Raw genomic sequence first — 230,686 nt, 5'->3', positions numbered from 1 at the left:
AAGCCTGGAAATCGGGACTGAATGCATATCCCGGCTACGGATGGGGGCAAAAAGCCGGAGTTTGTTACCCATCTGGCGGGCTACCCACGTAGCGAGATACGACACGACGGCAGCCGTGAGCATCATGAGCGAATACATGATCACGTGGCGGCTCCTGTTGGCGGTGGTGGTGGAATTTGTCCCTGGCGACTAGCTGCCGGCACAACACCCGCAACACCTCTGCGCACCGCCGAATATTGCTGTACTACAGTTGGACTCTGTCAAGATACTAGCGGCAACGGCGGCTTTGCTCCGTTTCACGCGCCCCTAGGGCGAGCCGGGAAGACCTCCCCGCAACTGCCCGGAAGGAACCCTACATGACTGTCTCCGTTGCCGTTGCGGCTGTGACTTTTGACCGCCCCGGAGAGCTAGCAGTCCTGCTCGACGCTATCAACAAACAGTCCATGCCCGTGGACACCATTTGCCTCGTGGACAGCGGAACCACCCCTTCGCGGGAGCTCGCGTCGAGCCATCCGAAGGTGGACTACGTCCGCTCGGAGGCGAACCTGGGCGGGGCGGGCGGCTTCGCCCTCGCGATCCTCAAGGCGGTGGCCAGCGGTGCCGAATGGGTCTGGATCATGGACGATGACGCCGAGCCCGGCGATCCCGCATGCCTCGAAACCCTCGTTCGCGAAGCGGAGGCCCGCGGACTGGATGCCGTTGTCCCGCTCGTCGTCGCTCCCGGGCATCCGGACAAGCTCTCGTTCTTCTTCCGGATTGACGGCAAGGTGACCCACGACCGAGCCGAAGTCGAAAAGGCGGGGTTCCTGCCCGACGTCGGGCACTTCTTCAACGGGGCGCTCATCCGTTCGAACGTCTTCTTCAAGGTGGGAGTGCCGGATATCCGGCTGTTCATCCGCGGCGACGAGGTGGACTTCATGATCCGCCTCAGGAAAGCCGGGATACGCTTCGGCACGGTCGCTACGGCATGGATCACCCACCCGCACGCGTTTTCCGAGACAAAGCACGTCTTCGGCGCCCGCTGGCATGTGATCGTGCCCGATTCAGCGTTCAAGCGGTACTTCTACTACCGCAACCGGGGTTACTTGATCCGCCGCTACCGTCGCGGGAAGTCGATGGTGGCCGACGTCGGGGGCTACTTGGGCTATTTCCTGCCCCGAGGTGACTTCCGCGGGCTCGCTGAGTGGTTCCGGGCGTTCTCCGCGGGTTTGCGGGACAAGGGCTTCGGTCCGCTGGAGGACCAGAAGTTCTAAGGGCGTGGTGTTCCGGCCTCGCGGTTCTTGGAGGAAAGCCGACGGCGTACCAGCAGGCCGAGGAGCACCCACGGCTCGCCGAAGACCCGGTAGGCGACGCGTCCCGGGTGCAGGGCAAGTCGCCAAGCCCATTCAAGCCCGAGGCGGCCCAGCCAGCGTGGAGCGAGCTTCTGGAGGCCGGCCAGCTGCTCGATAGCGCCGCCGACTGTGCAGTAGACGGCAGGTGGAAGCTCGTCCAGGCGCCGGTGGAGGACCGATTCCTGCAGCGGCATTCCCAGGCCAAGAAGGACGAGCTGGGGGCGGAATTCCGCCAACCAGGCGACGGCGGCCTCTTCGCCGGCATCGTTCCAATTCTCCCCGGGGCGCCCGGATACCACGGCGCCGGGCACGATGTCGCGGAGGCGTTCCACTGTCTTGCTGTTGGCTTCGGGACCAGCGCCGACGACGGCGATCCGGCGCAGTCCATCGACGCGGCCGAGCGCCGGCACCCAGTCAGTGGAACCCAAACGGTATTCCATCAACCCGGCAGCATCGTCACGTGAACCTCCGCGGTGCCCAAGTCCCCAAAGCATCGCGACCGGCGCGCCATCCATGAGCACCACATCGCTGCGTTCATAGAGACGACGGAAGTCCGGACTCGAATGAAACAACGTGACGCTGTGGAGATTGTGTCCGAGAACAACCTTGGTGGTGCCGTCCGAAACGTATCCGCTGATGGCCTCGATAAGTTCGTCGGCGCACAAGGCGGTGACGTCTACGTCCAGAAGGGGAACACGATCCCGGACCAGGCTCATTCGGCCCTGGTCTCCGTGCGGACAGTATTTTCGCCAGGAGCCGGGGTCTCTGCTTGAACAGGGGTCCCAGGCGCAGGGGTCTCAGGCGCAGGGGTCTCAGCTTGCGCATCCGGCGCCGTCTCAGGCGCCGTCTCCTGCTGCACGGCGGCCTCAGGCGCGGTTTCCGGCTCCGGTTCAGTTTCCGGCGCGGTTTCTCCGAGGGCCAGCACTCCGGGCACTACTTCGCGGAGGCGTTCCAGGGAAATGGCACCATCGCGCACTACGCGGAGCGGCAAGGCGGTGGCGTCAACGATCGTGGACGGTACGGACTCGGTTCCTTCGACCGGCCGGAAGCCGCCCTCAAGGTACACCTCGACCGATTCGGCAAGCTGGGTCCTTGCCTCGGCGGCTGTCTGCGCGGCCGCCTGGCCGGTGCGATTGGCCGAGGACACTGCCAGCGGCCCGGTGCGGTTGAGCAGTTCAAGCGCAATGGCGTCGTCCGGCATGCGAAGAGCGACGGTTCCGCGGGTCTCCCCCAGATCCCAGTCCAAGGACGGCTGGGCGTGGAAGATCAGCGTCAGGCCGCCGGGCCAAAAGGCTTCCGCCAGTTTCCGGGCTTCTTCCGATACATCGGTCGCCAGCCCGTCGAGCGCATTGATCCGCGGGATCAGCACCGGGGGCGGCATATGGCGGCCGCGGCCCTTTGAGACAAGCAGCATGGTCACGGCTTGCGGCGAGAACGCGTCGGCGGCAATGCCGTAGACGGTGTCCGTCGGCATGACGACACACTTTTTCTCGCTGATGGCGCGCTGCGCATGCTCCAGGCCTTCGGCGCGTTGTTCCTCTGACGTGCAGTTGTAGCTTGTGGTCACAGCGTTATTCTTTCATTTCCCGGAGGCAGCGATTGCCAACACTGCGCTCGTGGCACGTTCCTTGCCGTTGAGATCGAGGTGGGTGGTGACCTGGGTCCAGCAGCCGGCCGACTTCAGGTGTTCGGAAATCCACCCTGCCTGCACCTCTGCGTGCTCCATCACGAAGAAGCCGCCGCCCTTGAGGAGCCGGGCAGCCGAGGCCGCAGCCGCCGTCGGGAGCTCCATTCCGTTTGCTCCCCCGCCGTACAGCGCCTCGGGCGGATCGTGCAGCGCCACCTCGGGTTCGTTCGGAATGGCTTCAGCCGGGATGTAGGGCGGATTGGAAACAACGACGTCGAACGTTCCGTCGTGTTCGGGCAAGGCATTGCGGAGGTCGCCCTGCACGAGCTTCACCCCGAGCGGCTTCAGGTTCTTGGTGGCCCACGCGTGGGCGAAGGTGCTGAATTCGACGGCGTGGACCTCGGCTCCGGGCACTTCGTGGGCAATCGAACCGGCAATGGCACCCGAGCCGGTGCCAAGATCAACCACTTTGGGGTGCGGGAGACCCTGGAGGTGGTCGATGACCAGCTGGACCACGGATTCCGTTTCGGGCCGCGGAATGAACACGCCCGGACCCACGGCAAGCGTGAGGTAACGGAAATGCGCGACGCCGGTGATGTGCTGGAGCGGAACGCGCTGTGCCCGTTCGGCCACCAGGTCCGCGTACCCTTCCGGAACTGCGGTGTCACCGAGCAACATGGCGCGTAGCCGCCCGAGGCCGACGCCCAGGAGATGTTCCGCGAGGAGTTCCGCGTCCACGCGCGGAGTGGGGACTCCGGCGTCGGACAGGATGGTTGTTGCCTCGCGGACGGCGTCGGCGAGGCTTTGGCCCGGAAAGAGCGTCATCAGGATCCTTGCAGGCTGCTACTCGCCCAGGGCATCCAGGCGCGACTGTTCGTCCATTTCGATGGCCGACTGGATGACCGGTTCCAGGTCGCCGTTCATGACGGCGTCGAGGTTGTAGGCCTTGTAGCCGGTACGGTGGTCGGCAATCCGGTTCTCCGGGAAGTTGTACGTCCGGATGCGCTCGGAACGGTCCATGGTACGGATCTGGGATTTGCGCTGCGCCGAGTTCTCGGCGTCGATCTGCTCCTGCTGGTGGGCGAGGATGCGGGCACGGAGGACGCGCATGCCGGCTTCGCGGTTCTGCAGCTGGGATTTTTCGTTCTGCATGGCCACCACGATGCCCGTAGGGAGGTGGGTGATGCGGACTGCCGAGTCCGTGGTGTTGACGGACTGGCCACCGGGGCCCGAGGACCGGTAGACGTCGATCTTCAGGTCGTTCTGGTTGATTTCGAGCTCTTCGGGCTCATCCACTTCCGGGAGCACGAGTACACCGGCGGCGGAAGTGTGGATGCGGCCCTGCGATTCGGTGACGGGAACGCGCTGGACGCGGTGCACGCCGCCCTCGAACTTCAAGCGGGCATAGACGCCTTCTGCGGGATCGTTCGAGTTGCCCTTGACGGCCATCTGGACGTCCTTGTAGCCGCCCAGGTCTGATTCCGTGGCCGAGATGAGTTCGGTCTTCCAGCCGCGCGACTCCGCGTAGCGCATGTACATGCGCAGCAGGTCTCCGGCGAAGAGCGCAGCTTCGTCGCCGCCTTCGCCGCCCTTAACCTCAAGGATGACGTTGCGGGCGTCGTCGGGATCGCGCGGGATCAGCAGCCTGCGCAGTTTCTCCTGCGCTGCCGGAAGCTTCGCCTCGATTTCGTCTACCTCGGCAGCAAATTCGGCGTCCTCGGAAGCCATTTCCTTGGCTGCTTCGAGATCGTCCATGAGCCCGCGCCAACGGTTGTACGCCTCAACGATGCCCTGCAACTGGGCAGAGCGCCGCCCCAACTTGCGGGCCAAAGCCTGGTCGGCATAAACGGCAGGATCACTCAACTGCGCCTGGATGGCGGCATGTTCGTCAAGCAATCCCTGTACGGACTCAAACATTTTCAAACCTCTTTCGACTTCTACAAGTCTAATAACTGCGACGCGGGGTCACTTCCGGCCCATCTTGACCCCCGGCATGGGCCGTAAGTGGCCCCGCGTTGCAACGGGAAAGGGCGGGAGCGGAACATCCGCGCGGAATCAACCGCACGAACGAACCAGCGCCCGCCCCTGAAACAGCTACTTGTCGTTATCCGACTTGGCTCCAAGAGTCGTCTTCTGTACCTGCATGAGGAACTCGACGTTGCTCCCGGTCTCCCGGATCTTGTTGGTCAGGAGTTCAAGGCTCTGCTGGGTCTCGAGTCCGGACAGGACGCGGCGCAGCTTCCACATGATCTTGACTTCTTCGGCCGAAAGCAGGTTCTCTTCGCGACGCGTACCCGAAGCGTTGACGTCCACGGCCGGGAAGATGCGCTTGTCCGCCAGCTGGCGGGACAGGCGGAGCTCCATGTTGCCCGTGCCCTTGAACTCCTCGAAGATGACCTCGTCCATCTTGGAACCGGTCTCCACGAGCGCGGTTGCCAGGATGGTGAGCGAGCCACCGTTTTCGATGTTGCGCGCAGCACCGAAGAAACGCTTCGGCGGGTAGAGCGCAGCGGAGTCGACACCACCGGACAGGATACGGCCGGAGGCCGGCGCTGCCAGGTTGTAGGCGCGGCCCAGGCGGGTCATGGAATCCAGGAGGACCACCACGTCCATGCCCATTTCCACGAGTCGCTTGGCGCGCTCGATGGAAAGCTCGGCAACCGTGGTGTGGTCGTCGGCGGGACGGTCGAAGGTGGAGGCAATGACCTCGCCCTTGACGGTGCGCTGCATGTCCGTTACTTCTTCGGGACGTTCGTCAACCAGCACCATCATGAGGTGGACCTCAGGGTTGTTGGTGGTGATCGCGTTCGCGATCGACTGCAGGATGAGCGTCTTACCGGCCTTCGGCGGGGAGACGATCAGGCCGCGCTGGCCCTTGCCGATCGGGGCCACGAGGTCGATGACGCGCGGGCCGATCTTCTTGGGGTCCGTTTCGAGGCGCAGGCGCTCGGACGGGTACAGCGGGACGAGCTTCGCGAATTCGACACGGTCCTTGAGCTCTTCGGGCGTCTTGCCGTTGACCGACGTGACGCGGACGAGCGCGTTGAACTTCTGGCGCGCGGACTGCTGGTTGCGGTCCTCGCCATCACGCGGGGCGCGGATGGCACCGACGACGGCGTCACCCTTGCGCAGGTTGTATTTCTTGACCTGGGCGAGGGACACATACACGTCGTTGGCACCGGGCAGGTAGCCAGAGGTGCGGATGAACGCGTAGTTCTCCAGTACGTCCAGGATGCCGGCAACCGGCAGCAGGACGTCGTCTTCGGTGACCTCGACGTCGTCGACGTCCGGGCCCTGGCCGCGGCCCCGGCGGCGCTCGTTGCGGTCGCGGAAGCGGTCGCTGCGGGTGTTTCCATCGCGGTTGTCACGGTTGTCGCGGTTGTCCTGCGGACCCGGACGGTCGTTGCGGTCGCGACGATTGCGACGATTTCGGCGGTTGCCGCTGTCATCGCCGTCGTTCGTGTCTTCGCGACGCGTGCGGGTGTTGTCGCGGCGTTCGCGCTGGCCGGATTCGCTGGCGTCGGCCGAGGCCTGTTCGCCCTGGCGCGGCTGTGCCTGACGCTGCTCGGGCTGGCGCTGTTCTGCCTGGCGCTGCTCTGTGCGGGGCTGTTCGGTACGGGGCTGTTCGGCCTGCGGCTGCTCGGCAGCGCCGGTCTCGCCGGCTTCACCGGCCTCCACAGGAGCAACGGCCTCGCCACGACGACGGTTCCGCGTGCGCGGCTGGCGGCGTTCGCCGGCGGCCTCGCTTGCTTCGGCGGCAGGAGCTGCAGGCGCCTCGACGACGACGGCGGGAGCCTCCGCGGCTTCCGCGGCGGCGGGAGCGGCAACAACGCCGTCGCTCGTGGCGCGGCGGCTACGGCCACGGCCACGTGCCCGGGTGCCATCCTGCGCGGCGGCTTCGGTGGATGCTGCGGCAGGTGCGGCAGGGGTCTCAGCTTCCGGGGATGCAGGCGCGGCCTTTGCTGCCACGGCTTTGGCCGCGGTAGGAGCCTTGCTGGTGGTTGCACCGGCGCGGTGGGCCGAGATAGCCGAAACCAAGTCCCCCTTGCGCATCCGGGATCCGCCCGAAATGCCCAGCTGACTGGCGAGAGCCTGGAGCTGCGCGAGCTTGAGGCCTGCAAGGCCGCTGCTCTTAGCGGTTGCGGCCGTTGATTCAGCTGCAGAAGATGTTGTGTCCACAGCTGAAGCCAGCTCAGTGGTTTCTGTCACGAAGGATCCTTCCCCCTCGACGGCGTCCAGACCTAGAGCTGGACGCGATGATTTGTTCTGGACTGCAGTTCAGATCTGCAGCCGTGATTTCGGTCTTGCCGGTTTAGTTTCAGCAGGGCCGGATACTAATACGTCTTCGATGCTCCGGCGGGCGGGGCGCGGGCTGACGGTCCGGGTAACAGAAAGGGTTCTGTGGCACCTGCGACAGGCCGATAAGGAGACGACACCGGCAGACTTCGACACAGTAGGAGACGGGAACGGCATCTAGCCGGGATCCAATGTCAGGGAACTGCCCGCGGTTCTACCGCCGGTGCAAGTCCACTCTAGCACCTTCAACGTCCACTGCCAGTGTCATCACGCGCCACGCAACGTCCGGTGTGTTGTCCGCGGTGAACGTTTTAATCAATTCGGCAACCGCCCCGGCTTCGTCCGCGCCGTTGGCCAGCGCCAGAACGGTGGGACCCGCTCCCGAAACGACAGCCGCGTGTCCTGCGGACCGCAAGGCCTTGATCAGCGCCGCACTTGGCCGCATTGCCTCTGCGCGGTAGCTCTGGTGCAGGTAGTCCTCGGTCCCGGGAAGCAGGAAACGGGGATCGGACGTCAAGGCGTGGACCAGGAGGGCGGCACGCCCTGCGTTCATCGCTGCCGCGTGGTGGCCGATGGAAGCGGGCAGCAGCCCGCGGGCGGTTTCGGTGGACAGTTCGTAGTCGGGGACGGCCACGATCGGGATGACCGACGGGACCACCTCCGCACGGGTGCTGCTGTACTGCTCGCTGTCCTGCCACGACAAGGCCAGTCCGCCGAAAATCGCGGGTGCGACGTTGTCCGGGTGCCCTTCCATCTCGCTCGTGAGCTGCAGGATCCATTCGCGGTCGCGCTGGGCGGATTCGGGGACCAAGGCGTTGGCAGCGGTAACGGCCGCAACCACGGCCGAGGCCGAGGAGCCAAGTCCACGGCCGTGCGGATTGACGTTGTCAGCGGTGATCTTGAGGCCGCCGTGCCTGAAACCGAGGCGTTCCAGGGCCATGGTGAGCGCACGCACTACGAGGTGGCTGCCATCGCGAGGGAGGGACTCGGATCCCTCGCCGGAGAGCTCGAACTCGAGCTCTCCGGTAGAGAGTGTCTCGACGGTCAGGGTGTCGTAGATCGACAATGCCAGGCCGAGGCTGTCATAGCCCGGGCCCAGGTTGGCGCTGGTGCCCGGGACCCTGACGGTCAGCTGCTGGCCTGCCGCGACAAGCTTGAGACCCGTCGCGGTGGGCTGCGTGGTGTCCACTCTTAGTTTTCTTCCAGTCCCAGTTCGGATGCCACGGTCACGACGTCGTTCGGTACCTTGACCGGCTGGACGTCGCTTCCGTCTTCGGTGCGGAGGGCCCACTGCGGGTCTTTGAGTCCGTGACCGGTGACCGTGATGACGATCGTCTTTCCGGTGGGAACCTCGCCGGCCGCGTGCTTCTTGATGAGGCCGGCGACGCCTGCGGCGGAACCGGGTTCCACGAAGACGCCTTCCTTGGCGGAGAGCCAGCGGTGGGCATCGAGGATTTCCTCGTCGGTCACGGCGTCGATGAAGCCGCCGGATTCATCGCGTGCCGCGATGGCCGTGTCCCAGGATGCCGGATTGCCGATGCGGATGGCCGTGGCGATCGTGTCCGGTTCGGTGATGGGGTGGCCTGCCACGAACGGTGCCGCGCCTGCCGCCTGGAATCCCCACATGGCCGGAGTCTTGGTGGAGACGGCGGGAAGGGTGCCGGCCGTTGCGGACTCGAAGGGCGCGGAGTACTCCTTGTAGCCCTTCCAATACGCGCTGATGTTGCCCGCGTTGCCGACCGGCAGGACGTGGATGTCCGGAGCGTCTCCGAGGGCGTCGACGATTTCGAAGGCACCGGTCTTCTGGCCCTGGATACGCGCCGGATTGACGGAGTTCACGAGGAACACCGGGTAGGACTCGCCGAGCTTCCGGGCGATGTCCAGGCAATTGTCGAAGTTCCCGTCCACCTGCAGGAGCGTGGCACCGTGCGCGATGGCCTGGCTGAGCTTGCCCATGGAGATCTTGCCTTCGGGGACGAGCACGGCACACTTCAGCCCGGCGGCCGTCGCGTAGGCCGCGGCGGAGGCCGAGGTGTTGCCCGTGGAGGCGCAGACAACGGCCTTGGCGCCGGCTTCGACAGCCGCCGTCATGGCCATCGTCATGCCGCGGTCCTTGAAGGATCCGGTGGGGTTCATGCCCTCCACCTTCAGGTAGACCGTGGAACCGGTGAGTTCGGAGAGCTTCTGCGCGTGGACCAGCGGGGTTCCGCCCTCGCCGAGGGTAATGACCTTCGTGGCTTCCGTTACAGGCAAACGATCAGCGTATTCGCGGATTACTCCGCGCCATTGGTGAGCCACTTAGACCCCTTCTACCCGCAGGACGGATGTCACAGAATTGATGACGTCCAGGCCCTTGACGGCCTCGACGGTTGCCGCGAGTGCGGCTTCGGATGCGCGGTGGGTGACGATCTTCAGCTCGGCCGACTCAACCTTAGAGCCGGCGTCGCGGTGGATTGTCTGGCGCATGATCTCAATCGACACGCCGTTCTCCGCGAAGATGTGGGTGATCCGGGCCAGCACTCCGGCCTGGTCGGCGACATCGAGGCCGATGTAGTAGCTCGTCGTGGAGGCGTCGATCGGCAGCGCGGGCACGTAGCCGGTGGTGGTCTCGGTGCGGCCGGGACCGCCAAGCACCAGCCGGCGGGCTGCCGAAACGAGGTCGCCCAGGACGGCGGACGCCGTGGGGGTTCCGCCGGCGCCCTGGCCGTAGAACATCAGCTCGCCGGCATTCTCGGCTTCGATGAAGACTGCGTTGAACGCACCACGGACTGCTGCGAGCGGGTGTTCGCGGGGCAGGAGGGTGGGGTGGACGCGGACCGAAATGCCATCGTCGCCGTTTGCGCTGGTGATCTTCTCGGCGATGGCGAGAAGCTTGATGACGAATCCCGCTTCCTTCGCGGCGGCAATGTCGGCCGCGCTGACCTTGGTGATGCCTTCGCAGTAGACGTCTTCGAGCGCGAAGCGCGTGTGGAAGGACAACGACGCAAGGATGGCGGCCTTGGCCGCGGCGTCATGGCCTTCGACGTCGGCAGTCGGGTCGGCTTCGGCGTATCCGAGGCGTTGGGCCTCGGCCAGCGCGTCGGCGAACTGCGCACCGGTGCTGTCCATCTGGTCGAGGATGAAGTTGGTGGTGCCGTTGACGATGCCCAGGACCCGGGTGATGCGGTCGCCCGAGAGGCTGTCGCGGATGGGGCGCAGGATCGGAATGGCTCCGGCGACGGCGGCCTCATACGAGAGCTGGACGCCGGCCTTGTCGGCTTCTTCGTAGAGCGTCGGGCCATCCTGTGCCAGGAGCGCCTTGTTGCCGGTCACGACGCAGGCGCCATTCTGCATTGCGGTCAGGATGAGCGAACGGGCCGGCTCGATGCCGCCCATGAGCTCGATCACCAGGTCGGCGTCCTTGGCCAGGGTATCGGCGTCGGTAGTGAACAGTTCGCGCGGCAGTTCGACGTCGCGCTCTGAATCGATGTTTCGCACGGCGATGCCGGACAACTGCAGGCGCGCGCCGGTGCGGGCCGCAAGGGCGTCGGCGTCGTCAAGGAGAATCCGCGCTACCTGGGCCCCGACATTGCCACAGCCCAGCAGGGCCACCTTCAGGGTTCGCACTTCAGACATTCGCCACTCCCATGTCGCGGTTCAAGAGATCTTCTTCGGTTTCCCCGCGGACGATCAGCCGGGCGGATCCATTGCGCACAGCGACAACGCCAGGCCTGGCCAGATAGTTGTAGTTGCTTGAGAGGGCCCAGCAGTAAGCGCCGGTTCCCGGTACAGCGAGCAGATCACCGGCTGCCACGTCTTCGGGCAGATATACATCTCTAACAACTATGTCGCCGCTCTCGCAATGTTTGCCCACTACTCGGGACAACTCCGGGGCGGCACCCGAGGCCCGCGAGGCGAGAATGGCCGAATAATCCGCGTCGTACAGCACCGGACGGGCGTTGTCGCTCATGCCGCCGTCCACCGACACATAGCGGCGCGGGAACGTAACGTTTTCTTTGGCCCCGGCACCCGCGGGCGCGTCCACGCGAACTGTTTTCAGCGTTCCCACCTCGTACAAGGTGAACGTGCTGGTTCCCACGATCGCGCGGCCCGGTTCGATCGAAATGCGCGGCGGGGTGATCCCCAGCCCAGCGCACGTGGAGCGTACGACGGCGGCCATCGCCTGCGCGATCTCGGCAGGCGGGCGGGGGGTGTCCACCGGGGTGTAGGCGATGCCGTAGCCGCCGCCCAGGTCCAGTTCCGGCAGGACGATGGAGTACTTCGCCTGCATCGCTGCGAGGAATCTCAGCAGCTTCTCGGCTGCCAGGGCGAAGCCGTCGGGCTCGAAGATCTGGGAACCGATGTGGCAGTGCAGGCCCAGGAGTTCCACGTTGGAGTACAAGGTGGCCGCCGCGACGGCTTCTTCGGCGGCCGAAAGGCCGGCCGACTCGGTAGTATCCCCGGCCATGGAGAGACCGAATTTCTGGTCCTCGTGGGCCGTGGCGATGAATTCGTGGGTGTGGGCGTGGACGCCGGGAGTCAGCCGCAGCATGACCTTCGCCGTCTCGCCGCGGCCGGAGGCTATCTTGGCAACCCGCTCAAGCTCATCGAGGCTGTCCACCACGATGCGGCCGAGCTTCATGTCCAGTGCGCGGTTGATTTCGGCGTCGGACTTGTTGTTGCCGTGCAGCCCCAGATGGGCACCGTCGATGCCGGCGCGCGCCGCGACGGCGAGTTCTCCCCCGGAGCACGTGTCCAGGCGCAGGCCTTCTTCCGCCACCCAGGCGGCCACGGCAGTGCACAAGAAGGACTTTCCGGCGTAATAGACATCCACTCCCCCGCAGATGTCCTCGAAAGCTTCGTCGAAGGCATGCTTGAAGGAGCGGGCACGGGCCCGGAAATCGCCTTCGCTCATGACGAACAGCGGGGTGCCGAACTGAGCCTTGAGCTCGCTGACGGGAACGCCATCAATGGCGAGTTCGCCGTCGTCGTTCCTCCGGACACCTTCGGCCCACATCGGCGCGTGCAGCGCGTTCAGGTCTTCCGGCACGGCGAGCCATTCGGGCGCAAGGGGTGAGGCGGGGGCGTTATTCTGCACGCTGATCACATCCGTTCCGGAGCTGAAACGCCGAGGAGTTCAAGTCCGTTCGCCAGCACCTGGCTCGTGGCGTCGTTGAGCCACAGCCGCGTGCGGTTGACGTCCTGGACGGCTTCATCGCCCAGCGGCGAAACGCGGCAGGCGTCGTACCAGCGGTGGTAGGCACCGGCGATGACCTCGAGGTGGCGGGCCACACGGTGCGGCTCGCGGAGCTCCGCGGCCTTGGCCACGATGGACGGGTAGCTGCCGAGGTAGGACAGCAGCTCGTTTTCGGTCGCGTGGTCCAGCAGGGACGCGTCGAACGCGCTGTGGTCCACGCCGGCGTCGATCGCGTTGCGTGCCGTTCCCCGGGAACGGGCGTGCGCGTACTGCACGTAGAACACAGGATTTTCGTTGCTGTTCTTCTTCAGCAGCTCCGGGTCCAGTGTCAGCGGCGAATCCGCGGGGAAGCGCGCCAGCGAGTAACGCACAGCGTCCTTCCCGAGCCACTCGATAAGGTCCTTGAGCTCGATGATGTTGCCGGCGCGCTTGGACAGCTTGGCGCCGTTGACCGACACCAGCTGTCCGATCAGGACCTCGATGTTGACCTCGGGATCGTCGCCCGCACAGGCGGCGATGGCCTTGAGCCGGTTGATGTAGCCGTGATGGTCGGCCCCGAGCAGGTAGATCTTCTCCGTGAAGCCGCGGTCCTTCTTCGACAGGTAATACGCGGCGTCGGCGGCGAAATACGTGGGTTCCCCGTTGGCACGGATCATCACGCGGTCCTTGTCATCGCCGAAGTCCGTGGTGCGCAGCCAGACTGCCCCGCCGTCGTCGAACACGTGGCCCTGTTCCCGGAGGCGGGCGACGGCGGATTCGATCGCGCCGCCGTCGTGCAGTTCCTGCTCGGAGAAGAAGACGTCGAAAGCCACGCCGAATCCGGCCAGGGTGTCCTTGATGTCCTTCATCTGGGCCTCGTAGGCGGCGGCGCGGATGACCGGCAGCGCTGCCTCGTCGGTCAGCTCGCGGATTGCCGGGTGGGCCTTGAGGACCTCGTCGCCGAGTTCCCGGATGTACTCGCCCGGGTAGCCGCCCTCCGGAACGCCCCGTCCGTGCAGGCGGGAGAGCACCGAGTTCGCAAAAACGTTCATCTGCGAGCCGGCGTCGTTGATGTAGTACTCCGCGGTGACGTCCGCACCGGAGGCGCGGAGGACGCGGGCGATGGAATCGCCCAGCGCGGCCCATCGCGTGTGGCCGATGTGCAGCGGCCCCGTGGGGTTGGCCGAGACGAATTCCATGTTGACCACATGGCCTGCGAGCGCCTGGTTGGTTCCGTAGGAGCTTCCCGCCTCGACGATGACCTTGGCCAGCGCGCCGGCGGCGGCCGCGTCCACGGTGATGTTAAGGAAGCCGGGGCCAGCGATGTCCACGGCGGTGACGCCGTCGATCGCTTCGAGCCGCTTGCCCAGGATCGTGGCGAATTCCCGCGGGTTGGTCCCGGCTTGCTTGGCAAGCTGCAAGGCGATGTTGGTGGCCCAGTCGCCGTGCTCCCGGTTCTTGGGTCGCTCCACGCGCACGTCCTCGGGGAGGGCAGATTCGGAAAGCGCAAGCTCGCCAGCGGCGACAGCGTCTTTCAGGCAGGCGGATATGGCGGCTGAGAGTTCTTCGGGAGTCACCCGTCTAGCCTACCGGTGGGGCTTGCAACTGGTGGAATTCTTATGCTTAGCAATGCGCACATGCGGGCACCAGCGCGCACCCAGCCGACGCCCAGCTTCGCTCGGTAGAGCTCCCAGACTGAACCGATAGGCTGAAATCAACGTCAAGCGTGTGATCGGCCCACGGCCCGGAGCACTATGCATTGACCCTTTTCGAGTCCAGTTGAAACGAGCAGAAACATGACTACGCCACTCCGCAAGGGCCTCCTGGTAGGCGCCGCCGGCCTCACCCTGGCCAGTTCGGTGGCAGCTTGCGCCCCTTCGGCCCAAGGCAGCACCCCGCAGAAGACCTCCTCGATTTCCGGCCCGTACAAGGACGGAACCTACAGTGCGGACGGTGACTACATTTCACCCAACGGCGGCGAAACCGTGGGCGTCCAACTGACCTTGGCCGGCAACACTATTTCCGCTGTGGACATCACCGTCCATGCCAACAACCCGAACACCCAGGAGTTCCAGGGACAGTTCAAGAACGGCATCGCCGCGCAGGTTGTCGGCAAGAAACTGGACGAGATCAACGTCTCGAAAGTAGCGGGCTCCTCCCTGACGAGCGAAGGATTCAACAAGGCCGTGGAAACCATCAAGTCCGAGGCCAAATAGCGGCATGACGCTCACGGGCTGGAGCGTTTTCAGCTTCGACGGCATCGGGACCACGTGGGAAATCTCGACGCCGGAGTACCTCCCGGAGGGGGTGCGCGCCGGCTTGCTCGGCGTCGTGGAGGACTACGACCGAAGCTACTCGCGTTTCCGGGACGACTCCCTGATTGCAGTGCTCGCCCGTGAACCCGGCACCGTCACCCTTCCGGCCGGGGCCGGCGAACTGGAACAGCTTTTCAAAAAGCTATACCACCTCAGCAACGGTGCCATGACTCCGCTCATTGGCAGGAGCCTCGAGCGCCTGGGCTATGGCGCAGACTACGCTTTGCGGCCCCTCGGCCATCCGGTGCCGGCACCGCGCTGGGAAGACGTCCTCGTATGGAGCGGCACGTCGATCTCCGCTTCCGCTCCCGTGGTCCTGGACATCGGCGCTGCGGGAAAGGGCCAATTGGTGGACCTTCTGGCCTCGGTCCTGCGCGGAGCGGGAACCGCGGAGTTCCTGGTCGATGCGAGCGGCGACATGCTCCATTCCGGGGCGGAACCATTGCGCGTGGCCCTCGAACACCCCTACGACCCCACCCAGGCGATCGGCGTCGTCGAACTGCGCGACGGCGCGTTGTGCGCTTCCGCCGCCAACCGCCGGACGTGGGGCGACGGCCTGCACCATGTCCTCGACGGCGCCACCGGGCGCCCCATCGAGACGGTCGTGGCCACGTGGACCATGGCTGCGACGGCAATGGAAGCCGATGCCCTGGCCACAGCACTTTTCATGGTTGATCCGCCGGTGCTGGAGACAGAATTCGAATTCTCCTGGCTCAAGGTGTATTCGGACGGACATGCCGCCTATTCGGCCGGCTTCGAAGGGACTCTGTTCACATGATTGCCATCAAAGCGCGCGTGGATGCCTGGCTCGGCCATTTCACGATGTACCGGCTGATTCTTTGGGTCCTTGGCGTGCTCGCGGTGTACAGCCTGGTGCTGAACGCGCTGGGCTGGCTCACCTTCGGGCTGCCTGAAATGCTGGTCCACCTTGTGCTGTGCCTGGGCCTGACGTATGCGTCCAACCGGCTCGTGGCCATGCTCTTCAAGGTACGGCCGCATTCGGAGTCCTCGCTGATCACGGGCCTTTTGTTGTACTTCCTGTTCTGGCCCACTGAGCTGGTTCCCTCGGTCCAGGTCCTCGATCTCGCCGGAGTCGCCGTGGCGTGCGTCCTGGCCTCGGCATCGAAGTATGTATTGGCCTTCCGCGGGCGGCACATCTTCAATCCCGCCGCCGCGGGCGCCTTCATCGCCGGGCTCACCGGCTTGAACATCGCCACGTGGTGGGCAGCGACCCCGGCCATGCTGTGGCTCCTGGTGCCCGGCGTGCTGCTGGTGCTGTACCGGACGCTGAAGGTGCTCATGGCCTGCACTTTCCTGGTGGTGGCGGTGTCGGTGGTGTGCGCCTTGCTCCTGCGGGGCGGCATGACCTTCGGACCCGCCGTGTGGCAACCGATCGCGCAGCAGCCGCTTCTGTTTTTCGTCGGCTTCATGCTCACCGAACCACTTACCTTGCCTCCCCGCCGTTGGCAGCAGGTGGCGCTGGCCGCCGTCGTGGCCTTGTTGTTCGCGGTGCCTTACAACGTGGCGGGCGTCGCCAACTCGCCGGAACTCGCTCTGCTCATTGGAAACCTCCTCGCGTTCCTTGTGGGGCAGCGGGGCGGAATCGTGCTGACGTTCAAGGGCTCGCGTCCCTTGACCCCCTTCACCACCGAGTTCCGTTTTGAGCCACGACGGCCAGTCCGCTTCCTTCCGGGGCAGTTCATGGAACTCAACCTTCCGCACTCGCGCTCGGACGGCAAAGGGCGGCGACGGGTCTTCAGCATCACCAGCGCGCCTGACTCGCCCGAGATGACATTCGGCGTCGGCACGGCGGAACCCGTCTCGGCAGCCAAGCGCGCGTTGCTCGCGCTTGAGCCTGGACAGTGCGTCCATGGAACCGCCGTAGGCGGCGACTTCGTCCTCCCGCCCCACGCCGGCAAACCCGTGCTGCTCATCGCGGCGGGAATCGGGATTGCACCTTTCCTTTCCCAGCTGGCTGCCGGCGACTCAGCACGAAGGGACATCATCGTGCTGTATCTCGCCCCCAGCGCCGCCGAACTCGCCGGGTGCGATGTCCTCGAGGCCTCGGGGGCACGGGTCATCGCCCGCCTCTCGGACGGTTCCCTCCCGCCGTCGTTCATGCACGACGCCGGGCGGAGCCGCATCGATGGCGACTCCCTGCGGGCGCTCATCCCCGATGTGGCCGAACGGGACGTGTACGTCTCCGGGTCCCCGGCAAACGTGGACGCCCTTCGCTCGGCCGCCCGCCACGCCGGAGCCCGACGAATCCATGTGGACGCTTTCGCGGGCTACTGACGGCTCGCCCGCACCCGTTTTCCATTGCGGCGCGGTGACCTGCTAAGCTCATGGACGTCCCTCCGGCAACGGACGGGAGCCCCGGATGCCCTCGTAGCTCAGGGGATAGAGCGTCTGCCTCCGGAGCAGAAGGCCGTAGGTTCGAATCCTATCGAGGGCACAACAGAAAACCCCGCCAGTTCAAGGAACCGGCGGGGTTTTTTCTTTGCCCGGCCGCGTTGCCGGTTTTGGGTTACAGACCAGTCGGCGTGCCCTCACGGGGCCCACCCGTCGTCGCCATCCGGGACATGCCGCAGCGGGCCGGCTAAAAAGTCGGTGGCCGCTCCTAAGCTGTTCGTACCCGTCCACGAGGTACGAAAGGGTTCGCCGTGATCTGTTCCATCGTTCCGCCGTACATGCTGCGAAGGCTGGCGGCCCAACATGAGCCCCGCCTGCGCGTTATTGCGCGGGCGGCCAAGGAATCCCTGCTCCACATCAAGAACCTCCAAGCGGTCCGCTCGCTTCCGGTGCCGGCCCCGGTGCCCACTGCGCGCCAGGCGAAGCCCGGGCCGCCCAAGCGCACCATCTACGACGCCGGCTCCACCGAAGCCTTGCCGGGCAAGGCCGTCCGCAAGGAGAAAGGCCCGGCGACGGGCGACGCCGCCGCCGATGAAGCCTACGACGGACTCGGCGGAACCCACGCCCTTTATGCGGAGGCGTTCAGCCGGAATTCGATCGACGGCGCCGGCCTGAAACTCGATGCCACCGTCCATTACGGCGAGCTGTACGACAATGCCTTCTGGAACGGCGGCCAAATGGTCTTCGGTGACGGCGACGGCGAGATCTTCCAGAGGTTCACCAAGTCGCTCAGCGTGATCGGACACGAGCTCGCCCACGGCGTCACCCAATACACGGCAGCACTCGCCTACCGGAACCAGGCCGGAGCGCTCAACGAATCCATGTCGGATGTTTTCGGGGCACTCGTGGAGCAGTATGCCAAAAAGCAGACTGCTGCCGAGGCCAGCTGGTTGATCGGCGAGGGCTTGTTTACGGATGCCGTCCAAGGCGCGGCCCTCCGATCCATGAAAGCACCCGGTACTGCGTATGACGACGACGTTCTCGGCAAGGATCCGCAACCGGACTCCATGGACAAATATGTCCGCACCACCGCGGACAACGGCGGTGTCCACATCAATTCGGGCATCCCCAACCGGGCGTTCTCCCTTCTTGCCCTGGAGCTGGGTGGCAATGCCTGGGAAGCTCCGGGACAGATCTGGTACAGCACGCTGACCAGCGGCTCACTGCCCGCCACCTGCACGTTCGGGCGCTTTGCGAAAGCCACGGTCGCGTCGGCCGAAGAACTCTTCGGCGCCGGTTCACGCGAGCATGACGCAGTCCGTAAGGCATGGGAAACTGTGAAGGTAAAGCTCTAGCAACACCCTCCAGAGCAGTGGAAGCCGCAGAACATGAAAATCACTGTCCAGCGCAGCGGTGGCGTCGCCGCGATCACCCGCGTCTGGACCGTGGATGCCGCCACCTCGGAAGATAAGCAGCGCTGGATGCCAATCGTGGAGGCCTGTCCTTGGGACCAGGTGCCATCCCGGGGTCGCGCCAGCGAACAAGCGCTTGCGCGGACAACCGGGAAAGCAGCCGGGCAAGCCGACAGGTTCATGTATTCAATCCGCGCCGGACAACACCGGGCCACGCTTCCCGAGACCGAGGTCACAGGGCCGTGGCACACCCTCGTGGAGAACGCCAAGGTAGAAGGCCACGAGACCCTCCGCCGCTAGCCAACCTCCGCCAACTGGCCGCGGAAAGCCCTCCGGTACGACTGCGGACTCGTGGCCAGGACCTTGGCGAAGTGGTGACGCAGCAGCACGGAATGTCCGAATCCGGCTTCGCGCGCAATTTCGTCAATGTTCAGCTCGGTGGTTTCCAGAAGCTCCTGCGCCCGGAGCACTCGTTGCGAATTGAGCCACGCCGCCGGTGTGGCCCCGGTTTCGGCCCGGAACCGGCGTGCGAAGGTCCGGGCGGACATGTGCAGCCGGGAAGCCAGCTCGTTGACGCTGTGGTCGTGCTCGAGGTTTTCCACCATCCAGCGCAGCAATGCTTCCATGGGCGCGGAGCCACACGTGGGCATGGGCCGGTCGATGAACTGGGCCTGGCCGCCGTCGCGGTGCGGCGGAACCACCATGTCGCGGGCAATGGCAGCAGCAACGTTTGCGCCAAGCTCGACGCGAACAAGATGCAGGCAGGCGTCAATACCGGCGGCGGTCCCGGCACTTGAGATGATCCTTCCGTCCTGGACGTAGAGCACATTTTCGTCGACGTGAATCTGCGGATACCTGAGGGCGAGGTCCTGTGAATAGTGCCAGTGCGTGGTGCAGCGGCGCCCGTCCAGAAGCCCTGCACGGGCAAGCGCGTACGCCCCGGAACATATCGACATGACCCAAGCCCCGCGCGCGTGCGCCGCCCGCAGCGCATCCAATACAGATTCCGGGACGTCCTCATCCCGTCCGTACGGGGCCATGATGACAAGGTCGGCATCGGCCGTGGCTTCAAGGCCCAGGCCAACGTGCATCGACAGTCCGGACTTCATCTTCACGTCTCCAGGGACGGGAGTGCAGACCCTGAAGTCAAAGGCGGGAACGCCACTCCCCCGGTCCGCGCGGTCAATGCCGAAGACCTCGCAGGCAGTCCCGAATTCGAAGATCGAGAAGTTGGGAACAACAATGATGGCCACCGTTTTCAACATAGATCCAGTGTGGCAGAAAATTGCCTAAATGGGTCGTTTCTGCCACTGTTTCTCGGGGTGCACCAGGATCACGATGGAGTCATGGAATTCATCGGAGTCTTGCTCTTCATCGTCTTCATCATCACTGCCGCCGCTTCCATCTCAGCGGTCCTTCGGGACGGCCGTGGCCGACTCCCCGACCGTTCCGAGCCTTGGACCGCGCGGGACCTGCCTGACAACTCATGCTGGACACTGCGCGCGTACTAACCACAGCCTGTCCCTCAACACGGACGACTTTTGTCCGCATCCTGGGCTAGATTCAATGGCATGATCCAGACGTCCGCGAGGCTGCTGCAATTGTTGTCCTTGCTGCAGGTCCGGCGTGAATGGACCGGCCCGGCATTGGCCACACGGATGGGTGTCACGGAGCGCACCGTCCGCCGCGATATCGACAAGCTCCGGAACCTGGGCTACCCCATCCACGCCTCGCCAGGGATAGCCGGCGGTTACCAACTGGGCGCCGGGGCGCAGCTCCCGCCGCTGCTGCTGGACGACAATGAAGCTCTCGCCGTCGCCCTGGGGCTGAACTCGGTGGCGGCGGGTCCCGTGGCCGGTATCGGCGAAGCATCGGTTCGCGCCCTTGCCAAGCTCGAACAGGTGCTTCCCTCACGTCTCCGCCCGAAGTTCGCGATGCTCAAGGCCGCGGTCACCACACTGCCCAGCAACGCGGCGTCGGTAGACCCCCAGCAGCTCACGGTGGTCTCCGCCGCGATCGCGGACAAGCGGCAACTCAGTTTCGACTATGTCAAGGCTGACGGCGACGCCGGACGGCGACTCGTGGAGCCATACCGGCTGGTGGACACCGGGCGGCGCTGGTACCTCGTCGCGTGGGATGTGGACCGGGAAGACTGGCGCACGTTCCGCGCCGACCGTATCGCCACGCTTCCGGCGGAACGGAAGAAGTACGTGCCGCGCCCCCTGCCTGCCGAGGACCTCGCGGACTACGTCCAGCGCTCCGTGACCCGGTCACCTTACCGTTACGACGTCGTCGTGCGCCTCCATGCCCCGATCGGCGAGGTGGCCGCCGTCGTCGGCCCGCAGCTCGCGAGCCTGAGCGACGACGGCGGGAAGGCCACCCTGCTCCGCGCCGGTTGGGACAGCCTGGCGCAACCGGCGGCACACCTCGCAGCGCTGGACATGGACTTTGAGATCATTTCTCCCGAGGAATTCAAGGAGTACGCCCGCACCCTGGCCGGGCGATTGGAAAAAGCCGCAGGGAACCGTGCACTGCAAGGCGGCGCGCCGCCACAGTAGACTGTCAGCAGCCATGACATTTCATATTTCCTACCCCGCAGAGCTGCCCGTCTCCGAGCGCCGCGAGGACTTGATGGCGGCGATCGCCGCAAACCAGGTGACCATCATCGCCGGCGAAACAGGTTCCGGCAAGACCACGCAGATCCCCAAGATGTGCCTGGAACTCGGCCTCGGAGACAAGGGCCTGATCGGCCACACCCAGCCGCGTCGCCTTGCCGCGGGCACCGTCGCGGAACGCATCGCCTTCGAGATGGGCGTGGAGATCGGGCAGGAAGTGGGCTTCCAGGTCCGTTTCACCGGAGAGGTCAGCAAGGCTACCAAGATCAAGCTGATGACCGATGGCATCCTGCTGGCCGAGATCCAGCGGGACAAGCTGCTGCGGAAGTACAGCGCCATCATCATCGACGAGGCACACGAGCGCAGCCTCAACATCGACTTCATCCTGGGCTACCTCAAGCGGATCCTTCCGCAAAGGCCGGACCTGAAAGTCATCATCACTTCGGCCACCATCGACCCCGAGCGTTTCGCGAAGCATTTCGGCAGCGAGGAAGAACCTGCTCCGATCATCGAAGTATCGGGCCGGACCTACCCGGTGGAAATCCGCTACCGGCCGCTTTCCCAGCCGGCCGGCGGTGCTTCCGGTGCATCCGGCGAGGATGAGGACGCGTCCGACGACGAGCTCGAGGAAGACCGCGACCCCCTCGACGCGGTGTGCGACGCCGTCGACGAACTCGCGCTGGAGGCTCCGGGAGACATCCTGGTGTTCTTCTCCGGCGAGCGCGAGATCCGTGACGCCGCGGAAGCCCTGAACGGCCGGATCCAAGCCAACCGCAGGCTGGCGGGCACGGAGGTCCTGCCATTGTTTGCCCGTTTGAGCCTGCAGGAGCAGCACAGGGTCTTCAACCCGGGCGGCAAGCGGCGGATCATCCTCGCCACCAACGTGGCCGAAACGTCCCTGACGGTGCCCGGCATCAAGTACGTCATCGACACCGGCACGGCCCGCATCTCGCGATACTCGCACCGCACCAAAGTGCAACGGCTGCCGATTGAACGCGTCTCGCAGGCATCGGCAAGCCAGCGTTCCGGCCGTTGCGGGCGCGTGTCAGAGGGTATCGCCATACGGCTCTATTCCGAGGAGGACTTCGAGTCCCGCCCCCCGTTCACTGATCCCGAAATCCTGAGGACCAACCTTGCCGCGGTCATCCTGCAGATGACTGCCATGGGCGTTGCCCGCGGCCCCAAGGACGTCGAGAACTTCCCCTTCGTTGAGCCGCCGGACTCCCGTGCCATCAACGACGGCGTCACGCTGCTGCGCGAACTCGGCGCCTTGAGCGCTGCCCGCACGGGCGACGGCAGCACTCCCCCAGCGGCCGACGGCCGAAACACGCGCGGGGGCGGCGCGGACAACCGCGGCGGCCTGACCGCCGTCGGGCAGAAGTTGGCGCAACTCCCAGTGGACCCCCGGCTCGGCAGGATGATTGTCGAGGCTGGCAAGCGCGGCTGCGTCAAGGAAGTCATGATCCTCGCGGCGGCCTTGACGATCCAGGATCCGCGCGAGCGCCCGACGGACAAGCAGCAGCTTGCGGCGGAGAAGCACGCACGCTTCCGGGACGAGAACTCGGACTTCACCGGATTCCTGAACTTGTGGAACTACATCCAGGAAAAACAGCAGGAGCTTTCCTCCACGCAATTCCGCCGGCTGTGCAGGAACGAGTTCATCAACTACCTGCGCGTCCGCGAATGGCAGGACCTCTTCCAGCAATTGCGCCAGCTCGCCAAGCCGCTGGGCATCACGATAGACAACAAGCGCGAGGCCGACCCTGTTGGCAACAACGAGGGAATCCACATCAGCCTGCTCTCGGGACTGCTGAGCCACATCGGCATGCTGGATGAACGCAAGCGCGAATACGCCGGAGCACGAGGCACCCGTTTCGCCATCTTCCCGGGCTCGGCGTTGTTCAAGAAGTCGCCGGCCTTCGTCATGGCGGCGGAACTGGTTGAAACGAGCCGGCTCTGGGCCCGCGTGGCCGCGAAGTTCGATCCTGTGTGGGCAGAGCAGGTTGCACCGGACCTCGTGAAGCGCTCCTACAGCGAGCCCCACTGGTCCACCCGGACGGGCTCGGTCATGGCCCATGAAAAGGTGATGCTCTACGGAGTTCCCATCATCCCGAACCGCCGCATCAACTACGGCAGGATCGATCCCGAACTCTCCCGCGAACTCTTCATCCGGCATGCGCTCGTAGAGGGCGACTGGAAAACCCACCACAAGTTCTTCCACCGCAACCGCGCCTTGCTCCACGAGATCGAGGAACTCGAGACACGGATGCGCCGCCGCGACATCCTCGTGGACGACCACGCGCTGTTCGAGTTCTACGATGCCAGGGTCGGCAAGGACGTGGTCTCCGAACGCCACTTCGACAAATGGTGGAAGGAAGCCCGCCAGCAGGATCCCACCTTGCTCGACTTCGACCAGTCTCTGCTCATCAGCGAGGACGCCGAAGCCCTGGATGATTCCGCCTACCCGAGGACCTGGCTTCACAAGGGCTTTGAGCTGCCCCTGAGCTACGAGTTCCATCCCGTGGCGCCCGGCTCGCCGCCCAATCCCTCGGACGGCGTCACGGCCGAGGTACCCGTGCTGTTCCTGAACCAGCTCGACGACGCACCCTTCCGTTGGCAGATACCAGGCCAGCGGGTGGAGCTCGTCACGGCCTTGATCAAGTCGCTGCCCAAACATCTCCGCAAGAACTTCGTGCCGGCCCCTGATGTGGCCCGGCAGGCTGCTGCTGCCTTGGAAACCGACTTCGACCCCGCCTCGGACGATCTCGAGGCCTCGCTCGAGCTGGTGCTGCGCCGTATCCGCGGACACATCATTCCTCCGGGATCCTGGAATTGGGACGCAGTTCCGGCCCATCTACGCGTCAGCTTCAAGGTAGTGGACAGCCGCGGCAAGGTGCTCGACGAAGGCAAGGACCTCGCCGCCCTCCAGGAGCAGCTGGCCCCCGCCACCCGCCGGGCCATCGCCGAATCCCTGGGCGCAACACCCGCGACGACCGCACGGGCCCAAGGTCCGAAGGACGGCCCACGTGCCGGAGGTGCCGGAGCCTCCGGCGGAAACGGCGGCGGCTCGACCCCTCAGGGAGCCGGTTTCCTCTCAGAGCAAACCGGGCTGACCGCATGGACTTTCGGGGCTATCGAGCGCCACGTGACGCGGACGGTTAAAGGACACGATGTCACCGGTTATCCAGCTCTCGTGGATGAGGGCAAAACCGTTGCGTTGCGCGTGTTCCAGACCCGGGCGGAGCAGGAGTCAGCAATGCGCGGCGGTGTTATCCGGCTGCTCGCCCTGCGGGTTCCCGCGCCGGACCGCTACGTGCTGGAACATTTGAACAACACCGAGAAGTTGACGTTCAGCCAGAATCCCCATGGTTCGGTGAGCGCCTTGATCGCGGACTGCGTCCTGGCAGCCATCGACAAGCTGACTCCCGCCGAACTTCCCTGGGACAAGACGGCATTCGATGCCCTGTACGAGCTGGTCCGCGCGGAACTGATCGACACCGTCTTCACGGTGACCGCCGTCGTCGAACGCATTTTGGGGAGCACCCGGCGGATCGAGAAGCAACTCAAGGGCAGCACGAGCCTTGCCCTGATCAGTGCGCTCAATGACATGAAGAGCCAACTGGAGCAGCTCGTCTTCCCCGGTTTTGTGGCACGGACGGGCTACGCCCAATTGAGCCAGTTGCCGCGCTATCTGGCCGGAATCGAAAAGCGCCTCGAAAAGCTCCCGAACAATGTCCAGCGCGACGGGCTGAACATGTCGGTCGTGCAGGCACTGGAGGACGACTACGACGACGCCGTCTCCGCGCTTTTGCCCGGCCGACGGGCAGGAGCCGAGTTAACACGGGTGCGCTGGATGATCGAGGAACTGCGCGTCAGCCTCTTCGCCGTCGAGCTCGGCACGGCCTACTCGGTCTCGGAAAAGCGCATCCGGACGGTTCTCAACCAGGCGCTGGCCCCCGCGTAGCTGCCGCGGTTCCAACGCCCGCTCACCTATCTGCCCCCAAACCCAAACGCTCGCTCACTTATCTGCCCCCAAACCCAAACGCCCGCTCACTTATCTGCCCCCCCAACCCCAAACGCCCGCTCACTTATAGCGGTCATTCTGTCGACCCTCATGCACTCATGAAGGGATCTAAACCGAAACCTTCCTGCACATCTAGTGCGGGATGGGCTCAGGCTTTCCCACAAAGGTGAGCGAGCGTTTGGGAGTAGAGCGACAAAGGTGAGCGAGCGTCGCGCCTCAATCCGCGGGAACGAACTCCCCGTGTCCGGCGGCGGCGAGGCCTGCCCGGAGTTTCGCCGCATTCGCGTCGAGCCGGGCAGGGTCGGGGTTGTGCTCTACGGTCCCGAAGTCGAAATCGGCCAGCGACGTTGCCGGGAAGACGTGCACGTGGAAGTGCTCCACTTCGAAGCCCACCACGGACAGTCCTGCCCGTGGCGCGCCAAACGCCTCCACTTGCGCCTTGCCGATTGTCTGCGCGACGGACATGACCTTGTTGAGGAGCCCAGGGGGGACGTCGGTCCAGCGGTCCACCTCTTCGCGGGGCACCACGAGCGTGTGGCCATCAGTCAGCGGGGCGATGGTCAGGAAGGCAACTACGTCGTCGTCCTTCCAGACAAAGCGTCCCGGAATCTCGCCGTTGATGATCTTGGTGAACAGGGTGCTCATATGTCTGCCTTTTCCGACGCGGGTTGAAGGGTCTTGGTATCGAGGACGAAACGGTATTTGACGTCGCCGGCAACCATGCGGTCGTAGGCTTCATTGAGTTGCCGGGCGGTGATGACCTCGACGTCGCTTGCTACGCCGTGCTCGGCACAAAAGTCGAGCATTTCCTGGGTTTCGGCGATGCCGCCGATCAACGAACCCGCGTAGGAGAGCCGGCGCCGGATCAGCGCGCCGGGACTGACCGGAGGCATGTCGGTGGGAGGAAGCCCCAATTGGAAGAGGGCACCGTTCAGCCGCAAGGTGCGGAAGTACGGGTTCAGGTCGTGCGGCGCAGCCACGGTGTCGATGATGACGTCGATCGTACGGTTGGCGCCTTCCATGGCTTCGGGGTCCTTCGAGAGGATCACCTCGTCGGCACCGAGCTCGATTGCCGCCTCAAACTTGGCGTCCGACGTCGTGAATACCACCACGCGCGCCCCCATGGCCTTCGCAATCTTGACCGCCATGTGGCCCAGTCCGCCGAGTCCGACGACGCCCACCACGTCGCCTTCCTCGACGTCGAAGTAACGCAGCGGCGAGTAGGTGGTGATTCCCGCGCACAGCAGTGGCGCCGCGGCGGCCGGGTCGAGGCCCTCGGGCACGCGCAGCACGAAGCGGCGATCGACCACTACCGAGGTGGAGTAACCGCCCTGCGTGATGGAGTCGCCGTTCCGGGCGTCCTTCACCCCGTAAGTTCCGACGTTTCCGCGTTCGCAGTACTGCTCCAGGCCTTCGAGGCAGCTGCCGCATTCGCGGCAGGAATCCACCAAGCAGCCGACGCCCACGAGGTCTCCGGGTGCGAAGTCGTCGACGGCGGAGCCCACCCGGCGGACCCGGCCCACGATCTCGTGGCCCGGGACCAGCGGATAGTTCTGGGCGCCCCATTCGCCCCGTGTCGCGTGGACGTCGGAGTGGCAGAGGCCGCAGAAATCGATCTCGATCTCGACGTCGTCTTCCTTGGGAACGCGGCGGGACACGGTCAGCGGGACAAGGCCGCTGTGGGCCGACGTGGCGCCGTACGCGGCGGCGAGGGTCGGCGTTCCCTTCGCAGCTGCGGGCGTCGACGGCGAGGTATCCGCCGTCGCGTCTTCCGCGACGAGCGGCTTGCCAAGGGGCGGAGGAACGGGGCGTCCGGGAGTCATGCCTCGACGCTACCCCTGCGGGCTGATTTTTTGCCACTCTGCGCCGCCACGCCCGCTGGCTTCACGGCAAGCCAAGACTCATTGGTCCGGAGTGCCCAGGGGCGCTGGTCCGGTGACGACGGGATTGGACTCGAGCGAGGACCACTGCGAAAAGGAGCCCGGGAAGAGGGCTGCCCTGAATCCTGCGATCTCCAGGGCGGCGATCTCATGGGCTGCGGTGACCCCGGAGCCGCAATAGACCGCCACCTTGCTGCCCTCGTCGATGCCCAGGGCAGCGAATCTGTCGCGGAGCTGCGCTGCGCGGAGGAACGTGCCGTCCGGTCCGAGGTTTCCGGCAGTGGGAGCGCTCAGCGCCCCGGGAATGTGTCCCGCGCGGGGATCAATGGGTTCGAATTCGCCACGGTAGCGCTCCCCCGCCCGGGCATCGAGAAGGATTCCACGGCTGTGCCAGTCCGCCGCCTCGTCCATGCTGATGGCATCCATGTGGCCGTGTCCAAGCACGACGTCGCCCGGAACCGGCGGTTGTTCGTCCTGCGCCAGCGGATAGCCGGCCGCGCGCCAGGCGCCCAATCCGCCGTCGAGCAGGAAGACGGAATGGAAACCGGCGTCACGGAGCAGCCACCACAACCGCGCCGCTGCGGTGCTGCCGCTGTCGTCGTACGCAACCACGGTGTCGCCGTCGTTGATGCCCCACGCTCGGGCGCTCCGTTGCAGCGCCGCGGTGGGCGGCAACGGGTGCCGGCCTTGGCCCTCGGCCGTGGGATCGGCGAGTTCGTGATGCAGGTCCAGATAGACTGCGCCGGGAATGTGGGCCTGGCGGAAGTGCGAATGGCCGTGCGGATCGCCCAACACCCAACGGACGTCCAGCAAGACTGTCCGCTTGCCCGCATCCGTGCGGTCCTTGAGCGCGGCTACGTCAATGAGGGTGGCCATCAAATCTCCTTCGCTTTGCTGCTCCTACCAAACGACGTCGAAGCTGCTGCCGTGCAGCTGCCAACCGGCTACCAGCCTATCCCTGGGCGGCAGCCGCCGCCGGTAGGCTGGATCGGTGAGCACTCTACGCAACCAGGACCGGGCATGGGCCAGCGGGGCAATCCGACGCATCGAGGCCGAGAACAACCGCTCGGCGGACACGCACCTCTACGCGGTGCCGCTCCCCGAACACTGGGGTGTCCAGCTCTACCTCAAGGACGAGTCCACGCACCGCTCCGGCAGCCTCAAGCATCGACTGGCACGCTCGCTCTTCCTCTACGGCCTGGTCAACGGCTGGATCACGGAAGGGACCACCATCGTGGAGGCCTCCAGCGGGAGCACCGCAGTGTCCGAGGCGTACTTCGCCAGGCTGATCGGTCTCCCGTTCATCGCCGTGATGACCCGGACCACCAGCCCTGAGAAGATCGCCCTCATCGAAGAGTTCGGCGGCGCCTGCCTTCTCGTGGACCACGCCTCGGAGGTCTACGCCATGGCGGAGGAGGTTGCCCGGACGTCCGGCGGCTACTACATGGACCAATTCACCTTTGCCGAGCGCGCCACCGACTGGCGGGGCAACAACAACATCGCGGAATCGATCTTCGAGCAGCTCGCCCTCGAGGAGCATCCGGTGCCCGAGTGGATCGTGGTGGGCGCCGGCACCGGCGGAACCAGCGCCACCATCGGCCGGTACCTGCGGTACCACTGCCACTCCACCCGCTTGGCCGTGGTCGATCCCGAAAACTCGGCGTTCTATCCCGGCTGGCGCGACGGCGTGCCGGACTACTCCACGGGAATGCCGTCCAGGATTGAAGGCATTGGCCGGCCCCGCATGGAGCCCAGCTTCGTCCCGGCCGTCATCGACACCATGATCCAGGTTCCCGATGCCGCCTCCGTCGCCGCGATGCGGCACTTGCGCCGGCTGGCCGGGCTGCATGCCGGGCCTTCCACGGGAACCAACCTTTGGGGTGTTTGCCAGCTGGTTGCCGAGATGGTGGCCAGGGGACAGCGCGGCAGCATCGTGTCGCTCATGTGCGACGCCGGCGATCGCTACGCGGGGAGCTACTACAACCCGGACTGGATCGCCGAGCGAGGCCTGGACCCCGCCCCGTACGAGTCCGTCCTGGCCGACTTCTTCGAGACAGGCACGTGGCCGGGCAGCATATAGGCGGCGCGGCGGACTGAGCTAGACCTCCACCGATTCCCGCGGCGACAACCTCGCATAGCTGGTACCGTACTTCGCGCCGATGCGGGTCACGTGGCCTTCCACCAAACCGCGCCCGAGTTCGTTCAACAGCCCATCGTGGACCGGGTAGGCCTTGGGTGCGCGGACCGCGATCACGAAGTCAACCACCTCGCCGATCTTCGACCAGGGCGCATGGATGGGCACCAGCAGGGTTTGCACCTCGATGCCGTCCGGGACGACGAACGAGTCGCCAGGGTGGAAGACGTTTGCGTCCACGAGGTAGCCGATGTTGGCCACGACCGGAATCTGCGGGTGGATGAGGGCATGCTGCCCTCCGAAGGAACGAATCGCGAAGCCCCCTGCGTCAAAGGACGAGCCGGGTTCGACGGCGTGTACCCGCCCGCCGTCGTCGCCCGCCTTCGCGGCCAGATCGGAAGCGAGCCCCGCGGGCGCATGCACCTGCAGTCCCGGGTTTCCCTTGAGTGCCGCGACGACGGCGTCGGCGTCCACATGGTCCGCGTGCTCGTGGGTGATGAGCACGGCGTGGGCGCCTGTGAGGGCTTCCTCGGACTCGGAAAAAGTCCCGGGATCAATCACGAGGACCTGGCTGTCCTTTTGCAGGCGGACACAAGCATGGGTGAACTTGGTGAGCTTCATGCAGCCAGCCTAGGGCGGGCCTCCCATGGTGTCCACGAACCGACATCCGGGGACCGCCGGCTGGTAACGTTGGTGTTTGCGAACATCCATATCGAAATGAGTCCACGAATGTCACAGGGCGCCAATGCCGCCACGTCCGGGCCCGCAGCCGAGCCGCTTCCGGCCGCGAAGGATCCCGCCGTCAAGGAGCAGCGCGTCACCAAGCAACGGCTGGCCGTCAGTGCCGCGCTGGACGAACTGGACGACTTCGTGAGCACGCAGGAACTGTACCGGCTCCTCCAGAACCAAGGTGTCTCGGTGTCCCTGGCCACGGCCTACCGCATCCTGCAGTCGCTTGCCGACGACGGTCTCATCGATGTCCTGCGAAACGCCGACGGCGAAGCCGTCTACCGCCGCTGCGCGGTCACGGGCCACCACCACCATTTGCTATGCCGCCATTGCGGGAAGGCCGTCGAGGTGGAAGCTCCGGCCGTGGAGACGTGGGCAGCACGGGTGGCCGCCGAAAACGGCTACACCGAGGTGGCGCACACCGTGGAGATCTTCGGGCTCTGCCCGGAGTGCACTGCAAAGAAAGCAGCGGGCCTGCCCTAGCCGGCTACCGCCTGGTCTTCCACTGCCTGGCCCATGGCCGCGCCGGGGCGGACAATCCTGCCGTTGATTCCCCGGTTGGCGCGTACGTTGCCGATGATCCGGCACACCACATAGATCAGGAACGACAACGTGGTGACATACGGGCTGATGGGAATCCTGCTGCCCAGGGCCAGGAGGATCCCGCCCACCGTGGCAGTGATCGCGAAGACCACGCTCAACATGACCACGAGCCGCGGCGAAGTGGTCACCCGCAGCGCAGCGGCCGCGGGCGTGATCAGCAGTGCCAGCACCAGAAGCGCGCCGACAATCTGGATGGACAAGGCAACGCTGACGCCGAGCAACACCATGAAGGCAATCGCCAGTCCGCGGACAGGAACTCCCCGGGCTTCCGCCATCTCGGGGTCCACGCTGGCGAAGCTGAGCGGGCGCCATATCGCGGCCAGCGCGAGCATGACCACCACGGCCGTGCCGGCCAGGACCTGGAGCTGGACCGTGTCCACCGAAACGATCTGGCCCGTCAGCAACCCGAACTTATTGGCCGCGCGGCCCTGGTAGAGGGCCAGGAACAAGATGCCCAGGCCCAGGCCGAACGGCATGATGACGCCAATGATCGAGTTCTTGTCCCGGGCCCGGACACCCATGAGTCCCAGAAGCAGCGCAGCCGCGACGGACCCCGCGAGCGAACCGAAAATGATGTCCGCCCCGATGAGCAGGGCAAAAGAGGCACCGGCGAAGGACAACTCCGAAATGCCGTGCACCGCGAAAGCGAGGTCCCGCTTCATGACAAAGGTTCCTATGAGGCCGCCGAGCAGGCCGAGGACCGCACCGGCCAAGATGGAATTCTGGACCAGCGCCAGCAGCTCGCCGTAGTTTTCAAAGTTGAAGATGGTGTGCAGGATGCTGCCGAGATCCATTTAGTGGCCTTCTTCCACACCGGCGTGGGCGTCATCGTGATAGTGGGTGGTGGCGTCCGGAAGCCCGACGACGACGATCCGGCCGTTCGCGCGAATGACCTCAACGCGGCTGTTGTAGAGCTCGGAGAGGACTTCGGTGGTCATGACCTCCTCCGGTGTTCCCACGCGGAACCTGCCGCCGGCGAGGTAGAGCACACGGTCGACGTAGTCGATGACCGGGTTGATCTCGTGGGTCACGAAGACCACGGCGCTGTCGCGCTCGTGGCATTGCCGGTTGATGAGGGAGCTTACGGCCTGCTGGTGGTGCAGGTCCAAGGACAGCAGCGGTTCGTCACAGAGCAGGAGTTCAGGTTCCGCGGCGAGGGCTTGCGCAACACGCAGCCGTTGTTGCTCTCCGCCGGACAATTGACCAACCGGCACGCGGGCATAGTCACTCGCCCCCACTAAGTCCAGGAGCGCGTCGACGCGCTCATTGACGGCTTTCGCCTTGATACGCAGACCCCAGCGGTGACCGTCGACGCCGAGGGAAACCAGGTCCCTGGCACGCAGGGGCGTATCCGGGGCAAAAGACTTCTGTTGCGGTATGTAACCGATCTTCCGGCTGCCGCGTTCCACGGGATGTCCGGCCACGGTCACCGTCCCCGAGTGAAGCTGCTGCAGTCCAAGGAGGACTTTGAGGAAGCTGGTCTTGCCGCTGCCATTCGGACCGAGCACGGCGAAGAACTCACCCGCCTGGATGTCCACGTCGAGGTCCTTCCAGAGGGCCCGTTGGCCGAACTGGAGGCCCGCGCCGCGAAGGCTCACTACCGGTGTCAAAAAGATTCCTCGATCCATGGGGTTCGCGAAGCTATGAAGCTGGCGGCCGGCGCTTGGATGAACAGAGAGGGCCCCGCAGCCGCCCTGTACATCTTAGGACGATTGCGGGGCCCGCCTGTTCTTCGCCGTTTGGGTCCGCTTACTTGTTCAGGGCAGCAGAAACGTTGCCTACGTTGTCCGTCATCCAGGCGACGTAGTCCTTGCCCTCGGGAAGTGTCTCGGTGAACCCGATCACCGGGACACCGGCTGCGGTTGCCTCGGACTTCAGCTTTTCGGTCTCGGCGCTCGCGGTCTGCTCGTTGTAGGCGAGGAAGCGGACGGACTTCGAGGTAATCAGATCGCTCGTTTCCTTGACGGCTGCGGGCGGAACGTCCGAGCCGACCTCAATGGCATGGCTGAATTCCTCGGGGGTCTTGTTCTCCAGGCCGGCGGCTTCAAGCAGGTAGCCAGGGACGGGCTCCGTGATGGCTACGGGAGCGGAAGCCTTGGAGGCCTTGATTTCGGCCACTTTGGCGCTGAGCCCGGTCAGCGAGGACTTGAACTTGTCCGCGTTGGCCGTAAAGGTCTTGGCATCGGCAGGGTTCAGGTTTCCAAGCTTCGCAGCCACGGCATCGGCCACTTTCGCCATCGCACCGAAGTTGTACCAAACATGCTCGTTGAACCCTTCCGGCACCGCGGACGGAGATGCACCGGTGGTCGCCGCAGGAAGGAGCCCGGACACATTGACGGCCGTGATGGTCTTAGCTGCGGCAACCTTGCTGTCATCGGCCAGCTTGTTGAAGAAGTCGTCGTAGCCCGCACCATTGTCGATCACCAGCTGGGCCTTGGAGACTGCCAGCTTGTCCTGGGTGCTTGCCTCGTAGGAGTGCGGATCCTGGTTCGTCTTGCTGATGATGGAGGTGACGGACACCTTGTCACCGCCGACGCTCTTGGCGATATCGCCATACACGCTGGTGGAGGCGACCACGTCGATCACCCCGGAGGACGACGACGGCGCCGTCGCTGCGGGTGCCGCGCACCCGGCAAGCAGGACGGCGAACGCCGCGCACGCGGCCGGCAAAGCGGTCAGGGAAGGACGGGCGGCACTACGACGCACGGGAAACCTCGGATCTACCGAATCAAGCACAACAGGGGACTCAATGAGTGTATCCATAAATGGGAATGATTCCTATTTAGAATTCCCGGCGTCTCTTGCCGGCCCCGCGGGACCGGCAAGAGGTCACACCGATTCGGCTCCGCCCAGCCGCCGGATTCCCCGCGCCTGGGTGGCGTCACGGATCTCGCCCACAAGCTGCTCGATAACATCCTCCAGGAACAACACACCCAGGGTCGCGCCGTCCGTCCCCACAACCCGGCCGAGATGCGAGCCGGTCCGCTGCATCACGGCCATGGCATCCTCGATCTCGTCCTCGGGTGCGAGGTTCACGAGGGACCGGATCCGGCTTTCCGCGATCGGATAGCGTCGTCCTTCCTCCGGGATGGAAAGCACGTCCTTGATGTGCAGGTAACCGGTCAACTCGCCGTCGTCGTCCAACACAGGGAACCGGGAGTATCCGGTGCGACTGACCGCTTTCTCCAGTTCGCGAGGTGTGGAACCGGGCTTGAGCATCACGAGCTTGCCGAGCGGCACCATGATGTGCGCCGCGGTGTGCTCGGAAAACTCCAACGCGCCGCTCAGCAGGCCGGCGTCGTCGTCCACCAGCCCGTGGCGGGTCGATTCCTGGACGATGGACTGCACCTCTTCAAGCGTGAAGGAAGAGGTGACCTCATCCTTGGGCTCGATCTTCATCAAGCGCAGGATGCGGTTGGCCAGCCAGTTCAACGTCCAGATGACGGGCTTCACGAAACGGGCGACGTGGACCAACGGCGGCGCCAGCAGCAAGGCCGCCTTGTCCGCCACGGAAACAGAGATGTTCTTGGGCACCATCTCGCCGAAGGTCACATGCAGGAACGTGACCGCCAGCAAGGCAACCGCAAACGCGATGACGTCCGACAATTCGACCGGGATGCCCACGGACTCCAGCGGCGCCCCCAGCAAATGGTGGATGGCGGGCTCGGCCACGAGGAGAATCAGCAAGGAACACACGGTAATGCCGAGCTGGGCACACGCCAGCATCAGCGAGACGTGCTCCATCGCATACAGGGTGGTCTGCGCGCGCTTGGACCCGCGTTGGGCCAAAGGCTCTATCTGGCTGCGGCGCGCAGACATGACAGCGAACTCGGCGCCGACAAAGAAGGCGTTGCCGATCAGCAGCACCACGAGCCACAGGATTCCTGCCCAGTCGCTCATGCCGCACGTCCTTTACGGCTGGTTTTGGCAACGGGGTTGCCGACTGCATCGCCTGCCGAACCGCCCGAGCCCTTGCTCAGCCGCTTGTCGGCCTGCTTCCTGCTTTGCCATCCGCTTGAGTCGCTTTCGGCAGTGCCTTTATCGTCGTCATCATCATCATGTGTGTCGGGCGCCGCGGGGTGGAAGCAAATCCGGTCGATCCGGCGGCCGTCCATGCGGGTGACGGCCAGGGTGCCGCCGCCGGCCTCGACGACGTCGCCCACAATTGCGATCCGCCCAAGTTGGCTCATGACGTAACCGCCCACGGTTTCGTAGGCGGGGTCGTCGGGAACCGTGAGGCCCGGGATCTGTTCGCTGACCTCGTCCGGACGCAATAGTCCAGGGAAGTACCAGTCCCCCGAGGCGCTCTGCAGCAATCCGGGCCGGACTTTGTCGTGCTCGTCCGCAACCTCGCCGACGATCTCCTCCACGAGGTCCTCAAGGGTCGCGATCCCCGCGGTTCCGCCGTACTCATCAAGCACGACGGCGAGTTGCAGGTTGCCCTCGCGGAGTTCCAGAAGCAGTGCGTCAAGGTGGATGGTCTCGGGAACGCTCAGGACCTCGGACATGATGGCTCCGGCCTCAAGACGGCTCCTGCGTTCCGACGGGACGGACACGGCTTTCTTGATGTGCACCACGCCCCGGATGTCGTCCGCCGATTCACCGATGACCGGGAAGCGCGAATAGCCGGTCCGCCGGGCTGCTTCGATGATGTCCGACACCGGCTGATCGGCATCTATGGTCTCCATGCGGATGCGCGGGGTCATGACGTCGGCCGCCGTGCGCGCGGAGAAGTTCAGCGTCCGGGCGACAAAGTTGGCCGTCCCGGCGTCGAGGGTTCCCAGCTCCGCGGAACGGCGCACCAGGGACGCCAGTTCAGAAGGCGAGCGGGCACCGGAGATCTCCTCTTTGGCCTCCAGCCCCACGAGGTTGAGCATTTTGTTGGAGAAGCCGTTGAGCACCACGATTGCGGGCTTGAACACGGCAGTGAACACCAGTTGCGGACGCGCCAGCGCGCGGCCGAGCGGAAACGCCAAGGCCAGGGCCATGTTCTTGGGGACGAGTTCGCCGATGAGCATCGACAGGGCGGTGGCGAACGTCATGGCCAGGACGAGCGACACGGACTGCGCGGCAGCCTCAGGCAGTCCTGCCCAGAGCAGCGGTCCGTGCAAGAGGGCACCGACGGACGGCTCCATGACGAAGCCGGTCAGCAAGGTCGTGAGGGTGATTCCCAATTGGCAGCTCGAGAGCTGGGTGGAAAGGGATTTCAGGCATTTGAGCAACGCCGCGGCGGCGTGGTCGCCGCCGTCGACCGCTCTTTGGACCGTTGACTGGTCGAGCGCCACGAGCGAGAACTCGACGGCGACAAAGAAGCCGGTGCCCAGAATCAGGAGCACGCCGGCGAGAAGGAAAAGCCACTCCATCAGAGGCCGCCGGATGGCGCGAACGGCTGGCGCAAGGCACCGGAAGGGCTATGGGCTGGTTGACCCGGCGGGGGTTGGTCGGACGCTGCGGATGAGCGATCCGCCGACCGGCCGGCCTGGAGCTCCGGTGTGCGATGGGCATGTGTACGGGCATTGCCGGCTCGGCGGGTGCGCTGCGCGGAGATTGCCGAACGGCGTCCCCTGCAGCTCCCAGGCCGGCACCTAGAATTACTGTCCATAAGAATTCAAGTCTACAGTCCGGCCGCGGCGCGACTTCACGCGGCTTCACCCCGCAGAGGCAAGGTTCCCGAGGCGTCAAACGGCTGGAAGAACCCGGGGAAGAAGAGCCCTCTCAGGGAGTGGAGGCCGAGCCATATCGGGATCAACATGATTTAGGTCACCACTATTGGCAGATAGCCGCCGCTCGTCACTAGACTGGCTAGGGTCTGAGTTCGCGGGACCCAGACCCTGGCTCGCCTTTGCACCCCCTGCAGTTCCCCGGGCCAGCTGGAAATCAACACTCACGGAAGAGGCGTATTTCAAGTGCCAGAGCAGCCAAGCCACCGTCTACCCGAGGAATTTGGCGGAAACGAGTGGCTCGTTGACGAACTGTACGAGCGGTACCAGCAGGACAAGAATTCGGTCGACGCCAAGTGGTGGCCGCTTTTCGAGTCCTTCGATACCGCTGACGGCACTTCCTCCAACGGAACATCCGCAGCCCCTGCAAACCCTCCCACTCGCGAACTTCCTGTCGTGGCACAGGCCGCCGCATCGGCAATGACGCCGGTTGCTCCCGTGGTTGCCCCGGCAGCTGCCCCTGCTCCCGCCGCTCCTGCGGTGCCGGTCAAGAAGGCTCCGGCCACTGTCGCCAAGGACGGCGCGCAGAAACCATCGGACGGCAGCCAGTCCCGGCCGATCCCGGCACAGCTTCCCAAGAGCACCAAGGCTCCCACTCCCCCGGAAGAGGACGTCGTCTCCGTCCTCCGCGGTCCGGCCAAGGCCATCGCTTCCAACATGGTCATGAGCCTTGAGGTTCCCACCGCCACGAGCGTCCGGGCGGTTCCTGCCAAACTCCTGATCGACAACCGCGTCGTCATCAATTCCAACCTTGCCCGCGCCCGTGGCGGCAAGGTCTCCTTCACCCACCTCATTGGCTACGCAGTGGTCCGCGCCCTGTCCCAGTTCCCGTCGATGAACGTGTACTACGACGAAGTAGACGGCAAGCCGGTTGCCGTGCAGCCCGCACACGTCAACTTCGGCATCGCCATTGACATGCCCAAGCCCGACGGCACGCGCCTCCTGATGGTTCCCAACATCAAGAAGGCCGAGACCATGAACTTCGCGGAGTTCTGGCACACCTACGAAGACCTCATCAAGCGTGCGCGCAACGGCAAGCTCACGGCGGACGACCACGCGGGCACTACCGTTTCCCTGACAAACCCGGGTGGCATCGGAACCGTGCACTCCGTGCCCCGGCTCTCCAAGGGCCAGGCCGCCATCATCGGCGTCGGAGCCCTCGACTACCCGGCTGAATGGCAAGGCGCCAGCGAGAAGATCATCGCCCAGAACGCCATCAGCAAGATCCTCACGCTGACTTCCACCTACGATCACCGCGTCATCCAGGGCGCCGGAAGCGGCGAGTTCCTCAAGCTCGTCCACCAGCTCCTCCTGGGCGCCCAGAACTTCTACGACGAGATCTTCGAAGCGCTGCGCATTCCTTACGAGCCCGTCCGCTGGAGCCCCGACCTCCAGGTCGACCCGGCTGACGAGATCAACAAGGTTGCCCGCATCCAGCAGCTGATCCACTCCTACCGGGTCCGTGGCCACCTCATGGCAGACACGAACCCGCTTGAGTACGTGCAGCGCAAGCACCCGGACCTCGACGTTCTGACGTATGGCCTCACCCTGTGGGACCTGGACCGCGAGTGGCCCACCGGCGGCTTCGGCGGCAGGCCGATGCTCAAGTTCCGCGACATCCTGGGCGTTCTCCGCGACGCTTACTGCCGCACCACGGGCATTGAGTACATGCACATCCAGGAGCCTGAAGAACGCAAGTGGTTCCAGGACCAGGTGGAGCACCCGTACTCCAAGCCGAGCCGCGAAGAGCAGCTGCGCATCGTCTCCAAGCTCAACGCTGCAGAGGCCTTCGAGACCTTCCTGCAGACCAAGTTCGTGGGCCAGAAGCGCTTCTCCCTCGAAGGCGGGGAATCCCTGATTCCGTTGTTGGACACCATCATCTCCGACGCCGCCGACGACGGACTCGACGAGGTCGCGATCGGCATGGCCCACCGCGGCCGCCTCAACGTGCTCACCAATATCGCGGGCAAGACGTACGCCCAGGTGTTCCGCGAATTCGAAGGCACCCAGGACCCCCGCTCCGTGCAGGGTTCGGGCGACGTCAAGTACCACCTCGGCACCGAGGGCACCTTCACTTCGGACAACGGCAATGAGACCAAGGTCTACCTCGCCGCCAACCCGTCCCACCTCGAAGCGGTGGACTCCGTGCTCGAGGGCATCGTCCGGGCCAAGCAGGACCGCCTGGACCAGGGCGAGGACTTCCCCGTGCTGCCCATCATGGTCCACGGCGACGCTGCCTTTGCCGGGCAGGGCGTTGTGGCGGAGACGCTCAACCTGTCCCAGCTGCGTGGTTACCGCACCGGTGGAACCATCCACATCATCGTGAACAACCAGGTCGGTTTCACCACCGCGCCGTCGTCGTCGCGTTCCTCGACGTATTCCACCGACGTGGCCAAGATGATCCAGGCCCCGATCTTCCATGTGAACGGCGACGACCCCGAGGCCGTCGTGCGCATCGCGCAGCTGGCCTACGAGTTCCGGCAGCGCTTCCACAAGGACGTCATCGTGGACATGGTGTGCTACCGCCGCCGTGGACACAACGAGGGCGACGACCCCTCGATGACGCAGCCGCTCATGTACAACCTCATCGAAGCCAAGCGCTCCGTCCGCAAGCTCTACACGGAATCCCTCATCGGCCGTGGTGACATCACCGAGGACGAAGCCGAACAGTTGCTGCGCGACTACCAGGAACGCCTCGAGCGCGTCTTCGCGGAGACCCATGCCGCACAGACTTCGCCTATCCCGATCATCACGGCGGACTCCGCTGCGGTCTCGGACATCGAGCGTCCCATCGCCCAGCAGGCGGACTTCGGCACCAACGCGCCTGCCACCACCGCCATCTCAGCCGAAATGCTGCAGCGGATCGGCCAGGCACACCTCGATATTCCGGAAGGCTTCACGGTCCACTCCAAGCTCAAGCAGCTCCTTGAGAAGCGTGAGCAGATGTCCCGCGAAGGCGGCATCGACTGGGGCTTCGGCGAGATCGCAGCCTTTGGTTCGCTCGTCATGGAGGGCGTCCCCGTCCGCCTCGCCGGCCAGGACTCCCGTCGCGGCACCTTCGTGCAGCGTCACGCCGTCTTCCACGACCGCGCGAACGGCAGCGAATGGATGCCGCTGGGCAACCTGAGCAACGATCAGGCCAAGCTGTGGATCTACGACTCCTTGTTGTCCGAATACGCAGCAATGGGCTTCGAATATGGATACTCCGTGGAACGCCCGGACGCCTTGGTGTTGTGGGAGGCCCAGTTCGGTGACTTCGTCAATGGTGCGCAGACCATTATCGACGAATTCATCTCCTCGGCCGAGCAAAAGTGGGGCCAGCGTTCCTCGCTCGTGCTCATGCTGCCCCACGGCTACGAAGGCCAGGGACCGGACCACTCGTCCGCACGCATCGAGCGGTTCCTGCAGCTTTGTGCCGAAGACAACATGATCGTGGCGAACCCGACCACCGCCGCCTCGCACTTCCACTTGCTGCGCCGGCAGGCCTACAGCCGTCCCCGCAAGCCGCTCATCATCTTCACCCCGAAACAGCTTTTGCGCCTCAAGGGTGCCGCTTCTGCGGTGGAGGACTTCACCACGGGCGGCTTCAAGCCGGTCATCGGCGAGCACGAGCCCCTTCAAGCCCAGAGCGTCGATCGCGTGATCCTGGTTTCCGGCCGTCTCTACTACGATCTTCTGGCCAACCGCCAGAAGACCGGCGACACCTCGACGGCGATCATCCGCCTGGAGCAGCTGTACCCGCTGCCCCAGGCCCAGCTCGAGGCGGAACTGGCCAAGTACCCGAACGCCGATATCGTCTGGGCGCAGGACGAACCCGCCAACCAGGGTCCGTGGCCGTTCATCGGCCTGAACCTGCCGCAGGCACTGGACCGCAGGGTCCGGCTCGTCTCGCGTCCGGCATCGGCCTCCACGGCGGCCGGTTCCATGAAGCGCCACAGCGCCGAGCAGGCCACCTTGCTCAAGCAGGCATTCGAACGCAAGTAAGACGGCGGCTGCCCGGCTGGAGGTTCAATACCCGCTTCCAGCCGGGCAGTTCTGTTTAATGGAACAAGTGTCCGGTGATCAAGCCGCCCGGCCGGACACAGTGCAAGGACCGCAACGTTTGGTGAAGAGGTAACTGTGGAAGACAGGAAGCTGCGCATCGCAGCTGTTGGTGATGAACTACTCGCCGGGCTCGGTGACCCCAGGGCCTTGGGCTGGCTCGGAAGGGTTCTCGCGCGGACTCCCCAGGACTCCGTCCTCGTGGAGAGCTACTCTCTTCCCTGCCCCATGGAGGGAACGGAAGGCCTTGCGGCGCGCTGGCTCGACGAAGCCGGAAAGCGATTCAGCAACGTCCACGAAAACCGCCTCGTGATCGGCCTGTCCGGCCGCGACATCGAATTCGGCCTTTCCACCGCGCGCAGCCGCCTCAATCTGGCCAACATCCTGGATGGGGCGTCCCAAAGCAACATCGAAGTATTCGTGGTCGGCCCGCCGCCTACGCTGGACCCGGCCAAGAACCGCCGGATCGCGGAACTCAATGCCGCCTTCGCCGACGTCACCACCCGCCGCAACCACCAGTATGTCGACACGTTCTCGCCGTTGATCAACCACGAACAATGGCGCACCGACCTCGCCGCGAATGGCGGCACACCCGGCCAAGCCGGCTACGGGCTCATGGCGTGGCTTGTGTTGCACCGCGGCTGGTTCCAATGGCTGAGGATCGCCCAGCCGGAATAACCGGGAAGAAGAAACACCCCTCCACCGGCAGAACCCATTGCCACGATGGGATTCGCGATATATCTTGATTTCCATACGCGATATATCGCAACTAATGGCGCACCATTGGAGGGGTCATGACCGAAGAGAATTGGACCGTTACCGGTCCGCAGACCATCGACGTCGACGGCGTCCGCTCACTCAAGCTGGGGATCGTCAAGGGCCGTTTCGACGTCGTCACGCACGACGAAGCAATCACCCGGATCGAAGTTTCGGAAATCGCCGGCGACCCATTGAGCGTCAGCCTCATTGACGGCCGGCTCGAAGTCCGCCACCAATTGCACGGCCCGCAGGGCTGGTTCCGCAACCTCATGGGGACCGTCAACAACACCAGCACCAACACGATCTCCATCAGCATCGCGCTGCCCGCAGGCGTCGATGTCGAAGCGGGAACCGTGGGCGGTGACGGCATGGTCTCCGGCGTCAGCGGCCATATCCGCCTCAACACGGTGTCCGGGTCCGTCCTCGCGGACGGCACGCGGGGCGAGCTTCACGTCAACACTGTCAGCGGCGAAGTCATCGCCCGCAACCACGACGGCGTCATGACAGCCAAGAGCGTCTCGGGCGAAGTCACGGCGTCGGGCCGCTTCAAGAACATCCGGGCCAATACTGTCAGCGGAGACCTCAGCTTCGACCTTCACGGCTATACCCAGGATTTCGGAGCCAATTCCGTTTCAGGCGACCTCACCATCCGCCTCCCGCATGACGTCGGCGTGGACATCGTCGCCAAAACGGCGAGCGGCACCGTGATGATCGACGACCAGCTGTACGCCCAGTCCGGCGGAAAGGTCCAGACCATCGCCGGCCCCGACCAGCGGCTCATGGTGGCGCGCACCAATTCGGTATCCGGAAAGACCTCCATCATCCATGGCGGTGCGCCAACACCCGGAACAACGCACTCAGTCCCCGGAGAAGAGGAAGTCTGATGCCGCCCGTCTTTGCCCACGGAGCCCTGCGGCTCTATCTGCTGGCGCTCCTGGAATCGGGCCCCAAGCACGGCTACGAGCTCATCAAGGCCCTCGGCGAACGCTTCGGGGGGACCTACTCCCCCAGCGCCGGAACCATCTACCCGCGACTCGGCAAACTCGAGGAAGAAGGACTGGTGGCGACGAGCAACGACGGGCGCCGCACCAACTACTCCATCACCGCGGCGGGACTGGCGGAACTCAACAGCCGGCGGCAGGAACTCGCCGACGTCGAGGACAACATCTCCGCCTCCGTGCGACGGTTGGCCGATAATCTCCGCGACGACATCCGCAGCAACATGCGCGGCCTGCGCGCAGACCTCGCCGCGACCGCCGAAGCCGCCAGAGCCAACGCGAAGTCCGCGGAGTTCCAGTCGTGGGCCGGAAGCTACTCTCCGGAGGGACACCGCATCCTGAAGGAAGCCGAAATGATGGTCCAGTCCTTCCGCGACGACATCCGCGTGGAGTTGCGACAGCACGCCGGCTCCAAGGCCTTGACTCCGATCGCCCTTGAGACCGTGCGGACGGTCCTGGACCAGGCCAGGATCTCCATCCGGAATTCCCTGCGGGGCTAGGCCCGGACTTCCTGCTGGGGCAGCCCTCCTTCCCTTGGGTCCCAGCCCGCGGTTCGCGGGGCGGCCCCCGGATGTGGGAGACTGGAGGGCAGCTTTATTGAGTATCAAGAATCTAAGGAGGCCAGCTATGAGCAAGCGTGCACGTAAGCGTCGTGACCGTAAGCGCGGCGGCGCAAACCACGGCAAGCGTCCCAACACCTAAGCCAGCGGCTTAGCGTAAGACTTAATGCGGAGGGCCCCGGAAACCATCAGGTTTCCGGGGCCCTTGCCGTTCCAGGCTCTTAGACGTCCACGGACTTCATAGCGTGGATCCTGTCCAGGATCGAGTTCTTGAGATTCTCAGGAGCCGCTTCCGTACAGGAGCGCTTCACCACAGTACGGATGACGCACTCAAGGTCGTATTGCTCGGTGCACTCCGGGCAGTCTTCCAGATGCACTTTGATCTCCGCGATGTCCTCGCGGGTCAACGCACCATCGAGGTACTCGTAGATACGCTGCATCCGAGCATCGTCGCAGTCGCCCAATCCTTGGCAGCTCATTTCCTTTTCTCCTGTTTTTTGCTTGTGGCCGCGCCCACGGCCAAGGCCTTTTCTTCCGCGCCGGCGCTGATTCCCCGTTCTGCGGCGTAATCCGCCAGCAGATCGCGCAACATCTTCCTGCCGCGATGAAGCCGGGACATGACCGTGCCGATCGGGGTATTCATGATGTCTGATATTTCTTTGTATGCGAAGCCCTCGACATCAGCGAAGTACACCGCGAGCCGGAATTCCTCCGGAATGGACTGCAGCGCGCTCTTCACGTCCGAGTCGGGCAAATGATCCAGAGCTTCCGCCTCCGCAGAGCGCAGCCCGGCGGATGTATGGGACTCCGCCCGCGCCAGCTGCCAGTCTTCGATGGAGTCCGAATTCGACTGCAACGGTTCGCGCTGCCGCTTCCGGTACAGGTTGATGTACGTGTTGGTCAGGATGCGGTACAGCCACGCCTTGAGGTTGGTACCCGGCTTGTACTGGTGGAAGGCCGAGAATGCCTTGGTGTAGGCCTCCTGGACCAGGTCCTCGGCGTCTGACGGATTCCTGGCCATGCGCATGGCAGCCGAATAGAGCTGGTCGACATATTGCATGGCGTCCCGTTCGAAGCGCGCCCTCCGCTGCTCCGGCGTCTCGCTTGCGAAGTCCACTGCAATCTCGACGTCGGCCTCAACAGTTGCGTCGCCGTCGGACGTTGCGTCCGTGACTTCCGTCGCTGCTTTGTACATGGCCGCTGCGGCCGGATCCATGGTGCTCATTGCATCCAAGTCTACTGTCACCCGCCGGGAGTCCAGTGGCAGCTCCCGCGCACGCGCCAAGCGTCCTTCGCGGTCCTTAACCAAGGCCAAAAAACCATCTCCACTCAAACGACACGACCAAGCGCGGCACAACGCACACGCCACAATCCAAGGTCCAGCCCAAACCGCACCTTCTTCTGACAACGGCAAGCTCCGGGCAAATATTCCGCAAAGATGCAAGACTAGATCCGACTGCACCCCGTGAACACCGCACCACTTCAACGCAGCACCACCTGAACACCGTGGCAAGCCATCCAGGAGGCAAAGACATGTCCCTCGTCCGTTTTCTCGCCAGGCCAATGTTGGCTTCCAGTTTTGTCGTCGCAGGGCTGGACAAGCTCAAGAATGCGGATGACACAGCCAAGCAGCTCTCTCCGCTGCTCCGCCGCGCATCCGAGTCGCTACCTTTCCCGGCGGACGAGAAGATGCTGGCGCGGCTCATTGGCGGCACCCAGGTGGGGGCAGGCGCCCTGCTCGCCCTCGGCAAGTGCTCCCGGTTCTCGGCAACGCTGCTTGCGGGGATCTCGGTCCTGAACACCTTTGTCGAGTGGCGTTCTGCCGACATCAGCACGAAGGAAGGCCGGCTCGCCCGTCGCGCCCAGTTGCTCAAGAACATTTCCCTGACCGGCGGGGTTCTCCTTGCCGCCGTCGACACTGCCGGCAAACCGAGCCTCGCATGGCGCGCCGAACACCTCGCCATCGACGCCAAGAAGGCCACAGGCAAGCAGTTCAAGAAGACAGACCGGGCCGTCCGCAAGGCCGTAGACAACGCAGTTGGAGCATAAGGAAGCATGCCAGGAACCCCCGCCACGCAGACAGACGATTCAGGGACGAGCACAGCTTCCGCGCTTCCCCTGTGGCCCGCACCCTTCGCCAGCCACCCCGTGGATGCCACGGTCACGGTTCCTGGTTCGAAGTCGCTGACCAACCGCTATCTGGTCTTGGCGGCATTGGCCAACGGCCCCAGCAGGTTGCGTGCACCCTTGCATTCGCGCGATTCGGCGCTGATGGTCGAGGCCCTGCGCCGGCTTGGAGCCACCATTACAGAGGTTCCCGGCGATGGACAGTACGGCCCGGACCTTGAAGTCACCCCGATCGACCCTGCGGCGGCGGCATCGGAGACCGCCATCGACTGCGGCCTGGCCGGCACCGTCATGCGCTTCGTGCCGCCGCTTGCGGCACTTCGCAACGGCGCTTCGGTGTTCGACGGCGATCCGCACGCACGCCAGCGTCCCATGGGCACCATCATCGAAGCCCTCCGGACCCTCGGAGTGGACGTCAGCGCCATGGACGGGAACGCGCCGAGCTCCTTGCCGTTCAAGGTCTCCGGCACGGGCTCCGTGCGCGGTGGCCACTTGGTGATCGACGCGAGCGCTTCCTCGCAGTTCGTCTCCGCCCTGCTGCTCGTCGGTGCCCGTTTCGAAGAGGGCCTGCACCTCGAGCATGTCGGCAAGCCCGTGCCGAGCCTCGACCACATCAACATGACTGTGGCGGTCCTGCGCGGGGTTGGAGTCCAGGTAGATGACTCCGTGCCGAACCATTGGCGAGTCTCCCCCGGCGCCATCCAGGCGTTCGACGAGCGAATCGAACAGGACCTCTCCAACGCGGGTCCCTTCCTCGCCGCGGCGCTCGCCACGAAGGGAACCGTGCGGATCCCCAACTGGCCTGCCAACACCACGCAAGTCGGAGATCTCTGGCGGAACATTCTTGCCACCATGGGCGCTACCGTCACGCTGGACAACGGGACCCTGACAGTCACCGGCGGTTCCGAGATCCTGGGCGCGGACTTCGACGAAACCAGCGAACTCGCCCCCACGGTAGCGGCATTGTGCGCCTTGGCAACCAGCCCTTCCCGGCTCACCGGCATCGCGCACCTGCGCGGACACGAGACGGACAGGCTGGCCGCGCTCGTCGCCGAAATCAACCGGCTTGGCGGCGACGCCGAGGAAACCAGCGACGGCCTGGTAATCCGGCCCGCAGCGCTGCACGCCGGCGTCGTGCATAGCTACGCCGACCACCGCATGGCTACGGCGGGCGCCATCCTTGGGCTCGCCGTCGAGGGTGTCCAGGTCGAAGACATCGCGACGACGTCCAAGACCATGCCCGAATTCCCGCACATCTGGACGTCGATGCTCAGTGCAGGGCCAGCGGCCGCGGACACCGGTTCAACGGAGACAAGCAACTGACGATGGCCCGCGACGCACGCTCCTGGGATGAGTCCGACGTCCGGATCCGCCCCAACAAGAAGGGCACACGCCCCCGCACGAAGGACCGCCCCAGCCACGACGACGCCGTGATCGGGCGCATCGTCACCGTCGACCGCGGCCGCTACACCGCGATCGTGGATGAAAGCTCGGACAACGAGCGCATTGTCATTGCCGCCCGCGCACGGGAACTGAGGCGCTCCCCCGTGGTTCCGGGGGACTTCGTCGCGCTCGTCGGCGATGTTTCAGGAGCCCCGGACACCCTCGCCCGCCTCGTGCGGGTCGAGGAGCGGAAGACCCTCCTGCGGCGAAGTGCCGACGACACCGATCCGATCGAACGCGCCGTCGTCGCCAACGCCGACCAGCTCGTGGTGGTGGTGGCGGCCGCCAACCCGGAACCGCGTACCGGATTCATCGACCGCGCCCTCGTGGCAGCGTACGACGCCGGGATCGAGCCGCTGCTGCTCGTCACCAAAGCGGATGTCAAGGATCCGACGGAACTGCTCGCCAACTACGTGAGCCTGGGTTTCCCCATCATCATCAGCCGGACGGCCGACGCAGGCGCCTCCGGCATCGACGCCCGTTCGGACGACGGTCTGTCCGCACGCCTCGACAGTGACGCCGTCGGCCAGCTGCGGGACTACCTCGACGGCAAGGTCACCGTGCTCCTGGGCCATTCCGGCGTCGGGAAATCCACCATGGTGAATGCCCTGACCGGTGCCGAGCGCGCCACCGGCGGGGTCAACGCGGTGACGGGGCGCGGACGGCACACCTCGTCGTCTGCCCTTGCCCTGAAGCTCAGCGACGCCCCCGGCGGAAGCTGGATCATCGATACGCCCGGCATCCGTTCCTTCGGCCTCGCCCACGTGAACCCGGACCGCATCCTGCATGCCTTCCCGGATCTCGAACCCGGGACCGAAATGTGCGAGCGGGGCTGCAAGCACGATGCCAACGCTGTTCGATGCGGCCTGGATTCGTGGGTAGCCGATGGCCACGCCGGAGAGTCGGGCCCGGCCCGCTTGGCATCGTTGCGCCGGCTCCTCGGCGCGGACCCACGCATGGAAGCACAGGAAACCAAGGAACTGGGTACGGTCAACTAACTGCGCCGCTGCCGTCCTACCTCCCCGGCTCACCGGCGAAGAGACGGTAGTTTGGAAGCATGACCCAACCCGATTCGAGCTACAACGACGACCTGCGGCTGGCACACGTCCTGGCCGACTCCGTCGATTCCCTGACAATGGAACGGTTCAAGGCCCTGGACCTGCAGGTGGAGACCAAACCCGATCTGAGCCCCGTCACCGATGCCGACAAAGCCGCCGAGGAAGCAATCCGCGGGCAGCTCTCCCGTTCCCGCCCCCGTGACGCCGTCCTCGGGGAGGAATTCGGCAGCACGGGCCACGGCTCGAGGCGTTGGATCATCGATCCCATCGACGGGACCAAGAACTTCGTGCGTGGCGTACCCGTCTGGGCAACGCTGATCGCCCTCGTGGACGAGGGCGAGGTAGTGGTGGGGCTCGTGAGCGCTCCGGCGCTCGGCAAGCGGTGGTGGGCGGCCAAGGGCTCGGGCGCCTACATGGGCCGGTCGCTGGCCGCGGCCACCCGGTTGAAAGTTTCCAACGTGTCCCGGCTCGAAGACGCCTCGCTCTCCTACTCCGAGCTTTCCGAGTGGAAGCAGCACGGGAAGCTGGACAACTTCCTGGGCCTCGAGAACGATGTCTGGCGCAGCCGTGCGTACGGGGACTTCTGGTCCTACTGCCTCGTGGCCGAGGGCGCCGTGGACATCGCCGCCGAACCGGAACTCCAGGTCTACGACATGGCCGCCTTGGTGCCGATCGTGACCGAGGCCGGCGGACGCTTCACGTCCCTGGATGGCGCGGACGGCCCCTTCGGCGGAAACGCCGTCGCCACTAACTCGATCCTGCACTCCGAGGTCCTCAAGAGGCTCAACCCCGAACTCGACGACCTCCTCTAATCCGCCCATTCACTGAACAAACGACGGCGGACGCCCCCTTTCCGGGGCGTCCGCTGCTTTTTCTTCGGCGGAAGGCACATTTTTCGGGCGGTGTAACAATCCGCTTAACAATCGCGGTCACATTGGAACCGGCCTTGCCGGTGTCCTACTCTCTTTACAGGTCACGAGTGCCAGCGCGAAACCCCGGTTTGCTGGCCGGCAACCCTCCATCGCGGCGGGGTGCCCCGGGTGACGACCGGGCCGGTCCGGAACGGATGCGGCAAGCGCGGACCCCCTGCACGCAGGGGTCCCTCTTGAGTGAGGTCCCATGAGCACAGCCACAATTTCTTCCACGGCTCTTTCGCAGCACCATGATTCTGCGCAGCGGCACGGTGATTCCCGGACTCCGGCATCGCGCCCTTTGGCTGCCGTCACCGGAGCGGAGCTGCAGGCACCCTTGATCCAGGGCGGCCAGATCCGCTACGCAAACCTCGACTACGGCGCTTCCGCACCTGCACTGACCGTGGTCTCCGCATACCTCAACGAAATCCTGCCGTACTATGCGAGCGTCCACCGCGGCGCCGGCTATGCCTCGCAAATCAGCACCTCGGTTTACGAGAACGCCCGCAACATCGTTCGTGACTTCGTTGGCGGCAGGCCGGACGATTCCGTCATTTTCACGCGCAACACCACCGATTCCCTCAATCTGCTGGCGGGTTGCTTGCCGGTTGAGAACGGAAGGCATACCGGCGAAGTCCTGTACCTGGACATCGAGCACCACGCCAATCTGCTCCCATGGCAAGGTGTCCCCCATCGCAGCATCGTTGCCGCCGGAACATTGTCCGAGACTGTTGCCGCTGTCCGCACGGCACTCTCCCAGGGTGGCGTCAGCCTCCTGGCAGTCACCGGCGCGTCGAACGTGACCGGCGAGATCCTGCCCATCAACGACCTCGCAGCCTTGGCCCACGAATTCGGGGCGCGGATCGTGGTGGACGCGGCGCAACTCGCCCCTCATCGCCGGATCGATATCGCCGCCGCGGAGGTGGACTACCTGGTCTTCTCGGGGCACAAGCTCTATGCACCGTTCGGTGCCGGCGTCCTGGTGGGCCGCCCCGACTGGCTCGACGCCGGCACACCGCACCTGGCAGGAGGCGGCGCCGTCCGCGAGGCACGCCTTGATTCCGTCAGCTGGGCCACGGGGCCGGCAAGGCACGAAGGGGGCTCTCCGAACGTGCTCGGCGCGGCCACCCTGGCCCGGGCCACACAGGTCATTGCCAGCCTCGACCACGAAGAATGGCACGCCCACGAGGCCGCCATCCGCTCGCACCTGGTCGAGGGCCTCAAGCAAATCGACGGCGTGACCGTGCACCAGATCTTCAGCGACACGGATCCCCAGGACACGATCGGCGTCGTGAACTTCTCGCTCCAGGGCTACGACGCCGGACTCGTCGCGGCCTATCTCGCGGCCGAGCACGGCATCGGCCTGCGGGACGGACGCTTTTGCGCCCACCCCCTGCTCAAGCGCCTTGGCCTTCCCTCCGGATCGCTGCGAGCCAGCTTCGGCGTGGGGTCGCGTTTGGAAGACGCCACCCGGCTCATCGCGGGCATCCAGGCCCTCAAAAGCAACGGCCTCGGCTGGGACTACGTGGTGGATGCCGGCCGTTGGGTGCCCGCGAACGATCACCGCAGCTACCCGGAGTGGGCTCCCAATACTCCCGGGACCGCAGGCGCCGCACCCTGCAGCACCGACTGATTGCGATAGATTCGTAGGGTATTTTTCCTGTCCTACGAAGGAGTCCCCGCGTGGCCCCGCGACCCAAAGGCACCTCAGCCGGCCCCAAGCTTTATGAGGAACGCCGACTCGAACTCGGTCGGAGTTTCCAGGACGGCGGAGAACACTATGAGCGGGTCCGGCCGGGCTACCCGGCGGATTCAGCTGACTGGCTGCTGCCGGAGGGGGCTCGGGACGCGGCAGACATCGGCGCCGGCACCGGAAAGTTCACCTCGCTGCTCGTCGAGCGGGGGCTGGCGGTGTCGGCAGTGGACCCCTCCACGGACATGCTCACCCAACTGCGCAAAGCGTATCCACAGGTGATCGCCCTGGAGGGCACGGCAGAGGCAACCGGGCTGGCGGACTCAGCATTCGACGTCGTCAGCGTTGCCCAAGCCTGGCACTGGTGCGATCCGCTCGCCGCGAGCACTGAGATCGCCCGGATCCTTCGACCCCACGGCGTCATCGGCTTGATCTGGAACCAATTGGACACTTCCGTGCCCTGGGTCCATCGCCTGTCCCGCATCATGCATGCCGGCGATGTCCACAAACCGGGCTTCCGGCCAGTGGTGGGCCCCGAGTTCACCGGCCTCGAAACCCACGTCACGCGCTGGGAGGATCCCTTGGCTCCGGCAGACATCCTCGAACTCGTGAAGTCGCGCAGCTATTATCTCAGGGCGAACGATGCCACCCGTGCGAAGGTCATGGGCAATCTCCGGTGGTATCTCTTCGAACATCTGGACCATGCCGAGGACGAGGTCATCCCCCTGCCCTATCTCACGCAGAGCTGGCGGGCGCGCAAAGCCTGATTCCGCCGGTTCACGATAGGCTTGGAACCGTGAAGACCAGTGCGCCCTCCTCCTCCATCGAGGACTACGTCAAGGTCATCTACTCCTTTACGGAGTGGCAGGACAAACCCATCACGTCCTCACAGCTCGCGCAGCGGCTCGGCGTCGCCAATTCCTCCGTCTCGGAGATGGTCCGCAAGCTCAAGGACCAAGGCCTGGTGGACCACCAGCCGTACAGCGCCATCACTTTGACCCCCCAAGGAATGCATCTTGCCCTGGGCATGGTCCGCCGGCACCGCCTGATCGAAACCTACCTGGTGAGGGAGTTGGGCTACAGCTGGGATGAAGTCCATGACGAGGCCGAGATGCTCGAGCACGCTGTCTCGGACACCTTCATCGATCGCATGGCCGCCAAATTGGGCAACCCGGGACGCGATCCCCATGGTGACCCCATCCCCGCCGCGGACGGTTCGGTGAGCCTGCCGCACGCGCACCGAATGATCGAGCTCGACGACGGCCATTCCGGCAAGATCACCCGGATCAGCGACGAAAACCCTGAGCTGCTGCGCTACCTTTCAGCCGAGGAAATCGACCTCGACGCCAGCATCGAGGTCATTGGCCGCAAGCCGTTCGGCGGTGCGCTGGTGGTCCGGATCGGGAAGGGCCCGGGAAGCCGCGATTACGATCTCGCGGACGAGGTCGCTTCCGCGCTCTGGGTGGCCACCGACGTCGAACACGAAGGCTGCGTCCTCGCGGAAAGCTGACGAAACCGTCACAGCGTCTTGGAGCGCACTGTTCAGGCGCGCTGGGCAGCCGTCCCGCCGTCGTCGGGGGCTGGACCTTGCGACGAGTCCACTATCGCCGCGCCCACCACCGGATTCCGGATCCCGACGGCGGATGCCACCGCGCCGAGGAAGAACAGCAAGGCGGTGACCACCACGGCATTCATGAGGCCTTGGCGGCTGAAGACAGGACCGATGATGAGCCCGGCAAACGCGATGCAAATCAAGCCTGCGATCCGGGCAACGGCATTGTTCACAGCGGAACCGATCCCCGCCTCTTCAGTCGGTACCGCGCCGAGGATGGCCGCGGTGAGGGGCGCCACCAAGGTGCTGAGGCCGATCCCGAAGACGATCTGCCCGGGCAACACCTGAGTCCAGTAGTTCAAGGGCTCCTGGACGGCCAAGGTCATGAGGAACCCTACCCCGCAGATGAACGGACCGGCAGTCATGAACCACCGCGGACCGTACTTGCCCGCCAGTCCCCCGAAGAATGAAGCCGTGAGCATCAGGAGGACAGTCGCGGGAAGCAACGCGATGCCCGCGGTGGTGGCTTTCATCCCTCCCACTTGCTGCAAGTAGATGCCTACGGCGAAGAAGCCCAATGACAGGGCGCCGTAAATGGCGAGCGTGGCGATGTTTCCCCAGCCGAAATTGCGGATGCCGAAGAGCCGCAGGGGAAGCATCGGTTCCGGAGTCCTGGCTTCGTGGACCAGGAAGAGGGCCAACCCCACGGCCCCGAGGGCGAGCGGCATCCAGACGACCATGTTGCTCCAGCCCATGCGCCCCTGTTCGATGAAGGCGTAGACCGGACCGCCCAGGCCCACCATGGCCAGGAACGCGCCGAGGTAGTCGATCTTCTTGCTCCTGTCCACGGCGGCATCGGACTTCCGCAGCCCGGCGAGGATCGGCCAGACTGCGACGGCAGGAATCACATTGATGAAGAAGATCACGCGCCAGGACAGCAGATCGACCGACGCGCCGCCGATCAGCGGAGCGACGATGGCGGCCGCGCTGGTCCAACCGGACCATTGGCCGATTGCCTTGGACTGCGCGGGCCCGGAGAAGAACGTGACGATCATGGCAAGCGAACTCGGGACGAGCAAGGCCCCGGCAATCCCCTGGAGAGCCCGCGAAACCACCAGCACCTCGCCGTTCCAGGCGAGGCCGCACGTGACGGAGGTAAGCGTGAAGCCGGCGAGTCCCCATTCCAGGATGCGGGCGCGGCCGAAGTGGTCGGACAGGGATCCGGCCACCAGGATCAGCGCGCCCAGGGTCAACAGGTAGGCATCCACCACCCATTGCTGGATGACGAGGCCGCCACCCAGTTCGCGGCCGATCGCGGGGAGCGCGAGGTTCACCACGAAGCCATCCAAAATGGCGATGAAGGAAGCCACAATAGCCACAACAAGGACCCGCCTTTGGAGCGGAGTGCTTGGCAGCAGGGCCGCTGCGTCGGTCATGAGCACAGCCTACGCCTGCTTGTCCATCGCCGTCCGGATTCCTGCCCGGTCCTGCGGCGGTTCTGCCGCAGTTCTGCAACGGCGAAAGTCCCGTATCGTTGAATGGTGATTAGCAGACGTGACGCCGCACTGGCCCTTGATATCCCGATGGAAATGGCCCAACGCCACGGCATCCCCTCCAGGCTTTCACAAGCCGAGCTGAGGGAACTGCAAGACAATCCACCGCCATGGCTCGTCCAATCCCGCGCCAACCGCACCGGCAAGCGTCCCGTGTGGGTGCACCTCAGCTGCGTGGTGTGCGGCTACACCGAGGCCGCGCGTCCCAAGAAGTGGTGGCCCGAGTTCACCTACGTCTTCTGTGGCCACCACCGGAACAGCGAGGTTCCCGGAATCCTGCCCGGAGAGGTCCGGAGCGAGTACGAGGGAATCGGCTCCCGGTTCGTGGGTATCGTTGACGTTCCGGCGTCCGAAGCCTAAATACCTGGGCGTTTGGGGGCCGGTTGATTTCGCCTGAAACAGGCGTAGCTTACAAAGAGAGGGCCCTTCAGGACCCTCTTTGCAGGATCTTCACGGAAGATCCGTAGTTAGGGAGCATGACATGCCTGACAAAGCGCCGCACCAGCACGAGGCGAAGAAGAGTATGAAGTCCATCAAGGAGAAACGGGCAGTGAAGCGTGCCAAGCACGAATCCGACGCCGCTGCCGATCCCGTGGCCCACTTGAGGATGAGGAAGAAGTAGCAAAAAAGCCGGAGCCATTGTGGCCCCGGCTTTTTAGCGGACTGGTTCCACCGTGGGGGTGCTTCCTCATGAATCCGCGTCGGTCATTTCGCTGGGCACTGCGACAATCGCGTGGATCTTTCCGTCGCGCAGGACCGTCAGGAGGAACGGCTCACCGATGGCCTGCGAAAACAAGAGCTTTTGCAGGCTCTCGGCACTGGATACTGCCCGCGACTGCGCACTCAGGACCAGGTCGCCCGCGAGCATTCCTGCCCGCTCCGCGGGAGATCCCGCGATGACCTCCACGACGCGGAGCGCTTCCTTCTGGCCCGTCCGGATTACCGCACTCGCGTCCAACGGAATAGGTGTGCTCACCAAGCCAAGGTATGCCCGCCGGACCCGGCCGTCCTTCAGCAGGGCGGCGATGATCCGTTGAGTGGTGGTGTTGATCGGCACTGCGAGTCCGAGGCCCAAGCCGGCCACTGCAGTGTTGATTCCCACGATCCGTCCCTTGGTGTCGGCCAGGGCTCCCCCGGAATTGCCCGGGTTCAGCGCGGCGTCGGTCTGGATGACATCCTCGATCACCCTGCTGTGCCGGCCGGACCTGACCGGGATGGAGCGTCCGAGTCCGCTGACGACGCCTGCCGTCACTGATCCGGCCAGCCCCAGCGGATTACCGACGGCGATCACCAATTGCCCTACGTGGAGCGACTCTGCGTTGCCCAGGATGGCAGGCGGCGGCGTGTGGTGCCCGCGGACAATGGCGAGATCGGACAAGGGATCCGCTCCGACGAGTTCGACGTCGGTATGGGTTCCGTCGGCGAAGATTGCCCGCCCGGAGCGCAGGCCCGAAACCACATGGGCGTTGGTCAGCAAATAGCCGTCGCCCGTGAACACGACGGCGGACCCGCTTCCGATGCTGACTTGGCCGTTCCTGCGTGCGCTTCTCATCTCCAATGCTGCAACATGCGGCGTGACCGTCTCTGCTACGTGCATCACTGTCCGCGAGTAGGCGTCCAAGGCTTCGTCATCCGACGGGGCGTCAGGAATGTCCTCGGGAAAAACTTGTTCCGGCAACGTACTCATCGTGCACCTCCTGTAACCGGTGGTGTCTATATCAACGAATACACTGCTTCGGTTAGTCCGTTCGGCCCTACGCCGTGGGTGAACTCTGCCACGCCACTGATGATTGGGAAACCAACTCCACGACGCTTAACCCCACAACGCTTTTCGCAGCAGCGCCTTGAGTTGGGCGGCTTCCCCGTCGTCCAACGCCGCCAGCACTTCGGCCTCTGCGCGGCGGGCCGCGATGGCTGCTTGGCCTAGCAGCTGGCTCCCCTTCGACGTTGCAGTCACCGTCTTGGCCCGGCGGTCCTGCTTGCCTGGTGCCCTGGTCACGAGCTTCCGCTTTTCAAGCTCGTCCACCAAGGCGACGATCTGGCTGGGGTCGAGGCTGAGGAAGTCCGCCAATTCCCGCTGGGTGGGCTCCAGGCCGCTGTTGGCAAGGATCAGGACCGAGTAAGACCTCTCCTTGAGGTCGAACTCGGCAAGCGCCCGGTTGTTCAGGACCGAGCCGCCGGCATGGAGCTTTGCCAGCAGGAAACCCACGTCCTGGCTGATCGGAGCGGCGACCAGCCGGTCCTTCGGGGCAGCCTGTTGCTCGTCCTGCGCCTCGATCGTCATAACAAACTCCAATAATCTTCAAAATCAATCGTTGACATTTTCAACTATACGTATTTTCATGGATACAGAACAGCATCCCACGCCGAGGGCTTGGATGCACGGGGATCGAGCAAAGGAGCAGCGATGAGCCTGTCAGGGAAAGTAGCGATTGTCACCGGAAGCGGCCGGGGACTGGGGCTTGCTTACGCGCGGGAACTCGCCCGTCAGGGCGCGGCGGTGGTCATCAACGACGTCGACGCCGAGGTCGCCGGCGAAGCGGTCCGGACCATCGAAGCCGACGGCGGCCGGGCCGTCGCCGTCGTCGCTCCCGTCGGCAGCACCGAAGTAGCGAAGCAGTTGGTGGAAGCGGCTGTCAGGGAATTTGGCCGCCTGGATATCCTGGTCACCAATGCCGGGATCCTGCGGGACAAGAGCCTGCTGAAGATGACGGACGAGGACTTCGACCTGGTCATCAACGTCCACCTCCGCGGCACCTTCACGTGCGCCCGCGAGGCATTCGGCTACTTCAAGGAAAACGGCGTCGCCGGCCGCATCATCGCCATCGGCTCCCCGACCGGGCAGCGCGGCAACTTCGGGCAAACAAACTACGCCGCAGCCAAGGCCGGAATCGTGGGCATGGTCCGGACGTGGGCGCTGGAAATGAAGAAGGCGGGCGTCACTGCCAACGCCGTCATCCCGGTAGCCGCTACGGCGATGACCAAGACCATCCCGTACTTCCGGAAAGCTGTGGAGGCGGACGAGCGCGGCGAGGCCATGCCGTACTTCTTCCGCCACGATCTCGGCTTTGGAACGGCCGACGACGTCTCCGGGCTCATTGCCTTCCTCGCCTCCGACGAAGCGGCCGGCATTACCGGACAGGCCATCGGCGCCGGCGGAGACCGCCTGCAGCTCTGGACCCACCCCGAAGCAGCCGTCACCGAGTACCGCGAGGGCGGCTGGGGCTACCAGGACCTTCTGGAAAACTTCGGCCCCTTGTTCGGCGACAAGCTGCAAAGCCTCGGCGAGGAATTCCTGCCGTTGCCCGAGGAACTGCAGCCCGAAGCCGCCGAGGTCCGCTGACATGGCCGCACGGCGTTACGAGCTGGGCATCGACGCCTCAAAGCTTGGCGCGATCGACATGCACGTCCACCTCGAAGTGGACGGCCGCGGCCACGAATCCCTGCCACCGGCCCTGACGGAGGCTTCAGCAAAGTACTTCAAGGCCGAGGACCGCACGCCCTCACTGGACCGGATCGCCGAGGCCTACCGCGAACTGAACATGGCCGCCGTCGTGTTCACTGTGGACGCCCGCACGCAACTCAAGCACGAGCCCAACAGCATCCCCGAGCTGATCGCGGGAGCCGCCAGGAACAACGACGTGCTGATCCCGTTCGGCAGCGTGGATCCGCGCACCGGCACCGAAGCGATCCAGGGCGCCAAACACCAAGCCATCGACCTAGGCGCCCGCGGCTTCAAATTCCACCCGAGCCTGCAGGGCTTCGACCCCTCGAACGAACAGTTCTACCCGCTCTGGGAGACCCTGCAGGAACTGGGGCTCCCGGCCATCTTCCACACCGGGCAAAACGGCATGGGCGCCGGCCTTCCCGGCGGCTACGGCATCAAGCTGGCCTACTCCAACCCGCTCCTGCTCGACGCCGTGGCCGCTGACTTCCCCGGCCTGCAGATCATCATGGCCCACCCCTCGGTGCCCTGGCAGGACGAGGCCAACTCCATCGCCACCCACAAATCCAACGTGTTCATCGACCTCTCCGGATGGTCCCCCAAGTACTTCCCGGAATCATTGGTTCGCATGTCCAATTCGGTGCTGCAGGACAAGGTCCTCTTCGGCACGGACTTCCCGCTCATCACCCCGCAGAAATGGCTAAGCGCCTTCGCCGACCTCCCGCTCAAGGACGAAGTCCGGCCCAAGATCCTCAAGGACAACGCGGTGCGCCTGCTCGGATTGGACGGCTGAGATGAGCCTGGAGATCGGCGTGGAGACAACGGCGGAGGAGCGCCTCTACGGCGTCTGCGACTATTACGACGCCGAGTCCCTCCTCACCGAGGACGAGCGCCGGGTCCTGGGCCGCTTGCGCGACTTCCTGGACGGTGAAGCGAAACCATTGTTGGCCGACTACTGGGAGCGCGGCGAGTTCCCTGCACAGTTGGCCCGGCCACTCATCGACCTGGACCTGATGGAACCGGCGGAACTGACTGTTCACGGTCCCGCCCGGGGCATCTACCAAGGCTTCAGGATCTTCGAACTCGCCCGCACGGACGCTTCGCTGGCCACCTGGTACACGGCGCAAGCCGGCCTCTTCCGCACCGCGATCCGCGTCGGTGCTTCCGAGGAACAGCAGCGCGAGTGGATGCCGCGTGTGATCGATTTCTCGCTGAAAGGCGTGTTCTCCCTGACCGAACCCGAGCACGGCTCGGACATCGCCGGCGGTCTCTCTACTACGGCACGCTTTGAAGCAGACCACGACGGTGGAACCTGGGTCCTGGACGGCGCCAAGCGGTGGATCGGGGGCGCCTCAACCGCGGACGTGCTGTGCGTTTTCGCCCGCGACATCGCGGACGGACAGGTCAAGGCCTTCCTCGTGGACCGCCAGGCGGCCGGGGTGACCTTGGAGAAGATCCACCGGAAGACTTCCTTGCGGATGATGCAGAACGCCCACATCACGCTCGACGGCGTGCGGGTCCCTGAATCCATGCGCCTGCACAAGGTGGACTCCTTCAAGGACGTGGCGGCGATGCTCCGGGCCATGCGCTCCGACGTCGCCTGGATCGCCACCGGCATCCAGGCAGGCGCCTTCGACGCAGCCCTCCGCTACGTCCGCGAGCGCCAACAGTTCGGCCGCCCGCTGGGTTCCTTTCAATTGGTGCAGGAGAAGCTGGCCCGCATGCTTGGCAACCTCACCGCAAGCTTGTCCCTCGTGGTCAGGCTGACCGAACAGCAGGCCCGCGGGATCTACCGCGACCAGGATTCCGCGCTCGCCAAGATGCAAAGCTGCCTGGCAATGCGGGAAACAGTCGCCCTGGCCCGTGAGTTGGCGGGCGGCAATGGAATCACTCTCGAGAGTGATGTTGCCCGGTTCCACGCCGACGCCGAAGCCGTCTATTCCTACGAAGGAACGCACGAAATCAACGCCCTGATCGTCGGGCGCGCACTTACGGGCGCGAGCGCATTCGCACGCTAGCCCGCCACAGTCCAAAACCATCACAGGAGGCAACAATGCCCAATCTCGTCGTCGACTTCGACAAACTGCTCACCCTCGCCGGAACCGATCTCGGCGCCACCGAATACCGCGAGATCACCCAGGAACAGATCAACAAGTTCGCAGACGCCACCGGGGATGACCAATGGATCCACGTCGATCCGGAACGCGCCAAGGACGGCCCGTTCGGCGCCCCGATCGCCCACGGGTTCCTCACGCTCTCGCTCATCATCCCGTTCTGGGGCGAGCTGTTCGACGTCGAAGGCGTCACCACGAAAGTGAACTACGGCCTGGACAAAGTCCGCTTCACTTCCCCGGTCAAGGTTGGCGCGCGTATCCGCATGCAAGCCACCATCGCCGAAGTCACCGAGGTCAAGGGCGGCGCCCAGATCAAGGTCGCCAACACCATCGAAATCGAAGGCCAGGAACGCCCCGCGGTCGTGGCCGAATTCCTCGCCCGCTTCTACAAATAGCCGCTACACCCCGCCCTCCCCCACCCCTGCTTTAAGGAACAACGATGTCCCAAATATCGCAGCTTCAATCCATGGACGTGGCCACCAAGCGCAAGGAAGCCCGCACTGTCATTGCTTCCAGCTACCTCGGCAGCACCATCGAGTACTACGACTTCCTGCTGTATGCCACAGCCGCGGCCGTGGTCTTCCCCAAAGTCTTCTTCTCGGGAATGGATGATTGGGTGGGCGTCGTGGCCGCCTACGGAACCTTCGCCGCAGGATACGTGGCGCGCCCGCTGGGTGGCGTCATCTTCGGGCACTTCGGCGACAAGCTGGGCCGCAAGGGGATGCTCATCGTCTCCATGTTGGTCATGGGCTTGGCGTCCGCGCTGATCGGCCTGGTCCCGGGCGCCTCCGTGGCCGGTCCGTGGGGCGCCGTGATGCTTGTTGTGCTCCGGGTCTTCCAGGGCATCGCGGTGGGTGGCGAGTGGGGCGGAGCCGCCTTGATGGCGTTGGAGCATTCCGAATCGGGGAAACGCGGCTTCGCTGCCTCGTTCGTGAATGCGGGCGCGCCGTCGGGCGCCGTGCTGGGCACACTGATCATGGGCGCCTTCTCGGCCCTGCCAAACTCCCAGTTCCTTGCCTGGGGCTGGCGCGTTCCCTTCCTGCTCTCGTTTGTCTTGCTTGCAGTGGGCATGTTCGTCCGGCTCAAGGTTTCGGAGAGCCCCATTTTCAAAGCTGCCATCGAACAGGAAAGGGCGGCCCGGAACGCGGACTCCGGCCCCGCCGGGAACAACAGTGCCGGGAAGGCCGTTATCCCGCTCCTCCAGGTGCTGCGCCGGCCCAAGACCTTGATCTTCACCATGCTCGCCGGGGCTGCCGGCTTCGCCCTCCAAGTGGTGCTGGCAACGTTCGCGGTCACCTTCGCCGTCTCCAAGGGCGCCGACCGCCAGGGCGTGCTGTACGCCTTCGCCGCTGCTTCCTTCATCTCCATCGCCTTCGTGATCCTAGGCGGCAGGCTGTCCGACAAGTTGGGCCGGAGGCCCGTCATGATCGGCGGGCTCGTGCTCTTCATCGCCTATCTGATTCCGATGTTCCAGTTGCTGTCCTCGAACAACATCCTCTTGGTCTTCGTCGCCTTCACCATCGGCTTGATGATCCACTCAACCCTCTTCGGGCCGCTGGCGGCATTCGTGTCCGAGCAGTTCGGCACCACGTCCCGCTACACCGGAGCCTCACTGGGTTACCAGCTCGCGACGCTCCTCGGTGCGGGCTTCACTCCTGGGATCGTGGCCCAGATCTTCAAGGACTCCGGCCAGGACACCGGCTCGGTGGTCTTCTACCTTGCCGCGATGTCCGTCGTCTCCATCATCTTCATCCTGTTGACCAGGGAACCGAAGAACAACGATTTGCAGACCGTCCGGCCTTGAGCCCGGGAAGGGTCTAGCTTGGAAAGAAGAAAGGACCGACATGGAGAATTTTGGCATCGGTTCGTGGCTGCAGCGTCGCCGCCCGAAGTCCGGAAGCAAGATCGCGTTGATCTCCGGAGACCGCCAACTCAGCTACGCGGAATTTGCGGAACGGTCCGACAGGCTGGCCAACGCCCTCAAGGCCGGAGGCGTTGCCAAGGGCGACAGGGTGGCGTATCTCGGTGACAACCATCCGGCTTTCCTGGAAACGCTTTTTGCCTGTGGGCAGCTCGGGGCGATCTTCGTACCCCTCAACACACGGTTGGCCCCGCCGGAGATCAACTTCCAGCTTGCGGACTGCGGTGCCGTTGCGCTGATCCACTCGGCGGGCCTCAACGGCCTTGCGGCCGGCGGCGCGGAAGGCACCCGCGTGAGCCGGCGGATCGTCGTCGGCGATTCCCTCCCGGGCGAGAGTAGCGCGGCTTCCGGTAGCGAAACCCCGACGGCGGCGGAAGACTATGAGGACGTCGTCGCCTCCGGAGCGGCCCGGCATCTGGACGAGGAAGTCGGACTCGATGACGGGGCCATGATCCTCTACACGTCCGGAACGACGGGACGCCCCAAAGGAGCGCTCCTGACCCACGGCAACATCACTTGGAATTGCATCAACGTGATTGTCGACTTTGATTTCTCCTCCACCGACGTAGCCCTCATGATCTCGCCGATGTTCCACGTCGCCTCGCTCGACATGGGGGTGTTGCCTACGCTGCTCAAGGGCGGGACCGTGGTTCTCGAGTCCAGGTTCGACCCCCGACGCACCCTGGAGCTCATCGAGCAGCACAGGGCCACCACCATCAGCGGGGTGCCCACCACCTACCAGATGCTCTGCGAGCACCCGGCCTGGCCGACGTCGGACCTAGGATCCCTCAACAAGCTGACCTGCGGCGGATCGGCAGTTCCGATGCGCGTCCTGGAGGCGTACGAGGCGCGCGGACTGCACTTCTCCAACGGCTACGGAATGACCGAGACGGCGCCGGGCGCCACCACGCTGCCCGCCGCCAGGTCCCGCGACAAAGCGGGATCTTCCGGGCTCCCGCACTTTTTCAGCGACGTCCGGATCGCCGACGTCGCCGGAGGCCTTGCTGAGCAGGGCACGGTGGGCGAAATCCAGATCAAAGGCCCCAACGTCATCCACCAATACTGGAATCGGCCCGACGCCACTGCCGAATCTTATGCAGACGGCGGCTGGTTCAAGTCCGGAGACATGGGTTACAAGGACGCAGACGGATTCGTCTTCGTCTCGGACAGGCTCAAGGACATGATCATTTCGGGCGGCGAGAACATCTACCCTGCCGAGGTGGAACAAGCGATCAGTGAACTCGACGCCGTAGGGAGCGTGGCAGTCATCGGCGTGCCGGATGAGAAGTGGGGAGAGGTACCACGCGCCGTGGTGGTGCTCCGCGAAGGCGCCACTTTGACCGAGGACGAACTCAGGGCACACTTGGCCGGCAGGCTGGCCCGCTACAAAATCCCGAAGACTGTGGTGTTCGTGGACGACATGCCGCGGACGGCCAGTGGAAAGATCCGCAAGAGCGAGCTTCGCCGAAGCACCGTTTCCTGAGGGGACGGTTGGCACGCTGCGTGCCGTATCCGCGGTGCTTGGTCAGCGTCCGGTCTCGATAGGGAGGCATGACGCAGACCCACCGAGGGACGGTGCGGCGTCGGCAACGATCGCGTCCGCGTGGGCCAGTGCCGAAGCAGCCAGGCCGTCGTATACCTGCACGAAGACCTTGCGGGCTTCGGCCAACGGCCATTTCTCGGGGAGGAGCTCTGCGGGCAGATCGGGGTCGTTCCAGGGAAAGGCGCGCCAGGCGTCCATGGCCATCGTGCGGACGCGGAAGGCCTCTGCGGCGGTGACAAGGCCGGAATTCGCCTTCTCCACCCACGGACTGTAGCTCTCGATGAACGGCGCATACTGCTCAGCCAGCTCCTCAGGCGACCACGCCGCGATCAGGCTTTTTCCGCGCAGGCTCCGATCCGCCGTCCGGAAGATGACGTAGTCCTCGACGCCAAAAGACGCGCAGTTTTCTTCCAGCTCCTCGGCATGGTCGCGCGGCGATACCCACAGTGCGCCGTAAAGAGGGGCGAATCCCCGCCATCGAAGCCGGGAGCGGAACATGTCCCGGATTTCCCTGGAGGACTCGGGGACAGAAAAAGCGATCACGGTCCAGGACCCGTCCCAAGCGTTGCTTTGGCTGCCGAACAAGCGCACTTGCTCGAATCCGATCCGCAGCCGCACCCGGGCGCGGTGGGTGAACCGGTACCGCGAGGTCCTTCCAGCGCTGGACTGCTCCAAAACACCCCTGCTCGCCAAGCGGCTGAGGCCCGTCGCGCAGGCCGACGGCGACACGCCAAGCGGTGCTGCCAGGGCAGCGATCAGCTTTGCGGGAATCCACTCGTCCGTGTTTTGCCAGAAATCGCCCAGCATCGTGGTGATCAGGTGCTGGGTGGAGGAACCCTTCAAGGGGCGCGGAAAGTCCACAGGGGCATCTGGGACCAACCCCGGAGCGGAGGAAGCAGCTGGTGTCACCCACCCATTCTGTCAGTCCTCCCGCCGCAATTAATTTATTATGCACTTGTGTTGACGGACGTGGAAGAAGTCGCATACCATTTTTCTACGAGTGATGCAGACCACAATTCTCAGCGGAACTCAGTCCCTGCCGCACTGCGAGCCCCAAGCCCCATTCACACTGAGGAGATCCGCAATGACCGCTGGTCCCACCGTTCCGCCGACGGCACTGACGCCGTCCGCTGACATCGCCCCTTCACCCAGCCACGCCGGCACCGGACATGCCCGCCGCGCTGCCGCCGCCAGCTTCATCGGCAGCACGCTCGAGTACTACGATTTCTTCATCTACGGCTCGGCGTCGGCCCTGATCTTCAACAAGCTCTTCTTCCCCGGAATCGACCCGGCACTGGGCACCCTTCTTTCCATGGCGACCATTGGAGTCGGATATTTCGTCCGCCCGCTGGCCGCGAGTGTCATCGGACATTTCGGTGACCGCATTGGCCGGCGCCAGATGCTGGTTCTCACCTTGGTCATGATGGGGGTTGCCACCTTCCTCATCGGGTGCCTGCCGCCCACTGCAGCGATCGGCGCCGCAGCCCCTGTTCTCCTGGTCCTGCTTCGCGCCCTGCAGGGCGCTTCCGCCGCCGGAGAATCGGTGGGCGCGGTCACCATGACGTTGGAGCACGCCCCCAGCAACAAGAGGGCGTTCTATGGGAGCTGGGTCAACACCGGAGCCGTCGCCGGAATCATGCTCGCCTCCCTGGCGTTCCTCGCGGTGTCCCTCCTTCCACAGGCCGAACTGCTGAGCTGGGGCTGGCGCTTGCCGTTCCTCGCGAGCATCATTGTCGTGGCGGTGGGCCTGTACATCCGGCTTCGCCTTCCCGAGTCCGAGGTGTTCGAATCGGCAAAGGAATCCGATGGCTCCACGGAACTGCCGCTGAAAGTCGTCCTGCGGGACCACTGGACCACCATCATCAAGGTCATCTTCTTTGGACTGTGGAGCGTCGTGTCCTCGGTCTTCGCCGCCTTCGCCCTTGCCTACTCCGGAAAGTTCGGGATCCCCGCCGCCGTCATGCTCACCGTCACCATCGTGACCGCGGCCCTCGCGATTGTCGTCCAGCCATACGCGGGCGTCCTGGCCGACAGAATCGGTCGCAAGCCCGTATTCATTGCCGGCAACATCATCTGTGCCGCTTCGGCCTTCGCATTCTTCTGGTCCATCAGCGCCGGCTCGATCCTGCTGATCTTCGTCACGGCCATCATGTTCATGACGGTCGGCTATGGCCTGGTCAATCCACTCGGCCCCTCCATGACAGCGGAGATGTTCGAAACCCGTATCCGCTACACGGGGGCCGCCACAGCCTCGCAGCTCGGGTTGATTGTCACCGGGTTCGCGCCGACCATCGCAGCGGCAATCGTACAGCCGGGCCCCACCGGGTGGGTGCCCGTCGCGGCCTTCACCGCGGGTTGCTGCCTTGTTTCCGCCGCAGTGACAGCCATCTGGGTCAAAGAGACCTACAAAGTACCGACTGAAGCCCTGGGCACGAAGACCTCCAGCCCGTCTTAGGCTTCCGCGGAGGAGGCGCGGCTTCGTGCCTTCTCCGCGGACCGAACTCCCCCAAGCTAAAGGACCGCCCACGTGAGCCCGCTCCCCGTACTCATTGAGACCGACGTCGAAACCCATATGACCGATGGCACCGTCCTGCGGTCAACCGTCTATCGCCCTGCGGACGACGGCGGCGGACGGTTTCCGGTCCTGCTCACCAGGACTCCCTATGGCAGGGACCTCTCGGTAAATTCCGCCTATTTCAACCCCGCAACCGTAGCGGCCGCAGGCTATGGAGTGATTCTCCAGGACTGCCGCGGCCGGTTCGGCTCGGACGGCGTGTTCACCCCGTCCGTCCACGAAGCCTCCGACGGCGCCGACACCGTTGCCTGGGCCGCCGGGCTGCCCTGGTCCGACGGCAGCGTCGCGATGTGGGGTCGATCCTATTTCGCCGAGACACAATGGCGGGCCGCATCTTTGTCGCCGCCCGCCCTTTGTGCCCTCGCCCTCGGCATTTCAGCAGGCGGGAATGCCAACAACGGCGCGCTCTACCGGGGTGGAGCCCACGAACTCGGCAGCCGGCTCGGCTGGGGCCACGCCTCAATCTCCGTGAACGAACTGATGCGCGAGTTCCACGACGACCCCGAGCGCAGGGAAAAGGAGCTCGGGTCCTGGCTCGACCTTGACCGCGGCTTCGCCGACGGATCGCTCTTCGATACCCTTCCGTTGCGCAGGCTCTCCCCGAAACTCGGAATTTTCATGAATTCCCATGTGCTGCCCTCCGCGGGTGAAGATCCGGGCAGCCGCTTCACCAAACTGTGGGATGCTGCATCAGCACAAGCGGTCCCGCTGCCGACCCTGCACATCGGGGGCTGGTTCGACATCTTCGCGCCCAACACCTTCGAACAGTACGAAAAGCAGCTCGACTTGAGCAGGGCCCAGGGCTCCCCCGTGCCTCGCCTGATCGTCGGCCCCTGGACCCACACGAACTTCACTGGCGCCTATCCGGACATCAACTTCGGGATCGCTGCGGCGTCAGGGATGATGAACGGCCTGGGGGATTTGTCGCGGATCCACACCGACTGGTTCGACGCCGTCCTCAAGAACCACCCGGAACGCCTGCGCCGCGTTCCCCCGGTGTTGCTCTACTTCATGGGTGAGAACCAGTGGCGCGGCTTCGAAGAACTCCCGGTTCCAACCGGCGAACGGTCCTGGTATTTCGGACGGGACGGATCCCTCTCCCACGAACCCGAAGCGGACGGCATTGCCGAATTCGACTACGATCCCCTGGACCCAGTGCCCACGGTGGGAGGAGCCACGATGATCCACGGCACCTTCCCCGCAGGACCGGCCCGGCAGGAAGCCGTTGAGGAGCGGGAAGACGTGCTCGTGTTCACCAGCGAAGCCTTCACCGAGTCCCTGACACTGTTCGGGGAAGTGCGCGCAAGCTTCTTCGCCTCGACTTCCGCCGTGGACACGGATTTCGTCATTCGTCTTTGCCGCGTAGCGCCCGACGGAACATCCTTGTCGTTGGCAGACGGGATCGTCCGCGCCTCCTGGCGGGATAGCTACGCGGGCACCGGACGGTACTCTCCCGGCCACCAGCCTTCACTGGTCGAACCCGGCAGCGTCCATGAATACACCGTGAGCCTCTGGCAGACGGCATATACCTTCGCGCCCGGCGAACGGCTCCGTGTGCAAGTGACTTCCAGTTGCCACCCGCGCTGGGACAGGAACCTTAACACCGGCAAGCGCGCCTACGACTCCGACCACTCAGTCGTTGCCCGGCAAAGCATCCGCTTCGGCGAGCTGCACCCGAGCCGCCTGACCGCTGGCGTCCTATGAACACCGGCCGGACGGCGGCGCCGGGACTGTCCTTCTTCGCCGAAGTGGCCGTCGACGTCGGGCTGCCGGTCGACGTCGGGACGACACCGGAGGGGCACCGCCGGATAGTGCCAATCACCGGAGGCACTTTCGACGGCCCCCATGTCACAGGCAAGGTCCTCCCCGGCGGCGCCGACTACCAGATACTGCGCAGCCAGGAGCTGACGGAACTGGATGCCCGATATGCCCTCGAAACAGATGCGGGACAACGCATCTACGTCCACAACACGGCGCTACGCCACGGTACGGCAGAGGACATCGAACGGCTGAACCGCGGCGAAGATGTCGCGGCGGACCGCATCTACTTTCGCTGCTGGCCGCGTCTGACCAGTTCTGCGCCCGGACTCGCCTACCTCAACAACCGGCTGGCTGTCGGAACCGGCGAACGCCATCCGGATCAGGTGGTCGTGCGGATCTTTTTGATCGACTAGCGCCGCCCACTGGTTAACAATCACGGTCGAGGGACAGGCGCAATCCTTGCGTAGGGGTCCCCGAAAACAAGTAGGGGGTACTCAAGAAAGCAACCGCCCGCAGTCCTATCGTGTCGGACAGCGTTCATGCCAAAACGGATGGGCGGATGGCCACGACTGGGCCCAGACCGGCGAGGGGCCGCAGCGAAAAAATATGCAGGGAGCCTTGCTCAATGGACAACCCACCTTCCGAAAACCGGGATCGGTGCATCGCCTACGCAAACCACCAGGAGAAAGACTGACTCCTTACCGGTCCTGTCCTCCGAGCCTAGGCCGACGGAACGAGGGCCTTTCGTAGCACAACGCAGGACCCAGCCGACGGGCTGAGATTGGGGCGAACGTGGACGGGCAACAATGGATATGGGTCGTGATGGTCCTTGTCGGAGCCGCACTGGTAGCCGTTGTGATGGTCTTTGGACACCAGCGAAGAAGGCTGGTTGACCGCAAACCCGTGGCCAAACACCGCGAGGGGGAACCTGGGAACCCTCCTGACGGCGTCGACAGTGCGGACGGCGAGCCGGCAGCACGGAGTCCGAACCACTGACCCCGCCCGCGGTTGCCCACCCGGACAAAGAAAAACACCCCGGTCCGAAGACCGGGGTGTTCCCGATGAGCCGAGCCATCCGTTAAGGATGTCTCGACTCATCACAAAAGTGGAGATGGGGGGAATTGAACCCCCGTCCGATGTCGTGTTGTCAGGGCTTCTCCGGGCGCAGTTCGCGTCGGACTTTCTCGGCCCCAGCTATCGTACGAACAAGTAGCTGATCCGGGCCCAGTCATCTAAGAGTCCCGCTCGCCTCGATGACGAAGGCAAGCAGCAGTGGCTATCTAAATGACGCCAGGATCCGGGGCAATAGCAACCTCGGGCTGACGGACTGTCTTACTGCTTAGGCAGCAAGAGCGAAGTCAGTGCGCTTAGAATTGGCACTTATTGGTTTGCAGACAGCGTTTACGAGATAATTCTGCATCCTCGGCCCGCTTCACCTGTCGCGACTAACATCGTCGAAACCGATCATCCCCGTATTTTGTTATCAATCCCCGCAGCACGATGGTCGCCCGAAAACGATCACCCTAAAAACCTGCCGGGTTAATCATCATAACGCATCGCAGCACCCAAACATTCCGGAACACGCTTGGCTGCGGACGTCCTTGACGACGCACCTTAGCGGCGGTTGCGTTCGCGCAGTTCACGCAGCGATTCGCGCTTGTCCTGCTGCTCGCGCAAGGTCTGCCGCTTGTCGTAATCCTTCTTGCCTCGAGCCAAGGCGATCTCCACCTTGGCTCGTCCGTCCAGGAAGTACAGCTGGAGCGGCACTACCGTCAGCCCCGTCTCGCGGATCTTGCCTGAGATTTTGTTGAGTTCCTCGCGGTGAAGCAACAACTTCCGACGGCGGCGCGCGGCGTGGTTGGTCCAGCTCCCCTGGTTGTACTCGGGGATATGGATGCCCTCCATCCACAACTCGTCGTTGTAGAACGTGCAGAAGCCATCGACCATCGAGGCGTGGCCTTCACGCAGGGACTTTACTTCGGTTCCCATAAGGGCAATGCCAGCCTCATAGGTATCCAATATGTGGTAGTCATGCCGAGCCTTGCGATTGGTGGCCACTACCTTACGGCCACTTTCCTTGGGCACGGTAGAACTCCTTGGTTGTCGAAGAATCACACTAGTCTACGCCAGTAGAACACTGTCCTGCGGGCTACAGAAGGTTCATCGGGTCAACAGCCTGCCCGTTCACCCAGGTTTCAAAGTGCACGTGGCAACCAGTGGAGTTACCCGTGGTACCCGAATATGCGATGAGCTGGCCCTGACTCACCTGCTGTCCGGAAGAAACCACCACGCTCGTGTTGTGGTAGTAGACCGTGGTCAGGGAATCTCCGTTGATGACTCCGTGCGATATTTTGACACGGTTGCCACCGCCGTCGTTGCCCCAACCGGCGGAAAATACGGTGCCGGCAGCCGCTGCATACACGGGCGTTCCACAAGGGGCACCGAAGTCGATGCCAGTGTGCATGTAACCGCCCTGGCCGTAGAAATCGATGGTTCCTGGCGGCGTCGCACGCCAACCGAAGCCTGAGGTGATCGGGATGTTCGCAGGTACCGGGTGGATCAAGCCGAAGTTGGAGCGCGGGTTGCTCGCTGGTGGGACAAAAGGTTGCGGGGGTGCCTGGTTTTGCGCCTGCGCGGCTGCCGCAGCGGCCGCGGCGATTCGCTGTTGTTCAGCCAACCAGGCTTCACGGAGCTTGCGGTCCCGCTCGGAAATTTCCGCCGCGACGGCATCCTGGTTCGCCTTCACTTGTTGAAGCTGGGCCTGGATACCTGGTTTGGCCGCCTGAAGCTGGCTGTTGAGGCGGGTGGTATCGGAAATGAGCTTGTCCACCTGCGCCTTCTTGGCTGCGGCGTCATCGCGGGCGGCTTTTTCCCGCTCCAGTGCGGCGTCCGCTTTCGCCTTCAGATCGCGGATTTCCTGTTCGACGGCGGCGAGCCGGGCCTGCGAGTTCACGTTCGTGGCGCTCTGCTGCGTCAACTTCGTCATCGTGGCGTTCTGGCTGCGCATCGCCTGGTTGGCGAGGTCCATGGATTCCGTGAGGTTGCCGCCGTCGTTCGATCCGAACAGCAAGGCAACGTTCGTCGGAACACCACCGGATTTATAAGCCTGAGCCGCGATTTGGCCGATGAGCTTCTTGGTCTCAGTGATCTTTTGCTTGTCGTTTTCCAACTGCTGGGTGATCTGGGCTTTGCTCTGCTGCGCCAGGTCAACGCGGGCAGCCAGGGCATCAGCGTCCTTCACCGCGCTGGCGACCCTGCCCTGGGCATCGAGCAGTGCCTGTTGCGCTCCCGGAAGCTGACCTTGGTAGACCACGAGGTCGCCGGCTGCCTTGGCGATGTTGGCATCAACGAATTCCAGCGACTGCTGCACGCGCGCCGATTCGGCGTTGAGGGCCGCTTGCTGGTCGTCGAGGTCGTCCGCCTGTGCCATGGGGGCAGTTGCAAGGCTCGCAACCAGCGCGATGGCAAGCACCGAGCCGGCAACCTTGGCGCGGCCGCTCGCCATGCGCAGCTGCAGGGCAGCCTGGTACTTCCGGGGCATCGGCTGTCCTGTTCGCTCGGGATCAGTGCTTTTCATGGCTACACCTTGAGATATCGGCGGAGGGTCAGGAGGGAGGAAATCCCAGCCAGGCCGCCGCCCAACGCTATCAGGACAGGCGCAATCACGAGTACCTGGGTCGAGGATATAAACGGAGTATTCAGGAACTGCTGCGACAAGTCCCCGTTGAGCCAGAATTGGGCCACCAACCACAGCGTTCCGGAAGCCAGGACTGCACCCACGACGGCGGCGATGACGCCTTCGAGGATGAACGGCAGTTGGATGACGGTCTTCGATGCTCCCACGAGGCGCATGATGCCTGTCTCGCGTCGCCTGCTGAATGCGGACAATCTGATGGTTGTGGTGATGAGCAGGACTGCACAGAAGATCATGACTCCCGCGACCACCATTGCCGCCACGGAGGCACCGTTCATCCACTCGAAGATCCGTTCAAGGACCTGGCGCTGATCGCTCACGGTCTCCACGCCGGCTTGGGAGGAGAAGGTCTCGCTGATGATCTGGTACTTCTGGGGATCCTTCATGTTGATCCGGAAGGACGAAGGAAGCTGGTCCTGGGTGACCGAATCAACAATCGGAGAGTTGGAGAACTGTTCCTTGAAGTGCTTGAACGCATCGGCTTGCGACTCGAACTGGTAATCGTTGATGTACTGCTTGACTGCTGGTGACTCGAGCATCTTGACCAGGTTGTCCTGCTGCTCTTTGGTGACCGCGCCCGAAGCGCATCCGGTCGACGTCGAGGAGTCGTTGCAGAGGAAAATAGCGACCTGGACTTTGTCGTACCAGTAGCCCTTCATCTGGCTGATCTGCATCTGCAGCATTCCGGCTGCGCCGACGAAGGTGAGGGAGACAAAGGTCACCAGGACAACGGAAATCACCATGGACAGGTTCCGGCGCAGGCCGCTGCCGATCTCGCCCAGGATAAAAGCGAGCCTCACTGCTGGACCCCCTGCGCGCGGTCGATTTCCGCATCGCTCGCGTCCTTCATCCGCCGGGACTCCCCTACAACCGGAATCATCGAGGTGTAGAGCGCCCTGGCCTCGTCACGGACCACCACTCCGTTCCGGAGCTCCACCACACGCTTGCGCATCTCGTTCACAATGTCGTCGTCGTGAGTTGCCATGACCACAGTGGTGCCGTTCTGGTTGATCTTGTCGAGCACGCCCATGATGCCCATCGAGGTAATGGGGTCCAGGTTTCCGGTGGGTTCGTCAGCAAGAAGGATGCCGGGGCGGTTGACGACGGCGCGGGCGATGGCCACGCGCTGCTGCTCGCCACCGGACAGCTCATGGGGCATGCGACGTTCCTTGCCTTCAAGCCCGACAGTCTTCAGCACTTCAGGAACTGTCTCCCGGATGATGCTGCGGCTCTTGCCGATCACCTGCATGGCGAAGGCCACGTTGGCGAAAACACTCTTCTGCGGCAACAAACGGAAGTCCTGGAAAACGACGCCGATTCCACGGCGAAGCTTGGGGACCCGCCAGCTTGAAATGTTGGCTACGTTTTGGCCGGCGACGTAGACCGAACCGGACGTTGCACGGTCTTCCTTCAGGATGAGTCGTAGAAACGTCGACTTGCCGGAGCCCGAGGCCCCGACGAGGAAGGTGAATTCTCCACGGTCAATCTCAAGGTTGACAGCATCCAACGCCGGACGGGCATTGGTGTCGTAAACCTTGGTGACATTCTCAAATCGGATCATGACTCTTCAGAACCCCGCCGGACATGCCACGTTCGGCCAGTCCAACCGCCAGCGCACGGGCTTTCGTTGGGGGAAGTTGAGCGCCGGCTCTTCGACTATACGCACGCTCCGCCATGGAATCGCGGGCTTGCTGCGGTGTGTCGCCTAATCAGGCTCCCAGCTCAGGCGGCTTTACCCTTCGGCGTTGCGGTTACCCGTGCGCCAGCGAATGCCGGCGTCGATGAAGTCGTCGATGTCGCCGTCGAATACCGCTGACGTGTTGCCTACTTCGTGTTCTGTGCGCAGGTCCTTGACCATCTGGTACGGATTGAGCACGTACGAACGCATCTGGTCACCCCAGGATGCCTTCACGTCACCTGCGAATGCCTTCTTCTCGGCATCTTCCTGCTCCTTTTTCAGGAGGAGGAGCCTTGATTGGAGAACGCGCATTGCCGCCGCGCGGTTCTGCAGCTGGGACTTCTCATTCTGCATGGACACCACAATCCCCGAGGGAATGTGGGTCAAACGTACTGCGGAGTCCGTCGTGTTGACGGACTGCCCGCCAGGACCGGAAGACCGGAACACATCGACGCGGATCTCGTTGTCCGGAATGTCGATTGAGTCGGTTTGCTCGATGAGCGGGATGACTTCGACGGCGGCAAAGGACGTTTGCCGCCGGCCCTGGTTGTCGAACGGGCTGATGCGGACGAGCCGGTGCGTCCCGGCTTCGACGCTGAGGGTCCCGAAAGCGTACGGCGCTTTGACCTCGAAAGTCGCTGATTTGAGGCCGGCTTCTTCGGCGTATGAGGTGTCCATGACCGTGGTCGGGTAGCCGTGGCGCTCTGCCCACCGCAGGTACATGCGCATGAGCATCTCGGCGAAGTCCGCCGCATCAACACCGCCGGCGCCGGCACGAATCGTGACGACGGCTTCGCGTTCGTCATATTCGCCTGAGAGCAGGGTTACCACTTCAAGTTCCTTGAGGGCCTTGCGGATCGATTCGAGTTCCGTGGCGGCTTCGACCATGGAGGCGTCGTCATCCTCGTCCTGGCCGAGCTCGACAAGGACCTCAAGGTCGTCGATTCGGCCCGTCAGCCTGTTCAACCGCTCAAGTTCGGACTGCCGGTGGGACAACTTGGACGTAATCACTTGCGCGGACGCTGGATCGTCCCAGAGGTTCGGTTCACCCGCCCGCTCGCTCAGTTCAGCGATCTCTTCCTTGAGCTTTTCGACATCGGAAACCTGTTCGATGGAGCGGTAGGTGGAGCGGAGCGCGCGGATTTCTGCGGGAAAATCAATCTGAGCCATGGTTGTTCCAGAGTACGCCATCCGCTGATGGCTTCGGCACGGGACTGGACGTATGACGCTTGGAACTAGCGCGTGAACCGGGAACGCGCAGTGGAACGGGCTTCGATCGGCACACCGGCGGGAAGGATGAAGCTGACCACGGGCGGATGGGCGACCGCGCTCAGCACAACCTCGGCCGTGGTGCTGTCCGGACTTCCGGTACCAGGGGCGACGGCAAGTTGATCGAACCGTGAATGGGCGCCGTTTTGGCTGAGGTATGACCCGGTCACGTGGCGCACCCGCTCGCTGTTGAGGACGGCCGACGGGGTTTCGGCACCACCGTCTACCTGGCCAAGGGAATAGCTGTCCGCCGCTGCCACCGAAGCTCCGTCCGCCAGGGAGAGGAGCTTCTTATGCTCGATGTAGATGGCGGAAGCCGCAGCAACAACGGTTGCAAGCAACAACGCGATCACCACATAACCGATGGTCAAGACCATCAATTGGCCGTGTTCCCCCTCCGATCCACGTGGCCGCAGCACATCCCCTTGCCCAGGAAGATCCCTCACCGGAACCGTCCGACGATTTGCGTGGCCGACGCACTCAGATTCGCGGCGTCCAGGCTCAGGGCCTCTCCAAAAGGCACCATCGGCAACGGAACCGTGAGCTTGACCGTAACCGTGACCGCTGCCCCGGCGGACAGGCAATCGCCGCGGTCGCACGCGACGTCCACAAGCGCCTGCTCCGCGGAGTGTCCATAGTCGGCGAGGGTCAAAAGAGCAGCCTGTTCAGCGGCGACGCGCCCCTGGGAGGTGTCCTTTTGCATGACGTACACCTTGGCGGCCTGGTCCGCTGCCCCCACAACGGCGAACGAGCCACCCTGGATTTGTCCAATGGTGACAATGAAATAAACCAAGGGAACCATGAGCAGGAGTGCCATAAGGATGAACTCGACTACTGCGCTTCCCCGCTCCGCGCCACCCGGTGAACCGCTAGATTCCGGGCCGTCCGGGAACGGCAGGCGGACGGCCTCCCTGAAACGGGGAAGTACGGTACGGCCAGGGTCAGCCGGAAGACGCAGCATGCCCCCTCACCTCCAGGGCCCCCACGGGTCCAATCAACCCGATGACCGGCAACGGTGCCCGCACTGTCACTTCCAAGGTGCGGATTCCTTGGAAACTAGCCTCCGACGTCGAGACGTCCCGGGCGAAGTCTGCGTTCAGCGCTGTTCCGATCAGGTCTGCGGTGCGCTCACGCGCATCGGCCGGAGTCCGGTCGGCGAGTGTGCCGTAACGGGCTCCGGACGATGCCGCATCAATGAGGGTATTGCGCACATGCAACACTAGGGCCAGTTGAATGACGGCAAGGAAAAATACGGTCAACAGACCGCCGACCAGCACAAAATCCACGACGGCGGAGCCGCGTTCATCGCCGCGACTTGCACTCATGCAACTGCCGTCTCCCGCTCCCCTGCTGCGGAACGGCATGGACTACTTTCCGACCTTGCTCATGGCCTGGTTGAAGAGTCCCTCAAGAGCCGGGCCGGCCAGCGCCAGCAGACCCGCGACAAGCGCGGCGGACATCAATGTGATCATGACCCAGCCAGGCACGTCGCCCCGCTCGGGATGGTCGTCGTCGGGCATCGGACGTTGGTTTGGTCTTGTTCCTAGTGCTGATCCGGGCGACAGGAGTGTCCACAGCTGCCACAGCAAAAGGCCGGATGCGGGCAGCCCTCGACGTCCGCGCTTATTCATCTTTCCCTGTTTCATTTTCCCCCATTTCGCTGTGCAGGAATCCGTTGTAGATTTCCGTGCGGTTTTGGTGTCGGCATTCGAACCGATACTCATGTGATGGAACGGCTTGCCGGAGGTCATCGTCAGAAGCCAAGATTCAGCGCGGCCAAGCCTGGATAGACGGCGAAGACCACGGTGAGCGGCAAGACTCCGAAAACCAGCGGCACCATCATCGCGATTTCTTTGCGACCAGCCGTTTCCATCAGCTCCCGTTTGGCTGAATCGCGGACATCCGCAGCTTGGGCCCGCAAGACATCGGCCAATGGAGTACCGCGTTCGACGGCAACGACAATTCCATCCACGAACCGAACCAGCGGGCCGAGGTCGGTTCGTCCCGAAAACCCGTGCAGGGCCTCGACCAAGGGCGTACCTGCCCGCATCGCGCCCAGTACCAAGGAAAACTCCTTCGCCAACTCGCCGCGGGCCGTCCGGCATACTCGATCGAAGGCCCCGCTGGCGCTCTCCCCCGCCCCCACCGCCAGGGCCATCAGTTCGGCAAGGCTGGGGAATTCCGCCAGCATCAGCCTTTCCCTGCGTTTGATCCGCACCCCCAGCATGTAGTCGCGGAAAAGATATCCACCCAGCGCGGACACCAAGACCGAGACGACGGCAATCCCCGGACTGAACCGTCCCCCGGCCGCACTCATGAGCACTACGACCACCGCCGCGGCAAAGCCCGCCGCCGCCCAAAGCAACTGCTCTGCCCGGAAGTCCAGGGCGGACTTTGCGGAGCCGGCCTTGGCCAGCCTTTTGTTAAGGGACGTGGTGCCGAGGTTGAACTTCGCCAGATAGCGGAGCGCGTCCTCGAACACAGGCCGCACAATTCGCTCCAACGGGCCGAACGGTGCGACGTCCGGGGCCGACAGCAACCGCGATTCAAGGTTCTGGGACCTGAGCTGCGGCTCGATCCGCTCCGCGAACGGAATGGGGCGCATGAACGGCATGCGAACAAAGATCAGCCAAAGTCCGGCGCCCATGAGAAGTCCGCACAATACGGTTGGTGCAGTCAGCGCCGTCATCGAAGCACCCTTTCATCTTCGGGAAGCGCGCCAATGCGCAGCATGACCCAGTAGCAGAGCGCCGAGACCAGCACTCCGCCTCCAAGCACGCTGACCCCGGCCGCGGAGTTGTAAGCGGCAACAGCCTCCGGCCTGCTAGCCAGCAGCATCAGGACGATCCATGGTGCCGCAACCGCGAGGCGCGCTCCGTTGATGATCCATGATTGTCGTGCCTCAAGTTCACTGCGGGTCCTCGCGCTCTCACGAAGGAACTCAGCGAGAGTTCCCAGAAGCCGGCCAAGATCGGATCCGCCCACGTCGCGGGTCAGCCTGAGCGCCTCAATGATCCTGTCGGCTACGGGATCTGCCAAGCGCTCCTTGAGTTTGTTCAACGCCGAATCGAAATGGCCACCGGAACGGTAGTCCGCACCAAACTCCCGGAAGAGTGCCCGCAGCTCTTCGGGGCCCTTGTCGCCTAGCTGGATAAGCGCCTCCGGCAGCGAAAGTCCCGCGCGGATCGCCGAGCGCAAATGGTCGACTACGTCGGGCCAGAGCTCGCGGAGCATGGCGGTCCGCCTGCGCGCCCGCCATCTCACAACGGCCAGGGGAAGCCACGCACCAAAGAGGCCGAAGCACGCCGCGATCGAAAAGGACATTGTCACGATGTAGATCACGAGTGTGGTGAAAAATCCCAATCCGAGGCACGATGCAATGAATCCCCCGCCGCTCACCTTTTCAATCCCGGCCGTGAGCAACAAGGACTCAAGGCGTTTCGGTTTGGGCTCCTTGACGGCGGGCGGGTGTTCCCATGCAGACCACCAGATGAGGAACATCCCCAGTCCGCAGAGAACGCCGAGCAGCGGGGCCATCAGTAAAGCTCCAGAAGCGCGGCGACGTCGAAACCTGCCCGGGAAAACTTCTCTGCGGCCGGCATGGAATTCGACGTGGGTTGGAGTCTGCCGTCCTGAACCGCGAACACCTGTGACGACTCAATGATGCCGTTCTCCACGCGCCGACCCAACGAAAGGATCTCGGTGACTTGGCGGCGTCCGTCCGGGTGGCGGCTGCAATGGACCACGAGGTCGATACACGATGCCACGGTCGGCACCACGAACGCGCTCGAGATGTTCCCGCCGGCCAGCAGCGGCAACGTGCAAATCTTGGTCACGGCGTCATGGGCGGAGTTCGCATGGATGGTGCACATGCCGGGAAGGCCCGAATTCAGCGCAATGAGCATGTCCAGGCTTTCCGCTTCCCGGACTTCGCCCACCACGAGGCGATCCGGCCGCATGCGAAGAGCCTCCTTGACGAGCCGGCGTAAGGGAATTTCGCCTTGACCCTCGAGGTTTGGCTGGCGGCACTGGAGGCCGACGACGTCACGCAACGGAAGGTGGAGTTCAAAGATCTCTTCGACAGTGATGACCCGCTCCCGGGAGCCTATATTGGCTGCCAGGCAGTTGAGCATTGTCGTCTTTCCCGCCTGGGTGGCTCCGGAGACGAGAATGTTCAATCCGCTGGCCACCGCAGCTCCCAGGAATCGGGCTGACTCGGGGGTCAGTGTCCCCAGCTCCACTAGATGCTCGAGCCGGGTCGCCTTGACCACGAATTTACGGATATTCACGGCCCAATGGCGGCGGGTTACGTCGGGAATGACGACGTGGAGCCTCGAACCGTCGGGGAGGGCTGCGTCAACAAAGGGTGACGAGAGGTCGAGCCTCCTCCCGGAACTCTTAAGCATCCGCTCAACGAGGTCGCGAACCTGCTGCTCGCCGAGGCTGATCGAGGTAAGTTCGGATTCGCCATTCCGGGCAACGTAAACCTCGTTGGGCGCGTTGAGCCAGACCTCTTCTATGGTGGGGTCATCCAGAAGCGGCTGGAGCGGCCCGAAGCCGGCAACGGCGTCGAACACGTACTTGCGGGCGCTGTCCAAGTGTCCCAAAGGAGGCAAGGGACCAAGGAGTGCCCGCTCGTCGTAGTCATTGACGGCAGCCTCGACGAGCCGGTGCACTTCGACCGCTTGACTCAAAGGATCCAGTCCGCGGCGACGAATCAGCTCGCGGACTTCATCCTCGACGATGCGCAAAGCCTCCATTTCCCCCCCGATGCAGCATGCGCCCAGGCGCTGCGGAAAACCTTCAACAAGGTTAAAAGTAGGGGAGGCTTCAACGCGAGACCAAGTCAAATTGAGTGACTTGTGGATAATTGTCTTATCTGTAAGTCACACCAGAAACACGTGAATCTCTGGTCACTCCCGACGCCCAAATCCCGTGCAAAGAAGGATCTCATGCCGAAAACACCGCGCGGATACTCCCGCGGTCGCTGGTTCAGCCGGCCACGATGGTTAGCCGGCACGGCGGTTCTGATGCTGCCGATCGCGATCGTCGCGCCTGCCCAGGCAGAAGAAAGCTCAACCAGTCTTCTTCCTGGACCGTCAACGGCAACTGTCACACCCCCTCAGCCCACGCCTGCCGCCCAGTCCATGGCACGGCTGAAGGGACACAGGCATTCAAAGGTCTGCGCAGACGCACCCCCGGGCTACGCATCGTGCCATGCGGAGATCGATGATGAAATTGCCGGTCCCCTGGCCGTGGGGCAGCTGGTTCCAGCTGGATACGGACCGGCAGACCTGCAGTCCGCTTATAAGCTGCCTTCACTCACCGCAGGCACCGGCAGAACCGTAGCGGTAGTGGATCCGTACGATGCCCCGACTGCCGAGGCTGATCTTGGTGTCTACCGGACGAAGTACGGGCAGGCGCCGTGTTCCTCAGTCACGGGATGCTTCCGCAAAGTGGACCAGGCAGGCGGAAACTCCCTGCCGGGCGCCGACGCAGGCTGGGCGCAGGAAGCGTCCCTCGATGTCCAGATGGTCTCGGCGGCCTGCCCGAACTGCAACATCCTGCTGGTCGAGGCCTCATCCAATTCCCTCACCGATCTGGGTGCAGCGGTCAATACGGCGGTCAACCTAGGTGCCAGTGCTGTGTCGATGAGTTTCGGTGGACCGGAATCCTCCGGGATCACCCGATACGATGCCGAATACTTCAATCACCCCGGGATCGCCCTCGTGGCCAGCTCCGGCGACAACGGTTACACGAACGCCACCGCCCCGCCCACGGTGAACTACCCGGCGTCCTCCCCCAACGTCGTCGCAGCCGGCGGCACTACCCTGAACCTCGACACAAGCAAAGTCCGGGGCTGGACCGAACGCGCGTGGGGAGCCACCGGCTCCGGCGCTGCCGGGCCGGGCAGCGGCTGCTCCGCCTACGAGCCGAAGCCCGCTTGGCAGCACGACACGGGCTGTCCGAACCGCACCGTCGCCGATCTGGCTTCAGTCGCCGACCCGAGCACCGGCGTCGCCGTCTACGACAGCACGCCCAGCAACGGGATGAGCGGGTGGATGGTCTTTGGCGGAACCAGCGCGGCCGCCCCCGTGATCGCAGCCACATACGCCCTCGCCGGCCCGCCACCTGCGGGGACCTCCCCTGCCCAACTTGCCTACGGCTCCCCCTGGGCGCTGAATGACGTTGCGAACGGTGCGAACGGCACGTGCACCATCCCTTATCTATGCACCGCCGGCTACGGCTATGACGGACCCACCGGACTCGGCACCGCGCAAGGCCTGACGGCATTCACGGCTTCGAGCCCGCCTTCCTTCAGCGACATCCCCGGAAGCTACCCCTTCTACACGGAAGTGACCTGGATGGCCTACAACGCCATCACCACCGGATATCCCGATGGAACGTTCCGCCCGGTCCAGCCCGTCACCCGCGAGGCCATGGCCGCTTTCCTCTACCGCCTGAGGGGAAGCCCCGCCTACGTGCCCCCGGCGATCTCTCCGTTCAAGGACATTGGGCCCCTTTCACCGTTCTACAAAGAAATCACCTGGCTGGCCACCACCGGCATCACGACCGGATACCCCGACGGCACCTATCGCCCCTCGGATGCCGTCAACCGCGACGCCATGGCTGCATTTCTCTACCGACTTGCCGGTAAACCCGCATACACCCAGCCCGGCGTCTCACCGTTCACCGATCTCACTCCAGTGAGCCCGTTCTATCTCGAAATCACGTGGCTGGCCTCCACCGGTATCACGACCGGATATGCCGACGGCACCTTCCGGCCGCTGAACCCCGTCAACCGCGACGCCATGGCTGCGTTCATGTACCGCTACAACGCCAGAATCGGACGTTGAGGACCGCAGTCGGGCACAGCTGGATGCCAGTCCGGTCGCCGTGAACCGTCTGGCTCGGAGTACCCCGCGTTCGGACAGAAACAGGGTGGCGACCGAGCTGGCGTGGTCGTTGGGTAACTGTTCAACCACCAGTCACACCAGCAACACATAAAACTCTGGCCACTCCTGCCCCCGAATGCTATGGTGTCCCGGTTAGGAGCTGGCCTTATGGTGCACTGCAGAAGCGTTAGTTGCTGGAGCTGCAGTCGCAAGCTATCACCATGTGCCGTCAATTGAGCGGCACCTTGCCGGAATTGAAAATGAATAAAACCAAAGCCGAAACGGCCCGTCGTTCACCCTTGGCCCGCGCAGGCGCGGCGCTATCCTTGGTGCTGCTGATGACCGTCGCTGCCCCCGCACAGTCCGGCGCCTCGGAGCTGGTGCCAACAGCCCCGTCACCGTCGTCTCCGGCTACGACATCAGCGGCCAAACCAAGCACTCCTAATCCGGCAACGCCGTCGGTCCCCGCGCCAGCGCCTTCCCCGGCGCCAAGCGTTCAAGGCTCTGATCCCGCAATTCCCACGCCGCAGGCCTCAGATGCGATCAAGATGCCCGGCGGGAACCCGACGACCGCCGACGCTATGAAGGCCGCAATGCGAAAGGCGATCCCGTCCGGCGGTGCCGAGATGGGTCAACGCTCTCCTCGTGTCATGGCAAACAAGCAGGAAGAATCGTTGCATGTGGTGGCCGGCTCCCGGGCAGTAGCCGGTTCAATCCCCCTAGCCATTTCCCAGGCGACCGACCCGGGCCATTGGAGTCCGCCGTACGGGATCGCCGGCCAGGACGTTAGCGCGTACCAGGGCAACGTTGACTGGGCGGCGCAGTGGAACCAAGGTTCGCGCTTCGCTTACGTCAAGGCGTCTGAGGGCAACTACTACGTCAATGGGAATTTCTCCCAGCAATACGACGGTTCACGCAGCGTCGGGATGATCCGGGGCGCTTACCACTTTGCCATTCCCAACTGGTCATCCGGCGCAGACCAAGCCAGGTACTTCGTGGCCAACGGCGGTGGATGGTCCGCTGACGGATACACCCTGCCTCCCGTGCTCGACATCGAGTACAACCCGTACGAGGGCCAGACCATCAATGGGTTCTATTTCGGTAACACTTGTTATGGAATGTCTGCAGGCCAAATGGCCTCGTGGATTTCCGACTTTGGAAATACCGTCAAGTCGCTCATCGGACGATACCCCGTTATTTACAGCACCACTGACTGGTGGGCCACCTGCACAGGAAACTCGGGCAGTTTCGCCAACTATCCGCTGTGGATCGCTTCCTATCCTTCAAGTCCCAGCAGTTCGCCGGGGACGCTTCCGGCCAGTTGGAATCAATTCAGCTTTTGGCAATACAGCAGCACAGGCCCGTTCTCGGGCGACTCAAACATCTGGAACGGCGACCTCGCCTCACTCTCGACTTTCGCGGGGAACTCCGTCCCGCAGGCGGCGTCAGACCAGATCAGTGCGTATCGCAACGGCCACCCGGCCCTGGGGAACCAGACGACGGCGATCACCTGCGGTCTCGTCAACGGCGGCTGCTTCCAAGGATTCCAGGGCGGAACGATCATGTGGTCGCCGGCAACCGGGGCGCTGCCAATCACCCCCGGCCCCATAGCCGATGCCTGGCGGAGTACCGGACTGGAGAGCGGCCGGGCCGGCTACCCCACGAGCGAGCTCATTTGTGGGCTCAAGAACGGCGGGTGTTTCCAGAACTTCCAAGGCGGAAGTTTCCTGTGGTCACCAGCCTCGGGGGCTGCGCTGGTCCAACCGGGAGCAATTCGGGACTACTGGGCGTCGAAAGGCTTTGAAAGCGGGGCGCTCGGTTATCCGACCAGTTCCCTGACGTGCGGGCTCAGGAACGGGGGATGTTTCCAGACGTTCCAGGCCGGATCGGTTCTGTCGAGCCCATCCACGCCACCCGTGCTCGTCAAATCCGGACCCATGTTGGATGCCTGGGGAGGAACCGGGTTCGAGAACGGGGTGCTCGGATATCCGGTAGTGGAAGCGACTTGTGACGCTTCCTCGTGCGTGCAGAAATTCCAGGGAGGTGTGGTCGCCTGGACATCAACCTCCGGCGCGTGGCCGATCATCCTGGGAATCGCGGACACGTGGAACACCGCGCGTGCCCAGTCAGTGCCAATCGGATTCCCTCTGGCCAAGGAAGTCTGCGGACTCCGCGCCAGCGGCTGCTACCAGTTGTTCCAAGGCGGGGTAATAATGTTCTCCCCGAATACCGGCGCCTTCACGCTCACCGGAAGGCTCTTGGATTATTGGCAAAAGTCCGGTTTCGAGAACGGATCCCTCGGATATCCGACCTCGTCCGCAAATTGCGGACTCACAGACTCCGGATGCATCCAGTCCTTCGAAAAGGGATCCGTGGTCTATTCGAACTCGACACCCATCCAATCGGTAGCCGCGGGCGCAATGCTGGACGCGTGGAAGCTCTCAGGCATGGAGACAGGTTCACTCGGCTATCCGGTCTCTGCTCAAATCTGCGGCCTTAAGGATGGCGGCTGCTTCCAGATGTTCGCCAAGGGCGCTTTGATGTACTCGCCGGCTACCGGTGCGCAGCCAAGCATCAACGGTCCGATCCGCGACCTGTGGCAACAAGGAGGCTTCGAGAGCGGGCGCCTCGGTTACCCGGCCTCCAGCGTCCTTTGTGGTCTCCGGAACAGTGGCTGCTTCCAGAATTACCAAGGCGGAACCATCATGTTGTCTGCCGGGACAAGTGCCAACGCTCTCTTGATGGGTCCGATTCGGGACGCCTGGGTCAAGTCGGGCTTCGAAGGAGGGACCCTCGGGTACCCCACGAGCGCGCAGATCTGTGGACTCCGCAACGGGGGCTGCTTCCAGAACTTCGAAAAGGGAACCGTCATGTGGTCCCAGGCCACGGGCGCCCAGCCTATGACCTCCGACCCGATCCGTGCACGGTGGGGGCAGTCAGGCTTCGAATCAGGGAGCCTGGGGTATCCGACGAGCGCCACGATTTGCGGACTGCGCAATGGCGGTTGCTTCGAAAACTTCGAGAACGGGACCATCATGTGGTCCCCGACGAGCGGTGCGCAAGCCATGGTGCCGGGACCGATCCAACAAGCTTGGGCCGGTCAGGGCTTCGAAGGCGGCCGCGCTGGTTATCCGACGACGAGTCAGACCTGCAGCCCCGATGGGACGAGCTGCACCCAGTCGTTCCAAGGCGCAACAATTACCTGGAGCTCTGCAAGCGGGGTCAAGATTCTCACCCCGTAGCTGCGGCAAATGCCCGAAGGCGGGGACCCATCGCTGGGTCCCCGCCTTCGGCGTAGGTGGAGGGTTTTTCGCTCTAGCCGTGAACCGGCGTCGTTGACAGGATCAATGCGACGCTCGTCCGCGGCCATTGCGGAACAGATAACTGGCGTAAATCCGGTAACGTATGGAACTATGCAGCGACTCCTCGTAACCGGCGGCGCCGGCTTCATCGGCTCAAATTTCGTCCACTTTGTCATAGCTAACACGGACCACCACGTCACAGTGCTGGACAAGCTCACCTATGCCGGGAACCTGGAGTCGATCAAGCACCTACCGAGCGAGCGGCTCACGTTCGTCCAGGGGGACATTGCGGACCCTTCCGTCGTCGAGCCCCTCGTGGCAGCGGCCGACGTCGTGGTCCACTACGCCGCAGAGTCGCACAATGACAACTCGCTGCATGACCCGCGTCCCTTCCTGGACACCAATATCATCGGCACCTACACGCTTATCGAAGCCGCCCGGAAGCATGACAAGCGCTTCCACCACATCTCCACCGACGAGGTCTACGGCGATCTTGAGCTCGATGACCCGGAACGGTTCACCGAGAACACTCCGTACAATCCCTCCAGCCCCTACTCCTCGACGAAGGCCGGTTCAGACCTGCTGGTACGGGCATGGGTGCGCTCCTTCGGGTTGCAGGCCACCATCAGCAACTGCTCAAACAACTACGGCCCGTACCAACACGTGGAAAAGTTCATCCCGCGCCAGATCACCAATGTGATCGACGGGATCCGCCCAAAGCTCTATGGCAAGGGCGAGAACGTCCGCGACTGGATCCACGCGAACGACCACTCTTCCGCCGTTCTGGCAATCATCGAGAAGGGCAGGATCGGGGAAACCTATCTCATCGGCGCGGACGGCGAGAAGAACAACAAGGATGTCGTGGAGCTCATCCTGGCGCACATGGGCCAGGACAACGATGCCTACGACCATGTGGTAGACCGCCCAGGCCACGACCTCCGTTACGCGATCGACTCCACGAAACTGCGCACGGAGCTGGACTGGAAGCCCGAGTTCTCCAACTTCGAGGCCGGCATCGAAGACACCATCAAGTGGTACCGCGACAACGAAGCATGGTGGCGCCCCCAGAAAGCCGAAACCGAGGCCAAGTACAAGGAACAGGGCCAATAGACGATGTCGATTGAGTTTTCCAAGCAGCTGAGTGCCCGCGAAACGCCTATTCCCGGCGTCGTTCTTTACGAACTTCCCGTCCACGGCGACAACCGCGGTTGGTTCAAGGAGAACTGGCAGCGCGAGAAGATGGTGGCCCTCGGGCTTCCGGACTTCAAGCCGGTACAGAACAACATCTCTTTCAACGAGAAAGCCGGCACCACGCGCGGCATCCACGCCGAACCTTGGGACAAATTCATCTCTGTGGCCACCGGCAGGATCTTCGGCGCGTGGGTGGACTTGCGCGAAGGTCCGTCCTTCGGGGCGGTATTCACCGCCGAGCTGGACCCTAGCCAGGCAATTTTCATCCCGAGGGGTGTGGGCAACGCTTTCCAGACCCTGGAAGACAATACCGCTTACACCTACCTGGTCAACGACCACTGGAGCGCCGATGCGCAGGGCCAGTACACCTTCCTGAACCTGGCTGACGAGACAGCGGCGATCGACTGGCCCATTCCACTCGAGCGGGCCGAGCTCTCGGACAAAGACAAAGCACATCCGCGTCTCGCGGATGTGCGCCCGATGGGCCCGAAGAAGACGCTGGTTCTGGGTGCCAACGGCCAGCTGGGCAAAGCCCTTCGGGAACTGTACGACGGCGATGCCTCCGTTGAATTTGCCGGCCGCGCTGAGTTCGACCTCACTTCAGAGGATGCGATTGCGCAAAAGAACTGGAAGAACTACTCCGCTGTCATCAACGCGGCCGCTTATACCGCCGTCGACGCCGCGGAAACCCCTGAAGGCCGCCAGGCCGCCTGGGAGTCGAATGTCACTGCCGTCGCTCGTTTGGCCCGGACCGCCGTCGAGCACGACCTGACCCTGGTGCATGTCTCCTCCGACTATGTGTTCGACGGCGCTGCTGACACCCACGGCGAAGACGAACCGGTCTCGCCGCTGGGCGTATACGGGCAGACGAAGGCCGCCGGGGACGCCGTTGTCAGCGTTGTTCCCAGGCACTACATCGTGCGCACGAGCTGGGTCATTGGCGAGGGGAACAATTTCGTCCGCACCATGGCTTCCCTCGCTGCGCGTGGAATTGAACCTTCCGTCGTCAACGACCAGATCGGACGCTTGACCTTCACCGAGGATATCGCCGCGGGAATCAAACACTTGCTGGACTCCAAGGCCAGCTACGGCACGTACAACCTCAGCAACGCCGGTGAGCCGCAGTCCTGGGCGGACATCGCCGCCGACGTCTACGAGCTCAGCGGTGCGGCACGGGATTCCGTTACGGGCGTCACCACCGAAGAGTACTTCCGCGGCAAAGCGGCCGCTCCCCGCCCACTCAAAAGTGTCCTTGACCTGAGCAAGATCCGGGCAGCGGGATTCGAGCCGGGCTCGTCTGACGATCGGCTCACGTCGTACGTCCGGAACAGGTTGGTCTAGCCGTGGGCGCTGTTCGCCGCCACGATGTTCTGGTCATCATGCCAGCGTGGAATGAGTCCGAGGCCATCGGCAGCACGATCCGCGAGGTCTTCGCTTTCGGGCCGCCGTGCGACGTCCTGGTTGTCGACGACGGTTCGCGCGACAACACTGCAGCGGTGGCACAGGGCGCCGGCGCCACGGTTCTGCAACTGCCCTTCAATATGGGCGTCGGTGGAGCGATGCGCACTGGTTTCAAATACGCCAAGTCGCACGGTTACACCCAGGTGATTCAGGTCGATGCTGATGGCCAGCACGACCCCCGGGATATCAAAGTCGTCTTGGAGGGGCTCCGGGAGGCGGACATTGCAATCGGTGCCCGGTTCGCCGATAAAGGGACCTACTCGGTCAGGGGTCCACGCAAATGGGCCATGATCGTCTTGGCCTGGACCCTGTCCAAGGTCGCCGGAACGAAGCTTACCGACGTGACCTCCGGCTTCCGCGCCGCCAATGCCAAGGCCATCCGGCAGTACGTCGATCACTACCCCGCTGAATACCTCGGCGACACCATCGATTCGCTGGTCGTGGCCATCCGCTCGGGATGCACAGTACGCCAAGTTGGTGTTTCCATGCGTGAACGCCAAGGCGGAGAACCGAGCCACGACGCCGTGAAGGCGGCACTTTACCTTGGACGTTCGGGGCTCGCCCTGATCTTTGCGCTGACCCGCAAAAAATCCATTCCTTCAACCAACTAGGACATCCACATGGCACTCCTCATGGGCGCGATCGTCGTGGTGGCGATCCTTATTTACGTGTTCGAGATGCTGCGGCGCCAAAAACTGCGGGAGAAGTACGCCGTCCTCTGGATCATCGTCGGCATCGGAACGCTGGTACTTTCGGCCTTCCCGCAATTGCTGTCAGGGGCAAGCAAGCTGTTGGGCATTCAGATCCCGGCGAATCTGCTCTTCATCATGACGCTGATTCTGCTCGTCGGTGTTTGCCTTCACTTGTCACGTGAACAATCCACAGCTGAAGACGAAGTACGGATCCTGGCCGAGGAACTCGCAATCTTGCGGGCAGAATTCAAGGCGATCCAGGCTAAGCAGACGGCTTCTGTAGACCCGGAGACACCCCCGGACTCTCAGAACAATTGATGGAAACAGAAGAGGGCGCCTCCTGGGAGGCGCCCTCTTCTGTTTCCATCGTCCGCTAGCCGACGATGTGCTTGGCCAGCCGGGGAAGGGAGTCGAACTTTCCCTTACCGACTGACTTCAGAATCAGTGTGGCTGCATTCAGTCGCGATGTTGTGTGGAAGCTCGCCGCACGGGCAGCCTTCTTCCAACCGAGAGCCGCGAAGCGCTCAGCCTGGCTCTCAAAAAAGTGCCGCTCTTCATCGAAGCGCCGGCCGTCGAGCGCGCGCACCGAAGAATCCGAAGCCGAATGGCGCCTGTAAAGAAACGCGAGTACTGGATCGATGACCATGGAGCCATGCTCTGCTGCGATGTCCAGCAGGAGCGCAAGATCCTGGACAACGTCCAAGCCCTCGGTGAAGCCGATGCGTGTGACTGTTTCCGACTTCCAGGCCAAGGAAGGGAAATAGGCCCAATCGGCACGGACCAGGCTCGTGGCCATGGCCTCGCCCTTGAGCTCGATCCGCTCGCTCGTTTTCGGTGCGTACACTTTCTTCACTGCGTCAACGAGAGGCGTGCAGGCAATGCCCTTCTCGTCTATGACCTGCACTCCGGGCTGAACGACGTCGGCCTTCGGATACTCCTCGAAAGCGCTCACAACGACGCCGAGATAGTTCGGCAACATGATGTCGTCGGCACCCATGATCACCACATAAGGGGCCTCAACGAGCCCCAGGGCCTTACGGTAGTTTCCGTTGGCGCCGAGGTTTTCCTCGTTGCGCATATAGGTGACCCTGGAGTCGGTGATCTCCGAGAACCAGCGCCGGGGTTCCGGGTCCGGGTAGCCATCGTCGATAACGATCAGCCTCCAGTCCTGGTACTGCTGGTTCAAGACACTCTGGGCCGCCAGTTTCATCTGGTCGACGTCCCCGTAGTAGGGCAACATAACGTCAACGGTCATGGACCTGTTGTTCCTTCCGGTGGGTTCAGCCAGCTTCGGGCGAGGCGTTGAGGGCAAATTACATGCGGTTCGAGAAACCTCTGGCTGTATTCCCTCGATTATATAGGTGCCCAATGGTCGGGACCTGCGGCAGTTGCATCGCTTGGTAGGATGATGGAAGTTTGGCCAAGCCCCCGCTCTGCTCATATCTTCTTGCGGGAAAGAGAAAGTGACTCCCGTTCATGTATGCCTCATCCGGAGCCGTTCCTCGCGTCAGCGTGTGCATGGCCGCCTACAACGGGTCGCGACACATCGCGGAGCAAATCGACTCCATATTGTCCGAACTAGCCCCGGACGACGAACTCATTGTGGTTGATGACTGTTCCACCGACGGAACAGCCCAATTGGTGGCTGGTATCGAGGACTCCCGCATCCGGCTGATTCGCGCCGAATCGAACGCTGGCTACGTCAAGACATTTGAGCGGGCGTTGTCAGAGGCCCGCGGAGAGTACGTTTTCCTCTCGGACCAGGATGACATTTGGATTCCAGGACGAGTCGGGATCATGATTGGTGCTCTGCAAAGCAAGGGCATGGTTGTGAGCAACTGCCAGCACATCGAAGGAGATCTGGGCCGTTTCCACGAGATCCGTCTCCGGGCCCGGGATTCAGGTCACACTTTCCGGAACATCCTCGGGGTTGTGGTGGGCTATCGCCTTCACTGGGGATGTGCGATGGCCTTTCGTCGTTCCATGCTCGAACAGGTCCTTCCGTTCCCGAGTCACATGACTGAATCGCACGATCAGTGGATCGCCCTCGTCGGTATCGTCAACCGCTCCATTCTGTACCTGGAAACGGATACCATCCTTCATCGGCTGCACGGAGGTAACCTCACTCCTACCGGGATCCGAAGCTTCCGCAAAATCTTGGGTGCGCGCGTGGCTTTTCTGCGCAATGTGCTCACGGCAACCAAGCGGGCGTCCAGCACCCGTCGTGCGCCAGTGTCGGCAACAGTCGCCCGGCCGTAACCACCGTCTACTCCGATTGGCGCACAGCTCCAAATGAACATTACCGACAGGATCCCGGCCGTCGTTGCCGTTGTATCTGCGTTCAACCCATCCATTGCCCTGATCGACAGGGTCAGGAACCACTCCAAGCACGTAACCCGGGTCGTCGTCGTAGACGACGGTTCCACTTTCGGCAACCGTGAAATCTGGCAGGAACTCCGGGATGCCGGGGCGCTAGTTCTGCACCATGATGAAAACCGAGGGATCGCCGCCGCCCTGAATACCGGTGTGTCCGCCGGTCTCGCAATCGATCCGAATGCATGGATATTGACCTTGGACCAAGATTCCGACCTCACCGACGGCTATGTTGAGAACGCGCTCTCAACCTACGCCTTGCTGGCGGAACAGGGTGTCAACGTTGGATTGGTTGCGCCTGGCAAGCACAACGGATTCCCGGTCAAAATCCTCAGGAGTGAAGGCGACTTCGTCGAAGCATTTGATCCGATGCAGTCCGGCTGCCTCATCCCTGCGGCCGTCTTCCGCATGGCAGGCGACTTGGACGAAGACTTGTTCATCGACGGGGTGGATACAGATTTCAATGCCCGACTGCGCAGATTGGGATACCGTCTTCCGGCCGATCCTGGATGCAATCTCGTCCACGAGCTGGGGCACCCTCGTGAAGTGACGATTCTTAAACGAAGGATCCATTTCCGCGGTCGACCCTTGGCCCTGACTTACCACACACCTCTGCGGGTCTACTACATCACCAGAAATTCACTCGTCATTGCCCGACGCTACTGGCGAGACAACCCGGGCTGGATGTTCCAACGGCTTTGGATGGAAGTCGAGAGCAACTTGGTACGGCTTGCATTCGGCCCGGACCGTCGCGCCTACGCCATTTCGTGGCGCCGTGGAATTCGAGACGCATTCAAAGGCCATCTGGGCAAGGCTGATGCTGCCATCGCGAGCAGCCTAAGCCCCCGGCGGTAGCAGGCACGACGAAATATCGCGCATTTCCGGCTGATCGTCTGCGACTAAAGCTCGACTGGCGCTCAAGACTCGGCTGCAGTCAACCGCCGGGTTGCCTGCCGCCTGCCAAAGAGCCCTATCAAGTGTGTGAGGGCCGGTCCCAGATCGGTTCGTGAACCAATGACGCCACGCCACAACAGCGCGACAATCCGAAAGACTGCCCAAGGGCCGTTGAACGTCTTCGAGGCAGCCTCGAGACTATGGGTGCGCTCGGGCATCCGCTTTTCGAGCGTCCCCAGCATGAGCGCCTTCCACCCGAAGGTCATATTGGCCACCATGACCGCCACCGAGGGTACCGAAGTGGAATTCTCGAACTTAAGGGCAAGTTCTCTCGCACGACGCAGGGATCTCAGCGGGTTGAACGACTCTGTGGCCTCACCAATCACGTTGGCTGCGTGCTGGACGTAGTCCTGCACAATGTCGTCAACGATCACATAGTCATCCAAGGCGGCGGCGGCAACACCGATCCAATGATCATGATTCTGGGTCAGGGTCGAGAGCCGTGGGAAAGGAAGAATCACCTCGAGCAGATCGCGCCGAAAGACACACAATCCGCCGGTCACTTGGTTTTGAACCAAAAGGTCACAAATATCGGTCCGCCGCCGCATCGTCGACTCAGCGACCACTCGACCCGAATCGGTCACCACTCTTGCCTGACCTGTCACCAAAACGGCGCTCTCCAGGTGCGGCAGAAGACGTTCAAGTTTCTCTGGATACCAATAGTCATCCTGGTCGGACAGCGCGACCCAGTCCGCGGAAGGCGGGACCAAGGTCAGGCCACGTTCAAAATTTCCGTAGAACCCCAGCCGATCACCGAAGCCAGCAACGCGAAACCGATCATCACCGGGCAAAATCGAACGAACCAGCCTCGACACTCCCTCGGGATCGCCGTCTGCCGTGATGACACATTCAAAGTTCGCATGTGTCTGCTTGCTAATCGACAACAGCTGACGCGCGAACAGCGCGGGATCCGGTTTGTACGCCGCGAGGACGATTGTTCCGAAGGACGGCAGCGCTTGGGGTTTGTCGTTCACCCAGTGATGATAGCAGTCGGCCGACCCCCCTAGACTTAGGAGGTTGGATCGTCCGGATAGTGTACGAGGATTCGAATTACCGATGTCGAGGAGGTTTCGAGGCTGGCTGGCCACGGCGAGCAGCCCCGATAGTAATGAGAACAGTCCTAACACGTCTGGCGGGCTTCGCTGGCTTTCCTCTTCTGTCTGCCGTCGTGCCGATATTCGTCATGCCCATCATTGCCCGCATTGCTGGACCACTAGGGTGGTCCAGCATTGGCAGCGGACTGGCAATCGGTATTTTCGCTTCGACCGTCATCCTCTTCGGGTGGAACATCGAAGGCCCCGTCCGGATCGCCAGGTCCGGGGACGTTCAGGTTCGACTCCGAATATACGGAGAGAGCATCGGCACACGGTTGCTCCTCTGCATCGTGGTTATGCCGGTCGCGGCCGCGTTGGTCTACCTGATTTCGGCCCCCGCGCATAGGTTTGACGCAATCCTGATCGCACTATCGGCCGCATCGGGTGGCTTGTCGCCGGCGTGGTATTTCATTGGCATCGGCAATCCCCGGCTACTAGGGGTTGTCGACACAATCCCTCGGGTGGTCGCATCGCTGATTTCAATTCCGCTGCTTCTCATAACCGGACAGATCTGGCTCTACGCGGCAATGCAGCTCATCGCAACCGTCGTCACGATGCGTATTTTCCTCCACCTCGCGCCGGGGTCACGGGGAAAGGCTCCGAAAATCGTTTGGAAGCTCGGCGACATGCTCTGCATCCTGAGGTCCCAGGCCGCCGCTGCGGGCGTCAATCTTGCGGGCAACGCTTACGGCTCCACCCCGGTCCCCATTGCAACAGCCACAGTCTCTGGACCAGGGGCAAGCAATTTTGCTTCCGCCGACCAGTTGTACCGCTATGCCCTGTTTCCCGTGGTCGTCCTTGCCAATGCATTTCAGGGTTGGGCGCTGGAGTTCGACGGTGAACAAGGACGACGGCGGCAGCTCGCCGCAATTGGGGCACACGTCCTGCTCGGCGTAGTTGGCGGAGCGCTCCTCGCGGTATTCGGCCCGTTGGTTTCGTCGATTATGTTCGGCCCGGCATTGGCCGCGGGCCAAGTCACCAGTGTTTTCTACGGCTTGGCCTTGTGCTTCTTGTGTATTGCCGCTCCGCTCCAGAGAAACGTGCTCATTCCAGCGGGGCGCGCCTCGCTCGTTTTTGGAGTGACCGTGGCGGCCGCTCTGGCGGGGGTCAGCACAATGGTGGTGTTCGGAACTTTGAAATCGGTTGATGGCATTGCCTTCGGCATGGCAGCAAGCGAAGCCATAGTGCTGTTACTCCTGATCAAACCGTCGATCAAGGCCCTTCGTTCGGACTACATGAGCTGACCCAGTCTCCGCGAAGGCTGCGTGAGATCTGCGCCGGACGGCAGCTCTCTTTCAGAATCTGACCGAATGCACCTGCACCAGCCCCTGGCGCAGGTGCTTCCGGTCGGGTCAAAACAGTCAATCCAAGCTGCCGCCTACCTCGAATTCGTCTCGGACTGAGCGAAGCTGGTTTGCTGAGCGGCCCGGCGTACGGAAGTATTGAGCCCATGCGTGGAATTATCCTTGCCGGCGGAACTGGATCCCGGCTTCACCCGATCACACACGGCATCAGCAAACAGCTCGTCCCTGTGTATGACAAGCCGATGATCTACTATCCCCTGTCGACGCTCATTCTGGCTGGCATCCGCGACATCCTCATCATCACCACGCCACACGACGCGGAGCAATTCCGACGACTCCTCGGAGATGGCTCCCAGTTCGGCATAAACCTCAGCTACGTTGAGCAGCCGTCCCCCGATGGGCTTGCCCAAGCATTCATCCTTGGCGCGGAACATATTGGAAACGACACCGTGGCTCTCGTCCTCGGTGACAACATCTTCTACGGCCAAGGCATGGGGACACAATTGCGCCGGCACGCCAACATCGACGGCGGCGCAGTCTTCGGTTACTGGGTCAGCGACCCGAAAGCGTACGGTGTCGTGGAATTCGACGACTCCGGTAAGGCCATATCCCTTGAGGAGAAGCCTGAAAAGCCGAAATCCCACTACGCTGTTCCAGGCCTGTACTTCTACGACAACGACGTCGTCGACATCGCCAAGAATCTGCAGCCGTCAGCACGAGGCGAACTGGAAATCACGGATGTGAACCGCGCTTACCTCGAGCAGGAGAAGCTTCACGTCGAAATCCTTCCCCGCGGCACTGCGTGGCTGGATACCGGGACATTCAACGACCTCAACGACGCTTCCAACTTCATCCGCACGGTAGAGAACCGTCAGGGACTCAAGATCGGCGCGCCTGAGGAAATCGCTTGGCGCCAAGGTTTCCTCACGGATGACGAACTCAGGCAGCGGGCCGAGCCCTTGGTCAAGAGCGGCTACGGCCAGTACTTGCTCGGTCTTCTCGACGGTTAGGCTTCCATTTTGCCGACCGTCGCACATCCTTAGTTACAGGTGGAGTCCAATTGAGTTGGTATTCAACGCTTCCAGTATTTCTTGCCAGTTTGGCAGTCCTCTTTGTACCCGGAAGCTTGATCGCAGCGGCATTGGGCCTGCGGGGCTTGACCTTCCTTGCCGTGGCACCAGCGCTCAGTGTCTGTGCTGCCGCCTGCACGGCGATTGTCCTCCCCTTCCTGCGACTCTCTTGGTCCATGGGGCCTGTCGTCGTCGCGGCTTTGGTCTTGGCCGTTGTCCTGTACGGAGCAAGCTATCTCACGCGAGACAAACTCGCCATGCGATCCCGCTGGCGATTCGAGCGTCCCAAAGCGGGTACATACGCGGCGGTAATCGGATTCTTGATCGGTGGTGTGTCTATCGGGATACAGCTCGTCGATGCATTCGACCGACCCAATAACATTTCCCAGACTTTTGACAACGTCTTCCATCTGAACGCCATTCGCTACATTCTGAACACTGGCAATGGATCGTCACTGTCCATAGCTACCATGACCAGCGGCGACAACCCGCCATCGTTTTACCCGGCGGCTTGGCACGACCTCGCATCCCTCGTGGTCCAAATTACCGGCGCACCAATCAGCGTTGCGGCAAACATCCTGAACATTTGCATTGCTGCAGTTGTCTGGCCTCTCGGCTGCATGTTCCTCACACGGGCAATTGCCCGTCCCAGCGCCTACGTCGTTGCCGCTGCAGGCATCCTCGCCGCCGGCTTCAGCGCGTTCCCGCTGTTGCTTTTGGACTTTGGTGTGCTTTACCCAAATTTCCTTGCCTTAAGCATGCTCCCCGCCGCCTTGGCTAGCGTGGCGGTCTTCTTCGCGGTCGGTAACATCGATGGAATCCCAGTGATCGCCCGCTTCTCCTTGGCACCAATCCTTGCGTTGGGCCTCGCGATCGCGCACCCCAACGGCATGATGTCGTTGATCGCCCTCTCGGTCCCGATCCTTCTCGCGAGCTACGTTTGCTACTGGGTTCGCCGGAAAAACCAAGGCGCCGGCTATGGCCGAGTCATCATCCTTGGTGCAGCTTTGGTGCTTGCCCTCGTCACCATGGTGGTGATGTGGAAATACATTCGACCGCCGGCCGAAACCGCCACCTGGGCGCCCGTCCAAAGTGCCGGCCAAGCCGTTGGTGAAATCGTGACGAATTCACCCATGCACCATGCACCGGCCTGGGCAGTAAGCGCGTTGATGCTTCTGGGACTAGCAGTTGTGGCACGGAGTCGGCACAACTTGTGGTTCGTGGGGTCGTTCCTCGTCTCTGCCGTATTGTTCGTCGTGGTCTCCGCAGGAACAGACCAATGGTTCCGGAACGCACTTACCGGTGTCTGGTACAACGACAGTTACCGGCTGGCGGCGTTGCTGCCAACAGTTGCCGTTCCCTTTGCAGCCATCGGTTTGGCCTGGCTGATCAGAAGAATCCAACTCAGCTGGCTCTCAGGGTGGGAGCGCGCACGGAGGTGGTTCGGATCGCAGAGCCGCCCTAAAACAGTCAGCGCTCTGGTGATACCTGCGGGTCTCCTTGCGTTGTTTCTCGCGCTTCAAACGCTTCCGCTCGGTGGCGAAATTGCTTCGGCTCACAACATCTACTCGACGGCCCCGGATGCCCCCTTGGTGAGCAGGGACGAGATGACTCTCATTGACGAGCTGGATAATTACGTTCCACAAAACGCAACAATTGCCGCGAATCCGTGGACAGGGGCCGCAATGGCCTTTGCGCTGGCCGATCGCAACACGACATCCAAGCACACACTCGCTGCGTACACTCCCTCAGTCCTCATGCTCAACGACCGACTCAAGGACGCCGCGAGCGACCCCGAGGTGTGCAATGCAGTCCATACTGCCGGCGTTGGCTATGCGTTGAATTTCGGGACCAAAGAGGTCCATGGAGGCGATCACGGATTCAAGGGACTCTTGATCGAAAACACAACTCCGGGCTTCCAGCTTCTCGCGCAGGTCGGTGAAGCGAAGCTGTTCAAGGTGACTGCTTGCGGCTAGTTTGACCATTTCAGGGCGCGGGCTGTTACGAGAGCAGGAGTGCAAGAATGCTGGAGCGAAGGCCATTCGGTAGTACCGATTTGAACGTCTCCATCGTGGGGCTCGGAGCCGGCCAGATCGGCGAGAGTGATGTCACCGAGGCCGAAGCCTCCGAAGTGCTTAACGGAGCTCTGGATCTTGGCATTACGTTGATCGATACCGCCGCCAGTTATGGCTTGAGCGAAGAGCGTATAGGGAGGCACCTCGGCCGACGTCGGGACGAGTTCGTGTTGTCAACCAAAGGGGGACATGGGATCAACGGCGAACCGGATTGGTCGTCGGGCAGCGTGCTGTGGAGTATCGAACGGTCGTTGCGTTTGACCCGGTCTGAACGAATCGACATCTTTTTCCTGCACTCCTGCCCGGTTGAGATTCTGCGACGCGGTGAGCTGCAGGAGACGCTGGACGAAGCCGTCGCGGTTGGCAAGATCGGCGTCGCCGGCTATAGCGGAGACAATGAGCCGCTCGCATTCGCGCTGGAGTCCGGGCGGTTCGGTGCCGTCGAAACCAGCGTCAACATCGCTGACCAGCGGAATCTCAGAAACTTGCCCAGCGACTATCCCGGACCGGGAGTGATCGCCAAGCGCCCGATCGCGAACGCGCCGTGGCGGTTCCGTGAGCGACCGACCGGGCACTATGCGGATCTCTATTGGCAACGGCTTCAGTTGCTCGACCTTGATCCAGGCGAACTTGATTGGGCCGAACTCGCTTTGCGCTTCACGGTGTACGCCCCTGGTGTCCACACGGCAATTGCCGGCACGGCCAAGCTGGACCACCTGCGCAGGAACGTCTCAGCCTCCAGCCGAGGCCCACTCCCGGCCGCTACCTTGGAAGGCATCGACCGCGCTTGGCGCCGTGTCGGCTCCGACTGGCCGGCATCAACCTAAGATCCAGCGCCCCTCAAAGGCGTCACGACGCCCCGCTCCGGGCGGGGCGTCTCACTCGTTGGTCTACAACGCGCTGTTTAGACTTGGCTGCGAAGCTGGGCCACTGCGGCGTCGATGGCTCCGTCAAAAACAATGTTTCCGTGCTTGAGAACCACACCTCGATCACAAATACGGGAAACAAGTTCAAGGTCGTGACTGACGACGACGAGGGTCTTGCCTGCCACGGAAAGCTCCTTGATCCGGGCGAGGCACTTACGCTGAAACGGCTCGTCTCCGACGGCCAGGATCTCGTCCACGAGGAATACCTCGGGATCCGTGTGAACGGCGACTGAGAATGCCAGACGGAGGTACATGCCAGACGAATAGAATCTGACCTCCGTATCGATGAACTCGCCGATCTCGGAAAATTCCACGATGGAGTCGAATTGTTCGTCGATCTGGGCTTCCGTCATTCCCAGGATCGCGCCGTTCAGGTAGACGTTTTCCCTACCCGACAAGTCATGATGGAACCCCGCGCCTACCTCAATAAGGCCTGCGACTCTGCCACGGGTCCGCACTGAACCGCTATCAGGCAACATGACACCTGAAATGTGCTTGAGCAGTGTGGACTTGCCGGACCCGTTCAAGCCCAGCAACGCAACCGTCTCGCCTTGTTGGATTTCAAGATCGACGTTGTGAAGGGCATGGAACTTCTTCGAGATGTCACCCTTGCGACCGGTGACAAGCCAGACAATGGCCTCCTTGAGGGAACGCGTATGCCTCAGCACGAACTGTTTATTTAGCTTGTGGACTTCAATAGCAACAGACATCGTCACAGCTCCTGCGCGAATCGGCCCTCAAGCCGGCGGAAGACCCACTGGCCGAGAACGAGAACTGCAAGGGAAACCACGATTCCCACAGGAACCCAAAGGGGCAAAAGATTTGGCGGCATGGGGGCGGTTTCATCGGTGGTTGGAAGCCAGAAGGCGTAATGAAACGCTTCGACGCCGATGGTAATGGGATTGACTTGGTAGACGGCGTACCAGCTCGCGCCGAGTTTGCTCTGCACCATGGTCCAGGAGTACATGATGGGAGAGGTCCAGGTCGCGACCATCAGCAGCATGTCCACGATGTTCTCGGAGTCCCTGAAATAGACATTCGCAGAGCCAAAGAGGAGTCCCAAACCGGTAGCCAACATGGCCACGATCACGAAACCCGCGATGGCCGCCACAAGCTGCAGCAGGCTCGGGTGCCATCCGGCGAAGACACAGGCGACAACCAGGACAATCAACTGCGGAATGAAATGGACGGCCGAAACCCACACTGAGGCGACGGGGAAAAGCTCGCGCGGCAAGTAGATCTTCTTGATCAGACCGCCGTTGCCCACTATAGAACGGGCCGCGTTGCTGAGCGCCTCGGTGAAAAAGTTGATCAGAACGATTCCGGAGAACAAGTAGACGGCGTAGTTTGCCAGTCCATCCGGATTTCGAGCGCTCTTCTCAAGTCCCAGGAAAACGCCCAAGGCAATGTAGAAGACGAGGAACTGGACGCCCGGCTTTACGTAGGACCAAAGCAGACCAAGAACCGACCCCTTATAGCGGATCTGCAATTCTTTCCGAACAAGGAGTTTGAGCAGGAACCGCTGTCTGAACACGTCGGCGAGTCCGCCCCCCACGCCCGGGCGGACGAGCGGGGCGGTCTCACTGAAGTCACTCGCAGTTGTCACCCGTTGGCCTTTTCCTGCGGAGTCGTAGTGGTCACCGCGTCGAAAGTCTCGCGCCACGCCTGCTGCGACGTGAACTCGGGCAGGCTCCGGGAATACTCCTCGGAAAGTTTTTCCCAGTCCTGGAGAAGCTGCTGGTGGAGCTTGATGCTGCGGGCCATCATATTGCGGAAATGCTCAGGATGACGCTTGTACCAGGATGCACCGGTTCCATCAGCGGACGAGACGATTGCCGAGTCCAGCTGCGACAGGCGCCACCAACGGGCATCCATTGCCGGAACGAGGGCCTCGGGGTGCTCCAGGGCTCCCGGCCTTACGCTTTGTACCTGACGAACCCCTGCCGAGGCAGCGGTCGCAAGGGCAGCGAAAATAGACTTCGGCGAAGATGGCTTCTTTCCACGCTTTGGCGGCTTCACGCGCTTTACTTGCGGGAAGGCTGCTACTTCCTTCGTGATGCGTGCGTCATCGAAGTCTGCACGTCGCGCACGAATTTCGGGGAGCTTGGTCCGAATTGTCTGGTGCAAGTGGGAAGGTCCCTTGAGCAGGTCCTCCAGGGCATCCAAGCGAAGCTCGACCGCCGAGTACTGCATCGACAAAAGGTGCTTGACATCAACCATGAAGCTTTGGCGCGGCAGGAATCCGCCCTTTTTGTAGGGCGAGTAGACCAGGGCGGCAAGCCAGCGGTTTCGCTGGTGGAAGTAGGCCTGCCAGTCGATCGTGTCATCCTTTTCGGTCCACGGCATATGCCAGACAGCGGCGCCCGGGAGGGTGACTGTCGGGTAGCCGTGGCGGCGGGCACGAATGCCGTATTCGGCGTCGTCCCACTTGATGAACACGGGAAGAGAGAGTCCGATGTCGCGCAGAACACTGGTCGGAATCAAGCACATCCACCAGCCGTTGAAGTCCACATCGATCCGGCGATGCATCCACGGCGTCGTGCGAAGGTTGCTCGCCGAAAAATCATGGGCTTCTTTGGTGCTTTCGACCGCGCCCCATTGGAACTTGTACTCGTTGACTTCTTCGCCGAAGCTGTGCATCACCGAGCGTTCATACAGGTTGAACATGTGACCGCCGACGATCGACGGCTTCCGCGTGAAGTCAGCGAAGTTGATAGCGCGCAGCACGCCCTCTGTTTCGATGATCACGTCATCGTCCAACAGCAGCACGTATTTGCTCCGGCCATCTTCAACCGTCTCGTGCATGCCGCGGGCAAAACCGCCCGAACCACCGAGGTTGCCCTGCTCAATCAGTGCGAACTTATCCCCGAGCCGCGCGGCAGCCTCATCAAAACCATCCTGGTCGCGTACCTTCTGCGTACCCTGGTCGGTGATCAGGAGCCGGTCCATGACATCCAGGAGTTCAGGAGAATCGGCAAATGTCGAAAGGTGCTTGACGCAGAAATCCGGGCGGTTAAAGGTAGTTACCGCGACTGTGGCGGTGCCTGCCTCGAATCCTTCAGGCTTCCTTACGGACCACTCGGCACCGAGGAGCTTGACCTGTTCAGAGGAAGCCACGAGGTCAAACCAGTACCAGCCGCCATCGCCGAAGTTGGCCAGCGGCAGAACAACATCAACCGGCCGTCCAGCGTCTACGCTAATGCTTTCCACCCTGTTCGAGGTGCCTCTCGCGGTGGACCGAAGAATCACAACAGTGGCCGGGGCATCAACGGCAACCGTAAGCCGCACACTCGTGACATCGGTGTGAGCTCGCCAGTAGCTCGCGGGGAAGGCGTTGAAGTACGTGCCAAAGGAAATGCGTCGGTACGCAGGCAAGTGCAGCTGGCGACGGTTCTCAATGAAGTCCGAACGAATCTTTGCACCAGTGGAAGTGACAGCCGTGACGCCCGAGCCCGACTTGGACGTCTGTGATTCCTCGGACACGACCCGCTGAGCCGCGTTGAAGTCCAAGTACAAGGGCAGTGTGTCAGAGTCGCCATCCGTCGGGAAGACAACGCGATGGACGGTTTGCCATTCTTCGCCCAGTCCGGGCGCAGCGTCCTGGTTCATGGGTTCCGTTGAAACGCTCACGCGTCCACTCCTCCGCTTTCAATTTCTGCGCCGCTTTCGAAGTGCGGACGGATCTTGTTGTCAAACATGGACAGGGCAGAACCGATGGCCATGTGCATATCGAGGTACTTGTAGGTGCCGAGACGACCACCAAACAGGACGTCCTTTTCGGCGGCTGCGAGATCGCGGTACTTCAGCAGCTTTTCGCGGTCATCCGGGGTGTTGATCGGATAGTACGGCTCATCGCCGGTTTCTGCGAACCGGGAAAATTCGCGCATGATGACGGTCTTCTCCGTCTGGTAGCCGCGCTCCGGGTGGAAATGGCGCGGCTCGATGATCCTGGTGAACGGGACGTCGGCGTCGTTGTAGTTGACAACCGACGTTCCTTGGAAGTCGCCCATGTCCAGGACTTCCTCTTCGAAATCGATGGTGCGCCAGGACAGATCTCCGGCGACAAAGTCGAAGTAGCGGTCCACAGGTCCGGTGTAGACGACGGGAATCTTGCCGACGACCTTGTTCTTTGAATACTCGTGGGACTCGTCAAAGAAGTCCGTGTTCAGTCGCACTTCGATGTTCGGGTGCTCGGCCATCTTTTCGATCCACGCCGTGTAGCCGTTGGTCGGCAGGCCTTCGTACTTATCGTTGAAGTATCGGTTGTCGTAGTTGTACCTGACGGGAAGGCGCGAAATGATGCCGGCCGGGAGATCCTTGGGGTCCGTCTGCCACTGCTTGCCGGTGTAGTGCTTGATGAATGCCTCGTACAGGGGGCGGCCAATCAGCTGGATGCCCTTGTCGTTGAGGTTCTGCGGGTCGGTGCCCGCGAGCTCGCCAGCCTGCTCCTTGATAAGGTCCTGTGCTTGGCTGGGCGTCAGGTTCGCACGGAAGAACTGGTTGATTGTCGCCAGGTTGATGGGGAGGGAATAGACCTCACCCTTGTGTACGCCGTACACCTTGTGCACGTAGTTGGTGAAGGTCGTAAACCGGTTGACGTACTCCCATACCCGCTCGTTTGAGGTGTGGAAGAGGTGCGCACCATAGCGGTGCACCTCGATTCCGGTCTGCTCTTCCGTTTCGCTGTAGGCGTTGCCACCGATGTGATGCCGGCGGTCAATGACAACAACCTTCAAGCCCAGCTCAGTGGCGGCCTGTTCTGCGATTGTCAGGCCAAAAAAGCCCGACCCGACGATGACGAGGTCAGCGGTCACAAATACTCCTGGTTCGAATGCGGGCAGCCTAATGATGTGCACTTGCTGCAGGTCAAGCCTACCTGAGATGCCGCATCCAATTGCCGCCGAGGCCGTTCCCTGCCCGCGAACGCACTGTTTTCCACATAGGGAAACTGAGCAGGAACACCCGGTCAACATCACAAATATCGTGGAAGAACAGCAGTCACGCGAGCCGAAGGAGCGGACATAGTGACACTCCATTGCACTCTGGTCCGGGCCCCGCGGGCGCTACGGCAAGGCGAACCCGTGGAACTGACCTTAGCCGTTGGCGATGGCACCCCCGGCACCGTCGTCGAGGCCGCCGTCGCGGCCGAGTTCGGAGCGGGACAACTGACCGTCGACGGGCATCCACTCAGTGGTCTCGCCGTGGGCTCTGCACCCCTCATATCCGGAGCTGTGTTGGTCGACGGCGCTGATTCGGAGGCGCGACACGATTCGATCTGCAAACGCGGTCCTGCGGCCTTGTCTTTGCTGGTGCATGCCGGACCTGCCGCGGGCCTGGTGGTTCCGCTGGAACGTGGCAGTTACAGGATCGGCAGGAGCAACGCGGATGTCTGCCTGGCCGATCCTGATGTTTCCCGGGTTCACGCGGTCCTGACAATCTCCGAGACAGCGGTCACCATAACCGACAATGGAAGCGCCAACGGAACAGTGGTGGATGGCCGCACGGTCCGATCCGCCGCTCTCTCAACCGCTTCCAGGATCCGATGTGGCGCCTCGGTCATGTCGGTGGTTTTCGGCGCCGAAGACTTCGGGACGGAGTTCCTCGGGGCAGCGGGCCAGAGCGTTGCGGAGCCGCTCTCGGTGCGGCGGCGCCATGACGCGGGCAGCCGCACACAGCTTCTCCTCACGGCCGGGCTACCGTTCGTGCTGGGAGTCGGAATGGCCGTGGCCACTGGCATGTGGATGTTCCTCGGCTTCACCGCAATTTCCGCCATCGCCGTCCTCGCCCCAGCATTGTCGGGAAGACGCGATCGCCGCCTTCTGGCTGCCGCGATCGCGGCGGCGGTCGAACAAGACCGAACCCGACGACGGCGGTGCTCGCCGTCCGCCGCGGAACTCGTCCATGCCGTCGGCTCAGCCGCTTTCGCCTCAGGAAATCGGGGGCTAAACCAGTCGACGCTGCCAAGAACCGATACAACGCAAGGAAGGTCGGAGAGCCGCGATGTCTGGCTCCGGCTCGGAACGACCCCGCAGCACGCCCGGATTGCGCTCGATCCACCGGACCCGAACTTCCACCCACCGCAGTTGGGCCCGGTTCCGGTAGTTCTGGATCCCTCGATCCAAACCGTCACCTTCGCTGGACCGGAAGCCAAAGTCCAAGGAATGTTCAGATTCCTGCTCATGCAGCTGGCGGCCTTTCCCAATGCAATCAACCTCCGTGTCCTCATACACGGACCGATCGCTCTCTTGCCGTCGAGCGCCCGGTTCCTTCCCCGCGTCACGTTGACCACGGACACCTCTTCAGCCCAGGCTGTTCTTTCCGCGCTCACGGACGGACCGGGAGCGCTGTTTCTCCTTGGGTACGAGCGTGATCCCGCCGTCGCCGCCCTGCGGGAGGCAGCGGTCGAATCCGGCTGGCGGGTCTTCCAGCGCACGGCGAGCGGGGACGAAAGCGGTTCCGTAGTCGAGCTTTGGAACAAACGCGCAGTCCTCCGCTCGCATCTTTCCGAAACGGAATTCGACCCTGACCTTGTCCCGTTCCCGGTGTTCGACCGCTACTGCCGCTCATTGGCCAGGGTGCCGGGCTTGGCGATGGAAAAGGCGCCGCTTCTCCCTTCCACCTGCCGGCTGTCCGAACTGCTTCCCGCCGATCCCTCAAGAATCGCCGCCCGTTGGAGCGATTCCTCAGCAGGTGGCGGACTGTCCGCGGTCATCGGGCAAGGAGTCGACGGACCGCGGTCCCTCGACCTGGTTTCGGACGGCCCGCATCTCCTCCTGGCTGGAACTACGGGATCGGGCAAGTCCGAGCTCCTGCGCACAATCGTTGCGTCGATCGCACTGACCCACAGCCCGGACAGGGTCAACTTCCTGTTCGTCGATTTCAAGGGAGGCTCGGGGCTCGGGCCACTGGTCGACCTTCCGCACTGCGTCGGGATGCTTACCGACCTCAGCGAACACGAGCTCGAACGTAGCCTCACGTCCCTCCGTGCCGAAGTTCGGAGACGGGAAGCGATCCTTGCAAAGGCGGTTGTCCCTGACTTGCCCGCGTACTGGGCCAAAGCCGGGGACGCCGCGGACGAGGCCGCGGCGGGACGAAAATACCAATCTCCGACACTGCCCCGTCTGGTCCTTGTGATCGACGAGTTCAGGATGCTCATTGAGGACGCCCCCGACGCCCTGGCCGGATTGATGCGGATCGCCACCTTGGGCCGATCCCTGGGAATCCATCTGATCATGGCAACACAACGTCCGCAGGGCGCACTGAGTGCGGACATCCGGGCCAACGTCACCACCAGTATTGCCCTTCGCGTCCAATCGGAACTGGAATCCCGGGACATCATCAGCTCGCCGGCGGCGGCATCGATTCCGGTGTCCCTTCCTGGTCGCGCCTACATGGTTCGCGGAGCGGAAGATGCGGGGCCATTTCAATCAGCGACGCTCTCAAGAAGCGAACCAGCCCGGCCACCCACGAAGACCATGACCTTGGCGACAGCAGGCTCGCTCCGCTTCAGTGGTTGGTCTGAACCCGCGGAGGCAAAGACTCAGCGTGCCGTTGCAACCCCTGCGGAAGCGGCCCGTCCCATCATCAGGGCAATCGACCGGGTTTGGGACATCCGCGGGCGTAGACCCCTCCGAAGACCTGTTGCACCTCCGCTCCCGGAGTCCATCTCCTGTGACGAGTCCCCCGGCATGAGCACACTGCCAGGCAAGCACGCGGCAAGCGGAACGTCAGCACGCCCGGCGGCCTATCTTGGCTTGGCCGACTTCCCCACGCAGCAACGAGTCGCCGGCCTGTGCTGGAACCCGCTCGCCAACGGGAACCTGGGACTCGTTGGTCCTCCTGGAAGCGGAGTTGAAGATACCTGCCGGGCAGCAGCGGCGCAGCTTCTTGGAAGTACGGAAGAAATCCATCTGTACATCCTTGATGGAGACGGTTCATTCACCGACGTCGAAGCCCAGGGACGCGTGGGGGCAATTGCCTCACTCAGCCACATCAGGAGAGGCGTCCGCATCCTGGAGAGACTCGCTGCCGAAATGTCGGCGCGGCAATCCTTCGGGACCAGCGCCGGGCAAGTCCCCCTTCTGCTGGTCATTTCGAGCTGGGGTTCGTGGATTTCTGAATTGCGCACCGGTCCACTGGCCTGGGCCGAAGACCTCGTCCACGCCATCGTCCGCGATGGACCGAAGTCAGGACTGGTTGTTCTTGTCACTGGCGACCGCGAACTGGTGACGTCGCGTATGTTCGCGTCCATCACCAACCGGGCGTTCTTTCCCGCCGGGACCACCGAAGAAGGGCGGTTGGCATGGCCCCGTTTCGCGGCAATGAAGCCCCTGAAGGGCCGCGCCGTCGTGGTTGGTAGTTTCATCGACGTTGACGCGTCAGCCGCCCAACTCGTGGCGCCCCCTCCGAACGCGGCTTGGCCGTACTGTGTGCCCCCAGAGCCTGCACGGCGCCCGTTCCGGGTGGATCCCTTGCCGCAATTCCTCCGGGCGTCGGACCTCGCATCGGACGGCCGAGCCGAAGCCGCTGCAGATTCAAGCGCTCGTGCGCGGGGATCGGTGCTCCTCGGCGTCGGAGGGGACGAGAACGAACCTGCGTGGATTACACTGCCGCCTTCGGCAGTCCTCCTCGCCCTCGGCACCCCCGGTTCGGGCAAGTCGTCCCTGCTCACAGCACTGACCTTGCTCAATCCAGGCAATCGGTGGCGGACACCACCTAGAGATGCCGATCCTGACGCCTTTTGGGCGGAATTCCACCGCGAAGCAACCCGCAAGCGCGTGAGCGCAGAGGTGGTCCCGCTCGTGGACGACGTCGAGCGCCTCAACAGCGAAACGGGGATACTCCTTGCTGAACTTCCCGGCATGGGTTTCACCGTGGTGGCAACTGCCGGGTACAGTCCGACCCTTCTGCAACGGACGCCCCTTGCTTCCCTGGCCCGAAACCACGGAAGCGGGATCCTCTTGGGCGACAGGCCGCCGACCGCTGGGGATTTCTTCGGCGTCCGCGTCGACGTCGAACAAGCCGCACCGCCAGGGCGTGCCGTCCTTATCGAGAACGGACAAACACGTTCTCTCCACATCGCGGCTCCGAGCTAACGGGATGCGCCGAAGTTACATCCGTCAGAGCGCGGCGCGGGATCCGCCCGTTCGGGACGCGAAGGCAATGACCCGTTTGTCGAACAAGAAGAGAATTCCGGCCAGAGCCGGCACCACCATGGCCAGGCCGGCGGGAACCACTCCTCCGGTCATGGTGGGAACGCCGATCGTCAGGGCAAATAGCTGGGCAACCAATGCAGGTGCCCGGGTCCAACGGTAGCCACGGAACAGGAAGTGTCCCACCGCAAACAACAATGCAGAAAAGGCCAGCAGCAGACCCAAAGTAAACACGGCACCCCAGAAGGAGGCCACCGGAGCTCCGGTCACCAGCTCGTATATATACAGTGCCGCCGCTGCCAGTAGCGCAAGGGCTTCCAGCACCACAACGATCGAAATGACAACGATTCCCACAGGACGCGTTGCTCCCCCGGAGTTGTCGTGGCCGGCCCCTTGGCCGTCGTTGCCGGGCGCCGCTGGGTCATGGTTAGGGTTCAGAGGGGGTCTTGACACACTGGCACACTACCCGACATAGTCGAATACCTGTGAGTAGCCCGCCATCCAGTGTGATGCATCGCTCACGGTTTCAAACGCTTGAACCCCTTGTTTACATGGCGTTAACATGACACGCTTGACTCAGACGACCAAGGGGGCCCAATGGGTCCCCTTTCCTATGAAGCCTCTCGTGAATATTTTCACAAAAGGCTTAACTAGTACTCACGAATGGAGTGACTGATCAGCATGGATTGGCGTAACCGCGCAGCCTGCCTTGACAAGGACCCGGAGCTTTTCTTCCCAGTAGGCAACACCGGCCCTGCGCTTCTCCAGATCGAGGAAGCGAAGAGTGTCTGCCGCCGCTGCCCCGTCGTGGACACATGCCTTCAGTGGGCCCTCGAATCGGGCCAGGACGCCGGCGTCTGGGGCGGAATGAGCGAAGACGAACGACGCGCACTCAAGCGTCGTGCCGCCCGCGCGCGCCGCGCTTCCTAAGCGTCGCGTCCTGAGCACCTGAGGCTGGCAAAGCCCGGTGTCTCAGGCAAAGAAGACATACGAAGATGGCCCGGACCGAAAGGTCCGGGCCATCTTCGTATGTTCAACGGCTGGGGTCAGCTTCGGACCAGATTCAGGACAATCTCGACGGCGGTGCCGCCGCCGTCGCGCGGCATCCACTGGATGCTGCCACCCAATTCGCTCGTGACAAGTGTCCGCACAATCTGAAGGCCAAGACCTTCCGTGTACGAGCCCTCGGGCAGTCCGACGCCGTCATCGGCTATCGTCACGGTCAGGAGTTCGTCGCCGCGCTCCCCCGTTGAACGATCGGCCATCAGCCATACCGTTCCGGCCCGCCCTTCGAGGCCGTGCTCCACTGCATTTGTCACGAGCTCATTGATGACCAGCGCAAGTGGCGTCGCGAAGTCGCTCGGCAATTCGCCGAACAGGCCGGCCCGCTCGGTCCGGACGTGCTGCGAAGGGGACGCCACTTCCGCTGAAAGCCGGAACTGACGTCCGATGAGTTCGTCAAAATCAACGCTCTGCGTCAGCCCCTGCGAAAGCGTCTCGTGTACCAAGGCAATCGTCGCCACCCGCCGCATAGCCTGTTCCAGGCCTTGTTTCGCCTCATCGCTCACCATGCGTCGCGACTGCATGCGCAGCAAAGCAGCAACCGTCTGCAGGTTGTTCTTGACGCGGTGGTGGATTTCACGAATGGTCGCATCCTTGGTCACCAGCTCGAGCTCGCGACGTCGCAGTTCGGAGACGTCGCGGCACAAAACCAAGGCACCGAAGCGATGCTTCTCGTCGCGCAACGGAATCGCGCGCAGCGACAAGCTGACTCCGCGGGACTCGATTTCGCTCCGCCACGGCATCCGGCCGGTCACGACCAGCGGCAAAGTCTCGTCCACCATCCGCCGGTCCTTGAGAAGTCCTGCGGTGACTTCCGCGAGGGACCGCCCTTCCAAGGTTTCCACCTCGCCGAGGCGGCGGAATGCCGAGACGCCGTTCGGACTCGCGTACTGGACGATGCCGTCGGCGTCGAGCCGGATCAGGCCATCACCGACGCGGGGAGCACCGCGACGCGAACCCGTCGGTGAAGCGAAGTCAGGCCACAGTCCCAGCGTGCCCATCCGAAGCAGATCGTACGCGCATTGCCTGTACGTGAGCTCAAGGCGCGAAGGCATCCGCGAACTGGATAGGTCCATGTGCGAGGTGACGACGGCGAGGGTCCGTCCGTTCCTGACCATCGGTACCGCTTCAACCCGAAGGGCCATCTCGCTGCTCCAGCTTGTTTCACTGGAGCGCTCGATGGAACGGCTGGACCACGCCTTGTCGACTATCGGTTGCAGATCCGAGCGGATCCCTTCCCCGACAAAGTCCGCATGAAACACCGTGTGGCTCGTTGACGGCCTGACGTGCGCAAGCGCGATGTAGCCGAATTCCGGATGCGGAAACCACAGGGCCAAGTCCGCGAACGCCAGGTCGGCGACCATCTGCCAGTCGCCGACCAGGAGGTGCAGCCATTCAGCATCTCCAGGCCCGAAATCAGCGTGCTCCCTGATGGGGTCTGTAAAGATTGCCACTACACCTCCATATAACGCGCGGGCTTGTCCCTAGCGTCGAACGATTGACCTCAAGAGCCTCAATGCTACCGACAGGGAAGCCATGTCGTCGGCCTCCAACGCGTTGACCTCGTCGAACATGCTCTTCGCACGCCCCAACTGCTCGGCGTTGAGATCCTCCCAAGCCTCCAACCGACCCTCGGCGTCGAGGCCGGCGTCGGTCGATTCGAGCACCGACAACGTCATGTCCGCCACAGTCGAATAAAGGTCGTCGCGCAGGGCTGCGCGGGCAAGGGCCTGCCAGCGGTCATCACGCGGGAGTGCCGTAATTCGCTCCAGCAATGAGTCCACGTGGAAGCGGTCGAACACCGTGTAGTACACGTGGCTGACCTCTTCGACACGGGCCTCGCGGCTTTGCGTGATCTTGGCGATGTCCAGGAGCACGAAACTCTCGAACAGTTCGGCCCAGCGATGGGCCAGCGTGTCCGGAAGGCCCCAAGAGCGTGCCCTTTCAAGCCAACCGGTAACCCGCTCCTTGTCGCTCCCGCGCAAGTAGTCGAGCACCCTGGCCCGCATTGGATCCATCATCGGCTTGAATTCCGCGACGATCTCCGAGATCGGCTTCGAGGCGTTGCCCTGGCTGAGCAGCCAACGAACGGCGCGGTCCAGAAGCCTCCGGATGTCGAGGTGGACGGTGCTCCAGTGTTCCGTGGGGAACGAGGCAGGCAGTGCATTGAGCTCGCGCACCATCGAGTCGAGTTCGTAGATCTCACGGAGCGCCACGAACGCTTTCGCGACGGCCACCTCGGTAGCCGAGGTTTCCTCCATGGTGCGGAACGCGAAGGTGATGCCGCCGAGGTTGATCATGTCGTTGGCCACCACGGTTGCGATGATCTCGCGACGCAAGGGATGTGTGTCCAGTTCGGCGTCGAACCGTTCGCGAAGCTGCTTCGGGAAGTACGAGCGAATCGTCTTGCGGAACCACGGATCATCCGCGAGGTCGCTGTCGCGCAATGCCGAACCCAACTCGATCTTGGCGTACGCGGCGAGGACGGACAGTTCCGGAGACGTCAGCCCCTGGCCCTGCTCCAGCCGCTCACGAAGCGTGTCGGTGGTCGGCAGTGCTTCAAGATCCCGTTTGAGATCCGCGGACTTCTCGAGCCAGTCCATCAGGCGCTCGTAGCTCGGGCTCCATTCGGCAACGCGAGTGCGGTCGTTGAGCAACAGGATGTTCTGGTCGATGTTGTCTTCGAGCACAAGCCGCCCGACCTCGTCGGTCATGTCGGCGAGGAACGATGTCCGCTCGGATGCATCCAGCTTCCCCGCGGCAACCATCCGGTCCACGAAGATCTTGATGTTGACCTCATGGTCGGAACAATCCACGCCGGCCGAATTGTCGATCGCGTCGGTGTTGAGGATGACGCCTTGCAGTGCGGCCTCGATGCGTCCGCGCTGCGTCATTCCGAGATTGCCACCTTCGCCGACAACCTTCACGCGAAGCTCGCGCCCGTTGACGCGGATGACGTCGTTTGCCTTGTCCCCCACCTCGGCGTGGGACTCGGTGCTGGCCTTGATGTACGTTCCGATCCCACCGTTGTACAGGAGATCGGCAGGGGCGAGGAGTATCGCACGCAGAAGTTCCGGAGGACTAAGCTGAACCGTTCCATCCGGCAGGCCGAGGGCCCTGCGGACCTCCGGCGAGATCGGGATGACCTTGGCCTGGCGGGGGTAGACCCCGCCACCTGCGCTGATGAGCGAGCGGTCGTAGTCGTCCCAGGAGGAGCGGGGCAGCTCGAAGAGACGGTGCCGTTCGTCGAAGGACGAAGAAGCATCCGGCGTCGGGTCTAGGAAGATGTGGCGGTGGTCGAAGGCGGCCAGCAGGCGGATGTGCTTGGAGAGCAGCATTCCGTTGCCGAAGACGTCGCCGGACATGTCGCCGACGCCGACCACGGTGAATTCCTCGGTCTGGGTGTCAAGGTCCAGCTCGCTGAAGTGGCGCTTGACCGACTCCCATGCGCCACGGGCCGTGATGCCCATGGCCTTGTGGTCGTATCCGACGGATCCACCGGAAGCGAATGCGTCCCCGAGCCAGAATCCATACTCGGCGGCCAGTCCGTTCGCGGTGTCCGAGAAGGTAGCAGTGCCCTTGTCAGCTGCAACCACCAGGTACGAATCGTCGTCATCCTGACGGACAACGTCCGTCGGCGGCACAATCCTCTCGCCGTCGGCTGTAGTCACGAGGTTGTCGGTGAGGTCGAGCAGGCCGCGGATGAAGGTCTTGTAGCTTTCGATACCCTCGGCCATCCATGCGGCGCGGTCAAGTGCCGGATCCGGAAGTTGCTTCGCGAAGAATCCGCCCTTGGCACCGGTCGGCACAATCACAGCGTTCTTGACTGTCTGTGCTTTGACCAGCCCGAGGATCTCGGTCCGGAAGTCTTCACGGCGGTCCGACCACCGCAAACCGCCACGGGCCACCTTGCCGAAGCGCAGGTGCACGCCTTCAACGCGTGGCGAGTAGACCCAGATCTCGTACTTTGGCCGCGGGAACGGCAAGCCGTCAATCGTGGTCGGATTGAGCTTGAAGCTGACGTACGACTTGCCTTGGAAGTAGTTCGTGCGCAGCGTCGACTCGATGAGGTTGACGAAAGTCCGCAGGACCCGGTCGGCGTCGAGCGTGGCCACCTGGTCAATTGCTTCGGCCAGTGCCGCGCGGGCGCCCTCCTGGCGGGCAGCACGCGCGGCGTCAGGCGAAGAAGGATCAAAGCGGGCCCCAAAGAGCTCGATCAGGCCGCGGGCAACCTCCGGGTTCGCAAGAAGGGTATCTGCAATGAACTCGAAGGAGTTGGTGTTCCCCATCTGGCGCATGTACTTCGCATAGGCGCGGAGCATGACAACCTGACGCCAGTGGATACCTTCCCGGAGGACGAGCCGGTCGAAACTGTCGGATTCCACGGAACCGGTCACCGCGGCGCTGAAGGAGTCTGCCAGGAGCTGGCCGGTTGCCACGGGATCGACACCGGCGGGGTACTTCAGGCCAAGGTCATAGAGGAAGAAGTCGCGGTGGTCCGCAGTCTCGATCTCGAACGGTCGCTCATCGAGAACCTCAAGGCCAAGATTGTGGAAGTAGGGCAGGATCTGGCTCAGGCTCTTGGGTTCCAGGAGGTAGAGCTTGACGCGGGCATCCTCTTCGAGGAGTTCGCCGGCACCGTTGGGCAGGTAGACATGCACTCCGGGGATCGCCTGGACAGCGACGGCGTCGCGATCGGTTGTGGCGGCGTACTTCTCGAAGCGCTCAATGTCCTTGAGGGCGTCCTCGACTTCGTAGTCGACACGGTAGCCGGCCGGGAACGCATCCCCCCACAGGGCGGAAAGCCGCTCGGCATCCAAGCCACTGGTGTTCTCGCGGAGCACCTCTGCAATTCCCTCGGCCCACGACCGCGAAGCCCGGACAAGCCGCTTTTCGAGTTCACCGGCGTCGACGTCGCGGAGCTCAGCTTCGCGGGGCAGCCGGATACGGAAGAACACCCTCGAGAGTGCGGACTCCGTGATCCGGGCCTCGTAGTCGATGCTCTCGGCCTCGAAAGTCTCCCGGAGTTCCTGCTCGATTCGTTGCCGGACGTTGGTGGTGTAGCGGTCACGTGGCAGGTAGACGAGTGCCGACATGAACCGTCCGTAGATGTCCGGGCGCAGGAAGAGCTTCGTGCGGCGGCGCTCCTGCAGACGCTGGATGCCCAGAGCCGTTGCGGCCAGGTCCTCTGTCTCGATCTGGAAGAGTTCGTCGCGGGGGTAGGTCTCGAGAATACCGACGAGGTCCTTGCCGGAATGCGAGTCCTGCGGGAACCCGGCCGAGCGGAGCACGGCGTCGACCTTTTCCCGGACGATGGGGATGTTCCTGACGGAACCGGTGTAGGCACTCGTGGCGAAGAGGCCGATGAAGCGGCGCTCACCGTTGACGTTGCCCGCAACGTCGAAGCTCTTGACGCCGATGTAGTCCAGGTACGCGGGGCGGTGCACGGTGGACCGCGAGTTGGCTTTGGTGATGACCAATGCACGCTTCTCGCGAGCCTTCCTGCGTCCGGCGTCGGTGAGGTGCTGGATCTGGTGGGGGTGGTCCCCCGCCCTCAAAAGTCCCAAGCCGCTCTCTTCGCGCAACTCAAGGACGTCTTCACCGTTCTCGGTGATGAGGTCGTATTCCCTGTAACCAAGGAAGGTGAAGTTGCCGTTGTCCAACCACCGCAGAAGATCCTGCGCCTGCCTGAGCTCCGCGATGTCTTCCGGGTGGGCTACCTTGTCCAGGGATGATGCCAGCTCGAGTGCCTTCGTGCGCATTTTGGGCCAGTCTTCGACGGCGGCGCGGACGTCTTTCAGGACGCGGTGGATCCCGTCCACGAGCTCCGTCTGGAAGTCGTCGGCCACTCTGTCGACCTCGACCGCGATCCACGACTCCATGTGGGAGACGTTGTCACCTTGCGAGATCAGATGGGCGATATTCGGCATCGCCGCGGTGTCACCGCTTGAGATGCCGATGTTCGACGGCACCCGCGCGATGTCGGACAGATCGCCGGTGACGCGATCACGCGAAACCACGAAGAGCGGGTGCATGACCAGCCGGATAGCGCAGTTCTGGCGGACGAGTTCGGCGTTCACCGAGTCCACCAGGAACGGCATGTCATCCGTGACGATGTACAGAATGCTGCGATCACCTTCGTTGGCAATCTTGACGTTGGCGGTGCCCGGCTTGCGGCTCTGTCCCGCTTCCCGGTGGGCAGCCGCCCTGGAGGTCAATTGCTCGGCAGCGTATCCGCGGGCGTCCTCCTCTGCGAGATGCTCGTAGTAGTCCCCGAAGAACCCTTCCCGGACTACTGCAGGTTTAGAACGATCCTCCACGCTGGATCCTGACGACATCGACAAACGCCTCCATCACATCTCGATTGCTGCGTCCTTGCAGCCCACATGGCGAGCCTAACGCTTTAGACTTCGCCTTGCTCTGGAATAAATGACAGAGGATTTACGATTTTGCTGGACAGGTGCACAGACCATTTTTGCAATTGCGAGCCGCAAGGCAGATTCGGGTGCAGCTTCAAAGAGCACGGCACCGGATAGCAGGGCGGAGTCGCACGCTCCAGGATCGGACGGAAGGAATACCTCGATACTGTGGCCCGGGCCGTAGCGCTCCCATGCTTCGCGGAGCTCCCGTTCGGGCGATCGGCCCGCGGATGCTGCCCGTACCTTGTTCAAGACCACCCGGGGAGCCGCGTGAGGGACTGCCCGTTCAAGTTCCGCGAGGCCACGCACGAGTCGCGGAACCCCGATGGCGTCGGCCGCGCCCACGGCGAAAACGGTGTCCGCCAGTTCTATGCTTCGCAAGGTGGCTGCGTTGCGTCGGGGGGCCATCGTGTCGAAGCTGAGTTCCTCGTCTGCTTCAAGGCAGAAACCCGCATCGACCACCACAATATCCGCGATCTCCTTGGCGAGTTCAAGCACCGAGGAGAGCGCGGCGGCCCGGATCTCGGTCCACCGATCCGAGCGCGTAATGCCCGTGAGGACCCGGAAGCTGGTCCCTTTGGCGAAGACAGGCGCGGCGATCCGCTTGAGCGACTCGGCATCCAACAATCCTTGATCCGCCAGCCGGCAAGCCTGCGCCAGTCCTGCAGATTCGTCGAGCAAGCCCAGCGACGCCGCGACACTTGCCCCGTAGCTGTCAGCATCGAGAAGGACCACCGACTTGCCTTCAGCCGCCAGCTCCGCAGCGATATTGACTGCCACAAGAGTCCTGCCGGGCGCCCCGGTTGGCCCCCAGACCGCGACGATCCGCCCAGCACTAGCCGGCACGTGTTCCGGTTCTTCCGGAGCATCAGCGGGACGGAGTTCCGCGGCGGTGTCCGCATACCCGGAGTCCCGCGGTTCCGCGCGTCGCCTACCTTGTCCGGGCAGCCGGCCTACGGCGTCGGAGATCTTGGAGGCCAACGTTGCCGAGTCCACCTCCAACGACGCCGTCACGACGCCGATGCTGCGCAGGCGGCCCGCTTCCCCCGGGTCGTCGCTGAGTGCAACGATGGAGACTCCGACAGCCGCGAGCCGGTCGACCAGCGATGCCGTCAGCTCTCCCGCACCTTCGGCTATGACCGCTGCGCGCGCGAGGCCGCTTTGGCAAGCACCCAGAAGTTCCGCGAGTTCACCGCACCGGCGCACCACAGTCACCGGCCCGTGGAGCCGCTCGAGTCCCCCGACCAAGTCTTCCCGGGACTCCCCGACTGTGACAACGGGGATGCTCATTTGCCGGCACCGCCCGGGTTCCATACGACGGCAATCTTCGCTTTGTTTGCCTGCGCTCCAAGAAGTTTCGGCATGTGCTCATCGTTCACGAGGACCAGAACCACTTTCTCCTTGGACGCTCCAAGGGTGGATGCACCTTCCGTGACCTGGGCGATCTCCGCGCCGGGCAACAGCAATTGCGGCGTGCCGAAGCCGTTGCGCGCATCGGGGAGGGCTACCCAGACGTCAACGCGGGATCCTGCCACCGCCTGGGGAGGCAGTGATTCCTGGATCGCGATCGCCACCGGCTTGCGGTCAAGGGAGTCTGCGGCTCCCAGGCTTTCCTGCGGGACGAGTTGGTTCTTGGCAATTCTTTGGACGGCGACTCTTCCCTCGGGCAGGCCGTCCGCCAGGGTAACGTAACTGGACTCAATGTCGTCGAGCCGGACGTTGACGATCGCAAGATCGTCCTTGCTGACTCTCTGGCCCACTGCAATCGGCCCTCGCGCCGCATACACCTGTATGGTGCGGTCCGCGGTTCCAACCAGTGCGATGACTCCAGCCAGCGACGCCAAGACCAGGAGAATCCCCACCAGAAGCCGCGGATCCCTCCATGACGGTTTCCTGAGCCGAGCTCCTGCGGCCGCCGTAGTTACACCCATCTTGCTCCCCCATTTGCGTAGTTTGTCGGCGTCGACGTCCACTCGCCTATATTCTGACCGCACTTTGCTCGCATCCGAAAGCCACATCGCTCAAATTACGTCAATTGTGGATAACCCCGGCAAGTGGGTGGAACAGTGGCAAAATGGATGCATGCCCCGATTCCTCACTCTGGCTGATGTCGCCGAACAGCTTCAGATCAACTCCCCGCAGGCATACGCCTTGGTGCGAAGCGGAGAACTCAAGGCCATACAAGTGGGTGGCAGGGGCCAGTGGCGCGTCGAAGAGAAGATGCTGGAGCAGTACATCGAGGAACGCTATGCCGAGGCCAGCAGGATTATCCAAGAGGCCAAGTCAAAGTCGTCCTGATCACCGGCCACGGTCGCGGCGGGAAGGCTGCCCCCGCTAGGAGTCCCGGCCCCGCAATGAACGCAGCGCGGCGAGTGACTGGAACGGAACCGTCGCCACCGACACAACATTGCCGGCCCGGCGGACTTCGCCCGGCAACATCATGGCGAGGTCAAAGTGGTCCTTGCCCACGCGGTCGATGACGCCGCGCATTGTCCGCTCCTCCCGCACCGACTCAAGTAGATGAACAGCCAGTTCCGCCCTGTCGCGGGCCAGCATTCGGAGCGCGCTGGCCAGGCCTAGCCGCTGCGACACCTTCGACTGTCCCGGCAGTACGTGCCGGCCCAGGCCCTGATATGTCAGGGCGGCCGTTACAGGCACCAACCACTGGTGGCGACCTTCGTCCAGGACCAACGTTTCCCTGCCGACATGGCTAAGCGTCCCGGACACCTGTGTCCCGGACCGGAGCTTCACCTCAATCTTCCGGCCGATGGCTTCACGCAGCCTGTCGAACACCTCGATGCCGGCGATCTCCACCCGCGCCCGCTCTGAAATTTCGGATTCAAGTCCCAGTAATCGCTCGGAGGCCAGTTGCGCCTCCATGTCTTCAAACAGAGCATCCCAACGCATTGCGTCAGCGTAAGCGGGCACTCCCCCGTGGTCAATCCTTCTTCACAGTCAAGCAAATCCTAGACAAACATCACTTATTGTGGTCAAAATAAATCAATCGCCATCAAAGTGCATCAAATACCATCAACTGGGTAAGGGGAACCCATGGAACAGAGCAAAAGACTCCTTCGGAACGACGTTGCAATGGCAGTGACCATCCTGGCGCTCTCTCTTTTGCTCGCTGTCGCCGGCTTGATCTTGATAGACCGGTGGCACTCCGCGGCGGAACGACTCCAGGCACCCATGTTCGACGACCTCCTGGGATTCATCGCAATTGCCGCTGGACTGGGAATCGGGGCCTGGTGGATCGCGACGTTCCTCCTGGCAGTGGCCGCCGCGCTCCTCCGGCAATCAGGCAAGGATCGTTGCGCGGGCGCCGCCGCCAAACTCAGCCCGGCATTCATGCGCAGACTGGCTGTTGCGATTCTGGGCCTGAATCTCTCGGGGATTCCGTTGGCGAGCGCGTCGCCAACGGAACAGCTCGAACCGGCTTGGAGCCCGACCCACGACTCAGCGACGTCCAGCAGCATCTCTGCCCAATGGACGCCCGGCCGCGGCCTCTCTCCCCATCCCTCAGCCGTTCCCTTGAGTGAGTCCGGATCATCCGAGATCGACCCGCACTGGCAGCCCCGGCCACCCGTCGCCGACCCGGGGCTTCTGGGAACCAGGCCACAGCGGGCAGCCGAACAGCATGCCTCACCGGATCGAGGCGAAGTGGTGGTGAAGCGGGGAGATTCATTGTGGTCCATTGCCGCCCGGCAGCTCGGCCCCATGGCCAGCGACGTCGACATTGCCCTCAATTGGCCGAAATGGTACGCCACAAACCGGAACGTCATCGGAGACGACCCTGGTCTCCTTATCCCGGGCCAGATCCTGCAACCACCACCTGGATAGCCGACCAGCCGACCCACCGCCATCCGCCGCAGACCAGCGATTCGCAACCGAGGAAGCCCATGAGTGCATCACCAGCCATCTACACCGCGCCCCATGCAGACCGACTGGCAGCTTCGCCACCCATCGCCTCCCGTTCAACAGTGGTTTCGCCTCGCGCCAAGGCCGGGGTGGGCGGGCCTTCCGATAAGGGGCCATCGTCTACCGGTAAACCAGCTCGGCTCCTTGGCCTAGACGGGGAAATCCGTGCACTGGCCCGTACCATCGCCCAAGCCGCGGTCGAAGTCCTTGCCGGTACCCGGCCGGTGCAACAGCTCTCACGGACCCTGGATCCGGGCTGCCTCGCCGCACTGCAGCATCGGGCCGCACTGACCAGGGCCCATGCCGCGAGTGTCCAGGGCGGGCAATCCAGGCTTCACCGAAGTCCGATGGTCCGCTCCGTGCACCTCTGCGCGGTGACGGACGGAGTGTATGAGGCCAGCTTGGTCGTCTCTGAAGAGCTCCGCTCCCGTGCCGTAGCCATGAGGCTTGAAGGGAACAACGGCGCGTGGAAGGTCACCGCCCTCGAAATCGGCTGACGGCGGGGTTCATAGCAGCAAAAGGAGAGGGACCAGAACTGGTGTTCTGGTCCCTCTCCGTCTTCGCTGCAGTGTTAGCGGCGCTTCCTCTTGTTGGATCCACGCTGCTTGTCGTCGGCGGCGGCTTTGGCCGGGTTGCCTGAGCGTCCCGAGGTCCGTCCCTCAACGCGGGTCTGGCTCGCGCCGTCCTCTCCAGGTGCCGTGTACTGCAGCTGGACAGGCTTCTCCGGGGCTTCGAGGCCGGCCGCGCGGATCTGCGGATCGTGATGCTCGACATGACCGCCTTCGGGGCTGCCGTCCACCACCACCACATCTTCGGCGGGCGTTACTTCCACTTCCAGGTTGTAGAGGAAACCGACGCTCTCTTCGCGGATGGCCTCCATCATGCTCTGGAACATCGTGAATCCCTCACGCTGGTACTCGACCAGCGGATCCCTTTGGGCCATGGCGCGCAGGCCGATGCCCTCTTTGAGGTAGTCCATCTCATAGAGGTGTTCCTGCCACTTGCGTCCAAGGACCGAGAGGACAACCCTGCGCTCGAGCTCGCGCATGTTCTCGGCGCCGATGGCTTCTTCCCGCTCCTTGTAAACGAGCTGCGCGTCCGAAAGAATCTCGTTTTTGAGGAATTCAACGGAGACGCGGGCCTTGCCGCCGGCTTCGTCAATGATCTCCTGGGCCGTAACGGTTACCGGGTACAGCGTCTTGAGGTTGGTCCAGAGTTGGTGGAAGTCCCAATCATCGCCGGTTCCCTCTGCCGTGGCGGCATCGATCAGGGCGTTGATGGTGTCCTCCAGGAAGAACTGGACCTTCTCGTGCAGGTCGTCGCCCTCCAGGATCCGCCGGCGGTCGCCGTAAATGGCTTCGCGCTGGCGGTTCAGGACGTCGTCGTACTTGAGGACGTTCTTTCGCTGCTCGGCGTTGCGCCCTTCAACCTGGCCCTGGGCCGAGGCAATTGCGCGGGACACGAGCTTGGATTCGAGGGCAACGTCGTCCGGCACCGAGCTGTTCATCAGGCGCTCGGCCGCACCGGAGTTGAAGAGCCTCATGAGGTCATCGGTCAGCGAGAGGTAGAAGCGGGACTCCCCCGGGTCACCCTGACGCCCGGAGCGGCCACGGAGCTGGTTGTCGATTCGACGGGATTCGTGGCGTTCCGTGCCTAGGACATACAGCCCGCCAAGTTCAAGCACTTCCTCATGCTCGTCCTTGACTGCCTGCTTGGCCGCTTCGAGTGCTTCAGGCCACGCGGCCTCGTACTCCTCGGAGTTTTCTTCAGGATCCAGGCCGCGCTTTGCCAGTTCGGCGATGGCCGTGAACTCGGCGTTGCCGCCCAGCATGATGTCAGTACCACGGCCGGCCATATTGGTGGCGACCGTGACGGCGCCCTTGCGACCCGCCTGCGCGACAATCGCGGCCTCCCGCGCGTGGTTCTTCGCGTTCAGGACCTCGTGCCGGATGCCGTCCTTGGCCAACAGCTTGGCAAGGTATTCGCTTTTCTCTACGCTCGTGGTGCCGACGAGCACGGGTTGGCCCTTTTCGTGCCGTTCCGCGATGTCCTTCACCACAGCTTCGAACTTCACGATTTCGTTCTTGTACACGAGGTCCGACTGGTCGATGCGCTGCATGTCCCGGTTGGTGGGAATAGGCACCACGCCAAGCTTGTACGTGCTCATGAACTCCGCGGCTTCGGTTTCGGCTGTGCCGGTCATGCCCGAAAGCTTGGAGTACATGCGGAAGTAGTTCTGCAGGGTCACCGTGGCGAGAGTCTGGTTCTCGGCCTTGATCTCGACGTTTTCCTTGGCTTCGATCGCCTGGTGCATGCCTTCGTTGTAACGCCGTCCGGCAAGGATGCGCCCGGTGTGTTCGTCGACAATGAGGACTTCGCCGTCGAGGATGACGTAGTCCTTGTCCCGCTTGAAGAGCTCTTTGGCCTTGATGGCATTGTTCAAGAACCCAATGAGCGGAGTGTTGGCGGATTCGTAGAGGTTCTGGATGCCGAGGTAGTCCTCGACCTTCTCGATGCCGGCTTCGAGAACGCCGACAGTGCGCTTCTTTTCGTCGACCTCGTAGTCGGTTTCAGCCTGGAGACGCTGCACGACCTTGGCGAATTCGCTGTACCAGCGGTTGGTGTCACCCTGGGCCGGACCGGAAATAATGAGCGGCGTACGGGCCTCGTCGATGAGGATGGAGTCTACTTCGTCGACAATCGCGAAGTGGTGGCCGCGCTGCACAAGCTCCGATTTGTCCCACGCCATGTTGTCGCGCAAGTAGTCGAAGCCGAATTCGTTGTTCGTGCCATAGGTGATGTCCGCCGCGTACATCTGACGGCGCACTTCGGGATCCTGGTTGGACAGGATGCAACCGCTGCTGAGGCCAAGGAAGCGGTAGACGCGGCCCATGAGTTCGGACTGGTATTCGGCGAGGTAGTCGTTGACTGTGACGACGTGCACGCCTTTGCCGGTCAGCGCATTGAGGAAAGCCGGAGCCGTGGCCACGAGGGTCTTTCCTTCACCGGTCTTCATTTCAGCGATATTGCCGAGGTGAAGAGCGGCACCGCCCATGAGCTGGACATCGAAGTGGCGCATGCCCAGGGTGCGGGAGGAAGCCTCACGCACGGCCGCGAAAGCCTCCGGCAGGAGATCGTCGAGCTGCTCGCCGTCCTCGTGACGGGCGCGCAGCCTGTCCGTCTCCTCGCGCAATTCGGCGTCTGAGAAGGTCTTGAAAGAGTCTTCGAGGGCGTTGATGGAATCGGCATAGGTCCGCAGTTGCCTCAGGGTTTTTTTGTCACCCGTGCGGAGAAGTTTTTCGATAAGTGATGCCACGTAAAGTTGCTCCCAGTCTCAAGCTGCCGAATTCTGGCGGTTTCAGTCTACGGGAGAGACCAGCGCCACGCGGCCCCGTTTCCCTGAGAGCGGAGCGCAAACGCCGGCAACGCCGCTGCCGGCCCCTCCGGATCTCAGCCGCGGGCCAGTTCCGAGGCGAGCGCCGGCGAGAGATCGCCCATCGGTGACACGACGACGTCGTCAAGGCGCAGCCACTCGGCCATCAGCCGCAGCTCAGCGGAAAGCTCGACGGCGGTGTCCGCCGGAGCGTCCGGCTCCGCGTGGGCGGCACGCACCAGAAGCTGCTTCGCCGCGCGGTCCGCCTTGAGATCCACGCGTGCGACCACGGCGTCGCGGAGGAGGAAGGGCAACACGTAATAACCGAACTTGCGCTTCTCCGCAGGCGTGTAGATCTCGATCCGGTAATGGAAGCCGAACAGTTCCTCGAGCCTTCTGCGCTCAAAGACGAGTGAATCGAACGGGCTGAGCAGTGCGCGGCCCGTGGCCGCCCGCGGAAGCCTGGCGTCCACGTGCCGGTACAAGGCCCGGTCCCAGCCACGCACGGTGACCGGCTCCAGGCGCCCGGTGGCAACAAGCCTGTCGATCGATGCCGCAGCGGCCTTCACCGGAGTCCTGAAATAATCGGCGAAGCAACGGATTGTTCCGATGCCGTGGGCCTGGGCTGCGGCGTCGATCAGCCGGTCCATGGCCGCTACCGACAGATCGGAGTCCCCGTCCGGGAGCGATCCCGCGCGGGCAGTGACTCCAGGCAGCCCCGGAGGAAGAACCCTCGACGTCAGCGTGTACCGGCGCTCGAACTGCTCCGTCCTGGACGCAGCCGTCACGAGTCCTTCTTCAAACAAGTGCTCCAAAACCCTTTTGACGAGGTTCCAGTTCCAACCCCAGTTATCGTGCTGCCGATCTTCCTGGTGCCCCAGGTGCGCGGTCAATTGTGCGGCAGTCATGGGGCGCCCTGAGGCGAGCGCGCCCAGGATCCGGCCGGCCATGTCCTCCCGGATTCCGCGTTCCAGGTGGGCCGCGCCCACCCAGGCACGGTTTTGCCAAAGAAGCAGATCCTGAAAGTGTTCCGGGCGGATGAAGCTGGCCTCGTGTGCCCAATACTCCATCATGCGCCGGGGACTTCGCCCGGCCATGGCGTGAAGGATGCTTCGGTCGTAATTGCCAAGCCGCGAGAAGAACGGAAGGTAGTGACTGCGGGAGAGGACATTGACGGAGTCGATCTGCACTACCTGGAGGCGGGCAAAGGTGCGGCCCACCGCCCGTGAAGTCACGGGGCCGGTGGGCCGTTCCTTGTCCAGTCCTTGGGCTGCCAATGCAATCCGCCGTGCCTGCAACAGGCTCAGCGAAGCGGCCATGCCAGTCCTTTCATGGGAATACGAATGCGGCCTAGGCCGTGGCGGCCTGGTCCTTCGAACGGTAAGCGTGGATCTTTTCCTCCACGGGTTCGTCTCCTGGTTCGCATGTGGAGTCCAGAGTGATTACTCCATATGTCCAGCCACGGCGACGGTAGACAACCGACGGCGTGTTGGTTTCCTTGTCCACGAACAGGTAGAAATTGTGGCCCACCAATTCCATGTTGTCCACCGCGTCATCAAGGGTGAGCGAAGCGGCGGGGAAAACCTTGCGACGAATCAGGACCGGGGAATCACCGGCCGGAATGTCGTTGTCGACGTCGTAGGGCGAACTCTCCACCGGTGGCGTCGTTGGCTCCTGGTGGTTGCTGGCCTCTACATAGATGGGTTCGCTCGCGCTGGCAGGCTCAAGCGTCGCAGTAGCCTCACGGACGGCTTTGGGGGTGTGGCGGCCGTGGTGGACCTTCTTGCGGTCCTTGGCCCTGCGGAGTCTTTCCAGCAGCTTGCTGTAGGCGAGATCAAAGGCGGCAAACTTGTCAGCGGCGCTCGCTTCGGCCCGGATCACAGGGCCCCGGCCCAGAACTGTTACTTCCACCGTGAGCTGGCCCGGTGTCTGGCGCGGGTTGGTTTCCTTTGAAACCTTCGCGTCAACCCTCTGGACCTTGTCCCCAAGCGATTCAATCTTTGAAATCTTCTCGCCGGCATACTCGCGGAAGCGATCCGAAACGGTCAGATTACGGCCGCTGATCATGAACTCCATGGTGCCCTCCAAACAACTCAGGTGACACGATAAGGGCGCTTCTCGGGGCTGATCTGACGGACAGTCGAGCCCCTTTCCGAGCCGCTATCGACAGGTACATCTGTTCTTGGTACCCATAACCGACGTTAGTTCATCGCCACGGGTAATTCATCCTTTCGTCACTTATTTTTTGTTTGAGTCGATTCGGGCAGGGCGGCTGGTCCGCCCGTAGGAAGGTCCCTTCCGGCCGGTGGCCGGGTGGCTGCAAGGACCACAGCGCCGCACACCACCCCTCCAGCCGCCGACACTGCCCGGGCGGCTTCGGCGAGGGTGGCACCCGTGGTGAGGACGTCGTCGACGATGACGCAAGCCCGGCCCTCCAGGGAACCTTTTCGGAGAAGCCGAACGGTCATGGAGCCGCGGACACGGCGCGCACGCTCGCCGCGGCCCAAACCCTTTTGCCCGTTTCCCGGTCCGGGCGCCGTCTTCAACGCATCCGCCAGGTGCATGCCCGGCAAGGCGTCCAGGCGCCGCAGGCGGCCGAGCAGGAGATGGACCGGGCTGAATCCGCGACGCCGGAAGGCCGCATTGCTGCTGGGGACAGGGACAAGGCAGATGCCCTCCCCGTCGCCAACGGCAGACCGGATGGCCGTGCCCAGTGCAGGCGCGAGCACCGAGGCAAGCCGTCCCTGGCCCAGATGCTTGAAGGAGAGAAGGGCCTGGGCCAATTCGTCCCGATAGTGTCCGCCCGCGACAACGGGCAGGAGCACGGTTCCATCCACCGTGAGCAAGGCCGGAGCTTGCCCTTCAGCGCGGAATGGTCGGGAGCACAGAAGGCGGAGGTGCCGTGCACAGGTGCCGCAGAGCGCCGAATCCTCGGAACCGCAGCACACACATTCCACCGGGGCCAGAACCGCCAGCAACTCGAGGAAGGAGTCCCCTGCGCCCTGCGCAAACCTCGCCAATCGGGCATGATGGACTCCCCGATGGCGCGCGCCGCCACCCGGGACGACGGCAAGGTCCGGGTCGCGCTCCCGGCAACGGCTGTCAGTTCCCATGCCCCAAGCATCCGGCTCGTCGCCGTCGGCAAACACTCCCCAAGCGGGCTATGTGGAAACCCGAGTTCGCAGATGGCGCCTAGCCGGGGAACGAAGGGTCTATCGGACCCTTGAGTTGCAGTTCCCAGCCGTTGCCCACTCGTTGGAACACGCCGGCCCCCGACTGTCCGAAAATCTGCTCGGGTCCGTTGCCCGCACTGATGGTTGTCAGGTTCGGCCATGCAGGCAACAGCTGCGGCTGGCCCGACGTCAAGGACAACAGTTCGGGAACCACGTTATCGGTTGACGAGGCTTTCATCACCGCGACCGTCGTGGAATTGACCCAGACCCCTTGATCAACAGGTGTGGAGGAGAACAAGGTTGTGGGTGCCGTCAGATCCTTGGGCGTGCCGTCGGGATTGCGGAGAATACCGGTCACCTGCACCGATGACTTGCCGTTCATCTCGGAGATGACCAGTGCGCGGGTCCCTTCGCGGGAAACCCGGAAGTCCCTCACCACGCGCCCTGCCAACCATGGCGGCGTCATCGTCACAGTGGGGACGGGCTGGCCTTGAGGAACGTTGGACGGTTTGAACGCCACCACCTCGGTGGCACCGTTGCCCCCCGGACCCGCCGTCCAGACCCAGTCCTGCGGGCTGAACGAGGGATGGCTCAGAGTGGTCCTGGTTGTCAATTGCCGGGCGGGCTGGCCCGGAATCATCGAATACAGAACCGTGCCGGTACCGTTGAGGAAGGCCACGGCCTGTGATGTCGGAGACTCGGCGGGAGCGCTCGGGTTCAGTCCGGCCACCGGCTGCATGTCCGGAAGGGCGGACACCCTGTTGTTCTCGTAGCGCACCAGTTCGTTGTTGCTGATGGCGATTTGGCGCGCAGGAGCGTTCTTCTCCAGCACCGGCGGAAGGACCGAGCCGTTGTCCTCCACCCGGACAAGGTCTTGGTCTGCCCGCAGCTGGACGTTCACCACGTCAGGCTGGCTGCGGAACGTCAGGGTCAGTTGGTTTTGCATGCGCTGCCGATCCTCGGCTGAGGCATCCACGAGTTCCTTCGCGGAAAGGTCCACTTGCGCTGCTCCCGACACCACAGGCACCGACTCCCTCGCCAGCTTCATGCCGGAAGGAAAAGCACTGACGACCGCACCTTGGAGGTAGGGCGCAGGGCCGTCGAGCAAGGCGCTGGTCATCGCCTTGACAGTGTTCTTCTTGATGAACCACCGGACGTCCGGAACCGCATACGTAAACGTCGGGTCGTAGAAATAGATGGGTTGGGCCGCGTAGATGACTTTGAACGTCTCTTCGGGGATCGCGGTGCCGTCCGGGACCGCGGAGATCCGCCACTCGCCGTCGACCTGTTCCAGCGTCACCGGAATTGTCTCGGTGGTTCCTTCCGGGAACTGGGTGGCAACGCCGTCGGCGTCAACCGAGTACGCGAGGTCCAGCTGGTACTTGAACTCATTCTCCACGCCGGTCTTGACGACGGTCGCCTTGCGGAAAACGAGCGTGCGCTTGTCGGATTTCCAGCTGACGGACAGCGCCTGCGTGAGGTATTGCCGGGCCACCGCGTAGTCGCCCTCGTAACCGCTGCCTGCACCATAGAAGTCTTCAATGATGGACTCCGGGGTGGCTCCGGGGTGCGGTGGCGGCGGGAAGAAGACGGGAGCGTTCGGGTTGCCCGCGCTTTCGTCCTTGCTCTTTCCCACCGGCCCGGACCGCGGAATCTGCGCGCAGGAACTGAGAACCACCATGAGGACAGCCAGAAGGGCAATCACGGCCCTTAATAGGTACGGACGCCCGGACAGTCGGGAGCGTCGGAAAGTCATGGTGCCGTCCCCCCTTGGTCATCGTCGACGTCGTTGTCGGGCGCCGCAGGCAGTGCGGGCGGCAGTGACGGATCGTCCGCCGGGCCAGTCTGCACGGCGGAACTGCGCTCCGGGGGCGGATCGCCCGCTTCCAAGACGAGCATGTGGCGCTCCGGCGCCGCGCCGGGCAAATGGATGTCCGCGGGTTCAAGCTGCAAAGGCGATTTAACGATGGTGCCCCCCTTCTTGAGGGGCAGCGTCAGCCGGAAGTTGGAACCGGATCCCTTGCGCCCCCAAGCCTGCAACCAACCGTTGTGGAGCTTGGTGTCCTCCGCGGCGATGGAAAGCCCCAATCCGCTGCCGCCCGTGGTCCGGGCACGCGCGGGATCGGCGCGCCAGAAACGATCAAAGACCCGCGCGGTTTCTGCCGCGGTCATCCCTATGCCGAAGTCACGCACCGAGATTGCGACTGCATCGTGGTTGGCGGCAACGGAAACGTGGACAGGCTTCCCCTCGCCGTGTTCGACGGCGTTGAGCAGCAGGTTCCGCAGGATGCGGTCGATCCTCCGCGCGTCCATCTCCACGATGATGCGCTTGTGGCGCGAGGTAAGGCGCACATCGGAGCCGTACTCCGCGGCGACGGGCGAGGCGCCGTCGATGACGTGGGCGACGACCTGGAAGATGTCGGTCGGTTCGGCGTCCAGTACCGCGGCCCCGGCGTCGAAGCGCGAAATCTCCAGAAGGTCCGAGAGCAGCGACTGGAAACGCTCCACCTGGTTGTAGAGCAGTTCCGCGGAGCGCTTGTTGATGGGGTCGAAGTCGTCCCTGGCATCGAACAACACTTCCGCCGCCATCCGGACGGTGGTGAGCGGTGTCCGCAGTTCATGGGACACATCGGAGACGAAGCGCTGCTGCATCTGGGACAGGGTGGCCAGCTGCGTAATCTGTTCCTGCAGGCTCGCGGCCATGTGGTTGAAGGAGGCGCCCAGCCTGGCTACTTCGTCTTCGCCCTTGACCACCATCCGCTCCTGCAACTGGCCTGCGGCCAGCTTCTCGGACACGACGGCGGCGTGGCTCACGGGACTGACGACGTTCCTGGTCACGTACCAGGCAATGCCGCCGATCATCAGGATGAGCGCGGCCCCGCCGGCCCACAGCACGTTCTGGATTTCGTCCAAGGTTTGTTGGGCGGTATCCAGGTCATACAGGAGATAGAGCTCGTAGACCGTGCCGTTGAATGTGACCTTGTTGCCGACGGCGATGCCGGGATGGTCCTGGTTGCCGACCGGGAACTCAGTGGATGCCCAGTATTGGTCCTTGCCCGATTCCTGCACAGCCTTGCGAAGTGCCGGAGGAATGACGCGCACCGTCAATTGGTCCGAGGCCCGCGATTCCACCCAGCGGTTGCGCGGCTTGGTTTGTTCGGGCATCGCTTCGAAGACATAACGCCGCTGGATGACCGAGCCATTCCCCTCCACTGCCTTGAGCGTGTCGTACACGAGGGTGATGACGCTTGACTGGTCGTTGGCCTGTGAACCGTCGAAGGTGTCCTGGACTTGCTTGACGTAGTAGCGGCTCTCGGATTCGGCTTGCTTCAAACGTTCCTGGAACAGGTTGTTCGCGATTTGGTTTGAGAGGTACGCGCCGACTACCGCAAAAGACACCATCGACAGCACGATCGTCACCGCGACGGTCCTGAATTCGAGGGAGCGGCGCCAACGGCGCAGCAGGGCGCGCCACAAGTACCGGATTCCCGGCCGGATGTGGCGAAGTCCGGTCACCACGAGGCGGGAGACACGCAGTGCCAGGATGAGGGCGCGGCGCGTCCATATGCGGGTGCGCTCGAGGATCCAGGGAAGATTCAGTGCCCGCGCGTCCGTGTGTTCCGGCACAGGATGTCCTGGAACAGGATGTTTGACCTTGGCCGCCGCGGCCTCTTGGTCAGTGCCGGGCTCGCCGGTGGAAGACTCAGGCGCCTGCTTTATATCCGACACCACGAACCGTCAATACAACTTCGGGAGCTTCCGGGTCACGCTCGATCTTGGACCGGAGGCGCTGGACATGGACGTTGACCAGCCGGGTGTCGGCGGCGTGGCGGTAGCCCCATACCTGCTCAAGGAGCAGTTCACGGGTGAAGACCTGCCAGGGCTTGCGCGCCAAGGCGACCAAGAGATCGAATTCCAGCGGCGTCAGCGAAATCCGCTCTCCGCCGCGGGTCACCAAGTGGCCCGCCACGTCAATGGTGACGTCGGCAATGCGCAGTGTCTCGGGCGCCTTCTGGTCTCCCGGGCGCAGCCGGGCACGGACCCGGGCCACGAGCTCGGCCGGCTTGAAAGGCTTGGGCACGTAGTCGTCAGCACCGGATTCAAGGCCGCGGACGACGTCGGAGGTGTCCGATTTGGCGGTGAGCATGACGATGGGGACGTCCGACTCCCCGCGGATCTGGCGGCACACTTCGATGCCATCCGATCCGGGCAGCATCAGGTCAAGCAGTACCAGATCTGGCTTCGAGGAACGGAAGACCTCCAGCGCTTGCCCACCGTCCGCGCAAAAAACCGGGTCGAAGCCGTCGTTCCGCAGCACGATGCCGATCATTTCGGCCAGCGCTTCGTCGTCGTCTACTACCAGGATGCGTGCCTTCATAGTTATATATTCCCTTATCACCAAGCCTTTGTCCCGTTGAGCCCGATCACGGCATGGCGCGCTGCAGCCCGCAAGCGAATGGGCTATGAGGCGCGACGGCGGAACTATAGGCTGGTGCGAACGGCCCCTTCCGGGGTCGGTGCACTGCTGCGGACGCATCTTTTGGGGAGGAAAACGTGTCACAGCCAGACCCGGCATACCGGCCTGACCAGGGACCCCGACCGCCGTGGGGCGCGCCCCCGCCCGGCGCGCAGCCACAGTGGGGCGCGCAACCACAGTGGGGCACGTCGCAGTATCCGGGGCAAGCGTGGGGCGCTCCGGCCGATCCGCGTTGGCCGGCCGGCGGTCCACCTCCCTATGGCCAGCCACGCTACGTGGCTCCCCCGAAACCCGGAATCGTGCCCCTCCGCCCGCTCTTCTTCGGTGAGATCATGGACGGCGCGTTCCAGACCATCCGCCGGAACGCGAAGACCATGTTTGGATCGGCCCTTATTGTCAAGGCGATCACCGGTGCATTGAGCGGGGCGGTCGAGTTTGCCACGCTAGGGATCGCCCGACCGCCCGTAGGGGGCTTCACGAGCCAGGACGAGGCGACGCAGTACTTCAGCCCGGTCCTTGGCGCGGCTGCCGGGATCATGGGAATTTCGTTGCTCTCCATGGTGCTGGCGGCCATCCTTCAAGGGGTCATGGCGATTCCCGTCGCCAGGTCGGCGTTGAACCGGCCCACCGGGTTCAAGCAAATGTGGTCCCTCGCCCGCTCGCGTCTCTGGCCCCTGGTAGGCTTCGCCGCCCTCATCCTCGCCGGAGCGTTGCTGTTCTTCCTCGTCCTGTTCTTGTTGGCCGTCCTCATCCTGACTGGATTGGGACCGGTCGGAGGGCTGTTGCTTCTCCCTTTGGGACTGGGCGCGATCGTCGTATATGCCTGGATCTACACGAAGCTGATGGTGGCCCCCGCGGCGATCACCGTAGAGGAACTCGGCGTCTTCGCCGGTCTCCGACGCTCGTGGGCGCTGACCACCCGGAACTGGTGGCGGATCTTCGGAATCACGCTGCTCGTGGCCTTCATGGTGGGTATCATCGGGTCGGTCATCCAGATTCCCCTGAGCTTGGCGTCCGGCGGAGTAACCGCTGTGTTCGCACCCCATGCCGGGGCCCCGCAAGTAACCACCACGGCCATTGTCCTGGCAGTCGTTTCGCTGGTGGTCGGGATCCTGGTAGGCGCCGTTGGCTTCGCTTTCCAAACCTCGGTAGCGGCCCTGATTTATATGGACCTGAGGATGCGGCGCGACGGACTGGACCTGGAGCTCCTGCGCCTCCTCGAAACCGGGGAAGATCCCGACGGCGTTCCGGGCCGCCGCGGGCCACCTCAAGCCGGTGCGCAATCGTGGCCGCCGACCACCGGTCAGGGCTTCCCCACAGGATGATTCCGGCATCCGCGCCCTTCGCCTTTCTTTTCGCCGCCTCCGAGCCTCCCGTTGATCCAGACCGCGCGGAAGCGCAACGGTGGGCGGTTGAGGAACTGTCCAAACCGCAGTACGCAGCGGCCAAACCCAGTTGGATAGACCAGATATGGAACCAGTTCATCGACTGGCTCCGCTCCTTGAACGGCGACTCCATCAGCGGGCCGAATATCGGATTGCCGTTGATCGGCGCCCTGGCCGTGGTCCTCATTGTGGTCGCGGTGATCGTTGTCAGGCCAAGGCTCAACGCCCGGAAGAAGATGTCAGCGGATGTTTTCGACGGCGAGGCAGCAGTTGACGCCGACGCGTTCCGCGCTCGGGCAGCTGCTGCGGCAAGCCGCGGGGACTGGCAAACGGCCGTCGTCGAACAATTCCGTGCTGTGGTCCGCTCCGCGGAGGACCGGGCAATCATTGATATCCAGGCTGGCCGGACCGCGGACGAGGCGGCTGCTCAATTGGGTCGCGCATTCGGGGAAGCCAGTTCGCGGCTCGAGGAAGCGGCCCGCATTTTCGATGGCGTGAAGTACGGGAAAGCAACTGCCACGGCTTCCGATCATGCTGCAGTGCTGGCCTTGGACACCGGACTGTCGGGCATGAAACCTGACTTCGCCGGCCAACCCGCCAGCGGTTTGGCGGTGCCGCGATGACCGCCGACACCCAGAGGCTCCGATGGCCCGCGCAGTTTCGGGCCTGGTCGCGCCGCCATGTGGCCTGGATCATCATCGGTGCCATCGTCGCGGTATTGGGCGTCGTCACGGTGACGCAGTCCCCCGCGAACCCGGACAGCGCCCCCCTCTCCGCCGGCAATCCGGCGCCGGATGGTGCGATGGCCGCCGCCGAAATCCTCCGGCGGCACGGAGTCGCGGTCACGGAATCCGATTCGTTCGCGACGACCACCTCGCTGCTGGCGAAGGAGCCGGGCGCCACCGTCTTCCTGTATGACCGCAACGGCTATCTCGATTCCGCCCAGTTGCGCAGCTTGCTGCAAGCGGCCGCGCGGGTGGTGGTCGTGGCCCCCGGGCTCCGCACCCTCACGGGACTGGGCAGCGGGATCCATAGCGCCGGGGTGGTTCCCGACGGCACGTCAACGTTGGAAGCTGGATGCGGTCAGGCCGATCCACTGGCAGCAGGGAGTGTCTCCGCGAAGGGCGCGTTCCTTTACACAGGGGCCGAAGCGATGTGCTACCGCCCGAGCAGCAAGGACGGCGGCATGTACGCGGCCACTGCGGACGGACGGCTGGTGGTACTCGGCAGCGCAGCCCTGCTCAGCAATGATCTCCTGCAGGTGGAAGGCAACGCCGCGTTGGCACTCCGAACCCTCGGGCCGGCGCCGGATCTCGTCTGGTATCTGCCCGGCCTTGGAGACGTACCGAATGACGGCGGGCCGCCTACGCTGAATGACTTGGCGCCACCGTGGGTTGGCTTCCTGGGCTTGTGGTTGGCGGTGATCGCGGTGCTCGCCGTGCTGTGGCGGGGCAGGCGGCTTGGTCCGCTGGTGTTCGAGCCGCTGCCGGTGGTGGTCAAGGCCGTGGAGACCGCGGAAGGCCGCGCGCGTCTGTACCAGGATTCCCGCGCTGTGGGCCGGGCAGCCGAAAATCTCCGGGCCGGCACGTTAAACAGGCTTGCCAAACACTTCCGACTCGGACCCGAGGCCGGCGCACAAGCCGTCCTCGATGCCGTGTCCCGGAAGGTCAACCGGCCTGCACAGGAACTGCGGACGGTACTGCTGGACCACCGGCCACGCACCGAATCAGAACTGGTCCACTGGGCACAAAGCATCGAAAAACTCGAGCAGGAGGCAACGGCCCCATGAGTAATCAACCGCTCAGCAATCAAACAATGGGCAATCAAGCGAACAGCTTCACAGACGGCGACCATGGCTACTCGGGAGGCCCGGCGTCGCACGGGCAACCGGCGCCGGCCCCTGCGACGTCGGATCCTGCCCGCAAAGCGTTGCTGGATGTCCGTCACGAAGTAGGCAAGGCCGTCGTCGGGCAGGATGCAACGGTAACGGGCATGCTCATCGCGCTTCTGTGCGGGGGGCACGTACTGCTTGAGGGTGTTCCGGGCGTTGCCAAGACCCTGCTGGTGCGTGCTTTGTCCGCCGCCCTGAGCCTGGATACGAAGCGGGTCCAGTTCACGCCGGACCTCATGCCCGGTGACGTCACGGGCTCGCTCGTCTACGACTCGCACACCTCGGAATTCACCTTCCGCGAAGGACCGGTGTTCACCAACATCATGCTGGCGGACGAAATCAACCGAACGCCTCCCAAAACCCAGGCTTCGCTGCTGGAAGCCATGGAGGAGCGACAGGTATCGGTGGACGGGCTCTCCCGGCCGCTGCCATCGCCCTTCATTGTGGCCGCGACGCAGAACCCGGTCGAGTACGAGGGCACGTATCCGCTCCCCGAGGCCCAGCTGGACCGCTTCCTCCTCAAGCTGTCCATGCCGTTGCCCGGACGTGCAGAAGAGATCGAAGTGGTCCGAAGGCATGCGGAAGGCTTTGATCCACGCAATTTGCCCGCGGCGGGAGTCAGGCCCGTAGCGGGGCCCGCCGAACTCCAAAATGCCCGCGACGCGGTGGCCGGAGTGACAGTTGCCCCAGAGATCCTCGGCTATATCGTGGACGTCGTGCGGGCGACGCGCGCGGCGCCGTCGTTCCAGCTGGGCGTCTCCCCGCGCGGTGCCACGGCGTTGCTGAACACCTCGCGTGCCTGGGCATGGTTGTCCGGACGCAACTTTGTCACCCCCGACGACGTCAAAGCACTCTCCCTCCCGTGTTTGAGGCACCGTGTTGGGCTTCGTCCCGAGGCACAAATGGACGGTGTGCACATAGACGATGTCCTCGGAAGCATCCTGGCTTCTGTTCCCGTGCCGCGTTGATAGGCCGTGCCTCATGACTGTCCGAACCATGACCATCCAGGGGTATTGAATGGCGATCACAGGCCGCTTCGTGCTGCTGGTTTTCGCCGCGTTGGCCCCCTTGGTCATGTTTCCCGCCTGGAGCACGGTCCTTCTCACCACCGCCGTCTTGCTCGCGCTGTTGTTGTGCGACATCGTGCTGGCCGCGTCGCCCGCGAAGATCGCCCTGCAGCGGAAGGACCCGGGGAATGTCACCCTGCATTCGGAAACGGAGTCCGTTCTGACGCTGGAGAACGGCAACCGGCGAACCTTCCGCGGGCTGGTACGGGACGCCTGGCAGCCGTCCGCCGGGACCGTCGCCGCGGTCCAGCGCGCCGATATCCCGGCTGGTGAGCGGCGGCGAGTGTCGGTACGGCTGAGGCCCACGCGGCGCGGCGAGCTGACCGCACCGCACGTTACGCTGCGTTCCTTCGGCCCGCTTGGCCTGGCGGCCAGGCAACGTACCGTGGCCCTCCCCGGCCGTCTGCGCGTCCTGCCGCCGTTCCATTCGAAGCGGCATTTGCCGTCCAAGCTGCGGAAACTGCGGGAGCTCGACGGCAAGGCGGCCGTGCAGATCCGCGGAGCCGGCACAGAGTTCGATTCCCTCCGCGACTACGTCCGGGGTGACGATGTGCGCTCCATCGACTGGCGGGCCACCGCCCGGCGCACCGCCGTCGTCGTCCGGACCTGGCGGCCGGAACGGGACCGGCGCGTCGTGATCATGCTCGACACCTCGCGCACGGCGGCAGCCCGGATAGACGACGAGCCCCGACTGGACACCGGGATGGAGGCGGCGCTCTTGCTGGCAGTGCTGGCTGAACGGGGCGGAGACCGCGTGGACTTCTTCGCCTTCGACAGGCGCGTCCGCGGGCGCGTCGATTCGGCGGCGAAAGGCAATCTCCTCGGCTCCCTGGTCCAGGCCATGGCTCCGCTCGAGGCGGAACTGATCGAGTTGGACTGGGCCCGGATCCCGGCCGAGATTCGGGCCATTTCGGCGCACCGTTCCCTCGTGGTCCTGTTGACCTCGCTCGACAGCGGCGCTCCGGAAGAGGGACTCATCCCCTTGGTAGCGCAACTGGTGCGGCAGCACGTGGTGCTGATTGGATCTGTCCGGGACCCCTTGCTGGGACGGATGAAGGAGGAACGCACAACGGCGAGCCAGGTCTTCCGTGCCTCGGCCGCCGAACGTGCCCTGCTGGACCGTGAGGCCGTGAGCGCCCAATTGCGGCAGCTTGGCGCGGAGGTAGTCGACGCCGAGCCCGTGGAATTGCCGCCACTCCTGGCGGATGCGTACATTCGGCTGAAGGCCGCAGGCCGCTTGTAGCCCGGCCGGGCGCCGTGTCCACAAAAATCAATTACCCGGAATCCGAGGAAAGCACATGAGCACACCCATCTACGAGCTGGCGCTGGGCGCCAAGTTCCGTCAATTGCAGCCCGAGCTCCAGGACTACTTCTCCCTCGCCCCGGGCTCCGGATACTACGGAATCGGCGAGGGCGTCTTCGACGTCGTCGGTTGCCGCCAGAAATGGCTCCGCCCCCTCCTTGCCACGGTCGCCGGGGAAGAGGCCTTCTTCCCCGAATACGGGGAGCGCATCCCGTTCCGCATCGAAAATCATGCGCACCTTGACCCGTTCGGGCGCTCCAGCCTCACTGCCCGGCGTGAAATCTTCTTCCCCGGGCACACCCGCTTGTTCCATGACACCACCGTCGCGGAAACCAGCAACGACGGCACCCGTCTGGTCGACTACGTGGGCCGGTATCGCCGGCTCGCCACGGCTTTGGACCTGGACGTCACGCCCGAGGGGCGGCTTCGCGGCGTCTCGGGCGCCTCGCGTTTGTTCCTGGGTCCCCTGAGGCTCGCCCTGCCGGCTTACCTGGACGCCAAAGCCTACGCAGAGCAGTGGTGGGATGCGGCAGAAGGCAAACATCGGATCCAGGTGAAGGTCCTTCAGCACCATGTGGGCCTGGTCCTGGTCTACGCAGGCTCCTTCGATTACCGTTTGGCACCCTCGCTACCAGCGACCGATGGTGCCGTGGCGGCACGGACCGCCACTGCCGCCGTCGGGCTCCCCCGTTACGCCGAGCCGGATCGGTGGGAACGGCGGGTCTAGAAGGCGCCGGACGAAAGGCTAACCGAGCGCGAGCTGGTTCAGCCCGTCAGCAAGCTGGGTCAAGCGGTTCAGAACCTCTTTGGCTCCCGACGGCGAGTACCCGGCCAGCCCGTCCGACGGCGTGACACGCACGGCCCCCAGGCTCGACGCCGGCAGGCCGAGTTGGCGCCAAGGCCGCCACACGCTGTCCACGAGTTCGGCGGTGCGTGGCAGGTTTGCCCGCGGATTCTCTACCGTGAGGGCGCCGGCCCACACACGTTTGCCCGATTCGACGGCGGTGGCAAGCTGTTCCCATTGGCGCGTGGTGAGTGCTTTGAGCGGAAGCGCGACGCCGTCGGCCCCGGCTGCGAGGATCTGCTGGATGGGTGCTTCGATCTCTGGAACCGAAACCACTGTCTCCGCGACTCCCGCGGCCCGCAGCGCGTCGATGACCAAACGCCAGGCGCCCGTGGCCTCTTCGACCGGGATGGCGCGCAGGGTGCGGTAACCGCTCGCGGTGGGAATGGTGCCCGCCAACACGGAAGAGACGTCCGGCTCGTCGAGCTGGACCACTATCCCGGCGCCCGGCACGGCATCGCGGATCCGGGACACGTGCTCGGCGACGCCGGCCGCCAGGGACTCGGCAATGTCCCTCCTGGCGCCGTAATCAAGAAGGGCGCGCTCCCCATTGTGCAAATAGAGGCCGGCCGCGAGGCTCAAGGGGCCGCGCAACTGAATCTTGAGTTCCCGGGCGGAGGTCTCTTCCGAGCCGGCAACATCGGCGAGGACGTTGATGTCCGTGGCAAGCGCAGACTTGGCGCGCCGCAGGTCTTTCCCCGGGCGGTCAACCAGGCGCCAGCCGTGTGGCTGGACATCGATCGCCAGCTCGACCAGAAGCGATGCAGTCCGGCCGAGGGCGTCCGAGCCGACACCGCGGTCGGGAAGCTCGGCAAGGAACGGCAGGTGCGGGCTGCCCAGCTCGCCACGGATCACCCGTGCCGCCTCGGCAGGATCAGTCCCGGGCCAGGGACCCAAGGCCGTGGCGGTGACCTGGTTCTGCGCGGTTTCGGCAGGCACGTCGTCAGGCCTGCGCGATGGAAGCCTGGTGGCCCTCGGCGATGGCCTCGTGGTGCCGGATGACCTCGCTGATGATGAAATTCAGGAATTTCTCGGCGAAGGCAGGATCGAGGTGCGCTTCTTCGGCGAGCCGGCGCAACCGGGCAATCTGGGCGGACTCGCGCCCCGGGTCCCCTGCAGGAAGCTTGTGCGTCGCCTTGAGGACGCCCACTTTCTGGGTGGCCTTGAAGCGTTCCGCGAGGAGGAAGACAAGGGTGGCGTCGATGTTGTCGATGCTGGAGCGGATGGAGAGCAACTCGTCCATGACGGCCTGGTCCACACTGCCTGCAAGGGAGCTGGCGGAAGGATCGAAGGAGTCGGCGTCGGGGAGGGCGTGGTTCTGCTCGGTCATTCCTCCAGTCTAGGGTGTGCCGGCCGGGCCTTGAGGGGCAGAATGGGCATGTCCACGCCGATGATAAGGAGAGCACGCATGAAAATCGCAGTTCTTGGCACCGGAATGGTAGGGCATGCCCTGGCAAGCAAATTGGTGGAGGTCGGCCACGAGGTCATGATGGGTTCCCGGGAGGCCGGCAATCCCAAGGGTACGGAGTGGGCGGCGCAGGCAGGGCCGGGAGCAAGTTCCGGTTCCTTCGCCCAGGCGGCCGGCATGGCGGAAATCGTGGTCAACGCGACCCCGGGCACGGTCTCGCTCGCAGCATTGAGCGAGGCCGGGGCCGCGAACCTGGCCGGCAAGGTCCTGGTGGACGTATCCAATCCGCTGGACTTTTCCGCGGGGTTCCCGCCGTCGCTCTCCGTCTGCAATACCGACAGTATTGCCGAGACCATCCAGCGTTCCTTCCCCGAGGCCCGTGTGGTCAAGACCCTCAACACTTTGACTGCTCCGCTGATGGTTGATCCGCTCAGGCTTGCCGATGGTGCCCATGACGTCTTCGTGGCGGGGAACGACGAGGACGCGAAAGCCACCGTCGTGGGGCTCCTGCGGGAGTTCGGTTGGATTCCGGACCACATCCACGACCTGGGCGGGCTCGACGTCGCCCGCGGCCTTGAAATGTGGATGCCGCTGTGGCTCCGGATCTTCATGCGCCAGCCGAAGGACAAACTCTTCAACATCAGCATCGTGTCCGAATAGCCCAGACGGAACGGACATGCCCGCCCTTCGTGGAGAAGGGCGGGCATGTCCGTTCTTGTGGATCACCGCTTCGATGGCGGGCTAGATGCCCAGCAGCTCGCGGTTCTCTTCCCGGCGTCGGGCCTGTTCGTCAGGATCCGGCACCGGCAGCGAGGCAATCAGCCTACGGGTGTAGTCGTGCTGGGGACTGCCCATGATCTGGCTGCCGATCCCTTGTTCCACGAGCTTGCCCTTGTACAACACGCCGACCCAATGGGAGAGGATGTCCACGACGGCGAGGTCGTGGCTGATGAACAGCGCGGCAAAGCCAAACTCTTCCTGGATGTCCTTGAACAGTTCCAGGACCTTTGCCTGCACGGACACGTCGAGGGCCGAGGTCGGCTCGTCGGCGATCAGGAGGCGCGGGTTGAGCGCGAGCGAACGCGCCAGCGAAGCACGCTGGCGCTGCCCGCCGGAGAGCTCGTGCGGGAAGCGTTCAGCGTACGACGCCGGCAGCTGCACCGATTCGAGCAACTGCGCCACACGCAGGCGTGCTTGAGCCGGGCTGGGGTGGGTATGGATGAGCAGCGGTTCCGCCACGCACTCACCAATGGTCAGGTGCGGGTTGAACGAGGCGGCCGGGTCCTGGAAGACGAAGCCGATGTCCTTGCGCAGCGGCTTGAACGTGTGCTCCTTGAAGCCCAGCATTTCGTAACCAAGCACCTTGAGGCTGCCGCCGGTTGCCCTGTTGAGGCCCGCGATGGCCCGGCCGATCGTGGACTTGCCGGAACCGGACTCGCCAACCAGGCCGAAGACCTCGTTCTCAGAGACCGTGAAGCTGACGTTGTCCACGGCCTTGAACCCAGGCTTGCCGAGGCGGCCTGGATACTCGATGGTGAGGTTCTTTGCCTCAACCAAGACCTTTCCGCCTTGGTGCAGGCGCTCAGTGGCCCCTTCGGACGCTGAGTTGCGGCCGAGGTGCGGCACGGCGGCCAGCAGCTTCTTGGTGTAGTCCTGTTTGGGCTCCGCGAAGAGCACCCTGGAAGTAGCCTCTTCCACCACGTCACCTTGATACATGACCACGACGCGGTCCGCCAGGTCGGCCACGACACCCATGTTGTGGGTGATGAGGACAATCGAGGTGCCGTACTTGTCCCGCAGGTCCCGGAGCAACTGAAGGATTTCGGCCTGGACCGTGACGTCCAGGGCGGTCGTCGGCTCGTCCGCCACGATCAAACCCGGGTTCAAGGCAAGCGCGGCAGCGATGACCACGCGTTGCTTCTGCCCACCCGAAAGCTGGTGGGGATAGTAGTTGACGCGGGTCTCCGGATCGGGGATGCCTACCTTGCGCAGGGCTTCGGTAGCCCGCTTCTTGGCTTCCCTGGCCGAGATGCGGTGTCCGTCCGAGGCATGGGCCCGAATGCCTTCGGCGATCTGCCAGCCGACCGTGAACACCGGGTTCAGGGCCGTTGACGGCTCCTGGAAGACCATGGCTACGTCGCGGCCGCGGATCTTGCGCAGTTTGGACGCGCTGACGCTGATGACGTTGTTGCCGTTGATCAGCACGGCTCCGGAGCTGATGGCTGTCTCGGGGAGCAAGCCGAGGATGGTCTTGGCCGTGACAGTCTTGCCGGAACCCGACTCCCCCACGATCGCCACGACTTCGCCGGCTTTGACCTCGAGGCTGACGTCCTTGACCGCGTAGACGTCGCCGCTGTCCGTGGCAAAGGTGACTTTGAGCCGTTCGATGTCCAGGACCGGCTGGCCGGATTGCAGCGGCTGGTCCGAAATGTTGCCGATGTTGGTGGTCATGCCTTACCTGCTTCTGGTTCAGGAGTGGTGGTGGCCCCTGTGTTCTTGCCGTCGGTTCCTGCCGTGGCCTTCGAGCGGGAGGCCTTGCCTCCAGCACGCTTGCGACCACGTAGCCGGGGATCGTTGAGATCGTTGATGCTCTCGCCGACCAGGGTCAGCCCCAGCACCGTGAGGACGATCGCGATACCCGGGAAGACGCCTGTCCACCAAATGCCGGAGGACGCGTCTGCCATGGCCTTGTTGAGGTCGAAGCCCCACTCTGCGGCCGAGGACGGTTCGATGCCGAAGCCCAGGAAGCCGAGGCCGGCCAGGGTCAGGATCGCTTCGGAGGCGTTCAGGGTGAACATCAGCGGAAGCGTCCGGGTGGCGTTCTTGAAGATGTGCCGGGTGATGATCCGGAAGCTGGAAGCACCCAGGACCATGGCCGATTCCACGAACGGCTCGGCCTTGAGCCTGATGGTCTCGGCCCGGATCACGCGGAAATACTGCGGAACGAACACCACGGTGATCGAGAAGGCGCAGGCGAGGATGCCGCCCCAGAAGCTCGACTGGCCACGGCTGATGACGATCGACATGACGATCGCCAGGAGCAGGGAAGGAAAGGCGTAGATGGCATCGGCGATGACTACCAGCACCCGGTCCAGCCAGCCGCCGAAGTAACCACTGAGCAGGCCCAGCGCCACGCCGAGGAAGATGGACATCGCCACGGCGACGACGATCACGGTCACCGCGGTCTGTGAACCCCATAGGACGCGGGAAAGAACGTCATAGCCGCCCACCGTGGTGCCGAGCAGGTGCTTGCTGCTGGGGGCCTCCTGGGTGGGGAACGAGCCGGAAGCGTCACTCAGTTGGGAATAGCCGTACGGTGCGATGAACGGCGCAAGCACGGTCGAGAGAAGGAAGAGCCCGGTCAGCACAAGCCCTGTGATGAGCATGCCCCGCTGGAGGCCAACGCTCTTGTTGACGTGGGAAATGACGGGAAGTCCGGACAGGAAGGACTTCTTTCGTCCTGAAATTGTTGCAGTGCTCATGTCAGTACCTCACTCGCGGGTCGATCAGCGCGGCGACGACGTCCACGACGAAGTTGGTAAATGCGACGATGACGGCCAGCAGCACCACGATGCCCTGGACCGCGACGAAGTCCCTCGCATTCAGGTATTGGACCAGCTGGTAGCCAAGGCCCTTCCATTCGAAGGTGGTCTCGGTGAGCACGGCTCCGCCGAGCATCAGGGCGATCTGCAGGCCCATGACGGTGATGATGGGGATCAGCGCCGGCTTGTAGGCGTGCTTGGTGACGAGCCGGAACTCGCTGACGCCACGGGAACGGCCGGCCTCGACATAGTCCTTGCCCAGCGTGCCGATGACGTTGGTCCGGACGAGGCGCAGGAAGACACCGGCGGTCAGCAGACCGAGGGCAATAGCGGGAAGCACTGCGTGCGACACGACGTCGCCGAGTGCGTTGAAATTGCCGCTGCGGAGGGCGTCGAGCCAATAGATGCCGGTGGGGGCGGCCAATTGGCCCATGGCCAGCTCGGTACGGGTGGACACACGCCCGGCCACCGGGAGCCAGCCGAGCCAAACGGAGAATGTCAGCTTGAGCAGGAGTCCGGAGAAGAACACCGGGGTGGCGTAGCAGAGGATCGCAAAGCAGCGCAGGAAAGCGTCAGTCGCCCTGTCGCGCCGTTGAGCGGCGATCATGCCCAGCGGGATGCCGACTGCGAGCGCCACAATCAGCGCGTTGATCGACAGCTCAAGGGTGGCCGCGCCGAACGTCGACAGCATTTCGACGACGGGGCGCCGGTCGGTGATGGTAGTGCCGAAGTTGCCTGTGACCAGCTGGCCGAGGTATTCGAAGTACTGGATGATGATCGGCCGGTCGTAACCGGCGTCGTGGATTCTCTGCGCCAGGACATCCGGAGGAAGCCGGCCGCCCTGGGCTGCGGTAATGGGGTCTCCGATGACCCGCATGAGGAAGAAAACCAGGGTCACGAGGATGAAGATCGTGGGAATGATCAGGAAGAACCTGACGACGATGTACCTGCCCAGACCCCCGCCCGCTGATTTACTCTTGGGAGCGACCGCGTCCGGTTCGACGTCGGGCACCTCTATAAGTGTTGTCATTGCTACCTAAAGTTCATTGCCCGCGGATCGCGCGGGGTTTTGCTCAAAATGTGAGGCAATCAGCAATAAGGGGAGGCAAAGCACCTGTTGGCACCCGCCTCCCCCTACCGGCTGCTTACTTTGAAATAGTTCCCAATCGGAACTTGAAGGAAGCGTCAAGCGTCTTGTCGACGCCGTTCACGCCCTGTGCCGAGATGGCAACCTGGGCACCCTGGAGCAGCGGCAAAGTGGAAATGTCCTTTGCCAGAGCGTTCTGGGCGTCCTTGATGGTTGATTCGCGAGCCGACTTGTCCGTGGTGGTCAGCTGCTTGTTGATGAGGTCTGTCACGGCCTGGTCGTTGAAGTGGTTCTTCAAGAAGCCGCCGTTCGGGAAGAACGGGGTCAGGTAGTTGTCCGGGTCGCTGAAGTCGGGGAACCAACCGAACTGGAACAGCGGGTACTCGTCGGCACGGCTGGCCTTGCTGTAGGTCACCCATTCGGTGGACTGCAGGTTGACCTTGAAGAGGCCCGACTTCTCCAGCTGGTCCTTGATCATGGCGTACTCGTCGCCCGAGGACTTGCCGTAGTGGTCCGGGTTGTACTGGAGGTTCAAGGTGACGACGTCCTTGACGCCGGCGTCGGAAAGGACCTTCTTGGCTTTGTCCAGGCTCGGCTTGCCGTTGTCGCCGTAAGCGTCCTTGAACGACTCGTTGGCGCCCAGGAAGCCGCTGGGGACGTTGGAGTACAGCGGCAGGTAGGTGCCCTTGTAGACCTGGTCCGCGATGGCCTGGCGGTCAACGAGGTTGGCGATCGCCTGGCGCACGGCGAGTGCCTTGGCCGGGTCTGCACCGGGTGCCTTGGCACCGAACGGCATGGTGTTGAAGTTGAACGTGATGTAGCGGATCTCGCCGCCGGGACCTACGTTGACCTTGACCTTCGAGTCCTTCTTGAGGTCGTCGACGTCGGTGGCGCTGAGGCTCCGGTTTGCAACGTCGATGTTGCCCTGCTGGATGTCCAGCTTCATGTTGGTCGGCTCAGCGTAGTACTTGATGGTGGCGGCGTCATTGGCCGGCTTGCCCAGGACACCCTGGTAGTCAGGGTATGCCTTGAGGCTGATGAGCTCGTTCTTCTTGTAGCTGTCGATCGTGTACTGGCCATAGAACGCCTTGGCCTTGATGATGTCGTCATCGGAAAGCAGTTTGTCGGCCGGGAAGACCTGGTGGTCCACAATCGGCGCGGCCGGGCTGCTGAGGATCTGCGGGAACGTCTGGTCGTTGGCAAGCTTCAGCTTGAAAACGACAGTGCTTGGGTCCGGGGCGCTGACGCTGTCCAGGTTTTCGAGCAGGCTTGCAGGACCAGCGGGATCGTTGATCTTGAGCTGCCGGTCGAAGGAGAACTTGACGTCGGTGGAGTCCAGCGTATGGCCGTTGGCCCACTTCAGTCCGGGCTTCATTTTCACGGTGTACTCGGTTGGCGACGTGAACGACGCCGACGCGGCCAGGTCCGGAACGGGGTCGGCGCTTCCTGGCTTCGAGTTGAGGAGGAAGGAATAGACCTGGTTCATCACCATGAAGGAACCGTTGTCGTACGAGCCCGCGGGATCGAGAGCAGTCACCTTGTCGGTGGTGCCATAAGCGATCGGGCCGCTGGCAGCTGAAGAAGCTGAACCGCCGCCGCCCGCCGGGCCCGTGCAGGCCGTCAGAGCGAATACGGAGATGCCCGCGAACGCGATAACGCTGCGCAAGGCTTTTTTGTTCAATGCCATCAGTGAACTTTCTGTTCGATGGAAACGGCGAACCGCCGTGGGTAATTTTCTCGGAGCACATACTCCTGACTCCACGATTCAATCAGAAGCATTTTTGGTGAAACGTTTGATTTTGTGAGTTGAGACACAAAATTTACTTTTCTTTTGGCTCGAAGTCGGCTAGGCGGGCCACGTCAGGGCGCTTCCAGTGTCGACAAGCGCATTTGTTAGCGCTAACAATATTGACGATGCTCCCCGCGGGAAAGTCGCCGGAATTCGCGGCCCTAGAGTTCCGCGCGCTGCAGGGAACGGGCGGCGTCGATGGTGGCCTGGCCGAGAACACGCGTGCCTTGGTACAGCACGATTGTCTGCCCGGGAGCCACCCCGCGCAGGGGCTCGACAAGAGTCACCACGAGGCCTTCGCGTTCGGTGCCGGCGTCGTCGGTGTGCCGCACGACCGAAGCCTTGGCAGGAACCGGATCACCATGGGCGCGGACCTGGGCGTGGCAGTCGAACTCGGCGCCCGTGGAAACCTCAGCAATGGGCACGCCTGCCCAGGACACCTTGATTCCACGGATCTCGTCGATGGCCAGAAGCGCTTCGGGCCCGACGACCACCTTGTTTTCCTTGGGCCGGATTTCCAGGACGAAGCGCGGCTTGCCGTCAGCGGCAGGGGTGCCGAGCTTGAGGCCGCGGCGCTGGCCTACGGTGAAGGCGTTGGCCCCAGGGTGTTCCCCGACCTTGGTTCCGGCCTCGTCCACGATGTCGCCGGTGGTCATGTCGATCTTCTCGGCGAGCCAGCCGGCGGTATCGCCGTCCGGGATGAAGCAGATGTCATGGCTGTCCGGCTTGTTCGCCACGGACAGGCCGCGGCGCTCGGCCTCGGCGCGGACCTCAGCCTTGGACGGGGTCTCCGCCAACGGGAACATGGAGTGCTTAAGCTGCTCGTGCGTCAGGACGCCGAGGACATAGCTTTGATCCTTGGCCCAATCGGCCGCTCGGTGGAGTTCGGGATTGCCGTCCGCGTCCTGGATGACCTTGGCGTAGTGGCCGGTGCAGACCGCATCGAATCCGAGGGCGACAGCCTTCTCCAGGAGGGCGGCGAACTTGATCCGCTCGTTACAGCGCATGCAGGGATTGGGAGTGCGGCCGGCAGCATATTCATCGATGAAGTCCTGGACGACGTCTTCCTTGAAGCGTTCCGAGAAGTCCCAGACATAGTACGGAATCCCCAGGACGTCGCACGCGCGCCAGGCATCGCGGGAGTCTTCGATGGTGCAGCAGCCTCGGCTGCCGGTGCGCAGCGTTCCGGGCATGCGGGACAGCGCCAAGTGGACGCCAACGACGTCGTGCCCTGCCTCGACGGCGCGGGCGGCGGCAACGGCAGAGTCGACTCCGCCGCTCATGGCTGCAAGAACTCGCATGCTGGCTTTCTGTTGATGTTGGGGAGAAGATTTGCGCGGAAGAGACGAGGCGCGCCCAACTATTCTAGCGCCCGCGGGAATCCGCCTCAAAAAATGCCTTGACCGCCGTCGCGGACGATTCTAAAGTCAAAATAAACAGTTTTAGATCCCGGCCGAGTGCGCATTCATTCATCCACACGCAGCCTGGCCACGCGAACCGCCCACGCCCCGCGAATCGAGTCACCATGGACACTGAACACATCCTTATCGCAGGCGGCGGACTCGCCGGTGCCACGGCGGCAAAAACCCTGCGCTCCGAAGGTTTCCAGGGCCGCATCACCGTGGTCTGCGCCGAGAATGAGCTCCCCTACCTGCGCCCTCCCCTCTCCAAGGAATTTCTCCTGGGCAAGGCCGACGAGGACAGCGTCCCGGTGCTGGCGGCCGGCTGGTACGGGGAGAACGACGTCGAACTCCTCCTTGGCGAGGCGGTCGCAACCGCCGATCCTGCCGCCCACACGGTCCAGCTGAGGTCAGGAGCCGAGCTGAAGTTCAGCAAGCTCCTGATCGCCACCGGGGCGCAGCCGCGCCGGATTCCCCTCCTTGCTTCCAATCTTGCGGGCGTCATGACGTTCCGGACCTTCAATGATTCCCGGAGACTCAAGGAAGAACTGTCCGGCGGGGGCCGGACTGTGGTGATGGTCGGCTCGGGTTGGATCGGCATGGAGCTCGCCGCAGCCGCGAGCAGCTACGGCAACAGCGTGACCTTGCTGGGGCTTGAAGACGTCCCGCTCAGCACGGCCATCGGCCCCGAACTAGGGGGCTTCTTCCGCAGCCTGCACGAAAAGCACGGTGTGCAGTTCCGGCTCCCTGCGAGCGCAGCGGAGATCACCGGCACCGGGGGCAGGGCAAGCGCCGTTGTCACCAACTCCGGCGAAGTGCTTCCTGCCGACCTCGTGGTGGTGGCTGTCGGCGTGGTTCCGGATACGAGCCTCGCCGAAGCCGCAGGGCTGGACATCCGCAACGGAATCGTGGTGGATTCTTCGCTTCGGACCAGCAGCCCGGACGTTTTCGCGGCCGGAGACGTCGCCAACGCCCTCCACCCCTTCACCGGCGATCACCTCCGGAGCGAGCACTGGTCCAACGCCCTCAACGGCGGCAAGGTCGCAGCCAAGGCGATGCTGGGACAGGACGCGATGCTGGACGTCGTCCCGTATTTCTACACGGACCAGTTCGACGTCTCGATGGAGTACTGGGGATATCCCACCCTCGCGGCAGGTTCCGTACCCGTCATCCGGGGCGCGTTGGAGGAGAACAGCTTCCTCGCCTTCTGGCTGCGGGACGGTGCGGTGGTGGCGGGCATGAGTGTCAACCGGCAGCGGGTACAGAAGCCCGTCAAGGCGCTCATTTCGGGGCGCATACCCGTGGATGTGGACCGCCTGGCTGATCCCGCTGTTCCGCTGGATCAGTTGTTGTCCGGAGACTGATCGCTGGCCGGGATCCCAGCAGGGACGCTGCCGTGGCTCCGGGCCACCGTGGCTGCGGTCTGGATGCTGGACTCGTGACCGGCCATTCCTGCAAGCTTCGCCCGGGCATACGCGTCCGGAAGGGCCTTGAGCAGGGCGTCGACGTCGGCGTCGTTCGAAGTGTGTCCCAGGCTGAATCGTTGCGCCCCGCGGGCGGTCTCCTCGTCCAGCCCCATGGCAAGCAGGACGTGCGAGGGCCTGGGGACTCCCGCCGTGCACGCGGAGCCAGTGGAGGATTCGATGCCCGCGAGGTCCAGCAGGAACAGCAGGGAATCGCCTTCACAGCCAGGGAACGTGAAATGCGCGTTGCCGGGAAGCCGGGCGTCGCCGGGCGCGCCGCGGAGCACCGCCTCGGGAATGGCGACCTTGACGCCGTCGATGATCCGGTCCCGCAAGGCGCCGATCCGTTCGCGCTCTGCCACCAGGTTGTGGGAAACAGACTCCGCCGCGGCGGCGAATGCCGCGATGGAGGCCGTGTCCAGGGTCCCCGAGCGCACGTCGCGCTCCTGCCCACCCCCGTGCTGGACGGGAACGACCTTGGTGGAACGCCCCAGGAAGAGGGCACCCACGCCGACGGGTCCGCCGATTTTGTGGCTGGAGACCGACATCGCGGCGAGCCCTGAGTCGCGGAAGCTCAGGGGAATCGAGCCGAACGCCTGGACTGCGTCCGAGTGCACGGGTATGCCGTGGGCGGCGGCGATGTCCACGATCTCCTTGACGGGCTGGATGCTGCCCACCTCGTTGTTTGCCCACATGACAGTGACCAGGGCCACCGATCCCGGGTCTCTTTCGATCTCCGCCCGCACAGCGTCGAGCTGCACTACGCCTTGGGAATCGACGGGGAGCCAGACCGCTTCGGCGCCTTCGTGACGTTCAAGCCATTCGACCGTGTCCTGCACCGCGTGGTGCTCGACGGCGGAGCACAGGATCCGCTTGCGGCGGCCGTCTTCGTCGTGGCGGGCCCAGTACAGCCCCTTGACGGCGAGGTTGTCCGCTTCGGTTCCCCCGGACGTGAAGATGAGCTCGGAGGGATGTGCCCCTGCGGCTGCCGCGATCGCTTCCCGGGCCTCTTCCACGGATCGGCGCGCACGCCGTCCGGAAGCGTGCAGCGATGACGGATTGCCGGTCCGCGCCAGCTCGCGGGTCATGGCGGTGAGAGCTACAGCGGCCAGGGGCGTGGTGGCGGCATGGTCCAGGTAAACAGGCACTACCCAAGTCTATCGAGGCACACCGACACAGGCTCGCGCGGCAGGTGCCGTCCCGGCGCTCCCCCTAATCCGCGGGAAGGATCCTTGCGCAGCAATGGCCTTCCCGGTTGTCATCGGCGATCCGGGCCTCGGCAATTCCGCACGCGGCGGCCGCTCCGCTCAGGAAGGCGCCGTTCAGGGCGCAGACGACATTCGTGTGGCTTTCGGCCAGACGGTGGAACGGGCAATTGACCAGGGAGTACCCGCCGTCGTCGTCGGCTTCCGGCCTGTAGCCGTAGCTGGCCAGGACATCCTCGAAATGCGGCTCGATGCTCCCGGCCTCGCGGCCCCGGGCGTAGGCGGTTTCGAGAAGAGCTTCGCGGGGGGAGCCACCCTGTGTCATCAAGGCCTGGATGGCAGAGGCCATCACTTCGCCGGCGAGGTCGTAGTGGCGCTCAGGCACCGAGGCGCCGACCTCTTCAACGACAGGCGCGTACAGCTTCGCAGGGCGCCCGGAACCCGGACCCACTTTGCCCCCGAGCTTGCGGAACTCGACACTCAGGAGCCCGTCACGGACCAGCCGGTCAAGGTGAAAGGACGCAGTGCTGCGGGGAAGACCGAGCGCCATCGCGGCATCGTCGCGGCTGACCGCGTCATTTGCGCCGCAGACGTGCTCGTACAAGCGGCGGCGATTGCCATCGTCGAGGGATGCCAAGGCGGAAAGCCGACGCAGCCAGGGAAGTCCGGTCATGCATCCAGCTTAACTCTAAAATCAACACTCATTGCTTAATCCTTCCCGACTTTCTAAAATCAAATTATCCACTTTTAGAAAGAAGGCATCATGAGTACCGCATCATCCCCGGCCCAAGCGAAAACCGGATCGCTGATGTCCATGGATCCCCAGCGGCAGGCATTCCTGCTCCTCCGGACCGTGTTCACCGTGGCGCCGATCCTTTTCGGCCTGGACAAGTTCAGCAACCTGCTCACTCACTGGACCATGTATTTGGCGCCCGTGGCCACCTCCGTGATTCCGGTCCCGGCCCAGACTTTCATGTACATCGTGGGCGTCGTTGAGATTGTGGCCGGTATAGCAGTGGCGGTACGCCCGCGCTTTGGCTCGCTCCTGGTGGCCGTGTGGCTTCTGGGCATCATCGTGAACCTGCTGGTGCTCGGCAACTTTTTCGACGTCGCCCTCCGTGACTTCGGACTGCTCGTGGGCGCACTTGCGCTCAACCGCCTGGCTGTCGCCGGGCGCCGCTGACCGGCAGGGTCAGGCCAAGACCCGCAAGGCGCCCGGAACCACGTCGATCTCCAGCGGGAGGGGGCCGATCCGCTCGCCGTCGGCGTAGGCCACCACGTTCTCCGCGCCAAGCCGCACCGAGCGCACCCGGCGGATTTCCACCGCCGGGTGCGAGGTGTGCCGGCCGGAAAAGACCTTCGGGAACACCGCAAGGAGGGCCAGCCGGGACAGGGGCTTGACGACAAACAGATCCAGCCACCCGTCGTCGGGCGCCGCATCGGGGACGATGCGCATCCCGCCGCCGATCGACTGGACGTTGGCCACGGAAATCAGCATGGCGCCCTCCCGCGCTGACGCGCCGTCGGCCGTCACGGTGTAGGTGATGGCCCGGAACGATCCGAGCTCCCGGAGCATCGCGAGGGTGTAGCGGAGCGTACCCCTGGGCCATTTCCAGGAGTTCGCCCGTTCATTGACAGCGGCGTCGAATCCCGCGGATACCGCCCCGGCAAACCACATGGTGCGTCCGCCGGAAGTTACGCGGCCCGCGTCGATCAGCCGGCCGCCGTCGGCGAGCGCCGAAATCACACGGGCACACGATCCCGCTACGTCTTGCAGGGGCAGTCCAAGCATCCGGGCCATGTCGTTTCCCGTACCCACGGGAACAATCCCGAGCGGCAAGGCCGTCCCGCCGAGCGAGTTGACGCCCAAATGGACCATGCCGTCGCCGCCCACAACCACCAAGGCATCGGGACCCGCACGAAGCGCTTCGCCGACTGCTTCCCGCAGGGCGTCCATGCTGTCGCGTCGAAGGACGACGACGTCGAGGCCTGCGGCGCGGAGACAGCGGGCGGCTTCGTCCCCGGCAAGGGCGTGCCGGCCGAACGCTGCGGTCGGATTGACTGCCAGCACGATCCTTCGACGCGGCCGACCGCCCAGCCCGTCGGAGCCGGTGCTGGGCAGGTCAAAGGAATGATCGGGGCCGGCCGGGGAGTTCACAGCATGAATCATGCCACCGGCAGGGGCGGGATCCGGGGAACTAAAGCTCCGGCCGCCGTCGTTCTCATGGTGGGCTGGCTAGACTTGCCAAGATCGCCGTTCCGGCACAGGGCGGCGGGAATCTTCAGAATCCCAGAGAAAGGCCCGTGGTTGGCTCAGGGCAGCAGTTCCCACTATCAGATCCTCCGGGTCCCCGTCACGGCCACGGACAAGGAGATCAAAGTGGCCTACCGGAAGGCCGCGAGGAACGCCCACCCGGACCACGGCGGGGATCCCGAAGTCTTTCGACAAGTCACGCTTGCGTACGAGACCCTGATTGATCCCAAGCGGCGGGCGGAGTACGACCGCCGCTATGCGAGCGGCGTTTCGGGCAGGACAACCCCGTTCCCGGCGCAAAGGCCTGACTACGCCGGCACCGGCGCTCCCGGACCGGAAACCCGGGCCGGGGTCCACCGTCCTAATGCCCCGCGCAACACCGCCGGCGACGCCCCCGTCTACGTCCCGCCCTTCGATGATCCCTTGGAGATTCCCCTCATTTCCAAGGGCGAGGCCGCCTTGCAGATCCATGGGATTCCCCGGAAACGTGGGATCTTCGGCGCCGAAGCCCGCATTCAGCGCGAAATGCGGACAGTCCAGCTCATCAGCCGCCAGATCCTGCCCGCCATCCCTTCGGCACGGCTCATCAACGGGCTTCGCTCCCCCTCGGATGACAGCCACATCGATCACGCCCTGCTTGTCGGCTACCGCTTGGCGCTGATCGGTTCCATGTTGCTGCCCAAGGGCGCCTATGCCTGGGACGGCGTGGCGCTCAAGCACGGTGGGCGCTCGGTGCCGCCGCCCCAACTCGAGCTGATCGTCCGCCACATGCAGGAGATCTTCCCGGAACTGAATGTCACGGGCTGGGTGGTAGTCCACAGCCCGGACGGCAACCCGCACGAACCGGTCATCGACCATTACAGGCGCACGGACGGAGATTTCGGGTCGGTGCAAATCGTCAACGCCTCCGGGCTGGCACGCGGGCTCAAGCAGTTCCTGAGTTCAGGACCCGTGCCCAACACCGTGGTTGTCCCGGTCCTTGCCCGACTGCTGCGCGGCATGCACTGAGCAACGCCCTCTTTTCGCTGGCTAGGATTGATACGTGTTCCGCATCCTCTTCCACACCCCTGAAATCCCGGGCAACACGGGAAACGCCATCCGGCTCGCCGCCATCACCGGCGCGGAGCTCCACCTCGTGGAGCCGTTGGGCTTCGACTTCTCCGACGCGAAACTGCGCCGCGCGGGACTCGACTACCACGACCTCGCAGTAGTCACGGTGCACAAGGACATCGAGGCCGCATGGGCGGCACTGCAGCCTGAACGCGTCTTCGCATTCACGTCCGACGGCGAATCCTCCTACACGGACATTGCCTACGAGGAAGGCGACGTCCTGCTGTTCGGCCCCGAGTCGGTCGGACTTCCCGCCTGGCTGAAGCAGGATCCGCACGTCACGGCGCGCGTCCGGCTTCCCATGCTGCCGTCCCTCCGCTCGCTGAACCTTGCCAATGCGGCTTCCATCGCGGTGTACGAGGCCTGGCGTCAGCACGGTTTTGCGGGCGCGAAACTCTAGCCACGCCAAGCGGCCGCCCGGACATCCTCAAGGCCACCGCCGCGTATCACCCATCCAAAGCGCCCCCTGCGCCGAATCCCCTATGCAGGCACAAAGCCTGGGCGGGCAGCTGGCCTGCGAATCAAGGGGCCGGTGAAGCGGCGGCCGTGGAAGGGGCGCAGGTGGCTACTCTCAAGACTCACAGTGCTTCTGGTACTGCCAGGGTCACGAGCAATCTATGCTGGACGGTGATGGATACACCCAATGTGCGAGGCCACGAGGCCCCCAGCCTGATTGCCGGCTCGAATGCGCAGCTTGCGGAATTGCTGGGGTTGATGGCCGACGGCGACCGCGGCGCCTTCAGCGAGTTCTACCGGCTCACGTCGCGGAGGGTCTTCGGCATGGCCAAGCGCGTCTTGGTGGATGCGGGCCTGAGCGAAGATACCACCCAGGAAGTGTTCATCCAGGTCTGGCAAAACGCCGGCAAATTCAATCCCGAGGCCGGCAGCCCGCTCGCGTGGCTCATGACGATCACCCACCGGCGCGCTATCGACCGCGTCCGCTCCGCCCAGTCCGCCACGGACCGCGAAGCGAAATATGGTGCCGCGAGCCAACTCCCTGACCACGATTCCGTGGAAGAAGAAGCCACCAGCCGGCTCGAGGCCGAGTCCGTCACCCGTTGCCTCGCCACCCTGACGGAGACGCAACTGGAGTCCGTGCGGCTCGCCTACTATGGCGGCCTCACCTACCGGGAGGTCGCCGAACAACTCGGCGCCGCGATTCCGACCATCAAGTCCCGCATCCGCGATGGACTTCTCCGACTCAAGACTTGCCTGGGGGTGAGCTGACATGACCGAACACGATGAAGACAACCGGAACTTCGGGAAGGAAGGCCTCCGCAGGATGTTCGCCACAGACATAGCTACGGATCTTGCCGAAGGCCGCGTCCTGGAGCTTGCCGAGATCTATGCCCTCGACGCCCTGAGCGACGCCGAGCGAGCAGAAATCGACAACTACATTGCCGCCGCGCCTGAACGCTCGGCGTTCCTTGAGCGGGTGAGGCAGTCACGCGAGACCCTTGCCACGTCCTTCGCCGACGAGGCCGAACCGCCTCCCGGACTCCTGGAGGACATTCTGCGGCAGCTCCCGCAACAACCACGCAGTTCACAAACCGGCACAGCGCCCGCGTCTTCTTCCGTCTCCGAAGCGCCGCCCGCCGCCTCCACGCACGTTTCCCCCGACGTCGTGGATCTCGCCGCGGAACGGAACCGACGGGATCGCCGACGCTTCGGAGGAGTCCGTGGTTGGGTTGCAGCCGCTGCGGCGGCCGCGGTCATCGCGCTTGGCGGTGTAGGCGTGGGCGTCTACGTGGCAGGGCAAAACGATCCCGTGAACCAAGTGCTTCAGGCCAACGACGTCCGGCAAGCGACCGTCGACGTCAACGGCGGCGGCACCGCCACCGTGTCGATCTCCACCTCTAAGAACGCCGTGGTGGTCCGCATGAATGGAGTTCCGGCTCCCCCGGCCGGCAAGGTATATCAGATGTGGCTTATTCCCAAGGACGGCTCCGACCCCGTATCCCAGGGACTCATGGACGCCCAAGCCTTGAGCCACCCGGCGGTTGTCTCCGGCATTTCCAGCGCGGCGGCTATCGGCATCACGGTTGAACCTGTGGGCGGCTCCAAAAAACCAACCCTTCCCACGGTTGCCGCAGCGCCTCTCGCGTAGGAGCGGCCGGCTCCGGCCCGACAGGAGCCGTTGGCGACGGGCTTGACCTTGACGTAACGTCAACTTTTACGCTGGATACATGAAGCAGGACAAGGCAGATACCTGGACCATCTCCGAGCTGGCCAAGGCCAGCAAGGTTTCCTCACGGACCTTGCGCCACTACGACCAGCTCGGGCTCCTGGAACCTGCCCGCACGGGCCACAACGGCTACCGGTATTACGGCCAGCCGGAACTGCTGCGCCTGCAGCGGATCCTCCTGCTTCGTGAACTTGGCCTTGGGCTCGAGACCATCGGCGAAGTTCTGGATGGCCAGGCCGATCCCGTGGAGGCACTTGCCGTGCACAGGAACTGGCTGCTGGCCGAGCGCGACCGACTGGACCGCATGTCCCGGACGGTCGACGCCACCATCGCAGCACTACGTCAAGGAGAAACCATGACCGCGGAGAACATCTTCAAGGATTTCGACAACAACCCCTACGAAGCCGAGGCGCGCGAGCGCTGGGGCGATCGGGCCGTCGAGGAGAGCAAGGCCCGCCACTCGGCTATGACGACGGCCCAAAAGCAGGCCTTCATGGAGGAGTATGCGTCGCTGAACCAGGATCTCGCCCGGTGCTTCGACGCCGCCCTTCCGGCGGACCACCCGGACGTCCAGGCAGCCATCGGCAGGCACTACAAGTGGATCTGCGCCAGTTGGACGCCCAACGCAGAATCCTACGTGGGCCTCGGACAGATGTACGTGGACGACCCCCGGTTCACTGCCAACTACGACAAGGTCCGGGTCGGCCTGGCGCCCTACCTGCTCGAAGGCATCAAGGTCTACGCGGCAGAAAAGCTCAGGTAGGGCATTCTTGCCGAAAAGCGCGACGGCGGCCCGCCCCCACTGGAAACACAGGGGGCGGGCCGCCGTCGTACTGGCTCTTGGGCAGCCCCGCTAAATGATCAGCGAAAGCACCATGATGAAACCGAAGGCGACCACCGAGATGAGCGTCTCCATCACCGACCACGTCTTGAACGTCTGCCCGACCGTCAGGCCGAAGAGTTCCTTCACGAGCCAGAACCCGGCATCGTTGACGTGGGACAGGAAGAGCGAGCCCGCACCGATGGCCAAGGCAAGGAGTGCGGCATGCGTCGGGCTCAGGCTGCTCGCCAAGGGAGCAACGATGCCCGCAGCCGTCACAGTGGCAACCGTCGCCGAGCCCGTGGCCAAACGAAGCGCCACGGCCACGATGAAGCCCAGGACCAGTACCGACATATTGGCGCCCTCGGCCCATTTCTTGACCGCGTCACCGACGCCGGCACCGATCAGGGTCTGCTTGAAGCCACCACCTGCGCCCACGATCAGCAGGATCGCGGCAATCGGTCCAAGGCTGTTGCCAAGCTTGGCGGTGATCTTGCTTCCGGTGAAGCCAACGGCGTAGCCGAAGGTCACCATCGCGGCGAGCACAGCCAGGGTCATCGCCACAAGGGGCTGCCCGACGAAGTCCAGGACGGTGCGGATCATGGGTGCGTGCGCGGCGTCGGGCCAGACAATGTCTGCGATGGCCTTCAGGAGCATGAGCACCACGGGGAAAATGATGGTCAGCAAGGTGACGAGGAAGGTCGGCTGACGCTTCACTTCGCTCAGGTCGACGGCATGCTTGGTGTCGACGCCGCCGGCCACTGCGGGGGCATCCACGGGAACCCAGCGCGCGGCCAAACGGGAAAACAGCGGTCCGCAAATGATGACGGTGGGCACGGCCACCAGGAGCCCAAGGGCCAGGGTGGTGCCCAGTTCGGCCTTCACCGCGCTAACCGCGATGAGCGGCCCGGGGTGCGGCGGGATCAAGCCGTGCAACACGGAGAGGCCTGCGAGCGCCGGAATGGCAATGCGCATGAGCTTCATCTGCGAGCGCTGGGTGACCAGGACAATCACCGGAAGCAGCAGGACGAGCCCGATCTCGAAGAACATCGGGAGGCCGATGATGACCGCAACCAGGGTGATCATCCAGACCACCCTGTTGCCCTTGGCCTTTTCAAGCAGGGTATCGACTACCCGGTTGGCGCCGCCGGAGTCCGCCAGGAGCTTGCCCAGCATGGCGCCGAGCGCAATCAGGAGGCCGACCTCCTTGAGGACGCCGCCCACGCCGTCTTCGAAGTTGCTGACCACCTTGTCCAGCCCGACTCCGGAGGCCAGGCCAACGAAGGCCGAGCCCAGTACCAGGGAGAGGAAGGGGTGGACTTTGAATTTGGCGATCAGCAGCACGATCAGCGCAATGCCGATAGCCGCGACCACGAGGAGTTGGGTGTCGTGCCCGGTCCAGTTCACGCTGCGTCTCCAGTTGTCTGTGCCGGCTGCGCCCCGAGGCCGAGCCGTGCGATGATTTCGTCTGCCTCTTCAGCAGGAGAAGCGGAGACGCACAGTGAGATGTGGTTCTCGTCCTCGGTGGGCGCTTCCAGCGCGTCGAACTGGGATTCCAGGAGCGTGGCAGGCATGAAGTGCCCGTGGCGCGAAGCCAGCCGGTCGGAAATCTTGTCCTTGCTCCCCTGCAGGAAGACGAACACGACGCCCTCGCCGCGCAGGACGTCCCGGTAGCGCTTCTTCAAGGCCGAGCATGTGATGATGCCCGGCTTTCCTGCTGCGGTGCGCTCCTTGATCCAATTGGCAATGATGTCCAGCCAGGGCCAACGGTCCTCATCGCTGAGTGCGTGCCCCGCCTGCATCTTTGCAACGTTCGCTTCCGGGTGCAGGTCGTCGCCTTCGGCGAGGTCCCAACCCAGCCGGCCGGCCAATACGCCGGCCACTGTCGATTTGCCGGAACCGGAGACCCCCATGATCACCAATACCGGCTGTTGTGCAGTCTTCGCCATCAAAGTCTGCCTCTCTCAATTAAATATGATTTAAACGAGACTAAGCATATGACACAGCTAACACATCAGCAATTTCAGAAACCGGCGATGGTTTGGGTCCCGTTGACCTCGACCACATGGAACGCTTCGGCGCTGCGGCCGCCGGGCATCCCGGCGCGCGAGGCGTTGTCCCGGAGCATGCTCCGGACGGCCCGCTCCATGCCTTCCAGGTCGGGGTGCTGGCTCGCGTGGATCCGGATCGCCGACAGTTTCGCGTCGATGTGGTCGGTGACATCCACGAAATAGTTCTCACGGGATTCAGGACCCGCGAAGAGCCACAGCCATGGCAGCTTGTAGGCTTCGAGGCCGGCTTCCGCCAGTTCCGGGTAGGCAAAGGGGTTCTCGAGCGCGGGGTACACGGCCCGGGTCACGATCTCCCCCACGGCGAGGTGGTCCGGATGGCTCTTCTGGATCCTGTCCCAGTTGCGCTCCGGGTGCATGGCGAGGACGACGTCGGGGCGGATTTCGCGGATCAGCTTCACTACTCGCTTGATTACCGCGTGCGTCGGTTCCAGGTATCCATCGCGTTCATGAAGGTAGTGCACGTCCGTCACGCCGACGAGGGCGGCGGCTTGTTCCTGCTCCTCCGCGCGCATGGAAATGATCTCCTCGCGGTGGGCAGGATCGAAGCCGCCCGCGTCGCCGTCGGTCATGACGCAGTAGCTGACCTCGACGCCGGCAGCGGTCCAGGCGGCAATGGTCCCGGCCGCGCCGAAGTCGACGTCGTCCGGGTGGGCGGTAAAACAAAGCACCCGCTCAACGCGCTCCGTGGAGGCGTTGAACGGGCTCTTTGCTGACGTGGCGTCAGAAGACAAAGGGATCAGCCTTTCCGCTTTTTGATCTCTTCGGTGGCCTGCGGAACAACCTTGAAAAGGTCGCCGATGATGCCGAAGTCCGCGATTTCGAAGATGGGCGATTCAGCATCCTTGTTGATCGCGACGATGACCTTGGAGGTCTGCATCCCGGCCTTCTGCTGGATCGCTCCCGAAATGCCCGCCGAAATGTAGAGCTGCGGGGATACGGTCTTGCCGGTCTGGCCAACCTGGTAGTCATGGCCGATCCAGCCCGCATCCGTGGCGGCACGGGAAGCCCCGAGTGCACCGCCCAGGGCGTCGGCCAGTTCTTCCAAAGGACCGAAGTCGCCGTCGACCCCGCGTCCACCTGCAACCACGATCCGGGCTTCGGTGAGCTCGGGACGGCCACTGGCCGGCTTTTCCGCCCGCCCGGTGACCCGCGCGGCATTCGCGGTGGCATCGGCCGGGACGTCGATGGTGACGGCTTCGGGCGTGTTCGCCGCGGCCGGGGCATCGACGTCAACACTGTTCGGCTTGACCGTGAGCACGGCGACGGCGGTGCGCGCCTTGGCCGTGGTGGTGTACGAGCCAGCCAGGACCGACTTATGGGCCGTGCCGTCGGCGTCGACCCCCACGACGTCGGTGATGACCCCGGCGTTGAGCTTCACGCCAAGACGGGCCGCGATTTCCTTGCCGTCGGCCGTGTTCTCGAGCAGGACGATCCCGGCTCCGGCTGCCTCGACTGCCGCGGCAAGATAAGCGGCTTTCGGCGCAACCAGGTAGTCGTCCAGGTCCGTGGCGGACGGACGGTAGATCACCGAGGCTCCGTGCGCCCCCAAGGAGGCGGCGACGTCGTCATGCAGTTCGCCGTTGACGGCGACCACCGCTTCCCCGAGGGAACGGGCGACCGTCAGGAGTTCCAGGCTGCTCTTCTTGAGCGCCGCGCCCGGGTTGTCAATGAATACAAGTGCTTTTGCCATGTGTCGGAATCCTCTTAGAGCAGCTTCTGGGCGGCCAGGAACTCAACCAGCTTGATGCCGGCGTCGCCTTCGTCGGTGATGATGGTGCCGGCAGTGCGCGGCGGCCGCGCTTCAGCGGTCTCGACGGCGGTCAGCGAACCCGCGGCTCCCACCTGCGCGGCATCGACTCCGATATCGGCGAGGGTGAGTGCCGTGATTTTCTTCTTCTTGGCTGCAAGGATGCCCTTGAAGTTGGGATATCGCGGCTCGTTGATCTGGTCCGTCACGGATACCAGCGCGGGCAAGGTTGCCTCCACGGTGTCGGCGTGGGCGTCACCGTCGCGGCGCGCAAGGACGCGGTCGCCGTCGACCTCCAGGGAGGAAGCAAAAGTGACTTGAGGGAGTCCGAGCCGCTCGGCGAGTTGCGCCGGAACCAAGGACGTTTCGCCGTCGGTCGAGGCCATGCCCGTCAGGACGAGGTCCACGGGCGAGTCGGCACCGAGATACCGGATTGCCGCGGCGAGGGCCAGCGAGGTGGCAGCGGCGTCGGAACCCGCCAAGGCGTCGTCGCTCAAATGCGCTCCTGAGGAGGCGCCGATTTGCAAGGACTTCTTGATGGCGTTCACCGCGCCGGCGGGACCCATGCTCAAGGCGATGACCTCGTTGCCTGCCTTCGCGCCTCCGCGGGCCTCGCTGAGCTGCAGCGCAGCTTCAAGCGCATATTCGTCCAGTTCGGACAGAATGCTCTCGTCGCGGTCCGTGGTGTTGCCTGGGCCGGTGAGGTGTCGGTCGAACTGCGCGTCCGGGACGTGCTTGACCAGAACAACAATCTTCAATGTGTCTCCCACTGTGTTCGAGGCAGCCTTCCATGCTCGGGAATGGCCAGCAACTAGGCGCATGGCCAAGAGTGCCCAGCGTACGGGCTCGTCCTAGCTAAGCATATTGCGCCACAACTCGGACAACGCCGGGTGTCCGCATTAACTCCTGTTTCGCGGATCGTTCCGGCTCGGAGCAGCACAGGGCATACGCCGATGGCGGGCAGCACCGCAAGTGGTGCCGCCCGCCGTCGTTGACTGCCGGCTGTTTGCCCCGCTGGAATCTGTTGCAACAGCGCAGCTGTTACGGGGCAGCATCCAGGGTCACGTCGAGATCCTGTGACTGGCCGCCGCGCTGGATGGTCACCTTGACCGTTGCACCCGCCGCCTGCTGACGGACAGCCGCGGTGAGTTGCTCGGGATCGGTGATGTCCATGCCGGCGAACTTGGTGACGACGTCGCCCACCTTGAGCCCGGCCTTCTCAGCGGCGGAACCCGCTGTTACCGCTGCGACCTGCGCACCTACCGAGAATCCGGAGCTGCTTCCAGTGGCCGACTTGGGCTGCACGCTGACGCCGAACTGCCCGTGGGTGGCCTTGCCGTTCTGGATGAGTTCCTGTGCAATACGCTTCGCGTTGTTGATCGGGATGCTGAAGCCCACACCGATGTTGCCGCTGGACGACGACGAGGAGCTGTTGCTTCCGGCGGAAGCGATAGCCACGTTGACGCCGATGATCTCGCCCTTGGTGTTGACAAGCGCTCCGCCGGAGTTGCCGGGGTTGATCGGCGCGTCGGTCTGGATGACGTTGAGCGAAACGGTGCCCTGGCCGGCGCTGCTCTGGCTCTGGCCACCGCCTGGAGGCGCGAATTGGAATCCGCCCTGGCCGCCGTTTTGCGAGTTGTCGGAGCCGCCGTTGGGAACAGCCGAGGATGCCACGCTGATGGTGCGGTTGAGCGTGGAGACGATGCCGTCGGTGACCGTGCCGGGCAGGCCGAGCGGGGCGCCGATGGCGATGGCGTTGTCGCCGACGTTGATCTTGCTGGAATCACCCAGGGTGGCCGGGACGAGTCCGGAGGCGTTGTCCACCTTGATGATGGCGAGGTCGGAAAGCGGGTCCGTTCCCACTACCGTCGCCTTGAGGACACGTCCATCGCTCAGCCGCACCTCAATGGCGGCATTGGCGCTGGCACCGTCAAGGGTCACGACGTGGGTGTTCGTCAGGATGTGGCCCTGGTCGTCGAGGATGATGCCCGAACCGGTACCGCCCTGGCTTCCGCTCGAAGCCATGATGGTCACGACGCTTGGCGTAGCTTTGGCTGCGGCCGCCGTGATGGCGTTGACGTTGTCCGTGTTGTTGACAATCACGGTTCCCGCCTGGCCGCTGCTGGCCGCCGCCGGGGTCCGGCTGCTCAACAATTGATCGCTGGCCGCCACGACGCCTCCGCCCACAAGGCCCGCTGCCAGGATGCAGGCCACCAAGGTCCCGACGCCGAAGACCGGCTTGCGCTTCGGGCCGGCTGCCGGACCGCCCGGGTGGGCCGGGAACTGCTGCGTGGAATAGTGCTGCGCAGGGTTCGGTCCGCCATAGAAGGGCTGGTGCTGCGGATAGGGGTGCTGCGGTGCCGCGCTGTGCTGGGGCGCTCCGTGCTGGGGCGCTCCGTTCTGGGGAGCGCTGTGCTGGGACTGGATCTGCTCGGTGGGGTTTTCGGCCGGCCCGTGAGCCCAAGGTGCAGGGGCTACCGGAGCCTGCGCTGTGTGGTCGGGCCGCGCGGGGTATTCGGGCTTCGCCGTGAAATCCTGACCCGGCTGGTATGCCGGCAGCGGGGCCGTAGGCTGGGAATTGGCTTGCTTGTCCGCCTCCGCCTTGCCGTTGCTCTCAGGACCATGGTTCTCGGGGCCATTGTTCTCAGGCGCGGCGCCCTGTGCTGGGTTCTCCGTCATGGGACTTCCTTTCTTCCTCGTCCCCTTAACTATCGTCGCTCTTGCTGGATCAAGAGTCGACGTTCGCTGGGAGCTTGCTGAACGCACTCATCGGAACGGTCCTGGGTCCTCGAATGGCGCCGACTAGCCCTTCAACGCTGCAGAAGGGCAGATCTCTCCCCGTTTCGCTGGCGGCATATTTACCGCTGTGGACGGCCCAAAAGGTGCACCATAGTATCAAGTGGAATTGCCACAGCGACCTGCGGCTCGACAACCATGCGTGGGGGCGCTGATGCATTCTGTTTCGATTGCTCCGGCCCGGACCAATCGCAGACGTGCTGAAGGGTTGCACATGCGGTCAATAGTGAAACGTGTACTCGCCGTCATCGGTTTGGCTGGAGTGCTGGTCCTCCCGGCCGCTGGAGCCTGGGCTGCCGACCCGGTGACGATCCCGTCCGGCCAGAACATCACTGACGACGCCGGCGTCCTTCGCGACAAGAGCGCGGTTCAAAGCGCCATCAAGTCCCTCTACGACAACCACCAGTTCAATCTGTATGTCGTGACCGAAAAGACCTTCACCAACCCGAGCACGCCCAGCGACTGGGGCAACGCAGTGGCAAAGAAGAAGTCGTTCGGATCCACGGACGTCTTGCTGGCCATCGCCACGGACGACGGCAAGGTGAACATCACCCGCGGGCCCGGGAGCAAGATCACCGACTCCCAGCGTGACGACATCCTCAAGAACGCCGTCCTGGCGAACCTTGTCCAGGGCAAGAAAAACTACGACCAAGCCGTGATCGATGCCGCCAAAGCCATCGGAGACACGCAGAATTCCGGCGCAGGCACGGCCGTGCTCGTGGGTGCCGCCGTGGTTGCGGCCGGAGGCGTAGGCACGTACTTGTACTTCCGCAACCGTCGCAAGAAGAGCCCGGCCTCCGCTGCGGGTTACGGACCGCAGGGAGAACAGCTCGATCCCCTGGCCTCCTTGAGCATCGCGGACCTGCGGCGCAAAGCCGGATCCTTGCTCATCGAAGCGGATGACACCATCAAGTCCAGCGAGCAGGAACTCGGATTCGCCCAGGCGCAATACGGCGATGCCGCCGTCGGGAACTTCACCAAGGCGCTGCTGGACGCAAAGAACCACATGACAGAATCCTTCAAGCTGCAGCAACAACTTGATGACCACATCCCGGACACCGAGGAGCAGCAGCGCAGTTGGCTTGGCGAAATCATCCGACGCTCCGAGGCTGCCCTCGAATCACTGCGCGAGCAGAAGGCCGATTTCGATTCCCTGCGCGAACTTGAGAAGAACGCGCCCCAGGCTTTGGCCACGGTTGCTGCCGGCGCCGACGACGCCGAGGCAAAGATCAGCAGCGCGGAGCAATCGCTCAACGGCTTGCGCGAGAAGTACGCAGACAGCGCGCTGGGGCACGTGAGCGACAACATCACCCAGGCCAAGGACCGGCTTGCCTTCGTCCGGCATGCGACCACCACGGCACAGGAAAAGCTTGCCACCGGTGAGAGCAGCCTTGCCGCGGTAGCGGTCCGCGCCGCGGAAGAAGGCCTGCACCAGACCAACGTGCTGATCGGGGCCATCTCCAAGGTCGCTGGCAGCCTCGACGAAGCCCGGAATTCGCTGGACGGCGCCGTGGCGGACACCAGCCAGGACCTGGCCCAGGCCAAAGCGATGATCCAGTCCGGCGAACACCCGGAGCTGGCCGGTCCGGTGGCCGGAGTCGAAGCAGCGCTGGCGCAAGTCAAGATTGAAATCCAGGGCGGGAAGATCGATCCCATTGCCACCCTGGACCGCGTGGAGAAGGCCCACCAGGCCCTGGACCAGTCCCTCTCGGGCATCCGCGACCAGCAGGAACAGGCAAGGCGTGCACAGGCCGCGCTCCAGCAGACCATCATGGCGGCCCAGTCCCAGATCAGCGCTACCTCGGACTACATTGCGGCGCGACGCGGCGGGGTCGGCACCGAAGCCCGTACGCGCTTGGCCGAAGCCCAGCGGAATCTCGACTACGCTCTGTCCATTTCCAGCAATGACCCGGTAACGGCGCTGACGTACGCCCAGCAGGCCCAGGCGCTGGCGGCACAAGCCGCGCAACTGGCCCAGTCCGACGTCGATCAGTTCGGCGGCTTCGCCAACCAAGGCTACGGCCGGGGCGGCATGTTCGGTGGCGGGGGAAATGGTGGCGGCCTCGGCGGAGCGATCCTCGGCGGCATCCTCATCAACTCCATCCTCCACGGCGGCGGAGGCGGCTGGGGCGGCGGAAACAACGACGGCGGAGGCGGCGGAGGCTTCTTCGGCGGCGACGGCGGCGGTGGAGGCTTCTTCGGCGGCGACGGCGGCGGTGGAGGCTGGGGCGGCGACTCCGGCGGTGACGGGAGCTTCTAGCTCGCGAAGACTAGGTGGGGGCCGGTCCCCCACGTAGAAGCGGTACAAGAACTGATCACTGGATTCAGTGGGCACCACTGAGCAGGACGAAAGGCAACACCATGGTTAAGCAGTCCATTTTCGGGCGGATCGCACAGCTCGCCAAGGCGAACATCAATGCCTTGCTCGACCAGGCTGAGGACCCCCAGAAGATGCTGGACCAGATGGTCCGCGACTACTCGAACAACATCGCCGAGGCCGAATCCGCCGTGGCGCAGACCATCGGGAACCTCCGCATGCTCCAGGCCGACTACAACGAGGACATCAAGAACGCCCAGGACTGGGGCAACAAGGCCCTCGCAGCCTCCCGCAAGGCGGACGAGTACCGTGCGGCCGGCAACGCAACCGACGCAGTGAAGTTCGACAACCTTGCCAAGGTGGCCATCCAGCGCCAGATGTCGGCCGAGAACGAGGCCAAGGCGGCCGAGCCCAACATCGCCTCCCAGTCGGAGGTCGTGGACAAGCTCAAGAGCGGCCTCGACCAGATGAAGGGCAAACTCAACGAGCTCACCAGCAAGCGCAACGAGCTGGTTGCCCGCTCCAAGACGGTCGCTGCGCAGACCCAGGTGCACGACGCCCTGAAGAGCATCGACATCATGGATCCCACCAGCGAGGTGGGCCGCTTCGAAGAGAAGATCCGCCGCGAAGAAGCCAAGGTCCTCGGCCAGCAGGAGCTGGCGGCCTCCAGCCTGGACGCACAATTCAACCAGCTTGAGGACCTTGGAGAGCAGACGGAGATCGAGGCCCGGTTGGCCGCCTTGAAGTCGGGTGGTTCAAAGGCCGCGATCGGCGCCGGCGCTGCTGCTCCGGAAGATGACACTGTGGACGAAGCAGACTTCGACAAGCTCTAGTCCAGCCAAACGAATGGCCGGGCCTCCAGTTTCCAGGAGGTCCGGCCATTCGTTTTTGTTACGCGCTTTATGCCCCGACAGCGAGCCGTCCAACGATGAGTCGCATGATTTCGTTGCTGCCTTCCAGGATCTGGTGGACGCGCAGGTCCCTGGCAATCTTCTCGAGGCCGTACTCGGACAAGTAGCCGTAGCCGCCATGCAGCTGGATGGCCTTGTTGGCGACATTGAAACCGGCGTCCGTAGCGACGCGCTTGGCCATTGCGCATAACCTGACGGTGTCCGGAGCGCCGCGATCCAAGGCGTCTGCGGCCCGGAGGACAAGGGTCCTGGCGGTTTCGAGTTCCGTATCCATGTCGGCGATATCAAACAGCAGGGATTGCTGGTTGATGAGCGGGCCGCCAAAAGCCGATCGTGACTTGAGGTAGGCGATGGACTTCTCCAGGGCCGCCTGGCCACCTCCCAGGGAACAAGCGCCCATGTTGACCCGGCCTCCGTTGAGGCCTTTCATGGCTATGCCGAATCCGGTGCCTTCCTCGCCAAGCCTGTTCGCCACGGGGACGCGTACGTTTTCGAAGATGACCTGCCGGGTGGGCTGGGCGTTCCATCCCATTTTCTTTTCATTCGGACCGAAGGACAGTCCCGGCGCGTCCGCAGGCACAACGATTGCGGTAATGCCCTGGCTTCCTGTGTCCGCAGTCCGTGCCATGACCACGTAGACACTGGAAACTCCCGCGCCCGAAATGAATTGTTTGGTGCCGTTGAGAACGTAGCTGTCGCCGTCGAGCACTGCTTTGGTGCTCAGCGCGGCGGCGTCCGAACCGGCCCCGGGCTCCGTGAGGCAGTAACTGCCCAGCGCCTCCATGGATGCGAGCTGCGGCACCCATTGCGCCCGTTGCTCATCGTTGCCGAAGGCGTCGATCATCCACACCACCATGTTGTGGATCGAAATGTAGGCCGCGATGGTGGGGTCTGCCTTGGACAACTCCTCGAAGATCAGCGCCGCATCCGTGCGGGAAAGCCCCGAGCCGCCGAACTCTTCCCTCACATAGATGCCGCCCATGCCGAGGGTGCCCGCTTCACGCAGGACATCCACGGGGAAATGCTTGGTCTCGTCCCATTCCGCGGCGTGGGGCGCGATGGCCGTTGTGGCGAAGTCGCGCACCATCTCGACCACCGCGCGCTGGTCCTCCGTGAGCTCAAACATTGGCACTCCTTTTCCCGGGTTGTCCGGTGTTTTCTAGCTATTCGATGCTTTTACTTGCTGACTTTGCCCATCAGCGAAGCGACGGGGCGAAGGAACAGCGGCCGCGCGAGGAACCACGCGCCCACAATGACCAAGAGGGATACGGCGAAAATGCCGAAACCAACCCAGTTGATATCGTCGCTGCCGCCGTACATGTGGTTCAGGTTGCGCAGGGCCCCGGTAGCGAGGACCAAGGTGACGTGCACGATGGTGAAGAGCACGAAGTACACCATCACCGGGAAATGCACCGCCCGGGCAAGCTCGATGGGATAGATCTTGTTGACCGTCCCGGCCTTCTTGGGCCAGGCAGAGGAGGTGCGCAGGCCGGTGATGATGGCAAGCGGGGCGGCGATGAAGACCGTGACGAAGTAGGTCAGCAACTGCAGGGCGTTGTAGTTCACCCAGCCGTCCTCAGTGGGCCAGTTCAACGAGGCGTACTGGAGGGCGGCGGAAATGGCATTCGGGAAGACATCCCAGCTGGTGGGGATGATCCGCATCCACTGCCCGGTAGCAAAAATCACGATGATGAAGACGATGCCATTCAGCACCCACAGGGCATCCAGGGTCAGGTGGAACCACAGGTCCAGGCTGATCTTGGTCGGCGCATTCTTGGTCCGGATGAATCCTTTGTTGTTGCGGGTCCATTGGGCCGGCGGCCTCTTGGCCGTGCGGACCTGCCAACCGGATCGAACGATGAGCACCATGAAGAAGACATTCAGGAAGTGCTGCCATCCGAGCCATGCCGGGAAACCCACAGGAGCGTTCCCGGGGAGGCTGGAGGCGCCCGGGAAGTCGTGCAAGAACGACTGCACACCCGACAGGCCCGTCAACCATTTGGCCAACAAGACGATGAGCAAAAGTACCAGCAGCACACCTGGAACCACCCAGAGGGGTTGGGACCATTTGCTCTTGGCTGCTGTCGACTTTTTGGCGGGGGTGGACATCTTCTCAGACACCTCTCGGAAGAACTTCGCAATCAGGGACGCATCAAGCTAACAGGCTTTGGACCGAAGCGGCCAAAGCCTGTTACGCCGTCAGTTGGAACGGGCTTTGACGGCCTCGATGAGTTTCGGAACCACCGTGAAGATATCGCCCACGATTCCGAAGTCGGCCACCTCGAAAATGGGCGCGTCCTCGTCTTTGTTGATGGCCACGATGGTCTTTGCAGTCTGCATGCCTGCGCGGTGCTGGATGGCTCCGGAAATTCCCAGTGCGATGTACAGCTGCGGGGACACACTCACGCCGGTCTGGCCCACCTGGGCCGTCTGGGCTATGTAACCGGCGTCGACGGCGGCACGTGACGCACCGATCGCAGCCCCCAGGGCGTCGGCGAGCTGTTCGACCAGCACGAAGTTCTCGGACGAGCCCAGACCCCGTCCGCCGGAGACCACCGTGGCGGCAGTTCGCAGCTCGGGCCGGACGGAGACGGCGACGTCGTCGTTGAACTGGTCAATGACAGTGGCAGCGTCCGTCGTGGCTTCCAGGGACACCGTGTCCAGTTCTGCCGTGGCCGCGGGAGCCTCCCCTTCGATCGCCCCCTGCCGGATGGTGAGGACGGGCAGTCCGCCTTCCACCACGGACTCGACGGTGTAGGCACCGCCAAACACAGAATGTTGGGCGACAACGGTTCCGTTGTCGCTGCGCACGCGCACCACGTCGGCGAGCACGCTTCCGCCAACCCGCACTGCAAGCCGGGCGGCTGCTTCGCGGCCGTCCACCGAGTTCGCGGTGAGGACCGCAGCCGGCCTATAGGCATCGACGGCCCCGCTCAGTGCGTCCACTGCGGGTGCCACCAAGACACTGCCGGCGGCAGCGGTCACAGCCGAGTAGACCTTGACCGCGCCCAGCTCGCCGAGGCGCGCGACGTCGTCGTCCGCCAAGGGAGCAGCCGACACGACGACGGCGACCGGCGAACCCAGCGTCGTTGCGGCAGCCAGCAGTCCGCGGGCGGAAGCGGCAATCCCGCCGCGGTGGGAAACTTCAATGAGTGTCAGGATGTTCGACATTTTCTTGTCCTCCCTCAGACCAGTCGGTTGGCGACGAGGAACTCGGCCAGTTCGCTGGCTGCGTCCCCGTCATCGATGAGTTTCCGTCCGGCTGCGCGTGGCGGTCGTTCAGCGGTGGAGATCACCACGCTGCGGCTGGGGGTCGCCGCGACGCCGAGATCTGCGACGGACAAGGTGGTCACGGGTTTGCGCTTGGCCGTCAGGATGCCCTTGAAGTTGGGAAACCTGGCCTCCGGGAAACGTTCGGTCACCGTGAGGATGGCGGGCAGTCCGGCGCGGACGTTGAGAGTCCCGCCCTCGCCCTGGCGGACGCCGCGCACGCCGTCGTCGGCGATTTCCGCGGAGATCAGCGATCCCAACAGCGGCAACTGGAGATGTTCGGCAATCATGGCAGGCACGACGCCGGCGCGGCCATCCGTCGATTCGTTCCCGGCCACCACCACGTCAAATCCTGTGGACCTCAGCGCTGCCGCCAAGGTCGCGGCTGTACGCCCGGTATCGGCGCCGCTGAGGGAATCATCCACGATATGGACACCTGAATCGGCTCCCATGGAAAGGGCCTTGCGCAGCGACTGGGTGGCTTGATCGGGCCCCATGGTCATGGCCACTACTTCAGTGCCCTTGTTCGCATCTTTGATGCGCAACGCGGCTTCGAGGGCGCGCTCGTTGATCTCATCGACGACGGAATCGGTGGACTCACGGTCCAGCTGCCCGGTTGCCGGGTCGAGCTTCCGTTCCTCGGCCGTATCCGGCACTTGTTTGACGAGCACGACGATCTTCATTCAACAGCTCCCTCGATGCAAATGGCTGACGCTTGGAATCGAGAATACTAGGAACTCCTAGTATTTACCATGGAGCGAAGGAAGGAATACTTGGAACTCCTAGTGATTCTGCCGGGGGGCGGGGTTTTCCGCATCGGTTTTGGTATGCGTCTTTGGTATGCGTCCCAGGCGCAGTCCCTCAAGCGTGCGGCCTCCAGGGGGTTGGATCGTCAGCGCGGAGCGGGAGTCGCAGGGTCCCGGCGTCGGGCGAACTGGATCATCCTGGCCAACATCGTCAAGGCAACGACAACGGCGAATCCGGCAAACGTGGGCCGGGCTTCCAGGGCCAAGGCGCCGTTTTCACTTCCAGCGGCGGCCGCCAGGAATCCGGGTAAACTGACGGGCGAACCTGTCAAGATGGCGATCAAGCCGGTAGCAATACACAGGACAAAAACCAGTGCGACGCCCGCAGCCGCTCCATCCGCCGCCGCGCCCACGACCTTCAAAAGCTTTTTCATCGAAAGATCCTCCTCGAACCGGCCAACGCGGAGCGCCCCCGGGAGTTGTTCCCGGCGCTCCGCTTGGAACTCGTCAAGCTTCGGTACCCGGGGGAACACTGCCACAATCCCCCGCCCAAGAAACTAGCCCTAAATTGCGCCTTTCAGGGGGCGAAGTTGCCAAAATCCGTGCAAAATGGCCCAAAATCAGTGTGCTTTCCGGCAATCTCAGTGTGGATCTCAGCGCTTCTACGTGTGGAAAAACGATTCACCCGGAATGGCCCGCATAGCCGTCAAAGACTGTGTCCAAGACGTCCCCAGGCAGTACACACGCTGTGTCCCATACCCCCGGGAAAGCGGGAAAGCCGCAAGAGCAGGAGTTAAACGAAAGAGTCCGCCCAGACGGGCAGACTCCTTCGTTATTTAGTTGCGGGGACAGGATTTGAACCTGTGACCTCTGGGTTATGAGCCCAGCGAGCTACCGAACTGCTCCACCCCGCGTCGCAAAATCAACTCTACCGCACATTCAAGGACACCTCTGACCACCCGGGTGTGGGCTGCGGCACGTTGGGACTCGGCGCCGTCCCAGGCATGCGCTCTACCCATTCCGCCCTCCCCAGCCACACATCGGCGGAAAACAAAAAAAGATCCGGCACAGTGTTTCCACTGTGCCGGATCTTTTCTCCAGTTGCGGGGACAGGATTTGAACCTGTGACCTCTGGGTTATGAGCCCAGCGAGCTACCGAACTGCTCCACCCCGCGTCGCAAGAACTACTTTACCCGCAGGTGAATGTCAGGCCAAATCCAAACGACGTGACCTCTGTCTCCCTCGCCCCGGCCTCCCGATCAAAAGAAAGACCGGGCAAACCCACTATGGGCTGGCCCGGTCTTTCATACCCCGGCCAGGGCGAAATCAGCCGGCTGGAGAATTGCCTACTTGCTCGGCGAAGGGGACGGCGTCGGCAACGGGCTCGCCGACGGGCTTGCACTCGCCGACGGAGCCGGGGCGACGCCAAGCCGCGACTCGGCGTCGAGAGCTTTCTGTATTGCTGCGGACAGAAGGTTCTGCTGGGCGCCGTATCCCGCGAAGTCACCCTTTGCCAGGGCAGCCTGTCCATCCTGGATGGCCTTGTTTGCCTGATCCAACGCAGCCTTCAGCTGAGCCTGGGCATCCGCCGCGGCAGGGGGTGTAGTACTCCCCGGCGGAGTGGTGGTGGTCTGGCCGTTATTGGCCGAGTCTCCTGCCGAGGCACCGGAATCGCCGCCGAACAAGACCTTCAGCGCCGCATCCAAGGTGGACGCGAAACCTACCTTGTCACCAAAGGCTACGAGCACTCGCTGAAGCGTAGGGTAGGACGTTTCGCCAGTTGACTTCACGTAAACCGGCTGCACGTAAAGCAGGCCGCCACCCACCGGCAAGGTCAGAAGGTTGCCGTTGAGCACATCGGAAGCTCCCTGCCTGAGCAGGTTGAGTTGCTGCGACACCTCAGGATCAGAGTTGAACTTGTTCTGGGCCTGGCCCGGGCCCGGAACCTGGGTATCCGTGGGCAATTGGAGCAATCGCAACTGGCCATATGAGTCCGCCTTCACCCCCTTCTGGTTGCCGGCGTCGGAGTCGGCAGCCAGGAAGCCATACAGGATGTTCCGGGCGTTTCCGTTGACTACCTGTGGAATGAACGAGGAGGTCAGCTGGAACGCCGGCTTGGTCTGGCCGGGCATCTGCAGGGACAGGTAGTACGGAGGCTGCCGGACGGGATCAGTGACTGTGGGATCGTTCGGCACGCTCCACGCGTCGTTGTTCTGGTAGAAGCTGTCCGCGTTGGTCACGTGGTAACGGCCAAGCAGCTCCTGCTGGACCTTGAAGAGATCCTCCGGATAACGCACGTGGCTCATCAGCTGTCCGGACATCTCCGAGATCGGTTTGATGGTGCTGGGGAAGATCTTCTGCCAGGACTTCAGAATGGGGTCCTGGTCGTCCCAGGCGTACAGCGTCACTGAGCCGTCATAGGCGTCAACAGTCGCTTTGACCGAGTTCCTGATGTAGTTGACGGAGCTGTTCGGCAAGACCGCAGTGCGCCCGGAGGTCGTTTGGGAGTCAGCGGTGGCGGTTTGCAGTTGTTGCTGCTGGGAGTAGGGGAAGTACTGGCTGGTGGTGTAACCGTCCACGATCCACTTCACCCGGCCATCAATAACCGCCGGATAGGCGCTGCCATCCACGGTCAGGTACGGAGCGACCTTTTCAACTCGATCTCGCGGAGAGCGGTCGTAGAGGATCTGGGACTTCACATTGACGCCGTCAGACAGCAGCAGATCCGAGGACTGGAACTTGATGGAGTACAGGAGGCGGTTGAACCAGTTGCCCACGCTGGGGCCACCATTGCCGGTGAAGGTGTACTGCGTCTCGGTGGTGCTGTCTGTGGCGGCAGGACGGTCCTGCTCGCGCTGAGGAGCACCGTCCGGGGCGCCGACAACCGAGTAGTCAGGCGAATCCTCACCGAAGTAGATGCGGGGTTGGTAGCTCGTATCGCTGCCTAGGATACCCATGGACGGAATCCCGGACAACAGGAAGTCCGGCTTGCCGTCAACGGTGACCGTGTTGCCCTTGGCAGCCACGACGCCGTAACCGTGTGTGTAGACGATGTGCCGGTTGACCCAGGTCTGCTGGCTTGCGTTGAGCCCGTCCTGGTTCAACTCACGGACTGCGATCACGGTGTCCTGGGTCTTGCCGTCCACGGTGTAGCGGTCGACGTTCAGAGACTTGGGGAACTGGTAATACGGACGGTACTGCTCCAGTTGGGAGAACGCCGAGGAAACCAGGTTCGGGTCCAACAGCCGGATATTGGCGGTGGTCTGCGCATCCTTGGCAAGCGCCCCGGTCTTGGCGTCTGTGGTGGCGTTGTACGGGGATACCTGGATCTTATCCAAACCGTACGCTGCCCGGGTCATCGAAATATTGCGATCGATGTACTTGTTTTCCAACGTCTGCTCAGAGGGGCGGACCTGGAACTGTTGGATGACCCAGGGGTAGACCCCTCCCGCGAGGATGGACGTGATGATCAGCATGGCCGTGCCGATGACCGGCAGGCGCCAACGCCCGATCACGGCGGCCACAATGAAGAGGATAGCCACCAGACCCGCGGCAACGGCCAGGATTGTCTGTGTGGGGATCACTGCGTTGACGTCGGTATAGAGGGCACCGGCCCAGTGACCGCCTTGGTTTTGAACGGTGTCGTAGACGTTGAGCCAGAAGTTGGCTCCAAGCAGCAGCAGGAAAACGGCTCCGGTCACGGCGAGGTGGATTTGGGCTGCACGGCTGGTGAAGATGCCGCGCTCCATGAGCCGGATGCTCCCATAGAGATAGTGGGTGAGGATTCCGGCGATGCCGGCGATCACCACAACACTCATGAGGAAGCCTGTGGCGAAGCCGAGGAAGGGCAAGGTCATGAGATAGAAACTGATGTCCAGGCCAAATTGCGGGTCGCTCTGGCCGAACGGCACCTGGTTGAAGAACAAGAGCACCGCTTGCCACTGGCTCGCGGCCGCGCTGCCGGCGAAGAGGCCGAACAGCACGGGGATGCCGATCATGACCACGCGCCGCACAGGTTCGAGTTGAGCCTGGTACCGGTTCAGGTTGTCCCTGACCTCGGCGTCCGGGGCGTAGACAGGCCGTGCGTGATAGGCGACGCGGATTGCGTAGAAGATCGGCACGGCCATCAGCACGAAGCCCGCGAGGAAGATCAGGATCCGGGCCAGGTTCTCCCGGAAATAGACTTCGAAGAAGCCCAGCTGCTGATACCAGAGGACGTCTGTCCACACATTGGCGAAGAAAATGAATCCCACCACCACGACGGCGACGATGATCAAAGTTGGAGTGAGGGCACCCCGTCTCCGCTGCGGTCTTCCGGGCGGGCTGGTGCTGGCTGGACGGGACAAACTCGATACCTCATCGCTGGTCGTCAGTTAACGGTCATCAGTGCGTGTGTGTTCGTCGGCCCCGGTGCCGGGTGCTAATGGCGGAGGCCGTCATTAGTGCCACGAGTGGCAGTGGAGCTAAGTTCCATCATCAGTCTAGTTGTTGGAGCATGCCGGGAGGCGGGACATGTCCTGGCCCGAGGCGAGTCGTTCAACGGCTGATTTTGCGTCCGCCAGAGTGTCCACTTTGACTACCTGCAGCCCGTCCGGAATGTGCCCCACGACCTCGTCGCAGTTGGCGGCGGGCGCCAGGAAAAGGGTGGCGCCGCCATTGCGGGCTCCGCGCATTTTCTGGGCGATTCCACCAATCGGGCCCACGGTGCCGTCCGGCGAAATGGTGCCCGTGCCGGCCACATGCTTGCCACCCGTGAGGTCGCCGGGGGTGATGCTATCGATGATGCCCAGTGCGAACATCATGCCGGCACTCGGTCCGCCCACCTGGTCCAGGGAGATCTTGACGTCGAACGGAAAGGTGAACTTGTACTGCAGCAGTACGCCCAGGATGTACTTGCCGTTTGAGCCCTTGCCCGGGGTGATGCTCACCGTTACGGGCTTGCCGTTCCGGTCGACGACGACGGCGGCCGGCGCCCCCGCGCCGTCGGCCAGTGCGGTTTGGACGACGTTCAGGGACGTAATCGGCTTGCCGTTGATCGAGGTAAAGACATCCCCCGCTTGGAGTTTGCCTGAGGAAGCCGAGCCGTCGGACAGCCCCGCGACTTCAAGCTTCTGCCCGTACGGAATGTTTTCCTCCTGGAGGGCCGAGGCAACGGCGTTCTCCTGGGAGGTGGTCATCGCAACCGCGCTTTCCTGTTCGGATTGCTGCTTGGTGGTGCCCTTGGGATAGAGAAGTTCTTCGGGATATACGGCCTTCGAACCGTCCAGCCATGCTTGGAACGCCTCGAAAATGTTGACGGGTCCGTTGGGGCCGCCGTTGATGTAGACGGTGGTCAGGTCCAGGTTGCCCTTGGCGGGATATGTCGCGTGTCCCGTGATGCTGATGACCGGTTTGTTGTGGTCGGTGCCCAAGGTGTTGAAGGTCGGACCGGGAGATTCCACGACGTAGGGAACAGGGAGGACAGCCGCGGCGATTCCGAGGACGATGGTCAGCGCGCCGGAGACCAGCATCGCGATGTACCGTCCGTCCCGGCGACGTGGCGGTTGGGGCGGTTCCTGCGATGGCGCGGCGTCCCCCGCCGCGAAACGGCCGTCCGACGCCGGGACGCCCTGGGGGTTGGAGGGGCCGAGAGGCTGTCCGGGTTCCCCGGCAGCTCCGGGGCTCGGCAAACTAGTCAATGAAAGGCCTCTCCGCGCCGGGAACTGTGTGCCCAACGCTACCGTTTCGACCCCCTCAGGGTGGAGGCCAGTAAACATACCAACGATCCACCCTACTTGCTGTGCCTGCCAGACGTGCTTTGCCTAGAGCGAACGACGCGTTCCTGAGGCAGACAGCCCCCGGCCATCGCGGTACCTTGAAAGTGATCACCAGTCACACCGACGATCGGCGGCACCATGACCTCCAACCCCAATACCCCTCCTAATGGAGACGATTCACCCGTGGATCCCTTGGCAGAAATGCTGAAGAACCTGATGGGCGGGCAAGGCATGGGCAACATCGACCCCGCCGAACTGGCAAAGGCCGCAGGGCTGCCAAACGACCCCAACATGCTGCAGCAAATGTTCGCCCAGGTACAGGCCATGATGAGCTCCACTTCCGAGGGCCCTGTCAATTGGCAGCTCGCCCACGAGAACGCCCGCCGGGTTGCCGCTGCCGGCACTGATCCCTCAGTGAACGCCGTGCAGGCGCGCGAGGTCGACGAAGCGCTCCGGCTCGCGGAACTCTGGCTCGATCCGGTGACCGATCTTCAGGCAACCGGCCTCATCGGCCGCGCTTGGTCCCGCGCTGAATGGGTGGAAGCTACCCTCGCTACGTGGAAACGGCTCACGGAGCCGGTGGCCAACAGCATCGCCAACGCCCTGTCGGACGCGCTGACCCAGCAGATGCCGGAAGAAATGAAGGCCATGATGGGCGGCACCTCGTCCATGTTGCAGAACATGGGTGGAGCAATCTTCGGAATGCAACTGGGCCAGGCCATCGGCGCCCTGTCCGCCGAAGTGGTCAGCTCCACCGACATCGGCGTCCCACTCGCCGACCTCGAAATGGCGTTGCTGCCAGCCAATGTGGCGAAGTTCGGCGAAGGCCTGAGCGTCCCTGAGAACGACGTCAGGTTGTTCCTCGCCGTCCGTGAAGCCGCACATGCCCGGCTCTTTGTGCAGGTTCCTTGGCTGCGCGGCCATCTCCTCGGAGCGATTGAAGCGTATGCCCGGGGCATCCATATCGACTTGTCCCGCGTGGAGGATCTCGCCCGGGACCTCGATCCCGGCAACCCCGAGGGCATTCAAGAAGCCCTCTCCCAAGGAGTATTCACCCCCGAACGCACTCCCGAACAGTCGGCTGCCCTCGAGAAACTCGAAACCGCCCTGGCGCTGGTCGAGGGCTGGGTGGACGAACTCACGGCCGCCGCCACCGAGAACGTGCTGCCATCCGCCGTCGCCCTCCGCGAGACCGTGCGCAGGCGCCGCGCCACGGGAGGACCCGCCGAACACGCGTTCTCCTCGTTGGTGGGACTCGAGCTGCGCCCGCGGCGCCTGCGCGAAGCCGCGACGCTCTGGGCCGCTTTGAAGGACGAACGTGGAATCGCCGGCCGCGACGCCATCTGGCAGCACCCCGACCTGCTCCCCACCGCGCACGACCTCGACGACCCGGCGGGCTTCACCGAACGGCGCCGCTTGGCCGAAGCCAGCGACACCGAGGTGGACGATGCATTGCAGAAGCTCCTTGAAGGCGGCTACGACGCTCCGAAGGATGAGGAGAACACAGAGGGCACCCCGGAGGCTCCGAAGCCTGAAGACGGAGATTCCCCCGACAACACGGGACCCGAAGAGCCCAAAGGATAGCCGCTCCTGAAACGCCTAGTCGGCGTCGGCGTCCCAGCCCCCGGCTGGTGCGCCGGCGGCTTCTTCATCCGGTCCAAGCCCCCGCGACGTCGCAAAGGCGACGCCCTCCAGGAAGGCCTTCGCCCGCTGCGTTTCGGGGTACGCCTCCAGCAGGCGCCAAAACGCGGCATTGTGCGCGGCCACCAGAAGGTGCGCGAGTTCGTGGAGCAACACGTAGTCGATCACCCATTGGGGCATGGCCCGGAGCTTGTCCGAAAGCCGAATGGTCCCGTCCGCCGGAGTCGCCGACCCCCACCGTGACTTCTGGTTGCTGACCCAGCGGACCGACGTCGGGGTCGCACGCCCGCCCAGGTACCGTGACGAGAGTTCCGCGGCGTGAGCGGCAAGGGCCGCGTCGCTGGCGGGCCTCCTCCTGCCGGCACCCTGAGCGCCCCGCTCCCCCTGCCTCTTGAGCTTGTCCAGCATCCGCCGGACCCATTCATTCTCCTGTGCCTTCGTGAAGTGGGCGGGGATCGCAACAACGGCGTTCCCGTCCTCCCAGAAGGCCGCCACGGTACGACGACGGCGGGCGGAGCGACGAACGACGACAGGCGTGCCGTCGTCGGTGGTCAGCGGCAAAGCCGGCTGGCGCGCGACCGGAGGCACTAGGCAGACCCGTTCTCGACCAGAACCGCCAGCACGGCTTCGCCGTACTTTTCCAGCTTGGACGGTCCGACGCCGGCGAGTTTCGCAAGCTCCTCAAGCGAAGCGGGCCGGGCTTCGGCGATGGCCGTCAATGTCGCGTCCGTGAAGACCACGTAGGCGGGGACATCGTTGCTCAAGGCCTCTTCCTTGCGCCATTGCCGCAAGGCCTCAAAGGTCTGTTCTTCGTACGTGGGCGGGCACTGGCTACAGCGACCCACTTTGCGTTCGGCGCCAGTGGCGAGCATCGTGCCGCAGACCCTGCACGACGCCGGTGCTGCCGCCTTGCGCCGTGGCGTGGCGCGGTTGCGCGCGCTGGCTCCGAGCACCGAATCGGGACGGAGCCCGTCGAGGAAGCGCGAAGGCTTGCGGTTGGCACGGCCGCCGGGCGTGCGGGCCGTGGACCAGGACAGGTTCAGGTGCTCGCGCGCCCGCGTGATCCCGACGTAGAGCAGTCGGCGTTCCTCGTCCACGCTCTCGGGAGTGTCGGCAAAGGAAATAGGCATGAGTCCTTCGCTCAAGCCGACCAGGAACACGGCATCCCATTCCAGGCCCTTCGCGGCGTGCAGCGATGCGAGGGTCACGCCCTGGACCGTCGGCGCGTGCTGCGCAACCGAACGTTCCTGGAGTTCGTTGACGAATTCCATCAAGGTGAATTCCGGCCCACGGCTGACAACAAGTTCGTCCGCGAGTGCCACCAGTGCTGCCAGCGACTCCCAGCGTTCGCGGAGGGCACCGCCGCTATGTGGGGCGGCATCCGTGTAGCCGAGCGAAGCCACGATGTCCCGGACCAGTTGGCCGAGCGGTTCCTTGCCGGAATCCTCGGCAACGGCACGCGTGGCCGCCCGCAGCTGCAGGATGGCGTCGCGGACTTCCTTGCGGGCGAAGAAACGCTCACCGCCCCGCAGCTGGTAGCCGATACCCGCAGAGGCAAGAGCTTGTTCGTACGCTTCCGACTGGCCGTTGGTGCGGAAAAGCACGGCAATCTCGCTCGCCTTGGTGCCGGCATCGATCAATTCCCGGATCCGGCCCGCGACCACCGCCGCCTCGGCTTCGTCGTCGGGGCATTCCATGAACCGGGGCTCAGGTCCGGCCGGGCGCTGGGCTACCAACTGCAGGGGCTTGGCCCAAGCGGCGTCGGCAACCGTCCCACCACTGCGGCGGGATCCCAGGAGATCGTTGGCGAGCTTCACCACTTGGGGCGTGGAACGGTAGTCGCGAACGAGTTTGACGACCGTCGCCGAAGGGTAATGGCCCTTGAATTCGAGGAGATGCTTGGGAGAGGCTCCCGTGAAGGAGTAGATGGTCTGGCTGGAGTCGCCCACTACGCAGAGTTCGTCGCGGGCGCCGAGCCACAGCTCCAGAAGCCTCTGCTGGAGCGGGGAAACGTCCTGGTACTCGTCAACGACAAAGTGCCGGTACTGCTCGCGGACCGTGGCTGCCACTTTCGGGTCCTCCTGGAGGATGCCCACCGTGATCAACAGGACGTCCTCGAAGTCGATCACATTGCGGTCCGTCTTCACGTCCTCGTAAGACTGGAAAACCCGTGCGACGGCGGTGAGGTCGAAGCCTCCCGGAGTGCCGCGGCCGTGCGCGTTCTCAAGGTAGTTGGCCGGCGTCAGCATGGAAACTTTGGCCCACTCGATCTCAGCAGCAAGATCACGAATGGAAGCCCGGTCGGTACTCAACCGGAGCCGCCGAGCGGCCTCGGCGATCATGTTCGCCTTGTGGTCAAGCAAGTTCGGCAGGACGCCGCCGATTGCCTGCGGCCAGAAAAACTGGAGCTGCCTGAGCGCCGCGGCGTGAAAGGTACGTGCCTGGACATTTCCGACGCCGAGATCCCGCAGCCGGCTGCGCATCTCGGCGGCCGCCCGGGAGGTGAAGGTGACAGCCAGGAGGCGCTGCGGACTGTAGACCCCGGAGTGCACCCCGTAGGCAATGCGGTGCGTAATGGCCCGGGTTTTTCCCGTACCCGCTCCGGCCAGGACGCACATCGGCCCGTTGAGGTTGCTGGCGACTTCCCGCTGCTCGGCATCAAGGCCGCCGAGAATCCGGTCCTCGAGTGAAACGGTGTCGCTGAAAATGCCGTCTGTCACTGCTGGAGGTCCTCGATGACGCCGCCGTACCAGTGTTCGATCAGGGATCGAGCAATCGAAAGCCTCGTGGAGATCGTGATTTCACCGCTGAGCACGGCTGCCTGCAGTTCCGCGCGGTTGAACCAGCGCGCCCGGGTGACTTCGACGCCGTCGGGCCGGGCCTCGACGTCGTCCGTTGTTGCGGTGAACCCGAGCATGAGGGAGGCCGGAAACGGCCACGACTGCGAGCCAAGGTACTGGCACGCGGTGACCCGCACGCCCACTTCTTCGCCGATTTCGCGGACCACGGCCTGTTCAAGCGATTCCCCCGGCTCCACGAAGCCGGCCAGCGTGGAGTAGTTCTTGGCGTCAAGCGGCCCTCCTCCGCCCAGGAGCAGCCTGCCGTCGGAACCGACCACGGTGACGATGATGGCCGGATCGGTCCTTGGATAGTGCTCCGATTTGTCCCGCGGGCACCGCCGGACCCAGCCGCCGGCTTCGATTTCCGTGGGAGTTCCACACTGCGGGCAGTGGGTATGGGTGGCATGCCAGTTTGAAATGGCGCTGGCCTCAACAAACAAGGCCGCGTCGATGGCACTGAGACGGGCAGCGACCTCCCGGAATCCTGCCCAGGAGCCGTCGGCCGGAAGGCCCGCGGCTCCGGGCGAAAGCGGCTCGGCGGGCACAAAGAGGACGATGGGCGTTTTCTCCGGGACCGATGAAGCAGCGAGGGTCCGGCCGAGATAGATGGCAGTGACCGGCCCGCCAGCCGCTTGAAGGGTGTCGAAGAGCGGCGCGGCGTCGTCCAGCCACAGCTTGTCGCCCACGACGAGGGCTTGGCGCTGGGACAACACCATGGCTTTGGCCGCGCCCGAGGAGATCACTTCATCCAGCATGCCTGGCTTCAGGCGTTCGGCAGATCCGCGGTCAACCATGGCTGGGCGCACCGGAAGAACGGTATCGATAAGGTGGTTTGCCGGCGCCTGGAACTCGGTGAAACTCATGTACCTACCGTACTGACTCGCACCGACAATTGACATTTGGAACCTTCAGCGATGCACACCCCTGAATGCTGTTTTCCAGCGGATCTCAAGACTCGCCGCACTGCATCGCTGCCAGAGGCGCATGTCAATCTACCGTGGAAGACGTGAGAAGAACACCGTTCGAACTGGCCGCTGTAGCTACTGCGGCGGTGCCCGGCCTGACGCCGATGGCTGCCGCCTCTGCCCCGGATGATGCTGCCGATTTCGATTCGGCGCTCCTGCTGGACTCGGAGGGCAAGCGTTGGCGCGTCCGTTCGCCACGCCATCCGGAAGCCAGCGCCCGGCTGGAAACCGAATTCATGATTCTGCGGGCTTTCGCGCCGGCAATCCGGGCCGAGCTGCCTTTTCTGATGCCCACTGTGGCCGGAACGGTGCGCCAAGGCGCGCTGAGCACCTTTGTCTACGCCCACTTGGCCGGGGCCACGCGCAGCATCGAAGAGCTGTCCACCTGCAGTGACTCCTTGGCCAAGGAGATCGGTGTGGCGCTGGCCGCCGTCCACGACCTCCCCCAATCGCTAGTGAACAACGCCGATCTTCCCAGCTACACGGCCAACGAATTCCGCCAGCGCAAGTTGAACGAGCTGGACCAGGCTGCCACAACGGGCAAGATACCGCCCGCCCTGCTGCGTCGCTGGGAGCACGCACTAGAGGATGTGGCGTTGTGGCGCTTCAACCCGTGCGTGGTCCACGGCGATCTGCACGAAGACAATCTGCTGGTCGATGGCGACAGTGTCACGGCCGTGACGGGATGGACCGATCTGCGCATCGGCGATCCCGCCGATGACTTTGCCTGGCTCGTGGCGTCAAACGAACAGAGATTCGTGGAATCCGTCATGCGGCACTACACGGAAGCCCGACGCGACACTCCGGACGGCCACTTGCTCCGACGCTCTGCGCTCCTTGCCGAATTCGCCCTGGCCCAGTATCTCGTCAAGGCCTTGGCGGCCGGCCACAGTGAAATGACGGCAGAAGCCGAGGCGATGCTCAAGTCCCTCGCCGACGACATCGAACAGCAGAACGCGTTGGCAGCCGAGGAGGCCGAGGCCGCAGCCGCGGAGCTTGCCGCTGCGGACGCGCTTGCGGCACCCGCAGTTGTCATGGTTTCGGAAGCCGCGGCCGCTGAGGGCGACTCAGCGAAGCCCACGGTAAGTGTCACAGCCATCCCGGAATCTGCTGACGACGACGCTCCCGCGGCCCGTCCGGAAACTGCCGCGGCAACGCCGTCGGTCACGGTTGCACCCCTCGGCGAAGCTGCCACGGGCGTCGCCGCCGAGGACGGTTCGGGAGAATCGACAAACGGGACAGCCCCGGCACCCGAGGCGCCGTCCGAATCAGACGACACCTCGACGACGGCCCTCCAAGTAGTGGAGCCCGCACCGTTGCAGGACGCCAAGGACCACTAGTCCGTCCCGGCTTGGCTGCGGTGGTTTCAGGGCCCAGCGGTTTCAGTGGCCCAGCGCGGAAGCGATGATGTTCTCCAGTTCTTCGGCCGTGCCCAGGTCGTGGGGCCTCACCACAGCGTCATCGGCAACGTAGTAGAACGCTGCGCTGACGTGCTCCAACGGCACACCCTTGAGGCGCGCCCATGCCAGCCGGTACACAGCCAGTTGCACGGCGCGGATCTTGAGTTGCCTGCCGGACGGGCGCTTGCCCGTTTTCCAGTCCACCAGTTCCCATGTGCCGTCCGCCCCGCGGAAGACAGCATCAATCCGTCCGCGCACCACGACGTCCCCGATCCTCGTTTCCACGGGAACTTCGACGAAGGCCGGGGACCGGTGGGCCCATTCTGAATTACTGAACGTCGCCACCATGTCATCAAGTCCGTAGGCTTCGTCGATGTGGGAGTCAGAGCCGGGCGCTTCGTCGAGATCCAGCATTCCTGTGGTTCCGAAGTATTCCTCGACCCAGGAGTGGAAGGCCGTGCCTTTGCGTGCCGAGATCCCTGGTTGCCGGGGCACCGGGCGCCGGAGCTGGGCCAGGACAGCGGCCGGATCGTCTCCCAGGTCGACGAACATCGATGCCGAGATGTGTCCGGGCAAATGGACGTCTTGGACCGGTTTCCGCCGCAGTTGCCGTTCCAACAACAACTCCGCTTCGGCGGCCCAGCCGGCCGCCGCCCCGCGGAGTGAGGTCAGCGAGGCGTCCATGACCAGCGGCGAATCCTTCTGCAGTCCGTCGACGGCGTTCCTGACCCTGGTCGCCGCCGCCTCCATGGCGGCCCGCCGGCCGGGTACCAAGCGGAGCCGTTCCCCCGTTCGAGGGTCGCTCGGGCCCTCGAGCGGATCATAGGGGAAGATCGCCACCTCGGTGCCGACAGTCAGGGGGCTCTCTGTGGGCAGCGCGTCTTCGCTGAGGGACTGGGGGTGGATGGCAGCGGCCGATGCTCCACCGGAATCGCTGCCTGCCTCGCCGGCAAGGCAGGCCAGCTCAGCAAGGAAGGGCGATGTCTCGGCTATCCCGGCCCGGGAACCATTCCACGCGGCGCTCGATGCCCACAGGACGAACTTTGCCCGGGTGTAGGCAACGTAGGCGAGTCTCCGCTCTTCGGCCTCGCCGTGGTGCTGGACTTCCGATTTGAAGTCCTTTTCGGCATCAAGCCAGCCCTTTTGGTCCGGCTGGTCCAGATCCCATTGGGGGAGATCCGCCCGGTCGCCTCGGAGCGGCCATGGCAGGGCCGCGGTACCGCTGCTCCACCGGGAGTCCCGGTTGCTCGGGAAGGCCCCGGCGTTGAGGCCGGGGACAAAGACAACGTCCCATTCCAAGCCTTTGGAGGCATGGACGGTCAGCAATTGCACGGCCTCGTGGTTCACCTCGGCGTCGGCCATGTCGAGTCCGCCTTCTTCTGTTGCGGCCGCTTCAAGCCACCCCAGGAAAGCCAGCAGGTCCACGCGCTGTGAAGTCTGCAGGAAACCCGCCGCGGCGTCATGGAACGCGTCCAGGTTCCGGCGGGCCTGGTGGATGCTCGTCCCGGGCTTCGCAGCGACCTCAATGTCCAGCAGCATGGCGCGTTCCACCTCGCCGATCAACGTGGTCAGATCATCACCGATGAACCCCCGCAGGTTCCGAAGCTCCGCAGACAAGCGGCCAAGCCGGTCCAAGGCTGCCGCGCTGAGGGAGCGCCCATGGCCGGAAGTCCATCCTGGACGCGGCAGGAAGTCCAGCGCTTCCACAAGGCTGGCTGCATCCGTAATGTCGCTTTCGACGACCGTCTCGATCGGGCTTTCGCCCGCACCCGACGCCTCGTCTCCGGCACCGCTGTCCACCGTAGCGCCTTGTGATCGCCGCCTGGCCAGGAACTGGGACCAGTCGCGGAAAGCCATCAAATCCGCAGTCCCGATCCTCCACCGGGCCCCGGCCAGCAAACGCATCAGCGCATCTGAACGGCCGGGATCCGCGAGGACCCGGAGCGCAGCGACGAGATCCACCACTTCAGGGGTGTCGAGGAGTCCGCCGAGGCCGACTATTTCATACGGAATCCCTTGGACCTCGAATTCACGCCGCAAGCATTCCATCTGTGCCCGACGGCGGCAAAGTACTGCCATGGTGGGGGAAACCGGCGTACCGTCGGCCGCGGTTTCAAAGACGGTGCGCCGATAACGGCGGACATCCCGCCCAATCGCCGCGGCTTCGTCTTCATCCGTGCCAAAACGTCCGAGGACAACGTTGCCGTCCACGGCCGCCGGGCTCGGTTGCAGCGGCGGCACGGCCACAGCAGTGTCTTCGGCCCTGGAGCCCGGGGCTCCTTCGGTGGCGGCGGCCTTGTTGAGCGGCGCAGAGATGACGTTGGCGGCGGCCAGGATGTTGCGCCCGTTCCGCCAGGCAGTGGTCAGGTACGAGGTGGGTGCCGTCGCAAGGGATGCCGTTCCGAAGCCATCTTCCACCCGGACGGGAAATTCCTGGACGAAGTGGAATAATTGGCCGGCCGATGCACCCCTGAATCCGTAGATGGACTGGTTGGGATCCCCCACCGCCGTCACGGCATGCCCTCCCCCGAACAGCCGGGAAAACAGGACAAGTTGCGCGTGTGAGGTGTCCTGGAATTCATCCAGCAACACCACCTTGTAGCGGGCCCGTTCGGTGGCAGCTGCCAGTGGTATGTCCTGGGCAATCTTCGCAGCGAGCGCCACGAGGTCGCCAAAGTCGAGGACTCCGCGGTTTCTCTTGGCCTCTTGGTAACGCCCCACCATGTCCGCGACGCTGGCCCTGGTCCGCAACATGGCACCGAGATCGCCCGCAGCCTGGGACGGGTTCTTTTTCGCCGCGGACGTATAGGGCAGTTGCGCGAATTCGGACACGCGGTCCATCAACCAGCGCTGAACCTCGGCCGGTTCGCGCAAGTGTTCGGCGCACTCGCCGGCCAACTGCATCACGGCGTTGACCAAGGTGGACTTGGCAGCGCTGAAGTGCTCATAGTCGCCGTCGTACGCTTCAACCACTTCGCTCGCCAGCTGCCAGGCCTGGGCGCCGCCGAGCAGCACCACATCGCGCTCAATACCCAGGCGCAAGCCGTAGTCGGACACGATGCCGCTGGCGTAGGAGTGGTAAGTGGACACTTTGGGTTCAAGCTCATCGGAACCCGCGACTCCCTCCGGGAAGCCGTACTGCCCGTTGTCCGACGACGCGATGCGTTGCAGGGTGGCCAATTTGGCACGGATACGGCTGGCCAGCTCCCCTGCCGCCTTCCGGGTGAAGGTGACGCCCAGGACCTCTTCAGGGCGAACCCATCCATTCGCCACAAGCCACACCACACGGTCTGCCATGGTTGCGGTTTTCCCGGATCCGGCTCCGGCGATGACCAACCGGGGGGTCAACGGTGACGCAATGATGGCGGACTGCTCTTCCGTCGGACGGTTCCGTTCGCCGAGGATATCGGCCAATTCGCCGGGCGAAAACCGGGGTTCCGGCAAGACCGCGCCAACCGTGGCGGACTCTTCCGCCTCCATTCCTGCGAGTGTCTGGACGCTCATTCAGTGACCTGCTTTCCCCTGGCGCACAACGGGCAAATATCGGGTAGCCGGCAGCCGTGGCCCCCGTGGCTGCCTTTTGAGGGATCGTGACGTGCTTCGAAGCTTGCTCCGGCCATGAGCACAGCGGCCTCGCTGACAAGGTCCTGTGCCCAGTTATCTCCCGGATCCAAGGGCTCCTGCACCTGGACCGCCGGAGTCTTCGTCTTGGTCCCCAGCTGTGCGAGCACGGCACCGCCAGGAACGGATCCTGGAACGGTTTCCTGGAACGCCCCGTGCAACACGGCAGCTTGATAAGCACCGAGCTGGGGGTGCCTGGCGAGTTCGGCCTTGCCTGGCTGGCGTTTGCCCGTCTTGAGGTCGACAATCACCAGCCTGCCCTCTGCGTCTATTTCCAGACGATCCACTTGTCCCCGGAGCACTGCGTTCCGGACCGCCTCGGGCGCCTCGGCGGCGTGGCCCAAGCGCACCTCCGGAAGGGGGACCTCGAAGTCCGCTTCGACCCCGGCCAGGCTTCGGCCTTCGCTCCGCATGACCAGGACGTATTGGGCGAGCTTCCTGACCATCTGCTCTGCCCTTTGGAAGTCCAGCCTGCCCTCCCAGTTGTCCTTCATGCCCAGTGTCGGCCAGCGACGCACCAGCTCCGCGACATACTCGGCGCCGGAAGCATCCGGCAGTTCCTGGGCAATTGCATGGACCAAGGTGCCCAGGCTGCGGGCAAAGTCGGTGGCGGCTTCTCCCCCGGCCGCCTGGACGAACCAATCCAACGGCGATTTGTGCACCGTTTCCACCTTCGACGGAGAAACGAACACGGTGCCCTCTGCCGGGACCACCGGTTCCTCGCTGCTGAGTGGCGCCAGTCCCCACCAGGAATCCGGATGTGCGCCCGGCACGGCGGGCTCCGCAGTGGCAAGGTGTGCCAGGACGCGCGCAGCTTCGGCGGCATCCTCGGCCACGCCCGGGCGGGCAAGCGCGACGTCGTCCGGCTGAACGCGCTGCCTGAGCTCGGCCACCAGGGCGCGCAGCGTCATGGGCCGGCCCACCGGCGTGTATTCACGTAGGTACTGTCCCGGTTCCAAGGGCGCCACGTAATCAAGAAAGGCAGATTGCTGCTCGTCTTCGGAAGATACCGCCGTGCAGATGAGGACTTCCCGGGCACGTGAAACGGCTGTGGAGAAGCTGCGCAGTTCGTCGTAGCGGATATCCCGCAGCCTGCTGAGGGGACCCCGTTGCAAGGCATGTTCAACCCCATGCTCCACCGCATCGGCAAACAAAGTGCTACCGAGGAGTTCACCCCGGAGCCTGGTGTTGGGCCAGACGCCTTCCTGCAGGCCCGCGACGATGACCACGGCCCATTCCCGCCCGGCTGCGCTGGCCGGCGTCATGAGCTCCACTGCTTCTTCCACCTGTGCCCTGGCGGCAAGGGTGTCCATGGGGAGTTCCTGGCTGAGCAGATACTCCAGGAACTGTTCGGGACCGGAGCCGGGAAGCTGGTCGACATAGCGCTCGGCGGTGTGGAACAGGGCCATCATGGCGTCGAGGTCCCGGTCCGCGCGGGCGCCGGCCGCGCCGCCGTCGAGCGCCATTTCGGTCCAGCGCGAAGCCAGCCCGGTGGCTTGCCACAAAGCCCACAACACCGTCTCCGCGTTGGCTCCGGGTTCGGCGGCCGCAGCACGTCCTGCCGCGATCATGCGGGCCAAACGCCGTGCCGAGCTGCCCTCGATACCCAAGGACCCCAGCGCTCCGGGCTCCAGCAAAGCCTCAACGAGCAACGCATCGCTGGACCGACCGCCTCCGCCCAACAGCTCCTCCCGGCGCAAGGATTGCCGGAGGCGGCGCAACTCGATGGCTGTAGCCCCGCCGATCCTCGACGTGAGAAGGGAGACGGCGGACTCGGGCGTCAGCTTGGCGGTATCCAGCACCACTCCGTACACCTCAAGCAGGGGGCGAACAGCCACTTCATCACGGACCGCGGAATCCGCGACCGGGACGCGGACCGGGATTCCTTGGCCGCTCAAATAGCGCTGCAATTGCGCCAATTGCCCACCGTTGCGCACGATCACTGCGATGTCGCCGAACTCGTGGTTCTCGCGCAGCTGTGCTTCGAGGATTCGTTGAGCCACGTAGCGCAACTCGTGGACTGTGGAGGGAAGCACATGTGCTTCCACCCGGCCCGCGGCCCGCGCCTTGCCCGAAGGCGCCTCCTCCGCCGATGCGGGAAGGGGATCCAGACGCCGGGCCAACTGGCCCCCGGCCCGCTGCGAGATACGCGCTGCCACACCGGTCCACGCTTTCGCGACATCGGGGAGGTGGCGGTGTGTGTGCCATAGCGGAAGCTCCCGCACGGTGCCCGCAAGGCCGCCGAGAAGCCGCGGCAGCTCGGAGACAAGGTCGGGGCGTGCGCCGCGGAACCCTTGGACCACGGTATCCGGAGAGGACGCCACCAAGACGTCCTTTCCTTCCGCGATATCCGCGAGCAATTCAAACACGGCGGGATTCGCCTCTTGCACGTCATCCACGAGGATCAACTGCAACCGTTCGCGCTCGGCCGCCAGGAATCCGGGCGAGTCCTGGAAGATCTGCCGCGCCGCGGTAATGATTCCGGCAGGGTCAAAGGCTTCCGGCATGCGCAGGTCCAGGACGTCGCGGTACTCCGAATAGAGGTCCGCTGCGGCAATCCAGTCCGGCCTGCCGCATTCGTAGGCAAGCGACGTGAGATCTTCCGCAGTGCGTCCGGATTCGATGATCCGGTCGAAGAGCTGCCGGATCTCCTGCCGGAACCCCCGCGTGGGCAACGCCGCGGACAAGTCCTGCGGCCATGGAAGTTCAAAGCCCGGCCGGGCGTGCCCTTCCAGCAGTTCCTTGATAATGAGGTCCTGTTCCGGTCCCGAGAGCAGTTTGGGTGGCCGCTGAAGCGGCAGTACGCCCTCGGCTTTGGCTCGCCGGATCAGGTCAAAGGCGTATGACGCCCAGGTGCGCGCCGGCGTCGTACTCAAGCTCCGGTCCAGCCGCCCCGTAAAGGTGTCCCGCAGCGCCGACGCCGCATGCCGGCCGGGTGCGAGAATCAGGATCCGTTCCGGATCCACGCCGTCACGTTGAACCCGCCGGACGGCGGTTTCCACCAGCACGGTGGACTTCCCGGTGCCCGGCGCCCCCGGCACCAGGACCGGCCCGGATCCGTGCGGGAGCCCGACGACGGCAGCTTGGTCGGCGGACAACTCCGGGGCTGCGTAGCGGACCTCGCGAGGGGGAAGCAGGCGCAAGCGGGCAGGCGAGTGCCGGGATTGCGCCTGCCGCGGCGATGGTGTTGCTCCCTGCGTTGCTGCTTGGGGTGTCGGTGTTGGACTCACACGGTCATTTCATCATCGGGCACCGACAATTTATGGAGCTGACGCTCGAGTTGCTCGGAGATCGCATCGATACTGTCGAAGTCCCGGTCCGTCGGAGCCCACCGGGCACGCGCCAGGTCAACCCGCCAGCGGCCCTCGCCAGTCCGCAGGTATTCCGCGTAGGCGCCGTGCAGCGGTGTTCCCTCGTCCACGTAGTGGTGCAGCGCTTCGGACTCGAGCCCTGGGGGCGCCTCGCCGCTTGCACGCAATACCCGCCACCAAGCCACCGTGCTCCCATGGTGGCTCATGACCGATCCGATCTGGCGGGGACCGCCTGAACCAAGAAGCTCGGCAACATCCCCGTAGGACACGGCAACGCCGGGCGGCATGAGATCCACGACGGCCAGCACCGCCGTCACAAACTCCATCCGCATGCCACCAGCCTATCGGCATGGACCCTGGGATCGGCGCAGAAGGAGTGTCGGTCCGGTTCTTGTCGTAGGGCGCCGGTAGCGTTGAAGCATGAGCTCTTGGAACACCCTCCCCCGCGCCGCGTTCGACCTTGAGACCACGGGACGGAATTCTCGTTCGGCCAGGATCGTCACCGCTTCGGTCACCGTAGTGGACGACGACGGCAGCGTCGTCAAGGAGCTCGAATGGTTGGCGGATCCCGGTGTGGAGATTCCCTTGGAGGCCAGCGAGATCCATGGGATCACCACGGAAAAGGCGAGGGCCGAAGGCCGACCGGCGGCAGACGTGACGCGCGAAGTTGCTGCCGCGCTCCAGGAACTGTTCGACGACGGCGTGCCGGTCATTGCGTTCAATGCCAGCTATGACTTCACGGTCCTGGCCGCCGAATCAGCACGATACGGCGTGCCGCAATTGACCCGTTTCCCGGTCCTTGACCCCTACGTCATGAACAAGCAGGTTGACCGGTACCGCAAAGGCAAGCGGACCCTGACCGCGCTGTGCGAAGAGTACGGCGTGAACCTGGACAACGCCCACACTTCCGCCGCGGACGCCCTTGCCACCCTGCGTGTCCTTGATGCCATGGCCGGCAAGTTCCCGAAGCTGCACATGCCCGCTTCCAAGCTGCACCACCTGCAGGTTGATTGGGCGGCTGCCCAGGCCGCCGATTTCCAGAGCTACCTGCGCAAGACCAAACCAACAGCCGTCATCGAAGGCAATTGGCCGGTTCTCCCCCCGGAAGATGCCAGCCGAGGAGACTTCTAAAGTTTCGGAACTCTAAGGCGCCGGTCCACGGACCGGACGCTTTCCTGTCGTCCGCATGATGGGATGCACGTCACACTGCACTCGCTGCCTGAAAGCCAGCTGGGCGTCAGTCACCAATTCCCCCTCAATGCCAGAGGGTGCGGCACTTCAGAGGCAATCCGCATAATGCATTGAATTTAATTCGGATTTCCCGGGAATCACGCGTCTTATCGCCGCCAATTTTCCGCTGAATAGGCGGATGACATAATTAAGTTTGGCGGGTCGAGTTCTGATATTGCGGCCCAAACCTGCTTTGGCCGCGTTCCCCGCCCGTCTCGATACGAACGCGTGTTCCCCGATGAAAGTGATTTGCTTGATGAAAATCAAAGCCCTGAAGTGGTTCTCTGCCGTCCCCGTGGCTGCAGTTCTCGCCGTCTCGCTCGCCGCTTGCGGTGGCGGAGCCGGCAGCACAGGCAGCGCCTCGCCCACCGACGCCCTCCAGGGCAGCGACCAGAAGACGCTGGACAAGTACACCACCAAGGACGTCACCCCGCTGGACAAGATCGACAAGTCCAAGCTGGGCCTGATCACCGACGGCACACTGCGCGTCGGCACGCTCTCGGACGCCCCGCCGAACATCTTCATCGATCCCTCGGGCAAGTTCACCGGCTACGACAACGAACTCCTGCGTGCCGTTGGCGCCAAGCTGGGCCTCAAGGTCGAGTTCGCTTCCACTGACTTCTCCGCGCTGCTGTCCCAGGTCAAGAACAAGCAGTTCGACGTCGGCTCCTCCTCGATCTCCACCACGGACAAGCGCCGCGAAACGGTCGGATTCACCAATGGCTACGACTTCGGCTACATGGCCGTCGTGACCAAGACCGACTCCAAGGTCAAGGGCTTCGCGGACCTCAAGTCCGACGTCCGCATCGGCGTCGTCCAGGGCACCGTCCAGGACGACTACGTCACGAACACGCTCAAGCTTGAGCCCGTCCGTTTCCCCGACTACAACACGGTCTACGCCAACGTGAAGAGCGGTCAGGTTGATGCCTGGGTCGCCCCGTCGCAACAGGCCACGGGCCAGGTGAAGGACGGCGACAACACGAAGATCGCCGAAAAGGTCGTCAACACCCAGAACTTCACCGCCTGGGCCGTGAACAAGGACAACCAGCCCCTGATCGACGCCCTCAACTCCGGCCTTGACGCCGTGATCGCGGACGGTACCTGGACCAAGCTGACGGCCGAGTGGTACAAGGACCGCCCGACCAAGGCGGAGCAGACTCCCCAGGGCTGGAAGCCGGGCAGCAAGGCCGTCCAGATCCCGGCCAAGTAACCCAGGCTCCCATGGATATCTTCAAACTGCTCTCCGAGACCTTCCTCGATTGGAAGGCGATGGGCGAAGTCATCCCCAAGATGTTCGCAGTCGGGCTGCCGAACACGCTCGTCCTGGCCGTCACCTCCGGTGTCATCGGAACGGTGCTCGGCATGCTGCTCGCCCTCATGGGGATATCCCGGAATCCGGTGGCCCGGTGGATCGCCCGCGTCTACACCGATATCCTCCGTGGGCTGCCGCCCGTGCTCACCATCCTCGTGATCGGTCTCGGATTCGGCCCGATCATTCGCCAGCTGACGGGCTCCACGAGCCCGTACCCCATGGCCATCGCGGCGCTGTCGCTGATGTCGGGGGCGTACATCGGCGAGATCTTCCGTTCCGGTATCCAGAGCGTGGACAAGGGCCAGCTCGAGGCCACGCGTGCTTTGGGATTCGGCTACGGCCCTGCCATGCGGCTTGTGGTGGTTCCCCAGGGCGTCCGGCGGGTCTTGCCCGCGTTGGTCAACCAGTTCATTGCGTTGATCAAGGAGTCGTCGCTGGTCTTCCTCCTGGGCCTGGTGGCCTCGGAGCGCGAGATCTTCCAGATCGGCAAGGACGCTGCCTCCACCAGCGGAAACTTGTCGCCCTATGTGGCGGCAGCCATCTTCTACCTGGCGCTGACCATTCCGTTGACGCATTTCGTGAACTGGATTGACCGTCGCCTGAGGACAGGCCGACCGGAAAAGAAGGAACCCGACGAGGCAGCCGCCGTCGTCGGGAAAGGAGCCCAAGCATGAGCGAGTTCGCTTCAGGAACACTGACGGCTAAAAACATCCATTTGTCCTTCGGATCGAACCATGTCCTGCGCGGCATCGACCTGCACGTCGAGAAGGGCACCACGGCTTCCGTGATCGGCCCTTCCGGCTCAGGTAAATCCACGCTCCTGCGCGTCATGAACCGGTTGATCGAACCCGAGCAGGGTGACATCCTGCTCGATGGCCGTTCGGTGCTCAAAGACAACCCGGACGAGCTGCGCCGGAGAATCGGCATGGTCTTCCAGCAGTTCAACCTGTTTCCGCACAAGACCGTGGCGGAGAATATCTCCCTCGCGCTCCGGAAGCTGCGCGGAATGTCCAAGGAGCAGGCCCGGGAAGATGCCTTGGCCCAACTGGACCTCGTGGGGCTCAAGCACAAGGCCGACGCCCGGCCAGCCAACCTTTCGGGCGGGCAACAACAGCGCGTCGCCATTGCGCGGGCGCTTGCCATGAAGCCTGAGGTCATGTTCTTCGACGAGGCAACGTCGGCCCTGGACCCTGAACTGGTCAAAGGCGTGCTCGCACTCATGACCGATCTGGCCAAGGGAGGCATGACCATGGTGGTGGTAACCCACGAAATGGGCTTCTCGAGGAACGTGTCGGACACCGTGACGTTCATGGATGCAGGCGTCGTCGTAGAGAGCGGATCGCCGGAACAGCTCTTCACGGACCCGCGGACCGATCGCCTGAAGGGCTTCCTTTCGGACGTGCTCTAGGACTTACCGGAGAATCCCCGGCTTGCGGACGGGACACCCACAGCGGTGAGCCCGTCTGCAGCCGGGGATTTTTCGCATCCGGCTCACTTCCCGGCCTTCACTTGAAGGACAGTCAAGGCCGCGGCATCCACGGATTTACGGAAGTCGGGATCGGCCTGAGCCCGCTGCAGGACCTGGGCATACATCGCCGGAACTGAAGCGGTATCCGCGCACAGGACCATGGTGCCGCCCGCGCTGATGAAATTCGTCGCCCTGTCCCCCACGCTCCAGGGCGACAGCTGCACGGCGTTGCACAAATCGTCGGACACGATGATTCCGGTGAACCCCGCGTCGGTCCGCAACATGGTGCGCATGATCTCGGACGAAAACGGCGCCGCGTGGTCGGGATCGATCTTGTCGTAGTAGGCGTTCGAAATCATGACCCACCGCAGCCCGCCGTCGATCGCAGCCTTGAACGGCATCAGGTAGGGATCCGTCGGGCTTGTTTCGGTGTCGTGCACGTTCGTGCTGACATCGGTGTTCAGGCGGACACGACCCATTCCCGGAAAGTGCTTCGCCACCGGCGCCACCCCGGCGTCCCGCAATCCGGCCGCCATCGCGTTCCCGTGCTCGGACACCGTAGCCGGGATGAAGCCGTATTCGCGTTTGAAGGCGCCAATGGGCTTATTCGAGGGCGCGAATTCGGGGCTGGGTACCGTATCCAGTACGGGCGCCAGATCGACATTCACTCCGGCCTGCAGGAGCTCCGACCCCCATTGCCGGGCGTCGGCGCGTAGCTGGTCGGGGCTTGAATTGCCCTGGTCCAAGGCTGCGGGAATAGGCGCGAATCCGGGTCCCCTGAGGACTTGAACAGAACCGCCCTCCTGGTCCGTCGCGACGGACAGCGGCAACCCTCGGCTCGCCGCGGGCGAAATGGCTGCCTTCAGCTTTGCCACCACTGATGCAGTCGCCGCAAGGCCTGCCTGGCTGCGTCCGGCCAGATATATGTTGCCCACGTGGTTGTTCAGGAGATCTGCCACGGTGCCGGCATCGCTCCCGTCGGCCTTGGCTGCCACCATGAACAGCTGCCCCACCCTTTGCTCCAGGGTCAAACCCGCGAGCCGCTGTTCCGGCGTCGGATGCGGAGGAATCGGCGGCTCGGAAGGCCCGGCCGGCGGAGCAGGGGCCTCCGGCGATCCCCCTGGAGAGGTCAAAAACCCGGGCGTGGGGGCGGCCTGTGGAGTAGTTGGCGTCGGGGGCGGGTCTCCGAGGGCCCTGACCCCCGGTTCAGGAGTGTCGGCGTGCGCTATACCGGCAAACGCCCCGGCCATCAGGGCGAAGAGAATGAGCAGTGAAGTTCTGGACGATTTGAGCAGATGAATCATCGCCTTGTCGATTCGATCGTTGCCCACAGCCTGCTCCCGCCCGAGCATTACGGGCAAGGAGCAGGCTGCAAAACATGGGAAAAACGCCGTTTACAAGGCCGTGGCCTCCGCGGCCGCCTTAGCTGCGGCCGGGAGTGCGTCGAAGATCCGGTTCATGGCGGCGTCGTCGTGGGCAGCGGACAGGAACCACGCTTCGAAGACCGACGGCGGCAGGTAGACGCCGGAGTCCAGCATGGAGTGGAAGAACGGTGCGTAGCGGAAGACGTCCTGGGCCTGGGCGTCGGCGTAGTTGTGGACGCCGTTGGCCGACGTGCCGAAGGCCACGGAGAAGAGGTTCCCGGCCCGCTGGATCGAGTGGTCCACGCCGGCGGTGTCCAGCGCCGATGAGAGTGCCGCGGAGAGTTCCAGCGAGCGGGCGTCCACGAAGTCGTAGACCTCCGGAGTCGCGTGTGTCAGGGTGGCGACGCCTGCGGCCATGGCCACCGGGTTCCCGGACAACGTTCCTGCCTGGTACACCGGACCAAGGGGCGCTAGGTAATCCATGACGTCGGCACGTCCGCCGAGCGCCGCCGTCGGCATGCCGCCGCCGATGACCTTGCCGAAGGTCAGCAGGTCCGGCATCCAGCCTTCCTGGCGGCCCGTGAGGCCCCAGTAACCCGCGTAGCCGGTGCGGAAACCGGTGAGCACTTCGTCCAGGATCAACAGTGCACCGTGCTCCCGGGTGATGCGCGACAGCCCCGCGTTGAAGCCTTCGCCCGGTGTCACGACGCCCATGTTGGCGGGAGCGGCTTCCGTGATGACGGCGGCGATGTTGTTGCCGTGCGCGGCGAAAGCGGCTTCCACCGCGCCGAGGTCGTTGTACGGCAGGACAAGGGTTTCGGCTGCGGCGGCTTCAGTGACGCCGGCCGAACCGGGCAGCGCCATGGTCGCAAGGCCCGAGCCGGCCGCGGCGAGCAGTCCATCGAGGTGGCCGTGGTAGCAGCCCGCGAACTTCACGATCAGGTTGCGGCCAGTGAAGCCACGGGCCAGGCGTACAGCGGTCATGGTGGCCTCGGTGCCTGTGGACACCATGCGGATGCGTTCGACGGCGGAGACGCGTTCCTTGACGATCGCGGCGAGGTTTGCCTCATCCGGCGTGGACGCGCCAAAGGACAAGCCTCGGTCGACGGCGGCGTGGACGGCGTCAAGGACGGCCGGGTGCGCGTGACCCAGCAGCGCCGGGCCCCATGAGCAGACGAGGTCCACGTATTCGCGGCCATCAGCATCGGTCAGGTACGGACCCTGCGCGGAAACCATGAACTTCGGAGTGCCGCCGACGGATCCGAAGGCGCGCACCGGAGAGTTGACGCCGCCGGGCATCAAGGAGCGGGCGCGGTCGAACAGCTGGTCGGAGACAGGGGTGTTTGAAGTCATGGTGTCCATTCTTTCAGGGATGAGGAGCGGTTCAGGCACCGGCGAGGGCGGCTACCGGGGTTCAGGCTCCGGCAAGCTGCTCGGCCACGAGTGGAGCCACCACGGTGCCGAAGAGTTCGATGCAGCGCATCATGGATTCGTGGGGCAGCGTCCCGTTGCTGTATTTGAGGTCAAAACGGTCCACGCCGAGGTTCCGCTTCAGCAAGACGATCTTCCGGGCAACCGTTTCCGGCGAGCCGACATAGAGTGCCCCCTCAGGGCCGCACATGGCATCGAACTCGCCCCTGCTCGCCGGTCCCCAGCCGCGTTCGGCGCCGATGCGGTTGCGCTGGGCCAGCCAATGCGGGAACAACTCCTCCCGGGCTTCCTCGTCGGTGGGAGCGACGTGCCCGGGCGAATGCGTGGCAATCTGCTGCATGGGGTGTCCATACTTCCCCATTGCCTCGCGGTACAAATTCACCAGCGGGGCAAAGCGGCGCGGTTCCCCGCCGATGATGGCGAAAATGATCGGGTAGCCGTATTGGGCGCAGCGCAGCACCGACTCGGGGGTACCGCCCACGCCGATCCACGTCGGCAACAAGTGGTGTTCCAGCGGCGGAAAGACGCTCATTCCACTCACGTTCGGCCGGGTGCGGCCTTCCCAATGCACCGGCTTCTGCGCCCGGACCTTGTCGAAGAGCTCCAGCTTCTCCTCGAACAGGACTTCGTAGTCGGCCAGGTCCAGGCCGAACAGCGGGAACGATTCCACGAACGAGCCGCGGCCCAGCATCACCTCCGCACGACCATTGGAGAGCGCATCAACAGTGGAGAAACGTTGGAAGACCCTGATGGGATCGTCGGAGCTGAGCACAGTGACGGCCGAACCGAGCTTGATCTGCCTTGTCCGGGCAGCCGCGGCCGCGAGGAACACTTCGGGCGCCGAGACAGCGAAGTCGCGCCGGTGGTGCTCTCCCACACCAAAGGCATGAAGTCCGACGGCGTCCGCCAGTTCCGCTTCCGCCAACAGTTCCCGCAATACCCGGGCGTGCGGTTTCGGACTGCCGTCGGCGTCCACCCCGGCGTCACCGAAAGTGTTCAGCCCGAGGAGGATCTCCGTAGCACCCACCGGGGCCGTCGGAGTGGAAGGGGTTTCGGTCATCAGGACTCCTTGAGCCAGCCGGCAAGCTCGGACGCCCAGTACGTCAGCACCATATCGGCGCCGGCCCGTTTGATGCCGAGCACGGATTCTGTGATGGCACCGCGGCGGTCAATCCAGCCGTTCGCGGCAGCCGCTTCGATCATGGCGTATTCACCGGAGATTTGATAGGCCGCCACGGGGACCGGGCTCATGGCGGCGACGTCGGCCAGGACGTCGAGGTAGCTCATGGCCGGCTTGACCATCACCATGTCAGCGCCCTCTTCGAGGTCGAGTTCCACCTCGATGATGGCTTCCCGGCGGTTTGCGGCATCCATCTGGTACGTCCGGCGGTCGCCCTTGAGCTGCGAGTCCACGGCTTCGCGGAAGGGGCCGTAGAAGGCTGAGGCGTATTTCGCCGCGTAGGCCAGGAGCGCGGTGTTCTGGTGTCCGGCTTCTTCAAGGGCCTGGCGAATCACGGCGATCTGGCCATCCATCATCCCGGACGGCCCCAGGACGTGGGCACCGGCGTCGGCCTGTGCTACTGCCATTTGGGCGTAGATTTCGAGGGTGGCGTCGTTGTCCACGTAGCCGTTGGCGTCCAGGACACCGCAGTGGCCGTGGTCGGTGAATTCGTCGAGGCACACGTCGCCCATGACCACCAGGTCATCGCCCACTTCTGCACGGACGTCGCGGATGGCCTTGTTCAGCACGCCATCGGGATCCAGGGAGGCGGTGCCGCGGGCATCGCGGACGGCGGGAACACCGAACAGCATGATGCCGCTGACGCCCAGCTCCACGGCTTCTGCGGCGGCGCGCTTCAGCGAGTCCGTGGTGTGCTGGACGACGCCGGGCATGGAGCTGATCGGAGCCGGTTCGCTGAGTCCTTCGCGAATAAAGGCCGGCAGGATGAGGTCAGCGGGCGCCAAGCGGTGTTCGGCGGTCATCCGGCGCATGGCGGGGGTGGTGCGGAGCCGGCGGGGCCGGTGGTTTGGAAAGCTCAACTTTCGTTCCCTTCGGTGTCGAATACGGTGCGTAGGGCGGCCACGATGCCGGCGGGTGTGGGTTCCTTGGCGGTTGCCGCAACTGGAATGCCGAGAGCGGCAGCCTCCGCCGCCGTCGAGCGCCCGATCGCAATGAAGCGGCAATCCCGCAGCGGAGCCAGCGAGGCGTGGATGCGGCGTGCAGCGCTGGGTGAAGCGGCGACGACGGCGTGGAGCCGGCCGCCGGAAAGTTCGGCTTTGGCGTCGTCGGGGGTGAGCTCCGGGGCCCCGGATCCGCTTCCCGTGTGCCAGCCGTTCGCAGCCACCAAGGCAGCAATGAGCCTGCGTTCGGGGGCCGCCGGGTAGTCCACGGTGTGGTAGGCCGTCACTGCCTGGACTGCGGCTCCCTTGGCCTCGATCCCCTCCGCCAACGTCGCATCGGCGATGTCAGCTTGGGGCAACAGCACATTGGCCGGGCCTGTCGGCCAGACGGAGACGAGTCCCGCGGCCGACTGGACGTCCTCCGGTGCGAGGTCCACGGGAAGGCCTTCCGCTTCGAGGACCCGCCGGCTCGACGGACCGATCGTCGCGATCCGGACGAAATCCGGAATCAGTTCCTTCAGCTCCAAGCGCCGCTCGGCCGCCTTTTCCTTCAGGGCACGCACCGTGGTGATGCTGCTGACCACCAACCAGCCGTACGCCCCGGCACGGAGGGCGTCCAAAGCGACCTCGAGGGAATGCTGGTCGCGGGCTCGTTCGAAGTCGATCAAGGGCAACAGGAGCGGCTCCGCGCCGGCCTCACGCAGGGCGCTGACGAGGGGGGCGGCACGATCCGGGCTGCGCGTCACAAGGACCCGGGCGCCTTCAAGGACCCGGGCCTCCCCCGACTTCACTGCACTGTGCCGTCCCATGGTCTCCTGTTGGCTCCGGTTATCGGGAAGCTGCAAGATCTGTGATGTCCGCGGCGCCCGCGGAGAGGAGGAGTTCGGCGACTTCGATGCCCAGCAACGTGGCGCCGACCTCAGTGAGGCCGTCGCTGGCCTTTTTCTCGCGCACGGACGCGCTCCCGTCGACGGCACAGACCACCGCTTCCAGATAGAGCATGCTCCCCTTGCGGTAAGCGTAGGCGCCCACGGGCGCAGCGCAGCCGGCTTCGAGGCGGGCCAGGACGGCCCGCTCCGCCGTGACGGCCAGCCGGGTGTCTTCATCGTTCAGTGCGGCCAGGGCCTGTGCGAGTGCACCCTGGGAACCTTCGACCGAGTCGGACTGTCCGGGCGCGTCAGCCGTGCGGCACTCGATCGCGAGCGAGCCTTGTCCGGGCGCTGGAAGCATGACGTCGGTTTCGAAGAACTCCGTCACGACGTCGAGCCTGCTGATCCGTTCCAGTCCGGCCGCGGCGAGGACGACGGCGTCGAGGTCGCCTGGTGAATCTTCCGCGTTGCCGGCGAGCCCCGGAACGCGGCCCAGCCGGGTGTCCACGTTGCCGCGGATGTCCACGACGTCGAGATCCGGGCGGGCGGCGCGCAGCTGGGCGGCGCGACGCGGCGATCCGGTACCGACCCTGGAGCCTGCCGGAAGGTCCGCCAACTTGAGGCCGTCACGGGCGCACAAGGCGTCCCGGACATCGACGCGTTTCGGCGTTGCCGCAATGGTGAGCCCCGGCGCTGCACCCGTGGGGAGATCCTTCAAGGAGTGCACAGCGACGTCGCATGCGTTCTCCAACAGCGCGTCGCGAAGAGCGGCGACGAACACTCCGGTGCCGCCCATCTGGGACAGGGAACCCGTCCGGACATCGCCTTCGGTCTTGATGCGCACCAGTTCGACGGGGAAGCCGCCGACGGCGGCCAGCTGGTCCGCGGCCTGCTGGCTTTGGGTGAGCGCGAGCTTGCTCGCGCGGGTGCCGATCCGAACGGTCATTTCGCGCTTTCTCCTGCGGGGTAGGCATCATGCCCCGTGCCGACCGAGGTGTCCGCACCCGCAATCGTGGGCTTCTCCCCACGGAAGTTGGCGCAGCAGCCCGGACGGCAGATGTCGTACCACGGCCCGAGCCCGGTCATCGCGGGGCGATCGGCGATATTGTTGGCTACCGTCCGCTCGCAAATGAGATCCACCAGGCCGGAGACGAACGTGCGGTGGGTTCCCGGGGTGGGAACGCGGGTCGCGGCGATTCCGAGGTTCTTGCAGGTTTCCAAGGCCTCGGTGTCCAAGTCCCAGGCCACTTCCATGTGGTCGGAAACGAAGCCGAGGGGGACGATCACGACGCCCTTGATTCCCTGGCCGGCCAGTTCCTCGATGGCATCGTTGATGTCCGGCTCAAGCCACGGAACGCTCGGCGCGCCGGAACGTGACTGGTACACCAACGACCACGGAATGGTGAGCCCGGATTCGGCCTCGACCCGACGAACCACCTCGGCGCCGGTAGCCAAATGCTGGGCGACGTAGGCAGAGTCCTGCTCGAACTCGCGGGGCTCGGCGTCCGAACGCCCGGCGGCTTCGGCGTCACGGGTTGGAATGGAGTGCGTCGCAAACAGGATGTGCACCGGAGCGTCCTGGAGACCGGCCGCAGCCAGTTTCTCCTTGACCTCCGCAAGTCCTGCAGCCGTTCCTTCCACGAAGGGTTCGACGAAGCCTGGGTGGTCGAAGTACTGGCGTACCTTGTCCACTTCGAGTTTGCCGTCAAGGCCGCTCTCCGTCAGCGCGATGCCGATGTCCTCGCGGTACTGACGGCAGCTGGAGTAACAGGAGTATGCGCTCGTGGTGACCATCAGCAGTCTGCGGTGGCCGGCGTCGTACGCTTCCTGGAGGGTTTGCGGGATGTAAGGATCCCAGTTGCGGTTGCCCCACAGCACGGGAAGGCTGATGCCGCGCGAGGCCAACTCCGCTTCAAGGGCGGCCTTGAGGTTCCTGTTTTGCTGGTTGATGGGGCTGATCCCGCCGAACGCACGGTAGTGGTGCGACACCTCTTCAAGGCGCTCATCGGGGATGCCGCGGCCACGGGTCACATTGCGCAGGAAGGGAATGACATCGTCCTGGCCTTCGGGGCCGCCGAAAGAGGCGAGGAGGACGGCGTCGTACTCTTTGGGAGCCATGCGTCCGGCCTCGGTGACGTCGTTGACCTCGGTGAGGCTGGCCGGGCCCGTGGAGTGGCGGCCGCTCACGCGAGGACCTCGGCGATCTCCGCGGCGGTGATGCGACGGCCGGTGTAGAACGGGATTTCCTCGCGGACGTGGTTGCGGGCGTCGGTGGCACGCAGGTGGCGCATGAGGTCCACCAGGTCAACGAGTTCGGGGGCTTCGAGGCCCAGGATCCACTCCCAGTCGCCCAGGGCGAAGGAGGACACGGTGTTGGAAATGACCTGGGGGAAGTCGCGGCCGAGCATGCCGTGATCGCGCAGCATCTTGCCACGCTCGTCGGCAGGCAGGATGTACCACTCATAGGAGCGGACGAACGGGTAAACGCACAGCCACGTGCTGGGCTCGACGCCGCGCGCATAGGCAGGAACGTGGTTCTTGGCGAATTCGGCTTCGCGGTGCACGCCCATGGCGGACCAGACGATCTCGGTGCCGGAGAACAGCGCGCTGCGGCGGATATCACGCACGGCCTGCTGCAAGGCTTCAGGCTTGGCGCCGTGGAGCCACACCATGATGTCGGCGTCGGAGCGCATGGCGGAGACGTCGTAGCTTCCGCGAAGGACGACGCCGTCCTCGGCAAGCTTGGCAGCCAGCTGCTCGAAATCCTGAACAGCGCCGGCGCTGCGCAGGACATCGCCCGACCGCTTGAAGACGGTCCACAGCGTAAAGAACTGCTCTTCGGATTCGGCAGTTTTAGTGACAGATTCGGCAGAAGTGTGGCTCATGGTACAAGTCTGCCCCGTGGATGCCGCTAAGTCGAAATGCACCACTTCTACAAGGCGTAGAAGTGGTGCATTTCACAAGACTGCGTCGATCTGCGCGGAAGTGTCGGCAACCACGGCTGCCAGGCCGTTTCCGGCGAGCCACCCGCCCACCACGGACAAACCGTCGGCTTCGGCGCAGATGCGGCGCACCTCGGCAACGCGCTGTTTGTGACCGACTGCCGCGAACGGCAAAGCGCCCTCCCAACGGACAACGTCCCAATCGAGTACGTCTTCCCGGACAATCGGCACGGTCAGCAAAGTCGAGGCGTCGCGGAGCGCAGCCTCGAGCAGAGCATCGTCATTGAGCGAGGCGACGGATTGCGCTGCCACCGATTCAGGGGAGTCCGCCCCCTCGCCGCGCCCATAGGACAGGCGCAGCACGTGCGTTCCAGGGCCTGCTTCTTCCGCCAGCCAGTCCCACTTTGCCGTGGCGTGGGTGAGCGCTTTCGCCTCGATCCCCTCGGTCTGCGGAGCGACAAGAATGCCGGTGCCCCGGGGACGCCGGTCCAGTTCGGGCACGTCCACCACCAAGGTCACCAGGCTCACCAACGGGCCTGCGGCGGGGCGCAGCGCGGACAATTCGGGAAGCGCCTCCTCCAGCAGCCCGACGGCGGCCGGACCGTCGAGCGCCACCACGAGCCGGCCGGCGTCGTACGTTGTGCCCGCGGCGGTAGCCTGCCAACCGCTTTCGGTGCGGGTGATCGAATCCACCCGGGCGCCTGAAACGAGGGCGACGCCCCGCGAACGCAACTCCGCCACGAGGGCGGTGACAAGCGTGTTCATTCCGCCTTCCAAGCCGCCGACGGCGGATCCCGCCTTCGCCGTCCCGCTTCCGTTGCGGTTCGGCACGGCCTCGCGCTGGCTGGCCACCGCCGCGGCCAACGAACCGTGCTGGCGCAATGCCGCACGCAGGCCGGGAGCGACCATGTCGACGTCGAGCAGTCCGGGATCGGCGGAGTGCACTCCCCCGACGACGGGCGCCACAAGCCGTTCGAGCACCCGTTTGCCCATCCGCGCCCGGACCAAGGAGGAGACGCTGGTGACCGCGGCCGAGGTGCCGACGGATGCGGGCAGGTAGCGGTCGAGCGAGGCCCGCAGGGAACCGGCAAAGCCCAAGGACCGCCGGACTTCCGGGTCCCAGGGGTTCGCCGGGATTCCGAGCACTCCGGTTTTCGGCAGTTCCTGCGGGCCGTCGGGCAACTGCACCCAGGCACCTCCTGGATGGGGCGCCACGATATTGCCGCCGAGCCCGAGATCGCGGGCGAGATCGGCCACGGCGGTGGAGCGCGTGGCGAAGGACTCGGCGCCACTGTCCAGCACAAGGCCGCCGACAGTGTGCCTCCCCACGCAACCGCCCCACGCCTCGCCCGCTTCGAGCACCGTGACGGTGATCCCGGCCTTGGCCAGGCCACGGGCGGCGAGCAGGCCGGACATTCCGCCGCCAACGACGACGGCGGCCAAGCCGGCTGCTGAATCTGCGGAAGGTGCATGTCCGGGCTGTGTTTGTGCCCCGCGCATGCCGGCTACCCTGCCGGGATCGAGTGGATGAGTTCCACTACCCGCGTCAGGACGGCGGGATCCGTCTCCGGGGGCACGCCGTGGCCGAGGTTCAAGACGTGGCCCGGGGCTGCGGAGCCGGCTGCGATCACCTCACGGACATGGGCTTCCAGTACCTCCCACGGTGCGGAAAGCAGCGCCGGGTCGATGTTGCCTTGCAAGGGCACCGTGCCGCCCAGCCGACGGTTTGCCTCGTCAAGCGGCAGCCGGTAGTCCACGCCGACGACATCCACGCCGACGTCGCGCATCGCGACAAGCAATTCGGACGTTCCCGTACCGAAGTGGACCAGCGGCGCGCCGAGGTGACGGACGTGGTCAAGGGCGCGGGTCGAAGCCGGAGCAACGTACTTGGCGTAGTCGGCGAGCCCAAGGGATCCTGCCCACGAGTCGAACAGTTGACCTGCCGAGGCGCCGGCTTCCAGTTGTGCCCGCAGGAACATGCCGGAGGCGTCGGCCGCCCAATTGGCCAGGGCGGTCCAGGTCTCCGGATCGGCGTGCATCATGGTGCGCGGACCGAGGTGGTCGCGGGAGGGCTTGCCCTCCACCATGTACGCGGCAAGCGTGAACGGCGCACCGGCGAAGCCGATCAGGGGTGTTGTGCCGAGCTCCGCGACCGTCAGGCGGACGGCCTCGCGGATCGGTTCGAGGGCTTCCCACGTCAGCTGCGGCAGGGCGGCGACGTCAGCTGCGGTGCGGACGGGCTTGTCCAACACGGGCCCTACGCCGGGGACGATGTCCACGCCGACGCCGGCCAGCTTGAGGGGGATGACGATATCGGAGAAGAAGATCGCCGCATCAACGTCGTGGCGGCGAACCGGCTGCAATGTGATTTCGGAGGCGAGCTCGGGGCGCAGGCAGGAGTCCAGCATTGCCACGCCTTCACGGACTTTGAGGTATTCCGGCAACGAGCGGCCGGCCTGCCGCATGAACCACACAGGACGGCGGGACGGCTTGCCTCCGCGGTAAGCCTGGATCAGCGGGGAGTCTGCGGTGCGGCCATCCATCAGCGGGTGGCTTGCATCAAGGCCTGAAGCGGCTGTGCCGGAAATGTCGGTGGCCGACACAGAATGAGGCAGTGCGGAACTGGAAGTCATGCCTTCGATTGTGCCGAAGATCGGGGTCAAAAGATAACGACAGCCTGTCCCGCACATTGCGGGGTGACGGGCATCACTGCCGGCAGTGCGGAGAACCACTGGCGTGCGTTGTTCTACATGGCGCCGAAAAAGCTATGATTGCTTTGCTGTGGTTCTTTTCTCATTGGTGGCTACACACGCCGACATCGATCTTGAGACCGTCGCTCAGTTGAGCAACGGTTCATCCGAGGTTGCCTCGTCCGCTTTGGCCGATTCCCAACTTGTCTCCGGTGCCGTGGTCCTGGCCACCTGCAACCGCTACGAAATCTACGGCGAAACCCCGCACGTCGAGAACCTCGAAGCCGCCCGTTCGGCGCTCGTCACGCAGATCAGTGGCCTGAGCGGACTCAACGAGCAACTCGTCTCGCGCGCCTTCAGCACCCGCACCGGCCCCGAGGTCAGCAGGCACCTCTTCGCCGTCAGCGCCGGGCTGGACTCCGCCGTCGTCGGCGAACGCGAAATCGCCGGCCAAGTGCGCCGCGCCCTCATCACTGCCCAGCACGAAGGAACCGCGAGTTCCGGGCTGGTCCGCTTGTTCCAGGCCGCTTCCAAGACGGCCAAGGACGTGGGGGCCCAGACAGCTCTTGGTTCCCGTGGCCTGTCGATCGTTTCAGTAGCCCTGGACCTCGCCACCGACCTCTCGGAGAACGCCGACTGGAGCACCAAGAAGGTTGTTGTCTTCGGGACCGGGGCCTACGCCGGAGCCACCATGTCGCTGCTGCGCGATCGTGGATGCACCGACGTCTCCGTGTACTCGTCTTCCGGCCGGGCCGGCACTTTCGTGGCGACCCGCGGCGGGACCGCACTCGACGCCGAAACGCTCCCTGCCGCCGTCGCCGCCGCCGATGTCATGATCGGTTGCAGCGGGTCGGACACGCGAGTGGAGGCCGCCGAGCTTGCCAAGGTCCGCGCCCTGTCCACCCAGACGCTCATCGCGATCGACCTCGCGCTCACCCACGACTTCGACCCCGCGGTGGGCGAGCTCGACGGCGTCGAGCTCCTAACGCTCGAATCCGTACGGCTCGCGGCGCCCCAGGAGCAAGCAGAGTCGCTGGCGCAAGCGAGCACCATTGTGTCCGGCGCGGCCGAGGCCTTCGAGCAGGAACGTGAAGCCCGGTCCGTCGATTCGGCCATTGTGGCCCTGCGCCGCCACACGATGAACGTGCTCGACGCCGAGATGGAGAAAGTCCGGGCCCGGCATGGCTGCACCGCTGCGGCCGAAGAGGTCGAGTTCGCCCTCCGCCGCATGGTCAAGCAGTTGCTCCACATCCCCACGGTCCGCGCACGGGAACTCGCCGCCAACGGCCAGCAAGACGATTACGTGGCAGCCCTCGAGGCCTTGTACGGCATCCAGGTGGAGCAGCCGGCCGCGTCACCGGCGTCCTCGTGTCCTGTCGACCACCAACAGGCATCCCAGCAGGCTGAAAGCGCCTAGCCCGCGCGTCCCCTCACAGCCTGGGTGGCGCTGTTCAGGTTCCGTCCTGCAACCCACACAGAGCATGCCCTCCCCCGATCACCAGCACTGGACATAACAGGAATATGTCCGGCTGCAATCACCAAGAATGAGCATGTCCCAAGGCGCTGGTTCGCGAATCCCCGGCCCTACGCGAACGCGTTGACTCCCGTCATTTCTGCGGACACGGCCCACAGCCTTGTTGCGGCTTCCGGATCCACAGCGTGTGCATCCACTCCTTGGTACCGCGCGAGCGGCGAGGCAGGGTCCGTGGGCTTGGCGATATCGCAGTCTTCGCAATACACCCCGCCCATGCCTGCCAGTGCCGGCGAGGTGGCTGCCCACGTAGACGTGGCTGCGCCCTGCTCCGGAGTCTTGAAACCCTCGCGGACGTTGCCTGCGTCGTCCATCCAGCCCGCCGCGACCATCTCTTCCCGCGGAAGGTGGCGCTGGAGCTCGGTCATGATGCCGCCTGGGTGGACCGCGAAGGCCCGTACCCCGGAGGAGCGGCCCAGGCGGTCAAGCTCGACGGCGAACAACGCGTTGGCCGTCTTCGCCTGGCCGTAGGCCTTCCATTTGTCGTAGCCGTTCTCGAAATTGATGTCCTCGAAACGGATGGGCGAGAGTTTGTGCCCGGTGGAGGACAAGGCCACGACGCGGGCCGAACCGGCAGCCGCCAGCGCAGGCCACAGGGAGTTGAGAAGCGTGAAGTGGCCCAAGTGGTTGGTGGCGAACTGGGATTCCCAACCCGGACCCACGCGTTGCTCCGGGCTGGCCATAATGGCTGCGTTGTTGACCAGGATGTCCAGGGTTTCGTTGGATGAGAGGAAACGTGACGCGAAATCCTTCACTGCGTCCTGATCGGCCAGGTCCAAGGCTTCCACGGTCACTTGCTCCGGTGCAAGGCCGGCAGCGGCGAGGACTTCCCTAGCGTGTTCGGGACGCCGGGCCGGAACCGTGACCTTGGCCCCGGCGGAGGACAAGGCCCGCACCGTCTCCAGGCCGAGCCCGGAATAACCACCCGTGACAATTGCGGTCTTGCCGTGAAGGTCCACTCCCGCCACAACGTCCGATGCGGTGGAGCCGTGGCCGAAACCCGATCCGATGGGGTGTTGCGGTGTGGTCATGGATTCCTCGCTCATATCGGGACCTTTCATGTTCACCTGCGCTTGTCGGTTCAGTAAACGGGTTTGCCGGGCTCGACGTCGTGCACCCAAGCGAGGATCCCGCCGTCGAGGTGGCTGACGCGCGTGTAGCCGGCGCGCTGTGCAGCCGCGAGCACCGCCGCGGAACGGGTGCCGCCCTTGCAGTGGAACACGATCTCTTTGTCCTGAGGCAGTTCCGTCCAGGCCTCCCCCGCCAGGATCCGTCCCTGCGGGATGAGCACCGAACCGTCGATGCTCACGATCTCGTGTTCACCGATCTCGCGGACATCCACCAGTTCGAAGTCGCGTTCCCCTGCCGCGCGGGCCTCGAGCATCCCGGAAAGTTCGGTGGCCGTGACCGTCGGAACCGAATCCCCCGCAGGTGCCGGGATGATGCCGCAGAACGCTTCGTAATCGGTCAATTCGGTGATCGGTTCGGCCTCCGGGTCTTTCGAAACCTTGATTTCGCGCCAGCTGCCGCCGAGGGCGTCAAAGAGCGCCACCCGTCCCAGCATGGAGCGCCCGACGCCGGTGATCAGCTTGACTGCCTCAGTCACCATGAGCGAGCCGACAGCAGCGCACAGCATGCCGAACACGCCGCCCTCGCCGCAGGATGGGACCGAGCCGGCAGGAGGAGCCTCGGGGTAGAGATCGCGATAGCTGGGCCCGTGCTTCTCCCAGAACACGCTGACCTGGCCGTCGAAGCGGAAAATCGATCCCCAGACGTACGGTTTGCCGAGAATCGCCGCGGCATCGTTGACAAGGTACCGTGTGGCGAAGTTGTCCGCCCCGTCCAGGATGAGATCGTAGCCGGAGAAAACCTCCAAGGCATTGGAGGAGTCCAGGCGGACGTTGTGCAGTTGCACGTTGACGAGTGGATTGAGCTCCTTGATCGCGTCCCGTGCCGATTCGATCTTCGGCCGTCCCACATCTCCTACGCCGTGAATGATCTGGCGTTGCAGGTTGCTGAGGTCGACGTCGTCGTCGTCCACGATTCCGAGCGTCCCCACGCCGGCGGCGGCGAGGTACAGCAAAGCCGGAGAGCCCAGTCCGCCTGCACCTATCACCAGGACTTTTGCATTCTTGAGCCGACGCTGACCGGCCGCACCGATTTCGGGAATAATGAGGTGGCGCGAATACCGTTCCACCTCTTCGGTGGTCAGTTCCGCCGCCGGTTCCACGAGGGGCGGCAGTGTCGAAGAAGGAGAGTGCGGCAACGTTTGGGCAGCAAAAATAGTGGCCATACTCCAAAGTATGCCTGCCGCTGCCGCCCGGTCATATTACTGCGCAGTATTGTGGTCATAACTGCAAAGGAAAGGCGGCAGACAAGTGGCTGAGAGTGCACGTATCAAACAGGAGGCACAGGTCAGGCAGGATCGGACCGGTTCGCCGCGTTCGGCCAGGCTGCCACGCGATGAGCGCCGGGCCCAGCTCTTGAACGCCGCCTTGGAAGTCTTCGTTGCCAACGGGTTCCATGGTGCAGCGATGGACGAAATCGCCGAGACGGCCCATGTCAGCAAACCGGTGCTGTACCAACACTTCCCGTCCAAGCGGGAGCTCTACATGGCACTCCTCGACAGCCACCTGGCCACGCTCACGGACCAGATGCTTACGGCGCTGAATTCGACGTCGGACAACAAGGAACGCGTCCAGGCCGTCATGCGCGCCTACTACCGTTTCATCGCAGGCGATGACCAAGCGCACCGGCTCGTCTTCGAATCCGACCTCATCAATGACCCTGACGTCAGTTCGCGTTTGGAGACGTTCAACCGCACTTTTGCCGACGCCGTCGCCAAGGTCATCGCCGAAGACACCAAGCTGCCCCCGCTGGAGGCCCAGCTGCTGGGCCGGGGCCTGGCTGGAATGGCGCAGGTCAGTGCCCGGTATTGGCTCGAGACCGACGGCGATTTGGACCTCGATGTTGCCAGCGACCTGATCTACCGTTTAGCTTGGCGCGGAATCAGTCGCTTCCCGAAAGAGTCCTAGACTACAAATAGAGGACTGAGTAATTTTTTGATTGGCTGGGAGGCCCCGCTGTGGAAGTAAAGATCGGCATTCAGAATGTTGGCCGTGAGATCGCGCTTGAGTCCGCTCTCGACGCCGAGGCTGTTGCCAAGATCGTGAGCGAGGCCATTGCCAACGGCACGGACCTGCGCCTGACCGATGAAAAGGGCCGTCAGGTCATCGTTCCCGGCAACGTCCTCGGATACGTTGAGATCGGTGCCGAGGAAGTACGCCGGGTCGGCTTCGGCGCGCTCTAAGCTTTTACACCAGAACACCAGCGAGCCAGGAGTCCGCATGCTCTCACTTGTCATCGTGGCGCTAGCCACCATCGCCTCGGGCTTCATTGTCTGGGGAACTGACAAACGCCGGGGCACGTACGGAATCACCCTGCCCGCCGGCGTTTCGGTGGCCGTCGCCATGCTGAGTTGGATGATCTTCATCCAACTTGGCTTTGGCTACCAGCCTGGCGTGACGTGGATCCCTTGGGTCCTGCCCATCATTCTGGGTACCGTGGCGGCCGCGGTGGCCTCGTACTTCCTGGGCCACCACCGGGCCCGGCACGATACTGCCCAGCTGACCGCGGCCCTGCGGCTCTAGCTGGGGCTGCTCGTACGGGCCGGCGACACTTCAAACAGAACGGCGACTCCTGTATCCGGGCGTCGCCGTTCTGTTTGCGTGTCGCGGACGAACCGGGCTCACGGCAGAGCTTCGGGTCGCGCCACTGCCCCGGCGTCCTTGGCTGCCCGGCTGACGTTCGTGGCTGCCCGGACATCGCGTCGGGTTACCTCGCTCCCGGCGTCGTGGGAGGTGTAGCGGATGGACACCCGGTTGTACCTCCAGTCCAGGTCCGGGTGGTGGTTCTGCTGCTCGGCGATGCGCCCGACGGCGGCAATCAGCTCGAGTGCCGCCGCCGACGTCGGGCATTTATAGACCGTGACGAGGCTGCCCAGGTGGTATCGCCAGTCCGGCAGATCCGCCAAGGCGTCGTCGATCGCGGACTTGGTGAGGATGTCATCCTTGCCGGCCATGGGGAGCTCCTTCGCTGACAGGGGATTCACACGAATCCGCCGACGGCCGGCAATAACCCGCTAGAGAAACTCTGCCCGGCCTTCCATGGCCGATGACGCCAGCGCGTGTTCCCGGCGCGGGATGCGGCCCGCCTGCTTCGCCAGCCTACCGGCGATGACCGCGTGTTTGAAGGCCTCGCCCATCTGCACCGGGTTCTGCGCGCGGGTCACTGCAGTGGCCAGCAGCACGGCGTCGCAGCCGAGCTCCATGGCCAACGCGGCGTCGGAGGCAGTGCCGATGCCGGCGTCGAGCACCACCGGCACGGAAGCCCGGGACACAATGAGCTCGATGTTGTGGGGATTCAGGATGCCCAAGCCGGTACCGATAGGCGCGCCCAACGGCATCACCGCCGTTGCTCCGAGGTTTTCCAGCCGAAGCGCCAGCACGGGGTCGTCGTTGGTGTAGGCGAAGACCTTGAAGCCGCGGTCCACCAGCTTCTCCGTTGCATCCACCAACTCCACGGCATCGGGCAGGAGCGTCTGCTCGTCGGCGATGACCTCCAGCTTGACCCAATCCGTTTCCAAGGCCTCCCGGGCAAGTTCGGCTGTCATGACAGCGTCCTTGGCGGTAAAGCAGCCGGCGGTGTTGGGCAGGACACGGATGCCGTGGTCCACGAGCAACTGGAACAGGGAACCGGTCTCCGTCGGTGAGTACCTCCGCATGGCAACGGTGGTGAGTTCGGTGCCGGAGGCCAACAGCGCTGCTCCCAGGCCGTCCAGGCTCGGGGCTCCGCCGGTTCCCATGATGAGGCGCGAGCCGAACTCAACACCATCGATTACCAGGGCGTCGGTTCGGGTGCTTGCTGCGTGAGTGCTTCCTATGGTCATTGTTCAGCCTCCCTGTACTGCGGTCACGATTTCGAGTTCGTCGCCCTCTGCGAGCGCGGTGGCAGCCCACTGGCTGCGCGGCACCACTTCGGAATTGCGTGCGACGGCGACGCCGATCTTGCGTCCGTCGGCCGCCTGGCCGCTGGGGTCAACAACCCGTCCGGTGATGTGGCTGACGAGTGTGGTCACGGACGCGCCGTCGCCCAGTGTGTGGTCTGCGCCGTTCAATTTGATGTTCATGCGTGGTCCTTCGGAAGGGGATGTGGGGTGTCGGCCGATGGGCCGCCTGTGGATGCCCTTGCTGCTGACAGCGGGCGGGAGAAGCGGTCCGGGCGGAATTTGTTCCACCGCGGATCGACGGTGCCATCCATGAGTCCGACGCAGATTTGCGCCGCTGCAGGGGTGAGGAGCACGCCGTGCCGGAAAAAGCCGCTGGCCACGATGAGGCCGGGCACGGTTCCTTCGCGACCTTCGACACGGCCCAACAGCGGTGCGTTGTCCGGTGTGCCAGGGCGGGCACGGGCGGTCGCCTCGAGGAGTTCCAGTTCGGCGACAGCCGGAACCAGTACCTGGGCGTCGCGGAGCAATTGGTACACGCCCCCTGCTGACACCGGGTTGGCTCCTCCCCCGGACGCCGACAAACCGTCTTCGCGTTGCGTTGCGCCGATCACCACGGTCCCGTCGTCGCGGGGAACGATATACACGGGCACTCCGCGCACCATCCCACGGACGGTGGCGGTGACAAGGGGCTGCAGATGCTCCGGGACGCGCAGCCGCAGTATGTCGCCGTACACGGGACGCAATGGCAGCGACAATCCATCCGGCAGGCCGTTCAAGCGGGCAGCATCAAGTCCGTTGGCTACTACTGTTTCCGTGGCGAGAACGTTGGCGCCCGAGCCGAGCACCGTCCCGACGACGCGCCCGTCCTCCCACAGGAGGCCCGCCGCAGTGTCGTGGACCGCAAACCCGTCCCCTGCCCCCGCGATCCAGCTCGAATCGCCGGGCTGGTGGTTTGCCAAGGCGGCGAGAATCGCGGCCGAGAGCCGGCGCGGATCCACTTGGTGATCGCCCGGGATATCGAAAGCACAGGAAATCTGCGGGCTCAAGAGCGGCTCTCGCTCCCGCGCCTCGCGCAACGGAACGGATTCCACCACCAAGCCATGGGCGAGCTGGACGTCCCGAAGGTCGGCGAGCGCCCGGCGGTCCGCGGCGTCCGCACCGACGGCGAGGGTCGGCGTCGTGCGGTAACCCGTGCCGCGCCCGGCGCTTGAGCCGGTCACATTGCGTTCGAAGCCCGGCCACAACGCCGATGATTCGAGCATGAGCTCCAGGAGGTCCTCTTCCTGGTAGTGCAATTCGCTGACGGGCGCCAGCATTCCCGCTGCCGCGAACGTAGCGCCGCTGGCCGGTGCGGGATCGATGAGGGCAACCGAACGGCCGGATCTGCGGGCTTCCCCCGCGATGCCGAGGCCAATGACACCGCCCCCGATCACCGCGACATCCGCGTGGAGGGGCCCGTTCCGGGTGTTTGCTTCTTCCATGGAGTCCTTCCCTACGCCGGTACTAGCCGGATCAGGTCAAGCGGTCGGCGCTGAAGCCCTCTCAGCCGCGCGGCGATTGTGACCGCCGCCGCGGCTCCCGCGGTACCAGCCCAGTTTAGAGGAACTACTCTGTTTCCATGACCCAGCACGATGTCCACACCACCGCCCGCCTGTACCTCTGCACCGACGCCCGCAAGCAACAGGGTGATTTTGAGCAATTTGTCGATGCCGCATTCGAGGGCGGCGTGGACATCATCCAGCTGCGTGACAAGACGATTGAAGCCGCCGAGGAACTGGAACTCCTGGAGATCCTGCAATCCGTGGCGCACCGTCACGGCCGTCTCTGGGCAGTCAACGACCGGGCGGACGTCGCTTCCCTCTCGGGTGCACCGGTGTTCCATATCGGCCAAAAGGACATTCCGCTGCGCTCGGCCCGGAAGCTGCTCCACGACCCCACCATCATCGGCCTCTCCACGCACACGCCGGAACAGATCGACGCGGCCATCGCCGCGTCGCCTGGCCGCAGCGGCCTGGACTACTTCTGCGTCGGGCCGGTGTGGGCCACCCCTACCAAGCCGGGACGCTCCGCCGTCGGGCTCGATCTGGTGAAGTACGCCGCCAGCGCGGTGAAGCAGGCAGACGCTGAGACAGTCGGCGGCGTGGTGCTCCCCTGGTTCGCGATCGGGGGCATCGATCTGGGCAACGTCGAAGAGGTAGTGGAGGCCGGTGCAAGCCGCATCGTAGTGGTCCGCGCCATCACCGAGGCAGAGGATCCGACGGCGGCAGCCCAGGCACTCCTGGCCGCCCTTGACGCTGCGGCGGCCTAGCGAGACGCCGAAAGATTTTGGAGTTACCCTGACTTTCGTGTCACATCAGCGGATAGCCCCGAATGTCAGTGAAACGTCGAATCAGCTCGCGGAAGCACTGGCGGCGCTTCGGACTGAACTCGAGCTGCCTGCAGGCTATCCCGCTGAAGCGCTGCGCGACGCCGAAGCGGCGGTTTCCGGACACACCCTGCCGGTGCAGGACCTCACGGACGTTCCGTTCATCACGATCGACCCGGCCTCTTCCACGGATCTCGATCAGGCGCTCTTCATCGACCGGTCCGGCGATGGTTACAGGGTCCTCTACGCCATCTCCGATGTGCCCTCCTTCGTGCCCCCGGGAGGAGCGCTCGACGCCGAAACCCGCCACCGCGGGCAAACGTACTATGCCCCGGACGGCCGCATACCGCTGCACCCCGAGATCATCAGCGAGCACGCCGGAAGCCTGTTGGCCGGCCAGACGTGCGGCGCGTTCGTGTGGGACTTCGAACTCGACGCCGAAGCGGAGTTCCGCACCGTCTCTGTGGGTCGGGCAAGCGTACGCAGCCGCGCCAAGCTCGACTACAAAGGCGTGCAGGCGGAGATCGATTCCGGCGCGGCCGATCCCGTCCTTCATCTCCTCAAGGAGGTCGGACTCAAGCGGGTGGAACTCGAACGCCGCCGCGGCGGAGCCAGCCTGAACATGCCTGAGCAGGAAATCGTGCAGCTGCCCGACGGCGAGGGCTACAGGATCGTCGCAGCTCCCTCGCTGCCGGTGGAGGACTGGAACGCCCAGATTTCGCTCATGACCGGGATGGCAGCCGCCCAGCTGATGCTCGACGGCAAAGTGGGAATCCTACGGACCATGCCCGCCCCCGATGAGCGTTCGTTGCTCCATTTCAAACGGCAAACCGGGGCGCTTGGCAAACCTTGGACCGAGGGGACCAGCTATGGCGAGTACCTGCGGAGCCTCGATGCCAAGGACCCCCGGCAACTGGCCATCCTCCATTCAGCGGGACTGCTTTTCCGTGGTGCCGGCTACACGCCTTTCGACGGCGAGGTCCCGGACAGCGTGATGCAGTCCGCCATCGGGGCACCCTATGCCCACACCACCGCTCCGTTGCGCCGGCTGGTCGATCGATTTGTCCTGGTCATCTGCGAAGCGCTCAGCAATGGAACCGAGATACCAGCATGGGCCCGGGACGCTTTGCCGAGCCTGCCCGAGATCATGGCGTCATCCGACCAGCTGGCCGCGAAAATGGAGCACCTGGCCCTGGACACGGTGGAGGCAGCGCTCCTTGTCAACCACATCGGACAGGAATTCGACGCCGTGGTGATTTCCGGATCGAAGCCCGCCAAAAACAACGGAAATGGCAACGGGAACAGCCACAACGGCAACAACGGAAACGGCAACGGAAACGGAGCCCAGCACGGCCCCTACGGTGTCGTGCAGATCGCCGAGCCCGCGGTCACCGCTCGTTGCGATGGCGAAATGGAGTCCGGAACGAAGGTCCGCGTGAAACTGCTTCACGCGGACATTGCCACCCGCCAAATCACCTTCGAGCTCCTCCCGTAGCGCACTTCGTTCGCGGGCCCGGGACCGCGATCCGGGGTTTATTGTCCCCAGACGCTAGACTGTGTAAGTAGTAATGGATGCCCGGTCGTTGATTCAGTTCATTTTTTGACATCAACAAGCCCGCCCCTACGCGATCTTGAGATACACCAGCTGGTCCCCAGTGCCAGTATTTAGATAGCCCGCGATCGGCTTCCACTGGATTTGCTTGCGCCCATCCGTGCTCCGGAACGGCCCTGCCACAACCGTTGAGCACGCAGCGCAGCCCAAATGAATAAGGAAAACTCCACTGTGAGTGAATTGCACACCCATGAAGTTCTGACAGACGGAACCGAAACGATCGAACCCGAGGAAACCATTTCCTCGGATGAAACACCCCACGAGATCGCGGAAAAGACCTTCGCCGACTACAACGTCCGCGCAGACATCGTCGAATCCCTCGCCGACGCCGGAATCACCCACCCGTTCCCCATCCAGGCCATGACCCTCCCGGTCGCCCTGGGCGGTCACGACATCATCGGCCAAGCGAAGACCGGTACCGGAAAGACCCTCGGCTTCGGCATCCCGGCGCTGCAGCGCGTCGTCGGACCGGGCGACGCCGGCCACGAGAAGCTCGCAGTCCCGGGTGCGCCCCAGGCCCTGGTGATTGTTCCTACCCGCGAACTCGCCGTCCAAGTGGCAAACGACCTCCAGACGGCATCACGGAAACGCAATGCCCGCATCGCCACCATCTACGGCGGCCGCGCTTACGAGCCCCAGATCGAAGCCCTGCAAAAGGGCGTCGAGGTTGTTGTCGGCACTCCCGGCCGCCTGATCGACCTGTACAAGCAGAAGCACCTGAACCTCAAGAATGTTCGCATGGTGATTCTCGACGAAGCAGACGAGATGCTTGACCTCGGCTTCCTTCCCGACGTAGAGACCCTGATTGCCGGCACACCCGCCGTCCGCCAGACCCTGCTCTTCTCGGCCACTATGCCTGGCCCGGTCATCGCCATGGCGCGCCGCTACATGACACAGCCCACGCACATCCGTGCCGCCGACCCGGACGACGAAGGCCTGACGAAGCGCGACATCCGGCAGCTCATCTACCGTGCCCACAGCATGGACAAGGTGGAGGTCGTCGCCCGCATCCTGCAGGCCCGCGGCCGCGGCCGGACCATCATCTTCACCAAGACCAAGCGCACCGCGGCCAAGGTTGCCGAGGAACTCGTGGACCGCGGCTTCGCGGCCGCCGCGATTCACGGCGACTTGGGCCAGGGCGCCCGCGAACAGGCCCTCCGGGCCTTCCGCAACAACAAGGTGGACGTCCTCGTGGCCACCGACGTCGCCGCACGCGGCATCGACGTCGATGACGTCACGCACGTGATCAACTACCAGTGCGTCGAAGACGAAAAGATCTACCTGCACCGGGTGGGCCGCACCGGCCGCGCTGGCAACAAGGGCACAGCCGTGACGTTCGTCGATTGGGACGACATGCCGCGCTGGGGCCTCATCAACAAGGCGCTTGGCTTGAGCTACCCGGAGCCCGTGGAAACCTACTCCTCGTCGCCGCACCTTTTCGAGGAACTCGACATCCCCGCGGGCACCAAGGGACGCCTGCCCCGCGACAAGCGCACCCTCGCAGGCGTCGACGCCGAGGTCCTTGAAGACCTGGGCGAGACCGGCAAGAAGAACTCCCGTTCCGGAGGCGATTCCGGGCGTGGACGCACCGCTCGCGCCGGCGGGCGCGATGGTGGCCGTGAAGGTGCACGCCGCGGTCCGAAGTCCGGCGACGCTCCGGCCCGCGAAGGAGACGGTGATGGCGGCCGCAACCGCACGCGCCGCCGTCGTACGTCCGAAGGCGAAGCAGCCCCCGCTGAGGGTTCGGTTCAGTCCGCCGAGCCCCAATCCGGGCAGGCACAGTCCGGCGAGGGCGCGGACAAGCCGGCCCGCGCACGCCGCTCCCGCACCCGCCGCCGCAACGGCGAAGTGGTCTCCGCTTCCGGTGCATCCGGCGAGAGCACCGAGGCTTAACGGCCTCAATGACTGACACTGTTTGGGCGCCGGACGGTAGCAACTTGGTGGTTCACGCGGACAACGCGGTTTTCCTCCCGACGCTGCCGGACGGCGCCTTCACACTGATTTACGTGGACCCGCCCTTCAATACGGGCCGGGTCCAGAGCCGCCAGGAAACGCGCATGGTCCGCAACGCCGACGGCGACGGCGACCGCGTAGGTTTCAAGGGCCGTTCCTATGACACCATCAAGGGCGCCCTGCACCGCTACGACGACGCATTCAGCGACTACTGGTCCTTCCTGGAACCCCGGCTCGTGGAGGCCTGGCGACTGCTCGCCGACGACGGCACCCTGTACCTGCATCTCGACTACCGCGAGGTGCACTACGCCAAGGTCATGCTGGACTCGATCTTCGGCCGGGAGTGTTTCCTGAACGAGATCATCTGGGCCTACGACTATGGTGCACGCGCCAAGAACCGCTGGCCTACCAAGCACGACAACATCCTCGTGTACGTCAAGAACCCCGCCAAGTACCATTTCGACAACGCCGAGGTGGACCGTGAGCCGTACATGGCGCCGGGCCTCGTCACGCCGGCCAAGCGCGAACTGGGGAAGCTTCCCACGGACGTTTGGTGGCACACCATCGTTTCCCCGACCGGCAAGGAAAAGACCGGCTACCCGACGCAAAAGCCGGAAGGCCTCGTCCGGAGGATCGTCACGGCGTCCAGCCGGCCAGGAGACTGGTGCCTCGATTTCTTCGCCGGCTCAGGCACGCTCGGCTCGGTCGCGTCGAAGCTCGAGCGCAGGTTCGTGTGCGTGGACCAGAATGCCCCGGCTATCGACGTGATGCGGAAACGCCTGGACGGCAAGGCCACCTTCCACCCCGTCTAACGGACCACCGAACTGCCCGTGCCCAACTCCTCGATACGGGCCAGGACGTCGGGGGACGTCAGGTTCTCGCCGAGCAGATTGGGTTTGCCGGTTCCGTGGTAGTCGGACGAACCGGTCATGAACAAGCCATGTTCAGCAGCCAGGCGCCGCAGGAACACGCGGCCTTCCTCGGGATTGTCTCGGTGCTCCACTTCGAGCCCCATGAGGCCGGCGTCGATCATTTCCCGGTACGTCCGCTCCCCGACCACCCGGCCGCGGGCCGAGGCCACCGGATGTGCGAAGACGGGAACTCCGCCCGCCGCCCGGACGAGCTCGACGGCGAGCGCCGGGTCCGGTGCGTAGTGCTGCACGAAGTAGCGCGAGTGCGAAGTCAGGATCGCGGTGAACGCCTCGGAGCGGCTCGCCACGGCGCCGGCCGCCACGAGGGCGTCCGCAATGTGGGGCCGGCCGACGGTCGCCCCCGGAGCCACATGGTGGATGACATCGTCCCAGCTCAAGGGGTAGTCCTCCGCCAGGAGCGTGACCATCCGCTTGGCGCGGGTGAGCCTCGCGTCTTTCGCCTTGGTGATTTCCTCGAGCAGGCCGGGGTGTGCGGGATCGTGGAGATAGCTGAGCAGATGGACGCTGATCCCCTCCCGGGTGCGGCACGAGATCTCCATCCCCGGCACGAAAGCCACCCCGAATTCGAGGGCCGCGACGGAGGCCTGCTCCCATCCGTCAGTGGAGTCGTGGTCGGTCAGGGCCACCACATCCAGACCCGCAGCAGACGCGGAAGCGATCACTCCCGCGGGAGCCTCGGTCCCGTCGGAAACATTGGAGTGCGCATGCAGGTCGATCTTCACTTTCCAAGCGTATTTGATTACGGACGGCTTGGACCGTTGCGCCGCTGGCCTAGTATCGGCCTTGATGGGACGATTGGACGGTGAACGATGCAGATAACACCCAAAACGGTGAAACCACAGCCTCCCAGCCCCTGGAGGAGCGCGTCAACAACCGCTCCCAGCGGCCCACATCCGATGCCTTCAAGGCGTTCATGGCCGGCAATTGGGCGCCCGCGCCGCAGGTGACCCCTGCGCGTGACGCCGTCGCAGACCACGCCGCCACGCGTCGTCGGGCGATCTCCGGCAAGTTCGCGGGCCTGCGCCTCGTCGTACCGGCCGGCCCGCTCAAGGTCCGCTCCAACGATACCGACTACCGTTTCCGCCCCCACTCCGGTTTCGCCCACCTCACGGGCCTGGGCCTGGACCACGAGCCCGACGCCGTGCTGGTCCTGGAACCTGTCGAGGAAGGAACCGGCGACGACGGCGGCAACCACCTCGCGACGCTTTACTTCCGTCCCCTGGCCGGCCGCGACACGGAACAGTTCTACGCCGACTCGCGTTCCGGTGAGTTCTGGATCGGCGCCCGTCCGACGCTCGCCGAATTCGAAGCGCGCCTGGGACTCAGGACCGCGCATCTCGACGAACTCGAGATGGCCATCACCAAGAACGTGGGTGCCCCCGAAATCGGCGGCATCGCCATCCGCCTGGTCCGCAAAGTCGACGAGAACATCGATGCCCTCGTGGACACGGCCCGCTACAACACGGCCAAGGATCCGGAGAACCTGGACCTCGGCGAGCTCGATGCGCTGGACGAACTGCTCAGCGAGGCTCTCTCCGAGTTGCGCTTGCTCAAGGACGAGTGGGAAATCGAGCAGATGAAGGCCGCCGTCGCTGCGACGGTGGAAGGCTTCGCCGACGTCGTCCGCGCCCTCCCCCGCGCCATGACCCACCACCGCGGCGAACGCGTCATCGAAGGCGCCTTCTTCGCGCGTGCCCGTGAGGAAGGGAACGAGCTCGGCTACGACACCATCGCGGCCGCCGGAAACAACGCCACGGTGCTGCACTGGACCCGGAACACGGGCAAGGTCAACGCCGGGGAACTCGTGCTGCTGGATGCCGGCGTGGAGGCAGACTCGCTCTACACAGCCGACGTCACCCGCACCATTCCGGCCAATGGGAAGTTCTCGGACGTCCAGCGCAAGGTCTATGAAGCCGTTCTTGACGCAGCCGACGCCGGATTCGCCGCAGCCCAGCCGGGCGTGAAGTTCCGCGACATCCACACGGCCGCCACCACGGTCCTCGCAGAACGCCTTGCCGAGTGGGGCCTGCTGCCCGTCTCCGTCGAGGAAGCCATCAGCAACGAAGGCCAGCAGCACCGCCGCTGGATGCCGCACGGTACCAGCCACCACCTCGGCCTGGACGTCCACGACTGTGCCCAGGCCAAGCGCGATCTCTACCTGGACGGCGTGCTCACCGAGGGCATGGTGTTCACCATCGAGCCCGGGCTCTACTTCAAGAACGAAGACCTCGCCATTCCGGAGGAATACCGTGGAATCGGCGTCCGGATCGAGGACGACATCCTGATGACGGCAGACGGTCCCGTCAACCTCAGCGCCGCCCTCCCCCGCAAGGCCGACGACGTCGAGTCCTGGATGGCGGGCATCTACCAGGACGCCGAAGCGTAACCACTGAGGCAAAACGCGAGAGGAGGGCTACCGGATATCGATCCGGTAGCCCTCCTCTTTTGCTGCCCCTTGGCGCTAGGAACTTTTTACTGCTTGGCCGCATCCTCGCCGTTGGCAGCGTGCTCGCCGTTTCCGGGTTCGTTCACCCGTACACCGTACTGAGGCCGGCCGTCGGGAAGATCCGGGTAGCGAACGCCGGCTGTTGGCCGCGCGGCCGCGACCGGGGCGTCTGCGACGGGCTGGGCTGGCTCGCCCGCCGTTCCCTGTCCGGCTTCGGGCCCACGCTGGCCATAGGGGTCCTGCCAGGACGCCGGGCGTTCCGGCCCAGGGCCCTGGGGTGCGCTTGGATGGACAGGAGGGTTCCGGTAGTCCTGCGGCGTGTACGCCTGAGGAGGCCGGCCGACAGCCGCCTCGGAAGGATTCATCGGCAATTGGTGAAGGAGACGTCGGGCTTCGTTAGATGCCTCAAGCGCGACAATGACGTCATAGTTCGTCGCCACTACCTGGCTGGTGGAGGTGAAGTCCCGCTTTCCACGCTGCGCGGCGTAGGTGACGATCCCGAAGAGCATGAAGAACGCCGCGCCCATCAGCACCGACGTCACAATCGAGAAAGGTCCCCCGGCAGGAGTGAAGAACGAAAGCATGACGCCCACGAACAGGCCGAACCACATACCGCTCAGGGCGCCGGACAAAGCGACGCGCGGGTAACTGAGCCGTCCCGTGACCCGCTCCACCATTTTGAGGTCGTTTCCGACAATGGAGACATGCTGGACGGGGAACTGCTGGTCGGCAAGATAATCCACCGCCTTCTGGGCATCGAGATAGGAAGTGTAAGAGCCCACGGTGTCGCCCTTGGGGACGCTGCGGGATTCCTCCGTGGCCTTGGGGGCACCGAAAATGTTCGCCATACCCCCATTCTGTCCCATACACATGTGAACCGGCTGAAATTCAGCTAAAAGAGAGCAGACTCGGTAGCCTGTAAGGGTGAGCACAAATCCTTCACGCATCTTTGTTGCGCGCTTGCTCGGCCTCGACGTTTTCGACCCCCTGGGTGATCGCCTGGGCCGGCTGCGCGATGTCGTGGTGCTTTCACGCGGCTTGCGCGGGGCCCCGCACGCAGTGGGTATCGTCGTCGAGGTTCCGGGTAAGAAGCGCGTCTTCGTTCCCATGACCAGGCTGACGTCGATGGACCAGGCCCAGATCATCTGCACAGGCTTGGTCAATCTCCGGCGCTTCCAGCAACGCGGTGCCGAGCAGTTGGTGGTCGGCGAGCTCTTTGACCGCAAGGTGACGCTCAAGGACGGCAGCGGCGACGCCATCATCGAAGACATCGCCATGGACCAGCAGCGCAACGGCGACTGGCTGGTCTCCAAGCTTTTCGTTCGACGCGGCACGTCTACCTCCAGGCTTCGGGGGCTGCGCCGCGGCCACACCCTCCTGGTGGACTGGTCGGAGACCCTGCAGGGCTCCGAGAACGATCCCCAGGGTGCCAGCCAGTTCGTTGCCACCCACGAGGACCTCAAGCCGGCCGACTTCGCCGATGCACTCCAGGAAATGTCGGACAAGCGACGGATCGAAGTGGCCAGCGAGTTGCAGGACGAACGCCTCGCCGACGTGCTCCAGGAATTGCCCGAAGAAGACCAGGTCACGCTCTTGTCCGCCTTGGACAACGAACGCGCAGCCGACGTGCTGGAAGAAATGGACCCGGACGACGCCGCGGACCTGTTGGCGGACTTGCCTTCCGCGAAGGCCGAGGAACTGCTGCTCCTGATGGAGCCCGACGAGGCCGACGACGTCCGCAGGCTCCTGCAGTATGACGAAGACACTGCCGGCGGCCTCATGACCCCGGTGCCCGTGATCCTGCCCCCGGAAGCCACGGTCGCTGAAGCGCTGGCCCATGTGCGCAGCGAAGAGCTCTCCCCCGCCCTGGCTTCGGCCATCTTTATCTGCCGGCCGCCGCTGGAGACACCCACGGGACGGTTCCTCGGCGTCGTGCATATCCAGCAATTGCTCCGCAGCGCCCCGCCCGAGCAGCTGGGCAGCATCGTGGACAAGAACCTTGAGCCCGTTTCCGACCATGCCAGCGTCAGCGAGGTCAGCCACACCATGGCCTCCTACAACCTCAACTCCCTCCCGGTCGTGAACAGCGCCGGTCGCCTGGTGGGGGCGGTGACTGTTGATGACCTCTTGGACCATTTGCTCCCGGACGACTGGCGAACCCATGAAGACGGAGCCCCGATCAGGAAACTAGGAGGCCGAATTGGCTGAGAAGCCCGCCACCGGAGGACTGGACACCCCGCTCGAGCTGCGCTCCCGCATGCTGCCGAACTTCGGCAGCGATCCTGATGCCTTCGGCCGGTTTGCCGAGCGCTTCGCCCGCTACATGGGTACGGCGAACTTCCTGTTCTACATGACGATCTTCGTGGTCATCTGGATCGCGTTCAACGTTATTGGCTTGTTTGGATTCCAATGGGATCCCTATCCGTTCATCCTCCTCAATCTTTTCTTCTCCACGCAGGCCTCGTACGCGGCGCCCTTGATCCTGTTGGCCCAGAACCGCCAGGACGACAGGGACCGCGTGACAATCGAGCAGGACCGCGCCCGGGACGAGCGCAACCTGGCTGATACCGAGTACCTGACCCGTGAGGTCGCCGCCCTTCGCATCGCCCTGCGCGAGGTCGCTACCAGGGACTATGTGCGTGCCGAACTCCGCTCGCTGCTGTCGGATCTGCTCGAAGCGCAGGACGAGATGCGTACGGACGATCCCGCCGGCTCGAACCGGAGCGAGAAGGCCAAGGACAAGATCAAGGAAAAGCGCGACAAGCAGCGCAATCCCAGGACGCAGCAGATCCCCAAGATCCACCCGGCGCATTCCAGCGCTGACCAGACCGAACCCGACCTCTCGTCCGTCGGCACCTCGCCGGCCAGGCACTCAGGTCCTCCCGACCAGCCCGAAAGCTGAACATCCACTCCATGAGCACACCTTCTGTCGAGGACCTCAACGCTGCCTTGGCAACCGTCATCGATCCCGAACTCCGCCGTCCCATTACTGAATTGGGGATGCTGGAGTCGGTAGAGGCCAGTCCGGACGGAACCGTCCGGGTTGTGGTGCTGCTGACCATCGCCGGCTGCCCCCTGCGCGAGACCATCACGGCCGACGCCACCGCTGCCCTTGGCCGGGTCGCGGGAGTGACTGGCGTCGACGTCGAACTCAAGGTCATGACGCAGCCGCAACGAGACGCACTCAAGGAACGTCTGCGCGGCGCTGGCGGTCAACGCGGAATCCCCTTCAACGAACCTGGCTCCCTGACGAAGGTGTTCGCCGTCGCGAGCGGCAAGGGCGGTGTGGGGAAGTCCTCGGTGACGGTCAACCTTGCCTGCGCCCTTGCGGCGCACGGGCTGCGCGTGGGAATCGTCGACGCCGATGTCCACGGCTTCTCCGTCCCGGCCCTCATGGGAATCACGCAGCAGCCCACGCGCGTGGATGACATGATCCTCCCGCCCGTGGCCTTCGGCGTGAAGGTGATCTCTATCGGCATGTTTGTTTCCGGGAACAAGGCAGTCGCCTGGCGCGGGCCGATGCTGCACCGTGCCTTGGAGCAATTCCTCACGGACGTGTACTTCGGCGATCTGGATGCCTTGTTCCTGGATCTTCCGCCGGGCACGGGCGACATCGCCATCTCCGTGGCGCAGTTGCTTCCCAACGCCGAAATCCTCGTGGTGACCACCCCGCAGGCGGCAGCGGCGGATGTTGCCGAAAGAGCCGGAACCATCGCAACGCAGACGGGCCAGAAGCTTGCCGGAGTCGTGGAGAACATGTCCTTCCTGGAGCTGCCCGACGGCGGCAGGATGGAATTGTTCGGAAGCGGCGGCGGGCGGATGCTGGCTGGGCGGCTGAGTGCCGCCGTCGGAAGCGACGTCCCGCTGTTGGGACAGATACCCTTGGACATCCGTCTGCGCGAAGGCGGGGACGCGGGCCGCCCGGTGGTGTTGGCGGCCCCGGAGACGGCTGCCGCGCAGGCGCTTCAGGGCATCGCGGGCAAGCTCAACGCCAAGCCGCGCGGCCTGGCCGGAATGTCCCTCGGGATCCAGCCGAAATAGCTTCTAGGTGGCCTCGGCGTCGAAAGGCGCCTTTTCGCCGGCGGAAAGCCGTTCGACAACCCGCTCGGGTGCTTTCGCCACGGTGTCCACAGCGACAGGCGCACCGTCGCTGACAGGCTTCGTGTCGTCGTCGAGCAGTGCTTCCTTGATGATCCTGCGCGGATCGTACTGGCGCGGGTCATACTTCTTCCAGTCGACGTCATCTATGTCGATGCCGACTTCTTCCTTGATCTGCTCACGGGCCCCGGACGCCATGCGCCGCAGTTCCTTGACCAGATTCGTCAACTTCCGCGTGTATTCAGGCAAACGGCTGGGGCCGATCACGATGACGCCGATGATCAGCAGGACGACGAACTCCGAGCCATTGATTCCAAACACGTATCGAAGGTTACCTTGTCCGCTGGTCCGCTCAGAAACCTGCGAGGCCCGCCAGGGCATGGAGACCCCGCTGCAACCGTTCGTTCGAGGTCTCTGCGCTGTTTTCGGCCGGCCGGGCAACCATGAGGGAGTCTCCAGCCTTCACAAGCTCCGGAACGGCTCCCGCAGCCTGGTCGGCAGGCATGTCGGACGAGTAACGCAGCACCGCTACCGGCGAGGAGTAGACGGCCTGCCACGGGGCGCCCTGGGCGATCGACAGTTGGGTCCCCGAAGCGCCGCTTCCCTCCAAGTGCTGCTCCACCAGGGTGGCGTGGTGGTCACCGTCGCTGAGGCGCAGCTCAACGGCGGGGTGTCCGTCCTGCATCAGGGCCCGGGCGGACACCATGTGGTATCCCATGCCGGCCATTTCGGGACATGCCCAGCCGTCTTTCCGCAGTTCGGACAATTGCTGCTCGTCGAGGCTCACCGTTCCTGCCACGCTGACGGGCAGACTCAGCTGCGAACCCGTCACGGGGAGCTCCTCTCCCGCGCTTCCGGGCACGGTTGAACTGACAAGGGTCCGGACTTCCTGTTCTCCGCGGTTGGACGCCTGCGGCGCAACTTCACCGCCAAGCGCGTAGGCTGCAACCGCCAGGATTCCGGCGCTCACGGCGAGTCCGCCCGCCGCGGCGCTGGCAAGCCGGATACCGTGCCACACGCTCCGCTGCGCAGCAGGACGCTCAGGAACATCGGATTGCGCCAACCGCTGTGTGTGTTCGATCAGCCGGTTGGTGAAATCCTCGCTCGCTTCGGGAACGGCCGCACGGCGGAGCCGTTCGAGGTACTGGCGTTCCCGCAGGACCGCGGCATGGCATTCAGAGCATTCCTGCAGATGGCCGGGGGCGCGGCTGTGCCGGACAGTTCCCCGGGCCAAGCTGCCGCGTCGTCCTTTCAGCAGACCCATCGGCGACTAAAGGAGGCCGGCGATGCGCGGCATCTTGAGCCGCGGCTTGCGGGCCTGGACCGGCCGTGGATCCCGATGTGCGAGCTTTTCACGGAGCATCGTCCGTCCGCGGTGGATGCGGGACCTGACGGTCCCCAGCTTCACGTCGAGCGCTTCGGCAACCTCGTCGTAGGACAGGCCTTCAAGATCGCAAAGCACGACGGCGGCGCGGAAGTCCGGCGGGAGTTCTTCCAGGGCGCGCTGGACATCCAGGTCGAGATTGTTCAGCTCGAAGCTCTGCTCGGGACCGGGTTCACGCCCGGGCAGCCGGGATTCGGCGTCTTCGGCCAGGGCATCGAAGCGAATGCGGCTCTTCCGACGGGCCTGGTCAAGGAAGAGGTTGGTAGTGATGCGGTGCAGCCAGCCGTCAAGGGTGCCTGGCTTGAAGTTTTCGAGCGAACGGAACACCCTGACGAAGACTTCCTGGGTGAGGTCCTCGGCGTCGAACTTGTTTCCAGTGAGCCGATAGGCAAGGCGGAAGACCTTGGCGGAGTGGTTCTCCACCACTTCCTCCCAGCTGGGCCTGACCCACTCCTCGGCCGGCGGGGCCGTGTCGGTGGAACCCAGGACTGCTGCCGTTGTCTGGACTGGCGCAGCACTTGATGCCCGCATCGTCCGCTCCCCTCAAACTGTTTGTCATCCTGCCGGTCACTCAGGAGTTCGTTGCCAGCCCTCGCTTGGATGGCTGGATATATATCATCCCAGTGTTGGCTGGGATTTTGCTGATCACCGGCATGCTTTTCCCGCAGAGCGAACATTGACCAGAAGGCGCCCCGAAGACACAGAATTGCGGGCCGCGGGCGTCCGGGCTGGGCGGCGCGTAGCCAGTAGTCTGGAAGCAATACCCCTCTGCCTGGAAAGCGAACCCCCATGAGTGCCGACAAGTCAACCAGCTGGTCCTATGCAGAAGATCTGCCTGCCGAGGACGATGTGTTGCTTCGCGCCCGTGAACGCTCCTACGATTTGGGCGTTACCCCGGTCAGCCCCGGAGTTGGCGCAGTCCTGACCGTCCTCGCCGCGGCCTCGAAGGCGCAGACCGTTGTAGAGGTCGGATCCGGGGCAGGCGTCTCAGGCGTGTGCCTGTTGCGCGGCCTCAGCCCGCAGGCTGTCCTGACCACTATCGACGTCGACGTCGAGCACCTCAAGGCCGCCCGCGAGGCGTTCCTGGAATCCGGCAGTCCCGCGAACCGGACCCGGACCATCTCCGGCCGTGCCGCCGACGTCTTGCCGCGCCTGACCGACTCCGCGTACGACCTCGTGTTCATCGATGCGGACAAACCCAATTTTCCCGGTTACGTCGAGCAAGCAATCCGGCTCTTGAAGTCGGGCGGGACCCTGGTCATCAACGACGCGCTGGACAAGGACAAGGTTTCCAACCCGGCTGCCCGGGACAGCACCACCGTGGTGCTTCGCCAGATCGGCAAGGCCATCCGCGACGACGAACGGCTCTCCTCGGCGATGCTTCCGACAGGTGACGGCTTGCTGGTCGCAGTCAAGAAGTAGCAGGCCGCCGTTCGCTTTCAGGATTAAACATGAAAGCAGGGCGCCGGCTCTTATGCCGGGCCCTGCCCAGTGAATCTATTCGGTAACGCCTACGAGGCATTCCTTGAGGTTCGCCGCCTCTGCTGCGTTGAGCTCGACCACCAGCCGTCCTCCGCCTTCGAGCGGCACACGCATGATCAGGCTGCGGCCCTCTTTGGTTACTTCCATAGGGCCGTCGCCAGTACGTGGTTTCATAGCCGCCATTAGGAAAATCCCCTCCAGTTGTCCCAAATCCCGCCAACCCGGCCGGGCTGGCTCCGCGTGGAATATACGGCGCCGACATTCATGGCAGTTCAGTCGTCGTCGCCGAGCACCCGAGAGTGCTTTTGTCCTTGCTTGTGTCCATTATCTCGTAATTACCCGCCCGTAGCTAATTGATGGACTTTTCCCGGCGGGCCGTGATCGCGCTTGAACAGGGGAAAGACCGGCGCGGCATCACGGCGGGTAGTCGCCGCCGCCCGGCAGCGGGGCCCACGCCCACAGCCAGACGATCCACACGATCTGGAGGAGGAAGAACAGGACCACCACGGTGCCGCGGTAGGCCTTCGAACGGGACAACCAGGCCGCGCTGAGCGCCAAGGGGAACAAAGGCAAGAGCATCCGGAACGTGCTCGTCTGGGGGTGCAGGAAGACCAGGAGGTAGCCCATGTAGCACGTGCACCACAGCCTCAGCTCGGCGCCGAGCGCCCGGACGGGTTTGCTCATCATCAGCAAGGCAAAGAGCCCCACGAAGACAAACGGCGCCAGGATACCGAGTACTGGTCCGAAGAGCAGTTGACCGGTCTCGAACCATGGCTTGAACGGAACGAGGTCGTCCCCGCGCCAAACCGTTTCAGTCTTGGTGTAGGCCAGGGGATCCCCCGTGACCGCCCAGGCAATGGCCGGCCACGCGAGGGCCCCTGCCACGCTGACGACTACAAGTGCCGCCAGCGATCCAAGTTCCCTGGACGTGGGAATGGCGGCCGCGGGCATGGTTCCTTGAACGGACCCCGCGCCTGGGCGGCGTCCAAACCTCTTCCACAAATGGTGGAGCAGGAGCAGGCCCGCCATGGCCGCGAAGGGCACGCCGGTGGGCCGCGACAGGCACATGAGCAAGACCACCGGGATCGCAGCCAGGTATTTGCGGCGCACCATAAGCAGAAGTGAACCCGCCAGCAAGAGGGTGTTGAGGGACTCGGCATAGGGGACCTGCAGGATGGCCGAGACCGGGAACATCGAGAAGAAGGTCACAGCCCAGAGCGCCGTGGTGCGCCCGGCGTATTCCCGGAACAGTTTGTAGGCCACCAGGGCCGCGCCCAGCCCGGCCACCACGGCAATGACTGTCAGGGCAGGCAGCGCCGCCAGTCCGGTGAAGGCACCGAGGGCCCTGGCAAGGTAGGGAAAAAGGGGATAGAACGCCCAGGAATTTTCCGCGACGCCGCCGTTCGCATTGAGCGGCAATTCAGACGGATACCCGTTGTTCGCGGCTTCGGCGTACCAGCGCCCATCCCAGATCGTGATGAAATTCCAGTAGTCGGGCGCCGGCGGGAACCACGGGTTGACACCTTGCTGCAATGCCGCAGCCATGAAGATGCAAGCGCTGACAAGCCTCGAGGCGACGTACACGAGGGCGACCTGGACCCACCACGGCCAGGCGACGGCCCGGGCTCCGGCGAGGCGCAGCCTTCGGGCCAGGGATCCGTTAGGAGTCCCCACTTCGACTGGCCGGGTCACTCCTGTGGTTCTTCCTGGTCCCCGGCTGCTTCAAGGGCCAGTTTCAGTCGTTCGATTTCCCTCTCCTGGGACGTCAGCTGATCCCTCAGCTCATCGAGCACCTCATCCACCTGGTCCATGCGGTAGCCCCGCAGGCCCAGGGCGAAACGGACGCGGTCGACGTCGGACGCCTTGGCTCCGGCCGGCAACAGGACCGGCGGCAGGTTCGGGACAGGTTCATCCAAGCCGGCGCCGGAGTCGCGGCTGGATCTCGCCATTCCGGCGCCGAGGAACAAGACGGCACCGATAACGACAATCGCGAGGAAGACCAGAAAAAAGCTCACAACAACCATCGTGCCAGACTCAGCTGAGAGCTCAGTGCCGGCAACGCTACTCCGGGCGCTGGTCGCCGTTGGTCGAGGGCGGGCGCGGGATTCCGTGCAGCACGCGGTGAACCGCGTCCGCGGGATCGTCCACAAGCTGGATGAGGTCCAGGTCCTTTGCGGAAACCATGCCTTCGGCCACCAGGGTTCCCTTGATCCATTCGATCATCGGGCTCCAGAAATCGACCCCCAGAAGGACGATCGGGAATGATGTCACCTTGCGGGTCTGCACCAGGACCATGGCCTCGAACAATTCGTCGAGGGTTCCCAGTCCGCCCGGCAGGACGATGAACCCTTGCGCGTACTTGACGAACATGGTCTTCCGGGCGAAGAAGTACCTGAAGTTGATACCAAGGTCCACCCACCGGTTGAGGCCTTGTTCGAAGGGCAGTTCGATTCCTAGTCCAACTGAGACGCCGTTGCCTTCGACCGCTCCCCTGTTGGCCGCTTCCATCGATCCCGGGCCACCCCCGGTGATGACGGCGACGCCGGCTTCGGCGAGATGGCGGCCGACCTGCACGCCCATATCGTAATAGCTGGTGCCCGGCTTGGTGCGGGCCGACCCAAAGACACTGACAGCGGGGCCGAGCTCAGCGAGAGCACCGAATCCTTCGACGAATTCGCTCTGGATCCGCAGGACCCGCCATGGGTCGGTGTGAATGAAGTGGTCCGCTCCCCTGGTGTCCAGGAGTCGCTGGTCCGACATCGGCATGGTGGCCTGTTTCCGCCGAAGCTCCAAAGGTCCTTTGTGCTTTGCTGGCGGCTCCGGGGCAACGGCGGGGGCTGACGGTGCCGATCCGTTGCTCATCGCCTTGCCATTGGCGTCTGGACTAGGAACTTGGGGCTGGCTCGTACTCATTGACCTAGGCTAGCGCGGATGCCGGCTGCTGCCGTTCCGGCGGGCCCTGTTGATTGCGGTGTTGAGTTCGCTACCCACCATTTGCTGTCAGATAGCTGCAAAGCAGGTATCTGTTGAATCACGATCCGCGGAAGTAACTGTGACCTGGCTCAACTTGAATCATTTGTTCGCTAGATTCGTCCCATGACTATTCAAGCCGCCAGCGATGCCCTCGTCTCTCTGAATGGCGTCAACAAGCACTTTGGTCAACTCCATGTCCTGAAGGACATCAACCTCCAAGTGAAAAAGGGTGAGGTCGTGGTTGTCATCGGGCCGTCGGGTTCGGGCAAATCCACGCTGTGCCGGGCCATCAATCGCTTGGAGACCATCGACACCGGCGAGATTTCAATCGACGGCAAGAAGCTGCCGGAGGAAGGCAAGGAACTTGCCCTCCTCCGGGCCGACGTCGGGATGGTCTTCCAATCCTTCAACCTGTTCGCCCACAAGACGATTCTCGAAAACGTCACGCTGGGGCCGATCAAGGTCAAGAAACTGGACAAGGCAACCGCGGACAAAGACGCGATGGCGTTGTTGGAGCGGGTCGGCGTCGGGCAACAGGCACCCAAGATGCCTGCCCAGCTGTCCGGCGGCCAACAACAGCGTGTCGCGATTGCCCGGGCGCTCGCCATGAAGCCGAAGGTCATGCTTTTCGACGAGCCGACCTCGGCACTTGACCCGGAAATGATCAACGAGGTCCTGGATGTCATGGTCCAGCTGGCCAAGGAAGGCATGACCATGATTGTGGTCACCCACGAAATGGGCTTTGCGCGCAAAGCTGCCGACCGGGTTGTCTTCATGGCCGACGGCCAGATTGTGGAAGACGCCAAGCCGGAGGAATTCTTCACCAACCCCCAGAGCAACCGCGCCAAGGATTTCCTCTCCAAACTCCTGACTCACTGATACTCACCGCACCCAGGCCGCGGGGGTGGCCGCACAATGAAAGGAACATCATGAAGGCTTTTATCAACCGGAGGAAAACCCTCCTGGTCGCTGCAAGCGCGGCGCTCGCCCTTTCGCTGAGCGCATGTGGTGGCGGCGGGGGTTCCACTTCCGCCCCGAGCAGCGAGTCCGCACCGTTTACGGTGGCTCAAAACGTGTCCATTACGGGCAGCCCCACGTTCGACAAGATCAAGTCGAACGGAAAGATCACGATCGGCGTCAAGCAGGACCAGCCCGGCTTGGGCTTCAAGGATGCTGCTACCGGCGAGTACAGCGGTTTTGACATCCAGGTTGCCCAGTGGATCGCCGCATCCCTCGGTTTCTCCAAGGACAAGATCGAGTACAAGCCCATTCCTTCGGCCAACCGCGAATCCGCCATTACCAACGGCGACATTGACTACTACGTGGGGACATACTCCATCACGGACAAGCGCAAGCAGTTGGTCGACTTCGCCGGACCCTACTTCGTGACGGGTCAGGGCCTGCTGGTCAAGAAGGACAACACGACCATCAACAGCGAAAAGGACCTGAGCGGGAAGAACGTCTGTTCGGCCACGGGTTCAACCCCCATCCAGAACATCAAGGCGAACTTCCCCGGCACCAAGACCACCGAGTTCGACACGTACTCGCAGTGTGTCGAAGCCCTGAAGAGCGGCCAGGTCGATGCCGTGACCACCGACCAGGCAATCCTGATCGGCTACGCCTCCCAGGACACCGACAACCTCAAGGTCGTCGGACAGCCGTTCACCACTGAGAAGTACGGTGTGGGCTTGAAGAAGGGCGACACCGCCTTCCGCAAGTTCGTCAACAAAATGTTCACCGACGGCGGCTCCGTGTGGCAGAAGATCTACGACTCCACGTTGGGACAATCCGGCACCAAGGTCACCCAGCCCGCAGTGGACAACTACTAAACCCATGTTGAGGGGGCGGCCACTGGCCGTCCCCTCGAATATCGGCTGAAAGCGACCATTCCGTGAATACGCTGCTGAATAATTCGGACCTGTTCATCACAGGATTCCGGAACACCCTCATACTTTTCTTCTTTGCCGGCATCTTCGCCCTGATCCTGGGCACCATCGTGGCAACCCTGCGGGTTTCCCCGATCCCTGCGATGCGCGCCGCAGCAACTTTGTATATCAACGTCGTGCGCAACACTCCGCTGACGTTGGTTCTGTTCTTCTTTGCGTTGGGCTACCCGAAGCTCGGCCTCGTGGAAATTGATTTCATGACGGCTGCAACTGTCGGTCTCAGCCTGTACACGGCTACCTATGTGGCGGAAGCCGTGCGCTCCGGCATCAATACCGTTCCTGTCGGTCAGGCCGAGGCCGCGCGGGCCATCGGCCTCCCGTTCACCCAAACCCTGACGCTGGTGATCCTTCCCCAGGCGTTCCGCGCCGTCATTCCGCCCATGTTCAGCGTGTTCATTGCCTTGCTCAAGAACACCACCGTCGCTGCGGGCTTCTCCGTCGCCGAAGCGGGATCCATCCGCTCGAATCTTTCGGAACGCGGTGAGCCTGCCATGGCCGGGCTGCTCTGGGTCGCGCTGATCTTCGTTCTGATCGTCTTCATTCTTTCCTTTGTCCAGCGGAAGCTTGAAAAGAAATGGAAGGTGGCCCGATGAGCTCGGTCCTTTTTGACGCTCCGGGGCCTAAGGCCCGCGCCCGCTACCGGATTCTCGGCGTCGCGACCGCCCTGGTCATTATCGCCATCGTCGGGTTCATTGTTCTTCGCTTCGCCCAAAGCGGGCAGTTCGATGCGAAGAAGTGGCACTTGTTCACCTTCCCGCTGGTCCAGCAAACCATCATCCAATCGGTGGGTGCCACGCTTTCGGCATTCGCGACGGCGGCCGTGCTCAGCCTGGTACTGGGTGTCTTGCTGGCCTTCGGTAGGCTCTCCGACCGTAAGTGGATCAGCCTGCCTTGCTACGGATTCACGGAACTCTTCCGTGCCATTCCCTTGCTGATCCTCATGATGATCTTCTACTACGGACTTCCTCCCCTCGGCGTCCAGGGGATCACGCCTTTCACGGCAGTCGTTGCCGGCCTGGTGCTCTACAACGGATCGGTGCTCGCCGAAGTCTTCCGGGCCGGTATCGAATCGCTCCCCCGCGGCCAGAGCGAGGCTGGATATGCCATCGGTTTGCCGAAGAGCGCGGTCATGACCAACATCCTGCTTCCGCAGGCGGTCCGGTCAATGCTCCCGGTGATCATCTCCCAGCTCGTGGTCATCCTCAAGGACACCGCGTTGGGCTTCATCGTGACCTACAACGAGATCCTCTTCCAAGCCAAGTACTTCGGAAGCCAGGCCCAGTACGGTTCGCCCATCATCCCCTCCGCGATCATCGCCGGTGTCCTGTACGTCGGGATGTGCCTGATCCTGGCTGGCATCGCCAAGTGGCTTGAAGGCCGGATGCGCCGCAACCCCAAAGTGGTGAAGGTCGCCAAATCTGAAATCGTGGCCGTCGAAGGCTAGGCGCAAGAACGCCGCAAACGTGGGTGTGGCCCCGGGGGGGGGGGGGGGGGCCCCCCCCCCCCGGCCCCCCCCCCGGGGCCCGCCCAAATTATGGGGCGGGCGCCGGGGAGACCCCCCCCCCCGCCCCCCGCCGGGGGCG

At 64.0% G+C, this 230,686-nt stretch carries 201 protein-coding genes, 3 tRNA genes, 1 other RNA gene and 2 riboswitches (1 of these 207 cut by a window edge); of the genes, 90 read left to right on the top strand and 115 right to left on the bottom strand.

Annotation, left to right across the window (positions count from 1 at the left end):
- A protein-coding gene (locus BMF89_RS18255) for an MraY family glycosyltransferase (RefSeq protein WP_078108472.1) crosses the window boundary here: on the bottom strand, positions 1–144 show its 5' portion. Its footprint begins 966 nt before the window's first position; the window shows 144 of its 1,110 coding nt (coding positions 1–144); its start codon is at positions 142–144; its stop codon lies beyond the left edge, outside the window.
- A 212-nt stretch (positions 145–356) separates the two neighbouring features.
- Between BMF89_RS18255 and BMF89_RS18250 the strand changes: the two genes are divergently transcribed.
- Positions 357–1,253 (top strand): glycosyltransferase, encoded by an 897-nt coding sequence (locus tag BMF89_RS18250; RefSeq protein ID WP_078108471.1) that lies wholly within the window; start codon positions 357–359, stop codon positions 1,251–1,253.
- Here BMF89_RS18250 and BMF89_RS18245 read toward each other — a convergent pair.
- The 10 genes from BMF89_RS18245 to argS form a co-directional block, all read right to left on the bottom strand.
- On the bottom strand, positions 1,250–2,047 hold the full coding sequence (locus BMF89_RS18245; protein ID WP_078108470.1) for a WecB/TagA/CpsF family glycosyltransferase: 798 nt from the start codon (positions 2,045–2,047) through the stop codon (positions 1,250–1,252). The two genes, BMF89_RS18250 and BMF89_RS18245, sit on opposite strands and share 4 nt — an antisense overlap.
- The gene (locus tag BMF89_RS18240) at positions 2,044–2,898 is read right to left on the bottom strand and encodes an L-threonylcarbamoyladenylate synthase (RefSeq protein WP_078108469.1); all 855 of its coding nucleotides are present in this window, start codon (positions 2,896–2,898) and stop codon (positions 2,044–2,046) included. The genes BMF89_RS18245 and BMF89_RS18240 overlap by 4 nt, the downstream gene beginning before the upstream one ends.
- Positions 2,899–2,910: 12 nt before the next feature.
- On the bottom strand, positions 2,911–3,783 hold the full coding sequence (prmC, locus tag BMF89_RS18235) for a peptide chain release factor N(5)-glutamine methyltransferase (protein ID WP_078108468.1): 873 nt from the start codon (positions 3,781–3,783) through the stop codon (positions 2,911–2,913).
- Between the two features lie 18 nt (positions 3,784–3,801).
- Positions 3,802–4,875 carry a peptide chain release factor 1 gene (prfA, locus tag BMF89_RS18230; protein WP_028264759.1) on the bottom strand — a complete coding sequence of 358 codons (1,074 nt, stop codon included), beginning with the start codon at positions 4,873–4,875 and terminating at the stop codon, positions 3,802–3,804.
- A 177-nt stretch (positions 4,876–5,052) separates the two neighbouring features.
- Positions 5,053–7,167 carry a transcription termination factor Rho gene (rho, locus tag BMF89_RS18225; protein ID WP_078108467.1) on the bottom strand — a complete coding sequence of 705 codons (2,115 nt, stop codon included), beginning with the start codon at positions 7,165–7,167 and terminating at the stop codon, positions 5,053–5,055.
- Between the two features lie 301 nt (positions 7,168–7,468).
- The gene (gene thrB / locus BMF89_RS18220) at positions 7,469–8,443 is read right to left on the bottom strand and encodes a homoserine kinase (protein WP_078108466.1); all 975 of its coding nucleotides are present in this window, start codon (positions 8,441–8,443) and stop codon (positions 7,469–7,471) included.
- 2 nt (positions 8,444–8,445) lie between these two features.
- Entirely contained in the window at positions 8,446–9,552 is a 1,107-nt protein-coding gene (gene thrC, locus BMF89_RS18215; protein ID WP_078108465.1) for a threonine synthase, read from the bottom strand.
- On the bottom strand, positions 9,553–10,869 hold the full coding sequence (locus tag BMF89_RS18210) for a homoserine dehydrogenase (RefSeq protein WP_078108464.1): 1,317 nt from the start codon (positions 10,867–10,869) through the stop codon (positions 9,553–9,555). It abuts the gene before it with no gap.
- Positions 10,862–12,331 carry a diaminopimelate decarboxylase gene (gene lysA, locus BMF89_RS18205; protein ID WP_078108548.1) on the bottom strand — a complete coding sequence of 490 codons (1,470 nt, stop codon included), beginning with the start codon at positions 12,329–12,331 and terminating at the stop codon, positions 10,862–10,864. The genes BMF89_RS18210 and lysA overlap by 8 nt, the downstream gene beginning before the upstream one ends.
- Before the next feature lie 5 nt (positions 12,332–12,336).
- Positions 12,337–13,986, bottom strand: a complete 1,650-nt coding sequence (argS, locus tag BMF89_RS18200; protein ID WP_078108463.1) for an arginine--tRNA ligase — start codon at positions 13,984–13,986, stop codon at positions 12,337–12,339.
- 219 nt (positions 13,987–14,205) lie between these two features.
- Between argS and BMF89_RS18195 the strand changes: the two genes are divergently transcribed.
- The 6 genes from BMF89_RS18195 to BMF89_RS18170 all read left to right on the top strand — a co-directional run bounded on the left by BMF89_RS18195 (position 14,206) and on the right by BMF89_RS18170 (position 18,788).
- Complete coding sequence (locus BMF89_RS18195) at positions 14,206–14,625, top strand: hypothetical protein (protein WP_078108462.1); 420 nt, start codon at positions 14,206–14,208, stop codon at positions 14,623–14,625.
- Positions 14,626–14,629: 4 nt separating this feature from the next.
- A complete protein-coding gene (locus BMF89_RS18190; RefSeq protein ID WP_078108461.1) occupies positions 14,630–15,502 on the top strand; it encodes an FAD:protein FMN transferase in 873 nt (290 codons plus the stop codon).
- Positions 15,499–17,019 carry an oxidoreductase gene (locus BMF89_RS18185; protein WP_078108460.1) on the top strand — a complete coding sequence of 507 codons (1,521 nt, stop codon included), beginning with the start codon at positions 15,499–15,501 and terminating at the stop codon, positions 17,017–17,019. Before BMF89_RS18190 ends, BMF89_RS18185 begins: the two co-directional genes overlap by 4 nt.
- A gap of 87 nt (positions 17,020–17,106) precedes the next feature.
- A tRNA-Arg gene (locus BMF89_RS18180) sits at positions 17,107–17,179 on the top strand.
- Positions 17,180–17,414: 235 nt separating this feature from the next.
- Positions 17,415–18,431, top strand: coding sequence for a M4 family metallopeptidase (locus tag BMF89_RS18175; RefSeq protein ID WP_078108547.1), 1,017 nt, complete (start codon positions 17,415–17,417; stop codon positions 18,429–18,431).
- Between the two features lie 33 nt (positions 18,432–18,464).
- Complete coding sequence (locus tag BMF89_RS18170) at positions 18,465–18,788, top strand: protealysin inhibitor emfourin (RefSeq protein WP_078108459.1); 324 nt, start codon at positions 18,465–18,467, stop codon at positions 18,786–18,788.
- Here BMF89_RS18170 and BMF89_RS18165 read toward each other — a convergent pair.
- The gene (locus BMF89_RS18165; protein WP_078108458.1) at positions 18,785–19,753 is read right to left on the bottom strand and encodes a helix-turn-helix domain-containing protein; all 969 of its coding nucleotides are present in this window, start codon (positions 19,751–19,753) and stop codon (positions 18,785–18,787) included. The genes BMF89_RS18170 and BMF89_RS18165 overlap by 4 nt on opposite strands.
- An 81-nt stretch (positions 19,754–19,834) precedes the next feature.
- On the opposite strand from BMF89_RS18165, the gene BMF89_RS22035 reads away from it, so the two are divergent.
- From BMF89_RS22035 to hrpA, 3 genes are read left to right on the top strand one after another with little or no spacing between them, the layout of a single operon-like run.
- Complete coding sequence (locus tag BMF89_RS22035) at positions 19,835–19,999, top strand: hypothetical protein (RefSeq protein ID WP_171983547.1); 165 nt, start codon at positions 19,835–19,837, stop codon at positions 19,997–19,999.
- Between the two features lie 60 nt (positions 20,000–20,059).
- Entirely contained in the window at positions 20,060–21,046 is a 987-nt protein-coding gene (locus tag BMF89_RS18160) for a YafY family protein (RefSeq protein ID WP_078108457.1), read from the top strand.
- Positions 21,047–21,059: 13 nt separating this feature from the next.
- A complete protein-coding gene (gene hrpA / locus BMF89_RS18155) occupies positions 21,060–25,067 on the top strand; it encodes an ATP-dependent RNA helicase HrpA (protein ID WP_078108456.1) in 4,008 nt (1,335 codons plus the stop codon).
- A gap of 276 nt (positions 25,068–25,343) precedes the next feature.
- Here the strand turns inward: hrpA and BMF89_RS18150 are convergent, their stop codons facing one another.
- The 3 genes from BMF89_RS18150 to BMF89_RS18140 all read right to left on the bottom strand — a co-directional run bounded on the left by BMF89_RS18150 (position 25,344) and on the right by BMF89_RS18140 (position 27,883).
- Positions 25,344–25,772 carry an HIT family protein gene (locus BMF89_RS18150; protein ID WP_078108455.1) on the bottom strand — a complete coding sequence of 143 codons (429 nt, stop codon included), beginning with the start codon at positions 25,770–25,772 and terminating at the stop codon, positions 25,344–25,346.
- Complete coding sequence (locus BMF89_RS18145; protein ID WP_078108454.1) at positions 25,769–26,950, bottom strand: NAD(P)-dependent alcohol dehydrogenase; 1,182 nt, start codon at positions 26,948–26,950, stop codon at positions 25,769–25,771. The genes BMF89_RS18150 and BMF89_RS18145 overlap by 4 nt, the downstream gene beginning before the upstream one ends.
- 78 nt (positions 26,951–27,028) lie before the next feature.
- Positions 27,029–27,883 carry a sulfurtransferase gene (locus tag BMF89_RS18140; RefSeq protein WP_078108453.1) on the bottom strand — a complete coding sequence of 285 codons (855 nt, stop codon included), beginning with the start codon at positions 27,881–27,883 and terminating at the stop codon, positions 27,029–27,031.
- Between the two features lie 115 nt (positions 27,884–27,998).
- Between BMF89_RS18140 and BMF89_RS18135 the strand changes: the two genes are divergently transcribed.
- On the top strand, positions 27,999–29,087 hold the full coding sequence (locus BMF89_RS18135; protein WP_078108452.1) for a PLP-dependent cysteine synthase family protein: 1,089 nt from the start codon (positions 27,999–28,001) through the stop codon (positions 29,085–29,087).
- 18 nt (positions 29,088–29,105) lie between these two features.
- Here BMF89_RS18135 and BMF89_RS18130 read toward each other — a convergent pair whose 3' ends face one another.
- On the bottom strand, positions 29,106–29,762 hold the full coding sequence (locus BMF89_RS18130; protein ID WP_078108451.1) for an MBL fold metallo-hydrolase: 657 nt from the start codon (positions 29,760–29,762) through the stop codon (positions 29,106–29,108).
- A 108-nt stretch (positions 29,763–29,870) separates the two neighbouring features.
- Between BMF89_RS18130 and BMF89_RS18125 the strand changes: the two genes are divergently transcribed.
- A complete protein-coding gene (locus BMF89_RS18125) occupies positions 29,871–30,353 on the top strand; it encodes a Fur family transcriptional regulator (protein WP_078108450.1) in 483 nt (160 codons plus the stop codon).
- On the opposite strand, the gene BMF89_RS18120 is transcribed toward BMF89_RS18125, so the two are convergent.
- The 5 genes from BMF89_RS18120 to BMF89_RS18100 all read right to left on the bottom strand — a co-directional run bounded on the left by BMF89_RS18120 (position 30,350) and on the right by BMF89_RS18100 (position 35,836).
- A complete protein-coding gene (locus BMF89_RS18120; protein ID WP_078108449.1) occupies positions 30,350–31,267 on the bottom strand; it encodes a metal ABC transporter permease in 918 nt (305 codons plus the stop codon). The two genes, BMF89_RS18125 and BMF89_RS18120, sit on opposite strands and share 4 nt — an antisense overlap.
- Positions 31,268–32,083: a metal ABC transporter ATP-binding protein gene (locus tag BMF89_RS18115; RefSeq protein ID WP_253190880.1), complete on the bottom strand. Its 816-nt coding sequence runs from the start codon at positions 32,081–32,083 to the stop codon at positions 31,268–31,270.
- 139 nt (positions 32,084–32,222) lie between these two features.
- A complete protein-coding gene (locus BMF89_RS18110) occupies positions 32,223–33,236 on the bottom strand; it encodes a zinc ABC transporter substrate-binding protein (RefSeq protein ID WP_078108447.1) in 1,014 nt (337 codons plus the stop codon).
- Positions 33,237–33,302: 66 nt separating this feature from the next.
- Positions 33,303–34,373 carry a hemolysin family protein gene (locus BMF89_RS18105; RefSeq protein WP_078108446.1) on the bottom strand — a complete coding sequence of 357 codons (1,071 nt, stop codon included), beginning with the start codon at positions 34,371–34,373 and terminating at the stop codon, positions 33,303–33,305.
- Positions 34,370–35,836 (bottom strand): hemolysin family protein, encoded by a 1,467-nt coding sequence (locus BMF89_RS18100; RefSeq protein ID WP_078108445.1) that lies wholly within the window; start codon positions 35,834–35,836, stop codon positions 34,370–34,372. Before BMF89_RS18100 ends, BMF89_RS18105 begins: the two co-directional genes overlap by 4 nt.
- Positions 35,837–36,379: 543 nt before the next feature.
- On the opposite strand from BMF89_RS18100, the gene BMF89_RS18095 reads away from it, so the two are divergent.
- The 4 genes from BMF89_RS18095 to BMF89_RS18080 all read left to right on the top strand — a co-directional run bounded on the left by BMF89_RS18095 (position 36,380) and on the right by BMF89_RS18080 (position 42,491).
- Positions 36,380–40,177, top strand: coding sequence for a multifunctional oxoglutarate decarboxylase/oxoglutarate dehydrogenase thiamine pyrophosphate-binding subunit/dihydrolipoyllysine-residue succinyltransferase subunit (locus BMF89_RS18095; RefSeq protein ID WP_078108444.1), 3,798 nt, complete (start codon positions 36,380–36,382; stop codon positions 40,175–40,177).
- Positions 40,178–40,312: 135 nt separating this feature from the next.
- Entirely contained in the window at positions 40,313–40,912 is a 600-nt protein-coding gene (locus BMF89_RS18090) for a GDSL-type esterase/lipase family protein (RefSeq protein ID WP_078108443.1), read from the top strand.
- Between the two features lie 116 nt (positions 40,913–41,028).
- On the top strand, positions 41,029–41,877 hold the full coding sequence (locus BMF89_RS18085) for a DUF4097 family beta strand repeat-containing protein (RefSeq protein WP_078108442.1): 849 nt from the start codon (positions 41,029–41,031) through the stop codon (positions 41,875–41,877).
- Complete coding sequence (locus BMF89_RS18080; protein WP_078108441.1) at positions 41,877–42,491, top strand: PadR family transcriptional regulator; 615 nt, start codon at positions 41,877–41,879, stop codon at positions 42,489–42,491. Before BMF89_RS18085 ends, BMF89_RS18080 begins: the two co-directional genes overlap by 1 nt.
- 281 nt (positions 42,492–42,772) lie before the next feature.
- On the opposite strand, the gene rsrA is transcribed toward BMF89_RS18080, so the two are convergent.
- Together rsrA and BMF89_RS18070 are read right to left on the bottom strand one after the other, a co-directional pair.
- On the bottom strand, positions 42,773–43,030 hold the full coding sequence (gene rsrA, locus BMF89_RS18075) for a mycothiol system anti-sigma-R factor (RefSeq protein ID WP_028264789.1): 258 nt from the start codon (positions 43,028–43,030) through the stop codon (positions 42,773–42,775).
- Positions 43,027–43,776, bottom strand: coding sequence for a sigma-70 family RNA polymerase sigma factor (locus BMF89_RS18070; protein ID WP_078108440.1), 750 nt, complete (start codon positions 43,774–43,776; stop codon positions 43,027–43,029). Before BMF89_RS18070 ends, rsrA begins: the two co-directional genes overlap by 4 nt.
- A gap of 308 nt (positions 43,777–44,084) precedes the next feature.
- Between BMF89_RS18070 and BMF89_RS18065 the strand changes: the two genes are divergently transcribed.
- From BMF89_RS18065 to BMF89_RS18035, 7 genes are all read left to right on the top strand, one after another.
- Positions 44,085–44,600 carry a DoxX family protein gene (locus tag BMF89_RS18065; RefSeq protein WP_078108439.1) on the top strand — a complete coding sequence of 172 codons (516 nt, stop codon included), beginning with the start codon at positions 44,085–44,087 and terminating at the stop codon, positions 44,598–44,600.
- A gap of 6 nt (positions 44,601–44,606) precedes the next feature.
- Complete coding sequence (gene aroA / locus BMF89_RS18060) at positions 44,607–46,001, top strand: 3-phosphoshikimate 1-carboxyvinyltransferase (protein ID WP_078108438.1); 1,395 nt, start codon at positions 44,607–44,609, stop codon at positions 45,999–46,001.
- A gap of 2 nt (positions 46,002–46,003) precedes the next feature.
- Positions 46,004–47,119 carry a ribosome small subunit-dependent GTPase A gene (gene rsgA, locus BMF89_RS18055; RefSeq protein WP_078108437.1) on the top strand — a complete coding sequence of 372 codons (1,116 nt, stop codon included), beginning with the start codon at positions 46,004–46,006 and terminating at the stop codon, positions 47,117–47,119.
- A 59-nt stretch (positions 47,120–47,178) separates the two neighbouring features.
- Positions 47,179–47,991, top strand: a complete 813-nt coding sequence (gene hisN / locus BMF89_RS18050; RefSeq protein WP_078108436.1) for a histidinol-phosphatase — start codon at positions 47,179–47,181, stop codon at positions 47,989–47,991.
- Positions 47,992–48,150: 159 nt separating this feature from the next.
- Positions 48,151–48,263, top strand: a riboswitch (SAM riboswitch).
- 35 nt (positions 48,264–48,298) lie between these two features.
- Complete coding sequence (locus tag BMF89_RS18045) at positions 48,299–49,723, top strand: aminotransferase class V-fold PLP-dependent enzyme (protein ID WP_078108435.1); 1,425 nt, start codon at positions 48,299–48,301, stop codon at positions 49,721–49,723.
- 50 nt (positions 49,724–49,773) lie between these two features.
- Positions 49,774–50,550, top strand: a complete 777-nt coding sequence (locus BMF89_RS18040) for a class I SAM-dependent methyltransferase (protein WP_171983545.1) — start codon at positions 49,774–49,776, stop codon at positions 50,548–50,550.
- 29 nt (positions 50,551–50,579) lie between these two features.
- Positions 50,580–51,293: a metal-dependent transcriptional regulator gene (locus BMF89_RS18035; RefSeq protein WP_078108433.1), complete on the top strand. Its 714-nt coding sequence runs from the start codon at positions 50,580–50,582 to the stop codon at positions 51,291–51,293.
- Between the two features lie 32 nt (positions 51,294–51,325).
- Here the strand turns inward: BMF89_RS18035 and BMF89_RS18030 are convergent, their stop codons facing one another.
- Positions 51,326–52,771: an MFS transporter gene (locus BMF89_RS18030; protein ID WP_171983544.1), complete on the bottom strand. Its 1,446-nt coding sequence runs from the start codon at positions 52,769–52,771 to the stop codon at positions 51,326–51,328.
- A 102-nt stretch (positions 52,772–52,873) separates the two neighbouring features.
- Between BMF89_RS18030 and BMF89_RS18025 the strand changes: the two genes are divergently transcribed.
- Positions 52,874–53,248, top strand: a complete 375-nt coding sequence (locus BMF89_RS18025) for a hypothetical protein (protein ID WP_241707371.1) — start codon at positions 52,874–52,876, stop codon at positions 53,246–53,248.
- A gap of 121 nt (positions 53,249–53,369) precedes the next feature.
- A complete protein-coding gene (locus BMF89_RS22030; RefSeq protein ID WP_171983543.1) occupies positions 53,370–53,510 on the top strand; it encodes a hypothetical protein in 141 nt (46 codons plus the stop codon).
- Positions 53,511–53,576: 66 nt separating this feature from the next.
- Here the strand turns inward: BMF89_RS22030 and BMF89_RS18020 are convergent, their stop codons facing one another.
- Entirely contained in the window at positions 53,577–54,575 is a 999-nt protein-coding gene (locus BMF89_RS18020; protein WP_078108430.1) for a trypsin-like peptidase domain-containing protein, read from the bottom strand.
- 126 nt (positions 54,576–54,701) lie between these two features.
- Complete coding sequence (locus BMF89_RS18015; protein ID WP_078108429.1) at positions 54,702–55,172, bottom strand: MarR family winged helix-turn-helix transcriptional regulator; 471 nt, start codon at positions 55,170–55,172, stop codon at positions 54,702–54,704.
- Between the two features lie 123 nt (positions 55,173–55,295).
- Here BMF89_RS18015 and BMF89_RS18010 point away from each other — a divergent pair, with 123 nt between their 5' ends.
- From BMF89_RS18010 to menE, 6 genes are read left to right on the top strand one after another with little or no spacing between them, the layout of a single operon-like run.
- Entirely contained in the window at positions 55,296–56,231 is a 936-nt protein-coding gene (locus tag BMF89_RS18010; RefSeq protein ID WP_078108428.1) for an SDR family NAD(P)-dependent oxidoreductase, read from the top strand.
- Between the two features lies 1 nt (position 56,232).
- Positions 56,233–57,126 (top strand): amidohydrolase family protein, encoded by an 894-nt coding sequence (locus BMF89_RS18005; protein WP_078108427.1) that lies wholly within the window; start codon positions 56,233–56,235, stop codon positions 57,124–57,126.
- A 1-nt stretch (position 57,127) separates the two neighbouring features.
- Positions 57,128–58,351 (top strand): acyl-CoA dehydrogenase family protein, encoded by a 1,224-nt coding sequence (locus BMF89_RS18000; RefSeq protein WP_078108426.1) that lies wholly within the window; start codon positions 57,128–57,130, stop codon positions 58,349–58,351.
- A 35-nt stretch (positions 58,352–58,386) separates the two neighbouring features.
- Positions 58,387–58,842: a MaoC family dehydratase gene (locus BMF89_RS17995; RefSeq protein WP_078108425.1), complete on the top strand. Its 456-nt coding sequence runs from the start codon at positions 58,387–58,389 to the stop codon at positions 58,840–58,842.
- A gap of 44 nt (positions 58,843–58,886) precedes the next feature.
- Complete coding sequence (locus BMF89_RS17990; protein WP_078108424.1) at positions 58,887–60,251, top strand: MFS transporter; 1,365 nt, start codon at positions 58,887–58,889, stop codon at positions 60,249–60,251.
- Between the two features lie 40 nt (positions 60,252–60,291).
- On the top strand, positions 60,292–61,851 hold the full coding sequence (menE, locus tag BMF89_RS17985) for an o-succinylbenzoate--CoA ligase (protein ID WP_078108423.1): 1,560 nt from the start codon (positions 60,292–60,294) through the stop codon (positions 61,849–61,851).
- Between the two features lie 42 nt (positions 61,852–61,893).
- Here the strand turns inward: menE and BMF89_RS17980 are convergent, their stop codons facing one another.
- Positions 61,894–62,820 (bottom strand): PaaX family transcriptional regulator C-terminal domain-containing protein, encoded by a 927-nt coding sequence (locus BMF89_RS17980; RefSeq protein ID WP_253190879.1) that lies wholly within the window; start codon positions 62,818–62,820, stop codon positions 61,894–61,896.
- Positions 62,821–62,995: 175 nt separating this feature from the next.
- On the opposite strand from BMF89_RS17980, the gene BMF89_RS17975 reads away from it, so the two are divergent.
- From BMF89_RS17975 to BMF89_RS17965, 3 genes are all read left to right on the top strand, one after another.
- Positions 62,996–64,366, top strand: a complete 1,371-nt coding sequence (locus tag BMF89_RS17975; RefSeq protein WP_078108422.1) for an MFS transporter — start codon at positions 62,996–62,998, stop codon at positions 64,364–64,366.
- 72 nt (positions 64,367–64,438) lie between these two features.
- Entirely contained in the window at positions 64,439–66,190 is a 1,752-nt protein-coding gene (locus tag BMF89_RS17970; RefSeq protein WP_216353844.1) for a CocE/NonD family hydrolase, read from the top strand.
- Positions 66,187–66,660, top strand: a complete 474-nt coding sequence (locus BMF89_RS17965) for a DUF3237 domain-containing protein (RefSeq protein WP_078108421.1) — start codon at positions 66,187–66,189, stop codon at positions 66,658–66,660. The genes BMF89_RS17970 and BMF89_RS17965 overlap by 4 nt, the downstream gene beginning before the upstream one ends.
- Before the next feature lie 690 nt (positions 66,661–67,350).
- On the opposite strand, the gene ssrA is transcribed toward BMF89_RS17965, so the two are convergent.
- The 13 genes from ssrA to BMF89_RS17900 form a co-directional block, all read right to left on the bottom strand.
- Positions 67,351–67,719: a transfer-messenger RNA gene (gene ssrA, locus BMF89_RS17960) on the bottom strand.
- A gap of 142 nt (positions 67,720–67,861) precedes the next feature.
- Positions 67,862–68,332, bottom strand: coding sequence for an SsrA-binding protein SmpB (gene smpB / locus BMF89_RS17955; protein ID WP_028264808.1), 471 nt, complete (start codon positions 68,330–68,332; stop codon positions 67,862–67,864).
- 64 nt (positions 68,333–68,396) lie between these two features.
- Positions 68,397–69,752 (bottom strand): M23 family metallopeptidase, encoded by a 1,356-nt coding sequence (locus BMF89_RS17950; RefSeq protein WP_253190894.1) that lies wholly within the window; start codon positions 69,750–69,752, stop codon positions 68,397–68,399.
- A 74-nt stretch (positions 69,753–69,826) separates the two neighbouring features.
- Positions 69,827–70,741 (bottom strand): permease-like cell division protein FtsX, encoded by a 915-nt coding sequence (gene ftsX, locus BMF89_RS17945; RefSeq protein WP_078108419.1) that lies wholly within the window; start codon positions 70,739–70,741, stop codon positions 69,827–69,829.
- A complete protein-coding gene (gene ftsE, locus BMF89_RS17940; RefSeq protein WP_078108418.1) occupies positions 70,738–71,502 on the bottom strand; it encodes a cell division ATP-binding protein FtsE in 765 nt (254 codons plus the stop codon). The genes ftsX and ftsE overlap by 4 nt, the downstream gene beginning before the upstream one ends.
- A 171-nt stretch (positions 71,503–71,673) precedes the next feature.
- Positions 71,674–72,789, bottom strand: a complete 1,116-nt coding sequence (gene prfB, locus BMF89_RS17935; RefSeq protein ID WP_078108417.1) for a peptide chain release factor 2 — start codon at positions 72,787–72,789, stop codon at positions 71,674–71,676.
- A gap of 65 nt (positions 72,790–72,854) precedes the next feature.
- On the bottom strand, positions 72,855–73,265 hold the full coding sequence (locus BMF89_RS17930; RefSeq protein ID WP_139359730.1) for a hypothetical protein: 411 nt from the start codon (positions 73,263–73,265) through the stop codon (positions 72,855–72,857).
- 65 nt (positions 73,266–73,330) lie between these two features.
- Positions 73,331–73,849, bottom strand: coding sequence for a hypothetical protein (locus BMF89_RS17925; protein WP_078108415.1), 519 nt, complete (start codon positions 73,847–73,849; stop codon positions 73,331–73,333).
- A complete protein-coding gene (locus BMF89_RS17920; protein WP_171983542.1) occupies positions 73,830–74,213 on the bottom strand; it encodes a TadE family protein in 384 nt (127 codons plus the stop codon). Before BMF89_RS17920 ends, BMF89_RS17925 begins: the two co-directional genes overlap by 20 nt.
- A gap of 42 nt (positions 74,214–74,255) precedes the next feature.
- Positions 74,256–74,639, bottom strand: coding sequence for a hypothetical protein (locus tag BMF89_RS21755; protein ID WP_139359729.1), 384 nt, complete (start codon positions 74,637–74,639; stop codon positions 74,256–74,258).
- A gap of 2 nt (positions 74,640–74,641) precedes the next feature.
- On the bottom strand, positions 74,642–75,577 hold the full coding sequence (locus BMF89_RS17910) for a type II secretion system F family protein (RefSeq protein WP_078108413.1): 936 nt from the start codon (positions 75,575–75,577) through the stop codon (positions 74,642–74,644).
- A complete protein-coding gene (locus BMF89_RS17905) occupies positions 75,574–76,425 on the bottom strand; it encodes a type II secretion system F family protein (RefSeq protein ID WP_078108412.1) in 852 nt (283 codons plus the stop codon). The genes BMF89_RS17910 and BMF89_RS17905 overlap by 4 nt, the downstream gene beginning before the upstream one ends.
- Positions 76,425–77,648 carry an ATPase, T2SS/T4P/T4SS family gene (locus BMF89_RS17900; protein WP_078108411.1) on the bottom strand — a complete coding sequence of 408 codons (1,224 nt, stop codon included), beginning with the start codon at positions 77,646–77,648 and terminating at the stop codon, positions 76,425–76,427. Before BMF89_RS17900 ends, BMF89_RS17905 begins: the two co-directional genes overlap by 1 nt.
- Before the next feature lie 192 nt (positions 77,649–77,840).
- Here BMF89_RS17900 and BMF89_RS22485 point away from each other — a divergent pair, with 192 nt between their 5' ends.
- The 6 genes from BMF89_RS22485 to BMF89_RS17870 all read left to right on the top strand — a co-directional run bounded on the left by BMF89_RS22485 (position 77,841) and on the right by BMF89_RS17870 (position 86,748).
- Positions 77,841–79,745 (top strand): S-layer homology domain-containing protein, encoded by a 1,905-nt coding sequence (locus BMF89_RS22485; RefSeq protein WP_139359728.1) that lies wholly within the window; start codon positions 77,841–77,843, stop codon positions 79,743–79,745.
- 689 nt (positions 79,746–80,434) lie between these two features.
- Positions 80,435–83,026: a GH25 family lysozyme gene (locus tag BMF89_RS17890; protein ID WP_253190878.1), complete on the top strand. Its 2,592-nt coding sequence runs from the start codon at positions 80,435–80,437 to the stop codon at positions 83,024–83,026.
- Between the two features lie 171 nt (positions 83,027–83,197).
- Positions 83,198–84,196, top strand: a complete 999-nt coding sequence (gene rfbB / locus BMF89_RS17885) for a dTDP-glucose 4,6-dehydratase (RefSeq protein WP_078108409.1) — start codon at positions 83,198–83,200, stop codon at positions 84,194–84,196.
- A 3-nt stretch (positions 84,197–84,199) separates the two neighbouring features.
- Positions 84,200–85,618, top strand: coding sequence for a bifunctional dTDP-4-dehydrorhamnose 3,5-epimerase family protein/NAD(P)-dependent oxidoreductase (locus BMF89_RS17880; protein WP_078108408.1), 1,419 nt, complete (start codon positions 84,200–84,202; stop codon positions 85,616–85,618).
- 2 nt (positions 85,619–85,620) lie between these two features.
- Positions 85,621–86,349 carry a glycosyltransferase family 2 protein gene (locus tag BMF89_RS17875; protein ID WP_284762286.1) on the top strand — a complete coding sequence of 243 codons (729 nt, stop codon included), beginning with the start codon at positions 85,621–85,623 and terminating at the stop codon, positions 86,347–86,349.
- Positions 86,350–86,358: 9 nt separating this feature from the next.
- Positions 86,359–86,748, top strand: a complete 390-nt coding sequence (locus BMF89_RS17870) for a DUF2304 domain-containing protein (RefSeq protein WP_078108407.1) — start codon at positions 86,359–86,361, stop codon at positions 86,746–86,748.
- 55 nt (positions 86,749–86,803) lie between these two features.
- On the opposite strand, the gene BMF89_RS17865 is transcribed toward BMF89_RS17870, so the two are convergent.
- Positions 86,804–87,685: a glycosyltransferase gene (locus BMF89_RS17865; protein WP_078108406.1), complete on the bottom strand. Its 882-nt coding sequence runs from the start codon at positions 87,683–87,685 to the stop codon at positions 86,804–86,806.
- Positions 87,686–87,906: 221 nt separating this feature from the next.
- Between BMF89_RS17865 and BMF89_RS17860 the strand changes: the two genes are divergently transcribed.
- Positions 87,907–88,689, top strand: a complete 783-nt coding sequence (locus BMF89_RS17860) for a glycosyltransferase (protein ID WP_078108405.1) — start codon at positions 87,907–87,909, stop codon at positions 88,687–88,689.
- A gap of 33 nt (positions 88,690–88,722) precedes the next feature.
- The gene (locus BMF89_RS17855) at positions 88,723–89,658 is read left to right on the top strand and encodes a glycosyltransferase (RefSeq protein ID WP_078108404.1); all 936 of its coding nucleotides are present in this window, start codon (positions 88,723–88,725) and stop codon (positions 89,656–89,658) included.
- 62 nt (positions 89,659–89,720) lie between these two features.
- Here the strand turns inward: BMF89_RS17855 and BMF89_RS17850 are convergent, their stop codons facing one another.
- Complete coding sequence (locus tag BMF89_RS17850) at positions 89,721–90,731, bottom strand: glycosyltransferase (RefSeq protein ID WP_171983541.1); 1,011 nt, start codon at positions 90,729–90,731, stop codon at positions 89,721–89,723.
- Positions 90,732–90,940: 209 nt separating this feature from the next.
- Here BMF89_RS17850 and BMF89_RS17845 point away from each other — a divergent pair, with 209 nt between their 5' ends.
- The 4 genes from BMF89_RS17845 to BMF89_RS17830 all read left to right on the top strand — a co-directional run bounded on the left by BMF89_RS17845 (position 90,941) and on the right by BMF89_RS17830 (position 96,127).
- A complete protein-coding gene (locus BMF89_RS17845; RefSeq protein ID WP_139359727.1) occupies positions 90,941–92,095 on the top strand; it encodes a polysaccharide biosynthesis protein in 1,155 nt (384 codons plus the stop codon).
- 206 nt (positions 92,096–92,301) lie between these two features.
- Positions 92,302–93,165, top strand: coding sequence for a glucose-1-phosphate thymidylyltransferase RfbA (gene rfbA / locus BMF89_RS17840; protein ID WP_078108401.1), 864 nt, complete (start codon positions 92,302–92,304; stop codon positions 93,163–93,165).
- Between the two features lie 50 nt (positions 93,166–93,215).
- Complete coding sequence (locus tag BMF89_RS17835) at positions 93,216–95,201, top strand: DUF6541 family protein (protein ID WP_078108400.1); 1,986 nt, start codon at positions 93,216–93,218, stop codon at positions 95,199–95,201.
- A gap of 47 nt (positions 95,202–95,248) precedes the next feature.
- On the top strand, positions 95,249–96,127 hold the full coding sequence (locus tag BMF89_RS17830) for an aldo/keto reductase (RefSeq protein WP_078108399.1): 879 nt from the start codon (positions 95,249–95,251) through the stop codon (positions 96,125–96,127).
- A gap of 77 nt (positions 96,128–96,204) precedes the next feature.
- Here the strand turns inward: BMF89_RS17830 and BMF89_RS17825 are convergent, their stop codons facing one another.
- From BMF89_RS17825 to glf, 4 genes are read right to left on the bottom strand one after another with little or no spacing between them, the layout of a single operon-like run.
- Positions 96,205–96,936, bottom strand: coding sequence for an ABC transporter ATP-binding protein (locus BMF89_RS17825; protein WP_078108398.1), 732 nt, complete (start codon positions 96,934–96,936; stop codon positions 96,205–96,207).
- Between the two features lie 2 nt (positions 96,937–96,938).
- The gene (locus BMF89_RS17820; protein ID WP_078108397.1) at positions 96,939–97,832 is read right to left on the bottom strand and encodes an ABC transporter permease; all 894 of its coding nucleotides are present in this window, start codon (positions 97,830–97,832) and stop codon (positions 96,939–96,941) included.
- Complete coding sequence (locus tag BMF89_RS17815) at positions 97,829–99,856, bottom strand: glycosyltransferase (RefSeq protein ID WP_078108396.1); 2,028 nt, start codon at positions 99,854–99,856, stop codon at positions 97,829–97,831. The genes BMF89_RS17820 and BMF89_RS17815 overlap by 4 nt, the downstream gene beginning before the upstream one ends.
- Positions 99,853–101,040: a UDP-galactopyranose mutase gene (glf, locus tag BMF89_RS17810; RefSeq protein WP_078108395.1), complete on the bottom strand. Its 1,188-nt coding sequence runs from the start codon at positions 101,038–101,040 to the stop codon at positions 99,853–99,855. The genes BMF89_RS17815 and glf overlap by 4 nt, the downstream gene beginning before the upstream one ends.
- 267 nt (positions 101,041–101,307) lie before the next feature.
- Between glf and BMF89_RS17805 the strand changes: the two genes are divergently transcribed.
- Positions 101,308–105,321, top strand: a complete 4,014-nt coding sequence (locus BMF89_RS17805; RefSeq protein WP_139359726.1) for an FtsK/SpoIIIE domain-containing protein — start codon at positions 101,308–101,310, stop codon at positions 105,319–105,321.
- A 24-nt stretch (positions 105,322–105,345) separates the two neighbouring features.
- Here the strand turns inward: BMF89_RS17805 and BMF89_RS17800 are convergent, their stop codons facing one another.
- The gene (locus BMF89_RS17800) at positions 105,346–105,831 is read right to left on the bottom strand and encodes a hypothetical protein (RefSeq protein ID WP_078108393.1); all 486 of its coding nucleotides are present in this window, start codon (positions 105,829–105,831) and stop codon (positions 105,346–105,348) included.
- A 228-nt stretch (positions 105,832–106,059) separates the two neighbouring features.
- Here BMF89_RS17800 and BMF89_RS17795 point away from each other — a divergent pair, with 228 nt between their 5' ends.
- Positions 106,060–106,308 (top strand): WhiB family transcriptional regulator, encoded by a 249-nt coding sequence (locus BMF89_RS17795; protein WP_003804966.1) that lies wholly within the window; start codon positions 106,060–106,062, stop codon positions 106,306–106,308.
- 116 nt (positions 106,309–106,424) lie between these two features.
- On the opposite strand, the gene BMF89_RS17790 is transcribed toward BMF89_RS17795, so the two are convergent.
- From BMF89_RS17790 to BMF89_RS17775, 4 genes are read right to left on the bottom strand one after another with little or no spacing between them, the layout of a single operon-like run.
- Positions 106,425–107,894 (bottom strand): PAS domain-containing sensor histidine kinase, encoded by a 1,470-nt coding sequence (locus tag BMF89_RS17790; RefSeq protein ID WP_078108392.1) that lies wholly within the window; start codon positions 107,892–107,894, stop codon positions 106,425–106,427.
- A 30-nt stretch (positions 107,895–107,924) separates the two neighbouring features.
- Positions 107,925–112,778, bottom strand: coding sequence for an NAD-glutamate dehydrogenase (locus tag BMF89_RS17785; RefSeq protein ID WP_078108391.1), 4,854 nt, complete (start codon positions 112,776–112,778; stop codon positions 107,925–107,927).
- Between the two features lie 57 nt (positions 112,779–112,835).
- Positions 112,836–114,149: a P-loop NTPase gene (locus BMF89_RS17780; protein WP_078108390.1), complete on the bottom strand. Its 1,314-nt coding sequence runs from the start codon at positions 114,147–114,149 to the stop codon at positions 112,836–112,838.
- Positions 114,146–114,790, bottom strand: a complete 645-nt coding sequence (locus tag BMF89_RS17775; protein ID WP_078108541.1) for an SAF domain-containing protein — start codon at positions 114,788–114,790, stop codon at positions 114,146–114,148. Before BMF89_RS17775 ends, BMF89_RS17780 begins: the two co-directional genes overlap by 4 nt.
- A gap of 151 nt (positions 114,791–114,941) precedes the next feature.
- Here BMF89_RS17775 and BMF89_RS17770 point away from each other — a divergent pair, with 151 nt between their 5' ends.
- Complete coding sequence (locus BMF89_RS17770; RefSeq protein WP_059387549.1) at positions 114,942–115,157, top strand: helix-turn-helix domain-containing protein; 216 nt, start codon at positions 114,942–114,944, stop codon at positions 115,155–115,157.
- A 36-nt stretch (positions 115,158–115,193) separates the two neighbouring features.
- Here BMF89_RS17770 and BMF89_RS17765 read toward each other — a convergent pair whose 3' ends face one another.
- Entirely contained in the window at positions 115,194–115,766 is a 573-nt protein-coding gene (locus BMF89_RS17765; protein ID WP_078108389.1) for a hypothetical protein, read from the bottom strand.
- 144 nt (positions 115,767–115,910) lie between these two features.
- Here BMF89_RS17765 and BMF89_RS17760 point away from each other — a divergent pair, with 144 nt between their 5' ends.
- Entirely contained in the window at positions 115,911–116,699 is a 789-nt protein-coding gene (locus BMF89_RS17760) for a LysM domain-containing protein (RefSeq protein ID WP_078108388.1), read from the top strand.
- A gap of 59 nt (positions 116,700–116,758) precedes the next feature.
- Entirely contained in the window at positions 116,759–117,274 is a 516-nt protein-coding gene (locus BMF89_RS17755; protein ID WP_253190876.1) for an Rv3235 family protein, read from the top strand.
- A 74-nt stretch (positions 117,275–117,348) separates the two neighbouring features.
- On the opposite strand, the gene secA is transcribed toward BMF89_RS17755, so the two are convergent.
- From secA to mtrA, 7 genes are all read right to left on the bottom strand, one after another.
- Complete coding sequence (secA, locus tag BMF89_RS17750) at positions 117,349–120,093, bottom strand: preprotein translocase subunit SecA (RefSeq protein ID WP_078108387.1); 2,745 nt, start codon at positions 120,091–120,093, stop codon at positions 117,349–117,351.
- Between the two features lie 134 nt (positions 120,094–120,227).
- Positions 120,228–121,469, bottom strand: coding sequence for a crosslink repair DNA glycosylase YcaQ family protein (locus tag BMF89_RS17745; RefSeq protein ID WP_078108386.1), 1,242 nt, complete (start codon positions 121,467–121,469; stop codon positions 120,228–120,230).
- Positions 121,470–121,500: 31 nt separating this feature from the next.
- Complete coding sequence (gene raiA, locus BMF89_RS17740) at positions 121,501–122,226, bottom strand: ribosome-associated translation inhibitor RaiA (protein ID WP_078108385.1); 726 nt, start codon at positions 122,224–122,226, stop codon at positions 121,501–121,503.
- A 158-nt stretch (positions 122,227–122,384) separates the two neighbouring features.
- Positions 122,385–123,263, bottom strand: coding sequence for a phosphoribosyltransferase family protein (locus tag BMF89_RS17735; RefSeq protein WP_078108539.1), 879 nt, complete (start codon positions 123,261–123,263; stop codon positions 122,385–122,387).
- 79 nt (positions 123,264–123,342) lie between these two features.
- A complete protein-coding gene (locus BMF89_RS17730; RefSeq protein WP_078108384.1) occupies positions 123,343–125,079 on the bottom strand; it encodes an LpqB family beta-propeller domain-containing protein in 1,737 nt (578 codons plus the stop codon).
- Positions 125,076–127,055, bottom strand: a complete 1,980-nt coding sequence (mtrB, locus tag BMF89_RS17725) for an MtrAB system histidine kinase MtrB (RefSeq protein WP_078108383.1) — start codon at positions 127,053–127,055, stop codon at positions 125,076–125,078. Before mtrB ends, BMF89_RS17730 begins: the two co-directional genes overlap by 4 nt.
- Positions 127,027–127,701 carry an MtrAB system response regulator MtrA gene (mtrA, locus tag BMF89_RS17720; protein ID WP_059387541.1) on the bottom strand — a complete coding sequence of 225 codons (675 nt, stop codon included), beginning with the start codon at positions 127,699–127,701 and terminating at the stop codon, positions 127,027–127,029. Before mtrA ends, mtrB begins: the two co-directional genes overlap by 29 nt.
- Before the next feature lie 374 nt (positions 127,702–128,075).
- Here mtrA and BMF89_RS17715 point away from each other — a divergent pair, with 374 nt between their 5' ends.
- From BMF89_RS17715 to BMF89_RS17690, 6 genes are read left to right on the top strand one after another with little or no spacing between them, the layout of a single operon-like run.
- Positions 128,076–129,125, top strand: a complete 1,050-nt coding sequence (locus BMF89_RS17715) for a hypothetical protein (RefSeq protein WP_078108382.1) — start codon at positions 128,076–128,078, stop codon at positions 129,123–129,125.
- Complete coding sequence (locus tag BMF89_RS17710) at positions 129,122–129,808, top strand: DUF4129 domain-containing protein (RefSeq protein WP_078108381.1); 687 nt, start codon at positions 129,122–129,124, stop codon at positions 129,806–129,808. The genes BMF89_RS17715 and BMF89_RS17710 overlap by 4 nt, the downstream gene beginning before the upstream one ends.
- The gene (locus BMF89_RS17705; protein WP_078108380.1) at positions 129,805–130,974 is read left to right on the top strand and encodes a DUF4350 domain-containing protein; all 1,170 of its coding nucleotides are present in this window, start codon (positions 129,805–129,807) and stop codon (positions 130,972–130,974) included. Before BMF89_RS17710 ends, BMF89_RS17705 begins: the two co-directional genes overlap by 4 nt.
- Positions 130,975–131,000: 26 nt before the next feature.
- The gene (locus tag BMF89_RS17700; RefSeq protein WP_078108379.1) at positions 131,001–132,044 is read left to right on the top strand and encodes a MoxR family ATPase; all 1,044 of its coding nucleotides are present in this window, start codon (positions 131,001–131,003) and stop codon (positions 132,042–132,044) included.
- A 49-nt stretch (positions 132,045–132,093) separates the two neighbouring features.
- On the top strand, positions 132,094–133,386 hold the full coding sequence (locus BMF89_RS17695) for a DUF58 domain-containing protein (protein WP_078108378.1): 1,293 nt from the start codon (positions 132,094–132,096) through the stop codon (positions 133,384–133,386).
- A gap of 55 nt (positions 133,387–133,441) precedes the next feature.
- Positions 133,442–134,173 (top strand): DUF4166 domain-containing protein, encoded by a 732-nt coding sequence (locus tag BMF89_RS17690; protein WP_078108377.1) that lies wholly within the window; start codon positions 133,442–133,444, stop codon positions 134,171–134,173.
- 18 nt (positions 134,174–134,191) lie between these two features.
- Here BMF89_RS17690 and BMF89_RS17685 read toward each other — a convergent pair whose 3' ends face one another.
- Together BMF89_RS17685 and BMF89_RS17680 are read right to left on the bottom strand one after the other, a co-directional pair.
- A complete protein-coding gene (locus BMF89_RS17685) occupies positions 134,192–135,229 on the bottom strand; it encodes a hypothetical protein (RefSeq protein ID WP_078108376.1) in 1,038 nt (345 codons plus the stop codon).
- 4 nt (positions 135,230–135,233) lie between these two features.
- Positions 135,234–135,620 carry a chorismate mutase gene (locus BMF89_RS17680; RefSeq protein WP_078108375.1) on the bottom strand — a complete coding sequence of 129 codons (387 nt, stop codon included), beginning with the start codon at positions 135,618–135,620 and terminating at the stop codon, positions 135,234–135,236.
- A gap of 78 nt (positions 135,621–135,698) precedes the next feature.
- Here BMF89_RS17680 and BMF89_RS17675 point away from each other — a divergent pair, with 78 nt between their 5' ends.
- A complete protein-coding gene (locus tag BMF89_RS17675; RefSeq protein ID WP_078108374.1) occupies positions 135,699–136,358 on the top strand; it encodes an NAD(P)-binding domain-containing protein in 660 nt (219 codons plus the stop codon).
- A gap of 81 nt (positions 136,359–136,439) precedes the next feature.
- On the opposite strand, the gene BMF89_RS17670 is transcribed toward BMF89_RS17675, so the two are convergent.
- The 5 genes from BMF89_RS17670 to mnmA form a co-directional block, all read right to left on the bottom strand.
- Positions 136,440–138,149, bottom strand: coding sequence for an ABC transporter ATP-binding protein (locus BMF89_RS17670; protein ID WP_078108373.1), 1,710 nt, complete (start codon positions 138,147–138,149; stop codon positions 136,440–136,442).
- Entirely contained in the window at positions 138,146–139,180 is a 1,035-nt protein-coding gene (locus tag BMF89_RS17665) for an ABC transporter permease (protein ID WP_078108372.1), read from the bottom strand. Before BMF89_RS17665 ends, BMF89_RS17670 begins: the two co-directional genes overlap by 4 nt.
- A gap of 1 nt (position 139,181) precedes the next feature.
- Positions 139,182–140,270 (bottom strand): ABC transporter permease, encoded by a 1,089-nt coding sequence (locus BMF89_RS17660; protein WP_078108371.1) that lies wholly within the window; start codon positions 140,268–140,270, stop codon positions 139,182–139,184.
- Between the two features lie 115 nt (positions 140,271–140,385).
- The gene (locus tag BMF89_RS17655) at positions 140,386–142,014 is read right to left on the bottom strand and encodes an ABC transporter substrate-binding protein (RefSeq protein ID WP_078108370.1); all 1,629 of its coding nucleotides are present in this window, start codon (positions 142,012–142,014) and stop codon (positions 140,386–140,388) included.
- A gap of 263 nt (positions 142,015–142,277) precedes the next feature.
- Entirely contained in the window at positions 142,278–143,417 is a 1,140-nt protein-coding gene (gene mnmA / locus BMF89_RS17650) for a tRNA 2-thiouridine(34) synthase MnmA (protein ID WP_078108369.1), read from the bottom strand.
- 224 nt (positions 143,418–143,641) lie between these two features.
- Here mnmA and BMF89_RS17645 point away from each other — a divergent pair, with 224 nt between their 5' ends.
- Positions 143,642–144,880: an FAD-dependent oxidoreductase gene (locus BMF89_RS17645; RefSeq protein ID WP_078108368.1), complete on the top strand. Its 1,239-nt coding sequence runs from the start codon at positions 143,642–143,644 to the stop codon at positions 144,878–144,880.
- Here the strand turns inward: BMF89_RS17645 and BMF89_RS17640 are convergent.
- Both BMF89_RS17640 and BMF89_RS17635 read right to left on the bottom strand, forming a co-directional pair.
- Complete coding sequence (locus tag BMF89_RS17640) at positions 144,859–146,127, bottom strand: cysteine desulfurase family protein (protein WP_078108367.1); 1,269 nt, start codon at positions 146,125–146,127, stop codon at positions 144,859–144,861. The two genes, BMF89_RS17645 and BMF89_RS17640, sit on opposite strands and share 22 nt — an antisense overlap.
- Positions 146,128–146,191: 64 nt before the next feature.
- A complete protein-coding gene (locus BMF89_RS17635) occupies positions 146,192–146,857 on the bottom strand; it encodes a helix-turn-helix domain-containing protein (RefSeq protein ID WP_078108366.1) in 666 nt (221 codons plus the stop codon).
- Between the two features lie 90 nt (positions 146,858–146,947).
- Here BMF89_RS17635 and BMF89_RS17630 point away from each other — a divergent pair, with 90 nt between their 5' ends.
- Positions 146,948–147,367, top strand: coding sequence for a hypothetical protein (locus BMF89_RS17630; protein WP_078108365.1), 420 nt, complete (start codon positions 146,948–146,950; stop codon positions 147,365–147,367).
- Between the two features lie 9 nt (positions 147,368–147,376).
- Here BMF89_RS17630 and BMF89_RS17625 read toward each other — a convergent pair whose 3' ends face one another.
- Complete coding sequence (locus BMF89_RS17625; protein WP_253190875.1) at positions 147,377–148,342, bottom strand: diacylglycerol kinase family protein; 966 nt, start codon at positions 148,340–148,342, stop codon at positions 147,377–147,379.
- A gap of 150 nt (positions 148,343–148,492) precedes the next feature.
- On the opposite strand from BMF89_RS17625, the gene BMF89_RS17620 reads away from it, so the two are divergent.
- From BMF89_RS17620 to BMF89_RS17600, 5 genes are all read left to right on the top strand, one after another.
- Entirely contained in the window at positions 148,493–149,446 is a 954-nt protein-coding gene (locus BMF89_RS17620; RefSeq protein ID WP_078108538.1) for a J domain-containing protein, read from the top strand.
- Positions 149,447–149,480: 34 nt separating this feature from the next.
- Positions 149,481–149,948, top strand: a complete 468-nt coding sequence (locus tag BMF89_RS17615) for a tRNA (cytidine(34)-2'-O)-methyltransferase (protein WP_078108363.1) — start codon at positions 149,481–149,483, stop codon at positions 149,946–149,948.
- Positions 149,949–150,178: 230 nt separating this feature from the next.
- On the top strand, positions 150,179–150,775 hold the full coding sequence (gene sigK, locus BMF89_RS17610; RefSeq protein WP_078108362.1) for an ECF RNA polymerase sigma factor SigK: 597 nt from the start codon (positions 150,179–150,181) through the stop codon (positions 150,773–150,775).
- Position 150,776: 1 nt separating this feature from the next.
- Positions 150,777–151,655 carry an anti-sigma factor gene (locus BMF89_RS17605; protein WP_078108361.1) on the top strand — a complete coding sequence of 293 codons (879 nt, stop codon included), beginning with the start codon at positions 150,777–150,779 and terminating at the stop codon, positions 151,653–151,655.
- 79 nt (positions 151,656–151,734) lie between these two features.
- Complete coding sequence (locus BMF89_RS17600; protein ID WP_078108360.1) at positions 151,735–152,496, top strand: MerR family transcriptional regulator; 762 nt, start codon at positions 151,735–151,737, stop codon at positions 152,494–152,496.
- A gap of 90 nt (positions 152,497–152,586) precedes the next feature.
- On the opposite strand, the gene BMF89_RS17595 is transcribed toward BMF89_RS17600, so the two are convergent.
- The 6 genes from BMF89_RS17595 to BMF89_RS17570 all read right to left on the bottom strand — a co-directional run bounded on the left by BMF89_RS17595 (position 152,587) and on the right by BMF89_RS17570 (position 159,051).
- The gene (locus BMF89_RS17595) at positions 152,587–153,960 is read right to left on the bottom strand and encodes a gluconate:H+ symporter (protein ID WP_078108359.1); all 1,374 of its coding nucleotides are present in this window, start codon (positions 153,958–153,960) and stop codon (positions 152,587–152,589) included.
- Positions 153,957–154,502 (bottom strand): gluconokinase, encoded by a 546-nt coding sequence (locus BMF89_RS17590; RefSeq protein WP_078108358.1) that lies wholly within the window; start codon positions 154,500–154,502, stop codon positions 153,957–153,959. The genes BMF89_RS17595 and BMF89_RS17590 overlap by 4 nt, the downstream gene beginning before the upstream one ends.
- A gap of 74 nt (positions 154,503–154,576) precedes the next feature.
- On the bottom strand, positions 154,577–155,356 hold the full coding sequence (locus tag BMF89_RS17585) for a PIG-L deacetylase family protein (RefSeq protein WP_078108357.1): 780 nt from the start codon (positions 155,354–155,356) through the stop codon (positions 154,577–154,579).
- A 5-nt stretch (positions 155,357–155,361) separates the two neighbouring features.
- On the bottom strand, positions 155,362–156,315 hold the full coding sequence (locus BMF89_RS17580) for an electron transfer flavoprotein subunit alpha/FixB family protein (protein WP_078108356.1): 954 nt from the start codon (positions 156,313–156,315) through the stop codon (positions 155,362–155,364).
- A 14-nt stretch (positions 156,316–156,329) separates the two neighbouring features.
- Complete coding sequence (locus BMF89_RS17575) at positions 156,330–157,130, bottom strand: electron transfer flavoprotein subunit beta/FixA family protein (protein ID WP_078108537.1); 801 nt, start codon at positions 157,128–157,130, stop codon at positions 156,330–156,332.
- Positions 157,131–157,413: 283 nt separating this feature from the next.
- Complete coding sequence (locus BMF89_RS17570; RefSeq protein WP_078108355.1) at positions 157,414–159,051, bottom strand: trypsin-like peptidase domain-containing protein; 1,638 nt, start codon at positions 159,049–159,051, stop codon at positions 157,414–157,416.
- 331 nt (positions 159,052–159,382) lie between these two features.
- Here BMF89_RS17570 and BMF89_RS17565 point away from each other — a divergent pair, with 331 nt between their 5' ends.
- Complete coding sequence (locus BMF89_RS17565) at positions 159,383–161,428, top strand: TPM domain-containing protein (RefSeq protein WP_078108354.1); 2,046 nt, start codon at positions 159,383–159,385, stop codon at positions 161,426–161,428.
- A 101-nt stretch (positions 161,429–161,529) separates the two neighbouring features.
- Positions 161,530–162,318: a PspA/IM30 family protein gene (locus BMF89_RS17560; RefSeq protein WP_078108353.1), complete on the top strand. Its 789-nt coding sequence runs from the start codon at positions 161,530–161,532 to the stop codon at positions 162,316–162,318.
- A 67-nt stretch (positions 162,319–162,385) separates the two neighbouring features.
- On the opposite strand, the gene BMF89_RS17555 is transcribed toward BMF89_RS17560, so the two are convergent.
- From BMF89_RS17555 to BMF89_RS17515, 9 genes are all read right to left on the bottom strand, one after another.
- Positions 162,386–163,522, bottom strand: coding sequence for an acyl-CoA dehydrogenase family protein (locus BMF89_RS17555; RefSeq protein ID WP_078108352.1), 1,137 nt, complete (start codon positions 163,520–163,522; stop codon positions 162,386–162,388).
- Between the two features lie 50 nt (positions 163,523–163,572).
- Positions 163,573–164,505 (bottom strand): cytochrome b/b6 domain-containing protein, encoded by a 933-nt coding sequence (locus BMF89_RS17550; RefSeq protein WP_078108351.1) that lies wholly within the window; start codon positions 164,503–164,505, stop codon positions 163,573–163,575.
- A 90-nt stretch (positions 164,506–164,595) separates the two neighbouring features.
- Positions 164,596–165,567: an electron transfer flavoprotein subunit alpha/FixB family protein gene (locus tag BMF89_RS17545; RefSeq protein WP_078108350.1), complete on the bottom strand. Its 972-nt coding sequence runs from the start codon at positions 165,565–165,567 to the stop codon at positions 164,596–164,598.
- A 14-nt stretch (positions 165,568–165,581) separates the two neighbouring features.
- Positions 165,582–166,349, bottom strand: coding sequence for an electron transfer flavoprotein subunit beta/FixA family protein (locus BMF89_RS17540; RefSeq protein WP_078108349.1), 768 nt, complete (start codon positions 166,347–166,349; stop codon positions 165,582–165,584).
- 209 nt (positions 166,350–166,558) lie between these two features.
- The gene (locus BMF89_RS17535) at positions 166,559–166,846 is read right to left on the bottom strand and encodes a hypothetical protein (RefSeq protein WP_139359725.1); all 288 of its coding nucleotides are present in this window, start codon (positions 166,844–166,846) and stop codon (positions 166,559–166,561) included.
- 406 nt (positions 166,847–167,252) lie between these two features.
- Positions 167,253–167,326, bottom strand: a tRNA-Met gene (locus BMF89_RS17530).
- Positions 167,327–167,513: 187 nt separating this feature from the next.
- Positions 167,514–167,587 (bottom strand) — tRNA-Met (locus BMF89_RS17525).
- Positions 167,588–167,758: 171 nt separating this feature from the next.
- Positions 167,759–170,758, bottom strand: a complete 3,000-nt coding sequence (locus BMF89_RS17520; protein ID WP_078108347.1) for a UPF0182 family protein — start codon at positions 170,756–170,758, stop codon at positions 167,759–167,761.
- 135 nt (positions 170,759–170,893) lie between these two features.
- Positions 170,894–171,922 carry a S16 family serine protease gene (locus BMF89_RS17515; protein WP_078108346.1) on the bottom strand — a complete coding sequence of 343 codons (1,029 nt, stop codon included), beginning with the start codon at positions 171,920–171,922 and terminating at the stop codon, positions 170,894–170,896.
- A 384-nt stretch (positions 171,923–172,306) separates the two neighbouring features.
- Here BMF89_RS17515 and BMF89_RS17510 point away from each other — a divergent pair, with 384 nt between their 5' ends.
- The gene (locus BMF89_RS17510) at positions 172,307–173,752 is read left to right on the top strand and encodes a zinc-dependent metalloprotease (RefSeq protein WP_078108345.1); all 1,446 of its coding nucleotides are present in this window, start codon (positions 172,307–172,309) and stop codon (positions 173,750–173,752) included.
- 15 nt (positions 173,753–173,767) lie between these two features.
- On the opposite strand, the gene BMF89_RS17505 is transcribed toward BMF89_RS17510, so the two are convergent.
- From BMF89_RS17505 to nudC, 3 genes are read right to left on the bottom strand one after another with little or no spacing between them, the layout of a single operon-like run.
- Entirely contained in the window at positions 173,768–174,397 is a 630-nt protein-coding gene (locus BMF89_RS17505) for a M48 family metallopeptidase (RefSeq protein WP_078108344.1), read from the bottom strand.
- Positions 174,397–176,529 (bottom strand): ATP-dependent DNA helicase UvrD2, encoded by a 2,133-nt coding sequence (locus BMF89_RS17500; RefSeq protein WP_078108343.1) that lies wholly within the window; start codon positions 176,527–176,529, stop codon positions 174,397–174,399. The genes BMF89_RS17505 and BMF89_RS17500 overlap by 1 nt, the downstream gene beginning before the upstream one ends.
- The gene (nudC, locus tag BMF89_RS17495) at positions 176,526–177,512 is read right to left on the bottom strand and encodes an NAD(+) diphosphatase (RefSeq protein WP_078108342.1); all 987 of its coding nucleotides are present in this window, start codon (positions 177,510–177,512) and stop codon (positions 176,526–176,528) included. Before nudC ends, BMF89_RS17500 begins: the two co-directional genes overlap by 4 nt.
- Before the next feature lie 143 nt (positions 177,513–177,655).
- Here nudC and BMF89_RS17490 point away from each other — a divergent pair, with 143 nt between their 5' ends.
- The gene (locus BMF89_RS17490) at positions 177,656–178,954 is read left to right on the top strand and encodes a macrolide 2'-phosphotransferase (protein WP_139359724.1); all 1,299 of its coding nucleotides are present in this window, start codon (positions 177,656–177,658) and stop codon (positions 178,952–178,954) included.
- Between the two features lie 42 nt (positions 178,955–178,996).
- Here BMF89_RS17490 and BMF89_RS17485 read toward each other — a convergent pair whose 3' ends face one another.
- From BMF89_RS17485 to BMF89_RS17475, 3 genes are all read right to left on the bottom strand, one after another.
- Positions 178,997–182,518 (bottom strand): ATP-dependent DNA helicase, encoded by a 3,522-nt coding sequence (locus BMF89_RS17485; protein WP_078108340.1) that lies wholly within the window; start codon positions 182,516–182,518, stop codon positions 178,997–178,999.
- Complete coding sequence (locus BMF89_RS17480; protein WP_171983540.1) at positions 182,515–185,778, bottom strand: ATP-dependent DNA helicase; 3,264 nt, start codon at positions 185,776–185,778, stop codon at positions 182,515–182,517. Before BMF89_RS17480 ends, BMF89_RS17485 begins: the two co-directional genes overlap by 4 nt.
- A gap of 83 nt (positions 185,779–185,861) precedes the next feature.
- The gene (locus tag BMF89_RS17475; RefSeq protein ID WP_078108338.1) at positions 185,862–186,278 is read right to left on the bottom strand and encodes an MGMT family protein; all 417 of its coding nucleotides are present in this window, start codon (positions 186,276–186,278) and stop codon (positions 185,862–185,864) included.
- Between the two features lie 88 nt (positions 186,279–186,366).
- On the opposite strand from BMF89_RS17475, the gene BMF89_RS17470 reads away from it, so the two are divergent.
- From BMF89_RS17470 to BMF89_RS17455, 4 genes are all read left to right on the top strand, one after another.
- Positions 186,367–187,077: a 3'-5' exonuclease gene (locus BMF89_RS17470; protein ID WP_078108337.1), complete on the top strand. Its 711-nt coding sequence runs from the start codon at positions 186,367–186,369 to the stop codon at positions 187,075–187,077.
- Positions 187,078–187,432: 355 nt separating this feature from the next.
- Positions 187,433–188,386 (top strand): ABC transporter substrate-binding protein, encoded by a 954-nt coding sequence (locus tag BMF89_RS17465; RefSeq protein WP_078108336.1) that lies wholly within the window; start codon positions 187,433–187,435, stop codon positions 188,384–188,386.
- Positions 188,387–188,397: 11 nt separating this feature from the next.
- A complete protein-coding gene (locus tag BMF89_RS17460; RefSeq protein ID WP_078108335.1) occupies positions 188,398–189,162 on the top strand; it encodes an amino acid ABC transporter permease in 765 nt (254 codons plus the stop codon).
- Positions 189,159–189,896 (top strand): amino acid ABC transporter ATP-binding protein, encoded by a 738-nt coding sequence (locus BMF89_RS17455; RefSeq protein WP_078108334.1) that lies wholly within the window; start codon positions 189,159–189,161, stop codon positions 189,894–189,896. Before BMF89_RS17460 ends, BMF89_RS17455 begins: the two co-directional genes overlap by 4 nt.
- Before the next feature lie 83 nt (positions 189,897–189,979).
- Here the strand turns inward: BMF89_RS17455 and BMF89_RS17450 are convergent, their stop codons facing one another.
- From BMF89_RS17450 to hemE, 10 genes are all read right to left on the bottom strand, one after another.
- Positions 189,980–191,287, bottom strand: coding sequence for a glycoside hydrolase family 3 N-terminal domain-containing protein (locus BMF89_RS17450; protein ID WP_253190874.1), 1,308 nt, complete (start codon positions 191,285–191,287; stop codon positions 189,980–189,982).
- Positions 191,288–191,350: 63 nt separating this feature from the next.
- A complete protein-coding gene (gene hemL / locus BMF89_RS17445; RefSeq protein WP_078108535.1) occupies positions 191,351–192,673 on the bottom strand; it encodes a glutamate-1-semialdehyde 2,1-aminomutase in 1,323 nt (440 codons plus the stop codon).
- A 61-nt stretch (positions 192,674–192,734) separates the two neighbouring features.
- The gene (locus BMF89_RS17440) at positions 192,735–193,811 is read right to left on the bottom strand and encodes an LLM class flavin-dependent oxidoreductase (RefSeq protein ID WP_078108333.1); all 1,077 of its coding nucleotides are present in this window, start codon (positions 193,809–193,811) and stop codon (positions 192,735–192,737) included.
- A complete protein-coding gene (gene hemB, locus BMF89_RS17435) occupies positions 193,811–194,791 on the bottom strand; it encodes a porphobilinogen synthase (protein WP_078108332.1) in 981 nt (326 codons plus the stop codon). The genes BMF89_RS17440 and hemB overlap by 1 nt, the downstream gene beginning before the upstream one ends.
- Entirely contained in the window at positions 194,788–195,681 is an 894-nt protein-coding gene (locus BMF89_RS17430; RefSeq protein WP_078108331.1) for a uroporphyrinogen-III synthase, read from the bottom strand. The genes hemB and BMF89_RS17430 overlap by 4 nt, the downstream gene beginning before the upstream one ends.
- Before the next feature lie 19 nt (positions 195,682–195,700).
- The gene (gene hemC, locus BMF89_RS17425; protein ID WP_078108330.1) at positions 195,701–196,687 is read right to left on the bottom strand and encodes a hydroxymethylbilane synthase; all 987 of its coding nucleotides are present in this window, start codon (positions 196,685–196,687) and stop codon (positions 195,701–195,703) included.
- Complete coding sequence (locus BMF89_RS17420; protein ID WP_078108534.1) at positions 196,684–197,859, bottom strand: ferrochelatase; 1,176 nt, start codon at positions 197,857–197,859, stop codon at positions 196,684–196,686. Before BMF89_RS17420 ends, hemC begins: the two co-directional genes overlap by 4 nt.
- 65 nt (positions 197,860–197,924) lie before the next feature.
- Positions 197,925–198,626, bottom strand: coding sequence for a hydrogen peroxide-dependent heme synthase (gene hemQ, locus BMF89_RS17415; protein ID WP_078108329.1), 702 nt, complete (start codon positions 198,624–198,626; stop codon positions 197,925–197,927).
- 72 nt (positions 198,627–198,698) lie between these two features.
- Entirely contained in the window at positions 198,699–200,183 is a 1,485-nt protein-coding gene (gene hemG, locus BMF89_RS17410; RefSeq protein WP_078108328.1) for a protoporphyrinogen oxidase, read from the bottom strand.
- A gap of 5 nt (positions 200,184–200,188) precedes the next feature.
- The gene (hemE, locus tag BMF89_RS17405; RefSeq protein ID WP_078108533.1) at positions 200,189–201,316 is read right to left on the bottom strand and encodes a uroporphyrinogen decarboxylase; all 1,128 of its coding nucleotides are present in this window, start codon (positions 201,314–201,316) and stop codon (positions 200,189–200,191) included.
- A 148-nt stretch (positions 201,317–201,464) separates the two neighbouring features.
- On the opposite strand from hemE, the gene BMF89_RS17400 reads away from it, so the two are divergent.
- A complete protein-coding gene (locus tag BMF89_RS17400; protein WP_078108327.1) occupies positions 201,465–202,790 on the top strand; it encodes a glutamyl-tRNA reductase in 1,326 nt (441 codons plus the stop codon).
- A 167-nt stretch (positions 202,791–202,957) separates the two neighbouring features.
- Here the strand turns inward: BMF89_RS17400 and BMF89_RS17395 are convergent, their stop codons facing one another.
- Both BMF89_RS17395 and moeB read right to left on the bottom strand, forming a co-directional pair.
- Positions 202,958–203,950 carry an SDR family NAD(P)-dependent oxidoreductase gene (locus BMF89_RS17395; RefSeq protein ID WP_216353843.1) on the bottom strand — a complete coding sequence of 331 codons (993 nt, stop codon included), beginning with the start codon at positions 203,948–203,950 and terminating at the stop codon, positions 202,958–202,960.
- 35 nt (positions 203,951–203,985) lie between these two features.
- The gene (gene moeB / locus BMF89_RS17390; protein ID WP_078108326.1) at positions 203,986–205,197 is read right to left on the bottom strand and encodes a molybdopterin-synthase adenylyltransferase MoeB; all 1,212 of its coding nucleotides are present in this window, start codon (positions 205,195–205,197) and stop codon (positions 203,986–203,988) included.
- Between the two features lie 103 nt (positions 205,198–205,300).
- Here moeB and BMF89_RS17385 point away from each other — a divergent pair, with 103 nt between their 5' ends.
- The 3 genes from BMF89_RS17385 to BMF89_RS17375 are packed head-to-tail and all read left to right on the top strand — an operon-like array spanning position 205,301 to position 206,554.
- Complete coding sequence (locus BMF89_RS17385; protein WP_059387505.1) at positions 205,301–205,939, top strand: TetR/AcrR family transcriptional regulator; 639 nt, start codon at positions 205,301–205,303, stop codon at positions 205,937–205,939.
- A 50-nt stretch (positions 205,940–205,989) separates the two neighbouring features.
- Positions 205,990–206,214, top strand: a complete 225-nt coding sequence (locus BMF89_RS17380) for a DUF3107 domain-containing protein (RefSeq protein WP_059387503.1) — start codon at positions 205,990–205,992, stop codon at positions 206,212–206,214.
- Between the two features lie 37 nt (positions 206,215–206,251).
- Positions 206,252–206,554 (top strand): hypothetical protein, encoded by a 303-nt coding sequence (locus tag BMF89_RS17375; RefSeq protein ID WP_078108325.1) that lies wholly within the window; start codon positions 206,252–206,254, stop codon positions 206,552–206,554.
- 98 nt (positions 206,555–206,652) lie between these two features.
- Here BMF89_RS17375 and BMF89_RS17370 read toward each other — a convergent pair whose 3' ends face one another.
- The 4 genes from BMF89_RS17370 to thiO form a co-directional block, all read right to left on the bottom strand.
- Complete coding sequence (locus BMF89_RS17370) at positions 206,653–206,985, bottom strand: 4a-hydroxytetrahydrobiopterin dehydratase (protein ID WP_078108324.1); 333 nt, start codon at positions 206,983–206,985, stop codon at positions 206,653–206,655.
- A 60-nt stretch (positions 206,986–207,045) separates the two neighbouring features.
- Positions 207,046–207,852: a thiazole synthase gene (locus BMF89_RS17365; protein WP_078108323.1), complete on the bottom strand. Its 807-nt coding sequence runs from the start codon at positions 207,850–207,852 to the stop codon at positions 207,046–207,048.
- 3 nt (positions 207,853–207,855) lie between these two features.
- Entirely contained in the window at positions 207,856–208,092 is a 237-nt protein-coding gene (gene thiS / locus BMF89_RS17360; protein WP_078108322.1) for a sulfur carrier protein ThiS, read from the bottom strand.
- Positions 208,089–209,393: a glycine oxidase ThiO gene (thiO, locus tag BMF89_RS17355; RefSeq protein ID WP_078108531.1), complete on the bottom strand. Its 1,305-nt coding sequence runs from the start codon at positions 209,391–209,393 to the stop codon at positions 208,089–208,091. The genes thiS and thiO overlap by 4 nt, the downstream gene beginning before the upstream one ends.
- A riboswitch (TPP riboswitch) is annotated at positions 209,385–209,504 on the bottom strand. (Overlaps the previous gene by 9 nt.)
- A 26-nt stretch (positions 209,505–209,530) precedes the next feature.
- On the opposite strand from thiO, the gene thiE reads away from it, so the two are divergent.
- The 4 genes from thiE (at position 209,531) to BMF89_RS17335 (ending at position 214,654) form a co-directional block, all read left to right on the top strand.
- A complete protein-coding gene (gene thiE / locus BMF89_RS17350) occupies positions 209,531–210,220 on the top strand; it encodes a thiamine phosphate synthase (protein ID WP_078108321.1) in 690 nt (229 codons plus the stop codon).
- 37 nt (positions 210,221–210,257) lie between these two features.
- On the top strand, positions 210,258–211,772 hold the full coding sequence (locus tag BMF89_RS17345; protein ID WP_078108320.1) for an RNB domain-containing ribonuclease: 1,515 nt from the start codon (positions 210,258–210,260) through the stop codon (positions 211,770–211,772).
- Between the two features lie 288 nt (positions 211,773–212,060).
- A complete protein-coding gene (locus BMF89_RS17340) occupies positions 212,061–213,782 on the top strand; it encodes a DEAD/DEAH box helicase (RefSeq protein WP_078108319.1) in 1,722 nt (573 codons plus the stop codon).
- An 8-nt stretch (positions 213,783–213,790) separates the two neighbouring features.
- Positions 213,791–214,654: a site-specific DNA-methyltransferase gene (locus BMF89_RS17335; protein ID WP_078108318.1), complete on the top strand. Its 864-nt coding sequence runs from the start codon at positions 213,791–213,793 to the stop codon at positions 214,652–214,654.
- On the opposite strand, the gene BMF89_RS17330 is transcribed toward BMF89_RS17335, so the two are convergent.
- Positions 214,651–215,496: a PHP domain-containing protein gene (locus BMF89_RS17330; protein WP_078108317.1), complete on the bottom strand. Its 846-nt coding sequence runs from the start codon at positions 215,494–215,496 to the stop codon at positions 214,651–214,653. The two genes, BMF89_RS17335 and BMF89_RS17330, sit on opposite strands and share 4 nt — an antisense overlap.
- An 80-nt stretch (positions 215,497–215,576) precedes the next feature.
- Between BMF89_RS17330 and BMF89_RS17325 the strand changes: the two genes are divergently transcribed.
- The gene (locus tag BMF89_RS17325) at positions 215,577–217,160 is read left to right on the top strand and encodes an aminopeptidase P family protein (protein WP_078108316.1); all 1,584 of its coding nucleotides are present in this window, start codon (positions 215,577–215,579) and stop codon (positions 217,158–217,160) included.
- Between the two features lie 86 nt (positions 217,161–217,246).
- Here BMF89_RS17325 and BMF89_RS17320 read toward each other — a convergent pair whose 3' ends face one another.
- Positions 217,247–218,068 carry a general stress protein gene (locus tag BMF89_RS17320; protein WP_171983539.1) on the bottom strand — a complete coding sequence of 274 codons (822 nt, stop codon included), beginning with the start codon at positions 218,066–218,068 and terminating at the stop codon, positions 217,247–217,249.
- Between the two features lie 76 nt (positions 218,069–218,144).
- On the opposite strand from BMF89_RS17320, the gene BMF89_RS17315 reads away from it, so the two are divergent.
- From BMF89_RS17315 to BMF89_RS17305, 3 genes are read left to right on the top strand one after another with little or no spacing between them, the layout of a single operon-like run.
- Positions 218,145–219,428 (top strand): CBS domain-containing protein, encoded by a 1,284-nt coding sequence (locus BMF89_RS17315; RefSeq protein WP_078108315.1) that lies wholly within the window; start codon positions 218,145–218,147, stop codon positions 219,426–219,428.
- Between the two features lie 49 nt (positions 219,429–219,477).
- Positions 219,478–220,122 carry a DUF1003 domain-containing protein gene (locus tag BMF89_RS17310; protein ID WP_078108529.1) on the top strand — a complete coding sequence of 215 codons (645 nt, stop codon included), beginning with the start codon at positions 219,478–219,480 and terminating at the stop codon, positions 220,120–220,122.
- An 11-nt stretch (positions 220,123–220,133) separates the two neighbouring features.
- Positions 220,134–221,261 carry an Mrp/NBP35 family ATP-binding protein gene (locus BMF89_RS17305; protein WP_078108314.1) on the top strand — a complete coding sequence of 376 codons (1,128 nt, stop codon included), beginning with the start codon at positions 220,134–220,136 and terminating at the stop codon, positions 221,259–221,261.
- Positions 221,262–221,264: 3 nt separating this feature from the next.
- On the opposite strand, the gene BMF89_RS17300 is transcribed toward BMF89_RS17305, so the two are convergent.
- From BMF89_RS17300 to sigE, 3 genes are read right to left on the bottom strand one after another with little or no spacing between them, the layout of a single operon-like run.
- Positions 221,265–221,639: a twin-arginine translocase TatA/TatE family subunit gene (locus BMF89_RS17300; protein ID WP_078108313.1), complete on the bottom strand. Its 375-nt coding sequence runs from the start codon at positions 221,637–221,639 to the stop codon at positions 221,265–221,267.
- 31 nt (positions 221,640–221,670) lie between these two features.
- A complete protein-coding gene (locus BMF89_RS17295; RefSeq protein WP_139359723.1) occupies positions 221,671–222,552 on the bottom strand; it encodes a hypothetical protein in 882 nt (293 codons plus the stop codon).
- 36 nt (positions 222,553–222,588) lie between these two features.
- Positions 222,589–223,233, bottom strand: coding sequence for an RNA polymerase sigma factor SigE (gene sigE / locus BMF89_RS17290; protein ID WP_078108311.1), 645 nt, complete (start codon positions 223,231–223,233; stop codon positions 222,589–222,591).
- A gap of 258 nt (positions 223,234–223,491) precedes the next feature.
- Between sigE and BMF89_RS17285 the strand changes: the two genes are divergently transcribed.
- Positions 223,492–224,124, top strand: coding sequence for an O-methyltransferase (locus BMF89_RS17285; protein ID WP_078108310.1), 633 nt, complete (start codon positions 223,492–223,494; stop codon positions 224,122–224,124).
- Positions 224,125–224,199: 75 nt separating this feature from the next.
- Here the strand turns inward: BMF89_RS17285 and BMF89_RS17280 are convergent, their stop codons facing one another.
- From BMF89_RS17280 to BMF89_RS17265, 4 genes are all read right to left on the bottom strand, one after another.
- Positions 224,200–224,367 carry a DUF3117 domain-containing protein gene (locus BMF89_RS17280; RefSeq protein WP_009357720.1) on the bottom strand — a complete coding sequence of 56 codons (168 nt, stop codon included), beginning with the start codon at positions 224,365–224,367 and terminating at the stop codon, positions 224,200–224,202.
- A 231-nt stretch (positions 224,368–224,598) separates the two neighbouring features.
- Positions 224,599–225,837, bottom strand: a complete 1,239-nt coding sequence (locus tag BMF89_RS17275) for a hypothetical protein (RefSeq protein ID WP_078108528.1) — start codon at positions 225,835–225,837, stop codon at positions 224,599–224,601.
- 35 nt (positions 225,838–225,872) lie between these two features.
- Positions 225,873–226,208, bottom strand: coding sequence for a DivIVA domain-containing protein (locus tag BMF89_RS17270; protein WP_078108309.1), 336 nt, complete (start codon positions 226,206–226,208; stop codon positions 225,873–225,875).
- 37 nt (positions 226,209–226,245) lie between these two features.
- Positions 226,246–227,046, bottom strand: coding sequence for a TIGR00730 family Rossman fold protein (locus tag BMF89_RS17265; protein WP_253190892.1), 801 nt, complete (start codon positions 227,044–227,046; stop codon positions 226,246–226,248).
- A gap of 234 nt (positions 227,047–227,280) precedes the next feature.
- On the opposite strand from BMF89_RS17265, the gene BMF89_RS17260 reads away from it, so the two are divergent.
- The 4 genes from BMF89_RS17260 to BMF89_RS17245 all read left to right on the top strand — a co-directional run bounded on the left by BMF89_RS17260 (position 227,281) and on the right by BMF89_RS17245 (position 230,547).
- Positions 227,281–228,036, top strand: a complete 756-nt coding sequence (locus BMF89_RS17260; RefSeq protein ID WP_078108307.1) for an amino acid ABC transporter ATP-binding protein — start codon at positions 227,281–227,283, stop codon at positions 228,034–228,036.
- A 50-nt stretch (positions 228,037–228,086) separates the two neighbouring features.
- The gene (locus BMF89_RS17255) at positions 228,087–228,986 is read left to right on the top strand and encodes a glutamate ABC transporter substrate-binding protein (RefSeq protein WP_078108306.1); all 900 of its coding nucleotides are present in this window, start codon (positions 228,087–228,089) and stop codon (positions 228,984–228,986) included.
- Between the two features lie 62 nt (positions 228,987–229,048).
- Complete coding sequence (locus BMF89_RS17250; protein WP_078108305.1) at positions 229,049–229,696, top strand: amino acid ABC transporter permease; 648 nt, start codon at positions 229,049–229,051, stop codon at positions 229,694–229,696.
- Positions 229,693–230,547 (top strand): amino acid ABC transporter permease, encoded by an 855-nt coding sequence (locus BMF89_RS17245; RefSeq protein ID WP_078108304.1) that lies wholly within the window; start codon positions 229,693–229,695, stop codon positions 230,545–230,547. The genes BMF89_RS17250 and BMF89_RS17245 overlap by 4 nt, the downstream gene beginning before the upstream one ends.
- Positions 230,548–230,686: the final 139 nt, after the last annotated feature.

The sequence above is a fragment of the Arthrobacter sp. SRS-W-1-2016 genome, assembly GCF_002009585.1.
GTDB lineage: Bacteria > Actinomycetota > Actinomycetes > Actinomycetales > Micrococcaceae > Arthrobacter > Arthrobacter bambusae_A.
The sequence above is the reverse complement of the archived record's forward strand: the minus strand, read 5'-3'. Positions and strand labels throughout refer to the sequence as shown.

Coding starts and splice junctions, on each gene's coding strand:
- BMF89_RS17890 (WP_253190878.1), top strand. CDS start 80,435: ATGGCAAACAAGCAGGAAGAATCGTTGCATGTGGTGGCCGGCTCCCGG.
- BMF89_RS17485 (WP_078108340.1), bottom strand. CDS start 182,518: ATGAGCGTCCAGACACTCGCAGGAATGGAGGCGGAAGAGTCCGCCACG.
- BMF89_RS22030 (WP_171983543.1), top strand. CDS start 53,370: ATGCCTGACAAAGCGCCGCACCAGCACGAGGCGAAGAAGAGTATGAAG.
- BMF89_RS17770 (WP_059387549.1), top strand. CDS start 114,942: ATGCCCCGATTCCTCACTCTGGCTGATGTCGCCGAACAGCTTCAGATC.
- BMF89_RS17795 (WP_003804966.1), top strand. CDS start 106,060: ATGGATTGGCGTAACCGCGCAGCCTGCCTTGACAAGGACCCGGAGCTT.
- BMF89_RS17730 (WP_078108384.1), bottom strand. CDS start 125,079: ATGACTTTCCGACGCTCCCGACTGTCCGGGCGTCCGTACCTATTAAGG.
- BMF89_RS17950 (WP_253190894.1), bottom strand. CDS start 69,752: ATGGCGAGCGGCCGCGCCAAGGTTGCCGGCTCGGTGCTTGCCATCGCG.
- hisN (WP_078108436.1), top strand. CDS start 47,179: ATGACCCAACCCGATTCGAGCTACAACGACGACCTGCGGCTGGCACAC.
- BMF89_RS17735 (WP_078108539.1), bottom strand. CDS start 123,263: ATGGGAACTGACAGCCGTTGCCGGGAGCGCGACCCGGACCTTGCCGTC.
- BMF89_RS17550 (WP_078108351.1), bottom strand. CDS start 164,505: ATGTCCACCCCCGCCAAAAAGTCGACAGCAGCCAAGAGCAAATGGTCC.
- BMF89_RS21755 (WP_139359729.1), bottom strand. CDS start 74,639: ATGACCTCCGGCAAGCCGTTCCATCACATGAGTATCGGTTCGAATGCC.
- BMF89_RS17560 (WP_078108353.1), top strand. CDS start 161,530: ATGGTTAAGCAGTCCATTTTCGGGCGGATCGCACAGCTCGCCAAGGCG.
- BMF89_RS18070 (WP_078108440.1), bottom strand. CDS start 43,776: ATGAGCACCATGGATCCGGCCGCAGCGGCCATGTACAAAGCAGCGACG.
- BMF89_RS18145 (WP_078108454.1), bottom strand. CDS start 26,950: ATGACTCCCGGACGCCCCGTTCCTCCGCCCCTTGGCAAGCCGCTCGTC.
- BMF89_RS17395 (WP_216353843.1), bottom strand. CDS start 203,950: ATGAGCGAGGAATCCATGACCACACCGCAACACCCCATCGGATCGGGT.
- BMF89_RS18190 (WP_078108461.1), top strand. CDS start 14,630: ATGACGCTCACGGGCTGGAGCGTTTTCAGCTTCGACGGCATCGGGACC.
- ftsE (WP_078108418.1), bottom strand. CDS start 71,502: ATGATCCGATTTGAGAATGTCACCAAGGTTTACGACACCAATGCCCGT.
- BMF89_RS17665 (WP_078108372.1), bottom strand. CDS start 139,180: ATGAGCACTGCAACAATTTCAGGACGAAAGAAGTCCTTCCTGTCCGGA.
- BMF89_RS17830 (WP_078108399.1), top strand. CDS start 95,249: ATGCTGGAGCGAAGGCCATTCGGTAGTACCGATTTGAACGTCTCCATC.
- BMF89_RS22485 (WP_139359728.1), top strand. CDS start 77,841: ATGCCGAAAACACCGCGCGGATACTCCCGCGGTCGCTGGTTCAGCCGG.
- hrpA (WP_078108456.1), top strand. CDS start 21,060: ATGACATTTCATATTTCCTACCCCGCAGAGCTGCCCGTCTCCGAGCGC.
- BMF89_RS17760 (WP_078108388.1), top strand. CDS start 115,911: ATGGAACAGAGCAAAAGACTCCTTCGGAACGACGTTGCAATGGCAGTG.
- BMF89_RS17755 (WP_253190876.1), top strand. CDS start 116,759: ATGAGTGCATCACCAGCCATCTACACCGCGCCCCATGCAGACCGACTG.
- BMF89_RS17630 (WP_078108365.1), top strand. CDS start 146,948: ATGAGTACCGCATCATCCCCGGCCCAAGCGAAAACCGGATCGCTGATG.
- thiE (WP_078108321.1), top strand. CDS start 209,531: ATGACCCAGCACGATGTCCACACCACCGCCCGCCTGTACCTCTGCACC.
- BMF89_RS17975 (WP_078108422.1), top strand. CDS start 62,996: ATGACCGCTGGTCCCACCGTTCCGCCGACGGCACTGACGCCGTCCGCT.
- BMF89_RS18175 (WP_078108547.1), top strand. CDS start 17,415: ATGCTGCGAAGGCTGGCGGCCCAACATGAGCCCCGCCTGCGCGTTATT.
- BMF89_RS17860 (WP_078108405.1), top strand. CDS start 87,907: ATGTATGCCTCATCCGGAGCCGTTCCTCGCGTCAGCGTGTGCATGGCC.
- BMF89_RS17265 (WP_253190892.1), bottom strand. CDS start 227,046: ATGAGCAACGGATCGGCACCGTCAGCCCCCGCCGTTGCCCCGGAGCCG.
- BMF89_RS17570 (WP_078108355.1), bottom strand. CDS start 159,051: ATGACGGAGAACCCAGCACAGGGCGCCGCGCCTGAGAACAATGGCCCC.
- BMF89_RS17995 (WP_078108425.1), top strand. CDS start 58,387: ATGCCCAATCTCGTCGTCGACTTCGACAAACTGCTCACCCTCGCCGGA.
- BMF89_RS18065 (WP_078108439.1), top strand. CDS start 44,085: ATGTCCCTCGTCCGTTTTCTCGCCAGGCCAATGTTGGCTTCCAGTTTT.
- BMF89_RS18160 (WP_078108457.1), top strand. CDS start 20,060: ATGATCCAGACGTCCGCGAGGCTGCTGCAATTGTTGTCCTTGCTGCAG.
- BMF89_RS17825 (WP_078108398.1), bottom strand. CDS start 96,936: ATGTCTGTTGCTATTGAAGTCCACAAGCTAAATAAACAGTTCGTGCTG.
- BMF89_RS18080 (WP_078108441.1), top strand. CDS start 41,877: ATGCCGCCCGTCTTTGCCCACGGAGCCCTGCGGCTCTATCTGCTGGCG.
- mtrA (WP_059387541.1), bottom strand. CDS start 127,701: ATGAAGGCACGCATCCTGGTAGTAGACGACGACGAAGCGCTGGCCGAA.
- BMF89_RS17765 (WP_078108389.1), bottom strand. CDS start 115,766: ATGCGTTGGGATGCTCTGTTTGAAGACATGGAGGCGCAACTGGCCTCC.
- BMF89_RS17690 (WP_078108377.1), top strand. CDS start 133,442: ATGAGCACACCCATCTACGAGCTGGCGCTGGGCGCCAAGTTCCGTCAA.
- BMF89_RS17695 (WP_078108378.1), top strand. CDS start 132,094: ATGGCGATCACAGGCCGCTTCGTGCTGCTGGTTTTCGCCGCGTTGGCC.
- BMF89_RS17455 (WP_078108334.1), top strand. CDS start 189,159: ATGAGCGAGTTCGCTTCAGGAACACTGACGGCTAAAAACATCCATTTG.
- BMF89_RS17475 (WP_078108338.1), bottom strand. CDS start 186,278: ATGCGGATGGAGTTTGTGACGGCGGTGCTGGCCGTCGTGGATCTCATG.
- BMF89_RS18120 (WP_078108449.1), bottom strand. CDS start 31,267: ATGGATCTCGGCAGCATCCTGCACACCATCTTCAACTTTGAAAACTAC.
- BMF89_RS17510 (WP_078108345.1), top strand. CDS start 172,307: ATGACCTCCAACCCCAATACCCCTCCTAATGGAGACGATTCACCCGTG.
- BMF89_RS17925 (WP_078108415.1), bottom strand. CDS start 73,849: ATGCTGCGTCTTCCGGCTGACCCTGGCCGTACCGTACTTCCCCGTTTC.
- rsgA (WP_078108437.1), top strand. CDS start 46,004: ATGGCCCGCGACGCACGCTCCTGGGATGAGTCCGACGTCCGGATCCGC.
- BMF89_RS17465 (WP_078108336.1), top strand. CDS start 187,433: ATGAAAATCAAAGCCCTGAAGTGGTTCTCTGCCGTCCCCGTGGCTGCA.
- BMF89_RS17255 (WP_078108306.1), top strand. CDS start 228,087: ATGAAGGCTTTTATCAACCGGAGGAAAACCCTCCTGGTCGCTGCAAGC.
- BMF89_RS18140 (WP_078108453.1), bottom strand. CDS start 27,883: ATGGCCACCCTCATTGACGTAGCCGCGCTCAAGGACCGCACGGATGCG.
- BMF89_RS17600 (WP_078108360.1), top strand. CDS start 151,735: ATGAAGCAGGACAAGGCAGATACCTGGACCATCTCCGAGCTGGCCAAG.
- BMF89_RS18105 (WP_078108446.1), bottom strand. CDS start 34,373: ATGAGCGACTGGGCAGGAATCCTGTGGCTCGTGGTGCTGCTGATCGGC.
- hemC (WP_078108330.1), bottom strand. CDS start 196,687: ATGACCGTTCGGATCGGCACCCGCGCGAGCAAGCTCGCGCTCACCCAA.
- rfbB (WP_078108409.1), top strand. CDS start 83,198: ATGCAGCGACTCCTCGTAACCGGCGGCGCCGGCTTCATCGGCTCAAAT.
- BMF89_RS17270 (WP_078108309.1), bottom strand. CDS start 226,208: ATGGTTGTTGTGAGCTTTTTTCTGGTCTTCCTCGCGATTGTCGTTATC.
- rfbA (WP_078108401.1), top strand. CDS start 92,302: ATGCGTGGAATTATCCTTGCCGGCGGAACTGGATCCCGGCTTCACCCG.
- BMF89_RS17870 (WP_078108407.1), top strand. CDS start 86,359: ATGGCACTCCTCATGGGCGCGATCGTCGTGGTGGCGATCCTTATTTAC.
- BMF89_RS17305 (WP_078108314.1), top strand. CDS start 220,134: ATGAGCACACCTTCTGTCGAGGACCTCAACGCTGCCTTGGCAACCGTC.
- BMF89_RS17565 (WP_078108354.1), top strand. CDS start 159,383: ATGCGGTCAATAGTGAAACGTGTACTCGCCGTCATCGGTTTGGCTGGA.
- BMF89_RS17930 (WP_139359730.1), bottom strand. CDS start 73,265: ATGGTCTTGACCATCGGTTATGTGGTGATCGCGTTGTTGCTTGCAACC.
- BMF89_RS17785 (WP_078108391.1), bottom strand. CDS start 112,778: ATGTCGTCAGGATCCAGCGTGGAGGATCGTTCTAAACCTGCAGTAGTC.
- BMF89_RS17965 (WP_078108421.1), top strand. CDS start 66,187: ATGAACACCGGCCGGACGGCGGCGCCGGGACTGTCCTTCTTCGCCGAA.
- BMF89_RS17335 (WP_078108318.1), top strand. CDS start 213,791: ATGACTGACACTGTTTGGGCGCCGGACGGTAGCAACTTGGTGGTTCAC.
- BMF89_RS17365 (WP_078108323.1), bottom strand. CDS start 207,852: ATGACCATAGGAAGCACTCACGCAGCAAGCACCCGAACCGACGCCCTG.
- BMF89_RS17990 (WP_078108424.1), top strand. CDS start 58,887: ATGTCCCAAATATCGCAGCTTCAATCCATGGACGTGGCCACCAAGCGC.
- prfB (WP_078108417.1), bottom strand. CDS start 72,789: ATGGCTCAGATTGATTTTCCCGCAGAAATCCGCGCGCTCCGCTCCACC.
- BMF89_RS17540 (WP_078108349.1), bottom strand. CDS start 166,349: ATGAAGATCGTCGTGCTCGTCAAACAAGTGCCGGATACGGCCGAGGAA.
- BMF89_RS18045 (WP_078108435.1), top strand. CDS start 48,299: ATGAGCACAGCCACAATTTCTTCCACGGCTCTTTCGCAGCACCATGAT.
- BMF89_RS17310 (WP_078108529.1), top strand. CDS start 219,478: ATGCTGCCGAACTTCGGCAGCGATCCTGATGCCTTCGGCCGGTTTGCC.
- BMF89_RS18110 (WP_078108447.1), bottom strand. CDS start 33,236: ATGGATACACTCATTGAGTCCCCTGTTGTGCTTGATTCGGTAGATCCG.
- mnmA (WP_078108369.1), bottom strand. CDS start 143,417: ATGCGAGTTCTTGCAGCCATGAGCGGCGGAGTCGACTCTGCCGTTGCC.
- BMF89_RS17440 (WP_078108333.1), bottom strand. CDS start 193,811: ATGACCGAAACCCCTTCCACTCCGACGGCCCCGGTGGGTGCTACGGAG.
- BMF89_RS18020 (WP_078108430.1), bottom strand. CDS start 54,575: ATGAGTACGTTGCCGGAACAAGTTTTTCCCGAGGACATTCCTGACGCC.
- BMF89_RS17920 (WP_171983542.1), bottom strand. CDS start 74,213: ATGAGTGCAAGTCGCGGCGATGAACGCGGCTCCGCCGTCGTGGATTTT.
- BMF89_RS18125 (WP_078108450.1), top strand. CDS start 29,871: ATGTCACAGGGCGCCAATGCCGCCACGTCCGGGCCCGCAGCCGAGCCG.
- BMF89_RS17675 (WP_078108374.1), top strand. CDS start 135,699: ATGAAAATCGCAGTTCTTGGCACCGGAATGGTAGGGCATGCCCTGGCA.
- thiS (WP_078108322.1), bottom strand. CDS start 208,092: ATGAACATCAAATTGAACGGCGCAGACCACACACTGGGCGACGGCGCG.
- BMF89_RS17460 (WP_078108335.1), top strand. CDS start 188,398: ATGGATATCTTCAAACTGCTCTCCGAGACCTTCCTCGATTGGAAGGCG.
- BMF89_RS22035 (WP_171983547.1), top strand. CDS start 19,835: ATGGAATTCATCGGAGTCTTGCTCTTCATCGTCTTCATCATCACTGCC.
- BMF89_RS17545 (WP_078108350.1), bottom strand. CDS start 165,567: ATGTCGAACATCCTGACACTCATTGAAGTTTCCCACCGCGGCGGGATT.
- BMF89_RS18195 (WP_078108462.1), top strand. CDS start 14,206: ATGACTACGCCACTCCGCAAGGGCCTCCTGGTAGGCGCCGCCGGCCTC.
- BMF89_RS17680 (WP_078108375.1), bottom strand. CDS start 135,620: ATGACCGAGCAGAACCACGCCCTCCCCGACGCCGACTCCTTCGATCCT.
- BMF89_RS17705 (WP_078108380.1), top strand. CDS start 129,805: ATGACCGCCGACACCCAGAGGCTCCGATGGCCCGCGCAGTTTCGGGCC.
- BMF89_RS18005 (WP_078108427.1), top strand. CDS start 56,233: ATGGCCGCACGGCGTTACGAGCTGGGCATCGACGCCTCAAAGCTTGGC.
- BMF89_RS17910 (WP_078108413.1), bottom strand. CDS start 75,577: ATGACGGCGCTGACTGCACCAACCGTATTGTGCGGACTTCTCATGGGC.
- BMF89_RS17370 (WP_078108324.1), bottom strand. CDS start 206,985: ATGGCCGGCAAGGATGACATCCTCACCAAGTCCGCGATCGACGACGCC.
- aroA (WP_078108438.1), top strand. CDS start 44,607: ATGCCAGGAACCCCCGCCACGCAGACAGACGATTCAGGGACGAGCACA.
- BMF89_RS17855 (WP_078108404.1), top strand. CDS start 88,723: ATGAACATTACCGACAGGATCCCGGCCGTCGTTGCCGTTGTATCTGCG.
- BMF89_RS18000 (WP_078108426.1), top strand. CDS start 57,128: ATGAGCCTGGAGATCGGCGTGGAGACAACGGCGGAGGAGCGCCTCTAC.
- BMF89_RS18185 (WP_078108460.1), top strand. CDS start 15,499: ATGATTGCCATCAAAGCGCGCGTGGATGCCTGGCTCGGCCATTTCACG.
- BMF89_RS18150 (WP_078108455.1), bottom strand. CDS start 25,772: ATGAGCACCCTGTTCACCAAGATCATCAACGGCGAGATTCCGGGACGC.
- BMF89_RS18245 (WP_078108470.1), bottom strand. CDS start 2,047: ATGAGCCTGGTCCGGGATCGTGTTCCCCTTCTGGACGTAGACGTCACC.
- hemQ (WP_078108329.1), bottom strand. CDS start 198,626: ATGAGCCACACTTCTGCCGAATCTGTCACTAAAACTGCCGAATCCGAA.
- BMF89_RS18250 (WP_078108471.1), top strand. CDS start 357: ATGACTGTCTCCGTTGCCGTTGCGGCTGTGACTTTTGACCGCCCCGGA.
- BMF89_RS18010 (WP_078108428.1), top strand. CDS start 55,296: ATGAGCCTGTCAGGGAAAGTAGCGATTGTCACCGGAAGCGGCCGGGGA.
- BMF89_RS17655 (WP_078108370.1), bottom strand. CDS start 142,014: ATGGCATTGAACAAAAAAGCCTTGCGCAGCGTTATCGCGTTCGCGGGC.
- hemE (WP_078108533.1), bottom strand. CDS start 201,316: ATGACTTCCAGTTCCGCACTGCCTCATTCTGTGTCGGCCACCGACATT.
- BMF89_RS18030 (WP_171983544.1), bottom strand. CDS start 52,771: ATGACCGACGCAGCGGCCCTGCTGCCAAGCACTCCGCTCCAAAGGCGG.
- BMF89_RS18130 (WP_078108451.1), bottom strand. CDS start 29,762: ATGAAGCTCACCAAGTTCACCCATGCTTGTGTCCGCCTGCAAAAGGAC.
- BMF89_RS17515 (WP_078108346.1), bottom strand. CDS start 171,922: ATGCTGGTCTCCGGCGCGCTGACCATCGTCCTCGGAATCGCCGCGGCT.
- BMF89_RS17555 (WP_078108352.1), bottom strand. CDS start 163,522: ATGTTTGAGCTCACGGAGGACCAGCGCGCGGTGGTCGAGATGGTGCGC.
- BMF89_RS17635 (WP_078108366.1), bottom strand. CDS start 146,857: ATGACCGGACTTCCCTGGCTGCGTCGGCTTTCCGCCTTGGCATCCCTC.
- BMF89_RS17700 (WP_078108379.1), top strand. CDS start 131,001: ATGGGCAATCAAGCGAACAGCTTCACAGACGGCGACCATGGCTACTCG.
- BMF89_RS18025 (WP_241707371.1), top strand. CDS start 52,874: ATGGTGATTAGCAGACGTGACGCCGCACTGGCCCTTGATATCCCGATG.
- BMF89_RS17245 (WP_078108304.1), top strand. CDS start 229,693: ATGAGCTCGGTCCTTTTTGACGCTCCGGGGCCTAAGGCCCGCGCCCGC.
- BMF89_RS17845 (WP_139359727.1), top strand. CDS start 90,941: ATGCCCATCATTGCCCGCATTGCTGGACCACTAGGGTGGTCCAGCATT.
- BMF89_RS18100 (WP_078108445.1), bottom strand. CDS start 35,836: ATGGAGTGGCTTTTCCTTCTCGCCGGCGTGCTCCTGATTCTGGGCACC.
- rsrA (WP_028264789.1), bottom strand. CDS start 43,030: ATGAGCTGCCAAGGATTGGGCGACTGCGACGATGCTCGGATGCAGCGT.
- BMF89_RS17900 (WP_078108411.1), bottom strand. CDS start 77,648: ATGGAGGCTTTGCGCATCGTCGAGGATGAAGTCCGCGAGCTGATTCGT.
- BMF89_RS17260 (WP_078108307.1), top strand. CDS start 227,281: ATGACTATTCAAGCCGCCAGCGATGCCCTCGTCTCTCTGAATGGCGTC.
- BMF89_RS17645 (WP_078108368.1), top strand. CDS start 143,642: ATGGACACTGAACACATCCTTATCGCAGGCGGCGGACTCGCCGGTGCC.
- thiO (WP_078108531.1), bottom strand. CDS start 209,393: ATGGAAGAAGCAAACACCCGGAACGGGCCCCTCCACGCGGATGTCGCG.
- BMF89_RS17470 (WP_078108337.1), top strand. CDS start 186,367: ATGAGCTCTTGGAACACCCTCCCCCGCGCCGCGTTCGACCTTGAGACC.
- sigK (WP_078108362.1), top strand. CDS start 150,179: ATGGATACACCCAATGTGCGAGGCCACGAGGCCCCCAGCCTGATTGCC.
- moeB (WP_078108326.1), bottom strand. CDS start 205,197: ATGGCCACTATTTTTGCTGCCCAAACGTTGCCGCACTCTCCTTCTTCG.
- BMF89_RS17775 (WP_078108541.1), bottom strand. CDS start 114,790: ATGGGTGTAACTACGGCGGCCGCAGGAGCTCGGCTCAGGAAACCGTCA.
- BMF89_RS17420 (WP_078108534.1), bottom strand. CDS start 197,859: ATGGCTCCCAAAGAGTACGACGCCGTCCTCCTCGCCTCTTTCGGCGGC.
- BMF89_RS18015 (WP_078108429.1), bottom strand. CDS start 55,172: ATGACGATCGAGGCGCAGGACGAGCAACAGGCTGCCCCGAAGGACCGG.
- BMF89_RS18170 (WP_078108459.1), top strand. CDS start 18,465: ATGAAAATCACTGTCCAGCGCAGCGGTGGCGTCGCCGCGATCACCCGC.
- prmC (WP_078108468.1), bottom strand. CDS start 3,783: ATGACGCTCTTTCCGGGCCAAAGCCTCGCCGACGCCGTCCGCGAGGCA.
- raiA (WP_078108385.1), bottom strand. CDS start 122,226: ATGGAGTTCATGATCAGCGGCCGTAATCTGACCGTTTCGGATCGCTTC.
- BMF89_RS17430 (WP_078108331.1), bottom strand. CDS start 195,681: ATGGGACGGCACAGTGCAGTGAAGTCGGGGGAGGCCCGGGTCCTTGAA.
- BMF89_RS17580 (WP_078108356.1), bottom strand. CDS start 156,315: ATGGCAAAAGCACTTGTATTCATTGACAACCCGGGCGCGGCGCTCAAG.
- BMF89_RS18210 (WP_078108464.1), bottom strand. CDS start 10,869: ATGTCTGAAGTGCGAACCCTGAAGGTGGCCCTGCTGGGCTGTGGCAAT.
- BMF89_RS17780 (WP_078108390.1), bottom strand. CDS start 114,149: ATGAGCATCCCCGTTGTCACAGTCGGGGAGTCCCGGGAAGACTTGGTC.
- sigE (WP_078108311.1), bottom strand. CDS start 223,233: ATGCGGGCATCAAGTGCTGCGCCAGTCCAGACAACGGCAGCAGTCCTG.
- hemL (WP_078108535.1), bottom strand. CDS start 192,673: ATGACTTCAAACACCCCTGTCTCCGACCAGCTGTTCGACCGCGCCCGC.
- BMF89_RS18085 (WP_078108442.1), top strand. CDS start 41,029: ATGACCGAAGAGAATTGGACCGTTACCGGTCCGCAGACCATCGACGTC.
- BMF89_RS17605 (WP_078108361.1), top strand. CDS start 150,777: ATGACCGAACACGATGAAGACAACCGGAACTTCGGGAAGGAAGGCCTC.
- BMF89_RS17280 (WP_009357720.1), bottom strand. CDS start 224,367: ATGGCGGCTATGAAACCACGTACTGGCGACGGCCCTATGGAAGTAACC.
- hemG (WP_078108328.1), bottom strand. CDS start 200,183: ATGCGCGGGGCACAAACACAGCCCGGACATGCACCTTCCGCAGATTCA.
- BMF89_RS17905 (WP_078108412.1), bottom strand. CDS start 76,425: ATGGCCCCGCTGCTCGGCGTTCTCTGCGGACTGGGGATGTTCCTCATC.
- prfA (WP_028264759.1), bottom strand. CDS start 4,875: ATGTTTGAGTCCGTACAGGGATTGCTTGACGAACATGCCGCCATCCAG.
- BMF89_RS17320 (WP_171983539.1), bottom strand. CDS start 218,068: ATGGCGAACATTTTCGGTGCCCCCAAGGCCACGGAGGAATCCCGCAGC.
- BMF89_RS17285 (WP_078108310.1), top strand. CDS start 223,492: ATGAGTGCCGACAAGTCAACCAGCTGGTCCTATGCAGAAGATCTGCCT.
- BMF89_RS17670 (WP_078108373.1), bottom strand. CDS start 138,149: ATGACCACCAACATCGGCAACATTTCGGACCAGCCGCTGCAATCCGGC.
- BMF89_RS18165 (WP_078108458.1), bottom strand. CDS start 19,753: ATGTTGAAAACGGTGGCCATCATTGTTGTTCCCAACTTCTCGATCTTC.
- BMF89_RS17865 (WP_078108406.1), bottom strand. CDS start 87,685: ATGACCGTTGACGTTATGTTGCCCTACTACGGGGACGTCGACCAGATG.
- menE (WP_078108423.1), top strand. CDS start 60,292: ATGGAGAATTTTGGCATCGGTTCGTGGCTGCAGCGTCGCCGCCCGAAG.
- BMF89_RS17660 (WP_078108371.1), bottom strand. CDS start 140,270: ATGACAACACTTATAGAGGTGCCCGACGTCGAACCGGACGCGGTCGCT.
- nudC (WP_078108342.1), bottom strand. CDS start 177,512: ATGAGTTTCACCGAGTTCCAGGCGCCGGCAAACCACCTTATCGATACC.
- BMF89_RS17535 (WP_139359725.1), bottom strand. CDS start 166,846: ATGAAAAAGCTTTTGAAGGTCGTGGGCGCGGCGGCGGATGGAGCGGCT.
- BMF89_RS17590 (WP_078108358.1), bottom strand. CDS start 154,502: ATGGCGAAGACTGCACAACAGCCGGTATTGGTGATCATGGGGGTCTCC.
- BMF89_RS17880 (WP_078108408.1), top strand. CDS start 84,200: ATGTCGATTGAGTTTTCCAAGCAGCTGAGTGCCCGCGAAACGCCTATT.
- BMF89_RS17745 (WP_078108386.1), bottom strand. CDS start 121,469: ATGGCCGCTTCGCTGAGCCTGTTGCAGGCACGGCGGATTGCATTGGCA.
- BMF89_RS17710 (WP_078108381.1), top strand. CDS start 129,122: ATGATTCCGGCATCCGCGCCCTTCGCCTTTCTTTTCGCCGCCTCCGAG.
- BMF89_RS17375 (WP_078108325.1), top strand. CDS start 206,252: ATGCTCTCACTTGTCATCGTGGCGCTAGCCACCATCGCCTCGGGCTTC.